We start from the raw sequence: 227250 nt of genomic DNA on the forward strand, positions 1-227250 counted from the left end.
TCGAGCTTCTCCACGTCCACGGCGTGCACCACGAAGTAGTACCGGTGGGCGGAATCACCCTCGGGCGGTGCCGCGCCGCCGTACGACCGGGTGCCGTAGTCGTTGCGCACGTGGAACGCGTCGCCGGGCAGGGTGTCGTCGCCCGCGCCCGCGCCGGTGTCCAGCGACGTCACCGACACCGGGATGTTCACCGCGACCCAGTGCCAGAAGCCGCAGGGGGTGGGGGCGTCCGGGTCGAAGCAGGTGACCACGAAGCTCTTCGTGCCGGCCGGGAACCCGGACCAGCTCAGTTGCGGCGACAGGTCGCCCGCCGCGTTCACGTGGGCGTCCGGCAGCGTCTCGCCGTCGCGCACGTCGGTCGACGTCACCTCGAACGACGGCACTGCCGGCAGCAGCGAGTAGGGGTCGGGAGCGGCGGGGCGCTCAAGGCTCATCGAAGTCCTCCACGAGTGGATCAGGCACGACCGGATGTGACCCTATCGTCGGGTGAACTGTGTTGCAGATTCATCACCGGACAACCCTGATCGCCCCCGGTACGTCTCAAAATAGGCGGACGGCCCCCGAATCCTGGGGGCGCGGCTTCAGGGGGGATCCACGCAATGCGAAGAATCGGTGTGGCGGTCGCGGCTGCCCTGGCCATCGTCACCGCGGCGTGCGCGCCCGAGCCGGTGGGGCAGCCCTCGGGCGCGACGGCCACCACCACGACCACCGCGGTGACCACCACCACGCCGCCCACGGCGGTGCCCGGCCCCGGTGGCACGACGGTGCCGGTGTTCCAGCACCCGTACCGGTACGGCACGGCGCAGGCGAAGGCCCCGGCCGGCCCGGACGGGCTGCTGCCGGTGGTGCGGCGGATCGAGACGGACAAGCCGTACGTGTTCATCACCATCGACGACGGCGCGGTCCGGCACCCGGCGGCGCTGGAGCTGATGCGCTCCTCGAACGTGCGGCCGTCGCTGTTCCTCAACACCAAGCACGTCCAGGACGACCCGGCCTACTTCAAGGCGCTCCAGGACCGGGCCGACGTGCAGGTGCACGCCCACACCGCCAACCACCCGAACCTCCAGGGCAAGTCCTACGACTTCCAGCGCCAGGAGATCTGCGGCAACGCCGACTACCTGGAGCAGCAGATGGGCGCGCGGCCGAAGCTGTTCCGCCCGCCGTTCGGCAACTACGACGCCACCACCCGCCGCGCGGCCACCGACTGCGGGTTCTCCGCGCTGGTGATGTGGACCGCGGCGGTCAACGACGGCGTGGTGCAGTTCCAGGCGGGCGGCAAGCTGAACCGGGGCGACGTGGTGCTCATGCACTTCCGCCACACGTTCGTGGAGGACTTCCTGGCGTTCCTCGAACGCTGCAAGCAGGACGGCCTGACCCCGGTGCCGCTGGAGGACCACCTGTCGGTCACCCAGCCTTAGGCCCTTGCGGGGGCGTGAAGTCCCGGTGAACGTCCGACCACGGGCGCAACGACCACCGCGGGTGCGACCGAGAATTCGGTGTGCAGATGCTGCGGTCCGCGCTGGACTTCCTCGGTGGTCCCGGCCCGGTGGCGCTCGCGATCGCGTTGCTGTTCGCGACCCCGGTCATCGACCGGCTCTTCGTGCGCCGCAAGAGGGTGGGGTTCCGCGTCCTCTACAACTCCAAGATCGGCCTCGGCCCCGAGCAGTTGCACGACGGCACCGAGTCGCACGCCCCGCAGCTGCGCGAGCTGGTGCGGGTGCTGGACCGGATGAGCATCGTCGTCATCCGGGTGCGCAACAACGGCACCTACGACATCGGCCCGGACGACTTCGACAAGCCGCTGACGTTCACCTTCGGCGACCGGGTGGTGTGGAACGCCAGGGTGTCCGAGGCCGGTTCGGAGGAGTTGCGCGAGGAGGTGCGGCGCAGCCTCCAGTTCTTCGGCGAGGAGGCCAACCAGGTCCGGGTGTCGCTGCCGACCGTGCGGGAACGCATGGCGCTGAGCATGACCCGGCTGTTCCGGACCGGCGCGGACCGACCGCGGGCGGCGGCCGAACCGCTGTGGCACGGCGTGCGCCTGGACGGGCTCACCCTGCGCCGCAAGCAGAAGTTCAAGCTGCTGGTGGTGCTGCGCGAACCGGAGGGCAACCGGCACGGCGAACTGGGCAAAGAGGTCAAGATCACCGGCCACCTCGGCGGCGCGGGCGTGCTGCACGACGAGAAGCAGGAGCGGTTCCTCACCCTGCCCCGGCTGACCGGCGGCCTGGCGGCCCTGCTCGCGGGGGTGCTGGTGCTGACCCTGGCGTGGGCGCCGGAGGCGACCGACCCGACGGTGGCCTGCGGCGCGGGCACGCTGCGGGTCGAGGGGTCGAGCGTGTTCATGCCCACCATGGACCGGATCGCCGAGCAGTACGTCAAGGCGTGCCCGCAGGCCCGCGTCGAGACCGAGCCGAACGGCAGCATCGCGGGTGTGCGCTCGGTGGTGACGGCCGATCCGGGCCGGGCGCTGGTGGCGCTGTCGGACGGCAAGCAGGAGATCGGCGGGGTGGTGGCGCAGCAGGCGGCGATCGTGGTCTACCACGTGGTCGTGCACAGCTCGGTCGGCCTGGACACGCTGACCGTCGAGCAGCTCCGCGGCGTCTACTCGGGCCGGTACACGGACTGGAGCGAGCTGCGCGGCGGCGACCCGCTGCCGATCCGGATCGTCGGCCGGGGCAGCGAGTCGGGCACCCGCGAGCTGTTCGAACGCCGGGTCCTGGCGACCACGGAAGGCGCGTTGTCCTCCAACGACTGCCGCAACAAGGACCGCGACCCGCAGGCCCGGGTGATCCGCTGCGAGCGGGACAAGAACAGCGACGTGGTGCGGGAGATCGGCGCGGTGGACGGGGCGATCGGCTACGCGGACGCGCCTTCGGTCGCGGAGGCCCGCAAGACCGACCGGCTGACCGCGTTGTCGTTGGACGGCAAGGTCTTCGACGCGGCCGTGGGCGTGGAGGCGGGCTACCCGTTCTGGACGGTGGAGTACCTCTACACCAAGGCGCAGCCGGCCGAGGACTCGTTGCAGGCCAGGTTCATCCGGTACGTGCGGGAGCACGACGGCTCCCGCGTCCGGATGAAGGACGCCGGCTACCTGCCCTGCCGGACCCCGGAAGGCGTGCTGCTGGACCTGTGCAACCTGCGTTGAGGCGAGATGTCCGCGTCCTCCGGACACGGAACCGGGCCGCTCCCGCGAGTGGGAACGGCCCGGTTCCGGCGGATCACGCCGCCACCGTCACCGCCGACGACTCCAGTGCCAGGTCCAGGACCTCGCGCACGTCGGCGACCAGGTGCACGGTCAGCGCCTCGCGCACCGACTCCGGCACGTCGTCCAGGTCGGGCTCGTTGCGCTGCGGCAGCAGCACCGTGGTGATGCCCGCCCGGTGCGCGGCGAGCAGCTTCTGCTTCACGCCGCCGATCGGCAGCACGCGCCCGGTCAGCGACACCTCGCCGGTCATCGCCACGTCGGCCCGCACGGGGCGGCCCGACAGCAGCGACGCGAGGGCGGTGGTCATCGTGACGCCCGCCGAGGGACCGTCCTTCGGCACCGCGCCCGCCGGCACGTGGATGTGCACGCCGCGTTCCGCCAGCGCCTCCGCCCGGCTGTCGTTGGACCGCAGGTAGGACAGCGCGATCTGGGCCGACTCCTTCATCACCTCGCCCAGCTGCCCGGTCAGCGTGACCCCGGCCGACCCGGTGCCCCGCGACGCCAGCGACGCCTCCACGAACAGCACGTCACCGCCCGCGCCCGTGACGGCCAGACCGGTCGCCACCCCCGGCACGGCGGTCCGCTCGGCCGATTCCGGGGTGAACTTCGGCGACCCCAGGTAGCCGCGCAGGTCGGGCACGTCCACCGTCACCGGCAGCGCGACCTCGTCCAGCGCCACCCGCGCGGTGACCTTGCGCAGCACCCGGGCCAGCGACCGCTCCAGCTGCCGCACACCGGCTTCCCGGGTGTACTCGGCGGCGAGCTTGCGCAGCGAGCCCTCGGTCACCGCCACGTCCTGCGCGGTCAACCCGGCCCGCTCGACCTGGCGGGGGAGCAGGTGGTCGCGGGCGATGGTCACCTTCTCGTCCTCGGTGTACCCGTCCAGCCGGACCAGTTCCATCCGGTCCAGCAGCGGACCGGGGATGGACTCCAGCACGTTCGCCGTGGCCAGGAACACCACGTCGGACAGGTCCAGCTCCACCTCCAGGTAGTGGTCCCGGAAGGTGTGGTTCTGCGCCGGGTCCAGCACCTCCAGCAGCGCCGCCGTCGGGTCGCCCCGGTAGTCCGCGCCGACCTTGTCGATCTCGTCCAGCAGCACCACGGGGTTCATCGAGCCGGCCTCGGAGATGGCCCGCACGATCCGCCCCGGCAGCGCGCCGACGTAGGTGCGGCGGTGTCCCCGGATCTCGGCCTCGTCCCGCACACCGCCCAGCGCGACCCGGACGAACTCGCGCCCCATGGCCCGCGCGACCGACTCGCCCAGCGACGTCTTGCCGACACCGGGCGGCCCGGCCAGCGCCAGCACCGCGCCGCTGCGCCGGCCGCCGACGACGCCCATGCCCCGGTCGGCCCGACGCCGGCGCACCGCCAGGTACTCGGTGATGCGCTCCTTCACGTCGTCCAGCCCGGCGTGGTCGGCGTCCAGCACGGCCCGCGCGCCCGCGATGTCGTAGGAGTCCTCGGTCCGCTCGTTCCACGGCAGTTCCAGCACGGTGTCCAGCCAGGTGCGGATCCACCCGGTCTCCGGCGACTGGTCGGAGGTCCGCTCCAGCTTGTCGACCTCGGCCAGCGCGGCCTTGCGCACGTGCTCCGGGAGCTCCGCCCCCTCCACCCGCGACCGGTAGTCCTGCTCCTCGGTGGCGGGCTTGCCGTCCAGCTCGGCCAGCTCCTTGCGGATGGCGGCGAGCTGTTGGCGCAGCAGGAACTCCCGCTGCTGCCGTTCCACGCCTTCCTTCACGTCCTTGCGGATGGTCTCGGCCACGTCCAGCTCGGTGAGGTGCTCCCGGCCCCACTCCAGCAGCTTCTCCAGCCGTTCGGCGACGTCGCCGGTCTCCAGCAGCCAGACCTTCTGCCCGGCGTCCAGGTACGAGGCGTACCCGGCGAGGTCGGCCAGCGCGGACGGCTCGTCCACCTGCTGCACCGAGTCGACCACCTGCCAGGCCCCGCGCTGCTGGAGGATCGTGGTGACCAGCCCCCGGTACTCCCGGGCCAGCTCGCGGGTGCGTTCGTCGACCGGCGACTCGTCGACCACCGTCGCCTCGACCCACAGCGCCGCACCGGGCCCGGTCGTGCCGGTCCCGATCCGCACCCGTTCCGTGCCGCGGACCACAGCGGCCCGTTCACCCCCGGATAGTCGACCGACCTGCTCGATCACGGCCAGCGTGCCGACCTTCGCGTACTTGCCGTCCAGCCGCGGCACCAGCACCACGCGTGCTTCGCCACCGCCGGCGGAGGCGGCTTCGACGGCGGCGCGCGCCTCGGCCGTGGCGTCCGAGCCGGTGAGCCGGATCGGCACGACCATGCCCGGGAGCACGACCACGTCGTCCAGCGGCAGTACCGGCAGCGCCAACGTCTCACCCATGTCGATCCTCCAAAGTTGAGTCTGTACGGCTCAACCAAGGTGAGCGGTGGATTGTTTCCGTCGGGCGTTCGCTCTGAGCGAGCACCGGTGCGGCCCGGTTCTGCGTTGACCGGTGCGCAGGTCCGCAGGCAGGCAGTGGCGTCAGGCTTGTCCGGGCGTCTTGGCGGCTGCGGCCAACGGGCGTGTGCGCCACAGCACCCCGTGCGCGGGGTCACCGGTGGGGCTTGGCTCGATCCTCTCCACGGTGAAACCCTCACGCTCGTAGAACGTTCCCGCGCGTTCGTTGGCCGCGAAGTGTTCGATGTACAGCCGGTCGGCGTCGGCGGGTAGCTGCCCGGTGAGGGCGTCGAGCAGTCGCGGGCCCAGCCGGCGGCCGCGATGCCGAGGGTGGACGTAGAGCTTGTAGACCACGTGGTCGGAGCTTCGCCGGCCTCGCTGCCCGACGCCGACGAGGTGCCCGTCGGCCTCGGCGACGACCACCAGACCACCGGTCACGGCTGCGTCGACGTGCGTCTCGTTCCACCACAGGCGGACCTGCTCGTCTGCCGCGGCAGCGCCGATCAGCGGGGCGTAGTGCGGTCGGATGTGCGTCTCGCCGAACCGGCAGATCGCCATCACGTCGTCGCGCCCGGCAGTCCGCACGACAGGTTCGGCACTCGACGCCATCGCATCCTCCCGCAACGAAAGCACGATCTCGTTCCGGCCAGGTTACGACGCCTGGGACAGAGGCTCCGTCCACAGACCGAGCTGCTCGCATCCGGCACGACGGCTGGAGCCGGCTCTGGCGGGATCACGAGAGGAGGGCATCATGTGCGCCTCGACAACGACACGACGCTCTGGAGAACGGACAGGCACGCTATCCGATCCCCCGACGGGAATCAGCGGCGAAGATCGGCGTCCATCATGCGGATCAGCTCGCCGACCCGTCCGCCGCCGGCCGGAGCCGCCGGGAAGCGCTTGAGCACGGCGACGACGGTTGGTGTCGCACGGTGCACCGCTTGCCGGATGTGTTCGGACCCAACGGTCCTATCGTCGCCGGCGACCAGTTCGGCCGCCCTGGCCGCGAAAGCGCCGGCGCCGAGGATGTGCTTGACCTGGGTGGCCTTGGCCAACGGGTGCAAGTAGGCGGCGCTTGCCGCGGTCATCGCTGCCCGCGCCGCCTCGCGCGCGGCCTCGGTGTCCGCGCCCTTGGCTGCCTTGAGCGCCGCCCAGGCCGCGTCGCGCAGGGACTTCCCACGCTCGCCACCCCGAGCGAAATCCCACGCGACACCGATCGCGTCCCGAGGCCGCGAGTCGTCCGGCTGATCGGCCTCGAAGACTCCGAGTACCGCCTCCGCGCACTCTGCGGCGAACGCGGTGACCGCGCGAAGATCCTCCTTGCTCAGAATGACCTCGCTCGCTTCCGTTGCCATCCGCACCTACCCAGCGGCTCGTTGTTCCCGCAGCAGCTCACTGCGGCTTCTGCCGATCCCCGAACACGACATCCGATGCCGCGAGCAAGCGCAGTGTTCCTCCCGGATGGACGCTCCTGCTGAGGATGCGGTTGTGCCGGTCGATGATCTGCTCGGCGGTCAGTCCGGCATCGGGGTCGCCGTCGGCGGCCGGCGCGTGCCCATCGCTGACCAGCACGACGTCCAGCCCGTGGCTCAACGCGGACCGCGCGGTCGCGTCGACGCAGTAGTCGGTGGCGAGGCCGGTCAGCACGACGGTGTCCACGCCCCACTCGGCCAGCAACGTCGCGAGGTCCGTGCGGTAGAACGCGTCGGTCGCCGTCTTGCGGATCACGACGTCGGTCGGGTCGAGGCCGAGGCGCGGACTGAGTCGCGCGCCGGGGGACTCGGGATCGAAAGCCGTTCCGCTGGGCCCGATCTGCTGCAACGCGACCACGGGCGTGCCGTTCCGCCGGGCTGTGCGCGCCAGCGACGAAATCCGGTCGGCCAGCTCCTCGCCGCGCCGGACGAGCGGGATCAGCATCTCCTGCATGTCGACGATCACCAGCGCGGCCTTCATATCCGCACAGCCTATCCGCGGTCACCGGCCTGCGAAGGGCTTCGCGCACCGCCAAGCCACGGCACCACAACGGATCGAGTTCCGATCACTTGATTACTGTGTCGAGCCATGAGTGCCGACTGGTTGGCGGACGCCCGAAGCTCCTATGACACGGTCGCCGCCAGCTACACCGACCAGTTGCGCGACGCGCTCGCCGACCGGCCCTACATGCTGTCGGCACTGGCGTTGTTCGCCGACTTCGTACGCGCCGACGGCGGCGGACCGGTCGCGGACGTGGGCTGTGGACCGGGGTACGTCACCGCGCATCTGCGTGAACTGGGCCTCGACGCCTTCGGCATCGACCTCTCGCCCGCGATGGTCGACGCAGCCCGGCGTGAGCACCCCGGCGTGCGGTTCGAGGTCGGCTCCATGACGGACTTGGACCTCGCCGACGCCTCCCTCGCCGGTCTGCTCGCCTGGTGGTCGTTGATCCACATTCCCGACGACGCGGTTCCCTCGGTGTTCGCGCACTTCCGGCGGGTGCTGAGGCCAGGTGGCCGGCTGATCCTCGGCTTCCACGTCGGCGACGAGTCCCGGCTGAAGACGCAGGGCTACGGCGGCCACCCGATGAACGTGTACGTCCACCTCCGCCCGCCTTCACGGGTCTCGGGCTGGCTGCGCGACGCCGGGTTCACGGTCGAGGCCGAGACGCTCCTCGATCCGGGCGAGAGGTTGCCAGGGGCGTTCGTCTTCGCACGCCGCAAGGACTAGCGCCGCGTCGACCACCTCCGTCAGGCGTCGGTCCGCGTCGCGATGACCACGTCGGCGTCGTAGTGCACCGTGAAGCTGCCTCCCACCGCGTCGATGGCAGCCCCGACGCCCGCGAGCACCTCCGCCAGCTCGGCCGGCGGGAACTGGCTGTGGTCACCGGCGGTGGGAACCAGGTCCAGCCACTCGTCGCGGGTGTAGGTCCGCTGCCAGTCGAACCGCCACTGCTCCGGGTCGCCGAACGCGCCGGTCTCCCGCATCCCGTCGGCCGCCTTGGCGCACAGCACCGCGTACCCGCCCGAGCTGCCCGCCGTCCACCAGCGGGAAGACGGCGAATCGGGCAGCACCCGGCGGTAGACCGCGCCGAAGGCCGCCGCGAGTCCGGGCTGCGGTCGGCCCACGTTCCAGAACACGGCCAGCCGGCCACCGGGCCGCAGCGCCTCGGCGGCCTTGGCCGCTCCGGCGACCGGGTCCACCCAGTGCCACGCCTGCCCGGAGACGACCGCGTCGAACGTCCGGCCGGCGGGATCCCAGGCTTCGAACGCCGCCACCTCGACGTCCAGCCCTTGCTGCCGTGCCCACCCGGCCATCCGCGCGTCCACCTCGACCCCGAGCACCCGGCAGCCGGCCGCCTGGAATTGCCGGGCCGCGATGCCGGTACCCATCCCGACGTCGAGGACCTCGGGACCGGGACTGGCGGCGACGATCGCGTTCACCAGGGCGTCGGGGTAGCGGGGTCGGACGCGGTCGTAGCGCCCGGGATCGGCGCCGAACGACTCGGCCGCCCGTCGGGCTCGATGAGGCTCGGGTTCGGGCCGGGGCGTGTGCCCCGGTGCTGGAGTGGGCATGTGCCCACTATGAGTGGGCATGTGCCCACTCGTCAACCGGGTACGGTCGGACGAGGGATGCGGGAGGAGGCACAGTGCCGACCGGGGTGGCCATCCGCGCCGTGCGCGTGCAGCTGTTCGACGCCGCCGACCGCGTCCTGCTCCGGGCCGGGCCGAGCGCGCTGACCAGCCGCGCGGTCACCACCGAGGCGGGTTGCGCCAAAGGCGTCCTGCACCGGCACTTCGAGGACTTCGACGCCTTCCTCGCCGAGTTCGTGCTGGACCGCGTCGACCGGATGGACAGCCAGGCCGCCGCCCTGCGCGAGGCCGCCGGGACCGGCACCGTCACCGACAACCTCGCCGACGCGCTGACGGCCCTGTTCGGATCGGTGGCCGTGGCGATCGTGGCCCTGGTGACCTTCCGGGACGAGCTGCGCGCCCGGCTGCGCCGAACCTGGCCGGCCGGCGTCCCCGTCCTCACCGAAGCCGTGACGATGATCGCCTCCTACCTCGTCGCGGAGCGCGAGCTGGGCCGCATCTCGCCCGATGCCGAGGTCGACGCGCTCGCCCCCACGCTGATCGGGGCCGCGCACCTGTTGTTCGCCGACCGGCGGGGCGCCCCGCCGACCACCGAAGCCGTGCACAAGGTCGTGACCACGGTCGTCGGCGGCGTCGTGCGGGAACCGCGGCCCTGAGAGCGTTCGGCGGTTCTCGCAGGCGTGGGGCGAGCGCGGGGACGACCGGCGCGCCCTCGACCACGCCACCCGGTCCCTGCGCCTCACTCGGCCGCCTGCCCGACCACCCGTGCCGTAGCGCCCGTTCAGGGGTTGTGCCCGGTCCGGCGCCCCGGAACGATCATGTCGCCGCACCGGGTCCGTCGAGGGGATGTCGCATGGAAGAAGCCGGCTGGGTGCCGTCCTCGGTGGACCTGGACCGCCCGAGCGCCGCCCGGATGTACGACTACTACCTCGGCGGCTCCCACAACTTCGCGGTGGACCGCGAGGCGGCCAAGGCGGTGGAGCGGATCTACCCCGGCATGTCCGGCGCGGCCCGCGCCAACCGCTCCTTCCTCCGCCGCGCCGTCCGCTACCTGCTGGCACAGGGCATCGACCAGTTCCTGGACCTCGGCTCGGGCATCCCCACGGTCGGCAACGTCCACGAGATCGCCCAGCAGACCAACCCGCGGGCGCGGGTCGTCTACGCGGACGTGGAACCGGTCGCCGTGGCGCACAGCAGCGCGCTGCTGGCCGACAACCCGCTGGCCACCGTCATCCAGGCGGACCTGCGCGCCACGGACACCGTGCTGAACAGCGACGAGGTTCGCGCGACGCTCGACTTCACCCGGCCGATCGGTCTGCTCATGGTGGGCGTGCTGCACTTCGTGCCGGACAGCGACGACCCGCACCGGGCGGTGGCCCGCTACCGGGAAGCCCTGCCGTCCGGCAGCTACCTGGCCCTCTCGCACGGCAGCCTGGAAGGCGTCCCCGAGGACGGCTTGGACGACACGGAACGGGTCAAGGCCATCTACCGCCGCACCGACAGCCCGTTGGTGCTGCGCCCGCGCGAGGAGATCGCCGCGTTCTTCACCGGCCTGGAGGTGGTGGAACCGGGCGTGGTGCCGCTGCCGGAATGGCACCCGGACTCCGACGACGCCTACATCAGCGCGTACGTGGGCGTCGGCCGCAAGCCCTGACCCGGTTCCAGCCTGACCCGGTTCCAGCCCCGACCCTGGCGGCGAGCCCTGCTCCGGTCCCAGCCCTGACCCGGCCGCGAACCTCGACCTACTCCGGCGGCGACAACCGCAGGTCGGGGTCGACCGGCACCTCGCCGTCGAACGGTCCGGGCACCAGGTTCCCCAGCCCGTCCAACGTGAGCGCGATGTCGGCGGCGTGCGGGTCGGCCCCGGTGGGCGGCGTGTCGAACCACTCGTGCAGGTCGGCCGGGATGGGGTAATCCTCGGCCAGGTCCTTGTAGAGCCGCGCGCGCTGCCGGGCCTGCTCCGCCAACTGCTGGTACTCCCGCATGGCCAACCGCATCCGGATCCACCGGTACCGGTCCGTCCCGGCCCCGTCGTCGGCGGTGAACCGGGTGCGCAGCAGCTCACCGGCGGCTCGGCCCCGCTCCGCGAGCGCCAGGACGGTGTCCGGCCGCATGAACAGGTTCGTGCCGCCCTCACCGTCGCGCAGCCGGACGTGCGCGATCCGTCCCCGGTACCCCGGCAGCGCCGACTGCATGGCGTCCCGCCAGTCGAGCATCGTGTTCAGGATCGCCCCGGCGAACCCCGCGACCCCGCCGATGTCCGTCCACGGCCGTCCATCGGTGGCCGCGTCCTGCTCCGGTAGCCGGACAGGGCGGTCGTCCGCCGGCGGGAACGGCCCCAGCGTCAACCCGAACGTGGGCCACCGGGGGAGCAGCGCGTCGAAGAAGTGGATCGGGAAGTTGCTGGTGATCCCGCCGTCGGAGAACCAGTGCACCCGCACCTCCGACTCGGCGCGGCACAGCGGCACGGCGGCGATCAGACCGGGCAGCGGCATGCTCATCCGCACCGCCAACGCGACCGGCAGGTCCTTCGGCAGCACCGTCAACGCCCGACCCGCGTGCAACGGGCACCGGTGGTCGGACGCCTCCCCGCCGATCGCCCGCACAACCCGCTCCGGCAGCACGTTCCGCAGGCACTCCGCGCAGTAGAGCCAGCGCGAAGCGGGCTCGGTGAACGGCAACCGGTACGGCCGCCCCTCGGACAGGTCCGTGGTCATCAACACCAGGTTCGTGGTCAGGTCCGAGAACCTCAGCCCGGCGACCCCGGACAGCTCGTCCAGCCGATCGGCGATCCAGTCGCTCATCGGCGGCACGCCGGTCGACCGGGGAACCCCGCACCGCCGATCCCAGAACCCGGCCCTGAACGACCCCGTCCCCGGGACGAGTCCGAAGTGGACCTTCCGGGCCATGCGGTCCAGGAACCGCTTGGCCCCGAGCAGGTACGTGATCGCCACCGCACTGACGAGCGCGAAACCCAGCACCACCCACGACGCGACCGCCGTGGCGAGCGAGGCGAGACCGGGCAGGTCCCACGACACCAGCACCAACACGGGAACCAGCGGCGCGGCCGATCCCACCGCCGTTCCGACTCGCCTCGCCCAGGACGCGAACCCGGCCCGCCCGGACTTCCGCCGTGGCCGCACCCGGACCAGGATCCAGGGCACTGCCACCGCCACCACGACGATGACGGCGACCAGCACCCACGACGGCGTCCCGGCCCACCCCACGGCGAGGAACCAGGCCGTCGGTCCGACCAGCCAGAGCAGCAACGCCAACCCGAGCCCGGCCTTGGCCCGGAACCCGATGGCGCCGGACAAGGCCAACACCAGGCAGGTGGTGGCACTGCGGCCCGTGGTGTCCCGCGACTGCATGGAGGCCGCGACGATCCGGAAGAGCTTCCGGGTGTCCGGACCGGGTTGGAACAGCTGGGCCATCCGCCAGCCCGGCGCGGCGAACCACCGGATCACCTCGGCCAGCTTCTCGAACCCGCCGGCCTCCCGGCCCTTCTCGGCGGCAGCGGTGAAGGCGGCGGCGACGGCCCCGGCGGACGACCCGCCCAACGACCGGAACCGGTAGTGCCGGGCCAACTCGACCACGGCCCACGGGTAGACCACCCCGCTGGTGGTGCCACCCCGCATGGTCACGTCGCAGTACCGGTTGAACTCGGCCCGCTCGTCCGCCACGGCAACCTCCCCTGTGCCGCACAATGGTCGCGCCGGCCGTACGGAAACGCGCTAGCCCGAACGGCTGTTGATGCCCGAGCGCCGATCGGCCGCGGGGAGCAGTCCTGGTCGTGTTCCCGCGAGGTCAGCTCTCGGTTCGGACGGGCGCGGGGCGCGGTCGGTCCGCGGTGTCGAACAGCCCGTTGGCCCGCGCGATCTCCGCGACCTCCGCCGGAGTCCCGGCCATGATCGTCCGCACGTTGGCCGTCACCAGCTCGATCGGCCAGTCCCACCAAGCGGCGCGCAGCAGGAGGTCCACGTCCCCGTCCGGGTAGCGCCGCTTGACCGGCCGGGCCGGGTTCCCGCCGACCACGGTGTAGGGCGGCACGTCGGACGTCACGACGGCCCCGGTGGCGATGATCGCGCCGTCGCCGATCCGCACACCGGGCATCACGAGTGTGTTGTAGCCGAACCAGACGTCGTTGCCCACCACGGTGTCGCCGCGGGTTTCCATGTTCGTCAGCAGGTCGACGGTGTCGTCCGCCCACGTCCCGCCGAAGATCGTGAACGGGAACGTGGACACCCCCACGTTCAGGTGGTTCGCCCCGGCCATGATGAACCTGGTCCCGGTCGCGATGGCGCAGAACCTGCCGATGACCAGCTTCTCCCGGCCGTACCCGTAGAGCACGTTCCGCGTCTGGAACTCGGTCGCGTGCTCGGGGTCGTCGTAGTACGTGTAGTCGCCCACCTCGATGGTCGGCGAGTCCACCAACGGCTTGAGCAGCACGACCCGGTGGTGCTCGGGCAGGGGGTGCAGGACGGTCGGGTCAGGGGTCAACGTCACGCTCCAATCGCAACTCGTGTTGCGTTAGCCTGGCACGGCTGCCGCTTCTAACGCAACTGGAGTTGCATTTGACCACTCGACCCGGCGGACGCTCCGCCCGCGTCCGCGCCGCCGTCCTCGATGCCACCTACGCCGAGCTGGTCGAACGCGGCTACCTCGGGCTGACGGTGGAGAACGTCGCCGCGCGCGCGGGTGTCCACAAGACCACCGTCTACCGCCGTTGGGCCACCATCGACCTCCTCATCGCGGACGCCCTGGACAGCAGTCGCGACACCGGGTGGCCGGCACCCGACACCGGGTCGGTCGAAGGCGATCTCATCGCCATCGCAGACGAGATCGTCACCGTCTTCGCCGACCCGGCCCGACGCGCGGTCCCCGAAGCGGTGGTGACCGCCGCCCTGCACTCGGGCCGTGCGCGACAGGCCAAGAGGGACTTCTACGCGGCCAGGCACGACCAGGCCGCGGCAGTCGTCCGCCGCGCGGTCCAGCGCGACGAACTCCCGCCGGGGACCGACGCCGTAGAGCTGATCCGGCTCACCTGCGCCCCGCTCTACTACCGGATCTTCATCACCGGTGAACCCGTCGACCACGCCACCGCCGAACGGTCCGCCCGCGCGGCACTGGCCGCCGCACGAGCCGGCCTCCTGCGGACCTGGGACGCGACGGGACCGGTGTCGTCGCCTAGCCGGACTGCGGTCGATCGGTTGCGCTGAGCACGAGCACCCCGGCCTGCGGGTCCTCGCCCGGCCGCAGCAGCGCGAAACTCCAGCGATGCCCGTCGACGGTCGCCGACGTGGTCCGGAAGACCTGCACCGCACGGCATTCCCACCACGCGGCGAGGTCGCCCCGGTCGGATGCGAGGTCCCGCAGCAGTTCCGCGAACCGCGAGTCGTCCGGCGCACCGTCGGCCTGCGCCCGGAACTGGCGGAACACGTTGCGCGCCAACGGCTCCCACTCCGGCACCCGCTCCCGCCACGACCGGTGGGTCAACGCCAGCACCAGGTTGCGGTCCGGCAGCCCCAGCGACACGAACGCCGGGTTCGCCGCCACCACGTCGAACCGCCGGTCCAGCACCGCCGCCGGTGCGGTCATCCCGTCGACCAGGGGCCGCAGCACTTCCAGGTCCACGTCCGGGCTTTCCGCGCGGAGTCCGGCCAGCGCCAGCACGTGCCGGTGCGCGTCCGCGTCCAGCCGCAGAGCCCGCGCGACCGCGTCCAGCACCTGCCGCGAGGTGTCCACCCGCCCCTGTTCCAGCCAGGTGTACCAGGCCAGCCCCACCCCGGACAGCGCGGCCACCTCCTCCCGCCGCAACCCCGGCGTGCGCCGCCGCCGCGCGGTACCGGCCAGCCCCACGTCCGCCGGGCCCACCAGCTCCCGGTGCGCGCGCAGGAACCGCCCCAACTCCTGCCTGGTCGACATGCGACCGAGCCTATTACCCGCACTCACCGCACAAACGCCCGTCTCGCCCGCTGGACCGCGAGCAGCAAGGCTCTACCGCATGACACTGTGGCGACGCGACAACGACTCCACCCACCGCACCGAACCCCGCGTCTACCTCCGGGCCTACGTCCCGCCCGGCGGCCTGGAGCAGGCGATCGGCTTCTACGAACGGCTCCTCGGCGTGCGGGCCGACCTGCGGACGCCGTACCCGGAGAAGGGACTGTCGCTGGCGACCGTGGGCGCGTTCCTGCTGATCGAGGGTGCGGAGGAAACCGTCGAACCGTTCCGGGCGACCCACGGCACCCTCCTCGTGGACGACGTCGCCGGCTACCTGGAACGGCTCGAACAGGAAGGCGCGGAGATCACCGACCCGCCGGTCGACGTGCCCACCGGCGTCGGGTTCACCGCCCGGCACCCCGACGGGACGGTGGTCGAGTACGTCCACCACCGCCCGCAGCCGCACGAGGTCTAGACCTGGTCCAGGAACTCGTCGATCTCGGCCAGCGCGCGCTTGCGGACCGACTCGGCGGACAGGAGCAGGTCGTGCATGCCGTTGTCCACCTGCACGACGGTGACGTTCCGGCCGATGCTGGGCGCCCACCGCTGCATGTGCGCCACGTCCAGCACGGTGTCCGCCGTCATGGCCTCCGGTGTCCACTTCTTGGCGTGCAGCAGGCTGCGCCCCGACCGCAGCAGCAGCACCGGCACGCTCACGTCGAGCCCCCGGTGCAGTCGCGCGTGGCCCCGGCGCACCGCCCGCAGCCAGCCGGCGAGCACCGGGAACGCCTCGATCGGCTTCCACGTCGTGTCGAAGTCCCACTCGCCGTGGTGGTCGGCGTGGATGCTCTCCCCGTAGACCGGGCCGAGGCCCTTCTTCAGCACGAGCCTCGGCACGACGCGGCCGATGCCCCGGATGAACGCCGTCCCGACCGTGCGGGTGATCCACGGTTCCGCCAGGTCCAGCCACGGGCTGTTGAGCACCAGGGCGTCGATCACGTCGTCGGCCCGCCGCTGGTGCGCCCACAGGCTGGTGATCAGGCCGCCCGTCGAGTGGCCCATCACCACCAACCGCTCGTGGTGGTCCTCCTCGTGGATCACCCGCACCGCCGCGTCGATCTCCTCGAAGTGCTCGGCCAGGTCCGCCACGTAGTTCGCGGTCTGGCTGGGCGTGAGGGAACGGCCGTACGCGCGCAGGTCGATGGCGTAGAAGTCGAACCCGCGCGCGGTGAAGTGCTCGGCGACGTGCTTCTGGAAGAAGTAGTCCGCGAAACCGTGGACGTAGAGCACGGCACCTCTGGTCGCGGGCTGGGCGCGGCGGCGGACCAGCGTGGCGCTGACGTCACCGCCGCCCAGCGGCAGCGTCCGGATCTCGTAGTCGGTGCCGAGCACGTCTGCGGTCATCGCGCCAGTGTGCACGGCGATTCCGCTTTTCGGGGAGAGCCCCCGGCCGGTCGTGGCACTCTGGTTGACATGAGCGACGAGATCGAACGGTCGACCGCGCGTGTCCGTTTCCCCGGCATCAGTCCGCGGGCGTACGAGCACCCGGTGGACAGGGGGGCGTTGGCGGTCTTGCGCGCGGTACCCGGCATCGGGCCCGTGTTGCAGGCGGTGGCAGGCGCGTTCACCGAACGGGGTGAGCGGCTGGGCTACGTGGCTTCCGCGATTCGCGTGGGGCCCAAGCAGTACCCGGACCTGGACCGCCTCCGGCTGGAGGCGGCGGCGGCACTGGACGTCGATCCGGTGCCGGACATCTTCGTGCAGCGCGACCCGCAGGTGTACGCGCGGACGCTGGGCATCGACAAGCCGTTCATCGTGCTGTCGACCGGCCTGCTGGAGCTGCTGGACACCGACAGCCGGCGGTTCGTGATCGGTCACGAGATGGGCCACGTGCTGTCCGGCCACGCGCTGTACCAGACCATCCTGCACCGGCTGATGGACCTCCAGCACGGCCTGGGCTGGATGCCGGCCGGGTTCTGGGCGGTCCGCGCGGTCATCGCGGCGCTGCTGGAGTGGTACCGCAAGACAGAGCTGAGCTGCGACCGGGCCGGGCTGCTGGTCGGGCAGGACCCGGCGGCGGCGCTGCGGGTGCACGTGGCGCTCGCGGGCGGGATGGACCTGTCCCAGGTGGACACCTCCGAGTTCCTCAAGCAGGCCAAGGAGTACGAGCAGGTCGAGGACGTGCGCGACAGCCTGCTCAAGCTGATCAAGACGTGGCGCAGCACGCACCCGATGGCCGTGGTGCGGGCCGCCGAGCTCCAGCGGTGGGCGGCGGGCGAGGACTACCGCGAAATCCTCACCGGCACGTACGCGCGCCGCGAGGACGACCGGCCCACGTCCACGTTCACCGAGGACCTCAAGGGTGCCGCGCGGTCGTACAAGGAGTCCGCCGAGCGCTCCGAGGACCCGCTGGTCAAGGTGCTCAACGAGGTGGGCGACGTGCTGGTCGGCGCGGCGGACCGGGTCCGCTCGAAGTTCAACGGCCAGTAGGCCGAACGTGTGGCCACAACCCATCGCTAGGCTGAATGGAGCATGACTGTCGTACATACTGGCTAATCTCTGGGCACTGTTGCCGGATCAGAGGAGGCCCCGTGCGGCTGGGTGTGCTCGTACTGGTGTTGATGGTGTTGGGTGGCGGCGCCGCGGCGGCCGACCCCCGCGTGGTGGGTGGCTCACGGGTCTCGATCACCGACTACCCGTGGGTCGTCTACCTGGCCGACTCGAATGGGAACCAGTTCTGCGGCGGGACGCTCGTCGCGCCGACGAAGGTGCTGACGGCCGCGCACTGCACGACGGGCCTGGCCCCGCGCATCTCGCGGGTGGTCGTCGGCCGGGAGGACAAGCGCAACGGCAAGCAGGGCACGGCGGTGCCGGTGGCCGAGGTGTGGACGCACCCGGACTTCGTGTCCGCCGACCGCGGCTCCGACGTGGCCGTGGTGACCTTGAAGCGCGAGGCAGGCGCGACCCCGTTGGCGCTGGCCGACGACGAGAAGCTGTACGAGGAAGGGACCAAGGCCTTCGCCCTGGGCTGGGGCCGGACGAGCGAGCAGGCGGCGGCGTCGCAGTACCTGATGGGCGTCGAGGTGCCGGTGGTGTCCGACGAGTCGTGCGCGGAGTCGTACCCCTCGTACAAGGCCGAGGCGATGGTGTGCGCCGGCCTGCCCGAGGGCGGGCGGGACACCTGCCAGGGCGACTCGGGCGGACCGCTGGTCGCGGACGGGAAGCTGATCGGCGTGACGTCCTGGGGCGAGGGCTGCGCCCGCAAGAACAAGCCCGGGGTCTACGCGCGGGTGCTGGCCTACCGGGAGGTGATCGACGCCCAGCTCCAGGCCACGGGGTGACGGGGTCCGCCGGGCGGTGGACTGCCGGGCGGTGGACCGTCGGGCGTCGGTCGGTCGGCGGTCGGGCGGCGGTTCCACGATGGGGTGATTCGAGTTGTGGGCCGGAGTGGACGACCCCAGGGTCTGGCCATGCGGACGTTGACGGCTGTGTTGCTCGCGCTGGTGGTCCTCACCCCGTCGGCCGGGGCGGATCCGAAGGTGGTCGGCGGGTCGGAGGTGGAGGACGCCGCGGACTACCCGTTCGTGGTCGCCCTGGTGACCCCGGAGGGGAAGCAGTTCTGCGGCGGCGCGCTGGTGGCACCCACCCGGGTGGTCACGGCGGCGCACTGCACGGCGAACGCGGAACCGGGTGACTTCCTGGTCGTCGGCGGACGGCTGGACCTGCGGGGGCAGGACGGGGTGAAGTCCGCCGTCACCGGGATCGAGGTCCACCCGGACTACACGTCCGCCGAGACCGGCGCGGACATCGCCTGGCTCACCACGGCCGAGTCCTTCCCGTACCAGCCGGTCGCGCTGCCCGGGGCCGACGAGTTCGAGCTGTACGCGCCCGGGACCGTCGGCACCGTGCTCGGCTGGGGTCGGACGTCGGAGGGCGGCGAGCAGAGCCCGGTGCTGCGGGAGGCCGGGCTCCCGGTGATGGCGGACGCCGCCTGCGCCAAGGCGTACCAGGCCTACCAGCCGGCGGCGATGTTCTGCGCCGGCTACCCGTGGGGCCAGGTCGACGCCTGCCAGGGCGACTCGGGCGGTCCGTACGTGGTGAACGGGAAGCTGGCCGGGATCGTGTCGTGGGGCGTCGGCTGCGCGCGCCCCAACAAGCCCGGCGTGTACACGCGGGTCGCGAGCTACGTCTGATGCCGCCGGGCGAATGTCGCCGGACGTGTGTGCCGGGCGGGGGTTCAGACCACCAGGCCGACCGACATGGTCAGGAACACCGCCGCGCAGACGGTGTCCAGCGCGGTGGTCACGCCCGGCTTGCGCAGCCGGCGGCCCATGCTGCTCGCGGCCAGCACGATCATCAGCTCCCACAGCGCCGCCAGCGCCAGGAAGATCACCGCGAGCACGGTCAGCTGCGCCGCCGGGCTGCCCGTCCCGATGAAGTGCGGCAGGAACGCCAGGCTGAACAGCAGCATCTTCGGGTTGGTGATGTTGGTCAGGAAGCCCTGCCGGAACGGCCGGTCCGCCGCCACCTCGCCGTCGACCTCGGCGCCGTCCCGGCGCAGCAGCCCACGCCCGATGCTCAACGCCAGGTACAGCAGGTAGGCCGCGCCGATCCACTTCAACGCGGTGAGCACCACGGGGTAGCGCGCGATCACCACGCCCAGGCCGGAGATGACCAGCCCGACCTGCACGGCCGCCGCCGTGTGGATGCCGGCCAGCGCCCACAGGCCCGCCTTGGTGCCCGCGCGCATCGACGTCCGCAGCAGGAGGAAGGCGTCCACGCCCGGCGTCAGCACGACGACCGCGCACGCGATCAGGAACGTCGGTAGCTGGGTGAAGTCCAGGTGCATGGGTTTCCCTCCCCCGATGGCCGGACAGATGTGCGTGATCTGCTTCACGCACCGTCAAATCTTCGGCTCCACAGGATTCTAACAACAGATTTTCCTGATTTGATACCACGTTGACGCCTCCGCTACGGTTCGTGGCCATTCCGCCACTCGTCGTAGAGGGAGTACCCCATGCGCCTGGGCGCCCTGGTCCTCGCCGCACTCCTGCTCGCCGCCCTCCCCGCCGGGGCGGTCGTGGGCGGACGGGAAGCCCCGGACACGCCCTGGGTGGTCGCCCTGTTCGACGCGCACGGCAACTTCTTCTGCGGCGGCGCCCTGGTCGGCCCCACCCGGGTCGTCACCGCCGCGCACTGCACGATCGAGCGGACCGCGCTCACCGTGCGGAACCGGAAGCCCGCCGAACTGCGCGTGGTGGTCGGCCGGCGCGACTTCGACACCACCGACGGCCGGGTCGTCCACGTCACGCGGCTCTGGCGGCACCCCGCCTTCGAGTCCGTGGACGGGGGCGACGACCTGGCCACCCTCACCCTGGCCGAGGCCGTGCCGCAGCAGCCGGTCGGGATCGGCTCGGCGTCGGCGGGGGACCGGGCCGTGGTGTTCGGCTGGGGGCGCACCGGCGAGTCGGCCGCCCCCAGCCGGCGGCTGCGCGAGGTCGACCTGCCGGTGATGTCGGACGACGCCTGCACGCGGGCGGTCCAGGGGTACCGCGTGGACGCGATGCTGTGCGCGGGCTACCCGGAGGGCGGCAAGGACGCCTGCGAAGGCGACTCCGGGGGCCCGCTCACCGTCGGCGGCGTGCTGGTCGGGGTCGTCTCCTACGGCCGGGGGTGCGCCCGCGCCGGGCGGCCCGGCGTGTACACCAGGGTGAGCCACTACCGCGGCGAAATCTGAGACTGTGGTACCAACGCGGTGTGCGCTCGCATCCCTATCCGGCCACGCTGCGCCGCAAGTGGTCAGCGGATCTGACCTCCGCTCAGCTGTACGCCCTGCTCAAACTGCGTGGCGAGGTCTTCGTGGTCGAGCAGTCCTGCCCCTACCCGGAGCTGGACGGCCGCGACCTGGAACCTGATACCAGGCACTTCTGGCTGGAGGCCGAGGGGTCACCGGAGCCGCAGGCCTACCTCCGGCTGCTGGAGGAGCCGGACGGCACGTTCCGCATCGGCCGGGTCTGCACGGCCCGCGTCGCCCGCGGTCGCGGGTACAGCCGGCGGCTGATGGAGGCCGCGCTGGTCGAGGTCGGCCGGCAGGTGTGCGTGCTGGACGCGCAGACCTACGTGGCCGACTTCTACGCCTCGTTCGGCTTCATGCCGGTGGGCGCGGAGTTCATCGAGGACGGGATACCGCACCTGCGGATGCGCCGGTCTCGCTGATCACCCGCACGGCCCGCTCGACGTCGGCCTCGGTCAGGTCGGCCCGCGCGGTCAGCCGCAGCCGGGAGATCTGGTCGGGCACCGACGGCGGGCGGAAGCAGCCGACGGCCACGCCCTGCGCGCGGCACGCCTCCGCCCACCCGAACGCCGCCTCGGGCGACGGGGCCTGCACCGACACCACCGCCGCGGTGGGGCTGCTGACCTTGAAACCCTTCTCCCGCAGTCGGAAGGCCAGGTCCTGGGCCACGTCCAGGGCGCGCGTCGGCCGGTCGGGCTCCTCGCGGAGGATCTTCAGCGCGGCCAGCGACGCCGCCACGCTGCCCGGTGCGAGCCCGGTGTCGAAGATGAACGTCCGGGCCGTGTCCACCAGGTGCTTGATCACCCGGCTCGGCCCGAGCACCGCGCCGCCCTGCGCACCCAGCGACTTGGACAGCGTCACCGTGGTCACCACGTCCGGCGCCTTCGCCAGCCCGGCCGCGTGCACCGAGCCCCGGCCGCCTTCGCCGACCACGCCGAGGCCGTGCGCGTCGTCCACGACCAGCGCGGAACCGTGCTCCCGGCACGCCACCGCCAGCTCGGCCAGCGGCGCCAGGTCGCCGTCCACGGAGAACACCGAGTCGGTGACCACCAGCGCCCGCCGCTTGCCCCGGGTGGCCAGCGCGTGCGCGACCTGCGGCACGTCGCAGTGCCCGGCCACCACCACGTCGGCCTTCGACAGCCGGGTGCCGTCGATCAGCGAGGCGTGGATGTGCTGGTCGGCCACGATCGCCGTGCCGGGACCGGACAGCGCGGTGAGCGCGCCCAGGTTCGCCGCGTAGCCGGAGGAGAACACCAGCGCCGACTGCGTCCCGCAGAAGTTCGCCAGTTCGTACTCCAGCTCGGTGTGCAGCTCGGTGGAGCCGGTGACCAGCCGCGATCCGGTCGACCCGGCGCCCCAGCGCAGCGCGGCGGCAGCGGCGGCGCCGGTCACCCGCTTGTCGCGCGCCAGCCCGAGGTAGTCGTTGGAGGCCAGGTCCAGGTCGGTGGAGTCGGCGGGCCGGGGCCGCACCCGGCGGGACAGACCGGCCTTCGCACGGGCCTCCGCGCGGGTGTCGATCCAGTCGAACACCGACTCCGGTCCGCCGGTGGCCTCGGGCCCTGTGCTCACGCTCACGCCGGCAGTGTCGCATCCGGCCGCTAGCGTGCCCGCGTGGACCTCTTCCGGCTCGGGCCCGACGACCTGCGCTCGCTGCGCGCGAACGCGCCGGTCCACCAGCACGTGGGCACGGGGTTGTGGCTGGTCAGCCGGTACGAGGACGTCCGGATGATCCTCGCCGACCCGAAGCGGTTCCACCCGGACAACGCGCTGACCGCGGTCACCGCCATCCCGCGCCCGGTGCTGCGCGTACTGGCCCGGGCCGGCTTCTCGCTGCCGCCCACACTGGCCAACAACGGCACCGAGACCCACGCCGACCTGCGCCGACTGGTGGCCGCGTTCCTCACCCCGGCCCGCGTGCAGGCCATGCGGCCCCGGATCGCCGAACTCGCCCGGGAACGGCTGGCCCGGTTGACGGGTCCGGTCGCCGACCTGCACCCGGCGCTGGCCCGGGACCTGCCCGCCGTCGTGCTGATGGAGGTCATGGGCATCGACGACGTGGACATCCCGAAGCTCAAGGCGTGGAGCACGGCGTCCCTGGAGCTGTTCTGGGGCGACCCGTCCACGGAACGCCAGCACGAACTGGCCCGGCCGGCCGCCGAGTTCCACCGGTGGCTGACCCACCGCATCAGCACCGCCCGCGGCGACGACCTGTTCGGCGCACTGCGGAACGTGCCCCTCCGCGACGCCGCCGGCCTCTGCTACTTCCTGCTCATCGCCGGCCAGGAGACGACCACCCAGCTGCTCTGCGCGGTGTTCGACGCCGTCCTGCGGCACGACGACCTGTGGTCCCGGCTGGGCGAACCGGGCATGGCCGAACTGGTGGTCGAGGAGGTCCTGCGCCGGGATCCACCGGTCAACACCTGGCGGCGGATCGCGGCCGAGCCGGTGACCATCTCCGGCGTGGACGTCCCGGCCGGCGCGCAACTGCTGCTGATGCTCGCGGGCGCCGGATCCGACCCGGAGGTCTTCCCCGACCCGGAACGCCTCTGCCCGGCCCGCCCGAACGCCCGCAAGCACCTGGCGTTCGGCTTCGGCCGGCACTTCTGCCTGGGTGCGGGACTGGCCCGGCTGGAGGCGGAGGTCGTGCTCCGGGAGACCTTCGAACGCTTCCCGAACCTGCGCCTGGCCTCCGCCGAGCCCCCGCCGATGCTGGACCTGCTGTCCTTCCGCGCCCCGCTGAGCGTCCGGGTCGAGCTGCGGGACCAGGACCGGCCCGCTGGTGGCGCGGGGCCCCGGGACCTGGCGGACCGGGTCGCAGGCCCTGCCGGCGGACGGTGACCGCCCGCCGGAGGAGAGCGTGATCACGTTCGCGGCCACCCGGTCCGACCGCGTGACGGCCTCGCTGCCGCTCGTCCGCGCGTTGGGGCCGGTGTCCGCCGGGAGCACCGGCCGCGCTGCCGACCTCGCCTCGCCCACGCTCGCCTCGCGAGGCTGATCACGCAGGTCAGGACCGATGCGACGCCGACTGCCGGTCGCCGCGCCGCCGGTCGACCGGCGCGGCGAGCCGATCCGCCACGTGGTCGGCCGGCGGGTCCGCCGGTGCCGCGAGTCCGCGCGGGTGTGATCGCTCTCGCTCGGGGAGTCCGCACCGGGGACTTGGAGCCCGTCGGCCGAGGTGCGACGATGCCTGGGCTGTAGGGGTGCGCGAGGAAGCCGGTGCGAATCCGGCACGGTCCCGCCACTGTGACCGGGCGCTTGGATCCGGGAGTCAGGAACTCGGCCCCCGAATCTCACCGGACCGGACACGGGCGTGGACACCCGAGGAAGGACACCGCCGCATGGGCGCGCGTTTCCCCTTTTCCGCTGTCGTCGGACATGACGACCTCCGCACGGCGTTGCTGCTCAACGCCGTCCACCCCGGTATCGGCGGGGTCCTGGTCCGAGGGGAGAAAGGGACCGCGAAGTCGACCGTGGTCCGCGCCCTGGCGGCGCTGCTGCCCTCGCTGGAGGTGGTGGCGGGCTGCCGCTTCGGCTGCGATCCCGCCGTGGACGCCGACTGCCCGGACGGCCCGCACGCGCCCGCCCCCTCCGAGCGGCGCCCGGCCAGGCTGGTCGAGTTGCCGGTCGGTGCGACCGAGGACCGGCTGATCGGCTCGCTGGACCTAGAACGCGCCCTCACCGAAGGCGTGCGGGCCTACCAGCCGGGCCTGTTGGCCGCCGCGCACCGGGGCGTGCTCTACGTGGACGAGGTCAACCTCCTGCACGACCACCTGGTGGACCTGCTGCTGGACGCCGCCGCGATGGGGCGCGCGCACGTGGAGCGCGAAGGCGTGTCCGTGTCGCACGCCGCGTCGTTCCTCCTCGTGGGCACGATGAACCCGGAGGAGGGCGAGCTGCGGCCACAGCTGCTGGACCGCTTCGGCCTCACCGTCTCGGTGCGGGCGTCCCGGGACGTGGCGACCCGCACGGAGGTCATCCGGCGGCGGCTCGCGTACGAGGCCGATCCCGAGGGTTTCGCCGTGCGCTGGGCCGACGAGGACGCCGCGCTGGCCGCCCGGATCGTGGCCGCCCGCGCGCACCTGCCGGGTGTTGTGCTGCCGGACGCCGAGCTGCGCCGGATCGCCGGGATCTGCGCGGCGTTCGAGGTCGACGGGATGCGGGCGGACCTGGTGGTCGCGCGCACGGCCGCCGCGCACGCCGCGTGGCGCGGGGCGGACGAGGTGGCGGAGCAGGACGTGGAGGCCGCCGTCCGGCTGGCCCTGCCGCACCGCAAGCGCCGTGACCCGTTCGACGAACCCGGCCTGGAGGAGCAGCAGCTCGAAGACGCCATGCGCCAGGGTGCCGAGCACGCCGAGGAACCGGACGGCGGCCCGGACGGCCCGGACAGCGGCCCGGACGACGACCCGGACGGCCCGGACGACGGCGGCGGGCTGCCCCAGGACGCGCCGGAGTCCACTCCGGACAGCGGACAGTCGCAACCCCGGCAGGGCTCGTCCTCGGAACGCACGCACGCGCCGGCACCCTCGTTCAGGACCCGCCTGCTCCAAGTGCCCGGTGTCGGCGAGGGCGCGCCGGGCAAGCGTTCCCGCGCCCGCGCCCGTACCGGACGCGTGGTTCGTTCGTCCAGTGTGGACGGTTCCGGCCTGCACCTGGTCGGCACGCTCGGCGTCGCCGCGCCGTTCCAGGCCGCACGGGGCCGCACCGGTCCGGGACTGGTGCTGCGCGGCACGGACCTCCGGCTCTCCGTCCGGGAGGGCAAGGAGGGCAACCTCGTGCTGTTCGTGGTCGACGCGTCCGGCTCCATGGCCGCACGGCAACGCATGTCGGCGGTCACCGGTGCGGTGATCTCCCTGCTGCGGGACGCCTACCAGCGCCGGGACAAGGTCGGCGTGGTCACGTTCCGGGGCGGCAGCGCCGAGACCGCGCTCCCGCCGACGAACTCCGTGGACGCCGCGGCCGCCCGCCTGCGCCAACTGCGCACGGGCGGACGCACCCCGCTGGCCGACGGCCTGCTGCGCGCCCGCAGGGTGCTGGACGTGGAACGGGTCCGCGATCCGCGCCGCCGTCCGCTGCTGGTGCTCCTCACCGACGGCCGCGCCACCGCCACCGGCACGGGCGGCGACCCGATGCGCGACGCCCTGCGCGCCGCCGGGCTGCTGGCCGCCGACGAGGTGGCGTCCGTGGTGGTCGACTGCGAGTCCGGCCACCTGCGCCTCGGCTTGGCCGGGCGCGTCGCCGAGGCGCTGGACGCGGTGTGCCTGCGCCTGGAAGAACTGTCCGCCGACCAGGTCGCCGGCGTCGTGCGCGCCGCGCGAGCCGCATAGGAGCCCGAAGTGCCCCAAGGACAACCCTCCGTCGTCCCCGCCGACGGGCTTACCACCAAACAGCGGCGCAACCGCCCGCTGACCCTCCTCCACACGGGGGAGATGAAGGGGAAATCCACCGCCGCGTTCGGTCTGGCGCTGCGCGGGTGGAACCAGGGCTGGTCCATCGGCGTCTTCCAGTTCGTGAAGTCAGCCAAGTGGAAGGTCGGCGAGGAGTCGGCCTTCCGGGCGCTGGGTCGGTTGCACGAAGAGACCGGCGAGGGCGGGCCCGTCGAGTGGCACAAGATGGGCGAGGGCTGGTCCTGGTCCCGCAAGCAGGGCACCGAGGACGACCACGCCGCCGCCGCGCGGGAGGGCTGGCAGGAGATCGCCCGCCGGCTGCGGGCGGAACAGCACGGCATGTACGTGCTCGACGAGTTCACCTACCCGCTGCACTGGGGCTGGGTCGACGTGGACGAGGTGGTGTCCGCGCTGCGCGACCGCCCCGGCCACCAGCACGTCGTCATCACCGGCCGGCACGCGCCGCGCGCCCTGGTGGACGCCGCCGACCTGGTGGTGGAGATGACCAAGGTCAAGCACCCGATGGACGCCGGGCAGAAGGGCCAGAAGGGGATCGAGTGGTGAGCCGCCTGGTGGTCGCCGCGCCCGCGTCGGGCAGCGGCAAGACCACCGTGGCCACCGGCCTGATGGCGGCGCTGCGCCGCGCGGGGGACCGGGTGGCACCCTTCAAGGTCGGGCCGGACTACATCGACCCCGGCTACCACGGCCTGGCCACCGGCCGGCCGGGTCGCAACCTGGATCCGGTGATGGTCGGCGAGCACCGGGTGGCGTCGCTGTTCGCGCACGGCGCGCGGGGCTGCGACCTGGCCGTGGTGGAAGGCGTGATGGGGCTGTTCGACGGGCGGGTGGACACCGAGGGCATCGGGTCCACCGCGCACGTCGCCAAGCTGCTGTCCGCGCCGGTGCTGTTCGTGGTCGACGCACGCGGCCAGAGCCGCAGCCTGGCCGCCCTGCTGCACGGGTTCCGGGGCTACGACCCCACCGTGCGGCTGGGCGGCGTGGTGCTCAACCAGGTCGGGTCGGCGCGGCACGAGCACGTGCTGCGCGGGGCGTGCGCCGAGGTCGGACTGGAAGTGCTGGGCGTGCTGCCGCGCGACGACGAGTTCGCGCTGCCCTCGCGGCACCTCGGGCTGGTCACGGCGGCCGAGCACGGCCGGCCCGCGCTGGACGCCGTGGACGCGATCGCCTCGGCGGTCGCGCGGCACGTCGACCTGGACGCGGTGCGGCGGCTGGCGGCCGAGGTGCCCGCGATGGCCGTGGCCACGTGGGATCCGGCGGCCGAGGTGTCGCCGGTGGCCGGGTCGCCGGTCGTCGCGGTCGCGGGCGGTGCGGCGTTCACCTTCGGGTACGCCGAGCACGTCGAGCTGCTGCGGGCGGCCGGTGCGGACGTCGTGGTGGTGGACCCGCTGCGCGATCAGGACCTCCCGGAGGGCACCGCCGGGCTCGTGCTGCCCGGCGGGTTCCCCGAGCAGCACGCCGCCGAGCTGTCCGCGAACGCCGGGCTGCGCACCGCCGTGGCCGCCTTCGCGCGGTCCGGCGCGCCCGTGCACGCCGAGTGCGGCGGCCTGCTCTACCTGGCACGTTCACTGGACGGCGTGCCGATGTGCGGGGTGATCGACGCCGAGGGCTCGATGACGCCCCGGCTGACGCTTGGCTACCGGGACGCCGTCGCGCCGGTCGACTCCGTGCTCGCGCGGGCCGGCACCCGGATCACCGGTCACGAGTTCCACCGGACCACGCTGAGCGTCCCCTCCGGCGCGCGTCCGGCCTGGCAGTGGCGCGGCCACGACCAGCGGCCGGTGGCGGAGGGGTTCGTGCTCGACGGCGTGCACGCGTCGTACCTGCACACGCACCCGGTGTCCGCGCCGGAGTCGGTGACCCGCTTCGTGCGGGCGTGCGCGACCGAGTCCGTGCGGTACGAGGCCACTCGATAGTGGTCGGTGACCGCGCGGTACGGTCCTTGCCCACCAAGCCGAACACGTCGTGGGGAGCAGTTGTGATGACTGGTCGGGTCTCCTTCGTGGGCGCCGGTCCCGGTGCCGCCGATCTCATCACCCTCCGGGGCGCCAAGCGGATAGCCGAGGCCGACGTGGTGGTGTGGGCGCCCAGCGTGGTGGAGGTCGAGTGCGTGCGCGAGCACGCCCGCCCCGACGCCGAGCTGGTCGACTTCTCCCGGGTGTCCGAGTCCGAGGTCGTGGACGTGTACCGGCGTGCGTCGGCGGGCAAGCTCAAGGTCGTGCGGCTGCACGCGGGCGACCCGTCGCTGTGGGGCGCCCTGCGCGAGCAGCACGAGACGTGCCAGCGGCTGGGGCTGGAGACCGAGGTCGTGCCCGGTGTGTCGGCGGTGTCGGCGGTGGGCGCGTCGATCGCGCGCGAGCTGACCGGGTCCGCGGTGGCCCAGTCGCTGGTGCTGACCGGACCCGAGGGCGACGAGCACATCGCCGAGTTCGCCGCGCACGGCACCACGATGGCGATCTCCGCCTCGGGCTCGCGGACCGGCCGGATCGTGGAGCGGCTGCGGGCCGGCGGGTACGCCGACGACACGCCCGTGGTGGTGGCGTACAAGGTCTCCCTGCCGGACGAGACGGTCGCGCAGACCACGCTCGGCGAGCTGGAGGCGTGCGTCAAGGAGCATAAGCTCTACCGCACCACGCTGTTCCTGGTCGGCGAGGTGCTCAAGGCACCCGCTTCGCGGCGTTCCGCGGTGGGCGACGAGCCGGTGCGGCGGTCGCGCCCGTCGAAGTGGGCGATGCGCGCCTCCCGCGGCCCTGCGCCGGCCACCGCGGAGTCCGCCGTGGAGTCCGCGTCGGTCGCCGCGTGGTCGGCCGTGCACGACTGGCAGGAGACCGCACGGGCCCGCCGCGCCGCGCCCGCCAGGCCGAAGCCGGACAGCGACGACCCGGTGCTGGAACTGCTCACCGCCGAGGCGGCGGTGCCGTCCGTCGACACCCCGGCCGAGTCGAAGCCGAAGCCCACGGTCGCCGCCGCCGCGAAGCGCAACCCGACTACGGTCCAGGCGAGCACCACGCCGCGCCAGACCGCGAAGAAGCCGGCCGCGCCGCGGGCCAAGAAGACCAAGCGCGCCGACTGACGTGGACGTCGTCGCCCTGCACGGGTTCCTCGCCCAGGCCGGCCGGTCGTGGGAGTCGGTGACCGCGGTCGACGCCTCGGTGCACGGCCTGCGACACGCGCTGAACGTGTGCCGCGCCCGTCCCGCCGTGGCGGTGGCCGGTGCCGATCCCGCCGAACTGGCGCGCGGGCTGGCCGGCTGGCGGCGCACGCTCACCGTGGCCGACGAGTCCGGTCTGTCCACCGTGGACCCGGCGGACGCCGTCGTGCGGCGGTGGGTCTCGCCCGGTTTCGTGCTGTGCGTGGCGGACGGCGGTCGGACGGCGGACGGCGGTCGGGTGCCGGCGGTGGACGGCTGGGCGTTGCCGGACGACGACTTCGCCCACCGCGACGGCATGGTGGCGACCGCCGAGGTGCGCGCCCTCGCGCTGTCCCGCCTGGCACCCCGTCCCGGAGTGCTGGTGTGGGACGTCGGCGCGGGCCCCGGCTCGATCGGCGTGGAGTGCGCGCGGTTGGGAGCGGCGGTCGTCGCGGTGGAGCAGGACCCGGTGCAGTGCGTGCGGATCATCGCCAACGCCTCGGCGCACGGCGTGGACGTCCGCGTGGTCGAGTCGCCGTTGGGCGAAGCCTCCGACCTCCCCCGTCCCGACGCCGTCTTCGTGGGCGGTGGCGGTCCGGACGTGGTCCGGCAGTGCGCGCGCGTCGGCGCGGCGCGGATCGTCGTGGCCACCCCGGACCTGGAGCGCGTGGTGCCCGCACGGGACGCTTTGCTGGAAGCCGCCTACGAGGTCGAGGGCAGCCAGCTGTCGGCGGCCCGGCTCACCGGCGGCACGCTGCTCGCGGTGAACCCCGTGACGGTGCTGTGGGGTGCGAAGAAGTCGTGATGCGGAGGGCGTGGGCGTGATCGGGTTGTTCGCCGCCGGCGAGCGCGGGCGGCGGGCGGCCGTCGAACTGGCGGGTTTCCTGGGTCCGGACGCGGTGGTCCCCGACGGGCCCGTCGGCCCCGCCCTGCGCCGCCTCTGGCCGCGCCTGGGCTCGGCGGTGTTCTTCCTAGGCACCGACGCGACCGTCCGCCTGGTGGCGCCCCTGCTGCGGGACGAGCGCTCCGATCCCGGCGTGGTGTGCGTGGACGGCGGCTTCGCGGTGTCGCTGCTCGGTGAGGGCGACGCGCTGGCGGGGAGGATCTCCGAGCTGCTGGGCACCACCCCGGTGGTCACGTCCTCCACGGTCACCTCGCCCTTGGACGAACTGGTCGAGCTGCTCGACGTGACCGTGGAGGGCGATCTCCCGGCGTGCGGCAACGCGGTCCGCAACGGCGAACCGGTACTGCTGTCGAACCCCTTGGGCTTCCCGCTGCCCGCGCTGCCGGACAACGTGGGGGCGCACGGCGACGAGGCCGGTTGGACCGTGCTCCTGGACGACCGCATCCCCGCCGGCCCGCCGCGGGAGAACCTGGTCCGGCTGGTGCCGCGCACGCTGGTCGTCGGCGTGGGCTCCAGCACCGGCGTCTCCGCGTCGGCGGTGTCGGAAGCGTTGGCGGAACTGGAAGTGCGCGGCCTGGACCTGCGCGCCGTCCGCGCCTTCGCGACGCTGGACCGCAAGGTCGCCGAACAGGGCATCGCCGACGCCCTGGACGACTGGGGTTTCTGGCACGACTCCACCACCGCGCCGCTGCTGTCGTACTCGGGGGAGGAACTCGCGGTCATCCCGGTGCCCAACCCGGCGGACCTGGCGATCGGCATCCCGAGCGTGGCCGAGGCGGCGGCGTTGCGCGGGGCGATGGAACTGTCCGGCGGCGGCCGGGTGGAGATGGCGGTGGAGAAGGTGAAGGGCGCCGACGTCACGGTCGCGGCGGCCCGCGTGCTGCCCCGCGGCCGGCTCGCGTTGATCGGGCTGGGTCCGGGCGGTGCCGACGAACGCACCCCGCGCGCCGAGGCCGAACTGCGCCGGGCGTCCGTGGTCGTCGGGACCGACGAGTGCGTGGCCCAGGTCCGCCACCTGCTCAGGCCCGGTACCGAGGTGCGGGCGGACGGGGCGGTGCCGCTGGCCGAGTCCGGCGCGGCGGTGGCGTTCGTGGGCAGGGACGCCGGGCCGACCCTCCCCGGCCCGGTGCGAGCCGAGGTGGTCCGGGTGACCGGCGTCGCCGGCGGGTGAGGCCGGCGCGGTCGGGTCCACGCGGCACAGCCGCTTCGGGCGATGACGGTGCGGAGGACGAGGACCCCCGGCCGTCGACGTGCCGCCCTGGGGCCGGTGCAACGTTTCGCCTTCTACCGCTGGAATATGGCGTGGTTTGTTGCGCGTGTCGTGCTGTGAACGCAACTCGTCAACTGTGAATCCGGGTTTGGTGCTTGTCGGGTATGAAGTTTTGGTCCTAGCTGGGAGGACGCCGCCTTTCACCACCCTGCCCGGAAGGATCGAGCGCACCATGGCGAAAACCCTGCATCGCCTGATCACCGCTCTGGCCACGGCTGTCGCCGCGGTCGGGTTGCTCACCGTCGCACCGGCCACCGCCGACGTCTCGCCGTACATCGTCGGCGGCACCCGTGCCTCCATCGGCCAGTACCCGTGGACCGTCTACCTCGCCTCGTCCAGCGGCGGGCAGTTCTGCGGTGGCACGTTGGTGTCCGGCAACAAGGTCGTCACCGCCGCGCACTGCACGAGCGGCCGTTCGCCGTCGTCCACCCGGGTCGTCTGGGGCCGGGAGGACAAGCAGAGCACGGCCGGCGTCGTCGCCTCGGTCACCAGGATCTGGATCCACCCGAGCTACCGGTCGGCGACGTCCGGCTACGACGTCTCCGTGCTGACGCTGGACCGCAACATCTCCTCGTCGTACCTGCCGCTGGCCACCCCGTCCGACACCAGCCTGTACGCGGCCGGCACGAACGCCACCATCCTCGGCTGGGGCACCACGTCCTCCGGCGGTTCGGCGTCCCGCTACCTGCTGAAGGCGACCGTCCCGGTCACCTCGGACGCGACGTGCAGGCAGGCGTACCCGCAGTACAGCAACACGTCCATGGTGTGCGCCGGCTACCCGCAGGGCGGCACGGACACCTGCCAGGGTGACTCCGGCGGCCCGCTCGTGGCCGGCGGCAAGCTGATCGGTGCCACGTCCTGGGGTCGTGGCTGCGCTTCGGCCGGCTACCCCGGCGTGTACGCGCGGATCGCGTCCTACCACTCGGTGCTGACGCAGCAGATCAACTCCTGAGTCGCGCGCGCCGTGCCCACTTCCGGGTGGTCCACCGGGCGTGGGCACGGCGCTCGTGTTCCGATCGTCGGCATGGTGAACAGGATTCTGGCCGCTCTGTTGTTCCTGCTCGCGGTCCCGGCCACCGCGCTGGCCTCGTCCGGGCTGCACGACTGCGGCACGTCGGTGCAGGACCGGGTCGGCAACGGCTGGTGCCACGGCAGCGGCACGTTCCGGCTCGTCGTGTCGTGCGAGGACGGGCGGACCGCGCGCAGCCCGTGGATCTCGGTCGCCGGGGGCAAGGGCATGCTGGGCGTCAGCTGCCACTCGCGGGCGACCGGCGCGGTGATCGAGAAGGCGCCGGGTAACGTGCGCCCATGACCGATCTCCTGCCGCTGCCCGAGGACTGGGACCGGGCGCTCGCCGTGGTGGCCCACCCCGACGACCTGGAGTACGGGGCGGCCGGCGCGGTCGCCCGGTGGACGCGGCAGGGCAGGTCGGTGTCCTACCTGCTGGCCACCAGGGGCGAGGCGGGCATCGACTCGCTGCCGCCGGAGGAAGCCGGGCCGTTGCGGGTCCGCGAGCAGGTGGCGGGTGCCGCCGTGGTCGGCGTGACCGAGGTCGAGTTCCTGGACCACGCAGACGGCGTGATCGAGTACGGGCTGCCGTTGCGGCGGGACGTCGCCGCGGCGATCCGGCGGCACCGGCCGGAGCTGGTGATCACCGGCAACCACCACCCGACGTTCCCCGGCGGGTTCCCGAACATGGCCGACCACCGGGTGGTCGGGCAGGCCGTCATCGACGCGGTGCGGGACGCGGCGAACCGGTGGGTGTTCCGCGACCTGGACCTGGAGCCGTGGAGCGGCGTGCGGCACGTCGCGGTCTTCGCCTCGCCGTACGCCGGGCACGCCGTGGACCTCACCGACACGTTCGACCTGGGGGTCGCCTCGCTCCGCGCGCACGCCGCCTACCTGGCCGGTCTCGGCGGCGGCGACATGGCGGACCCGGACGCGTTCCTGCGCCGGATGGCCGAGGAGGCGGGTGAGCGGTTCGGCGGCCGGCTCGCCGCGCCGTTCGAGCTGTTGGTGATGTGAAGCACGCCGGTTGGACACGGCATGTCTGATGTGGATGCTTCTACCCATGCACGGTGAACAGCACTACCTCGTGGGCCTCGACCTGGCCGGCCGGCGCGTCGTCGTCGTGGGCGGCGGCACGGTCGCCCAGCGCCGGCTGCCGCGCCTGGTGGCCTCCGGAGCCCTGGTGGAGGTCGTCTCGCCGGAGGTGACGCCGGCGGTCCAGGGGATCGTCGACGCGGGTGGCGCGGTGTGGCACGCCCGCCGCTACGCCCCCGGCGACCTGGACGGCGCCTGGTACGTGCTGGCCTGCACGTCCGACGCGGCGGTGAACGCCCGGATCACCGCCGACGCGACGGAGCAGCGGGTGTTCTGCGTGCGGGCCGACGTGGCGGTCAAGGGCACCGCCGTGACGCCCGCCGTGGGGGAGCACGACGGGCTGCTGCTCGGCGTCCTCGCGGGCGGGCAGCACAAGCGGTCGGCGGCGGTGCGGGACGGGCTGCTGGCGGCGCTGCGGGACGGCTCGCTGAGCGACCAGCACGACCAGCCCGCCGGGGTGGCGCTGGTCGGCGGCGGTCCCGGCGACCCGGAGCTGATCACCGTGCGCGGCCGGCGGCTGCTGGCGCGCGCGGACGTGGTGGTGGCCGACCGGCTGGCGCCGCAGGAGCTGCTGGACGAGCTGCCGCCGCACGTGGAGGTGGTGGACGCGGCCAAGATCCCGTACGGGCGGGCCGCCACCCAGGACTTCATCAACACCACCCTGGTGGAGAACGCCAAGGCCGGGAAGTTCGTGGTGCGGCTCAAGGGCGGCGACCCGTACGTGTTCGGGCGGGGCTTCGAGGAGCTGATCGCCTGCGCCGAGGCCGGCGTGCCGGTGACCGTGGTGCCGGGCGTGACCAGCGCGTTCGGCGTGCCCGCGCTGGCCGACGTGCCGGTGACGCACCGGGGCGTGGCGCACGAGGTGGTCGTGGTGTCCGGGCACGTCGCCCCGGACGACGAGCGCTCGCTGGTGGACTGGGACGCGTTGGCCCGCCTGCGCGGCACCGTGGTGATCCTGATGGGCGTCGAGCGGGCGGGCGCGTTCGCCGCGGCGCTGCGGGGCGGACGTCCGGGCGGCACACCGGTTTCGGTGATCCAGGAGGGCAGCACCCGCGCCCAACGGGTGGTGCGGTCCACTTTGGACGCACTGGCCGCCGACGTGGTGGCGCACGAGATCCGCCCACCCGCGATCATCGTCGTGGGACCGGTTGCCGGACTGGCGCGGGAGCTGCCCTGTCGGCCGTGATCGTCCAGCCGACCGCGGTGGCGACCGCAACGGCCAGGCAGCCGAACACGGCCAGCGTGGTGGTGCTCGGGTGGATCAGCGGCTCGCCGCGCAGTGCCTGCCAGGTCAGCAGCGCGAGCAGTCCGGAGTAGCCGGTGGCGGCGATCAGCACCAGTCGCAGCCGGGTGCGCTCGTGCAGCGCCACCGCGGTCAGGCCGAGCGCGAGCAGGATCATCACCTGGAGTCCGTGCATCCCGACGAAGTGCGGGATGCGCAGGTCGCCGCCCGTGGTGCTCCACGCCGTCACCGGCAGGCCGTCCCCGCCGTCCGGCACGCCCACGCTGTGCCCACCGCGCAGCTCGACCGCCCGGCCCGCCGCGTCGGTGGTCTCGACGTGCTTGTCGAACTGGAAGATCATCAGGTACCCGACGGCCATGCCCGCGATCGCCAGGGACAGACCGGTCCGCACGGCCCACGTGACGGAGCGGCTGTTGCCGGCGGTGAGCCGCTGGAACGACAGGATCACCGCCAGCACGACGTTCGCCAGGAACATCAACGGGATGGAGTACTGGAACATGAACTGGACGACCTGGTTCCAGGTGTCGTCGTCGGTGTTGTAGTGGCTGAACGTGCCGCGCGCGGCCTGGATCGCGACCAGCGCGACGTCCACGAGCAGGACGGTCGCGATCAGCGTGGCGAGCCCGGACGTCCAGCGCTTCCCCTTGTGCGGCAGGGAGAGCATCCAGGACAGCGTGGCCGAGTAGACGGCCAGCGACACCGCGAACTTGAACGGCTTGAGCCACAGCGGAGCGCCTTGCAGCACGCGACCGTCGAACAGCAGCCCGCCGAGCGTGACGAGGGTCAGCACGGCCATCGCGCCGGCGACCCGGAGCGTCGGCCGGTGCCAGGTCTTTGTCATGCGGTAGAGCGTGCGCGTTCGTACCGTGTGGCTCACTGGTGTCGGCTGCCCGGTGCGCGGTGGGGCCCGCACCCCGTCGGGAGGGAGGGATAGCCGGTGGCGGTGCGGATCAGGCTCGCCGGGGTCGGGCTGGCGAAGGTGCGCTTCGCCTATTCACCGGTGTTCGAGACGGTGATGGCGGTGGACGGGCTGCGGGTGCCCGGTGCGCACGCCGTGCACCTGCCTTGGGTGGCGTGGGCGCGGGAACGGGTGTCGGCGGTGCACGACCTGCCGGTGCTGCTGGACCTGTTGGCGGGGCCCGTGAAGCCCGCGGTGCTGATGCCCGTGCCGGACGTGCGGATGCCCGATCTGGAAGCCGAGTTGGCGGGCGTGCCGGAGCGGGTGGCGGCGGTGGTGCGGGCGTGCCACGAGGTGCTGATCGCGCCGCACTGGCGGCGGATCGTGTCCGTGCTGGAGGCGGACGTCGCCGCGCGCGCGGCGGTGTTGGCGGACCGCGGGGTGGAGGCGGTGTTCGACGAACTGCACCCCGAGGTGAGCTGGGTGGGCGGCGAGCTGGTGCTGTACGCGGACCGGCGGGCTGATCAGCCGCATCGCGTCGACCTGGCGGAGGACGGCCTGGTGTTGTCGCCCAGCGTGTTCTGCTGGCCTCGGGCGTGGGCGGCGGTCGATCCGGTGGGGCCGGGGGTGGTGCGGTACCCGGCGCGGGGGATCGGGACCTTGTGGGAGGAGCGGGACGCGGCCGCGCCGGACGAGCTGGCGGCGTTGATCGGGCGGACGCGGGCGGCGTTGCTGGGGTTGCTGGTGTCGCCCATGTCCACCACGGACCTGGCGTCGCGGCTGGGGGTCACGGCGGGAGCGGTGTCGCAGCACATCGGGGTGCTGCGGGCGGCGCGGCTCGTGACGACGCGGCGGGACGGGCGGGCGGTCCTGCACATGCGAACGGCCCGCGCCGACGCGCTCATGTCGTGACAGGCGGGTGCCGCCGGCTGGGTGGCGTCGGCTGGGTGGCGTGGACAGGCCGGCGGGCGTCGGCCGGCCGGCGTGACGGCTGGATGCGGTGAGCCGAGCGCGCAGCCGAACGCCGGAAGTGATCGGCGAGTACCGGTACCGGTCCTGATCTCGCCCGACCGGCCCGGTCCACTACCCCACCACACGACACCGGCCCCCTGGCGACGAAGCCAGGGGGCCGGAACCACACGTCGTGGAACTAGTGCTGCGAAACCCGACGCGGACGCCCGCCGCGCTCACGGTCGCGGCTGCTGTCCGAACGGCCGCCGCGGAACCCGCCGCCGTAGCCGCCGCCACCGGTGCGGCGCGGGCCGCCGCCACTGCGGCGGGCCCGGACCGGGGCTTCCTGCTCGGGCACCGGGACGCCGCTGGGCACCCGGGCACCGGTGATGCGGATCAGGTCCTCGTCACCGGGACGGACCTTGGTCGACTCGGGGCGGATGCCCGCCCGTGCCGTCAGGCCCTGCACGGCGCGCCGCTGGTCGTGCGTGACCAGCGTGACCACGGTGCCGGACTGCCCGGCGCGCGCGGTACGACCGGCGCGGTGCAGGTAGTCCTTCGGGTCGGCGGGCGGGTCGACGTGCACGACGAGGCTCACGTCGTCCACGTGGATGCCGCGCGCCGCCACGTCGGTGGCGATCAGCACGGGCGTGGTGCCCTCGCGGAACTGGCCGAGCACGCGGGTCCGGGCGCTCTGCGCCTTGCCGCCGTGCAGCGCGCCCGCCTCGACGCCCATCGAGCGCAGCTTCTTCGCCAGCCGGTCCACGTGGTGCTTGGTGCGCACGAACATGATCGTGCGGCCCTCGCGGGCGGCCACCTCGGTCACCACGGACTGCTTGTCCTCGGCGGACACGAACAGCAGGTGGTGCTCCATCGTGGTCACGCTGCCGGTGGGCGGCGCGACCGAGTGGACCACCGGGTCGTGCAGGTACTGGCGGACCAGCTTGTCCACGTCCCCGTCCAGCGTGGCGGAGAACAGCATCCGCTGGCCGTGCTCCGGGGTCAGGTCCAGGATGGCGCGGACCTGCGGCATGAAGCCCATGTCGGCCATCTGGTCGGCCTCGTCCAGCGCGGTGAACATCACCTCGGACAGGTCGGCCGTGCCCTGCCGCACGTGGTCGGACAGCCGACCCGGCGTGGCGATGAGCAGGTCGACACCGCGGCGCAGGGCGTCGATCTGGCGCGGGAACGAGGTGCCGCCGACGACCGTCCGGCACCACAGGCCGAGCGAGCGGGCGAACGGCGACAGCGCCTCTTCGACCTGCATGGCCAGCTCGCGGGTCGGCACGAGCACCAGCGCGCGCGGCTTCAGCGGCTTGGCGCGCCCGCCCGCGAGGCGGGACAGCAGGGCCAGGCCGAACGCGAGCGTCTTGCCGGAGCCGGTCTGGCCGCGACCGAGCAGGTCACGACCGGCCAGCGCGTCGGGCAGCGTGGCGGCCTGGATGGGGAACGGTTCGGTGATGCCGGCCTGCTCGAGCGCGCGGAGCAGCTCGTCGGCCAGGCCGAGTTCGGCGAACGAGGGCAGCGGCCCTTCGGGCATCGTGCTCTCGACGTGGTCCGGAACGGTCGTCTCCAGCACCGGCTGGGGACGTCGGTTGTTGCCCTGGCCTGGGCGCCGGCTCCGCGTCTTGCGGAACTGGGGGCGCTCGGAACGGCCTTGGGACAGTGGTGGCAAAACAAACCTCCGGGACAAAGGCACGTCTCGGGGATTGCTTCTGCCTTGACGCAGGCGCGAATCGCAAGGACGGGCCCGGCGCGGTAGCGCGCCGATAGTGGTTGGGAGCACCGCCGACCTGCTGGGTCTGGCGACCTGGGTGGGTCTGGGGCCGCGAACGGTTGTTGCGCCGCCGGGCGATGCACCACTCAGTCTAGCCGATCAACGGCCGTACTTTCGCACCCTGGCGGTGTTTTGTCGCACACGAGGGGTGGGACGGGCAAACCCGTGGACCTTGCCGACCGTGAGCGGGAACCATATCAGTGCACGTCGGGACGGGTTTGGGCGGATTCCCCAGTGGCTGGGACGGAGTAGATCCCACGGTGCGAAAGGGCAGACGATCGTCGTTCCGCGTTCTTTCGGCGGCGTTCTGTGGGCGGTTGCGGCGGCGGCCGTGCCGACGGCCTCGATGGTGATGGCGGCCGGAGTGGTTGGCGGAACCCGATTTTTGCGGATCAACCATGGCCGGTGCCGGTGTCGCACGCCGAAGCCCGGACCACTGGCTACCACCGGGTGGCGACCGGCCGGAGACGGCCGGTCGCCACCGCGTTGGAGGTGGTGTGGTGGACCCCGCTCAGCGCAGACCCGCCACGTCCAGCAGCAGGTCGGTGAGCGCACGCGGGTCGGCAGACTCCTCCGCCAGCCCGCGCGAGCCGAACCAGCCCGCGATGTTGCGCACGTCCCGCTCCAGGAACTCCGCGCCACGCGGGTTCGCCACCACGTCCACCACCTGCGGCAGGTCGATCACGATCAGCCTGCCGTCGTGCACCATCAGGTTGAACGCCGACAGGTCGCCGTGCGCCAGGCCGGCCGAGGCCAACAGGCTCAACGCCTCCACCAGCTGCTGCCACAGGTCCAGCAGCTCGTCCGGCTCCGGCCGCAACTGCGCCAACCGGGGCGCCGCCGCACCGTCCGTGCCGATGAACTCCAGCAGCAGTTCGGTGCCGGCCCGCTGCACCGGGTAGGGCACCGGGGCGCCCAGCTGCCACAACCGGGCCAGCGCGGCGAACTCGGCGACCGCCCACTGCTCGGCGATCAGGTTGCGCCCGAACGAGGTGCGGTTCTCGACCGCCCGCATCTCCCGTGACCGCCGCATCCGACGGCCTTCCAGGTAGCCGGCGTCCCGGTGGAACATCCGGTGGTCGTTGCTGCGGTAGCGCTTGGCGGCCAGCACGCACGACCGGTCGCTGCCCGGCAACGCGCGTTCCAGCAGGAAGACGTCGGCCTCCTTGCCGGTCTTCAGCACGCCGAGCTCGCGGTCCACCGCGGACAGGTCGGTGACCAGCCACTCCGGCCACGGCTGGGGACCGTGGTCGGCGGTGTCCCAGGTGGACCAGCGGTCGCCCTCCGGCGGGACGTCGGCGGCCTGCGCGTCCTCCCGCATCTGGGCGAGCCGGTCGCGCGCCTCCTCGGTGAGCCGCCCCCGTCGGTTCGGGTTGGGCTCGTCGTCGTTGCGGGTGCTGCGGCGCTTCGCCCGCCAGTCCAGGTCGTTGGCGTGGTCGAAGGACGTCTCGAAGTCGTCGGAATCGTCTTCGGGGTCGGGAAAGTGCTCGTGCTTGCGCACTGGGTGGGCTCCAGGAGAAGAGGAGGAGGTCGCCCCACCGGCGCGTGTGGTCGGCGCGCTAGGCAGTCGGGGCGAGAGGACGGGTGGGTGCCACGTCCCGGACAGCTGTAGCCATGGGGGCACCTCCTCGTCTCCGCCGTGCGACCGGCACTTCAGCGCGTACGGGGACCAGGCTGCCCGACACCCCGCCTCGCCCGCAAGCCAATTGAATCCTCGGCGGGGGCGCTCCTCGAATCCTCGGCGGGTGTGCTCCGGCCGGGCCGGTCGGGCACGACCGTCAGGGGCGCGGACAGCGGCGGTCGACGCGGTAGCTGCCTCGCAGGCCCAGCCAGGCCGCCGCCAACTCGCCCATCACCAGGGAGTCGTGGCGCAGTACGCGCTCGTCGTGCCACTGCGCGGCCAGCCGGGCGGAGGCCAGCATCCGGCGGCGGGCGGTGGCGCTGAACTCGACCAGGGCCTCCAGGGCTTCGGCCACCTCCTCCGGGTGCAGGGGTGCGGGTTGCGCCGGGGTCGGGAGGTGGAGCGGTTCGCGGGTGAAGGTCGCCGTGGTGGCCAGGTCGTGCGCCAGTTGGTGTTCCACGGACTCGGCGTTGGCCTGGAGCCTGACCAGCCCGGACGCGGCCAGGCGGAGACCCAGCAGGCGCGCGACGCACAGGCCCGCCCAGACGCGCTTCAACGTTTCCGGCGCGTCCAGCGCGTCGCTTTCGAGGTCTTCGGTGAGGCCGCGGAGCGTCGCGGAAGTGACGGTGTCGTCTTCCGATGCGTCCTGTTCGGCGGCGGCGGCGCCGGGTGTGTCGGGGCTCACTCGCCTATTGTGGCAGGGCCATCACCGGCGGTGACAACTCACTGCGGTGAGTCACGCGTTCGGCGGCTGCCGGCCGGCCGGCCCGTGCGCGAACGAACGGCGGTAGTCCTTCGGCGCCAGGCCGACCACGGCGTTGAAGTGGTGGCGCAGCAGGGCGGCCGTGCCGAACCCGCAGCGGTGGGCGATGGTCTCGACGTTGAGGTGCGTCTCCTCCAGCAGCTGGCGTGCGCGCAGCACCCGCTGGGTGGTCAGCCAGCGGTGCGGGGTGGTGCCGGTCTCGGCGGCGAAGCGGCGCGCGAAGGTGCGTTCGGACATCCGGGCGTGGTCGGCGAGGCTCGCCACGGAGTGCTCGGTGTCGAGGTGTTCGAGCATCCAGGCCAGCGTCGGCTGGAGGCTGTCGGCCTGGGTGGTGGTGGGCTGGATGAACTGCCGCTGCCCGCCGTCCCGCTGCGGTGCGACGACCATGCGGCGGGCGATGGCGTTCGCGACGCCCGCGCCGAGTTCCCGGCGGACGAGGTGCAGGCACGCGTCGATGCCGGCCGCGGTGCCCGCGCTGGTGATGACGTCGCCGTCGTCCACGAACAGCACGTCCGGGTCCACCTGGGCCTTGGGGAACCGCTGGGAGAGTTCGTCGGTGTGCCGCCAGTGCGTGGTGCAGCGCCGTCCGTCCAGTCGGCCCGCCTCGCCGAGCACGAACGACCCGCTGCACACCGACAGCAGCATCCCCGCGCGGCCGACCGCTTCGAGCAGCGCGCGCGGGTACTCGGAGCGGATCGCGCACGCGGGCACCGCGACCAGGTCGGCGGTGTCCAGGGCGTCGAAGCCGTACTCCGGGATGACGGACGCGCCGACGCTCATCCGGACCGGCTCGCCGGGGCGTTCGCCGCACACCCGGAAGTCCAGCAGCGGCACGCCCTCCTCGGTGCGGTCGATGCCGAAGACCTCGCAGATCACGCCGAACTCGAACGGTGTGACGCCGTCGATCAGCGGCACGGCCACGGAGGTGAGCATGACCGCGAGCATAGCTGGCTGGATTTTGACGGACAACGGCAAGAGTGCCAATTGTGGCTGTTTCTTGGTGGTCGCATAGTTGGTGCCATGACCGCACTACTTGTCGCGCTGGCCGTCGTGGCGCTCGTCGTCTACGGCTTGGAGCGCAACCACCACCGCCAGAACCGCTTCGGCTCCCGGCTCGCCGGCAGCTACGACGTCGACGACCGTGACGCGGCCCGCGTGGCCGGCGAACTGCACGCGACAGCCGCGCACACCGCGCCCCGCCGTCCGACGGGCGCCCGGTACTCGCTGCGATCGGTCTAGACGATCAGGTCGAGCGCCCTGTCCCCGGTCGGCTCCAGCCGGAGCCCGGCCGCGGCGGCGATCTTGACCAGCGAGCGCACGGACTTCACCCCGGCCCGCGACCTGACGATGGCGCGGGCCAGCAGGCCCTTGTGCGCCTTGTTGAAGTGGCTGACCGCCTGGCGCCGGCCCGCGGGGTCCTCGGTGACCACGCGGACCGTGATGGCGTGCGGGATCTTCGCCAGCGACGAGTACGGGGCCGAGCGCAGGTCGATGATGTCGGTCCCGGCCAGCGACGGGTTGAGCACCGGGCGCCAGAGGTTGCCCAGCGGTCCGATCGCGGGGAGCACGCTGCCGCCGGACAGGCGGTAGGCCGGGATCGGGTCGCCGCCGTGCACCACGCCGAACAGCGCGGAGGCGACCGCCAGCCGGTTCGCGGCCCGGGACCGTTCGGCCCTGGTGAGGGTCTTCAGGTCCAGGTTGTCGTAGAGGACACCGGTGTAGCGGTCCAGCGCGGGCAGCGTGGGCGAGGTGCGGAGTTCGGCGTTGCGCTGGACCTCAAGCTCCTGGCGTTCGGACAGGCCCAGGACGGCGAGGCTCGCGGGCACGTCGGCGGCGAGGTCGACCAGGGCGTCGACCAGCTTGGCGCGCACGGGGTTGAGCTCGGGACGCGCGAGGCGTTCGAGGTCGAGGGGCGCGCCGTCGCCGCCGATCGCCTTGGTCTCCGACGGGGGGAGCAGTACCAGCACGAGCCGGAAGCCTAATGCGCCGGTCAGCGCCGCCGAACCGCCGCCTCGCACCGCACCGTGACGTCCGGCTCGCTCGATCGACCACCGCCCCGGGCCGGGCACTGGAGCGGCAGCGCAGTGCCGGAACCCCTCAACCCCTCAACCCCTCAACCCCTCAACCCCTCAACCCCTCAACCCCTCAACCCCTCAACCCCTCAACCCCGCAACCCCTCAACCCCGCAACCCCGCAACCCCGAACCGCAGCCGCGATCCGGAACCGCGGAGCGCGCGCCGACGCCCGAACCGCACCCCCGGGCCCGGGCCGCCGCTCAGCCGGGCTGGCCCACGCAGAACTGGTTGCCCTCGGGGTCCTCCAGCACGGTCCACGTCAGCCCCGGCACGGTGTGCTCCGCCACCTCGGTCGCACCCAGCCCGACCAGCCGCGCCACCTCGGCCACCCGGTCCGCCACGTGCGTGTCGAAGTGCACCCGGTTCTTCCCCGGTGTCGGGTCGTCCACGCGCTGCAACCCCAGCTGCACCCCGCCCTCCGCGGGCGGTGCGAGCACCATGAACTCGCCCCAGTCCTCCAGGACCTCGGTGGCGAGCGCCTTGGTCCAGAAGTCCGCCAGCTTGTGCGGGTCCGGGGTGTCGATGGTGATCATGCCGATGGTGAACGTCATGCTCCGAACGGTAGACCCGACCCCCGACAATTTCCCGCTGCCGACGCGATGACCTGCGGCAACGCCTCCGGCCGGGAGCGGAAGGGCGGTACCCGAGGGCCGTCTCCACGTCCCGTGCGCACGATCCGGTCACGGGGACCACGTCCACTCCGCCCCGGACGACCACGGGCGACCTCGCGGTGGCCGTCGTCCCGCGCCGTAACCCGTTGGAACCGGCCAGGCCCTGTTCACTACCCTTTCTCGGACAACCCCGCCACGAGGAGCACCCACCGTGATCACGAGGATGTCGTCGCTGTTCCTGCGCACTCTGCGCGAGGACCCGGCCGACGCCGAAGTCCCCAGCCACAAGCTGCTGGTCCGCGCCGGTTACGTGCGCCGCGTCGCGCCGGGCGGGTACTCGTGGCTGCCGCTGGGCCTGCGGGTGCTGCGCAACATCGAGCGGGTCGTGCGCGAGGAGATGGACGCGTTCGGCGCGCAGGAGATCCAGTTCCCCGCGCTGCTGCCGAAGGAGCCCTACGAGGCCACCAACCGGTGGACCGAGTACGGCCCCAACCTCTTCCGCCTCAAGGACCGCAAGGGCGCCGACTACCTGCTCGGACCCACCCACGAGGAGCTGTTCGCGCTCACCGTGAAGGGCGAGTACTCCTCGTACAAGGACTACCCGGTCACGCTCTACCAGATCCAGACCAAGTACCGGGACGAGGCACGGCCCCGCGCGGGCATCCTGCGCGGCCGCGAGTTCCTGATGAAGGACTCGTACTCCTTCGACCTGGCCGACGAGGGCCTGGCGCACTCCTACCGGCAGCACCGCGACGCCTACACCCGCATCTTCGACCGGCTGGGCCTGGAGTACGTGATCGTCTCCGCCACGTCCGGCGCGATGGGCGGCTCGGCGTCGGAGGAGTTCCTGGCGGTCGCGCCGACCGGCGAGGACACCTTCGTGCGCAGCACGGAGTCGGACTACGCGGCGAACGTGGAGGCGGTGACGACGCCCGCGCCCGCCGAGCAGAGCGTCGAGGACAAGCCCGCGGCGCAGGTCCACCACACGCCCGACACGCCGACCATCGAGTCCCTGGTCGACTTCCTCAACGGCGCGGGCCTCGGCCGCACCTTCACCGCGGCGGACACGCTGAAGAACGTCCTGGTGAAGCTGACCGCACCCGGCGCGAAGGAGTCGACCCTGCTCGCGATCGGCCTGCCCGGCGACCGCGAGGTGGACTTCAAGCGGCTGGAGGCGGCCGTCGAGCCCGCCGAGGTGTCCATGCTGGAGGACGCCGACTTCGCCCGGAACGCGTTCCTGGTCAAGGGCTACATCGGCCCGGCGGCGCTCCAGGCGAACGGCGTGCGCTACCTGGTCGACCCGCGCGTGGTGCGCGGCACGGCGTGGGTGACCGGCGCGGACAAGGCCGACCACCACGTGGTGGACCTGGTGCAGGGCCGCGACTTCACCCCCGACGGCACGATCGACGTGGCGGAGGTCCGCGAGGGCGACCCGTCGCCCGACGGCAGGGGCGTGCTGGTCGCCGCGCGCGGCATCGAGATCGGCCACATCTTCCAGCTGGGCCGCAAGTACGCGGACGCGTTCTCGCTGGACGCCCTCGGCCCGGACGGCAAGCCCGTCCGGATCACCATGGGCTCGTACGGCATCGGGGTGTCCCGCCTGGTGGCGGTCATCGCGGAGCAGAGCCACGACGAGCGCGGCCTCATCTGGCCCCGCAACGTGGCACCCGCCGACGTGCACGTGGTGGTGGCGGGCAAGGACGAGGCGCTGCTGGCGGCCGGCGGGCAGCTGGCCGGCGAGCTGTCGTCGGCGGGCCTGAAGGTGCTGCTGGACGACCGCAAGGCCAGCCCCGGCGTGAAGTTCGCGGACGCCGAGCTGATCGGCGTGCCGACCATCCTGGTGGTGGGCCGCGGCCTGGCCAACGGCGTGGTGGAGGTCAAGGACCGCCGTTCCGGCGAGCGCGTCGAGGTGTCGGTGCCCGAGGTGGTGCGGCACCTGCTGGACGTCGTCCGCGGCTGAGCCCGTCCGGTCCGACGGCGGTGGCCGCAGAACGCCTACCGCCGTCGGACCCGACTGGGCACGACCGGTCCATCGGCGAGCCCCGGGCAGTTCGTTCCCGTCCCGCTGTAGTGGTCACCACTGCGGCTTGGCGGTTCAGCGTTCGAGAACGGCCGCGAGCACGGCGGCGGTGTCGGCGAGGTCTTCGAGCACGACGTGCGCGCCCGCCGCGCGCAGTTCGGCGACGCTGCTGCGCCCGGTGGCCACGCCGATGGCGAACGCCGAGTGGTGCAGGGCCGCGTCCACGTCGTGCGGTGTGTCGCCGATGACGACGGCCTCGAAGTCCTTGCCGTGCTTGGCGGACGCCAGCCGCACGGCCTCCAGGACGAGTTCCGGCCGGTGTTCGGAGATCGAGCCGTAGCCGCCGATCTCGAAGTCCAGGTGGGTGTCCAGGCCGAACGCCGCCAGCTTGTACCGGGCGATCTCCACCAGGTTCCCGGTGACCAGCGACTGCACGACGTCCTCCTGCCGCGCCAACGCTTCCAGCGCGGCCGACGCGCCGGGCAGGACGTGCCCCCGGGACGGCAGCAGGGTGTGCTCCCGGGTCGCCACGTCGATCAGCTCCGCGTGCAGCCGGGCGATCAGCTCCTCGGTGGGCTCCAGGTCGTGCGAGATCAGCAGTTCCTGCGTGATCGCGCGTTCGGTGCGTCCCGGGAAGCTCGGCGTGTGCACCAGGTCCAGGCCGGCGACGGCGTGCAGCGCGGTCCGGTACCAGGTGTGGCCGAGGCCTCGGGCGTCGATCAGGGTCAGGTCGATGTCCCACAGCACCAACGTGTTCACAGCAGTCGCACGCTCTCCAGGATCCGATCGGCTTCTTCTTCGCCGGGCCCCTCCGCCGCGTGCGGCCCGCCTTCGGCGACGTTGAGCACCACCACGGTGGCCTTCGGGCCGTTGCGCAGCGCCACCGCGGTCACCGTCGCCTTGGGCGCGAAGCACGGGTTCACCGCTCTGGGCGTCACGCCGAAGCTCACCACGGTCCGCTCCTCGTCGCCGCGCACGTCGGGCCCGGCGAGCTCCGGTTGCCGCCCCTCCACGGTGTAGCCGCCCTTGGCGATGTCGCGGGCCACGGTGGTCGCGACGTCGGCGAGGTCGTCGTCGATCACCGATCCGGACGCGACCTGCGCCTGGATCATGCTGCGCCCCTGGCACTCGAACGGCCGGGACACCCGCGACTGGGTCAGCCGGACCCGGCCGGACGCCCCGCCGCCGCCGGACTTCCAGGACGGCGGCACCTGGTAGGCGACACCCGCCTGGGTGTCCTCGACCACCGGCCACTCGGGCTCGGGCGGTTCGGAGCTCGTGGTGGGCGCGGGCGGTGCCGACTTCCCGTTGAGCAGCACGACGGCCGTCCCACCGCCGACGAGGACGAGCACGCCGACCACCGCGAGCACCATCCACAGTGGACCGCGCTTCGGTGGCCGCGGTTGCGGGTAGGCACCCAGGCCGGTGTACGCCACCCCGTCAGCCCAGCGGCTTCACGGAGTCGACCATCGCCTGGAGGTCCGCCTCGGTCACCGGCTTCGGGTCGGCCGGGCCGCCTTCGAGGTCGCCGTTGGCCATGAACACGTGGAAACCCGTGCTGCCCTTGAGGACCAGGATCCTCACCATGCCCTTGGAAGCCAGGCAGTCGTTGCCGTTGCTGGTCACCGTGGCGTCCACCTGCACGCCTTCGATCTCCGGCTTGCTGCCGTTGGGCAACTTCACCGCCTTGGGCTCGCTGAGCTTGACGTCGACCGACTTGCCCGAGCTGTAGTACTGGGTGCCGAGCTTCTGCGCGAAGTCCTTCGCCACGGTGGCCAGGTCGGTCTGCGGCACGACCACGCCGCCGGTGCTGCCCCGGTTGTACCGCGCGCCACCGCACTCGTAGACGCCGTACACGGTGAGGCCGGTGAGCCGGACGTCCTTCATGCCCTGGACGTCGGCCGCGCCGCTCGTGGGTGCCCAGCCCTTCGGCACGTCGTAGCTGTAGGACAGGCTCTCGACGGGCAGGCAGTTCCAGTCCGTCCTGGCCGGCTTGCAGGACGGCCCGGCGGGCTTGGTGGTGGTCGTCGGCTTGGCGGCGCTGGTCGTCGTGGTCGGCTGCGGCGAGCTGCTGTTCGCGGTGGTCTGCGTCCCGTCGGAGCGGAGGACGAGGAACGTGGTGAGCCCGCCGCCGACCAGCAGCAGCACCACGACGCCGATGACGAGCCACAGCTTGCCTTTGCTCTTCTCGGGCGGCGGTTCGTCGCCGCCGGAGAACACGCCGAGGCCGCCGTAGCCGGCGCCGTACTGCTGGTCGCCGTAACCCGGCTGGTTGCCATGACCCGGCTGGTTGCCGTAGCCGGGCTGCTCGCCGTAGCCGGGGTTGCCGTACCCCGGCTGACCGTAGCCCGGCTGCCCGTACTCGGGTTGAGGCTGACCGTAGCCGGGCTGCTGGGGGTATCCCGGTTGCGGTGGTCCGTAGCCGGGTTGCGGTCCGTGGCCCGGCTGTCCCCAGTCGCCCTGGCCGGACTGGCCACCCCAGCCGCTCTGCCCGTCACCTGGGTATGTCACGGCCAAACCGTACCTTGCCGGTTCCGCCGGCCGGGGCCTGCCGAAAAATTCAGCACGCGTTGACTTGCGTTCGAGGCGGTCGTAGTCTCCTAATTCAACAAGTGATGAACTGAGGTCTGGAGGAAGCCATGGCCACACCACTCGACCGGCCGCCGGCGGTCATCGCGGTGGCCACCGCCGTCGCCGGGGCGCTCGTCGCGCTCGTGCTGGGGCTGCTCACCTTCGGCGTGCAGGCGACCGCCCACCCCGACCGGCTGCCGCTGGCCGTCGCAATCGGCCCGGACGCCCCGCCGCCGTTGCGCGCGGTCGCGGACAAGCTCGCGGGGACGGCCTCGCAGGAGGTCGGCTGGCGGGTGTCCACGCCGGACGAAGCCCGTGGCCTGCTGGCGTCGCAGGACGTCTACGGGGTGCTGGAGCTGGTTCCCGGCGGCGCGACGGTGATGTTGTCCGGGGCGGTGAACCCGTCCGGGACGCAGGTGGCGCAGCAGGTGCTGACGGGGGTGGCGCAGGGTGCCGGCCTTCCGGCGAAGGTCGTGGTGCTGAACCCGGCGTCGACCGCGGGGAGGACGGCGCCGCTGGCGGCCAGTGCGCTGCTGTGGATCGCCGGGCTGGTCGCCGGGGCGGCGTTCACGGTGCTGGCTCGCCGGCCGGGTGCGTGGTCGCGGCTGGCGGGGGCGACCACGGCCGCTGTCCTGGGCGTCGCCGTCGTGGCCGGGTTCTTCGCGCTGTGGGACGCGGAGTTGCCGCTGGGCTGGGACGTGCTGGGCTACCTGGCGTTGGTGGGAGCGGCGTTCGCGCTGCTCCAGGCCGGGTTGCTGCGGCTGCTCGGGCTGCGGGCGATGGCGGTGCTCGGACCGCTGTACCTGATGGCCCCCGCGGTGGCGGGTCAGGTGCCGGAGCTGCTGGACCCCGTCTACCGGGCGGTGCTGTGGTCGTGGACGCCGTTCCGGTTCTCCACCGAAGGGCTGCGGGCGTTGTTGCAGGGCGGGACGGTCACCGGCGCGCAGGTGTGGGTGTTCGCGGGGATCGCGGTGGCGGGGCTGGTGCTGGTGCTAGCCGGCGAGAAAGCTCAGCCGGACCTTGCGGACGGGGTTGTCGACGTTGGTGTCGACCAGGCAGACCGACTGCCAGGTGCCCAGCGCCAGCACACCGCCTAGCACCGGGATCGTCGCGTACGGCGGTACCAGGGCGGGGAGCACGTGGTCGCGGCCGTGGCCCGGCGTCCCGTGCCGGTGCCGCCAGCGGCCGTCCCGGGGCAGGAGGGTCTCCAGGGCGGACAGGAGGTCCTCGTCGCTGCCGGCGCCGGTCTCCAGGACGGCCAGGCCGGCGGTGGCGTGCGGCACCCAGACGTGCAGCAGACCGTCCCCGTCGACGCCTTGCAGGAACTCCTCGCACGCGCGGGTCAGGTCGTGGACGACCTCGTCGGTGCCGGTGCGGATCTCGATCTCTTCACTGCGCATGACAAGCCAGCCTAGGTGGTGGACGTCACTCGCGGCGGAAAAGGCCCTGCTGGTCGGGAGCCCGGTCGGGCAGGATCCGGGTTCGTGCCACACACCGCGATCGTGACCGGGGCGAACCAGGGGATCGGGGCCGCCACGGCCCGCGCGCTGGCCGAGCAGGGGGTTCGGGTGCTGATCTCGTTCCTCCGCTACGCCCCGGCGCCGGACGCGAGCCTGCCCGACGAGTACTTCACCAGCCGGGAGTCCGGCGCGGACGCCGTGGTCGCGGCCATCCGCGAGGCCGGCGGGCAGGCGCACGCGCTGGAGGTCGACCTCACCGACGTGGGAGCGCCGGCGCTGCTGTTCGACACCGCCGAGAAGCTGTTCGGCCCGGTGGACGTGCTGGTCAACAACGCGTCCGGGTGGGTGCAGGACACGTTCCTGGCCAACGAGACCGACCAGTTCGGCCGGGTGCAGCGGGCGGTGACGCCGCAGACGTTCGACGCGCAGTTCGCGGTGGACGCGCGGGCCGGGGCGCTGCTGATCGCCGAGTTCGCGCGCCGGCACCTGGCCAGGGGCGGGAACTGGGGCCGGATCGTGGGGCTCACGTCGGGCGGGCCCGGCGGGTTCCCCGGCGAGGTGTCCTACGGGGCGGCCAAGGCGGCGTTGGACAACTACACGCTGTCGGCGGCGGCGGAGCTGGCCCCGCACGGCATCACCGCGAACATGGTCAAGCCCGGGGTGACCGACACCGGCTGGGTCAACGACGAGGTGCGGGCGCGGTTCCCGGTGGCGCGGCCGGAGGAGGTGGCGTCGGTGATCGCGTTCCTGTGCTCGGAGGCGGCGGCTCGGGTCAGTGGGAACGTGCTGGTCCTGCGCTGATTACCGGCGGGTAACATAGGGCGCATGAAGGCATCACGTCTGCGGCTGGGGATGAACCTGTGGCCGCCCTTCCTGTTCGCGGGCATCCGGGTCGTGGCGATCTCCGACGACTACCGGTACGCCAAGGTGCGGATGCGACTGCGCTGGTACAACCGCAACTACGTGGGCACCCACTTCGGTGGCTCGCTGTTCTCGATGACCGACCCGTTCTGGATGCTGCTCGTGCTGCGCCACCTCGGCCGTGACCACATGGTGTGGGACCGGGCCGGCGAGATCGAGTTCGTGCGGCCGGGGCGGGGGACCGTGTACGCGGAGTTCCGGTTGACCGATGAGCACCTGGCGGAGCTGCGCTCGCAGGCGGCGGGTGGCGGCAAGGCGCTGCTGTGGTTCCCGGTGGAGGTGGTGGCCGAGGACGGGTCTGTGGTGGCGCGGGTACGGAAGCAGGTTTACGCGCGTCTGAAGGCCGGCTCACCGGATGAAACCGGTGTCGTTCAGGTCTGAGGTTTGAGAATCATCGGCCCAAGGGTGGACTTGGGTGGGCGGGCGCGGTAGTGGTTCAGCTCATGCGTACTGCGTTCGGTTCGGCTTTCGATGTGCCCGCGGGCTACCTGAACACCGCCGGGATCGGGGTGCCGCCCGCTCCGGCCGCCGCGGTGGTCGCGGATGCCGTCCGGCGGTGGAGTTCCGGCGCCGACGCGCCGACCGCCGTCGATCCGGTGGTGGGCGTCGCGCGGGAAGCGTTCGGGCGGGTGGTCGGGGTGCCGGTCGAACGGGTCGCCATCGGGGCGTCGGTCGGGCAGCTGGTGGCGTCGGTGGCCGCCGGGTTGCCCGCCGGGGCTCGGGTGCTGGTGGCGCGAGGGGACTTCACGTCGCTCACGTTCCCCTTCGCGGCACGCGGGTTGGAGGTCACCGAGGTCGAGCTGGACTCGCTGGTGTCCTCCGTGGACGGCCACGACCTGGTGGCGGTGAGCGTGGTCCAGTCCGCGGACGGGCGGATCGCCGACCTGGAGGGGTTGAGGGGCACCGGGGTGCCGGTGCTGCTGGACGTCTCCCAGGCGGCGGGGTGGCTGCCGCTGTCGCTGGAGTGGGCGGACTGGGTGGTGGGGGCCGGGTACAAGTGGCTCATGGCGCCGCGCGGGTGCGCCTGGCTGGCCTGCTCGCCGGCCGGGTTGGCGCGGGCGGTGCCGGTTTCGGCGAACTGGTGGGCCGGGGAGGACCCGTGGGCCACGGTGTACGGGTTGCCGCTGAGGCTGGCCGGCGACGCGCGGCGGCTGGACATCTCGCCGGTGTGGTTGTCGCAGTTCGGGGCGGCGGCTTCGTTGCCGTACGTGGCCTCGCTGGACCTGGCGGCGGTGCGGGACCACAACGTGGGGCTGGCGGACTCGTTGTTGGCGGGGCTGGGGCTGCCGGCGCGGGGGTCGGCGATCGTGGCGCTGGAGCTGCCGGCGGGGTCCGGGGAGAAGCTGGCGGCGGCGGGGGTGCGGTCGTCGGTGCGGGCGGGGCGGGTGCGGTTCGGGTTCCACCTGTACAACACGGTGGAGGATGTGGATCTCGTGCTCGAAGCGCTGCGGTAGCCGTCGTCCGTTACGGTGACTGATTGTGTCGGTTCCTCCCGAATCACCTGAAGAGGTGACGCAGCGGTTACCTCGTGTCCCGGCTCAGCCTCCGGCTCGGGGGCCGGGTGGGGTGCATGGCGGGTTGCCGGGGCCTGGGGGTCCTGGGGCGCCGGGTGGGGCCGGGCCTACGGATACGGCGCCGTTGTGGCGGTCGGAGATCGGGCAGCTTGATTCGCTGTTGAGTTCACCACCACCACCACCGACGGCTGCTGCGTCTCGGCCGGTCGGGGCCGAGCGGCGGGGATGGCTGCTCAAAGGGTTGGGGCTGCTCGCGGTGGCGGTGGTGTCCGGGTTGGTGTGGTGGGCGGTGATGCCGAAGGAGACACCGACGTCCACACCTCCTACTACGTCCACGGCGGCTGGGGAGTTCACGTTCGCGCGGTCACCGCAGGTGCCGGAGGCGCTGAAGGACAGCCAGTGCGCGTCGCACGCGTACGGGCAGACGAAGACGTTCCTGACGGACACGCCGTGCCAGCAGTTGACGCGAGGGCTGTTCACGACGACTACGCCGGATGGGCGAACTGTGTACACGTCCGTGTCAGTGGTGCGGATGAAGACGCTGGAAGATGCGACGAAGTTGAAGGAGCTGACCAGTCGGGACGGCACCGGGAACGTCAACGACCTGGTGAAGGACGGGGCGGTGCAGGTGCCCGGGTTGCGGTCGTTGGGGTCTGGCGGGTTCGCGGCCAAGCAGCAGGACCGGGACGTGATCATCATCGAGTCGGACACGGTGCAGCACGGGGCGGATGAGGCTGCGCACAACGCGTTGATGAAGAGGGTGTCGGCGGATGCGTTCCGGTTGGTGGCGGAGTTGACGTGAGTGGGCGGGGTGGAGGGCGAAGAGCGTCCTCGCCGGACGGGGCAGGCCGCCAAGGATGCTGGGAGGACCTTCAAGCTCTGTGAGCTTGAAGGTCCTTGAGCATTGGTGGGTGGGTGTGAGGGGCGCAGGGGGTGTGATCAGCCGTCGGCTGTGCCTGGTAGGGCGATGGACAAGGGCGTGATGCCCGCGGTCTTTCGCCATCTGGTGGCTCGGATTGCGGAGGTCGTCAGGGCGTCCAGGGCCGATTTGCGCAACTCCTGGTCGTCTGTGCGCTCCACTACGCCGCGCCAGGCGACGCAGGCGTCTGTTTCGACCGCGATCAGGGCCGCGATAGCGGACGCCGCGCTGTCCACGGGTTGGGGTGGCAGGTAGGCGGGGGCCGGGGGCTTCGGCTGGGCGCCCTTGTCCCTCAGCCAGCGTTCGGTGGTGTCGCGGCGGGCACGGTGGGCTGTGGCGCCATCCGCCACGGCTGCCGCCTGCTGGTCCACGAAGGCGCTGACCAGGCCATAAGTCCACACCGCGGCGTGCTCGGCCGCCAGGGCGTCCTGCACCGCTTCCACGCTCATGACAGTGCCTCCAGCAGGCTCGCGCATCCGGCCGACACCGAGGCCACCAGGCCCGCCCGGTGGGTCGGGACCGTGGTGGCCAGGTCCCCGGCCTGCTTCTGGGCCGCCTGCAACGCCGTGATCAACGCCTCCCTGGTCGGGTTGGCGGGCGGCGCGGGCGACGACGTCGGTGCCGGTGTCGGGGAAGGGGACGTGCCGGGGACCTTGGGGGTGGCCCGGTCGACTTCGGCCTGGAGCTTGTCGGCGTGCCGGGTTCTCGCCGCCGCTGTTTCCGGGGCGCCTGCGGCGGTGGCCAGGGCCGCGTCCGCGCGGGCCGCCTCCACCAGGTCGGCCAGCGGGTCGCGGGGCGGTGGGGCGGGCGGGGGTGTGGTGCACGCTACTGCCAGGGGGGCGGTGGCCGCTGCCAACAGCACGCCGCGCCTGCTGAGCGCCGTTCTTCCGATCACGTGTGCCGATCCTGCCAGAGGGGCCGTGGTCGCCTCTGGGGCGTGCGGGCCGGCCGGGACGGGATAGTCTGGGCGACCAACGGCCGGCGAGTGCAGCGTCGGCCGGGGTTGCCGTGCCTTCTGCACCCGAAAGGAGTCACCACGTGTCCAGCCCGCCGCGCGGAGAACTCGCCGCGCAGCTAACACCCGTCGTGCGGGAAGCGGTGGAGGCCATCGGCTTCGACCTCGAAACGCTCGACGTGAACCCGGCTGGGCGTCGCAGGCTGGTGAAGGTGGTCGTGGACGGCGACGACGGGATCGGGCTGGACGAGGTCGCCCAGGCCAGTCGCGCCGTGTCCGCCGCGCTCGACGCGCACGAGCACCTCATCGCGGGCCCGTACACGCTTGAGGTCACCTCGCCGGGCGCCGACCGGCCGTTGACGAAGCCGCGCCACTGGAAACGGGCGAAGCTGCGGCTGGTCAAGGTCAAGCAGCCGGACCAGGTCGAGTGGTTCGGCCGGGTCGGGGCCGCCGACGACAGCGGCGTCGTGCTGCTGGTCAAGGGCGAGTTGCGGCGGGTCGAGTACCGCTCGGTCGAGCGGGCCGTGGTCGAGGTCGAGTTCAAGCAGCCGCCCGTCGAGGAGCTCGCGCTCCTGGAGGGCACGCATTCGAACGAATCGAAGGAGGAGTCGGGGTGAACGTCGACATCGCCGCACTGCGGGCGATCGAACGGGACAAGGACATCCCCTTCGACACCGTGCTGGAAGCCATCGAGACCGCGCTTCTGACCGCGTACAAGCACACCGACGGTCACCACTCGCACTCGCGGGTGGAGATCGACCGCAAGACCGGTGTGGTGCGCGTGCTGGCCCAGGAACTGGGGCCGGACGGGGCCGTGTCGGAGGAATGGGACGACACGCCGGAGGGGTTCGGCCGGATCGCGGCCACCACGGCGCGCCAGGTGATCCTGCAGCGGTTGCGGGACGCCGAGCACGAGCGGACGTTCGGCGAGTTCTCGGCCAAGGAGGGCGAGATCGTCGGCGGCGTCGTCCAGCGCGACGCCCGCGCCAACGCGCGGGGCATGGTCGTGGTGCAGATAGGGGACACCGAAGGCGTGCTGCCGCCCGCCGAGCAGGTGCCCGGTGAGGCGTACGAGCACGGCTCGCGGCTCAAGTGCTACGTCGTGGGTGTGTCACGGGGCGCGCGCGGGCCGCAGATCACGCTGTCCCGCACGCACCCGAACCTGGTGCGCCGGCTGTTCGCGCTGGAGGTACCGGAGATCGCCGACGGCACCGTGGAGATCCCGGCGGTGGCACGTGAGGCAGGTCACCGTTCGAAGATCGCGGTCCGGTCGTCGGTGCCCGGCGTCAACGCCAAGGGCGCGTGCATCGGCCCGATGGGCGCCCGCGTCCGGAACGTGATGAGCGAGCTGGCCGGTGAGAAGATCGACATCATCGACCACTCCGACGACCCGGCCACGTTCGTCGGGAATGCCCTGTCACCTGCCAAGGTTGTCTCCGTGCGGGTGCTCGACGAACGCGCCAAGACGGCGCGCGTGGTCGTGCCGGACTTCCAGCTCTCCCTCGCCATCGGCAAGGAGGGCCAGAACGCCCGGCTGGCCGCGCGGCTGACCGGCTGGCGCATCGACATCCGCAGCGACGCGGACGCCGGTGGGGCCGCGCCGGCGGGTGCGGCGACATCCGGTTCGGCTGATTGAGCGGCAGGAGATAGACTTCTCAGTGGTTCGACGTCGGGATTCGGGTTTCGCGCACAAAAGCCCAGTTCGCACGTGCATCGGATGTCGTGTCCGGACGTCGCCCTCCGAGTTGCTGCGCGTGGTGGCGGTGGACGGGACCGTGGTCCCGGACGCGCGCCGACGACTGCCCGGCCGGGGTGCATGGCTGCACCCCGATCCCGGCTGTCTCCGCGACGCCGAGAAGCGGAGGGCGTTCCCGAGGGCCCTGCGGGTTCCGGGGCCGCTCGACGTGGAACGTCTGCGCGGACATCTCGAACAACTCGGGAACCAGGTCGCGGGATCGCCCCGCGTCCCGCACGAAGCAAGGAAGCAGGTCGACCCGTCATGAGTCAGCCGTGAAGCTGAAGACATGAACGCGCGACGTTAAGACGAGGTCGACGGGACTAGCCGCCGGCCTCATCACCAGAGGAGTGCAGTGGCAGGCAAGGCCCGCGTGCACGAGCTCGCCAAAGAGCTCGGCGTCACGAGCAAGGAACTGTTGAGCAAGCTCGCCGATCAGGGCGAGTACGTGAAGTCCGCGTCCAGCACCGTCGAGGCCCCGGTGGCCCGCCGGCTCAGGGACGCCTACGCGTCGAAGTCCGACTCGAAGCCCAAGCCCGGCGCCCGTCCGGCGCCCCCCAAGCCCCAGCCGCAGGCCTCCGCGCCGGCGGACGGTGCGAAGTCCGACGCGAAGCCCTCCGGCCCGGTCGGCAAGCCCGGCCCGCGTCCGGTGCCCGGCCCCAAGCCGGTCGCGCCGAAGCCCGCTCCGGCGGCCCCGGCCCCGGCTCCCGCGCCTGTTTCGAAGCCCGCTCCGGCGGCGGCTCCGGCACCCCAGCCGGCGGCACCCGCCGCGCAGGCCGCTCCGGCGGCTGCGGCGGCTCCGGCCCCCGCGCCGCAGCAGGCCTCGAAGCCGGCCGGTCCGCGTCCCGGCCCCCGCGCGCCGCAGCAGCAGCCCGCGGCGGCCCAGCAGCAGAGCCCGTCCGTCGTGCCGCCGCGCCCGCAGTCCCCCAAGCCTGCCGGTCCGCGTCCGCCGCGTCCGGGCAACAACCCGTTCGGTGTCGGCGGTGGCGCTCCCGCGCCGCGTCCGCAGGCCCCGCGTCCCGCCACGCCGGGCGACCGTCCCGAGCGCGGCGAGCGCGGTGACCGCGGCAACTCGCCCAAGCCCGGCGACCCGCGTCCGGCCGGCCCCCGTCCGGGTGGCTCCGGCGGTCCCGGCGGCCCGCGTCCCAACCCCGGCAACATGCCGCCCCGGCCGAACCCGGGCATGATGCCCGGCCGTCCGGCCGGCAACCGGCCCGGTCCCGGCGGTGGCGGCGGTGGCCGTCCCGGTGGCGGTCCCGGCGGTGGCGGTCGTGGCCCCGGTGGCGGCGGCGGTCGTCCCGGCGGTGGCGGCGGTGGCGGTGGCTTCCGCGGCGGTCCCGGTGGGGGCGGCGGCGGTGGCGGCGGTTTCCGCGGCGGTCCCGGTGGCGGCGGTGGCGGCGGCGGTGGCGGCTTCCGCCCCGGTGGCGGCGGTGGCGCCCCGGCCGGTGGTGGCGGTTTCCGCGGCGGCGGTGGCCGTCCCGGTGGCGGTGGCCCCGGCGGTCGCGGTGGCGCGGCCGGCGCGTTCGGCCGTCCCGGTGGTCCGGCGCGTCGCGGTCGCAAGTCCAAGCGCCAGAAGCGCCAGGAGTACATGGACAACATGCAGGCGCCGTCGGTCGGTGGCGTCCGCCTGCCCAAGGGCAACGGCGAGGCCATCCGGCTGCCGCGCGGCGCCTCGCTGACCGACTTCGCCGACAAGATCAACGCCAACCCGGCTTCGCTGGTGCAGGTGCTGTTCCACCTCGGCGAGATGGTCACCGCGACCCAGTCGGTGTCCGACGAGATCCTGGAGCTGCTCGGCTCCGAGATGAACTACAACGTGCAGGTCGTGTCCCCGGAGGAAGAGGACCGCGAGCTGCTGGAGACGTTCGACATCACCTACGGCGAGGACGCCGGTGACGAGGACGACCTCCAGATCCGCCCGCCGGTGGTGACCGTCATGGGTCACGTCGACCACGGCAAGACGCGCCTGCTGGACACCATCCGCAAGGCGAAGGTCGCGGAGGGCGAGGCCGGCGGCATCACCCAGCACATCGGCGCCTACCAGGTGCGGACCGAGCTGGAGGGCAACCCGCGCCTCATCACCTTCATCGACACCCCGGGCCACGAGGCGTTCACCGCCATGCGCGCCCGCGGTGCGAACTCGACCGACATCGCGGTCATCGTGGTGGCGGCCGACGACGGCGTGATGCCGCAGACGGTGGAGGCGATCAACCACGCCCAGGCGGCCAACGCGCCGATCGTGGTCGCGGTCAACAAGATCGACAAGGAGGGGGCCAACCCCGCCAAGATCCGCCAGCAGCTCACCGAGTACGGGCTGGTCGCCGAGGAGTACGGCGGCGACACCATGTTCGTCGACATCTCGGCGAAGCAGGCCGTCAACATCGACGGGCTGCTGGAGGCGATCCTGCTGACCGCCGACGCGTCGCTGGACCTGCGGGCCAACCCCGACATGGAGGCCCAGGGCGTCGCGATCGAGGCGCACCTGGACCGCGGTCGCGGTCCGGTCGCCACGGTGCTGGTGCAGCGCGGCACGCTGCGGGTCGGCGACTCGATCGTCGCCGGCGACGCCTACGGCCGCGTCCGCCGCATGGTGGACGAGCACGGCGACGACGTCACCGAGGCGACGCCGTCCCGTCCGGTCCAGGTCATCGGTCTGACCTCGGTGCCCGGCGCCGGTGACTCGTTCCTCGTGGTCGACGAGGACCGGGTGGCCAGGCAGATCGCCGAGCGCCGCCAGGCCCGCACCCGCAACGCCGCCAACGCGGCGCGGCGCAAGCGCGTGAGCCTGGAGGACCTGGACGCCGCGCTGAAGGAGACCAGCGCCCTCACCCTGATCATCAAGGGCGACAACTCCGGTACCGTCGAGGCGCTGGAAGACGCGCTGATGAAGATCGAGGTCGGCGACGACGTCGAGCTGCGGGTCATCCACCGCGGTGTCGGTGGCATCACCGAAGGCGACATCAACCTGGCCGTCGCCGGTAGCGCGATCGTCCTGGGCTTCAACGTCCGGGCCGAGGGCAAGGCGACCGAACTCGCGAACCGCGAGGGCGTGGACGTCCGCTACTACACGGTGATCTACCAGGCGATCGACGAGATCGAGCAGGCCCTCAAGGGCATGCTCAAGCCGGAGTACGAAGAGGTCCAGCTGGGCCGCGCGGAGGTCCGCGAGGTCTTCAAGTCCTCCAAGGTCGGCACGATCGCGGGTTGCATGGTGCTGTCGGGCGAGATCCGCCGCAACGCGCGGGCCCGCCTGCTGCGCGACAACAACGTGGTCCAGGAGAACCTGCCGATCAGCTCGCTGCGGCGGTTCAAGGACGACGCGACCGAGGTCCGCGAGGGCTTCGAGTGCGGCCTGACGCTCGGCAACTACGCCGACCTCAAGGTCGGCGACGTCATCGAGACGTTCGAGATGCGCGAGAAGCCGCGCGCGTAGATCGTCTTCGGACACCGGGGGCCGTCGCTGTCGTGGCGGCGGCCCCCTCCTACCCCATGGTGATGACACTTGTACGTGGGTGCCCTTGAGCTGGACGTGCTGCTCGGCGACGTCCACTCGTTGAAGCAGAAGCGGTCCGCGGTGAAGCCCGTGGTGGCGGAACTGCGCCGGAGGTTCGAGGTTTCCGCGGCGGAAGCGGGTCACCTCGACCTGCACCGCCGCGCGCTGATCGGAGTGGCGGCGGTGGCCGCCGACGCCGAGCATGTCAGGGACGTCCTGTTCGCCTGCGAGCGACTGGTGGCCGGCCGTCCCGAACTGGAACTGCTCTCCGCCCGCCACAGGCTGGTCGGGCCGGAGGACGACTGAGGCCGCCGCAAGAGGCGGCTGGCGAGTACGGAGGAGGGAGCGCCGTGGCCGACCAGGCACGGGCGCGCAAGCTGGCCAAGCGGATCTCGCAGATCGTGGCCTCCGCGCTGGAGCACCAGGTGAAGGACCCGCGCCTGGCGCGGGTGACGATCACCGACACGCGAGTGACCGGTGACCTGCACGACGCGACGGTCTACTACACGGTGCTGGGCGAGAAGCTGGACGCCGAGCCGGACTTGGTGGGCGCCGCAGCGGCGCTGGAGAAGGCCAAGGGCGTGCTGCGCACGATGGTGGGCCAGCAGACCGGCGTCCGGTTCACCCCGACCCTGACGTTCGTCACCGACACCGTGCCCGACGAGGCCCGGCGGATGGACGAGCTGCTGGAGCGCGCCCGGGAGGCGGACGCCGAGGTGGCCCGCATCGCGTCGGGTGCCGAACCGGCGGGTGAGCCGGACCCGTACAAGCCTCCGCGTGAAGCGGAAAAAGCGGACTAGCGTTCCGGACGTGTCCAACGACCTGAGCGCCGCGCTGACGGCCGCAGCCACCGCCCTGACCGCCGCCTCCGACGTGACCCTGCTGGCCCACGTGAACCCGGACGCGGACGCGCTGGGCAGTGCGCTGGCCCTGGGTTTGGTCCTGCAGCGGCTCGGCAAGGACGTGCGGGTGTCCTTCGGGGCACCCGCTTCCGTGCCCGAGACGCTGCGGGACCTCGACGTGGCCGGGCTGCTGGTGCCGGCGGGTGAGGTGCCCGCGGCGCCGGAGGTGTTGGTGGCGCTGGACACGGGGTCGGTGGGGCGGCTCGGGCCGTTGGCGGACCGGGTGCGGACGGCGGGGACCGTGGTGGTGCTGGACCACCACGTGTCCAACCCCGGCTTCGGGACCGTGAACGTGGTCGACCCGGCGGCCGAGGCGACCGCGCTGGTGGTCCTGCGGTTGCTGGACGAGCTGGGTGTCGAGCTGGACGAGCCCGTCGCGCGGTGCATCTATGCCGGGTTGGTGACGGACACCCGGTCGTTCCGGCACGCCAGTGCCGCTACGCACGAGGTGGCGGCTCGGCTGTTGGCGGCCGGGGTGGACGCGGAGGCCGTCGCCCGGCCCTTGATGGACTCGCACCCCTTCGAGTACCTGGCCATGTTGGCGAAGGTCCTGGCGCGGGCGTCGTTGGACCGCTCGGCGGCTGGCGGGATGGGGTTCGTGCACGCTGTCGTGACCTTGGAGGATGCGGCGGGGTTGCGTCCGGAGGAGGTCGAGAGCGTGGTGGACCTCGTTCGGACCACTGCCGAGGCCGAGGTGGCGGCGGTGCTGAAGGAGTTGCGGCCGTCGTACTGGTCGGTGTCCTTGCGTGCGGTGAGCCGGGTTGACGTGCGCGAGGTCGCGCAGTTGCTCGGCGGGGGTGGGCATCGGTTGGCGGCCGGGTTCACGGCCGAGGGTGACGCTGCGGGTGTGGTGGGCCGGTTGCGGGATGCGCTGGAGACGGTTGCGCGGGGTTGAGGTCTGGGTGCTCGGGGTGAGGCCGGGGTGCGTGGGGTGGCGCGCATGTCGCGGACCGCTGCCGCTGAAAAGCTGAAAAGAGTCCTCGCCGGATGGGCAGGCCGCCAGGGATCTCATAACGCCAAAGCTTGGAAGATGCAAGCACGCTGTGTGTCAGGGCGTGAGGCGCCGGGTGGTTGTCGGAATGTCGGTGGTTCGTGAGAGGTTGGAGCGGGGGGCTGCTCTGACCGGCCCTTGAGTTGTCGGGGCGGGAGGGGCGGGCGTGGGATCGCGGGTGCCGGCGAAGCGGGTGTTGGGGTTGGCGGTGCCCGCGCTGGGGGTTCTTGCTGCCGAGCCGTTGTACGTGTTGGTCGACACCGCTGTGGTCGGGCACCTGGGGGCCTTGCCGCTCGCCGGGTTGGCGTTGGGCGGGGTGTTGTTCACCCAGGTCGCCACCCAGTTGACGTTCCTCTCCTACGGCACGACGGCCCGGACTGCCCGGTTGTTCGGGGCCGGCCGTCGTGCGGACGCGGTCCAGGAGGGTGTGCAGGCCACTTGGTTGGCGCTGGCCGTCGGGCTGGTGGTGATCGTGGTCGGGCAGTTGCTCGCCGCGCCTGCCGCTCACCTGCTGGCCGGCGGTGAGGTGGCCGACCAGGCTGTTGCCTGGTTGCGGATCGCGTTGTTCGGGGCGCCGTTCGTGTTGGTCACGATGGCGGGCAACGGGTGGATGCGCGGGGTCGAGGACACGGTTCGGCCCTTGGGGTACGTGTTGTTGGGCAACGGGCTGTCGGCTGTGCTCTGTCCACTCCTGGTGCACGTGGCCGGGTGGGGGTTGGAGGGCAGTGCTGTTGCCAACGTGGTGGCCCAGGTGTTGTCCGCCGGGTTGTTCTTCCGGGCGTTGTTCGCCGAGGACGTGGCGCTCAAGCCGCAGCCGAAGCTGATGCGGGCGCAGCTCGGGCTCGGGCGGGACCTGGTGTTGCGCAGCCTGGCGTTCCAGGCCTGCTTCATCTCCGCCGCCTCGGTGGCCGCGCGCACGTCGGTGGCGGCGGTGGGTGCGCACCAGATCGTGTTGCAGCTGTGGACGTTCCTGGCCCTGGTGCTGGACTCGTTGGCCATTGCCGCGCAGGCGATCGTCGGCCAGGCGCTGGGTGCCCACCGGCAGGAGGAGGCCAAGCGCTTCGCGTGGCAGATCACCGGTTACGGACTCGGGTTCGGGGTGCTGCTCGGGGCGGTGTTCGCGGCGCTCGCCGGGGTGATCCCGCCGTTGTTCACCAGCGATCCGCTGGTGCTCGGCGAGGTGCCGCACGCTTGGTGGTTCTTCGTGGTCCTGCAACCGATCGCGGGTGTGGTGTTCGCGCTCGACGGGGTGCTGCTCGGTGCCGGGGACGCCGGGTTCCTGCGCACCGCGACGCTGGTGTCGGCGGCGGTGGGCTTCCTGCCGCTGGTGTGGGCCTCGCTGGCGTTCGGCTGGGGGCTGGTCGGCATCTGGTCGGGACTGTCCGCGTTCATGGTGCTGCGGTTGGTCACGCTGCTGGTGAGAACGCGTTCGGGCAGGTGGGCACGGGTGGGCGTGGTGTGGTGAGGCGCACGTACCGGAATCGTTAACAATAGGCAAGTGTTTCCGATGGACGGAGTGCCGCCGCACGGAAACACGAGGAGTTCTGCCTTGCCGGTCGATCGTGCCACGAAGCAGGCGTGGCTGATCTGGTCCACCGCCGTCGTCGTCTACCTCGCCGCCCTGTTCCACCGCACGTCGCTCGGCGTCGCCGGGCTGGAGGCCGCCGACCGGTTCGACGTCGGTCCTGCCGCGCTGGGCACGTTCACGGTGCTCCAGATCGGCCTCTACGCCATGATGCAGATCCCCACCGGCCTGCTGGTCGACCGGTTCGGGCCGCGTCGGGTGCTCACCGCCGCCGCGCTGCTGATGGGTGTCGGCCAGCTGATGTTCGCGCTGGCCTCGTCGTACCCGTTGGGGCTGGCCGCACGGGCGGTGCTCGGCGTCGGTGACGCCATGACCTGGGTGAGCGTGCTGCGCCTGGCCGCCGCCCACTTCCCGCCGCGCAGGTTCACGGTCGTGATGTCGCTGTCCGCCGCGCTGGGCGGCGCGGGCAACCTGGTGGCCACCCTGCCGTTGACCTTGCTGCTCCAGAACGCCGGGTGGACCGCCACGTTCCTGATCGCGGGCGCGGCGACGGCCCTGTACTCGGGGATCGTCGCCTGGCGGGTGCGCGAGGTGCCCGACGGCGTGCCGCAGCCGCCTGCCGATGCCGTGCCGCTGCGCACGGTGGCGAAGCGGGTCGCGGTGGCCTGGCGGGTGCCGGGCACCCGGCTCGGGTTCTGGGTGCACTTCGCGTCCATGTCGACGCCCGCGTTGCTCGGGCTGCTGTGGGGCTTCCCGTACCTGGTGGAGGCGCAGGGCATGAGCCGGCCGGACGCGTCGGCGGTGCTGAGCCTGCTCGTGGTGGTGGGGATCGTCGCCGGACCGATCACCGGCGCGGTGATGGCGGGCCGGCCGGAGTGGCGGATGCCGATCGTCGGCTGGTACCTCGCCGCCGCCCTGGTGTGCTGGGCGGTGCTGCTCGGGTGGCCGGGCGGTGTGCTGCCGCCCGCCTTGCTGTACGTGGTGTTCGGGGTGCTCGCGGTGGGTGGTCCGGCGTCCGGCGTGGCGTTCGCGCTGGTGCGCGACTACAACCCGTTGCACCGGGTGAGCACGGCCACCGGTGTGGCGAACGTCGGTGGCTTCGCGGCGATCACGTTCACGGCGCTGGCCGTCGGTGTGCTGCTGGACCTGGTCGACGGGCTGCCGGCCGCGCAGGCGTACCGGATCGCTTTCCTGGCCGTGGTTTCCGTGCTCGTGCTGGGCGTGTGGCGGACGGCCGTGTGGTGGCGCCGGGCGCGGGCCGCGGTGTTCGCCGCGGAGGAGCGCGGGGAGCGGGTGCCGGTGCAGTTGCGTCGCCGGCGCTGGGACGTTCTCGCGGAGGCCTAGGATACCCGGTCGTGTCCGCATCAACTCCCGCTGTGCAGCCAGGTCTGGTCGTCGTAGACAAGCCGGACGGCATGACGTCCCACGACGTGGTGGCGAAGGTCCGCCGCATCCTCGGTACCCGGAAGGTCGGTCACGCGGGCACCCTCGATCCCATGGCGACCGGTGTGCTGGTGCTGGGGGTGGAGCGGGCGACGAAGCTGCTCGGGCACCTGGCGCTGGACAGCAAGGCCTACCTGTCCACCATCCGGCTCGGCTCGTCCACCACCACCGACGACGCCGAGGGCGAGGTGCTGTCCACTTCGGACGCGTCCGGGGTGGCGGAGGACGCGATCCGGGCGGGCGTCGCGCGGCTCACCGGGCCGATCCAGCAGGTGCCGAGCGCGGTCAGCGCGGTGAAGATCGACGGTAAGCGCGCCTACGCCCGGGTCCGCGACGGCGAGGCGGTCGAGATTCCGGCCCGCCCGGTGACCGTGCACCGGTTCGACGTGCTGTCGATCCGCCGCGAGGACGCCGCGGTCGAACTCGACGTGATGGTGGAGTGCTCGTCCGGCACGTACGTCCGCGCGCTGGCCCGCGACCTGGGCGCGGACCTCGGTGTCGGCGGCCACCTGGCAGCCCTGCGCCGCACCCGCGTCGGCCCGTTCGACCTGCGCGTGGCGAAGACGCTGGCGCAGCTGGAGGAGTCGCCCGGCCTGTCGCTGAACCTGGACGAGGCCGTCACCAAGGCCTTCCCCCGCCGCGAGATCGCCCCGCGCGAGGCCATCGCCCTGTCCCACGGCCAACGCCTCGCGGCCGGCGGCCTGGACGGGACCTACGGCGTCTTCGGCCCGGACGGCCACGTCGTCGCCCTGGCCAAGGACGAGGGCCCCATCGCCAAACCGCTGGTGGTTCTCACGCCGGCCGGATAGGCCTACCGTGGGTGTCATGGCGAGATGGGTGTGGCCGACCGCGGCCGGCGTGGTCACCTCGGCGACCGGGGTCGCCGTCAACCTGGCCACGGACCAGGGCGGCAACCCCTGGACGTGGGGCGGCGTGGTCGTGCTCACCGCGATCGGCGTCGTCGTCGGCCTGGCCGCGCAGCGCTCGGAGCGGAAGCGCCACCAGCAGCAGCCGGAACCGGCCAGGGCCGCCGGTGTGCACAACAGCGTCACCGGCACGGTGCACGGCGGCGTCGTCCAGGCGGGCACGCTGGGCTCCGTCACCCTCCACTCGGGCCCCACGATCAACCAGAACGCCACCGCCCACGAGGGCGGCACGATCCACCAGGCGGGACGGGACATCCGCCACGACCGGGGGCAGTGACCACCGGACCGCGGGAATGCGGTGCCGGCCGGGGACGGGGCAGGTGGGGCGGGATCGGGCGGCTCGCCCAGCTCCGGCGGCCGGGACCGGTCCACGTAGGCTGCACCCCGTGCAACGGTGGCGTGGGCTGGAGCACCTGCCCGGTGGTTGGGGTCGGTGCGTGGTGACTATCGGGGTGTTCGACGGGGTGCACCGGGGGCACCAGGCGCTCATCGGCCGGGCTGTCGGGCTGGCCGCGGCGAAGGGGGTGCCGTCCGTCCTCGTGACGTTCGACCCGCACCCGTCCGAGGTCGTCCGACCCGGCAGCCACCCCGCCCAGCTGACCAGCCTCCGCCGACGCGCCGAGCTGGTGGAGGAGCTGGGGGTCGACGTGTTCTGCGTCATCCCCTTCACGGTCGAGGTGTCGCGGATGCCCGCCGACGAGTTCGTGCACGAGGTCCTGGTCGACCGGCTGCACGTGGCCGCGGTCGTGGTCGGGCAGAACTTCACCTTCGGCAGCAAGGCGGCCGGCAACGTCGACCTGTTGCGCGCGCTGGGACAGCGGTTCGGGTTCGGGACCGAAGGGGCGGATCTGGTGACCGACGACGGCGTGACGTACTCGTCGACCTACATCCGGGCGTGCATCGACGCCGGGGACGTGAAGGCCGCCGCGCAGGCGCTGGGCCGGCCGCACCGGCTGGAAGGCATCGTGGTGCGCGGGGACGGGCGCGGCAAGGAGCTCGGCTTCCCCACCGCCAACCTCTCGACCACGCGGTTCGCCGCCGTGCCCGCCGACGGCGTCTACGCGTGCTGGTTCATCCACTCGAGCGGGCGCAGGCTGCGGGCCGCGGTGTCCGTCGGCACGAACCCGACCTTCTCCGGCCGGGAACGGCGGGTGGAGGCGTTCGTGCTGGACGTGGACGAGGACTTCTACGGCCAGCGGGTCGGGCTGGACTTCGTGGAGCGGCTGCGCGGCATGGAGAAGTTCGACAGCGTCGACGGGCTGCTGGACCAGATGCACCGGGACGTCGCGGAAACGCGGGACATCCTGCCGCTGGACGACGCGTGACGCGTTGAACCACCTGGGTGGAACACCCCATGGCGGGGCCACTTACCTGGCAAGATGCCTGACACGTCCAAGCCGGTCAGGGGAGAGGCGAAGGTGGAGGACCACAAGATCGTCCAGCGCAACCTCGCGTTGCAGCGCGAGTGGTACGGGGAGCCCTTGGGGGACCGGGTGCGCCGGTTGGTGGTCGCCTTCAGGGTGTCCCAGGCGCAGCTCGCCGACGTGCTGGGGATCAGCGCCCCGATGCTCAGCCAGGTGATGAGCGGGCGCCGCGCCAAGATCGGCAACCCCTCCGTGCTCGCCCGGATGATCATGCTGGAGCGCAAGGTGCTCACCCCGGACGTGGCGACCGGCGCGCCGGAGGCGCTGCAGCGCGCGCTGGAGGAGGTGCGCGAGTCCAGGCCGACGGTGAGCCGCGACTCGCTGCCGGTGAACGGCACGGACGACGAGGCCACCGTGTTCCCGTTCCTGCGCCGCATCGCGGACCGGCGCGAGCTGTCCCAGGCGGCCGACATGCTGGGCGAGGACTTCCCGGCGCTGGCGGACCTGCTGCGCCGCGCGGGCAAGGGTCGGGACTCCTGAGGCTGTTCACGGGCGTGTTCCCGCCCGCGCCGGTGGTCGCCGAACTCGACGAGGCCCTGCGCCCGCTGCGCGCCGCCCACCCGGACCTGAAGTGGAGCACGCCGGGTCGCTGGCACATCACGCTCTGCTTCCACGGTGACGACGCGGTGCCCGACGGCCGGCTGGAGGCGCTGCGGGACGCGACCGCGCCGACGCTCCGGCTGACCGGCTCCGGCACGTTCCCCGGCGTTCTCTGGATCGGCGTCGACGGCCCGCTGCACCCGCTGGCCCGGCTGGCGGGGGCCGACGAGCGTTGGCGTCCACATCTGACGGTCGCCCGCTCGCGCCGGCGCCGGGTCCGTTGGCCGCACGTCGGGTTCACCGGTCGCGAGTGGACCGTCACCGAGGTCGCGCTGGTGGGCAGCGACCCGTCGGCGGGCTACCGGGTGCTCGACCGGGTGCCCTTGAGCACGCCGAACGACTAGCCGCGTCGACTACTGGTAACCTCGACAGTTGGGTCTGGCTGCGGTCCGTGGCGGCCATGACCGTCTACCCCCGGTGACGGGGGCCGCACGGAACATCCCAGGTACAAGGAGTAGCGGGAACGTGGCACTGACCACCGAGCAGAAGAAGACCATCCTGACCGAGTACGGCGTCCACGACACGGACACCGGTTCGGCCGAGGCGCAGGTCGCGCTGCTGAGCAAGCGCATCGCCGACCTGACCGAGCACCTCAAGCAGCACAAGCACGACCACCACTCGCGTCGTGGTCTGCTGCTGCTGGTCGGTCGTCGCCGCCGGCTGCTCAACTACCTCCAGAAGGTGGACATCCAGCGCTACCGGTCGCTGATCTCGCGACTGGGTCTGCGCAGGTGACAGCCGCCGAGGGGGAGTGACCGGACCGGTCGCTCCCCCTCGGCGCAACACACGCAACACACGCAACACAACGGAACAAAGACGAGGGACGCACGCACCAGCGCGGCGCAACGGCGACGACAGTTCGCCGGTCCTCGGTAGTGGCCCCCTGGCCGATCCGAATCCCAGGGGACTTCGATCGAAGACCGGCCTCGTCCGGCCCGCGACCCCGCGCCCGCCCGCGCTGCGGCCCGCATGACGAGGAGTTTTGAAGCACATGACGGAATTCGAGGTCCACGAGACTTCAGCCGTGATCGACAACGGTCGGTTCGGCACCCGCACCATCCGGTTCGAGACCGGCAGGCTGGCCCGCCAGGCGGCGGGTTCGGTCGTCGCCTACCTGGACGACGAGACGATGCTGCTGTCGGCGACGACGGCGTCCAAGCACCCGAAGGAGCACTTCGACTTCTTCCCCCTCACGGTGGACGTCGAGGAGCGCATGTACGCCGCGGGCCGCATCCCCGGCTCGTTCTTCCGCCGCGAAGGCCGGCCGTCGACCGACGCGATCCTGACCTGCCGGCTGATCGACCGCCCGCTGCGCCCGTCCTTCGTGGACGGTCTGCGCAACGAGATCCAGGTCGTCATCACGGTGATGAGCCTGAACCCGGCCGACCTGTACGACGTGGTGGCGATCAACGCCGCGTCCGCGTCCACGCAGCTCGCGGGCCTGCCGTTCTCCGGCCCCATCGGCGGCGTCCGGGTGGCCCTGATCGAGGGCCAGTGGGTGGCGTTCCCGACCCACGAGCAGCTGGAGAAGGCCGTGTTCGACATGGTGGTCGCCGGCCGTGTGGTGTCCTCGCCGGACGGCGACGACGTCGCGATCATGATGGTCGAGGCCGAGGCCACCGAGCGCGTGATCGACCTGGTCGCCGAGGGCGCGCAGGCGCCGACCGAAGAGGTCGTGGCGGCGGGCCTGGAAGCGGCCAAGCCGTTCATCAAGTCGCTGTGCGACGCGCAGGCCGAGCTGGCCGCGCACGCCGCCAAGGCGACCGGCGAGTTCCCGACCTACCCGGCCTACCAGGACGACGCGTTCGCGGCGGTCGAGCAGGCCGGTGCGGCGGACCTGGCGCAGGCGCTGGGCATCGCGGGCAAGCAGGAGCGCGAGTCCCGCATCGACGAGGTCAAGGCGTCGGTGCTGGAGCAGCTGGCCGCGCAGTTCGAGGGCCGGGAGAAGGAGGTCGGCGCGGCGTTCCGCTCGCTGACCAAGAAGCTGGTGCGGCAGCGCATCCTGCGCGACAAGGTCCGCATCGACGGCCGCGGCCTGACCGAGATCCGGTCGCTGTCCGCCGAGGTCGAGCTGATCCCGCGGGCGCACGGCTCGGCGCTGTTCGAGCGCGGCGAGACCCAGATCCTGGGTGTCACCACGCTGAACATGCTGCGCATGGAGCAGCAGATCGACTCGCTGTCGCCGGAGACGCACAAGCGCTACCTGCACCACTACAACTTCCCGCCGTTCTCCACCGGCGAGACCGGCCGCGTGGGCTCGCCCAAGCGGCGCGAGATCGGCCACGGCGCGCTGGCCGAGCGGGCGCTGATGCCCGTGCTGCCCAAGCGGGACGAGTTCCCGTACGCGATCCGCCAGGTCTCCGAGGCGCTGAGCTCCAACGGCTCCACCTCGATGGGCTCGGTCTGCGCGTCCACCATGTCGCTGCTCAACGCCGGCGTGCCGCTCAAGGCGCCGGTCTCGGGCATCGCGATGGGCCTGGTGTCCGACGAGGTCGACGGCAAGACGGAGTACGTCGCGCTGACCGACATCCTGGGCGCCGAGGACGCGTTCGGCGACATGGACTTCAAGGTCGCCGGCACCAAGGAGTTCGTGACCGCGCTCCAGCTGGACACCAAGCTCGACGGCATCCCGTCCGACGTGCTGGGCGCGGCGCTGGGCCAGGCCCGCGACGCCCGCCTGACCATCCTGGAGGTGATGGCCGAGGCCATCGACCGCCCGGACGAGATGAGCCCGTTCGCGCCTCGGGTGACCTCGGTGAAGATCCCGACCGACAAGATCGGCGAGGTGATCGGGCCGAAGGGCAAGATGATCAACTCGATCACCGAGCAGACCGGCGCGGACATCTCGATCGAGGACGACGGCACGATCTACGTCGGTGCGGCGGACGGCCCGTCGGCCGAGGCGGCGATCGACATGATCAACGCCATCGCCAACCCGCAGCTGCCGAAGGTGGGCGAGCGGTTCCTGGGCACCGTGGTGAAGACCGCGGCGTTCGGCGCGTTCGTCTCGCTGCTGCCCGGCAAGGACGGCCTGATCCACATCTCCAAGCTGGGCAACGGCAAGCGCATCGCCAAGGTGGAGGACGTCGTCAAGGTGGGCGACAAGCTCCGGGTGGAGATCGCCGACATCGACCAGCGCGGCAAGATCAGCCTGGTCCTGGTCAACGAGGACGAGGCGGCCGCACCGGCGCAGGACCCGGCTCCGGCCGAGGCCCAGGACGCCGTGCCGGCCGAGTCGTCGGCGCAGTGACGGCACGGTGACCGCGAGCGTCAACGGGACGGCCGCGAGTGCTCCTGGCACTCGCGGCCGTCCGCTCAACACCAGGCTCGGGCACCTCCAGCGGCCCGGCAGCACCCGGGTGCTGGAGCAGGGCGCGACCGGCGTGGACGTGCGCCGCAGCGTGCTGCCGTCCGGCCTGCGGGTGATCACCGAGCAGATCCCCGGCGTGCGGTCGGCGTCGGTCGGGCTGTGGGTGCAGGTCGGCTCGCGCGACGAGCGGGCCGAGGTCGCGGGCGCCGCGCACTACCTGGAGCACCTGCTGTTCAAGGGCACCGCGAACCGCACGGCGGCGGACATCGCCGAGGAGATCGACGCGGTGGGCGGCGAGCTGAACGCGTTCACCGCCAAGGAGCACACCTGCTACTACGCGCACGTGCTGGACGAGGACCTGCCGCTGGCGCTGGACCTGGTGTGCGACGTGGTGTTCGAGGCCCTGTGCGAGCAGCGCGACTTCGAGACCGAACGCGGTGTCGTGCTGGAAGAGATCGCCATGCGCGACGACGACCCGGAAGACCTGCTGCACGACGCGTTCCTGGACGCGATGCTCGGCGAGCACCCGCTGGGGCGTTCCGTGCTGGGCACCGAGAAGTCCATCCGGGACATGGACCGCGCGGCTCTGTTCGGGTTCTACAAGCGCCGCTACACGCTGCCCCGGATGGTGCTGGCGGTGGCGGGCAACGTGGACCACAACCACGTGATGCGGTTGGCGCGCAAGCAGATCGGCGCACGGCTGGGTCGCACCGGCTCGCCGGTCGCGCCGCGGGTGGGCCGTGCCCGGATCCCCGCCGCGCGGAAGCTGGTGCTGCACACCGACGACACCGAGCAGGCGCACCTGATGCTGGGCGTGCGGGCGCTGGACCGGCACGACGAGCGCCGGTTCGCGCTGAACGTGCTGAACGCGGCACTGGGCGGTGGCATGAGTTCCCGGCTGTTCCAGGAGGTCCGGGAACGGCGCGGGCTGGCGTACCAGGTGTACTCGTCGGTGGGCCTGTACGCGGACACCGGCACGTGGTCGGTGTACGCGGGCTGCCAGCCGGACCGGCTCGGCGACGTGGCCGGCGTGGTGCGCGAGGTGCTCTCCGTGGTGGCGTCGGGAGGTCTGTCCGACGCGGAGGTCGCGCGCGGCAAGGGCCAGCTGCGCGGCGGTCTGGTGCTGGGCCTGGAGGACACCAGTTCGCGCATGTCGCGGATCGGCAAGGGCGAGCTGAACTACGGCGACTACCTGTCCGTGGAGCAGACCTTGGCGCGCATCGACGAGGTCACCGCGGACGACGTGGCCGCGCTGGCCCGCGAGCTGCTGCGACGTCCCGTCGCCGCCGCCGTGGTCGGCCCTTACGCTCACGCCGACGACTTGCCGCCCGAGGTGCACGAGGTGATCTCTTGACTCAGCGTTCTCCCGAGCCCCCGCTCGACCCGGCGGGCCGGTCTCCCGCCGAACCGGTCCGCGTGGGCGTGATCGGCGCGCGTGGCCGCATGGGCGCGGAGGTCGTCCGCGCCGTGGAAGCGGCCGAGGACATGGAAGTCGTCGCCATGGTGGACGCGGGTGACTGGCTGTTCAACCTGTCCGACGCGGGCGCGGAGGTCGTGGTCGACTTCACCAGCCCCGAGGTCGTGATGGACAACATCCGGTTCTGCGTGGACAACGACATCCACGCGGTGGTCGGCACGTCCGGCTTCGACGCGCAGCGGCTGTCGACGGTCGCGGAGTGGCTGGAGCCCAAGCCGGCGCTGGGCGTGCTGGTGGCCCCGAACTTCGCCATCGGCGCGGTGCTGTCGATGCGGTTCGCCGAGCTGGCGGCCCGCTACTACGACTCGGCCGAGGTCATCGAGCTGCACCACCCGCGCAAGGTGGACGCCCCGTCCGGCACGGCCGCGCACACCGCCCGGCTGATCTCGCAGGCCCGGGAGGCGGCCGGCATGTCGGCGATGCCCGACGCGACCACCCAGGAGGCGCCGGGTGCGCGTGGCGCGCTGGTGGGCGACGTGCGGGTGCACTCGCTGCGGGTGGCGGGCCTGATCGCGCACCAGGAGGTCGTGTTCGGCACCGAGGGCGAGACGCTGACCCTGCGGCACGACTCGCTGGACCGCAAGTCGTTCATGCCGGGCGTGCTGCTGGCGGTGCGCTCGATCTCCGCCCACCCCGGTCTGTCGGTGGGGCTCGACAAGTACATGGACCTGTGAAGACCCGCACCACCGCGTTCCTGATCACCGCTGCGCTCGCGGTGTACTTCGTGCTGCTCGGCGGGCGGGCGGTAATCCTGCTCGGCACCGGCGACCCGGTCGGCATCGGCCTGGGCGTCGGTGTGCTGGTGCTGCCGCTGATCGGGGCGTGGATCGCGTGGACGAACCTGCGGTTCGGGTTCGTCACCGAGCGGATGGCCCGGCAGCTCGCGGACGAGGGTCGGTTGTCGGACACGTCGGAGCTGCCGCGCCGGCCGTCGGGGCGGGTGGACCGGGAGGCCGCGGACGCCTGGTTCGACCGGCGGCGGGCCGAGGTGGAGGCCGCGCCGGAGGACTGGCGGCACTGGTTCCTGCTGGCCCAGGCCTACGACCTGGCGGGGGACCGGGGCCGGGCGCGGGAGACCATGCGGAAGGCGATCGAGCTATTCCAAGCGTCGAAGAATCACGTGTGAAGCATTCGAGTGAGACACAGTTCATCCGGTATTAACAGCCTCCTGCCTTGGATTGTCCGGTAGCACGCCGATACCGTGGAGCTGTGTCGAACACCTGCCAGAATCTGCGGCTCACCATCGCCTTCCTGGTCATCGTCACCGCGTTCGGCGCGGCCCTCGCCCTCGGCTAGGCGATACGCCTCACTCGTCCGGGTGGATCCGGGTGCCTCGACTGCTCCGTTCGGGTACTCGGACGGGCATGGACCGAACAGCGGTGGACCTCCTGTACGACTGCGACCTGCTCGACCGGTACGGCGAGCGCATCGGCCCGGTGGCGGAGTTGTGGCTGGACGACGGCCGTCCGCTGTGGGCGGCGGTGCGCACCGACGACGCCACCACCCTCGTGCCCATCCGGGGTGCGCAGGTGCGTGACCGCAGGCTGGTCGTGCCGGTCGCCAAGCAGGAGATCGAAGAAGCGCCCAGGGTCGGCGCGGAACTGTCCGAAGTGGAGCACGTCGAGCTGCACGACCACTACGGGCTCACCGTGCCGGCGCAACGCCTCGTGCGGCACGAGCGCGGTTAGTGCAGCAGCCAGCCCGTCATCAGGGCCGGTGACGCGGCGAGCACGCTGAACCGGGCGAACCGGCCGATCATCCCGGTGGTGATGAACAGCCACGACGACATGCCCGCGAGCCCGGCCAGCACCGTGGTGAACATGAACGGCGGCACGCCCACCACGGAGCTCACCGCGTGCGTGCCGAACATCCAGTGCGGGTGCCGGTGGCAGCGGTCGCGCACCCGCTCCAGGCGGGTCTTCCACCTGGCCCGGAACGGGGTCAGCGGCTTCGCCCGCTTCTCCTCGCGCTTCAGCCACGCCGGCAGGTGCCAGTCGCCGCGCGCGGCCAGGAAGTAGAACATCTTGCCCAGCACCTGGCCCACCGCCACGGCCAGCCCGATCCACCACCACGAGATGTGCGGTTGCTGCGTGACGAGGCCGATGACGAAGACCTCGATGCTGATGAGGGGGATGATCGCGGACCCGAACGCCACTCCGAACGTCAGGCCGAGCCACCCCAGCAGTGCCCACACCCGTTCGAGGCTAGCAACCGCTCAGGCCTCCAGCAGTAGGGTCAACCCCCCGGAAACCCTGATTTCGCGCAATGGCCGGCCGCCGGCGTCCAGCGTCCGCACCGTGCCGTCGCTCTCCCACCCGGCCTTCCCGTAGAAGCCGCCGGAAGCCTTGTCCGCCTCCGGGATCCACGCGATCCCACGCGTGTTCCCGTTGTCCCGCAACGCTTGCGCGGCGGTCGCCAGCAACCGCCCGCCGTGGCCCCGCCGACCCCACCGGGGCTCGACCAGGACGCTGAGCAGCGCGGTGGTCGCGGCGTCCGCGGGCAGGGTGCCGTCGGCGCGGGCCACCTCCGCCTCGGGCGCTCGCCCGGCCACGCAGAACCCGACCAGGAACGAGCCCTCCGTGGCGACGAACACCTGCCCGTCCGCCACGGCTTCGGCCCAGGCCTGGGTGGTGTCGCCCAAGCCCGCCAGCACTTCCTCCGGCAGCAGGTGCCGGTACGCGGTGCGCCAGGTCTCCCGGTGGATCCGGGCGATGTCCGGCACGTCATCGGAATTCGCGGTGCGCACAGCGGCGTCGGCCATGGTGGGCACCCTAGTGGCCGAAACCCACGTGATCCGGACGGGTGTCCCGTGAAAGCGTGGGTGGTATGCGTTGGGCTGCGTTGGGCGTCGTGTACGTGGTGTGGGGCTCCACGTACCTCGGGATCCGGTTCTCCATCGAGACCATGCCCCCGCTGCTGTCGGCGGGTGCGCGGTTCGTGACGGCCGGTCTGATCCTCGCGCTGTTCTTACGCGGCCGGATGCGCATGACGTGGCCCCAGTTCGGGACCGCCGTGTTGATCGGCCTGCTGCTGCCCGCGTGGGGCAACGGTCTCGTGGTGGTGGCGCAGCAGTCCGTGCCGTCGGGGCTCGCGGCGCTCCTGGTCGCGTCCGTGCCGCTGTACGTCGTGCTGCTCCGCCGCATCGGCGGTGATCGGCCCCCTGTCGTCACGTACGCGGGCGTGGTGCTCGGCATGGTCGGGTTGGCCGTGCTGCTGCTGGACGACGTGGGCGGTTCGACGTGGTGGGGGCCGTGGCTGGTGCTGTTGGCGGCGTTCGGGTGGGCGCTGGGGTCGTACCTGAGCGGACGTCTGCCTTCCGCCGACCCGTTCGCGATGTCGGCGGTGGAGATGGTCACCGGTGGGGTCGCGTTGACGTTGGTCGGCGTGTTCGCCGGGGAGCACGTGGTGCTGTCCGAGGTGTCTGCGTCGTCGTGGTGGGCTTGGGGCTACCTGGTGGTGTTCGGGTCGCTGCTGGCGTTCAGCGCGTACGTGTACGTGCTGGGGCAGTTGCCCGTGTCGACGGTGGCGACCTACGCGTACGTCAACCCGGTGATCGCCGTGGTGCTGGGCCTGTGGCTGGCGGGGGAGCGGTTCGGCCCGTTCCAACTGGTCGGCGGTCTGCTGGTGGTCCTGGCGGTGGTCCTGGTGGTCCGGGCGGAGCGGAATTGTCGTACCTGAGTGGGAGTATCCGACCGTGCAGAAGATGAGCGCAGACGTCGCCCGCCGGATCGCGCTGGGCGCCCAGGGGTTCGCCGACCCGCGGCCGGCCGCGCCGCCGACCAGGCGGCACCTCCAGCGGGTGTTGTCGCGCATCCGGCTGCTCCAGCTCGACTCGGTCAACGTCGCCGTGCGCGCGCACTACATGCCGGTGTTCAGCCGGCTCGGGGCCTATGCGCCGTCGCTGGTGGACGACGCCGCGTGGTCGCACAGCTCCCGCAAGCCCCGGCTGCTGGTCGAGTACTGGGCGCACGAGGCCAGCCTGGTGCCCGTGGAGGACTGGCCGCTGTTCCACTCGGGTGCGAAGAGGCGCGGCTGGTGGCACAACCACGCGGCGACCGCCGAACGCGAGCCGCAGCTGGTGGAGGACATCCTGGCGGTGGTGAAGGAACTGGGTCCGGTGGGGGCGGGCGCGATCGAGAAGGCACTGGCCGGGGGCGGTCCCCGCAACAAGGACCACTGGGGCTGGAACTGGTCCGAGGTCAAGACGATCTGCGAGTACCTGTTCGGTGCGGGCGCGTTGACGACCGGTACCCGCCGGGGCTTCGAACGCCTCTACGACCTCACCGAACGCGTGCTGCCGCCCGAGGTCCTGGCCCGTCGCGTGTCCGCCGAGGAAGGCGCCCGCGAACTGGTGACCCGTGCGGCCACCGCGCTGGGCGTGGCCACCGAGCCGGACCTGCGCGACTACTACCGCTTGGCGCCGGCGCGCAGCCAACAGGCGGTCCGGGAACTGGTGGAGGAGGGCGTCCTGGAACCGGTCCAGGTCCACGGCTGGCCGGCCCCGGCGTACCGGCACGTCGACGCGCGGGTTCCCCGGACCGTCACCGGCCGGGCGCTGCTGTGCCCGTTCGACCCGCTGATCTGGGAGCGTGCCAGGACCGAGCGGATCTTCGACTTCCACTACCGCATCGAGATCTACGTCCCGGAAGCGAAGCGGGTGCACGGCTACTACGTCTTCCCGTTCCTGCTGGACGGTCGGCTGGTCGGCCGCGTCGACCTGAAGGCCGACCGCGCGGCAGGTGTGCTGCGGGTGCAGTCGGCCCACTCGGAGCCGGACACCGACCACGGTCGGGTCGCGGTGGAGCTGGCCGCCGAGTTGCGCCACATGGCCGACTGGCTGGGACTGGAAGCGGTCCAGGTCACCCCGCGCGGCGACCTGGCGCCCGCGTTGCAGGCGGTGGTGCGCTGACGGCGGCGGCTGAGCCCCGCGGCGCGCGCGTCGGCGGTGCGCACGCCGCAGGTGCCCGGTCAGCTGATGGCCGGTCGTTGGTGGCCGGTCAGCTGCTGCTTGCTCAGTTGCCGCTCGGTCAGTTTCTGCTCGGTCAGCTGGTAGCCGGTCGTTGGTGGCCGGTCAGCTGGTGGAGGCGGTCACCAGCGCGTTGCCGGTGCCGGTCCGACCGGTGACGAACAGGTTCGTCCCGCCCTCCGGCGGGGTGTCGGAGACCGCGAGTTCGCTGCGGGCCGTGCCGGAGGTGGACACGAGGTCGACCTGCGCCGCCACCCCGGGCCGTACGCCGACCCGAACGTCACCCGATCCGGTACCCAGCTGCAGGCGGCCCGACGCCGCGTCGGCGACCGTGACGTCACCGCCACCGGTGCGCACCTGCACGTCGTTCTGCACCGCGCCGAGCCACACGTCACCGGTTCCGGTGTAGAGCACGGTGTTGCCGCCGACGGACGACACCTCGATGTCCCCGCTGCCCGTCTTCGCCCGCAGACCACCCAGCATCGGCCCCAGGCGGACCTTGCCCGACCCGGAGTTGACCTGCGACGACGCGTCCGCCCGGTCGGCGGTGACGTCTCCGGTGCCGGTCTGGATCTCCAGCCGGCCGGCCGCGCCCGTCACGGTCACGTCGGCCGCGCCGGACTTCGTGATCACGTGCGACCCGCTCGGCGCGCGCACCGTCACGCCCAACGCCACCGCCCGCAGCGGCAGCGACTTGGACGACTGGATCCGCAACCGCTGCCCGGTCAGCTCCACCCGCGCGTCGCGCACCGCCTCGGCCGGCCCGCCCGGCTGCCCGCGTCCCGCGCCGAACTGGTCGTTCACCCAGCTCAGCAGGTTGTTCAGGCCCGCCGTCCAGGACTCGCCCGCGGACGCGTCGTGCCGGACCTCCACGTGCACGCCCGGCTCGTCCACGAGGTGCACCTGCACCCGCCCGGTGAGCAGGGCGACGTCGATCTCGACCACGCCCTCCACCTCGAAGCTCTGCTGCCGGACGACCTGCTCCGTCTCCACCGTCTCCCCCTCCATCAGCCCTGCACCCAGCCCCGGACGCGGGAGCCGTCGTCCTTGGACGGCTTCGAGGTGGGCTCGTGGTGGCCCTTGTGGTGGCCGCGACGCCCGCCCACCGCGCCCTGCACGGCCTGGGCGACGAACGTGTTGAGCGACAGCCCCTGGGCCGCCGCGGCCTGCTCGGCCTTCGACTTGAGCTCGTCCAGCAGCCGCAGCGTGATGCGGGTGGCGTCACCGGCGGTCGGCCGGGGAACTCCCGCCGGCTCCGGTTCGTGGTCCTCACGGGAGGGCGCAGCGCCGGACACCACCACCTGGACGTCCCGGCCGTCCAACCTGACCTCGACGACCTGGCCGTCGAGCGCCACGGTCACCTCCGCGGCCAGGTCGGACAGTGCGTTCATGAGAGCCAGCCGGGCGGCGGGCTCCAGCGCGGCGGACAGCACAGCCGCGGTGCGCCGGGTGTTGTCGTCCCCGGCGGACGCGGCTGTCGCGAGGTCCTCGCGCAGTTGTGCGATGTACGGCGACAGATCCATGACACCACCATGGCGTCAGAACTGACATCAGTCAAGTGTCACGCTGACGCCATGCCGTGTCGAGCAATCGCGAAGGGCGTCGAACACGCCCAGCGGACACCTCTGAGTCGCCCGTACAACGACGCGAAACGGAGCCTTCCGAGAGCGGAGGCGTCATCCGGTCGCCCCCCGTCGGACATGGCGATTCGACGCTGTGGCACGGCTCGGGCACGCTGCGCAGCACCGCAGTGGCACGTAGGGCCGAACAGCGGATCGGTTAGGGTTCCGGCCATGGCTGAGACGGTGTCGCCGAAGGTGCAGTTGATCGCGAAGACGGAGTTCTTCCCCCCGGACGAGGTCCCGTGGTCCACCGACGCCGACGGCGGCGAGGCGCTCGCCGAGTTCGCCGGTCGCGCCTGCTACCAGTCGTGGACCAAGCCGAACCCGGCCACGGCCACCAACGCCGGCTACATCAAGCACATCATCGAGGTCGGCCACCTGTCCGTGCTGGAGCACGGCTCGGTCAGCTTCTACCTGACCGGCATCTCGCGGTCGCTCACGCACGAGCTGATCCGGCACCGCCACTTCTCGTACTCGCAGCTCTCGCAGCGGTACGTGCCCGAGCGGAACGCCGCCATGGTCGAGCCGGACGTCATCGCGAACGACCCCGAGCTGCACGAGAAGTTCGTCCGGGCCGCGCAGGCCAGCGTGGAAGCGTACAACGAGCTGCTCAAGGGCCTGGAGGAGAAGTTCTCCGACGTCCCGAGCGCCACCCTGCGCCGCAAGCAGGCCCGTCAGGCGGCCCGCGCGATCCTGCCGAACGCCACCGAGACCCGCATCGTGGTCACCGGCAACTACCGCGCGTGGCGGCACTTCATCGCCATGCGCGCCACCGAGCACGCCGACGTGGAGATCCGCGCCCTCGCCGTCGAGTGCCTGCGCCAGCTCCAGAAGGCCGCGGCCAACGTGTTCGCCGACTTCACCGTCTCCACGCTGCCCGACGGCACCGAGGTCGCCACCAGCCCGCTGGTCACCGAAGGCTGAGCGTGAAGCGACTGATCGTCGACGTCCGGCCGGGGGAGTACACCGTCGCGCGGCTCGCCGCCGACGCCCCCGTTCCGGCCGGGCTGCTCGACCACGCCCTGGTGTCGGTCACCCGCACGCCCGACGAGCTGTCCGTCGTGTGCCCGAGCGAGCACGCCCCGGACACCGACACCGCCCAGGCGGGCTGGCGGCTGCTGACCGTGCGCGGACCGCTGGAGTTCACGCTGACCGGGATCATGGCGGCGCTGTCCGGCGAGCTGGCCGCGGCCGGCGTGAGCCTGTTCGCGCTGTCCACCTACGACACCGACCACCTGCTGGTGAAGGCCACCGACCTGGGCCGTGCGGTGACCGCGCTGAGCGCCTCCGGGCACGAGGTCCACCTACCCCCGTGAGGCCGCGTCGGGAGGCCGTGCCTGATTTCCCGACGATCACGCTCTTCGATCGCCGGGAAATCAGGCACGGCCTGCCGACTTCCAGGCGGCCGAGCCCGAGCCGCCGGAGGCGGCTCAATCCAATTCAGTGAAACCAAGCGGTCTTCCGGGTGGTCTGAAGTAGCGTTCCGCCGTCCACGGCTGAGGAGTACGACGGTGACTGGTCCACAAGGTGTGAGCGCCCAGCCTCGGGTGATCGCGGGCAGGTACACGCTGCTCGGCGAACTCGGCCGAGGCGGCATGGGGGTGGTCTGGCGCGCCCAGGACACCGTGATCGGCCGCCAGGTCGCGATCAAGGAGCTGCACCTGCCCGACGGCATCGCGCACGAGGAGCGCCGGGTGCTGGAGGAACGGGTGCTGCGCGAGGCGCGCACCGCGGGCCGGCTCAACGATCCCGGCGTGGTCACCGTGTTCGACGTGGTCGCCGAGCACGGCATGACCTACATCGTGATGGAACTCGTGGAAGCCGCCACGCTGTCCACGATCATCGCCCAGGGCGGCCCGCTGCCGCAGGACCGGGTGATCGCCGTCGCGGTGCAGGCGCTGTCCGCGCTGGACACCGCCCACCAGGCCGGGATCGTGCACCGCGACGTGAAGCCCGGCAACCTGATGGTGCAGCCCAACGGCCGCGTCAAGCTCACCGACTTCGGCATCGCCCAGGCCGTGGACGACCCCCGGCTGACCACCAGCGGCAGCCTGATCGGCTCGCCCGCGTACATGTCGCCGGAACGCATCCACGGCCACGAGGCGTCGCCCGCGTCCGACCTGTGGGCGCTGGGTGCCACGCTCTGCTACGCCGTGGAGGGCGCGAACCCCTACGAGCGCTCCACCACCGCGTCCACCCTGCACGCGATCATGAACGAGATGCCCCGGCTGACCAGGGCGCACGGCGTGCTGGCCGCGGTGATCACCGGCCTGATGATGCCCGATCCGAACGCCCGGCTCACCGGCCCGCAGGCGCGCGCCATGCTGGAACGCGCCGCCGCCCACCCCACCCCGCCGCAGGGCTTCGCCGGACCGCCCCCGACCATGCAGTACCGCGCGCAGCCTCCGCAGCAGCGCAAGCCGTGGCTGAAAGGCCTGATCACGGCCGGCGTCGCGGTGGGCGCGGTGTTGTTCTTCCTGGGCGGCGTCATGGTCGACCGGTGGCTGTTCACCGACAAGCCGCCGGCCGCGATGGCGCCGACGGTCACCTTCGGCGGCGGCGGTCAGCTGCCCGAGTTCAGGCTGGGCGTGAACCAGTGCGGTGACGACTTCCTGGCCGACTCGGTGCGGGTGGGGAGCGCGGACTGCGACGAAGAGCACAACATCGAGGTGTTCGCGCAGGCCGACGCGTTCGGCTCGCTGACCTCCGTGCCCTACCCCGGTGAGCAGGTCCTGCGCGGGTTCGCCGAGGACTACTGCACGCTGGTGTTCCAGTCCTCGCGGGTGCCGCTGGAGTCCAAGGGCACCACGCTGCGGTACGCGGCGGTCGTCCCCACCCAGGACGAGTGGAGGCAGGACTACGCCGCGTCCAAGGGCACCAGGGAGATCGCCTGCGTGCTGTGGAACAAGGACCGCGCGCTGCTCAACGACCAAGTCTACGCCGAGAAGTAGCCCGGACCCGGAAGTAGCCTGGGGGCATGGGTGTCGCACAGGACGAACGCAGGCTGCTGACCGGGCTGTTCGCCGAGGTGGGGCCGGACGCGCCCACCCTGTGCGACCCGTGGCGGACCAGGGACCTCGCCGCGCACCTCGTGCTGCGGGAACGCCGCCCGGACGCCGCGGCGGGCATCCTGGTCAAGCCGCTCGCCCGCCACACGCGCAAGGTCCAGGACGGCTACGCCGCCAAGCCGTGGCCCGAACTGGTCGCGCTGGTGCGCGGCGGACCGCCTCGGTGGTCGCCCTACGCGCTGCTGGACGAGCTGGTGAACAGCGTCGAGTACTTCGTGCACCACGAGGACGTCCGGCGCGCCCGGGACGACTGGCGGCCGCGTTCGCCGGACCCGCGGCGCGACGCCGTGCTGTGGAAGGGGCTGCGCACCGCGGCCAGGCTCACCTACCGCCGCAGCCCGGTGGGCGTGGTGCTGCGCCGCCCCGACGGCGGGTCGGTCACGGCAAAGACCGGGCCGAACCCCGTCGTGCTGACCGGGCAGGTCTCGGAATTGCTGGTGCACGCGTTCGGCCGCGATCGCGCCGAGGTGGAATACGACGGCGACCGGGACGCCGTCCGGGCGGTGAGAACGCTGGACCGGAGCATGTGAAAACCGGCCCATCACGGACCGCGTGCAGGTCAGGCGGTAGCGTTTGGCCATGACCGGATGCCCTACCGCCTCGCCCGGCCGCCCCTTCGGCCGGGTGCTCACCGCCATGGTGACCCCGTTCGACGCCTCCGGGGCGTTGGACCTGGACAAGGCGCAGCACCTCGCGAAGCACCTGGTCGAGCTCGGCAACGACGGTCTCGTGGTGAACGGAACCACCGGTGAGAGCCCGACCACCACCGACGCCGAAAAGGTGGACCTGATCCGCGCCGTGGTCCAGGCCGTCGGCGACCGCGCGACCGTGGTCAGCGGCGCCGGCACCTACGACACCGCGCACAGCGTCGAACTGGCCAAGCAGTCCGAGGCGGCCGGCGCGCACGGCCTGCTGCTGGTCACCCCGTACTACTCGCGGCCCACGCAGGCGGGCGTCGAAGCGCACTTCCGCACCGTCGCGGACGCCGTCGGCGTGCCGGTGATGCTCTACGACATCCCGCCCCGCACGGTGATCCCGATCGAGGTGGACACGCTGCTGCGGCTCGCCGAGCACCCGCGGGTCGTCGCGGTGAAGGACGCCAAGGGCGACCTGCTCGCGGGCAGCAAGGTGCTCGCGGCGACCGACCTGGCCTACTACTCCGGCGACGACCCGCTGAACCTGCCGTGGCTGTCGGTCGGCGCGGTCGGCTTCGTCAGCGTCCTGGCGCACATCGCCGCCGACCGGATGCGCGAGATGCTGGACGCGTTCGAGGCGGGCGACGTGGCCCGGGCGACCGCGATCCACCAGGACCTGCTGCCGCTGCTGCGGCCGTTCAACCGGATGCCCGGCGTCACCTACGCCAAGGCGGCGCTGCGTTTGAGGGGCGTCGACGTGGGCGACCCGAGACTGCCGCTGGTACCCGCATCAACCGAGGACATCGAGGCCGTCACGGCCGAACTGGGAGTCAACGCGTGATCAACCCGAGCCCACCCCCGCCCGCACTGCCCGACGGAGGTCTGCGCGTCGTCGCACTGGGCGGTATCGGCGAGGTCGGCCGCAACATGACCGTGTTCGAGCACGCCGGACGGCTGCTGGTGGTGGATTGCGGGGTGCTGTTCCCCGAGGACGACCAGCCCGGCGTGGACCTGATCCTGCCGGACTTCCGGGCCATCGAGGACCGCCTGGACGACATCGACGCGCTGGTGCTGACCCACGGTCACGAGGACCACATCGGCGCGGTGCCGTTCCTGCTCAAGCTGCGCCCGGACCTGCCCGTGGTGGGGTCGCGGTTCACCCTGGCGCTGCTCGCGGCCAAGTGCAAGGAGCACCGGCAGAACCCGACGCTGGTCGAGATCTCCGACGGGGAGCACCGCGCGTTCGGGCCGTACGAGCTGGAGTTCTTCGCGGTCAACCACTCCATCCCGGACGCGGTGGCGGTCGCCATCCGCACGTCGGCCGGGCTGGTGCTGCACACCGGCGACATCAAGCTGGACCAGCTGCCGCTGGACGGCCGGCTGACCGACCTGGCGGGCTTCTCCCGGCTGGGCGACGAGGGCGTGGACCTGTTCCTGGTCGACTCCACCAACGCCGAGGTGCCGGGGTTCGTGTCGCCGGAGCGGGAGATCGGCCCGGTGCTGGAGAACGTGATCCGCAAGGCCAACCAGCGGGTCATCGTGGCCTGCTTCGCCTCGCACGTGCACCGCGTGCAACAGGTGCTGGACGTGGCCGTGCAGTACAACCGGCGGGTGGCGCTGGTCGGCCGTTCCATGGTCCGCAACATGGGCATCGCCGCCGAGCTGGGTTTCCTGAAGGTGCCGGACGGGCTGTTCGTGGACCTGCACGAGGCCATGGACATGCCGGAGAACGAGGTGCTGTTCGTGTCGACCGGCTCGCAGGGCGAGCCGCTGTCGGCGCTGTCCCGGATGGCGCGCGGTGAGCACCGGCAGATCTCCATCCAGGCGGGCGACACCATCGTGCTGGCGTCGTCGCTGATCCCCGGCAACGAGAACGCGGTGTTCGGCGTGGTCAACGGCCTGGCCCGGCTCGGTGCCACGGTGATCCACCAGGGCAACGCCAAGGTGCACGTGTCCGGTCACTCGCCGGCCGGTGAGCTGCTGTTCCTCTACAACGCCGTGCGGCCGTCCAACGTCATGCCGGTGCACGGCGAGTGGCGTCACCTGCGGGCGAACGCGGCGCTGGCGGTCGCGACGGGCGTGGCGGAGGAACGGGTCGTGATCGCCGAGGACGGCGTGGTGGTGGACCTGGTCGACGGCAAGGCGGCCATCAGCGGCCGGGTCGAGGTGGGCCACGTGTACGTCGACGGCCTCTCGGTCGGCGACGTCGGCGAGTCCACCCTGTCCGACCGGCTCGTGCTGGGGGAGGGCGGTTTCATCGCCATCACGGTGGCGGTGGACTCCAACTCCGGCCGCGCGGTGGCGCCGCCCACGGTGTCCGGACGGGGCTTCTCCGACGACCCGAAGGCGCTGGACCAGGCCATCTCCCTGGTGGAGATGGAACTGTCGCGCACCGAGGCCGAGGGCATCACCGACTCGCACCGCATCGCCCAGGCCGTGCGCCGGGTGGTCGGCCGGTGGGTCGCCGAAACCTACCGCCGCCGCCCGATGATCGTCCCGACGATCATCCCGGTGTGACCCGCACCTGATCAGCGGTTCCCCCGACGACCGCGTCCGCGCCCGGCCACACCAGCCGGGCCCGGACGCGGTCGCCTACGGTGAACGCGGCGAGCGCGTTCTCCGCAGCGCTCAGGCGCAGTCGCACGCGGCCGGTCATGCGGCTCGCCGCCCTGGACACCAGTTCGGAGGACTGACATGCCCCCTGCCGACCGCCTCACGTGGCGGACTTCCAGCTCCAGCAGCAACGGCGAGAACTGCGTCGAGGTCGCGCCCGTCGCCGGCGGCGCGACGGTCCGTGACACCAAGCACCGCGCCGGCGGGACGGTCTCGTTCACGTCCGCCGCGTGGGAAGCCTTCATCGCCGGCCTCACCCGGGCGTAGGAACGGGTTCCACGACGGGAACGGTGCGGCTGCTCGCCACCTGGACGACGGCCGCACCTCCCAGCAGCACCACCGCGCCGGCCACCTGCACGACGTTCAGCGCCTCGCTCAACAGCCACCACGCCAGCACGGTCGCCACCACGGGCTCCAGGAACCCGATCACGCTGGCCGCCGAGGAAGGCAGGTGCCGCAGCGAGAACATGCCCGCCAGGTAAGGCAGCGCGGTCGCCACCAAGGCCAAGCCCGGCAACAAGAGCCACGCCGGCCCGAGTTCGGTCGACTGCCCCATGGGCACCAGCCAGGGCGGGCTGAACACGGCCAGCGCCACCGCGCCGACCAGCATCCCCAACGCGAGCACCCCGAACGGGTCGTGCCGGCCCGCCGCCCTCTCCCCGAGCAGGTAGTAGGCGGCCGTGCAGACCGCCGACGCCAACCCGGCCAGCACACCCGCGGTGTCGAGCCGGAGCGACCGCCACACCTCGCCGATCACCGCCAGACCCAGCAGCGCCACCGCCATCCCCCACCAGACGGCGCCCGCCAACCGCGTCCCGCGCACGAACCGCACCCACAACGCCACCAGGATCGGCGCGGTGAACTCCAGCAACATCGCGATGGCGACGGGGATCCGCGCCGCCGACACGAAGAACAGCAACGGCGCGCCGATCACGCCGAACAGCCCGTACCCGGCGGCCAGCGCCCAGGAGCCACGGGCGAACCGCAGCGCCCGAGGCCGCACCGACGCCACGAAGACCAGCAGCACCACGGCCGCGATGCCGATCCGCGCGCTGGTGACCTGAACCGGCGTCACGCCGACGGCCATCACGGGTTTCGCCATCACACCGGACATGCCGAACGTCAGGGACGACAGCAGCGCCAACGCCAGACCCCTGGTGCTCACGCCGCTTCCGGGCGCCACGGGCTGTTGCCCGTCGTGGGACGGGTGGGGTCGTGGAACTTCGGCCGGTCGGGTTCGTCGGCCCGCAGCGGCACCAGACCGGCCGTGATGGCCCGCATGATCCGTTCGTGCGCCCGCCGCGCGTCCCCCGGATGCCCGTCCCGGAGGTCCGACAGGTCGACCGGCGCGCCGAAGTGCACCTGGAACGTCGGACGCCGGCGCAGCCCGCGCAGGTAGGACGTCAGGTAGGGCTTGAGGTCCGCCCACCCGTCGACCCGGGTGTTGCCCCAGTAGACGGCTTCGTGCGCGCCCCACTGGCTGACCGGGATCACCGGGACCTCGCCGCTCAACGCCAACCGCGCCGCACCGGTCTTGCCGCGTTCCGGCCACAGGCCGGGGTCCTTGCTGATGCCGCCTTCCGGGTACACGGCGAGCGGGTCGCCGCTGCTGCGCAGTGCTTCCACCGCCCGGTGGTAGGCCTCGCCCACGGACGCCGACGCGCGGTCGACGCGCAGGTGACCGGACGCCTTCAGCGCGGGCCCCAGCACCGGGGCGTCGAGCAGCCCGCCCGCCAGCATGAAGCGCGGGGCGACGCCGATCTTGTGGCACGCGGCGATCAGCACGAACGGGTCGAGGTTGCCGATGTGGTTGGACGCGAGCAGCAGGGGACGGCCCTTGAGGTCTGCCGGGATGTCGCCGGTGACTCGAAGCCGTCCGCTCAGACCGACGAACCCGCGGTCGACGGTGGTCAGCACGCGCCACAGCAGTGGTGTGGACACAGCGGGGAAGGCTACGGCGTGTCGACGTGTGGGTGCACTCGATTCAGGGCAACTATGGGCGTCGGGCAACGCACGTCACGTCCTCTGTGACCGTTGTGGCCGGTGGGACTCGAGGGGCTAACTTAGACGCATGGCTGGCCGAACCGGTACCTCGCGCGGCAAGGGCACGACCCGTGGCTCCAGGGCCGGGTCGAAGCCTCGCGCGGCCGCGTCCAAGCCCAGGTCACGTGCCACCACCAGGAAACCCGCGGCCCGCAAGTCGTCCGGCTCGGTGGGCAAGGTCTGGGGTCTGCTCGGGCGCGGTGTCGGCGGTGTGGTGCGGGCGGTCGGCCGCGGCAAGGAGTTGGACCCGGCGCACCGCCGGGACGGTCTGGCGCTGGTGCTGATCTCGCTCGCGGTGATCACCGGTGCGGGCGTGTGGTGGCAGGCGGGCGGCCCGGTGGGGCAGTGGGTGGACGTCGCGGTGCGCAGTTCGGTCGGCGCGCCGGCGATGATCCTGCCCGTGGTGCTGCTGGTGGTCGGCGTGGCGCTCATGCGCACCGACGCGAACCCGGAGGCCCGTCCCCGGCTGGTGATCGGCGGGGTGCTGGTCGCGGTCGGGTTCCTGGGCATGTTCCACCTCATCGGCGGTCTGCCCGCCGATCCCGTCGAGCGCCGCGGTGCGGGCGGTGCCCTCGGCTACCTGGCCGGCGGTTTCCTCGCGCAGGGCCTCACCCCGTGGGTCGCCGGTCCGCTGCTGGTGCTGATCTTCGGCTACGGCGTGCTGGTGCTGGCGCACCTGCCGATCCGCGACGTGCCCGCGAAGCTCGGCGCGCTGCTGCACGGCCGCCGCGCCGAGGACGAGACGGAAGGTCTCGGCCGGGAGGACGACGAGGCCGTCGAGGAGGAGCCCAAGCCGGTCCGACTGCGGCGCCCTTCCCGGCGCAGGCAGGCCGCCGTCCCCGACGAGCAGCAGCCCGAACTGCCGCTGGACGCCGAGGAGCAGCCGCCGCCACCGCCGCGTCCCGCGCCCAAGCCCAAGCCGTCCTCGGAACCCTCCGAGAAACCCAAGCCCACCATGGCGGTGCGCGCGGTCGAGGGCGACTACAAGCTGCCGCCGCCCACCATCCTCAAGGACGGCGACGCGCCGAAGGCCCGCAGCAAGGCCAACGACCAGATGATCGAGGCCATCACCGGCGTGCTGGACCAGTTCTCCATCGACGCCCAGGTCACCGGCTTCACCAGGGGCCCGACGGTGACCCGGTACGAGGTGGAGCTGGGGCCTGGCGTGAAGGTCGAGAAGATCACCGCGCTGACCAAGAACATCGCCTACGCGGTGGCCACCGACAACGTGCGGCTGCTCGCGCCCATCCCCGGCAAGTCGGCGGTCGGCATCGAGGTGCCCAACAGCGACCGCGAGATGGTGCGGCTGGGCGACGTGCTGCGCTCGCCGTCCACGGTCAAGGACAACCACCCGATGGTGATCGGGCTGGGCAAGGACATCGAGGGCCACTTCGTCACCGCGAACCTGACCAAGATGCCGCACCTGCTGGTCGCGGGTTCCACCGGTTCCGGCAAGTCGAGCTTCGTGAACTCGATGCTGGTGTCGCTGCTGGCGCGGGCGACGCCGGACGAGGTGCGGATGATCCTGATCGACCCGAAGATGGTCGAACTCACCCCGTACGAGGGGATCCCGCACCTGATCACGCCCATCATCACCCAGCCGAAGAAGGCCGCCGCCGCGCTGGCCTGGCTGGTGGAGGAGATGGAGCAGCGCTACCAGGACATGCAGGTCAACCGGGTGCGCCACATCGACGACTTCAACCGCAAGGTGAAGTCCGGCGAGATCAGCGCACCGCCCGGCAGCGAACGCGTCTACCGGCCGTACCCGTACATCATGGCGATCGTGGACGAGCTGGCGGACCTGATGATGACCGCGCCGCGCGACGTGGAGGACGCGATCGTGCGGATCACCCAGAAGGCGCGGGCGGCGGGCATCCACCTGGTGCTGGCCACGCAGCGGCCGTCGGTGGACGTGGTGACCGGCCTGATCAAGACGAACGTGCCGTCCCGGCTGGCGTTCGCGACCTCGTCGCTGACCGACTCGCGGGTCATCCTGGACCAGCCGGGCGCGGAGAAGCTGATCGGCATGGGCGACGGCCTGTACCTGCCGATGGGCGCGTCGAAGCCGGTGCGCGTGCAGGGCGCGTTCGTCGGCGACGAGGAGATCGCCGAGATCGTCAACTTCACCAAGGACCAGGCGCAGCCGGAGTACACCGACGGCGTCACGGCGGCGAAGGCGGGCGAGAAGAAGGAGATCGACGCCGACATCGGCGACGACCTGGAGCTGCTGATCCAGGCGGCGGAGCTGATCGTCACGTCCCAGTTCGGCTCGACGTCGATGCTCCAGCGCAAGCTGCGGGTGGGCTTCGCCAAGGCGGGCCGGCTGATGGACCTGCTGGAGACGCGCGGCGTGGTCGGCCCGTCGGAGGGCTCCAAGGCCCGCGACGTGCTGATCAAGCCGGACGAGCTGGACTCGCTGGTGTACCTGATCCGGGGCGGTTCAGCCCCCGACCCGTCCGACGACGGGGACTGAACCGGACCCTCGGACCAGCCGGCTCCCGGATCAGCCGGCCTCGGATCAGCTGGCGCCGAACTCGCGGACGGCCTTGTAGTACAGGTCCGCGGTGCGGTTGCACGCCCAGTTGCCCGCGCACTGGTGGTACAGGTCGGCCTTGAACTTGTCGTCGATGCGGAGCCGGGTCGTCTCGTTGAACCGGCCCTGCCGCTTGTAGTTGCGGTACCCGAAGTCGTGCCGGTGGCACGCGGGCAGGAACTTGAAGCCGAACGGGTTGTCCGGCGACCAGGAGCAGCCGTCGGAGGACCAGTCGAGCTGGTCCCGGTAAGGGGTTCCGGCCCGGATGGAGCTGAACTGGGCCAGGGTCTTGCCGAACACGTAGTCGTCGGTCACGGCCGGGGCGTCGATGGCGGCTTGCGCCGGGCCCGCGCCGACCAGCAGGGCGAGTGAGGTCAGGACGACGGCGAACGCGGCGCGCAGGGATGTCACGGTGGGTTTCCCCCTCGGTCGAACGTCTGTGAGGAGGTTCATACCGGCCCGCGAACGACGTCCGACAGCCCCAATAGGCTCACGGGGAGGCAACACCGGGTGAACTCCTCCGGCGCCGCTTCGGACTCCCGATCCCGCCCGGCTCCCGCTCGCACCCCCGGCCGCCGGCTCGCACGCCCGAGCCGGGGCCCGCGTGCCCGGCGGACCGTTGGCCCGCCGGGCACGGGCGTCCCCGCGGCCGGGCGCGTCGGGTGGGCGAGCCGAACCCCTCCGCACCGGCTCGAACCACCCGGACGCCGTCGGCGCCGGGCACAGCTGGGCAGGGCGTCAGGAGTCGTCGCCCTGGTCGAGGAACCGCCGGATCGCGGGCTCATCCGGGATCTCGTTCTCGTTGTCTATGAGACGTTCGGCGATGGGCAGAGGTTCCTCGGCCCACACCGGGCGGAAGTCGTCGCCGGGCAGCAGGCCGTGCCGGCGGGCGAACTCCTCGGCGGCCTCCCTGATCGACTCGCGCAGCGTGCCCACGACCACGGTCTCGGCGGTGTAGGTCAGCTCGACCAGCAGCGCGCGGATCCGGTCGAGCTGGTCCTCCTGCTCGGACTTCGCGGCCAGCTGCGGCCACAGCCGGCGTTCGAAGACCTCGACGAAGTCGCCGGCGATGCCGTCCGTGGCGGCGCGCAGGTTGGCGAACTTGTCCAGCACGTCGTCACAGGGCACGGCGAGCAGCGCGAGCCGGTTGCCCGCCTCCAGCGCCCACCGCCGGGTGTGCGGCCACCCGCGCCGCCACCGCACCAGCCCGAGCTGGATGGCCCGCCGCAGCACGCGCGGTCGCACGTCACCCATCGGCACCAGCCGGGTGAGGTCGCGGACGCGCACCCGGACCCAGTCGTCCGGGCCTTCGGTGTCCCCGACGCCGAGCACCGCGGCGACGCTCGCGCCCTGCTCGCGCGCCTTCACCAGCTCCGCGATGGCGGGCAGCGAGAAACCCCGGGCCTGCAACCGCTGGACGAGCGTCAGGCGCTCGATGTGGGAGGCGTCGTAGAAGGCCTGCCTGCCCTGCCGTTTCGGCGGGTGGAGCAGGCCCTTGGTCTGGTACATGCGGATCGTGCTGCCCGGCAGGCCCACCCGGACCGCCAGCTCGTCGACCGTCAGCTGCTCCACCCCGGCCATCTTTCTGGGCCGTGGTTAGTCGAGTCAAGACTCTTCGAGTGAACGTTCGAAGAGTCAGAGGTGAAGCAGCATCCGCGAGTTCCCGAGCGTGTTCGGCTTGACGTAGGAGAGGTCCAGGAACTCCGCGACGCCCTCGTCGGCCGACCGCATGATCTCCTCGTACACCTCTGGCGAGACCGGCGTCCCGTCGATCTCCACGAACCCGTGCCGCCCGAAGAACTTCGTCTCGAACGTCAGCACGAACACCCGGGACAGCTGCAACTCGCGGGCCGTCTCGACCAGCCGCTGCACCAGCCGGTGCCCGATCCCGCGCCCCAACGCCTCCGGCGCCACCGCGACCGTGCGGATCTCGGCCAGGTCCTCCCACAGCACGTGCAGCGCGCCACAGCCCAACAGCACGCCGTCCTCCTCGGCCACCCAGAACTCCTGGATGTCCTCGAACAGCGTGACCAGCGGCTTGGTCAGCAACACCTTGCCCGCGTACACGTCGATGAGGGCCTTCATGGCCCGCACATCACCGGTCCGGGCCCGCCGGACGTTGATCGGGTCGTTCACCGCCCCAACGTAACCCGTGCGGGCCGGTTGCCGTCGGTTGACGCTCCCGGTTCACGAAGTGCGACTATGGAGCACTCTCGAGGGCGTTTCATGCGGTTTACTGGCATGGATCAGGCTGTAACTTCTCGGATGGAGGTCTCATGCTCCGAAGCTTCAGGCTGAGCAACCACCGGTCGTTCCGCGATGAGCAGGAGCTGTCGCTCATACCCGCGTATGCCAGAGATCCGCAGGCCGTGCCGGTGGTGGCGATCTACGGGGCGAACGCCTCCGGCAAGTCGAACCTGCTCGACGGTCTGAGCTTCATGGCGGAGGCGGTGCGCGACTCGTTCGGCAAGTGGTCGCCCACGGGCGGCATCCCCCGCCGGCCCTTCCGGCTCGACCGGTCGTCCGATCGACCGTCGGCCTTCGTGGCCGAACTCGTCGAGGGCGGAGTCCGCTACGTCTACGGGTTCGAAGTGGACGACGAGCGCGTGCGGTCGGAGTGGCTCTACAGCTACCCGGAGAAGCGGAAGCGGGTGGTCTTCGAGCGTGAGGTCGACGAGATGAAGTTCGGCACGACCGTGGGCGACGCACGCGCCAAACTCGAAGTGCTCGAAGGCATGTTGCGGCCGAACTCCCTGTTCCTGAGCCTCGCCGGCCAGGCGAGTCTGACACTGCCGGCGGCAGTGCACCGGTGGTTCACCGAGAAGCTGGTGTTCCGGCTGACCGGGCTGGGGCCGGACGAGATGGCGATGAAACAAGTCGTCATGGGAGATGCCTCGAGGCGCCGGCGCTTCGCCGATCTCGTGAAGGCGGCTGATTTGGGTGTTTCCGCCCTGGTAGTCAGCTATTCACATCCGCTCCCTGCGGCGGTAGAGGCGAAGTCGGCACAGAACATCGACATCGACTGGGACATCATCGAAGAAGCACTCGATGATGTCGTCGAAGATCCAGGCGAACGGCGACATCTCTTGAGTGCGCTACGCAGGGCTCTGGATGCGGACGGCAGGATCGGTCTGCGCCACGGCGGCGGCGAGGTCTTCGGTCTGAACGACGAGTCGGCGGGCACCCGCGCCTGGCTCGGCCTGCTCCCGGTGGCGCTGGCCGTGCTGGAGAACGGGGGCGCCCTGGTGGTCGATGAGATAGACGCCAGCCTCCATCCACAACTGACCGCGCGACTGGTGGCGTTGTTCCGCGATCCCGACGCCAACCCGGCCGCGGCTCAGCTCGTGTTCACCACCCACGACGCGAGCCTGCTCAGCCCGGCACTCGGTGAGCAGGTCCTCGAGCGGGACGAGATCTGGTTCGTGCAGAAGGACCAGGACGGCGTCTCCGAGCTGTACCCGCTTACCGACTTCCATCCCCGCAAGGAAGGGGAAAATCTGGAGCGCCGGTACCTCGGTGGGAGTTACGGCGCCGTGCCGAACCTGATGTCCGAAGACTTCGTCGTAGCGGTGCGAGGTAGGGTCGGTGCGGATGATCCGGCGTGACCCGAGTCCACGGCGGCGTCCGGCACGGAGGCAGGCTGCCGACCGGATTCTCGCCGTCTGCTGCGGCAACACCGAGAAGCAGTACCTGGACGGTTTGAAGCGGGTTGCCCGCGTGGTGACCCTGAAGACGGTCGTCAAAGTCGGGTCGCCGGAGCAGTTGGTCGGCTACGCGACAAAGCTCCGGGACAACGGATCGGACAGTTACGACCAGATCTGGTGCGTCGTGGACGTCGACGACTTCGACATCGCGAAAGCGCTCCTCGCAGCAGCCAAAGCCCGGGTGTCGCTCGCGGTTTCCAACCCGTGCTTCGAGCTGTGGCTGATCCTCCACTTCGCGGACCACTCCGCCCACCTGGCCGGCTACAAGCAGGCACGAGCTGTTCTCGAGAAGCACGTGCCGGGCTATAACAAGGAGCTGGACTACTCGACGTTCCACCCGCGGATCGACGCCGCGATCGCCCGTGCCAAGGCGCTCGGCCTCGTCGACCCCTCCGCTACCGTCAACCCCTCCACCACCGTCTGGCGGCTGGTCGAAGCAGCGCTCAACCGCTGACGTCAAGGAGCACCCCGGACGCCGGTTACCCTGAGCACCGTGTCTTCCCCCACCACGTCCAAGCGCGTCGCCATGCTGACCCTCGGGTGCGCCCGCAACGAAGTCGACTCCGAGGAGCTCGCCGGCCGGCTCACCGCCGGCGGCTGGCAGCTGGTGGACGACGAGGCCGACGTGATCGTGGTCAACACCTGCGGCTTCGTCGAGTCGGCCAAGAAGGACTCCGTCGACACCCTGCTCGCCGCCGCCGACAGCGGCGCGAAGGTGGTCGCCGTCGGGTGCATGGCCGAGCGGTACGGCACCGAGCTGGCGGACAGCCTGCCCGAGGCGAACGCGGTGCTCGGGTTCGACCACTACGAGAACCTCGCCGACCGGCTGGACGACGTGCTGGACGGCAAGGCGCTGGAGTCGCACAAGCCGGTCGACCGCCGCACCCTGCTGCCGCTCACGCCCGTGCAGCGGCCCAAGGCCGCCGAAGAGGTGCAGGTCCCCGGCCACGGCTGGGGGCCGCGCGTGCTGCGCACCCGGCTGGAGGACACCCCGGTCGCGCCGCTGAAGATCGCCTCGGGCTGCGACCGGCGCTGCTCGTTCTGCGCGATCCCGAGCTTCCGGGGCGCGTTCGTGTCCCGCCACCCGGACGAGGTGGTGGCCGAGGCCCGCTGGCTGGCCGAGCAGGGCGTCCGCGAGGTGTTCCTGGTCAGCGAGAACTCCACCTCCTACGCCAAGGACCTGCCGCGCGAGCTGGGCGGCTTGGAGAACCTGCTGGAACGCCTCGCCGCGGTGGTCGACCGGGTGCGGGTGTCCTACCTCCAGCCCGCCGAGACCAAGCCCACCCTGGTCCGGGCGATCGCGACCACGCCGAACGTGGCGCAGTACTTCGACATGTCCTTCCAGCACTCCAGCGAGGCCGTGCTGCGCCGGATGCGCCGGTTCGGGTCCACCGACTCGTTCCTCGGCCTGATCTCGCAGATCCGCGCCCTCGCGCCGCAGGCCGGCATCCGCAGCAACGTGATCGTCGGCTTCCCCGGCGAGACCGAGGACGACGTGGCCGAGCTGGAGCGCTTCCTCACCGAGGCGCGGCTGGACGCGGTCGGCGTGTTCGGCTACTCCGACGAGGACGGCACCGAGGCCGAGACGCTGCCGGACAAGCTGGACGCGGACACCGTCGCCGAACGCGTCGCCCGCATCTCCAACCTGGTCGAGGAGCTGACCGCGCAGCGCGCCGAGGACCGCGTCGGCGACGAGGTCGTCGTCCTGGTCGAGACCGCGGAGGACGACGAGAACGACTGCATCGGCCGCGCCGCCCACCAGGCTCCCGAGGTCGACGGCGAGTGCGTGGTCACCAACGCCGACGGCCTCGCCGTCGGCGACCTGGTGCGCTGCCGGGTCGACGCCGCGGAGGGCGTGGACCTGGTGGTCACCGCGATCGAGGTGCTCCCGAGGTGACAGAACCCGCGCGCGTGCCGGTGCTGAACATCGCCAACGTGCTGACGATGTCCCGGCTGGTGCTCGTGCCGGTGTTCCTCTACCTGCTGTTCGCCGAGGACGGCCGCGACCACCGGTGGCGGCTGGCGGCGTTCGCGGTGTTCGCGGTCGCCTCGGTGACCGACCACATCGACGGCAACCTGGCCCGCAAGCACGGGCTGATCACCGACTTCGGCAAGATCGCCGACCCGATCGCGGACAAGGCCCTCATCGGCGCCGCCCTGGTCGGGCTGAGCCTGCTGGGCGAGCTGCCGTGGTGGATCACGGTCGTCATCGCGGCCCGCGAGCTGGGCGTCACGCTGCTGCGGTTCTGGGTGATCCGGCACGGCGTGATCCCGGCCAGCCGGGGCGGCAAGGCCAAGACGCTGGTCCAGATCCTGGCCATCGGGCTGTACCTGCTGCCGCTGCCGGCCGGCCTGGAGATCGTGGCCGTGGTCAGCATGTACGCGGCGGTGGTGCTGACCGTCGTGACCGGTGTCGACTACGTGATCCGCGCGGTCCGGCTGCGGGCGCGCGGCAAGCGGGCGGTGGCGGGGGCGTGACGGCAGCCGACGTCGTGGCCGCGCTCAGGGCGCGCGGTGAGACGATCGCCACGGCCGAGTCGCTGACCGCCGGGCTGGTCGCCGCCGAGATCACCCGGATCGCGGGTTCCAGCGCCGTGCTGCGCGGCGGGCTCGTCGTCTACGCGACCGACCTGAAGACGTCCCTCGCGGGCGTGGACGCCGTTCTGCTCGCCGAACACGGCGCCGTGCACCCCGAGGTCGCCCGACAGCTCGCGGACGGCGCACGGACGCGCTGCGGGGCCACCTGGGGCCTCGGGCTCACCGGGGTGGCCGGCCCGGGCCCGCAGGACGGCGTCGCGGCGGGCACCGTCCACATCGGTTTGTCCGGTCCGTCCGGTTCGGTGGTCCGTTCCATCACTGTCGGTGGTGACCGCCACGAGGTCCGCCGGTCCTCGGTCGACACCGCCCTTGATCTACTCCTGACCCACCTCGAGATCGCCGACGGATGAGATGAGCAGCGCAATCCCGGTCACGCCCGGACACCCGCGCGGGAACTTACCGGCGAGTTCACTCGTTCGCCCTTGGCGGACGTGCCCGCAAGTCACTGCCCGTCGACGGGACGGGTCGGTAACGTGGTGGCACGGCCGGCCGGAAGGAGGCGCGCGATGACCGTGCTGCTACGCGAGGCGATCGGTGATCGGCTCCGCCATGCCCGCACCACCCAACGCCGCACGCTGCGCGAGGTCTCCAGGACCGCCCGCGTCAGCCTGGGGTACCTGTCCGAGGTGGAGCGTGGCCGCAAGGAGGCTTCCAGCGAACTGCTGGCCGCCATCTGCGAGGCGTTGGACCTGCCCCTGTACGAACTACTCCACCTGGTCGCCTCGGACATCGGCGCCGTCCAGCAACCGGTCACCAGCCCGGCCGAGCTCACCGAACGGGCCCAGCCCGCCGCACCGAGCCTGGAGGGCGGCACCCTGGTGCCGGCCGTGATCGGCAACGACCTGTCCGACCTGCGGATCCAGCCGATGCTCACGCACCGGCTGACCACGTCGATCAGCAAGCCCCGCGGCACCGTGGTGGCGGCATAGCACCGGCACGACCACACTCGAAGCCGAGCCGGACCACCGGCTCGGCTTCCCGTCGTGCCCGGACCCCGGCGGGCCCCTGCCGCCCCGGCACGGTCCCGATCACACTGCAACGAGTTGGCAACCCCGCGCGGGGTCGCCGCGTCCACCCGTGCACAGGGCGGGCAGGATGACCGTGTCCACCGAAGTTTCAGGGGTGACTCAGGGTGAACCCGGATATCTCCCCAGGTCGGTGGAAGAGGCACCGGACAACTGACACGATGGAACCAACACCGGCACCGGGTCGTTGCCAATCACGAGCGCGAGCCAGGGAAGTGCGGAGAAGGCAGGCGTAGGAGATGGCCAACCCTTTCGTGAAGGCATGGAAGTACTTCATGGCGGCTTTTTCGTCCAAGATCGACGAGCACGCCGACCCGAAGGTGCAGATCCAGCAGGCCATCGAGGAGGCGCAGCGGCAGCACCAGGCGCTGTCGCAGCAGGCCGCCGCGGTGATCGGCAACCAGCGCCAGCTGGAGATGAAGCTCAACCGCCAGCTCGGTGAGGTCGAGAAGCTCCAGGCGTCCGCACGCCAGGCGCTCGTGCTCGCCGACGAGGCGCGGGCCAAGGGCGACGAGCAGCGCGCCACCGAGTTCGAGAACGCGGCGACCTCGTTCGCCACCCAGCTGGTCACCGCCGAGCAGGGCATCGAGGACCTCAAGACCCTGCACGACCAGTCGCTCCAGGCCGCGTCGCAGGCGAAGCAGGCCGTCGAGCGCAACGCGATGGTGCTTCAGCAGAAGCTCGCCGAGCGCACCAAGCTGCTCAGCCAGCTGGAGCAGGCGAAGATGCAGGAGCAGGTCTCGTCGTCGCTGCGGCAGATGACCGAACTCGCCGCGCCGAGCAACACGCCGTCGCTGGAGGAGGTCCGCGACAAGATCGAGAAGCGCTACACCACGGCGCTCGGCTCGGCCGAACTCGCGCAGAACTCCGTCCAGGGCCGGATGCTGGAAGTGCAGCAGTCCACCACCCAGATGGCCGGCACGTCCCGGCTGGAGCAGATCCGCGCCTCCATGCACGGCGGCAAGGTCGCCGGCGAGGTCACCGGGGCCAAGCCCGGCAGCGCCGCCGCGAGCATCCAGCAGGAGATCCAGCAGCGCGTCCAGCAGTCCCAGTCCCAGCCGGCGCAGACGCAGTCGGCGCCTGTCCAGCAGGCGCCGACCCAGCACCTGCCCCAGCAGAACCCGCCCGCGAGCCAGGGCTGAGAGCGGTGTCCGCGATGGATCATCCGAGGATGGATCCCCGGCGGAAGGTGGCCGGCGAGATCGTCCAGTTCGTCGGCGGCCAGCTCCAAGGTCAAGTCGCGGACCAGGTGAAACGGCGGCTCGCCGCCTGGAACGACCCACGCGCGAAACTCGACCGGCGGTACCGCCGGTCGAGTCGGGTGCTGACGTTCTGGCTGATCGTGCTCGCGATCCTGGCCGTGGTCGGCACGCTGGCGCTGGTCGGCGTGCTGCCGGTGGCGGCCGGGGTCGGCGCGGCCATCGGATTCGCGGGCACCGGAGTGCTGGCGGTGCGCACGAACACCCGGATGCGCGCGATCGACACCGCCCGGAAACAACTGGCCGTCGCCCCGGCCCGGACCCCGCTGCCCGCGCGGAGTTCGGCGGCGAGGCAACCGATGGAACGCCTGGAGCACGCAGAGGACACGCTGCGCGAACTACTCCACCAACTCGACTCCGCGACCCTCACCTCGGTCCCGACCGAGTCGATAGCCCAAGCCCGCGAAACCGGCGCCGAGGCCGCGTCCGCCATCCGGGCCGTGTCACAGCAACTGCAAGCCGTCGAACGCGCCCGCGACACCGCCCCGCCGCTGGACCGGGCACCCCTGGTGGAGGGCGTGCGGCGGCTGCGGGCACAACTGGACGAGGGCGTGGACGGCTACTGCGGCCTGGTCGCAGCCGCCGGGCGGGTGCTGGCCGAGAGCACTGCCTCCAACCCGCGTCAGGTGCTGGGTGAGGCATCCGACCACCTGGCCGGCCTGGCGTCCGCCCTGCGCGACCTGTCTCCCTGGATCTGACCACCAGAAGTCGTGACCTGACCACCAGGACTCGTGCACCCAGGCCTGGCCACCGGAGCTTCGCACCCGAGCCTCACCGTTTGGTCTCACCCACCCGAACTCGACCCTCCGACTTGCCTTCCGCCCCTGATCAGCACTTTTGCTGTTTCTCGCGCCCCCAATGCTTCCAGACCGCCAATAGGTTGTCCTCGGCCGCAAGATCCACTCGAAGAGGCGAACCAGGCCGAAAAGCCCCGAATCGGGGCACTTTCCGCGGTTGAATTTCGTTGCCGAGAACGAAGAGGAGGCGCGTCGGCGAGCACAGCGTCGGTCGAAGGCGCGCGCACCAGGGGACAACTCTGCCCGCCGAACGCCCGCCCTGGGACGCCCTGCCCCTGGCCCTTGGACGCTCTGGACGCCCCGCCCTTCATCACACGCCGGCCCTGTGACGCCGCACCGGTACGGCCGGCTGTGAGGTGGAACTGTCCGCGTGCTGAGGTCCGCGTGCTGAACCCGCCCCGCCTGCCGCTGGACGCATCCCGCCTTGGACGCCCTCACCGGTACGCTGGCTACGAGGCGCGTCCGGCCGGCGTACCGCCCGAGTGCTCACCCCGTCTCGCTCCGGCACGCGCTTCGCCCCAACACCGCCGTGCCGCCCCGCCGCCGCGCCGCCGCTGTGCCACCCACGGCCGCTGTGCCACGCGCCACCGCTCTTCGCCCGGCCATCGCCGTGCGCCCCCACCACCGGCAGTCCGAAGCAACTCGCTGTAACCACACGACCCACCGAAGCGTGACCACCGAGCGCCGGACCAGTGCCGTGCCAAGGGCCGGCCGCAGGACCGCGAGTTAGATCACTATGGGTAGCAGAGCCCGTCCGAAGTGCGCGGCGGTCTGGTATTTCCTGCTGCAATCGTGTGATTATCAGACCGTTACATGGTCGTAGCCGCTACATCGCGTGGCAGGATCCCGTGGTCGGACAGCGGCGTTCGGCTTGGTCGCCGGGGAGGGCATTGAGTGGCGTTGTGGACCGTGCACGGCGATGGCCGTACCACTGACGGTGACGCCGTCAGCCCGCAGGAGCGGCTGAGCTGGCCCCTCACCATCGGCTTCGGCGCCCAACACCTGGTCGCCATGGCCGGCGCCGCGATCCTCGTCCCCGCCTCCACCGGCCTCCCCGTGGGCACCACCCTGCTCTTCTCCGGGGTCGGCACCCTCCTCTTCCTCGTCATCACCCGCAACCGCGTGCCGAGCTTCCTGGGCGCCTCGTTCGCGTTCATCGCCCCGCTCGAAGCCGCCCGCAGCGAGGGCATCGCCGCCCAACTCGGCGGGGTGGTCGCGGCGGGCCTGCTGGTGATCATCATCGGCGTCGCGGTGAAGGCCCTCGGCGTCCGCATGCTCGAGTCCGTCATGCCCCCGGTCGTCACCGGCGCCGTGGTGATCCTGATCGGGCTCAACCTGTCGCACCGCGCGACGACCTCGTTCTCCGAGCAGCCCCTGCTCGCCGTCGTCACGATGGGCATCATCCTGCTCTGCGGCGTGCTGGGTCGGAGGCTCTTCTTCCGGTTCTCGGTGCTGCTCGGCGTGGTCATCGGCTGGGTCCTGGGCTTCGTCCTCGGCATCGTCGACACGACGTCGGTCGCCACCGCCGCCTGGTTCGGCCTGCCCGTCCTGCACGCCCCCGAACTCCGGCCCTCCGTCACGCTCCTCATCCTCCCCGTCGTGATCGTCCTGGTGGCGGAGAACGTCGGCCACGTCAAAGCCGTCGCCGGCCTCACCGGGCGCAACCTCGACGGCAGCGTCGGCGACTCGATCATCGCCAACGGCCTGTCCACGACCCTCGCCGGCTTCGGCGGCGGACCCGGCACCACGACCTACTCCGAGAACATCGGGGTGATGGGCGTGACCAAGGTCTACTCGACCGCCGCGTACGCGGTGACCGGCGTGATGGCGGTCCTCCTCGCGTTCTCCCCGAAGGCCACCGCCGCGCTCGGCACCATCCCGCCGGGCGTCGTGGGCGGCGCCGCGCTGGTCCTGCTCGGCCTCATCACGCTGGTCGGCGTGCGGATCTGGATGGACAACCGGGTCGACCTCGCCAACCCCGGCAACGCCCTGGTCGGCGGCGCGGCACTGGTCGCGGGTGTCGGCGACCTCACGCTCAGGCTCGGCGACATGGAACTCGGCGGCCTGGTCTGGGGTTCGCTGCTGGTCGTCATCCTGCACCCGATCATGCGCTGGCTGCGCGCCGCCCGGCACATCTGACCTGGACCGCGCAGCCGGTGGGCGGCCCGTAGTCGGCCCGGAACTCCTCGATGATCGGCTGGTTCACGCCGTCCCCTGAGTAGTCTGGCCTGCGAACACGATCACCGTCGTCGACAAAGCCTCTTTGCACTCGAAGTCAGAAGGGGAACGGCGAAGTGTTGACCACGGACGACGCCGTCCGGGCTTTGCTGCTGCTCATGCCGCGGGCGGTCGGACGGGCCAAGCGCATCCCGGTGTCCAGGGAGCTCCAGTCGCTGTCACTGGCCCCACGGCACCTGTCGCTGCTGGCCTACCTGCTGTTCGACGGTCCGATGACCGTCAACGAACTCGCGCACCGCCTGGAGATCGCCCCCACGACGGTGAGCCTCATGGTGGCCGAACTGAGCCGTAAGGGCGTCCTGGAACGCCGTGAGGACGACAACGACCGCCGACGGCGCATCGTGAGCATCGCGGACGCCAAACGTCCGGCGATCGACACCTGGCTCGCACGGGGCGCCAAGGCGTGGCGCACAGCGCTGGAGCCGTTGACGCCGGATCAGCGCACGATGTTCGTGAACACGCTCACGGCGTACGAGAACGCCTTAGACGACTGAACGGGCGATCCGGCGCACCAACCCCGGCCCCTCGTAGATGAACCCCGTGTAGAGCTGCAACAGGCTCGCGCCGGCGTCCAGCATCCGCTTCGCGCCGTCCACGCTCGCGATGCCGCCGACGCCGATGATCGGCAGCTTCCCGTCGGTCTCCCGGCTCACGAACCGCACCACCTCACGGGCCCGTGCCGCCAGCGGCTTGCCGCTCAACCCGCCGGCCTCACCCGCCAGTGCCCGATCCGCCGGAGCCAGTCCGTCCCTCGAAAGCGTGGTGTTGGTCGCGATCAGCCCGCTGACGTCGTGCGCCGAGCACACCTCCAGCAGTTCCCCGATCGCCTCGTCGGTCAGGTCCGGTGCGATCTTCACCAGCAGCGGCTTCCGGGGCGAAGACCCCGCCAGCTCGGCCGAGGTCGCGTTCAACGCCGACAGCAGCTCGGTCAGCGCCGTCCGGTCCTGCAAGCTGCGCAGGCCCGGCGTGTTGGGGGAGCTGATGTTCACCGCGAAGTAGTCGCCGTGCCGGTACAGCGCCCGCAGCGACGCCTGGTAGTCCTCCACGGCCTCTTCGACGGGCGTGACCTTCGACTTGCCCAGGCTGATGCCCAGCGGCACGGTGAGCGGCCCCGACCGGTCCAGCCGGTTGGCCAGCTCCAGCGCGCCCTCGTTGTTGAAGCCCATCCGGTTGATGATCGCCTCGCTGTCCCGCAGCCGGAACAGCCGTGGACGCGGGTTGCCCGGCTGCGGGTGCCGGGTGACCGTGCCGACTTCGACGAACCCGAACCCGAGGGCGCCCCACGCGTGCAGCGCGCGGCCGTTCTTGTCCATGCCGGCCGCCAGTCCCACCGGGTTGGGGAACCGCACTCCGAACACCGTGCGCTCCCCGACGGGCTTGCGGCGCACGAACCGCGCCAGCGGGTTCACCGCCGTCAACGCGCCGAGCGTGGTCTCGTGGATCCGTTCCGCGTCCCCGCCGTGCATCCGGAACAACGTCTTGCGCACCACGCTCTTGTAGACCACGGCGGTAACTCTAAGCGATCGGCCCTGGCTGGCAGCGCGGGCACCAGTACGACGTGCGCTCCTGGACGCCCTGACCCTGCCCAGCGACCCGGATTCGCGTCCCGCACCGACGACAGGGCCGGCCCGCCCGTTCGTACACCCACGACTCCTGGCCGCGCCCCATCAGCCCCGTGGTGTTGCGGACCGGCCGGTTCGCGTTGGCCAGCAACAACTTCCGCGACAGGCGCACCGCCCGAGAACTGTCCACACCGGACACCGGCGTCCACGGCGACACGCCCAGCAGGAAGCACACCTCGGACTTGTAGACGTTCCCCACACCCGCCAGCACCCGCTGGTCGAGCAGGGCGAGACCGACCTCGCGCTCCGGGTCGGCGTCCAGCCGCCGCACCGCCTCCGCCTCGTCCTCGGCCGTCCACCCGCCCAGCAGGTCCGGCCCCAGGTGCCCGACCAGCCGCGACTCCTCGTCGGTCGGCACCAGTTCCAGGTCGTGCAGCGCGAACCCGACGGCCACCCGGTCCGGCACCTCCAGCACCACCCGCGCCTGGTGACCGGGTCGCCGCCATTTCTCGCCCGGCCGGTAGAGGTGCCACGAGCCGTCCATCCGCAGGTGGCTGCGCAGGGTCAACCCGCCGGAGAACCGGGTCAGGATGTGCTTGCCCACGGTCGCCACGCCCAGCACGTCCCGCCCGGACAGGTCGGCGGTGGCCAGCCTCGGGTGCCTCAGGTCGGCGCGCAGCAGCGTCCGCCCGGCCAGCGCCCCGTCCAGTCGCCGGCCGGTCAGGAAGACCGTGTCACCCTCTGGCACCGCTGTCGAAAGCCACCTTCAGCCCGAACCCCACCAGCACGGACGCGGTCAGCCGTTCGGTCCACCGCCGCACCCGCGGCCTGGTCAGCACCACCGCGGCCCGGCCCGCGAGCCACACCACGACGATCTGCCAGACCTGCCCGATGCCCACGTGGATGCCCACCAGCAGCGCCGCCCAACCCGTCGACTCGCCCGACGTGGGCAGGAACTGCGGCAGCAGGCTGAGGTAGAACACGCCGATCTTGGGGTTGAGGACGTTCGTGGTGAACCCGATCCGCAGCGCCTGCACGGGCGTGGTCGTGGGTGCTTCGGTCGGCTTCTCGGCCTGTGCGCCGCGCCACGACTTCCACAGCGCCGACCCGCCCAGCCACAGCAGGTAGACCGCACCCGCGTACCGCACCACGTCGTACGCGAGCTGTGAGGCCATCAGCAGCGCGGTCAGCCCGGCGATGCTCGCCGCGCCCCACACCAGGCAGCCCAGCGTCGTGCCGAAGCCGCCGACCAGTCCCGTGCGGCGGCCACCGCCGAGCACCATGCGCAACAGCATCATGGTGTCCAGACCGGGGGTGATCGTCAGCAGCAGCGCGGCGGTCGTGAACGCCAGCAGCGCGGTGGTGCTCACGCCTCGACCGCCTCCTGGATCTCCTCGTCGTCGAAGTCGGAGTGCACCGGACGACGACGGCTGCGGCTGATCCGCAGTATCCGCGCCAGCAGCAGGTTGAACGCCAGCGCGACCTCGCGCGCACCCGGCGTGCCCCATTCGTGGATCGGCATGCACGCGCCCTGCGCCTGCTGCACCGCCAGCCGGTCCGGCAGCGCCACCGGCATCACCAGCGGGCCGAAGATGTCGCGCAGCTCCTCGATGCGGAACTGGTGCTCGTGCGAGCGGGGGCGGACCCGGTTCACCACGACGCCCAACGGCTGGAGGTCCGCGTTGTGCTCGCGCTCGGACTGCACCGCCTCGAACGCCCGCTGAACGCCCGCCACCGCGAACATGGTGGGCTCCGTCACCAGCAGCGCCCGGTCCGCCGCGACCAGCGCCGACCGGGTCAGCTGACCCAGCGACGGCGGGCAGTCCAGCAGCACCAGCTGGTAGGGCACCTCTTCGTCCTCGGCGAGCACCCGCAGCGCCTCGCGCAGCCGGCCCAGCCGCGACTCGCCCGGGTCGGGGTGGTTGAGCAGCTCCGCGTCCTCCGAACCGGCCAGCACGTCCACGCCCTCGCCCCACGTGCTGGTGGCGATCGCCGCCCGCACCTTCTCCAGCGTGGGCTCCTGGAGCACGTCGTAGATGCTGGTGTCGGTGTCGTCGGGTTCCAGCGTGGAGGTGGCGTTGCACTGTGGATCCAGGTCGATGACGAGCGTCCGGACTCCGCGCCGCAGCGCGGCCGACGCGAGACCCAACGCGACCGTCGTCTTGCCTACGCCACCCTTAAGGCTGAGCACCGCCACCGTATGCACGAGGTGCAGCCTACGGTCTCTAGGCTCTAGTGCCATGCGACCGGACGCCGTACACAGGGTGCTCGACGCCGAGCTGGCCGCCGCGCGGGACCGCCGGGGTGGGGAACCGCCCAGGGTGCTGGACGTGGGCGGCGGCAGCGGCGTGTGGGCCGTGCCGCTCGCCGTGGCCGGCTGCACGGTGACGGTGGTCGAGCCCAGCCCGAACGCCCTGGCAACCCTGCACCGCCGGGCCACCGAGGCGGGCGTGACGGACCGCATCACGGCTGTCCAGGGCGACACGGACGTGCTGGACGCCGACGCGTCCGCCGACCTGGTGCTCGGGCACGGGCTGCTGGAGGTCGTGGACGACGCGAAGGTGGCGCTGGCGGCCCTGGCGCGTGCCGCCGCACCGGGCGGCGCGGTGTCGGTGCTGGTGGCGAACCGGTTCGCGGCCGTGCTGCACCGGGCCATCGCGGGCCGGCTGGTCGACGCGCGGCGGCTGCTGGACGACGAGGCGGGTCAGCTCGCCGGATCCCGCGAGCCGTTGCAGCGGCGGTTCGACGTGGCCGGATTGGAGGCGTTGGTGCTGGACGCGGGACTGAAGCTGGAGCTGCTCCAGGGCTACGGCGTGGTGTCCGACCTGGTGCCCGGCGCGGTGCTGGAGGGCAACCCGGGCGCGGCTGAGGCGCTGGCCGAGCTGGAACTGGCCGCCGCCACCCGGTCGCCGCTGCGCGACGTGGCGGCGCGGCTGCACGTGTTGGCCCGTCGGCCGGCCTGATGTTGCGGTAGAAACGTCGTCGGGCAAACGCTGTCGACCGACCGCCAGGAGTCCCGCATGGCAGATCCGCACTTACCCGAGGCGCGCTGATGACCTCGCGACTGCCGCCGGAGGCACTGGAACGCGAGGTCCGCCAGGCCGTCACGGGCGACCGGCTCGCCATCGCGTGGCTGCTGGCCTCGATCCGCCCGCTGGTGGTGCGCTACTGCCGGGCCAGGGTGGGGAGTCAGGAACGTTCGTTCGCCTCGGCGGACGACGTGGCGCAGGAAGTCTGCCTGGCCGTGCTGACCGCGTTGCCGACGTACAAGGACCACGGACGGCCGTTCCTGGCGTTCGTATACGGCATCGCCGCGCACAAAGTGGCCGACGCGCACCGCGCAGCCCTGCGCAACCGCGCGGAACCCGTACCCGAGGTGCCCGACGCGCCCACTGAGGAAGACGGCCCCGAGCAGAGCGCGCTGCGCGCCGAACTGTCCCGCCACGTGAAGGCGTTGCTCGGCATCCTGCCGGGCAAGCAGCGGGAGATCCTGATGTTGCGCGTGGTGGTGGGGTTGTCGGCCGAGCAGACCGCCGTCGTGGTCGGTTCGTCACCGGGCGCGGTCCGGGTGGCCCAGCACCGCGCCCTGTCACGGCTGCGCAGACAGGTCGACTCCGCCCGGCCCGCGGCGAAGGCCTAGTGCCGCCAGCGGGTCACCCGCGCGACCTCCTCGGGGGAGGCATCGGCGAACCGGTCGATCTCGCCGCGCCGCACGTCCGCGATGGTGGCGGCGAACTCCGCGCCGAACGCCTCGGCCAGCACCTCGTCGTCCTCGAACGCCCGGACCGCTTCGGTCAACGACGTGGGCAGCCGGCGCGCGTCGGCCAGGTGGACCGGGTCGACCTCGGCGGGCTCGGGCAGCCGCGCGTCGTCCACGATCCCGGCCAGCCCCGCCGCCAGCGTCGCCGCGATCACCAGGTACGGGTTGGCGGACAGGTCGTAGGACTTGATCTCCAGGTCACGGCCTTCGACGAGCCGCAGGGCCGTCTCCCGGTTCTCCACGCCCCACGCCGCGAACGCGCCCGCCCAGTGCGACGGCACCAGCCGCAGGTAGCTCGCCACCGAAGGGCTGCCGATCGCGCACAGCGCGGGCAGGTGGCGCAGGATGCCCGCGGCGAACGACTCGGCGTCCGGGCCGAGGGCGTGCGGCCGGTCTTGGGCCGCGAACAGGTTCCGGTGGTCCCGCCACAGGCTCACGTGCAGGTGGCCGCCGTTGCCGACGCCTTCCGCGACGACCTTGGGGGAGAAGGACGCGCGCATGCCGTGCCGGATGGTGATCGCCCGGATCGTCTCGCGGACCAGCACGGCGGTGTCGGCGGCGTGCACCGGGTCCTCGGGGGCGGTGGACACCTCGAACTGGCCCGGCGCGTACTCGGGGTGGAACTGGAGCACGTCGACGTCCTGCTCGGCCAGCGCCGCGACCAGGTCCACGCAGTAGTCCGACAGCTCGACCTGGCGGGCGTGGCCGTAGGCCGGGCCGGTGGTGGCCGGGCGGAAGTCCGCCGTGCCACCGTGGCCGACCGCCCACTCGACCTCGAAACCGGCCTTGACCTCGAAGCCGTGCACGGCGAGGCGGTCGGTCATGGTGCGGGCCAGCGCCCGCTCGTCCTGCGGGTGCGGTTCGCCGCGCCGGTCGTGGCGGTCGGCCGGGGTCCACGCCCAGCCGGGCTGACCGGCCAGGACCGTGATGCGGTCCAGGTCCGGGTGCAGCCGCAGGTCGCCGACCGGCCCGCCCGCGTGCCGCCCGGCGACGATCGTGTCGTCCAGCAGGAACGCGTCGAAGACGGGGGAGACGCCCACGCCGTTCGCGGCGGCGTCCGGGAGCCGGCGCAGGGGAACGGACTTGACCCGCGTGATGCCGCTGTGGTCGACCCACGTGATGGCGACCGCCACCACGTCCCGGTCGGCGAGGCCGTCCAGCAGGTCGGTCGCCCGGGCGTGCCGGTGGTCGCGTTCCGCGGTGTCCATGAGGTGCGTGGGTACACCAGGTCTCTACTCTTCAACAAGTGGACCCGCTGCTGCCGTACGTCGCCGAGCTGAACCTCGTGGACCATCACTGCCACGGGGTGCTGCGGGATGACGTGGACGCGGTCGGGTTCGAGGAGATGCTGACCGAGGCGGATGTGGTGAGCCCCTGGGGGACGTCGCTGTTCGAGTCCTCGGTGGGGCTCGCCGTGCGGCGCTGGTGTGCGCCTTTGCTGGACCTCTCGCCGCACGCGCCGGCCGCGGAGTACGTGGCGCGCAGGCGGTCGCTGGGGGCGGCGGAGGTGAACCGGGCGTTCCTGGTCGCTTCCGGGATCACCACGTTCCTGGTCGACGGGGGACTGTGGCCGGAGCGGCTGGTCGGACCGTCGGTGTTCACCGGATCGCGTGAACTACCGGTGATCCGCTTGGAACGGCTCGCCGAAGAGGTGATCATGGGCGGTGCCACGGGTTTCCCCGATCAGGTGCGCCGGGCGTTGGCGACAGCACCTGCGGTGGCCGCGAAGTCGATCGCCGCTTATCGGGTCGGCTTGGAGCTGTCCGGAGAACGTCCGTCGGATGCCGCCGTGGTGGCGGCGTGCGAGCGGTGGCTGGCTTCGGGCAGTGGCCGGTGCGCCGACGAGGTGATCTCGCGGTTCCTGGTGTGGGAGGCGCTGGAGCGTGGGCTGCCGGTGCAGTTCCACGTCGGCTACGGCGACCGGGACCTGGCGTTGCACCGGGCGGATCCGTCGCTGCTGACGGACCTGCTGCGGGCGACGGCCGTGCTCGACGTGCCGGTCATGCTGCTGCACAACTACCCGTTCCACCGCACCGCGGGCTACCTGGCGCAGGTCTTCCCGCACGTGTTCGTGGACCTGGGGCTGGCCACGCACAACCTGGGGCACCAGGCCGGCCGGGTGTTCGCCGAGGCGCTGGAGATCGTGCCGTTCGGGAAGTTCCTGTTCTCGACCGACGCGTTCGGACTGGCCGAGCTCTACCACCTGGGCGCGCTGTTCTTCCGGCGGGCGCTGTCGGACTTCCTGTTGTCCGGGCTGCGACGGCACGCCTTCGGCGAGGCGGACGCGGTGCGGATCGCCCACCTCATCGGGTCGGAGAACGCGCGCCGGGCCTACCGCTTGGACTAGACTCGTCGAACAAGCGTTCGAAGTCCTGGGTCGGTGCCGGAGGAGGTGGTCGTGGGTCGCAGCGGGGACCTGCCCCGTGGCCTGGTCGACCGGTTCCGTGCGCGGGGCGACACGTGGCCGGACGACACCGGCTGCGCGATGCTGCACGTCGACATGGACGCCTTCTACGCGTCCGTGGAGATCCGGGACAACCCGGAGCTGGCCGGGAAGCCGGTGGTGGTGGGCGGCACGGCGAACCGGGGCGTGGTGGCGTCGGCGAACTACCTGGCCCGCGAGTACGGCGTGCGCTCGGCGATGCCGACCTCGCACGCCCGGAGGTTGGCCCCCCACGCGGTGTTCGTGATGCCGAACTTCGCCCGCTACCAGGAGATCTCGCGCGGTGTGATGGCGATCTTCCGCGACATCACGCCGTTGGTCGAGCCGCTGAGCCTGGACGAGGCGTTCCTGGACGTGAGCGGGGCGCTGCGGCGGCTGCGGCTGACCCCGGCGGCGATCGCCCAGCTGGTCCGGCGCCAGGTGGAGCAGGCGCACGGGATCACCTGCTCGGTGGGCGTGGCGCCGACGAAGTTCCTGGCGAAGCTGGCGTCCGGCATGTGCAAGCCGGACGGCGTGATGGTCGTGCCGAAGACCGCCGTGCTGGAGTTCCTGCACCCGCTGCCGGTCTCCGCGCTGTGGGGCGTCGGCAAGCGCACCGCCGAACAGCTCGACCGGGTGGGCCTGGAGACGGTCGCCGACGTGGCCGCCACCCCGTTGCCGAGACTGCGCCGCGTGCTGGGCGTGGCGCTGGCCGAACACCTGCACGCGCTGGCCCGGGGTCTCGACGACCGCCCCGTGGTGCCGTCGACCCGGGAGAAGTCGATCGGCGCCGAGGAGACGTTCGAGGTCGACCACTTCGACCGCGAACTGCTCAGGCGTGAGCTGCTGCGGCTGTCCGAGCGCTCGGCGGCGACGCTGCGCTCGCGGGGTCTGCGCGGTCGCACGGTGTCGATCAAGGTCCGGTTCGCCGACTTCACCACGATCACCAGGTCGAAGACGCTGCGGGTGGCGACCGACGTGACCCAGGAGGTCTTCCGGACCGCGTCGGCGTTGCTGGACGAGCAGGTGCCGCCCGGCGCGGTGCGGCTGATCGGCGTGCGCATCGAGCAGCTGGTCCAGGGCGAGGACGGCGAACAGCTGATGTTCGACGCGCCCGAGCGCGGTTGGCGGGAAGCCGAACAAGCCGCGGACCAGGCCCGGTCCCGGTTCGGCCGGGCCGCGGTGAAACCGGCGTCGCTGCTCACCACGGCGGTGTCCCAGCCGAACGAGCCGCAGCCCCGGCCGGACCGCTGAGACGCGCCGGCGGGCAGCCGGTGGTTCGGTCTTCCGACGTTGCGGAACAGGCCGTTCGGGTGGTGGCGGCGGGCAGGGCGGACGTTCGGGACGATCACCGGGCACCCTGGGAGGGTGGACCGGTTCTGGGGCCTGCTCACCCCCGCCGAGCACGACGTGCTCGGCGCTACGGGCACGGAGCGCGAGTACGCCTCCGGCGCGGTGATCTGCAACGAGGGCGAGGTCACCCGGCACGTCCTGGTGGTCCGGCGCGGCCTGCTCCGGGTCACCGCCACCACCGCCGCCGGCGGTGAGAAGGTCCTCGCGGTGCGCGGCTCGGGTGACATCGTCGGCGAGCGCTCGGCCATCGACGGCCGACCCCGTTCGGCGACCGTCCGGGCCCTGGGCGCGGTCCGCGCCCTGGTGATCTCCGCGTCCGGGTTCGCCTCGCTGTGCCAGCGGTACCCGCGCATCGCGTGGGCCGTGCTGACCGTCGTGGTGGCCCGCCAGCGCGACACCGACCGCCAGCGGGTCCAGATCAGCGGCACGGCGACCCAGCGGGTGGCGGCCGTGCTGATCGACGTGGCGCTGGAGCGCGGCATCGCCGACCAGGGCGCGGTGGCGCTGAGCCAGGAGGAGCTGGCGGGCATCGCCGGCACCTCCCGCGAATCGCTCGTGCGGGTGCTGCGGTCGCTGCGCGAAGAGGGCATCATCAGCACCGGTCGGCGGAAGATCGACATTCTCGAAGTCGACCGCCTCTACGACCTGACGACGTGACCGGAAACGGGTCCTACCTGCAATTTCTCCTTGTGCGTCATCTGACGCAGAACATCCGCGCGCGACCCCCTACAACTGAGTTACGCCGAACTCAGAGGGGGAGCGATGACCCAGAACGAGGAACCTGCCAGGGCCCGCCGCCGGTTCACCGAACGTCTTGCGTGCACCCTGCTGTTCACCGTGGTCCAGCTGTGGTCGGCCGCGGTGATCGTCACCCAGCTGGAGACCAGCGGCATCGTCGCGCTGGCCGTGGCGCTGGTGCTGGCCGGGGGGCTGGTGGCGGTGGCCGACGCGTGGCGCGAGGTGCGGTCCGACCGGCGGCAGCTGGACGACGAGATCCGGGAAGACCTGGTCCGGCTCTAGCCCACCTCGGTCCGGGCGCCGGTCCGGGCCGGGACCACACGAACCACACGGCGGCTGACGAGGGGTGGCCGCCGTTGCCGAAGAGGCCTTCCACGGGCGGTCGGGTCTGTGGAAGGCCTCTTCACGTCCGGAGTTGTCCACAGGCCCCGGAGTTGTCCACAATTCGTGATCAACCGGTCGACGCGGCCCCCGAAGAAGTCGATCGTGGACCCATGCACACCACGAACCGAGCCACGATCAGCCTGGACGCCCTGGCCGCCCTGTTCCCACACCGGGTGGCCACCGCCTCGGAACTGCTCAGCCTGGGCCTGCGCGACGACGAACTCACCACCCGCTGCCGGCCGGGCGGCCCCTGGCAGCACGTCCTGCCCGGAGTCCTGCTGCTGACCCGAAAACCCGCGAGCCGCCCACAACGGGTGCAGGCGGCCCTGCGCTACGCCGGCCCGGACGCCCGGCTGACCGGGCTGGACGCCCTCCAACTGCACGGCATGCGAGCCGTCCCCGCCACCGGCCCGGTCCACGTCCTGTCCGCCGGACCGGCGGACCCGACCCCCGGAGTCCGGGTGGTCAGGACCCGCCGGCTCCCGCCCCCGGTACTGCGCAAGGGCTTCCTCACCGCACCCCTGACCCGAGCCGCCGTGGACGCGGCGAGATCGCTGCTCCCGGACCAGGACGCGGTGCGGGCGGTGCTGACCGAGGCCGTGTGCCGGGGTGGCGCGCGCGTGGCGGACCTGTGCAAAGGTCTGTCCAGAGGAGCCGAACCCGCGAAGCAGGTCCTGCGGGACCTGTCCGACGGCATCCGGACGGTTCCCCAGGCGTGGGCGAGGGACGTCCTGTCGGACCTGCCGCTGCCGGCACCGAGGTGGAACGCGGAGGTGCGCACGGCGGAAGGCACCCCGCTGGGCCGGGCAGACGTCTGGTGGGAGGACATAGGCCTGGCCTGGCAACTGACCCCGCACCCGGACGACCTCCTGGCGGCGACCGGGGTGGTGGTCCTCCACACCACGGCCGGAGAACTACGCCGATCGCCTGCCCTGGTGGCGCAGTCCCTGCACCGGGCGACCGTCCGGGCGAAGTCCCGCCCCAGACCGGGGGTGACGGCGACACCCTTACCCGTGACGATCCCGGCCCAACGCCGCCGCTGATCCACCCCGACCACGTGTGGCCGCTGATCGACTCGACCACGTGCGGCTGCTGATCGACTCGATCACTTGTGGCCGCTGACCCACCTCGGCCACTCGGGTGGCGCGTCCGGGCGGGTGCTTCGTGATCCCGAACCGGGGACGGGCGTACCCGGGACGTACCGAAGGCGACCCTGATCGGGTGTTGTCCGGGTCACATCGTTGCCGACCGGGGGTCGGTAAGGGCTTGACAATTGACCTTCGGGGCGGTTTTCGCGACCTTACGGTGGTCTGACCGTTGACCCGTGAGGATGATGGTGACCGAACGAACCGCTTAGGGGCGGGGACTGGGTAGTCGGCGAGGCCCGCGAATCGTATCCTGGTTGTGACGCCCCCAGGGTGGGGCGTCCGCCGGGACCGGCGGCAACCGTGAACACCCGGCGCCCGCGACCGCTGTGCCGGAGGAGGAGCCATGCCACTCTCCGAGCACGAGCAGCGACTGCTCGACCAGATCGAGCGCGCGCTCTACGCCGAGGACCCGAAGTTCGCATCCACTGTGCGCGGTGCCAAGCTGCGCAAGCCGTCACGACGGCGTCGTTTCCAGGGCATCGTGCTGTTCGCCGTGGGCGTGGCGCTGCTGGTGACGGGTGTGATGTTGCCGAAGCTCGCTGGTATCCCGGTGGTGAGCGTGGTCGGCTTCCTGGTGATGTTCTTCGGCGTACTGCTCACCGTGACGACGTTGCGTCGTGGTGAGCAGGGTGCCGAGGAACCCACCGAAGAGGGAAGTCGGCCGAGCCGCAGCTCGTTCTCCCAGAAGATGGAAGAACGTTTCCGTCGTCGCCTAGAGGACGAGTAGACAACACCTGCCCACCCGACGCACACGGCCCGCGCCCCTTCACCGGAGCGCGGGCCGCGCGGTATGCCCGCCAACCGGCCACGCCACCGACGCGTCCCGGGGTGCCACCACGGCTCGGACGACCCCGATGATCAAGACCCGCCCGGGAGACGCCGGCGCGCCCGCCCGACTGGGCGCCGGCATGGCCGCTCGACGCCTCACGCCCCCCGGTCCGGAGCTTCAACGACTCCCTCGCCACCGACGTGTCCGCCCCTGAACACCTGAGGGGGACACATCGGGCCGGGCAATCGGGCAGCACGGCCGGGCCGGGCGGCACAGCCGGGCCGGTAGCGGGTAGTCGGCCAGCGCAGCCGAGCCGGGGTAGTCGGGCACAGTCGGGCTGAGCGGTCGGGCTGAGCAGTCGAGCCGGGCGGCACAGCAGGGCCGGGCCGGACGGCTGAGTCGGACGGCTGAGTCGGACGGCTCAGGTGGGCGGCTCAGGTGGACGGCTGAGCCGGGAATCGGGTCAGTCGTCGGACTCCGGGGTCGGGTTCGGCTGGAGCACGGATCGGGGCAGCACCTTCGCGCGCAGCGCGAGCGGTGCGTTGCGGGTGAGGCTGCGGCGGACGTTGTCGAACGCCTGCGGCAGCGCGGGGTCGGCCTCGGCGCGGGTGCTGTACCAGGAGCGCTCCACCGCCCCCACCAGCGTCCGCAGGCCGTCGCGTCCCTGTTCGTCCAGGTTGTGCGCACGGGCCATCCGGCGCGCGGCCACCCGGACGGTCTCCGTCGTCGGCACGCGGGTACCCCGGTCCACGGACTCGGCGAGCAGTTCCTGCCAGGCCGCGCCCGCCGCGTCCGGTCCGAGGCCGGCCACGGCCTGCAACCGGGTGCGCCGCCGCACGCCGCGCAGGCCCGCGGGCACCGCCGCCACCAGAGCGACCAGCACGGGCACCGCCAGCCACCACGACAGCAGCGCCACGGTCAGCGTCACCCCGACCAGCCCGGCCACCACCGCCACACCGACGAGCACCGGCAGCAGCCACGGTGTCCGACGCAGCCAAGCCGCGCCCGGTGAACCCCGCCTCCGCCCGCGCCCGGCCAGCAGCAGCGCCGTCAGCAGCACGGCGAGACCGGCCGAGATCAGCAGGGTCGCGGTGTGCCAGGTGGGGATCGGCTCGGAAATCTCCGACTGGCCGTCCTCACCCGTGGCACCGGGGGCGGCGGAGGTCGAGCCGCTGGGGGCGGTGGTCGTCGTGGTGGGGGTCGTGGTCGTGGTGTCCGTCGTGCCGGTCTCTTCGCCGTCCGGGTTCAGGCCCGCGATGTACGGGGGAACCACGCCGCGGCCGTCGGACAGCGGGGTCGGGTCGAAGACCATCCAGCCGTAGCCGGGGAAGTAGATCTCCACCCACGCGTGGGCGTCCTGCGTGGTGATGGTCTGGAAGTCCTCGATCGGGAAGCCCGCCGTGAAGCCCATGGCGACGCGCGACGGCAGCCCCACCGAGCGGGCCATGATCGCCATCGCCGACGCGTACTGCTCGCAGTAGCCCCGCTTGCCGGTGAAGACGAAGTCGCGCAGCGCGTCGCTGGTCTGCGGGCCGCTGGTCTGCGTCGTGTACGTGAAGCCCTGGGTGCCGTCGGTGAAGTAGCGGTACAGCGCGTTGGCCTTGTCGAAGGCGTTGTCCTGGTCGCGCGTGATGTCCCGGGCCAGGTTCGTCACCTCCGGGCTCACGCCCGGCGCCTCCAGGTACGCGTCCTCGACGTCCAGCGCGCTCGACGCCCCGCGCAGCGCGTCCTGCGGCGGCGTCTTCAGCACGGTCTGCATCTTGTACGCCCCGGCCTGCCGGGCGCGCACGCTGTAGACCATGCCGCGCACCGGGTCGTAGCGCCAGTTCTCGTCGACGTCCTGCATCCGGCGCGGCCGGCCGTACACCGGCAGCCAGTTGTCCAGCCAGTCGACCGGCTCGACGCTGATCTCGACGGTCTCGCCGTCGCCGGGGTCGCCGGGCTGGGCGGGCAGCTCGCCGTTCGCCGCGACCCCCGCCGGCAGGTCGTCGCCGATGCGCCAGCCCTGGTCCGGCACGTACTCGCGCAGCGTCATCGCCCGCAGGTAGGACGCCTCGGGCAGGCCGCGCACCCGGAACAGCTCGCGGTTCGCGCCCTGGTTGAGCATGCCGCGCAGCTCGGTCATCGGGTCGAGGCCGAGCTTGCCCGCGCCGCCGCCCACGGTGTCCCCGGTGCCGGGCAGCCGCCCGACCGTGCCGACCAGGGTGAACACCCCGCCCGCGAGCAGCGCGATCACCACCGCCAAGCCCGCGACGGCGGTCGCCGCCGGTCCCGCCCCGCCGCCGCCCCGGTTGGGCAGCCTGCCGCGCCACGCCTCGTGCCGGTGCTGCCCGTCGACGGCCAGCAGCAGCGCGAACGCCCCCGCGCCGAACGCGAACGTCCACAGCGGCAGCATCTCGTCGGCCAGCGACGCGGGCACCGCGAACACGCACAGCAGCACCAGCCCGGACGCGGCGGGTGCGGACGCGCCGACCGCGAGCAGGTCCACCAGCACCGCCACCAGACCGATGGCCACCATCACCAGGCACCGCATGGCGTCGCTGTCGTCGACCGGCGGCACCCCGGTCTGCACCTCGGCGATCGCGTTGCCCAGCACCGCCAGCAGGTCGGTCAGCGACTGCGGGCCGGGGAGGACCACCAGCACGCCGGTGCGGGTGAAGATCGTCACCAGCAGGCACAGCAGCGCGAACACCTGCCCGAGGCCCACCAGCGGGATGGGCAGCCGGGCCGCGCGCAGCAGCACGCCGGTGCCCGCCACCACGATGATCGCCACGGCCAGGTTGACCAGCCACACCACGCCGCCGATCACGCTGGACAGCGCGGTCGCCGCGCACAGCGTCGCCAGGCCCGCCACGGCGGGCGTCGCGCTCACCACCCAGTTGCCCCCGGGGGCAGTCCTGCCGGCCACTCAGCCCACCTCCGTGCGCACCACGGGACCGCGGTTGCCCGCGCTGTGGCACAGCTCCTGCCAGACCTGCCCCATCGGCGTCGCCGGCCGGGCCACCACGGCGCCCCAGCCGGCCGCGGTGAGCAGGCCCCGCGCCTCCTCCGGGTCGGGGGCGGGGTCCTCGGTGGCCGCCGCCCACGCCCGCACGTCCATCACCACGGCCAGGCTGCGCATCCCGCGCGGCCGGTTGCGCACCAGCGCGTCCACCACGGCGGGCGTGGAGCCGCCGAGGATCGCGATCACCTCCTGGCCCGCGCCGGGGTCCAGGCCCGCCGCCGGCTCGCGGCGGTGAGAGGGCTGCAACGCGGCCAGCGAGTCCAGCACCACCGCGTCGCTGTGCCCGCCGTCGCCGGCACCGCCCGCCAGCACCCGCCCGTCGTCGCCGACCAGCCGCACCTGGTGCCCGAACCGGTGCAGGTGCAGGCACACCGACGCCGCGAACGACACCGCCCACTCCAGCGACGAACCCGGGCCGGTGCCCCGGTGCGCGACCTGCCGGTGGTCCAGCAGCACGGTGGTGCCGCCGCGCCACGGCCGTTCCTCGACGCGCACCATCAACTCGTCGCGCCGGGCCGTCGAACGCCAGTGCACCTTCCGCAGGTCGTCGCCGTGCCGGTACTGCCGCACCACGGCGTCGTCCTCGCCCTGCCCGGTGCGCAGCCGGATCGAGCCGTCGTCGCCCGCGCCCATGCCCGAGCCGCTGGGCAGGCCGGTCAGGCCCACCACGCGCGGCACCACGACCAGCTTGGAGCGGCCCGCGAGCTCGCGGTCGAACTCGGCCAGCCCGAACGGGTCGGTGACCCGCGCCATCAGCGGGCCGACCTGCTGGATGCCGCGCAGCACCGGCTTGAGCGGGTAGCGCAGCGCGGTGACCGTGTTGCGGGGCAGCCGTTCCACCACGAACCTGGGGCGCGAACCGAGCGCGTACGGCACCGCGTCCTCCAGCAGCAGGCCGCCCGTGGGCAGCCGGCCCGCGGACCGCAGCTCCACCCGCACGTCGGTCGCCGAACCGACCTGGACCCGGCTGGGGAACAGGAACCGGGCGGCGTGCAGCCCGACCCGCGCCCGCTGCGCGAGCAACGCCGCCAGCAGCGGCAACGCCACCACGAACACCGCCACGCGCAGCAGGTCGCGCTCGTTGAGCACGATCGCGCACAGGCCGGCGGCGAAACCGGCGGCGAGGAGGCATCGTCCCCTGGTGGTCAGGCCGGACAGCGCTCCCCGCATGTCAGCGGTTCGGGTTGATGTTGTGCAGGAACTGGCCCGTCGGGTCCAGGGCGGCCTGCGGCACCGGCACCCGCTGCAACAGGTTGCGGACCAGGTCGGCGGACGACCGGCGGGCGGCCTGCGCCTCGGCGGTGAGCACCAGCCGGTGCGCCAGCACGGGCACGGCCACCGCGTGGACGTCGTCGGGCACCACGAAGTCGCGACCGGCCAGCGCCGCCTGCGCCCGCGCCGACCGCACCAGCTGCAACGTCGACCGGGGGGACGCGCCCAGCCGCAGCTCCGGCAGCCGCCGCGTGGCGCCCACCAGCTCGACCGCGTACCGGCGGATCTCCTGCGACAGGTGCACCCGCCGCACCGCGTGCACCAGCTTGAGCACCTGGTCGGCGTCGGACACCGGGCGCAGCTGCGCCATCGGGTCGTTGCCCGCGTGCTCGTCCACCATCGCCAGTTCGGCCGCCGGGTCCGGGTACCCGATGGAGACGCGCGCGGTGAACCGGTCGCGCTGCGCCTCGGGCAGCGCGTAGGTGCCCTCCATCTCGATGGGGTTCTGGGTGGCGATCACCATGAACGGCGCGCTCAGCGGGTAGGTGTTCCCGTCGACCGTGACCTGGTGCTCCTCCATGCACTCCAGCAGCGCCGACTGCGTCTTGGGCGAGGCGCGGTTGATCTCGTCGCCCACCACGATGTTGGCGAACACCGGGCCGGGGCGGAACTCGAAGTCGTTGTCCTGCCGGTTGTAGATGGACACACCGGTGATGTCGCTGGGCAGCAGGTCCGGGGTGAACTGGATGCGGCTCACCGAACAGTCGATGGACCGGGCCAGCGCCTTGGCCAGCGAGGTCTTGCCGACGCCCGGCACGTCCTCCACCAGCAGGTGCCCCTCGGCCAGCAGCGTCACGATCGCGACGCGCACCACGTCGGGCTTGCCGACGATGACCTTCTCGACGTTGGCCGCGATGCGCCCCACCACGGCGTGCAGTTCGGCGAGCACCTCGTCGGGCCGTCCGTGCGGGTGGGCCGCGCTGTTCACGTGGGCCGTGCTGTTCACGTGGTTGGGCCCACCGCCCCCGTACGAGTGGTCGGGGAGCGCGGCTGGCTGGGTACTCGGAGTCACTCGACCTCCTGAAGAGGGGCCCACCCGCGACCGGTTCGCGGAGGCGGTGAGCGTTTCACGCAGTGTGTCAAACCAGGGCGAAGCGCCCTACACCGATTGAACAGTTTCGTCCCGGTGGATTCCACGACCGGCGGTCGGGACCGGTTCACCCGCTGCCACCACGATTCCCCACCAGGGCCTGCGGCGAACCGGTTTTGCCCGTTTTCGCTGGGCCGTTCGAGTGGGATTCGGGCCGGATCGGCTCACCCGCGGAGGTGGAGGTGCGTTGCTTCCCCCACCGTGACCCACTCCGGCCATATTCGCTCTACCTGCGTAAACGCTCGCCGGGGGGTGAGGCGACCTCCCGTTTCCGCGTTGACTGTGGAGAAAAGTGGGGTACTGTGGCGGCCGGTGGGGCAGACGGGGGCCTCACTGCCGGTTCGATCTCCGGCACCGGGAGGTGGGCGCCGTGTTCCTGGGCACGCACCACCCGAAGCTGGACGACAAGGGCCGGCTGACGCTGCCTGCGAAGTTCCGGGACGCGCTAGCGGGGGGTCTGATGGTCACCAAGGGCCAGGACCACTGCCTCTACGTGTTCCCGCGGGCCGAGTTCGAGCAGATGGCGCGCAAGGTCGCGGACGCGCCGTTCACCAACGAGGCGGTCCGCGCCTACCAGCGCTACCTGTTCGCCGGTACCGACGAGCAACGGCCGGACGGCCAGGGCCGGGTGTCCATCGCACCGGAACTGCGCCGCTACGCGGGGCTGACCAAGGAGTGCGTGGTCATCGGCGCGATCAACCGGCTGGAGATCTGGGACGCGCAGGCGTGGCAGCGCTACCTGGACGAGCACGAGGACAGCTACGCCGAGGCTCGCGAGGAGGTGCTGCCGGGCGTCTTCTGATCAGGACGAGCTGCGAACGCTTGAGGTTTCGGGTGCCGTGAGGCCTCGGTCCGCTCGGCTTTCGGCCCTGGCGCACCTTCCCCGGCGCCAGGTCCGACGGGCGGGCGGGGACCTGACGACACCCGAATCGCTTCATCGGCCGGGGGGATGCTTGGGAGAGGACATGGTGGAGCGCACGCGACACGTGCCGGTGCTGCTCGACCGCGTCCTCGCCCTGCTGGCTCCCGCGCTGGCCGATCGGGACGCGGTCTTCGTGGACTGCACGCTGGGCCTGGGCGGGCACTCCGAGGCGGTGCTGCGGGCGCACCCCCGGGTGCGGCTGATCGCCCTGGACCGCGACCCGCAGGCCATCGAGCTGTCCCGGCAGCGGCTGGCCCCGTACGCGGACCGGGTGACGTTCGTGCGCACCACCTACGACCGGATCGCGGACGCGGTCGACGGCCCGGTGGACGGCATCCTGATGGACCTGGGCGTCTCGTCGTTGCAGCTGGACGCCGAGGAGCGCGGCTTCGCCTACTCCCGCGACTCACCGCTGGACATGCGGATGAGCGCGGGCACCGGCATGACCGCGGCGGACGTGCTCAACGAGTACCCGGTGGACGACCTGACCCGCATCCTGCGCGACTACGGCGAGGAGCGGTTCGCCCGCAAGATCGCCTCGGCGGTGGTGCGGGAGCGCGAGCGGGAGCCGTTCACCAACAGCGGTCGGCTGGTCGAGCTGCTCTACAGCGTGGTGCCGGCGGCGACCCGGCGGACCGGGGGCCACCCGGCGAAGCGGACGTTCCAGGCGCTGCGGATCGAGGTCAACGGCGAGCTGGAGTCGCTGCGGCAGGCCCTGCCCGCCGCGCTGTCCGTGCTGGCGGTCGGCGGCCGGATCGTCGTGGAGTCCTACCAGTCGCTGGAGGACCGGATGGTCAAGCGGGCGTTCGCGCCGCTGGCCGTCTCGCGCACGCCGCAGGACCTGCCGGTGGAGCTGCCCGGCCACGGCCCCGAGCTGAAGCTGGTGACCCGGGGCGCCGAGGTGGCCGACGAGCAGGAGATCGAGGAGAACCCCAGAGCCGCCCCGGTCCGACTGCGGGCGGCGGAACGCATCCGGGAGGCGACATGACCGCACCAGCACGGGCCAACGGCGTGCCGCCGACCCCGGCGAAGCCCCGTGAACGCGCCCTGAAGTCGGTGCCCGCCCGACCCCGCTCGGCGGCGGCGGAACGGGCCTACGCGCGTCGGGCGCAGCGCACCCAGGGCTCGCGCGGCAGCAAGGCGGTGACCCGCCGGCAGGCGGTCGCGCCCAGGGCGCCGTTCGTGGTCATGGTGATGGTGGTGCTCGGCGTGGGCATCGCCGCGATCATGTGGCTGTCCACCCAGGCGACCGCGGACTCCTACCGGCTCCAGGACGCGCGGGCCGAGGAGACCCGGCTGGCGCGCCAGGTCGAGCAGCTGCGGCAGGAGGTGGCGCTCGCCGAGTCGCCGCTCAAGCTCGCGGAGGCGGCCGGGAAGCTGGGCCTGGTGCCGGCGGGCGACCCGGCGCGGCTGCGGCAGCTGCCGGACGGGACGGTCGAGATCTACGGCAAGCCCACCGAGGCCAAGGCCCCGGAACCGCCCCCGCCGCCGGCCTCCGAGACGCAGACCCCGCCGCCGGCCGCGACGCAGACGCCGCCGGCGGCCGGAACGCAGGCACCGGACCCGAACGCGCCGCCACCGGCCGACCCGAACACCCAGGCCGGTGGCCAGACCCAGCCGCCGGCACAGGGCGAGCAGCAGCCGGTGCCCGGAGGGCAGTGATGCCGGTGTCGGTGCCGGTGTCGTCCGCCGGCGCGGCGCGGTCGCGCCGGCGTCGGCGGGCCGGGGCCGACCGGCGGTGCGGTGGTGCGGTGCGAGGCCCGTCCGGTCCGGTGTCGTGCCGGAGGTGTTCGGACGTCGTGGGGCGCGTCGGTGGCGTTCCGGTAGAGGCGATTGCTGGAGGTTTGTGATGCCAGGGCCCAGTCGGAGCAGGCCGGCGCGGCGGCCGCTGTCCGTGCGCGGAGCCGCTCCGGCCAAGCGGCGGCGGGGTGGCAACAGCCGGGTGCGGCTGGCCGTCGGCCGGTTGCTGCTGGTCGGCGCCCTGCTGCTGGCCGGCGTCAAGCTGGTGCAGGTGCAGGGGTTCCAGGCGGAGGCCCTGTCCGCGCAGGCCGAGAAGCAGCGGGCCACGTTCATCGACATCCCGGCCGCGCGCGGCGCCATCACCGACCGGAACGGCAACCAGCTCGCGTTCAGCATCGAGGCGCGCGCCCTCTACGCGGTGCCGCAGATGACCCGCGAGAAGTGGGCCGACGCGCAGCAGGCCGAGCCGAAGATCGGCAGCTACGAGGACTGGGCGCGAACGGTCGCCAGGTTCATCCAGGACACCCTGGGCACCGAGGTCGGCGGCCAGAAGACCGACGAGCAGACCATGTACGCGATGCTCACCAAGGACACCACCTACATCGAGCTGGTGGACAACATCGACCCCGGCAAGGCCGCCGCGATCACCGAGAAGTACGCCGACATCGGTTCGGAGTACCGGGCGGTGCGGGTCTACCCGAACGGCGAGCTGGCCGCCAACATCGTCGGCGCGGCGAACTGGCGCAAGGACCAGGAGCCGCCCGCCACGCACGGCCTGCTGGGGCTGGAGAACTCGCAGGACAACCTGCTCGCCGGCCGCAACGGGCGGCGGGTGGTGGACACCATGCAGGGCAACAACAACGTGGTGATCCCCGGCCCCGGCCGGTCCCGCGAGCTGGCCGCCGCGACACCCGGCCGCAGCCTGGAGCTGACGCTGGACGTGGACACCCAGTACGCGTTGCAGCGGATGGTCACCGAGTACACCGACAAGTCCGGTGCGAAGACCGGTTCGGCGGTGGTGCTGGACAGCCGCACCGGGGAGATCCTGGCGATGGCGAACGACAAGACGTTCGACCCGGCGAAGTTCGGCCAGGCCACCGGCGAGCAGACCCGCAACGCGGCGGTGACCTCGGTGTTCGAGCCGGGCTCGGTGAACAAGATCGTCACCGCCGCCACGGCGATCGAGGACGGCATCCACAAGCCGGACGACGTGCTGTCCGTGGACGACCGGATCAGGGTCGCCGACCGGATCATCAAGGACGCCTCGGACCACCCCCGGCAGGACATGACGTTCACCGGCGTGTTCGCGCAGTCCTCGAACGTCGGCACGCTGATGACGGCGCAGAAGATCGGCGAGGACCGGTACGCGGACATGCTGCGCAAGTTCGGCCTCGGCAAGCGCACCGGGTCCGGCCTGCCGGGCGAGGAGCCGGGCTCGGTGCCGCCGCGCAACCAGTGGTCCGGCTCCACCTTCGGCAACCTGCCGATCGGCCAGGGCCTGGACATGACGCTGTTGCAGATGACCGGCATGTACCAGGCGATCGCGAACGACGGCGTGCGCATCCCGCCGCGCATCATCCGCGCCGAGGTCGACCAGAACGGCGTGCGCAAGGAGACCGCGCGCCCGGAGGAGACCCGGGTGGTGAGCCCGCAGACCGCGAAGACGGTCCGCGACATGTTCCGCGCCGTGGTGCAGAAGTCGCCGGGCCAGTCCGGCACCGGGACGCAGGCCGCGCTGCCGGGCTACCAGGTGTCGGGCAAGACGGGCACCGCGCAGCAGGTCGACCGGAACTGCAGCTGCTACAGCACCACGATGCACTGGATCACGTTCGCCGGCATCTTCCCGGCGGACAACCCGCGCTATGTGGTCGGGATCATGTTGGACGCGCCGTCGGGCGGCGGCCAGTTCAGCCAGTCCGCCGCGCCGCTGTTCCACGACATCGCGTCCTACCTGTCGCAGCGCTACCAGGTGCCGCTGTCGGCCGAGCAGGCGCCGGTCGTCCCGCTGGTCCTCTGACCAGCGGCGGGAACGGCCACCCGGCGCGGGGTCCGCGCCCGGTGGGTGATCTTCGACGCGCAGGTGCGCGCTGCCGCGGGGCTCTTCGCCGGGCCGGTTCCGCGGCCGGGAAACGGGACTGCTCCGAATCGGTGAGGTGTTGTGCCGAATGCTCCGCGGGACGCGGGTGGACGTGGTGGGTGGACACTCTCCGTGCGCCGGTAGCCTTCCGCGCGTGCCTGCCAAGCTTGAGGGCAAGGTCGCGACCGCCCCGCCTCGCCCTTCCCGCGTCCAGCCCGTTGCCGTGTCCGAACTCGCCTCCACCGCGGACGCCCACCTCACCGCCCCCGACCGCGCCCACGTCCCGGTCGGCGGCGTGACGCTGCGGGCCCAGCACGTGCGACCCGGCGACCTGTTCGCCGCGTTGCCCGGTGCCCGCGCGCACGGTGCGGACTTCGCCGAGCAGGCCGTCGCGCGGGGCGCGGTGGCGGTGCTGACCGACGAGGCGGGTGCGGCCAAGGTCCGGGACGTCCCGGTGCTGGTGCACCCGAACCCACGCGAGGTGCTGGGGGTGCTGGCGGCCCGCGTCTACGGCAACCCGTCCACCCGGCTGGGGCTGTACGGGATCACCGGGACGTCCGGCAAGACGACCACCTGCTACCTGATCGAGTCCATCCTGAAGGCCGCCGGGCGGGAGACCGGGCTGATCGGCACGGTCGAGACCCGGATCGCCGGGGAACGGCTGGACAGCGCCCTCACCACGCCCGAAGCGCCCGACCTGCACGCCCTGCTCGCGGTGATGGAGGAGCGCGGCGTGACCGACGTGACCATGGAGGTCTCCAGCCACGCCCTGCGCCTCGGCCGGGTCGGCGGGGTGGGCTTCGCGGTGGGCGCGTTCACCAACCTGTCGCAGGACCACCTGGACTTCCACCCGGACATGGAGGACTACTTCCGGACCAAGGCCGAGCTGTTCGACGGGCGGGCCCGGGTGGAGGTGGTCTGCGTCGACGGCGAGTGGGGCCGGCGGCTGGTGAAGCCCGCCACGATCACCGTGTCGACCACCGGCGACGCCACCTGGACCGCCTCCGAGGTCCGCGTCTCGGCGACCGGCGAGCAGACGTTCACCGCGCACGGCCCCGGTCTGGAGATCCCGGTCGACCTGCGGCTGGCCGGCGAGTTCAACGTCGCCAACGCCCTGCTGGCCATCGCCTGCGTGCACTCCCGCGGCGTCGACGCCGAGGCGATCCGCCGGGGCCTGGCCGAGGTGCGGGTGCCCGGCCGGATGCAGCGGGTGGACGAGGGCCAGGACTTCACGGCCGTCGTGGACTACTCGCACAAGCCGCAGGCGGTGGCGCTGGCGCTGGACGCCGTGCGCGCCCGGTCCGCCGGCCGGATCATCACGGTCCTGGGCTGTGGCGGCGACCGGGACACCGCCAAGCGCCCGCTGATGGGCGAGGAGGCCGCGCGGCGCAGCGACGTCCTCATCGTCACCGACGACAACCCGCGCACCGAGGACCCCGCGGGCATCCGCGCCGCGATGTTGCGTGGCGCGAATGCGCTGGCGGCGACCGAGCGGGGTGACGTGCTGGAGATCGGCGACCGCGGCGAGGCGATCCGGCACGCCGTGTCGCTGGCCCGCTCCGGCGACGTGGTCGTGGTCGCGGGCAAGGGGCACGAGACCGGGCAGGAGGTCGCGGGCGTCGTGCACCCGTTCTCGGACGTGGAAACCCTGGCCTCGGCCATCAGAGAGGCGCACCAGTGATCCCGCTCAGCCTGGCCGAGATCGCCGAGATCGTCGGCGGCACCCTGCACGACACCGACGGCACCCCGGTGGTCACCGGCACCGTCGAGTTCGACTCCCGGAAGGTCACCGCCGGCGGCCTGTTCCTGGCACTGCCCGGGGCCCGGGTCGACGGCCACGACTTCGCCGCCGAGGTCGTCGCCCGGGGCGTGGTCGGCGTCCTCGCCGGCCGCCCGGTGGACGCACCCGCCGTCATCGCACCCCCGGTGGACGCCGGGCGCGGCAACGCCTACGTGCTGACCGGCGACGCGGACGGCGCCGGTGCGGCGGTGCTGGCCGCCCTGGCGAAGCTGGCCCGCCACGTCACCGACCGGCTGCCGGAGCTGACCGTCGTCGGCGTCACCGGCTCCTCCGGCAAGACCTCCACCAAGGACCTGATCGCCCAGGTCCTCGCGCCGCTCGGGCCGACCATCGCGCCGCCGGGGTCGTTCAACAACGAGCTGGGCCACCCGTGGACGGCCCTGCGCGCCGACCGGGACACCCGCTTCCTGGTGCTCGAACTGTCCGCGCGCGGCCCCGGCCACATCGCCGAGCTGTGCCGGGTGGCCCCGCCCCGGGTGGGCGCGGTGCTCAACGTCGGCAGCGCCCACCTGGGCGAGTTCGGCTCCCGCGAGGGCATCGCGCAGGCCAAGGGCGAACTCGTGGAAGCCCTGCCCGAGCACGGCGTGGCCGTGCTGAACGCCGACGACCCGCTGGTCGCCGGGATGGCCGACCGCACCAGGGCCAAGGTCGTGCTGGTCGGCGAGAACGAGGCCGCGCAGGTCCGGGCGGTCGACATCACCCTGGACCCGCAGGCCCGCGCGGGCTTCCGGCTGGTCACCCCGCGGGGCGAGGCGCCCGTCCGACTCGCCGTGCACGGCTCGCACCAGGTCGGCAACGCGCTGACCGCCGCCGCGATCGCCCTCGAACTGGGCGCGACGCCCGAGCAGGTGGCGCAGGCACTCGGCAAAGCCGAACGGGTCTCGGCGCATCGCATGGCCGTCACCGAACGTCCTGACGGTGTGACCGTCATCAACGACGCCTACAACGCGAATCCGGAGTCCGTGCGCGCGGCGCTGAAGTCGCTGGCCACGATCTCCCGCGCCACCACGCCCGCCCGGCGCAGCTGGGCCGTGCTGGGCGTGATGGCGGAACTGGGTGCGGACCACGTCCGCGCGCACGACGAGATCGGCCGGCTCGCGGTCCGCCTGGACATCGACAAGCTGGTCGTGGTCGGTCCGGACGCCCGGCCGATGTACCAGGGCGCGCACCTGGAAGGATCATGGGGCGAAGAAGCGGTGCTGGTGCCCGATGCCGCGGCGGCCGTCGAGCTGCTGCGCGACCAGGTTCGGCCGGGTGACGTCGTGCTGGTGAAGGCATCCAACTCATACGGCCTGTGGCGGGTTGCCGAGGCTCTCCTGGAGGCGGTCAGCAAGTGAAGAGCATCCTCATCGCGGCGGCCATCGCGCTGATCGCGTCGATCATGCTGACGCCGTACCTGATCAAGATCTTCTCGCGGCAGGGATTCGGCCAGGAGATCCGCGAAGAGGGCCCGCAGAGCCACAAGACCAAGCGCGGCACGCCCACCATGGGCGGCGTCGCCATCCTGGTCGCCATGTGGGCGGGCTACCTCGGCGCGCACCTGGTGAACTCGATGTCCGCGTCGGCGGCCGAGCAGACGCCCAGCGCGTCCGGCCTGCTGGTGCTGATGCTGACCACCTCGCTGGGCGTCGTCGGCTTCCTGGACGACTTCATCAAGATCCGCAAGCAGCGCAACCTCGGCCTGAACAAGACGGCCAAGCTGGTCGGCCAGTTCGTCGCCACCATCATCTTCGCGGTGCTGGTGATGCAGTTCCCGAACAAGGACGGCCTCACGCCCGCGTCGGTGAGCCTGTCGTTCGTCCGGGACATCGCCGTGGTGTCGTTCGGCGTGGTCGGGTTCGTGGTGTTCTGCTACGCGGCGATCAGCGCCTGGTCCAACGCGGTCAACCTGACCGACGGCCTGGACGGCCTGGCGGGCGGCACGTCGGCGATGGTGCTGGGCACGTACGTGGTGATCAGCTTCTGGCAGTTCCGCTACAACTGCTCGAACCTGCTGGTGGCCGGCTGCTACGACGTGCGCGACCCGCTGGACCTGGCGCTGGTGGCCGCCGCCGCGATGGCGGGCTGCATCGGCTTCCTGTGGTGGAACGCCGCGCCGGCCAAGATCTTCATGGGCGACACGGGTTCGCTGGCGCTGGGCGGCCTGGTGGCGGGTCTGTCCATCGCGACCCGCACCGAGCTGCTGATGGTCGTGATCGGCGGCCTGTTCGTGGTGGAGGCCCTGTCGGTGGTGTTGCAGGTCGCGGTGTTCCGCACGTCCCGACGGCGACTGTTCCGGATGGCCCCGTTCCACCACCACTTCGAACTCGCCGGGTGGGCGGAGACCACGGTGATCATCCGGTTCTGGCTGCTGGCCGGCATGTGCTGCATGTTGGGCCTGGGCCTGTTCTACAGCGAGTGGCTGACGGCGGCGGGGAGCTGACCCATGGGATTCCTGGCCGGCCGCAACGTCCTGGTCGCCGGAGCGGGCGTGACCGGCCGGTCCGCCGCCGAGGCGCTGCTGGCGGCGGGCGCGTCGGTGGTGGTGACCGACGGCAGCGCCGACCGGCTGGAAGCCCTGGAACCCCTGCTGCCGGGGGTGGCCCTGGTGCCGGGCCTGGTGGCGCCGCCGGCGGAGGCGGAACTGGTGGTCACCAGCCCCGGCTGGCGGCCGGACAGCCCCCTGCTGCTCGCCGCGGAGGCGGCGGGCGTGGAGGTGATCGGCGAGGTCGAGCTGGCCTGGCGGATGGGCCTGGAACTCGCCGACGCGCCCGCGTGGCTGGCGGTGACCGGCACGAACGGCAAGACCACCACGGTGGGGATGCTGGAGTCCGTCCTGCGCGCGGCCGGGATCGACGCGGTGGCGTGCGGGAACGTCGGGCTGCCGGTGGTGGACGCGTTGCTGGCCGGGCACCGGGTGCTGGCGGTGGAGCTGTCGAGCTTCCAGCTGCACTGGTCGCCGTCCGTGCGGCCGGCGGCGGGGGTGCTGCTGAACCTGGCCGAGGACCACCTGGACTGGCACGGTTCGTTCGAGGAGTACGCGGCGGCCAAGGCCGGCGTGCTGACCGGTGAGGTGGCCGTCGCCGGGGTCGACGACCCCTTCGTGGCACGGCTGCTGAGTTCTTCGCCGGCCGCCGCGCACGTCGGGTTCACGTTGGGCGCGCCCGAGGAGGGGCAGCTCGGCGTGGTCGACGGGAACCTGGTCGATCGCGCTTTCGGCCCGGACGCGGTGTTGGCGGCGGTGGCCGAGGTGCGGCCGGGTGGGCCTCCCGGTCTGGCGGACGCGATGGCGGCGGCGGCGCTGGCCCGGTCGCAGGGCGTGCCCCCGGAGGCGGTCCGCCAGGGGTTGCGCGACTTCCGGCCCGGGGCGCACCGGGCCGAGTTCGTGGCGGAGTCGGACGGGGTGCGGTACGTCAACGACTCCAAGGCGACCAACCCGCACGCGGCGGAGGCGTCGTTGCGGTCGCACCGCAGCGTGGTGTGGGTGGCCGGGGGGTTGTTGAAGGGCGCTTCGGTGGACGAGCTGGTGCGGTCCGAGGGGCACCGGCTGCGCGGGGCGGTGCTGATCGGGGCGGACCGGGAGGCCATCGCCTCGGCGCTGGCCCGGTACGCGCCTTCGGTCCCGGTGGCCGTGCTGGACGACGCGACCATGGAGGACGCCGTGCGCGCCGCCCGTTCGATGGCGCGGTCGGGGGACGCCGTGGTGCTCGCTCCGGCGGCGGCTTCGATGGACATGTTCAGCGACTACGCGCACCGGGGGAAGGCGTTCGCCGACGCGGTGGTGGCGATGGTCGGTGCCGGGGGCCGTTCGTAGGCCGTTCCCGTGGTCTTCCCGGGGTTGCCCGGCCGCGTTGCCAGGGCGTTCGTAGGGCACTGCGTGCCGCCGGCGGACGAGAGGCGCGTCGACGAGCGGTTCGTCGGGGTGCGCAGGACGATCCGATCGCGGTGCGGGAGCAACCGCCGACGGGCCTGGGGCGTCCACTGGTGGGTCATGGGGCGTGATCGGGGTCGCGTCTGAGCGACACGCGGTCGATTTTCACCTTTCCCCGTGCGAAGCGGGAGACGATGAACGCATGACAGCGGTGGACAGAGCGATCGTGGAAAGGTCACCCGAAGCCGCCCGCACCCGGCGCGGCGGCCGGGGGGTCGTGGTCCGCAGCGCGCTCACCGCGTGGCTGGGCCGTCCGCTGGCGGACTTCCACCTGCTGCTCGCGATCTTCGGTCTGCTGACCGCGATCGGGCTCATCATGGTGCTCTCCGCGTCCGCTCCCGGCGAGGTGGCCGAGGGTGCCTCGGCGTACAGCGTGTTCCAGAAGCAGCTGCTCTACGTGGCCGTGGGCGGGGTGCTGTTCCTGATCGTGCTGCGCATCCCGCTGCGCAGGATCCGGCACGTCAGCACGATGGCGATGCTGGTGTGCGTGATCATGCTCGGCCTGGTGCTGACCCCGCTGGGGACCGAGAACTACGGCGCCCAGTCGTGGTTCATCATCGGACCGGTCTCGTTCCAGCCCATCGAGGCGGCCAAGCTCGCCCTCGCGCTGTGGGGCGCGCACGTCCTGGTCACCAAGCGCGCGCTGCTGGACCAGTACCGCCACCTGCTGGTGCCGGTGGTGCCGGTGGCGCTGGTGGTCTTCGCGCTCGTCATGCTCCAGCCCGACCTCGGCGGCACGATCACGCTCGGCGTGGTGCTGATCAGCCTGCTGTGGTTCGTGGGCGCGCCGATGCGGTTCTTCGGGGTGATCGCGATCGCCGCGGTGTCCGCCGCGGTGGTGCTGGCCATCGGCTCGGCGTACCGGTTGCAGCGCGTGCTGACCTACCTCGACCCGGACAAGGACCCGCTGGGCGCGGGGCTCCAGGCGCGGCAGGCGCTGTTCGCGTTGGCCGAGGGCGGGTTCTTCGGCAAGGGCCTGACCAACGGCAGCTCGAAGTGGCGCTACCTGCCCAACGTGCACAGCGACTTCATCTTCGCCGTGATCGGCGAGGAACTCGGCTTCATCGGGTGCCTGTTGGTGCTGGGGCTGTTCGCGCTGCTGGCGATCGTGGGGTTGCGCATCGCCGCGCGGAACACCGACCCGTGGATCCGGATGGTGTCCTCGGTGCTGACCGTGTGGCTGGTGGCGCAGGCCGCGATCAACATCGGCTACGTCGTCCAGCTGCTGCCGGTCACCGGCATCACGCTGCCGATGATCTCCTCCGGCGGCACGTCGATCGTCACCACGATGGTGGTGTTCGGCATCCTGGCCAGTTGCGCCCGGCACGAGCCCGAGGCGGTGTCCGCGCTGCGCTCGCTCGGCCCCGGCCGGGTCGGCGGGGTGCTCAGGCTGCCCGCACCCGAGGCGTACAAGCCGCCGCCCAAGCGCAGGCCGGTCCGGCCGTCCACCCCGCCGCGCAGCCGCAAGGCCGCGCCGCCCCCGGTGGACGAGCGGAGGATGGCCGGCCGGCACGCTCCGCCGTCGGAGTACCGTCGGCGCGACTCCCGCAGAGCGACCCAGGAGCGGTCCCGGCGTCGCGACGGGCGCTAGCCGTGCCGGGTCCGGAGCCGTCGCAGGTCCCGAGCCGTAGTCCGAAGCGTTGCAGTTCCAAGCGTTGCGGTAAGAGTCGTTGCGGCGGGAGTCGTCAGTAGTCCGAGTGGTTGTCATCCGAGTCGTTGCAGTCCCGAACAAGGAGGAAGTGCGTGACGGGGGTTCCCCAGCAGGTCGGACCGTGCGTGGTGGTCGCCGGAGGCGGCACCGCCGGGCACATCGAGCCCGCCCTGGCCCTGGCCGACGCCGTCATGCGGCTGCGGCCCGACGCGCGCGTGGTCGCGCTGGGCACCGAGCGCGGGCTGGAGAGCAAGCTCGTGCCCGCCCGCGGCTACCCGCTGGAGCTGATCCCTCCGGTGCCGATGCCGCGCAAGCCCTCGCCCGACCTGCTCAAGCTGCCGCTGCGGGTCCGCGAGTCGGTCAAGCGCACCCGCGAGGTGCTGGAACGGGTCGGTGCGGACGTGGTCGTCGGGTTCGGCGGCTACGTGTCGCTGCCCGCCTACCTCGCCGCGCGCGGCCGGGTGCCGATCGTGGTGCACGAGGCGAACGCGAAGGCCGGCCTGGCGAACAAGGTGGGCGGGAAGTTCGCCGAGCGGATCGCCGCCGCCGTGCCCGACTCGGGCCTGAACGACGCCGAGATCATCGGCATCCCGCTGCGGCACTCCATCACGTCGCTGGACCGGACCGCGTTGCGCGCCCAGGCCCGCGCGCACTTCGGGCTCGACCCGAACGCGCCGACGCTGCTGGTGTTCGGCGGCTCGCAGGGCGCGCGGTCGATCAACAACGCGGTGTCCGGCGCGGCGTCCGCGTTCGCGCAGGCCGGGGTCGGCGTGCTGCACGCGCACGGGCCGAAGAACACGGTCGCGGTGCAGACCGTGCCGGGTGCGCCGGCGTACGTGCCGGTGCCCTACCTGGAGCGGATGGACTTCGCCTACGCGGCGGCCGACGCGGTGCTGTGCCGGTCGGGCGCGATGACCGTCGCCGAGGTGTCGGCGGTGGGCCTGCCGGCGGTGTTCGTGCCGCTGCCGCACGGCAACGGCGAGCAGGCGCTCAACGCCGGCCCGGTGGTGAGCGCGGGCGGCGGCATCCTGGTCCCGGACGACCAGCTGACGCCGCAGTGGATCGCGCAGAACGTGGTGCCGCTGGTCGCCGACCGCGCGCGGCTGGCCGCGATGACCGCCGCGACGCTGGGCACCGGCCACCGCGAGGCCGACGAGGTGCTGGCCCGGATCGTGCTGGATGTGATCAAGAAGTGAGCCACACCGGACAGCTCCCCGAAACGGTTCCCCCCGTGCTCGACGACGAAGCCGGGTCCGCCGATCCGGTCGGCCCCGGCGGTTCCGCCGACGTGCTCGACCGGGTGCACCTGGTCGGCATCGGCGGCGCGGGCATGAGCGGCATCGCCCGCATCCTGCTGGCGCGCGGTGCGCAGGTGTCCGGGTCGGACGCCAGGGACTCGCGGACCGTGCTCGCGCTGCGGGCGCAGGGCGCGGCGATCGCGCTCGGCCACGACGGCGCGCACCTGGACCAGCTCGACGGCGGACCGACGGCGGTCGTGGTGTCCACGGCGATCCGGGAGGACAACCCCGAGCTGGTGGCCGCCCGGCGACGCGGGGTCGTGGTGCTGCGGCGGGCCGAAGCGCTGGCCGCGCTGATGCTGGACCACCGGGTGGCCTGTGTCGCGGGCACGCACGGCAAGACGTCCACGACGTCGATGCTCACGGTCGCCCTGCAGCATTGCCGGATGGACCCGTCCTTCGCGATCGGCGGCGACCTGAACGAGTCCGGCGCCAACGCCCACCAGGGCGCGGGCGGCGTGTTCGTGGCGGAGGCCGACGAGAGCGACGGGTCGTTCCTGTTCTTCGCGCCGTCCGTGGCGGTGGTGACCAACGTCGAAGCCGACCACCTGGACCACCACGGCACCGTCGAGGCCTACGTCGCGGTGTTCGACTCGTTCCTGGAGCGCATCCGGCCCGGCGGCGTGCTGGTGGCGTGCGTGGACGATCCGGGCGCGGCGGCACTGGCCCGCCGCGCGGCGGCGCGCGGCATCCGGGTCCGGCCCTACGGCCGCACGGCCACCGGTCCGGGCGCGGCGAAGCTGGTCGACTACCGGCCGGACGACGGCGGCGGGCTCGCGGTCGTGGAGATCGACGACACCCCGGCGGGGGTCGACGGGCCCGCCGCCGAGGCGGGTGCCGACGACGCGGGCGGCGGGATCGACACCGCCGGTGGCAAGCGGACCTTGGACGTGCGGGTCGCGGTGCCCGGCGAGCACATGGCGGGCAACGCGATCGCCGCCCTGGTCGCGGCGCTGGAACTGGGCGCGGAACGCGACTGCGTGCTGGAGGGCCTGGCCGCGTTCGGCGGGGTGCGCCGGCGGTTCGAGTTCAAGGGCCGCGCGGCCGGCGTGCGGGTCTACGACGACTACGCCCACCACCCGACGGAGGTCGCCGCGCAGCTCACCGCCGCCCGCCCGGTCGCCGGCGAGGGCAGGCTGGTCGTGGTGTTCCAGCCGCACCTGTACTCGCGGACCAGGCTGTTCGCGGACGAGTTCGGCACCGCGCTCGGCCTCGCGGACGAGGTCGTGGTGCTCGACGTGTACGGCGCGCGGGAAGACCCCGAGCCCGGCGTGACGGGTGCGCTGGTGGCGGGCAAGGTGCCGCTGGCCCCGGAGAAGGTGCACTACGAGCCCTCGTTCGACCGGGTGCCGGTGCTGGTGGCCGACCTGGTCGGGGACAGCGACGTGGTGGTGACCATGGGCGCGGGCGACGTGACCATGCTCGGCCCCGAGATCGTCGGTGAACTGGACCGGCGATGAGCACGCCGACGGCGCGCCGCCGCCCCGCCTCCGCGCCGCGGCGGCGCCCGTCCGGCCGGGGCGGACCGGCCCGGCGCACCCCGTCCCGGCGCACCGTGCTGCGCCGCCGGTTGGTCGCGGTCCTCGTCCTGCTCGTGGTGACCGCCGTGGTGTGCGCGGTCTGGTTCACGCCGCTGCTGGGCGTGCGCGAGGTGGAGGTGCGGGGCACCGGCAAGCTGACCGCCGACGAGGTGCGCACGGCCGCCGCGGTCGAACAGGGCTCGCCCCTGGTGCGGCTGGACACCGACGGCATCGCGGCACGGGTGCGCGAGCTGCCCCGGGTGGCCGGGGTCCGGGTGGAACGGGCGCTGCCCGGCACCGTGCGGCTCACCGTCGACGAGCGCACCCCCGTCGCGGTGCTCAACCTGCCCGACGGTGCCCACCTGGTGGACGCCACCGGCAAGGACTACGCGGTCCAGCCGCTGCCGCCGGAGGGCCTGCCGGAGCTCAAGGCCGAGCCGGGCGGGCGGGCGTCGGCGGTCCGGGTGCTGACCGGCCTGCCGGAGGAGCTGCGCCGGGAGGTCCTCGTCGTGTCGGCCACGACCGACGCGGACGTGAAGCTGACCTTGACCGCCGGCCGTGAGGTCCGCTGGGGGTCGTCGGCCGACACGCCCCGCAAGGCGGCGGTGGTGCAGGTGCTGATGACCCGGGACGGAACGGTGTTCGACGTGTCGAGCCCGGAGCTGCCCACGGTGTCCTGACCTGGCCGGGGTCGCCGGCACGGGAGTCGGGCGATCATGCCCGCCGGTAGTCACGTGTGAACATTGCGTGACGTTTCGGAGAAGAAGGTCGGCACGGGTTCGGCGCAGGGACGCGCACGACCGCCGGGTGATGCTCGCCACGCCACCGGGGAGTGAGGGCCCCGGCGGGCGTCGGAGGCCCGGCGGAGATCGGAGCCCGGCAAGGCCCGCGTGAAACTCGCTACGGCCGGGCCGTGACCGGCGGCGATACTGCGCGCCATGACGAAGGCGAAGATCGTGACCGAGCCCGAGGACCGGGCGGACGTGCCCTACACCGGCGACGAGCGCACCCTGCTGGGTGGTTTCCTGGACTACCTGCGCGGCACCGTCGAGCTCAAGGTGGCCGGACTGTCCGAACAGGATGCCCGCCGCGCGGTGCTCCCGTCGCCGCTCACCACCGCTGCCGGTGTGGTGAAACACCTGCGGTGGGTGGAGAACTACTGGTTCCGCGTCGCGCTGGGCGGACACCCGGACGAAGCCCCCTACTCGCGGCGGGATCCGGACGGCGACTGGCGGATCGAGCCGGGGGAGACGATCTCCCGATTGGTGGCCGACTACGCTGAGCAGTGCGCGGCGAGTCGGGAAGTCGTCGCGGGGCTCGACCTCGACCACGAGGTGGTGTTCCGCGGGGACAAGAAGCTCTCCGTGCGCTGGGTGCTGATCCACATGATCGAGGAAACGGGTCGGCACGCGGGGCACCTGGACGCGGTGCGCGAGCTGCTCGACGGGGTGACCGGCGAGTAGACCTCGCTCACCCGGTCGGGACACAACACGGCGTGGCTGCTGGACCGAGGCATTCCCGGTGCATAACGTCCAGCGGGAACATACGGGGTTGACATAACTCTCGACCTCTGGTTGAGAGTTTCAATCCGGGTGGAGTTCCGTCCGGGTGTGACACCGGTGGTCATCCACTCCAGCACATGAGCACGGACACGATCAGGAAGGCGGATCCGATGACGCCCCCGCACAACTACCTCGCGGTGATAAAGGTCGTCGGCATCGGCGGCGGCGGTGTGAACGCCGTGAACCGGATGATCGAGGTCGGGCTCAAGGGCGTCGAGTTCATCGCGGTGAACACCGACGCACAGGCTCTGCTGATGTCCGACGCCGACGTGAAGCTCGACATCGGCCGTGAACTGACCCGCGGCCTCGGCGCGGGCGCGAACCCCGAGGTGGGCCACAGGGCCGCCGAGGACCACCGCGAAGAGATCGAGGAAGTCCTCAAGGGCGCCGACATGGTGTTCGTGACGGCGGGCGAGGGCGGCGGCACGGGCACCGGCGGAGCGCCGGTCGTCGCGTCCATCGCCCGCAAGCTCGGCGCGCTCACCATCGGCGTCGTGACCCGGCCGTTCTCGTTCGAGGGCAAGCGCCGCGCCAAGCAGGCCGAAGAAGGAATACAGGCGCTCCGCAACGAGTGCGACACGCTGATCGTGATCCCCAACGACCGGCTGCTCCAGCTCGGCGACATCGGCGTGAGCCTGATGGACGCGTTCCGCTCGGCGGACGAGGTGCTGCTGTCCGGTGTCCAGGGCATCACCGACCTGATCACCACGCCCGGTCTGATCAACCTGGACTTCGCCGACGTGAAGTCGGTGATGTCCGGCGCGGGCTCGGCGCTGATGGGCATCGGCTCGGCGCGCGGCGAGGGCAGAGCGGTCCAGGCCGCGCAGAAGGCGATCAACTCGCCGCTGCTGGAGGCGTCCATGGAGGGCGCGCACGGCGTGCTGCTGTCCATCGCGGGCGGCTCGGACCTCGGCCTGTTCGAGATCAACGAGTCGGCCTCGCTGGTGCAGGAGGCCGCCCACCCGGACGCGAACATCATCTTCGGCACGGTGATCGACGACTCGCTCGGCGACGAGGTCCGGGTCACCGTGATCGCGGCCGGGTTCGACAGCGGGGGGCCCACCCACAAGAAGCTCGAACCGCAGGCGCTGTCCGGCGCACCCCGCGCCGGGACGGTGGCACCCGGCCAGTCCGGCGTGGTCAACCAGCAGCCGGCGCCGGTGCAGCAGGTCCCGGTGGAGCAGGCTCCGCCGCCGGTCGTGCCGCACCGCCCGGCCGTGCCGCAGCAGCCGACGCAGGCCAACGGCGCCCCGCCGCAGCCGCAGCCCACCTACCAGGCGCCGGCGCCCGCGCCGCAGCCCCAGCCGGTCATGTCCCGGCCGCTGTCCCAGAGCGGCACGCTGCCCACGCGCGCCGTGCCGGTCACCGACGACCCCGACGACGAGGTGGACGTGCCGCCGTTCATGCGGCGCTGAACCTCGCGCGGACGCTGTGGGGGAGACCCGCCGGAAGCCCGGCGGGTCTCCCCTTTTCCGTGCCCGTCCCGCTGGGCCCGTCCCGCTGGGCCCGTCCCGCTGGGCCCGTCCCGCTGGGCCCGTCCCGCTGGGCCCGTCCCGCTGGGCCCGTCCCGCTGGGCACGTCCCGCTGGGCACGTCCCGCTGGGCACGTCCCGCTGGGCACGTCCCGCGTGCATGGCAGGCTGTGCCGGTGCGCATCCGTCGTGTCGTGACCACCCGCCAGGGCGGGGTGTCGAAACCTCCCTACGAGTCGTTCAACCTCGGTGACCACGTCGGCGACGACCCCGGCGCGGTCGCCGCGAACCGGCGGCGGCTGGCCGAGGGCATCGGGCTGGCCGAGGACCGCCTGGTGTGGATGGAGCAGGTGCACGGCCGCACCGTCCAGGTCGTCGACGGTCCGCGGGACGCCCCGCTGGAGGCCACCGACGCGGTGGTCACCAAGGCCGAGCGGCTCGCGCTCGTGGTGCTCACCGCGGACTGCGTGCCGGTGCTGCTCGGCGACCCCGAGGCGGGCGTGATCGCCGCCGTCCACGCCGGCCGGGTCGGGGCGCGCGTCGGCGTGGTGCCCGCCGCCCTGGAAGCCATGCGGGCGCAGGGAGCCGAACCGGCCCGGATCGAGGTGCTGCTCGGACCGGCGGTCTGCGGGCAGTGCTACGAGGTGCCGGCGGCGATGCGGGCCGACGTGGCGGAGCACCTGCCCGGCAGCGCGGGCAAGACGCGCGCGGGCAAGCCGTCGCTGGACCTGCGGGCCGGGCTGTGGCAGCAGCTGGCGGACGCCGGCGTGGGCCGGATCGGCGTCGACCCCCGGTGCACGGTGGAGGAGCGCGACCTGTTCAGCCACCGGCGCGACCCCGGCACGGGCCGGATCGCCGGCGTGATCTGGATCGACCGGTGAACCGGCGCGAGGAGCTGGCGGCGAACCTGGCCGAGGTCCGCCTGCGCATCGAGCGGGCCTGTGCGGCGGCCGGGCGCGACCCCGCCGAGGTGACGCTGCTCGCGGTCACCAAGACGTTCCCGGCGCAGGACGTGGCGCTGCTCAGCGACCTGGGGCTCACCGAGTTCGCGGAGAACCGGGACCAGGAGGCGGGCGCGAAGACCGCCGAGTTCGCCCGGCTGCGGCCGGACGCCGCGGTCCGCTGGCACATGGTCGGCAGCCTCCAGCGGAACAAGGCGAAGTCCGTCGTCGGGTGGGCCGACCAGGTCGACACGGTGGACTCCGAGCGGCTGGCCGACGCGCTGGCCAAGGCGGCGACCCGGCCGCTGGACGTGTTGCTCCAGGTGAGCATCGACGGCGACCCGAAACGGGGCGGCTGCCCGCTGCCGGAGCTGCCGCGACTGGCCGAATACGTCGCCCGCAAGGGTGAACTTGTGCTGCGCGGTGTGATGACTGTCGCACCCCTCGGAATGTCTCCAGCGCAGGCGTTTGACGCTCTACAAGGTGCGGTAACCCGCTTGCGTGACGATCATCCCGCTGCCAACGTGACCTCGGCGGGGATGTCCGGTGACCTGGAAGATGCCATCTCGTACGGATCGACGTGCGTGCGTGTCGGAACAGCGTTGCTGGGCAGCCGGAGACTAGCCTCGCCGTAACTGTCTGGAACCTCCGGGACGGCCGCGACGTCCTTGCGGGTAGGGATCGGCGGAGGAAGGGCTCGACCATGAGCGGGTTTCACAAGCTGAAGGCCTACTTCGGGATGGTTCCCGCCGAGTACGCCGACGACCCCGACTACGAGAGCGACCGGCCGGGTCGCTACGACTACCGGGCCGAGTACGCCGAGTCCGACGACTACGACACCTACCCCGAGCAGCGCAACGGCCGTCGCCCGGTCGCCCGCTACCGCGGCGAGCCGGACGACGCGGAGGACTTCGAGCCCGACGCGCGCATCCGCACGCCGAGGCGGTCGTGGAACGCCGAGCCGACGCACGGCGCGCTGGCCGTGGAGCCTACGCGGGAGCCGGTCAGCCGGGTCCGCCCGGCCCCCGAGCCCGCCCGCAACCAGCTGGGCCGCATCACCACGCTCAACCCGCGCAGCTACAACGAGGCGCGGACCATCGGCGAGCACTACCGCGACGGCACCCCGGTGATCATGAACCTCACCGACATGGACGACGCGGACGCCAAGCGGCTGGTGGACTTCGCGGCCGGGCTGGCGTTCGCGCTGCGCGGCTCGATCGACAAGGTCACCAATAAGGTGTTCCTCCTCTCACCCCCGAACATCGACGTGACGGCGGAGGACCGCAGGCGACTCGCGGAGGGCGGGTTCCTCAACCACGGGTGAGTGATGGCACAGTTGGGGGTGTGTTCGCACTCGCGCTCGTCGTCTACTACGTGCTGTTCGCGTTCTGGCTGCTGCTCACGGCCCGTGTCGTGGTCGAGCTGGTCAGGTCTTTTGCCAGGGAGTGGCGCCCCGCAGGCGGCGTCGCGGTGGCCCTGGAGACCGTCTACACCGTGACCGACCCCCCGGTCCGGCTGCTCCGCCGGCTCATCCCGACGGTGCGGATCGGGGGCATCGGTCTGGACTTGTCCATTATTGTGCTGTTGCTGGTCGTTATCATTCTGATGCGAGTAGCCGATCCCAGGTGAGGGGACCAGGGATGTCCACAGCCCAGGAGTGCGTGAGGTGATCTGATGCCGTTGACCCCCGCGGACGTGCACAACGTCGCGTTCAGCAAGCCGCCGATTGGCAAGCGGGGCTACAACGAGGACGAGGTGGACGCGTTCCTCGACCTGGTTGAGGGCGAGCTCGCCCGCCTGATCGAGGAGAACAACGACCTGCGCCAGCAGGTCGAACAGCTCGACCAGCAGGTCGAGACCGCGCGAGCCGACCTCGAGGACGCCCGGGCCAAGGTCGCCGCAGGCGTCGGTCCCAGCCGTGTCGTCGACGAGCCGCGCCGGCTCGCCCCGGTGCCACCCCCCTCGGCGCTGGAGCAGACCTCGCCCGGAGGTGGTGGAGACCACCACGTGCAGGCCGCGAAGGTGCTGGGGTTGGCGCAGGAGATGGCCGACCGGCTCACCGGCGAGGCCAAGGCCGAGGCCGACGGCATGTTGTCGGAGGCTCGGACCAAGTCCGAGCAGTTGCTCTCCGAGGCGCGCGCCAAGGCCGACACCATGGTCAACGAGGCGCGGACGCGTGCCGAGACCATGCTGAACGACGCGCGGACCCGTGCCGAGACGTTGGAGCGGCAGGCCCGTGAGAAGGCCGGTGCGCTCGACCGCGACGCGCAGCGCAAGCACGCCGAGGTGATGGGCAACATCACCCAGGAGAAGAACACGCTCGAGAAGCAGATCGACAAGCTGCAGACGTTCGAGCGCGAGTACCGGACCCGGCTCAAGACCATGCTGGAGTCCTCGTTGCGCGACCTCCAGGACCGCGGCCCGGCCGCACCGTCCGACGGCCGCCAGCAGGGCTACTCGTTCGGAGCGCGCGCCGAGGCGGGCTGACCGGTTGATCTAGTCTGCGCACGTGCTCTACATCGTTCTGCTGTTGGTGCTGGCAGCCCTGGGGCTGCTGGTGCCCGCGCTGACCACGACCCAGACCCACTGGGCGTGGCTCTCCGTGGGCGCGAGCGCGGCCGCCGCCGTGGTCCTGGTCCTGGACTGGTGGCACCGCCGCCGGACGGGGCCGACCCCGGCGGCTGCCGGCACCACCGCGGAGCGGATCGACCAGCGGGCCGAGCCCGGGGGTCGACCCGCCCCGGAGGACGACACGTCCACCTCACCCGACCGGGCCGGCGAGCCCGCGGAGGAGGACACGGACGCCGCCGACCTGCTGATCGTCGCCGAGCTGAGCGACGAGATCCGGGTCCTGGACGAGCGGCCGCGCTACCACCTGGCGGCGTGCTCGTGGCTGGACGGCCGGGCGTCGCTGGGCCTGCCGATCGCCGAGGCGCGCCAACTGGGCTTCACGCCGTGCGCGGTGTGCCGTCCGGACTCCACGTTGGCGGCCGGCAAGCGGGCCGCCGGGCGCTGATCCGGGAGCGGGCGCCGATCTCGGAGAACGCCGAGGACGTGCCTCGGCCCGATGGTGGCGGCGCACCGGCACCTCGGCCGCTCCCGGCCGACCTCGGACCGCGCCCCGCGTAACCGGTTTGCGCGGACCGGTTACGCTTGAGGTGACAGGCGTCGATCCGGCCATCACCGGGGAGCCTCCGGAAGAACGGGCGTCAGCCTCAGTAGAACCGGACGGGTGCGGCCCGTCACAGCCGTCAACGAGAGGCCGTCGCGACTGCGCGTCGGCAAGCGGGGTGGTACCGCGGTGCGCCGGAACGGGCGTGTCGTCCCCGTGAGCCGGATGGACGCAGCACGCGAGGAGCAGCACGATGGCCTACCCGAAGGCAGGCGAGGGCCCGGTGCCCTCCCAGCCGTCCTTTCCCGCCCTCGAACAGGACGTTCTCGACTTCTGGAAGTCCGACCGGACGTTCCAGGCGTCGATCGACGCCCGGCCGGCGGGGGACCAGGGCGCCAACGAGTTCGTCTTCTACGACGGCCCCCCCTTCGCCAACGGCCTGCCGCACTACGGCCACCTGCTGACCGGCTACGTCAAGGACGTCGTCCCGCGCTACCAGACGATGCGCGGGAAGCACGTCGAGCGCCGGTTCGGCTGGGACACGCACGGCCTGCCCGCCGAGGTCGAGGCGGAGAAGCAGCTCGGGTTCTCGTCGAAGTCCGAGATCGAGGCGTTCGGCATCGAGAAGTTCAACGAGGTGTGCCGCACCTCCGTGCTGCGCTACACCGACCAGTGGCGCGACTACGTGACGCGGCAGGCGCGCTGGGTGGACTTCGACAACGACTACAAGACGCTCGACCCGGACTACATGGAAAGCGTCATGTGGGCCTTCAAGACCCTGTGGGACAAGGGCTTGGTCTACGAGGGCTTCCGGGTGCTCTGGTACTGCTGGCGGTGCGAGACGCCGCTGTCCAACACCGAGACCAAGATGGACGACACCTACCGGGACCGGCAGGACCCGGCGGTGACGGTCGGGCTGCGGCTGGACTCCGGCGAACTCGCCCTGGTGTGGACGACGACCCCGTGGACGCTGCCGTCCAACCTGGCCGCCGCCGTGCACCCGGACGTGGACTACGTGACCGTGGAGGCGAACGGCGAGCGCTACCTGCTCGCCGAGGCCCGCGTGCCCGCGTACGCCCGTGAGCTGGGCGAGGAACCGCCGGTCGTGGCGCGCTACAAGGGTGCCGACCTGGTGGGCCGGCGGTACGCGCCGCCGTTCGACTTCTTCGTGGGGCGCGAGAACGCGCACCAGGTGCTGGCCGCCGACTACGTCACCACCGAGGACGGCACGGGCATCGTGCACATCGCCCCCGCGTTCGGTGAGGAGGACAAGGTCGTCACCGACGCGGCGGGCATCGAGGTCGTCGTGCCGGTCGACCCGCACGGGCGGTTCACCGCCGAGGTGCCGCCGTACGAGGGGCAGCACGTCTTCGACGCGAACAAGGCGATCATCCGCGACCTGCGGGACGCCGGCCTGCTGCTGCGCCACGAGACCTACGACCACCCGTACCCGCACTGCTGGCGGTGCGACAACCCGTTGATCCAGCGGGCGGTGTCGTCCTGGTTCGTCGCCGTGTCGCGGTTCAAGGACCGGATGGTCGAGCTGAACCGGCAGATCAACTGGGTGCCCGGGCACATCCGGGACGGCCAGTTCGGCAAGTGGCTGGAGAACGCGCGGGACTGGAACATCTCGCGCAACCGGTTCTGGGGCTCGCCGATCCCGGTGTGGGTGTCGGACGACCCGGAGTACCCGCGGGTGGACGTGTACGGCTCGCTGGACGAGTTGGAGCGCGACTTCGGCGTGCGCCCGACCGACCTGCACCGGCCCTACATCGACCAGTTGACCAGGCCGAACCCGGACGACCCGACGGGTGCGTCGACCATGCGCCGGGTGCCCGAGGTGCTGGACTGCTGGTTCGAGTCGGGCGCCATGTCGTTCGCCCAGGTGCACTACCCCTTCCACACTTCCAACACGGGGCAGCCGCAGCCGGGGCCCGACTGGTTCGACAACCACTACCCCGGCGACTTCATCGTGGAGTACAACGGCCAGACCCGCGGCTGGTTCTACACGATGCACGTGCTGGCGACCGCGCTGTTCGACCGCCCGGCGTTCAAGAACTGCGTGGCGCACGGGATCGTGCTCGGCGACGACGGCCAGAAGATGTCCAAGTCGCGCAAGAACTACCCGGACGTCAACGAGGTCTTCGACCGCGACGGCTCGGACGCCATGCGGTGGTTCCTCATGGCGTCCCCGATCCTGCGCGGCGGCGACCTGGTCGTCACCGAGCGCGGGATCCGCGACGCGGTCCGCCAGGCCGTGCTGCCGCTGTGGAACTCGTGGTACTTCCTCGCCCTGTACTCGAACGCCGAGGGCGTGGAGGGCAAGTGGCGGACGGACTCGCCGCACGTGCTCGACCGGTACGTGCTGGCGAAGACGCACGACCTGGTGGCGGAGGTGACCGGCCAGCTCGACACCTACGACATCTCGGGCGCGTGCGCGGCCATCCGGGAGTTCCTGGAGGTGCTGACGAACTGGTACGTCCGCCGCTCCCGCGACCGGTTCTGGGCGGGCGAGCAGGACGCGGTGGACACCCTGCACACCGTGCTGGAGGTGGTGAGCCGGGTGGCCGCCCCGCTGCTGCCGCTGACCACCGAGGTCGTGTGGCGCGGCCTGACCGGCGGGCGCTCGGTGCACCTGGCCGACTACCCGGCGGTCGGGGACCTGCCCGCGGACGACGCGCTGGTGGCCGCGATGGACGCGGTGCGCCAGGTGGCGTCGACCGCGTTGTCCCTGCGCAAGGGCAACAAGCTGCGGGTGCGGCTGCCGCTGGCCAGGCTGGTCATCGCGGCGGGCGACGTGGCGCAGCTGGCGGGGTTCACCGAGATCCTGCGGGACGAGGTGAACGTCAAGGAGGTCGAGCTGACCACCGACGTGGACGCCCACGGGCACTTCCAGCTGGCGGTCAACGCGCGGGTGGCCGGGCCGCGGCTGGGGCCGGACGTGCAGAAGGTGATCAAGGCCGTCAAGGCGGGCGACTGGTCCGAGGAGGACGGGAAGGTGGTCGCGGCGGGCATCGAGCTGTTCCCGGAGGAGTACGAGCAGCGGCTGGTCGCCACCGACCAGGGCGCCACCGCCGCGCTGCCGCAGAACAGCGGGCTGGTGGTGCTGGACACCGTCGTGACGCCGGAGCTGGCGGCCGAGGGCATCGCCCGTGACCTGGTGCGGGTGGTGCAGCAGGCCCGCAAGGACGCCGGGCTGGACGTGTCGGACCGGATCTCGCTGACCTTGCAGCTGCCCGAGGGCGAGGTCACCGAGGCGGTGCGGCGGTTCGAGGAGTTCGTCGCCGCGGAGACGCTGAGCACCGAGGTGTCCTACGGGACCGTCGACGAGGGCTCGGCCGGGGTCGTCGGCGACGGGGTCAAGGTGCGGGTCGCCGTGCGGCGGGTCTAGGACGGCGAGTCGGGCACGGACGGCCGGGGGCGATGGCTCCCGGCCGTCCGTCGTCCCGCGCCCGTCCCTAAGCGGCGTTCCCCATGCGGCGTTCGCCATGCGGCGATCACCACGCGGCAGCCACCACGCGGCAGTCACGCCACCCGGATCGCGCGGGCGATCAGCAGCAGGGCGTGGACGGTGTCCACCAGGTGGGTCGGTGGCGGGTCGAGGGCGTCGACCAGGTCGTCCAGCCACAGGGCGAGGTCGTCGGGCATCGTCAGGCACCTCCCTCGCGTTCCAGTCGGGCGCGGAGGGTGTTCAGGCAGCGTCCCCTGGTCGGGCCGATGCTGCCGCGCGGCATGGCGAGGGCCTCGGCCACGGCCCGGTACTCGGCCCGGCCGGCCAGCACGGTCAGCCGGAGCAGTTCCTGGCAGCGGCGGGGCAGGGCGGCGAACGCGCGCCACAGCCGGCGGTCGCGGTCGTCGCGCAGGGCCTCGGTCTCGGGCAGCCAGCGGGTGTCCGGGACGTCGACGGCGGAGTCGGACGACAGGGCCGCCCGGCCGTTGGCCTCGCGCCACGCCCGTTGGGCCTCCCGCCTGGTGGTGACGATGAGCCAGCCCGCCAGGGCGCGGGGTTCGGCGATCCGGTCCAGGTGCCGGAGCAGGCTCAGCCACACGGTCTGCACCACGTCCTCGGCCAGGGCCTGGTCCAGGCCGTTGCCCCGGGCCACGTGCCAGACCAGCGGGGTCAGCTCGGCGACCAGGGTGTCCAGTGCGGAACCGTCGCCGTCGCGGGCGGCGGTGAGCAGGGCGGCGTGCCGTTCCGGGGTGGTCGGGGTCGGGGAGCCCTGCGCGATGATCGCCGCCACGCCCAGGTCGTCCGCGTCGGGGTCGTCCGGGATGGCCTCGGTCAGCTCGGCGCGCAGCTCGTCCAGCCGCGGCTCCAGGCCCACCGGGTCCGCGGTCGGCCGGTCCGGGTCGTCGTCGGTCATGGTGTCCCCTTCCCGCGTCGTGAACCCCGCACCCGGCGCTCGGGGTTGCCGACCACCTCGCTGATCCTGGCCCGCGCGTCCGAGACGTACCGGCGCACGGACTCGCGCCTGCATCCCAGCACGTCGGCTGTCTCGTCGTCGTCGAAGTCCCAGAACCGCAGCACGAGCGCGGTGCGCAGCTGGTCGGGCAGCCGGGCGATGGCGGCGAGGGTGCTGGTCAGCTCGTGCCACGCCTCGGCCTCCCGGTGGCGCGGCACCAGGATCCGGGACCGCGCGATGACCTCGTCGGTCACCTCGCTGGGCCGTTCCAGCCGCCGGGACTGGTCGACCAGCAGGTTGCGGATGGTCTTGACCAGCCACGCCCGGCGGGCGGGCGGGCTGATCGACGGCCAGTGGCGCCAGGCGCTGACGAACGCCTCCTGCACCGCGGACTCGTGGTCCAGGTGCGGGGACATCACGGCGGCGAACCGGAACAGCCGGGTGCGCTCCCGGTGGTAGAAGTCGCTGAAGGCGGCCGCGTGGTCATCGGAGTCTCCCGGTGTCACGAACCCTCCCTCTGCTCACGTCCGCCAACCGGAAGACGGTCGCCGCGCGGGGTTGTGGATGCCGGTGGTTTCAGGCAACCCGGCGCGCGACCGCCCGCAGCAGCCGCACCCACGCCGACCAGCGCGCCGGACGGACGCGCTGAGCTGCGGCGACGGCGATGTTGTCGAACAGGTCCTCGATCAGCGCGTCGTGCAGCCACCGCACGGCGAGCGGCCACCACAGCCGCATCCACCCGTTCGGGTGACCTGTCAGCACGTGCCGCACCCCGCCCGGCACCACCTCCAGCACGTGCGTGCCGACCACGCCCAGGCTCGGCGCGAAGGCGAACTCCACCCGCCGGCCCGGCTCGTGGGCGGTGCACCGGTAGCGGACGAACCCGTGGCCGCCGTCCGCGCCGACGCCCAGCGGCCGGTCCAGCACCAGGGGCGGCCACCTGTCGGACGGCCACAGCTCGACCACGCGGTCCACCCACCCGTCGCCGGGCACCTGCCGCTCGTGCACGTTCCTGATCACGACAACCTCCATACGGTCCCGTATGGAACCCGACCATACGGTAGCGTACGGAGTCGTGAAGAAGCGCCGCACCAAAGACGACTGGACCGGGGTGGCGCTGCGCGCGCTGGCCGAGGGCGGGGTGGCGGCGGTGGCGGTGGAGCCGCTCGCGGTCCGGCTCGGGGCGACCAAGGGCAGCGCGTACTGGCACTTCCCCAACCGCGAGGCCCTGCTCAAGGCCACCCTCGAACGCTGGGAGCGCGAGCACACCGAGGCCGTGATCGACCGGGTGGAGGCCGAGCCCACCCCGGAGGGCAGGCTGCGACTGCTGTTCGGGGTGGTGCTGGAGGACGTCCGGGACAGCGCCGTCGAACTGGCCATGCTCGCCGCCAAGGACGACCCGGCGGTCGCCCCGGTGCTGCGCCGGGTGACCGACCGCCGCATCGGCTACCTGGAGGAGCTGTTCCGCGCGATGGGTTTCCCGGCCGAGACCGCGCAACACCGGGCCGTCCTCGCCTACTCCGTCTACTTGGGACAGGCGCAGCTGCTGTCCACCACTCCGCACGTGGTCATCGCCCGCCGCGCCCTGCTGGAGGACACGCTGGCCGCCGTGATGACCCGTGCCTGAGCCGTTCCGCCTCGACGTCCGGGTCAAGCCAGGTGCGCGGCGGGAAGCCGTGGGCGGCCGGTGGAACGGCACGGCGTTGGTCGTCGCGGTGGCCGCGCCCGCCGTGGAGGGCAAGGCGAACGAGGCGGTGCGCAAGGCGTTGGCCGCGGCGTTCGGGGTGCGCAAGCAGGACGTGCGGGTGGTGCACGGCGAACGTGGCCGGGACAAGGTCGTGCAGGTCGATCCCGCCCCGGCGGATGCGCGGGAGCGGTTGGAGCGGTTGCTGGGCGGCTAGCGCCCGGACGGCGTGGGCGCCCGCGTCGGCGTCGCGGTCGGATAGTCCTCTGTGGACAGTGGGTTCACGCGGCACGTCGAGCCGGTGCCGTCGTCGTCGACCCCCGGCCCCGCACGGTCGGCGGTAGCCGCGATCGACCGGTGATGCCGCGCTGCCGGTGACGCCGCGCTGCCGTGACGCGGTGGCGCCGGTGGGCGCCGTGACACCGTGGTGAGTGCCGGATTAGTCCAAATCGGTGTCGCCAGGGGAGAATGACCACCACCGGGTGAACAACGGGAGGTCGAGTGGGTGGTGTGACTGCCGTCCTCGGCATCGGCGCCGCGGTTCTGCTGCTTTCGGTCATCGCGGTGCGGTTGTCGACCCGGTTGGGTCTGCCCTCGCTCCTGCTGTACCTGGGCATCGGCGTGCTGCTGGGCGAGGCCGTGCTGGGCATCCAGTTCGAGGACGCCGACCTCACCCGCTCGCTGGGCACGGCGGCGCTCGTGCTGATCCTCACCGAGGGCGGCCTGACCACCCGGTGGTCGGCGGTGAAACCCTCGCTGGGGCTGGGCATCGCACTGTCCACAGTGTCCGTGGCGGTGAGCATCGGGGTGACCGGCCTGGCGCTGCACCACCTGCTGGGCCTGGACTGGCGCACCGCGCTGCTGTGGGGCGCGGTGCTGTCGTCCACGGACGCGGCGGCGGTGTTCAGCGTGCTGCGCGGGGTCGGCGTGGGCAAGCGGCTGATCGGACCGCTGGAGCTGGAGTCCGGCATCAACGACGCCCCGGTGTACATCGCGGTCGTGCTGCTGGCCTCACCCGATCCGATCACGTGGACCGCGCCGCTGCTGATGGCCTACGAACTGGTCGCGGGTGCCGCGGTCGGGATCGCGCTGGGGTGGCTCGGCGGGTTCGCGCTGCGGCGGGCCGCGCTGCCGTCGACCGGCCTGTACCCGTTGGCGACGGTCGCGGTGTGCCTGCTGGCCTACACGGCCGGTGACCTGGCGCACGCGTCCGGCTTCCTCGCCGTCTACACCGCCGCGCTGGTGCTGGGCAACGCCCGGCTGCCGCACCGGGCGGACACGCTGTCGTTCGCCGAGGGCCTGGGGTGGCTCGCCCAGATCGGGCTGTTCGTGCTGCTGGGCCTGTACGCCTCGCCCGGTCGGCTGCTGGAGGCGCTGGTGCCCGCCCTGGTGGCGGGCGCGGTGCTGGTGCTGCTGGCCCGGCCGTTGTCGGTGGCGGTCGCGGCGCTGCCGTTCAAGGTGCCGTGGCGCGAGCAGGTGTTCATCTCGTGGTCGGGGCTGCGGGGCGCGGTGCCGATCGTGTTCGCGCTGATCCCGTTGATCCAGCAGGTGCCCGGCGCACGGCAGCTGGTGGACGCGGTGTTCGTGCTGGTCATCGTGCTGACCGTGGTGCAGGGCACCTCGTTGCCGTGGCTGGCGCGGTGGCTGAAGCTCGTGCGGTCCGGGGAGGCCCAGGAGGTCGAGGTCGACTCGTCGGTGTTGGACGAGCTGGGCGCCGAGCTGTTGCAGGTGCGCATCCAGCGCGGTTCCAAGCTGCACGGCGTCTACCTGTCCGAGCTGCGGCTGCCGCCGGGGGCTTCGGTGAGCCTGGTGGTGCGCGCGGACCAGGGGTTCACGCCGCAGCCGACGACCCGGTTGCAGGAGCACGACCAGATGCTGGTCGTCTGCACGGACACCGCGCGGACCGCGACCGAGCACCGCATCCGGGCGGTGGACCGGGCCGGGCGGTTCGCCCGCTGGAAGGGCGACGCCGGGCTGCCGTGACCACCGGGCTCCCGGGCGTCGACGTGACCCGACGGGCGCGGCGTTCACCAGGCGGAACGCCGCCCGGTGATCACCGGGCTCCCAGGATGTGAACGCCACTCGACCGGACCGGTGGGTGTCGGCTAACTTCGGTGACGAGGTCATGAGTGCCAGCGCGAAGCTCGGGCTAGCTGGCCGGCAACCCTCCTACCGCGGTGGGGTGCCCCCGATGAGGACCTGGCCTGGCGCGTAGGGCGTCGGGCAAGCGCGGGCCTCCTCTGCCACGGAGTCCGCCGGACCCGTCGGAGGTTGACGTGACCGTCGCAGTTCCCGGATCCATCGCCGCCCTGCCCCGCGTCGTCGGCGCCGCGCTGCGCGTGCCGCTGGTCACCGGGGAGCGCGTCGAGTACGCGAACCTGGACCACGCCGCCAGCGCGCCCTGCCTGGAGCAGGTCCGGGACGCCGTGGACGAGCTGCTGCCCTGGTACGCGAGCGTGCACCGGGGCGCGGGTTTCGCCTCGCAGGTGTCCACCCGCGTCTACGAGCAGGCCCGCGACTCGGTGCGCCGGTTCCTCGGCGCCCGGTCGACCGACACCGTGGTGTTCACCCGCAACACCACCGACTCGCTGAACCTGCTGGCCCGCAGCCTGCCCCGGCACACGTCCGTGGTGCTGTTCGACACCGAGCACCACGCCGCGCTGCTGCCGTGGCGCGGACCGCACGTGCGGCGGCTGCGCACCCCCGGCACGCCCGCCGAGGCGGTGCTGGAGCTGGACCGCGCGCTGCGCGCCACGCCGGAGGGCCCGCGCCTGGTCGTGGTCACCGGCGCGTCGAACGTGACCGGCGAGGTGTGGCCGGTGGCGGAGCTGGCGGCGGTGGCCCGCCGGCACGGGGCGCGGGTCGCGCTGGACGCGGCGCAACTGGCCCCGCACCGCCCGGTGGACCTGCGGGCGCTGGACGTGGACTACGCGGTGCTGTCCGGGCACAAGGTCTACGCCCCGTTCGGCACGGGCGTGCTGGTGGGCCGGTCGGACTGGTTGCAGGCCGCCGAGCCGTACCTGGTCGGCGGCGGCGCGACCGCGCGGGTCACCGACCACGGCGACCGGCTGGGGGTGGCGTGGTCGGCGGTGCCCGAGCGGCACGAGGCCGGGTCGCCGAACGTGGTGGGCGTGCACGCCCTCGCGGTGGCGTGCGACGTGCTGGGACGTCACTGGGAGCAGACCGTCGCGCACGAGCGCGAACTGCTGTCCCGGCTGCGGGCCGGGCTCGCGACCGTTCCCGGTGTGCACGAGCTGTCGCTGTTCGGCAGCGGGCACGACCGGGTGGGCGTGGTGAGCTTCGTGGTCGGTGGCCAGGACGTCGGGTTCCTCGCGGCGGCGCTGTCCGCCGAGCACGGCATCGGGGTGCGGGACGGGGCGTTCTGCGCGCACGTGGCCGTGCACCGGCTCGCCGACGGCGACCGGGCGCTGCGGGCGTCGCTGGGCCTGGGCTCCACGGTGGAGCACGTGGACCGGTTCGTGGCGGCGCTGCGGTCGCTGGTGACCGAGGGTTCGCGGTGCGACTACGAGATCGTCGACGGCCGCTGGGTGCCGGAGAACGACCAGCGGGCGCTCCCGCCGTTCCTGCGCTGACGCGATGCTGGACAATGGCCCGGTGAGCACTGGATCCAACACCGGGCCGAACCGCGAGTCGGACGTCGAGCCGGACGTCCCGGCGGGGGCTTCGGCGGCCGTTTCGGCGGGCAGCCCGGAGGGGGCTTCGGCGGACCTCCCGGCGGACGTCCCGGCGGGGGCGTCGGCGGACGTCCCGGCCGACGCGGCGCAGCCGGCGCCCAAGCGGCGGGTGGCGCTGCTGGCGGCGATCGCCCCGGTGGTGCTGGCGCTCGACATCGTCACCAAGGTCGTCGCGGTGCGGACCCTGGAGGGCCAGGAGCCGGTCGAGCTGCTCGGCGGCCTGGTCTACCTGTCGTTCCTGCGCAACTCGGGTGCCGCGTTCGGCATGGCCGAGGGCTGGACGGTGATCCTCGCCCTGATCGCGTTCGGCGTGGTCGGGTTCATCCTGTGGATCGCCCGCAAGCTCCGCTCGGTCGGCTGGGCCATCGGCCTGGGGCTGGTGCTGGGCGGCGCGCTGGGCAACCTGGTGGACCGGGTGTTCCGGGGCCCCGGTCCGCTGCGGGGCCACGTCGTGGACTTCATCTCGGTGGTCGAGCCCTACGGCACGTTCTTCCCGGTGTTCAACGTCGCCGACTCCGGCATCTGCGTCGGTGGCGCGGTGATCGTGCTGATGGCGATCCTCCAGCGCGACTACGACGGCACGCGGGTGGAGAAGAAGTCCGCCCACGAGACCGGGCGGAAGTCCGCGGGGGAGAGCGCATGAGCGACTACCGGACGTTGCCGGTACCCGACGGCCTGGACGGGATGCGGGTGGACGCCGGGCTGGCGAAGCTCCTCGGCCTGTCCCGCACGGTGGTGGCGGCGCTCACCGAGTCCGGCGGCGTGGTGCTGGACGGGCACCCCGCCGGCAAGTCCGACCGGCTGGTCGCCGGGGCGTGGCTGGAGGTGACCCTGCCCGAGCCGGAACGGCCGGTGCAGGTGCAGGCCATCGCCGTGGCGGGGCTGGAGGTGCTGCACGAGGACGACGACATCATCGTGGTGGACAAGCCGGTCGGCGTGGCCGTGCACCCCAGCCCCGGCTGGACCGGCCCGACGGTGGTCGGCGGGCTGGCGGCGGCGGGCGTGCGGATCGCCACGTCGGGCGCGGCCGAACGGCAGGGCGTCGTGCACCGGCTGGACGTCGGCACCACCGGCGTGATGGTCGTGGCCAAGAGCGAGCACGCGTACTCGGTGCTGAAGCAGGCGTTCAAGGACCGGACCGTCGACAAGCTGTACCACGCGCTGGTGCAGGGGCACCCGGACCCGATCAAGGGCACCATCGACGCGCCGATCGACCGGCACCCCAAGCACGACTACAAGTTCGCCGTGATGGCCAACGGGAAGCCGAGCATCACCCACTACGAGGTGGTGGAGGCGTTCCGGGCGGCCTCGCTGCTGGACGTGCACCTGGAGACCGGTCGCACGCACCAGATCCGGGTGCACTTCTCGGCGCTGCGGCACCCGTGCGTCGGCGACCTGACCTACGGCGCGGACCCGGTGCTGGCCAAGCGGTTGGGCGTGGCGCGGCAGTGGCTGCACGCGCGGACGCTGGGTTTCCACCACCCGGCGGACGGTCGGTGGGTGGAGTTCACCAGCGAGTACCCGCAGGACCTGGCGGCGGCGCTGGAGCTGCTGCGCGCCGAGGGCTGACCGGCCGGCGGTGGTCGTCCGGCTGTGATCACCGGTCCGACCGTCAATGGTGGAACCCTCCCTCCCCGCGTCGTCTCCCACCGGCAGGTCGCGTTCGCGTAACGTTCATGACATCGGCCCGCTCGTATGGGGAGGTACGTGTGGTGTCAACGCACTTCGACGATCCGGATCGCACGCCGCCGCAGGGCATTCCGCGCATCGACCCGGTCGGGGGACGTCATGCCGCGCCGCACGGGCAGCGGCCCGGGGTGGTCGACGCGTGGAACGCGGCCGAGGCGCAGCACCGGGCCCGGCGGAATCAGACCGGACAGGCCGGGCCGCCGCGGGCCCGCCCGGCGGACCCCGATCCGCGGGTCCGCCCCGAACCGGCTGCCGGGTACGGAGGTCCGGAGCAGCGGGTTCGTCCGGACGGCCGGGCGCACGCGGACGAGACCGCCCACGACGACCGGTTCTCGCCCGCCGCGGCCGATCCGGACGGCTGGAGCGTCGCGCCGGCCGTGATCGGTGGCGAGCTGCCCGAAGCGCCCCCACCGCCGCCCCGCCCCGTGGCGCGGCAGCCCGAACCCGCGCCCGACCCGGCGGTGAAGCGCTCATTCCTCGGGAAGCTGTTCAAGCGGAACGGGTGACCTGCCTCATCCGAGTGCCTGGTTCGCCGGTCCCCGTCGTGAACCCGTCCTGCCGCGCATCCTGTGTGCCGTGGGTGCGCGCCGGTGGCCGGTCTAGTCGTCGACGGTCCAGACCAGGGTGTTGAGGTCGGTCTCCGGGCGGGAACTCCACCGGACGGAGGTCACGGAGGTGTTCTCGGGCAGCACGTAGACGGTGTGCCCGCCCGCCGTCTCGCCGGGCTGCACGCCGATCTTGTGCGGTGGCCGGGAGGACAGCGACACCGGGGCCTTGGTGATGGTCTCGCCGGTGCTCGTCATCAGCACCAGGTACATGTCGGGCAGTGCGTTGAACGTCACGGTGCCGATGTTGGCCAGCTCGGTGTGCACGACCACCGCGCGCTCGCCGGCGGCCAGCTTGTAGCCGGCGGCGGTGAACAGGAAGTCCGCCGGGTCGACCACTTCCACCAGCTGGATGGTGAAGCGGGCGCCTTCCAGGCCTTCGGTCTCCAGCGTGGAGCCGATCTTGCCGGTGCGGGACTTCGGCGCCGGGGCCTGGTCGCCGCGCGCCCAGCCGGAGGACTGCGGCGGGCCCCAGGTGCTCATCGGTTCGGGCGCCGGCACCGGGCCGGACTGCGCGGGGCCGGACTGCGCCGGGCCGGGGCCGGACGGGGGTTGCTGGGCCGGGAACGGGCCGCTGGGCGGGCCTTGCCGGTACGCGCCGGACGGTGTGCCGCGGACGCTGCCGGGGGCGGGCTGGTAGGGGCCGACGGGCGTGCCGCGGGTCTGGCCCTGGGGTCCGGTGTAGCTGCCCCAGGCCACGCTGTTGGCCAGCGCCTTGCGGATGCCGTTCGGGTCGCACTCGACGCCCACCAGCAGCGGCAGTCCGCTGCCGGACAGGGTGATCAGCCGGGTGGCGGCCTCGCGCGGGTCCATGCCCAGTCTCGCGGCGATCTCGTGCACGGCGGCCCGGCCCATCTCGGCGAGCATGGCCAGAAGACGGGCGTCGACGGGATCCGGCGCTACCACCCCCTGAACGCTACCCGCCTGGGGCGATCTTCGCGTCATCGCCCCGCCGTGCGGTGCCGCGGAAGCGCCGTGTCGGGTTCACCCCGCCGGGCGGGAGGTTATAGGGTCGGGAGTCTCTTGCCCGTGCCTTCCCACCGGGCATTTTCGATCTTCGAGGAGGCATGGTGGCGGACTCGTTTGTGCACCTCCACGTGCACACCGAGTACTCGATGCTCGACGGCGCGGCGAAGCTGAAGGACATGTTCGCCGAGTGCGAGCGCCTCGGCATGACCGCCGCCGCGATCACCGACCACGGCAACATGTACGGCGCCTACGACTTCTACCGGCAGGCGACCGCGGCCGGCATCAAGCCGGTGGTGGGCATCGAGGCGTACATGGCACCCGAGTCGCGGTTCAACAAGAAGCGCGTGCTGTGGGGCGACCCCGGCCAGAAGTCCGACGACGTGTCCGCCAGCGGCGCGTACACCCACCAGACGATCTGGGCCCGCACCAACGAGGGCCTGCACAACCTGATGAAGCTCGCCAGCCGCGCGTCCACCGAGGGCCAGCTGGGCAAGTGGGCGCGGATGGACGCGGAGCTGGTCGCCGAGCACGCCTCCGGGCTGATGGCGACCACCGGCTGCCCGTCCGGCGAGGTGCAGACCCGGTTGCGGCTCGGGCACGAGAAGGAGGCGCTGGAGGCCGCCGCGAAGTGGCGCGACATCTACGGCGCCGACAACTTCTTCGTCGAGCTGATGGACCACGGCATCGAGATCGAGAGCCGGGTCCGGGGCGGGCTGCTGGAGATCGGCAGGAAGCTGGGCATCCCGTTCGTGGTGACCAACGACTCGCACTACACCTACGCCGAGGACCGGGACGCGCACGACGCGCTGCTGTGCGTGCAGACCGGCAAGACGTTGCAGGACCCGAGCCGGTTCAAGTTCGACGGCTCGGGCTACTACCTGAAGTCGCCGGAGGAGATGCGGGCGATCGACTCGTCCGACGCCTGGCAGGAGGGGTGCCGCAACACGCTGCTGGTGGCGGAGAAGGTCGACACCACCGGCATGTTCGCGTTCCAGAACCTGATGCCGCGCTACCCGACGCCGGAGGGCCTGACCGAGGCCGACTACTTCCGCGAGGAGGTGTGGGCGGGTATGCGCCGGCGCTTCCCGGAGGGCGTGGACGAGGTCCACCGCAAGCAGGTCGAGTTCGAGATCGACGTCATCCTGCAGATGGGCTTCCCGTCGTACTTCCTGGTGGTGGCGGACTTCATCAACTGGGCCAAGGAGAACGGCATCCGGGTCGGCCCCGGCCGCGGTTCCGCCGCGGGCGCGCTGATCGCCTACGCGATGGGCATCACCGACCTGGACCCGCTGGCGCACGGCCTGATCTTCGAGCGGTTCCTGAACCCGGACCGGGTCAGCCCGCCCGACATCGACATCGACTTCGACGAGCGCCGGCGCGGCGACGTGATCCGGTACGTGACCGAGAAGTGGGGCTCGGACAAGGTCGCCCAGGTGATCACGTTCGGCACCATCAAGGCGAAGGCGGCCATCAAGGACTCCGCGCGGGTGCTGTACGGGCAGCCCGGCTACGCGGTGGCCGACCGGATCTCCAAGGCGATGCCGCCGCCGGTGATGGGCAAGGACATCCCGCTGTCGGGCGTGTTCGACGCGAAGCACAAGCGGTACTCGGAGGCCGCCGAGGTGCGCGCCCTGTACGAGACGGACCCGCAGGTCAAGGAGATCATCGACACCGGCCGGGGCCTGGAGGGCCTGATCCGCAACGCGGGCGTGCACGCCTGCGCGGTGATCATGTCCGCGGAACCGCTGATGGACCACATCCCGGTGTGGAAGCGGCCGCAGGACGGCTCCATCATCACCCAGTTCGACTACCCGACGTGCGAGACGCTCGGCCTGCTGAAGATGGACTTCCTGGGCCTGAGCAACCTCACCACGATCGACGACGCGCTGAAGAACATCGAGCTCAACGGCAAGGGCGCGGTCGACATCACGACGGTCCCGCTGGAGGACAAGAAGACCTACGAGCTGCTCGGCCGCGGCGACACGCTGGGCGTGTTCCAGCTCGACGGTGGCGCGCTGCGGGACCTGCTGCGGCTGATGCGGCCGGACAACTTCGAGGACGTCTCGGCCGTCATCGCCCTGTACCGACCCGGCCCGATGGGCGCGAACTCGCACACCAACTACGCGCTGCGCAAGAACAAGCAGCAGGAGATCGTGCCGATCCACAAGGAGCTGGAAGAGCCCTTGGCGGAGATCCTGGACACGACCTACGGCCTGATCGTGTACCAGGAGCAGGTCATGGCGATCGCGCGGAAGGTGGCGGGCTACTCGCTGGCCCAGGCGGACCTGCTGCGCCGGGCGATGGGCAAGAAGAAGAAGGAGATCCTCGACAAGGAGTTCGAGGGCTTCGAGAAGGGCATGCTGGCACAGGGCTTCTCGCCGGAGGCCATCAAGACCCTGTGGGACATCCTGGTCCCGTTCGCCGACTACGCGTTCAACAAGGCGCACTCCGCCGCGTACGGCCTGATCGCGTACTGGACCGCGTACCTCAAGGCGAACTACCCCGGCGAGTACATGGCCGCGCTGCTCACCACGAACTCCGACAACAAGGACAAGTCGGCGATCTACCTGGCGGAGTGCCGCCGGATGGGCATCACCGTGCTGCCGCCGGACGTCAACGAGTCGGAGCGCGAGTTCGTCGCGGTCGGCGACGACATCCGGTTCGGCCTGGGCGCGATCCGCAACGTCGGCGCGAACGTGGTCGAGGCGGTCATCAAGGCGCGCAAGGAGAAGGGCAAGTTCGCCGACTTCTCCGACTTCCTGAAGAAGGTCGACGCCACGGTCTGCAACAAGAAGGTCGTGGAATCGCTGATCAAGGCGGGCGCGTTCGACTCGCTGGGCCACCCGCGCAAGGGCCTGCACATGGTGCACGTCGAAGCGGTGGACGCGATCATGCTGACCAAGAAGGAGGAGGCGCGCGGCCAGTTCGACCTGTTCGGCGACGGCGGCGGCGACGACGGGGTGGGCAGCGTCTTCGACGTGAAGATCCCGGACGAGTACTGGGAGCCCAAGCACCAGCTGACGCTGGAGCGGGAGATGCTCGGCCTCTACGTGTCCGGTCACCCGCTCAACGGCGTGGAGCACGTGCTGGAGTCCTATTCGGACACCTCCATCGCGCGCATCCTGGAAGGCGACGTGCCGGACGGCACGCAGGTGACGCTGGGCGGCATCCTCGCGTCGGTGACGCGGCGGGTGAACAAGAACGGCGAGCCGTGGGCGTCGGCGCAGCTGGAGGACCTGGCCGGTGGCATCGAGGTGCTGTTCTTCCCGAAGAGCTACGTGATCCACGGCATGTCGGTCGCCGAGGACGCCATCGTGCTGGTGAAGGCGCGGGTGGCCAAGCGGGAGGACCGGATCTCGCTGATCGCCAACGACCTGGTGGTGCCGGACCTGTCGGAGCTGGGCGCGCAGGCGCTGAAGCTGAAGGTGGCGGCGTCGCGCTGCGACCCGAAGCTGGTGACGTCGTTGAAGGAGGTGCTGCGGGCGCACCCGGGGACGACCGAGGTGCACCTGAACCTGGTCATCAACGCGGGCCGCAACACGTTGCTGAAGCTGGACGACGCGCTGCGGGTCAGCCCGACGCCGTCGCTGATGGGTGACCTGAAGGCGCTGCTGGGTCCGGGCTGCCTGGGCTGACCCCCTTACCGCAGGCCGTTCTCGTAGGCGTAGATGACCATGTGGACGCGGGTGCGCAGGCCGAGTTTGGCCAGCACCCGCGCCACGTGGGTCTTGACGGTGCCTTCGCCGACGGTCAGCGCGCGGGCGATCTCGGCGTTGCTCAGGCCTTGTGCCACCAGGAGGAGCACCTCGCGCTCGCGCGGGGTGAGCCGGTCCAGGTCGGGCGCGGGTCGTGGGGCCGGTGCGGCGAACTCCCGGATCGTGCGGCGGGTGACCTGCGGGTCGATGAGGCCTTGGCCCTTCGCCGCCGCCCGGACCGCGTCCACCAGCAGTGCCGGGTCGCTGTCCTTGAGCACGAAGCCCACCGCGCCCGCCCGGAGCGCGCCGAACAGGTACTCGTCCAGGTCGAACGTGGTCAGCGCGACGACGGCGGGCGGCGGGTTGACCGACTCGGTGAGCCGGCGGATGGCCGCTATCCCGTCCAGGCGGGGCATCCGGAGGTCGAGCACCACCACGTCCACGCCCCGCCACCGGGCTTTGTCGACGGCTTCGGCGCCGTCGCCCGCCTCGTCCACCACCTCGATGTCCGGTTCGGCGTCCAGCACCAGGCGCAGCGCCCACCGCACCGGGGGCTGGTCGTCGGCGATCAGGGTGCGGATCACGGCGCTCCCAGCGGAAGTCGGGCTTCGACCAGCCGGCCGTGCGGTCGGGCCGCCGTGACCCGGAGCGTGCCGCCGAGCAGCCGGGTCCGTTCCCTCATGCCGCGCAGGCCCGCGCCCTCGGTTTCGGTGTACGGGGTCTTCCCGTCGTCCGCCACGGTGATGGTGACGCTGTGGCGGTCCTGGTGGACGGCCACGTCGATCCGGGTGGCGGCGGCGTGCTTCAGCGCGTTGGTCAGGGCTTCCTGCGCCAGGCGGTAGCCGGTGTGGTCGACCAGTGCGGGCAACGGGTCGGTCGACCCGGTCCGGGTCAGGGTGACCGGTCCGGGGCTGCGGTCGATCAGGGCGGGCAGGTCGGCGAGGGTGGCGCCGTTGTGCCGCAACACGTCCAGCACGCCGCGGACCTCGGCGAGCGCTGCGGCGGACGAGTCCGCGATGGACCCGAGCGCCTGCTCGGCGGCCGGGGGGAGGGCGTGCACCACGTGGCGCACCGCGTTGGCCTGCATGCGGATCGCGGTGAGGTGGTGGCCCACCGCGTCGTGCACCTCGCGGGCGATCCGGGCGTGTTCCTCGGCCACCACGCGGCGGGTTTCCTCGCGGTACAGGGATTCGGCCTGCTCGGCCCGTTCCCGGTGCAGCCGCAGGGCGTAGCCGACGGCCACCGGGGCGATGCCGAGCAGGATCAGGTCGGCGAACGTCGCCGCACCGTCCGGTTTCACCGCCAACAGCTTGAGGACCACCTGCCAGCCCACGGAGAGCAGCAGGACCGGCAGGGGATGGCGGTGGTAGGCGGCCGAGCCGAACGCGGCCACCGCGACGAGACTGCCGGGCCAGTCCGGGAGCGCGACCGCCCCGACGATCGTGGCCGCCGCCGACAGGACCGCCGCGGTGAGCGGAAGTCTGCGGCGCACGGCCAGCGGCGCGGCGACGCCGAGGGAAGCGGCGGCTCGGGCGGCCACATCGGACGGGTTCTCCAACAGTCCCAGACCCAGCACCACGGCCGCCGCCAGGACGGCGGACAACGCGTCCCGGCGGCGGTCCATGGCACCGTTGTACACGCGGTTCAGCAGCGCGCGCCCGGTGGCGGCAGTTCGCCCGTCCAGAGGTAGTGGTGCACGTGGTCGCGCACGCAACGGTTCCCGCGCAGGTACAGCGCGTGGTTTCCCTCTGTGGCAAGGTATCGCGCGCCGGGCAGTTGCGCGGCGACGTGTCGGCCGTGATCGGCGGGCGTCAGCGGATCGTTGTCACCGTTGGCGATCAGCACCGGCGGCAGGCCGTGGGCCCGGATCGGCTGTGGCGGGAAGAGCCCGACGCGGGGCAGGCCCGAGCAGTGCCCGGACACGTTCCACGCCTGCGTCGCCCAGCCCAGCCGTGGCGCGACGGTGTCGCGCAGTTCGGTCTCGACCCGTTCGAGACTCCGGTAGTCGTCGCGGAAGACGAAGTCCGAGCAGAGCGACGTGCGGGCGAGACTGGTATCGGGCAGTCCCGGTCGGCGGATCATCGCGGTCGCGTCGCCCTGGTCGGCCTGGGCGAGACCGGCCGCGAGCAACGCCCGGCTCCGGTCGTTGCCGATCCTCCCGGCGGCCCACGCCAGGATCTGCGTCGCGTCCACACCGGCCGTGCCGGGAGCGGGGATCGGCGCGCTGGCGAGCACCCGGTCCCACACCGCCACCAGGTCCTGGCCGTGCAGCGCACAGCCCGGGTCCGAAGCGCACCACTCGGCGAGCCGGTGCAGGTTGCGCTCGGCGGTGACCGCACCCGGCCGCGCCCAGTCCGCGAGGTCCCGCCGCGTGTGGTCGAGCACGCTGTCCAGGTACATCCGGCCCACGTGGCGGCCGAACAGGTCGGCGTAGGCCTGCCCGTAGACCGTGCCGTAGGAGTTGCCGAAGTAGTTGAGCTTCCGCTCTCCCAACGCTTCCCGGATCGCCTCCAGGTCGTGGGCGACCTGCCGGGCGTTCACCCGCAACGGCCCCGTGGCGGACGCGCAGTCCGCCGCGAACCGCGCGTTGGCCGTGGCGTAGGCGGCGTGGGCGTCCTCGGTCAACGGCGGTGTCACGGCGACGGGGTTCACCGTCGGGCACGTCACGCCGCTGCTCGCGCCGATGCCGCGCGGGTCGAACACCACGACGTCGAACCGTTCCGCCAGCTCCGCGAACTGCTCCCGGTACGACGGGAGGGCGAAGTTCCGCACCGCCGGGCCGGGCCCGCCGGGGTTGAGCACCAGGGTGCCCAGCCGGTCGCCGCGGGCGGGGATCTTCAGCAGCCCCAACGTGATCCGCTCCGCACGCGGACGCGACCAGTCGGCGGGCACGTCCACGTCGGCGCACCACAGGTCGTCGTGGCAGGTCCGCCAGCCGACGCGGTCCGGGGCGGCCGTGGCCCAGCCGGAGCCGGCGGTGAGCAGCCCGAGCACGCTCACCGCGCACATCATCCGTTTGATCACCATGTGCTCGATCGGACCAGGCGCAAAACCCCCGTGCGTCTGCCTTCCGACAGATATCGGACAGTCTTACTACTCCATCCGAGTGACGTTAGGCCGAAACGGGCACGCGGCCAATCCACCGGTCGTTGAGTAAACACGGTTAACTTCACAGGAGGGGTTCCCATGGGGGAGAACACCATCGCCCTGGAAGAACTCGGCGACGAGTACTTCCAGGACCCGCACACCTTCCACGCCGCACTGCGCGAACAGTCCGCGGCACGCCAGGTCGTGCTGCCGCGCGGCCTCAAGGTCTGGCTCGTCACCCGCTACGACGACGCCCGGCTCGTGCTCGCCGACCCGAGGTTCAGCAAGGACCACACCCGGCTGGCACCGCTGTTCGACAAGCACCTCGCCGGCCAGGGCGACCGCGTGCACGTCGACCAGGTGCTGGCGCAGCACATGCTCAACACCGACCCGCCCAACCACACCCGGCTGCGCAAACTGGTCACCAAGGCCTTCACCGCACGCCGCGTCGACCAGCTGCGCCCGCGCATCCAGCAGATCACCGACGAACTGCTCGACGAGATCACCGGCCGACCCGAGGTCGACCTGGTCGACGCGCTCGCGTTCCCGCTGCCCATCAAGGTCATCAGCGAGATGCTCGGCGTGCCGATGGACCGGCGCGACGACTTCCGGCGCTGGTCCAACATCCTCGTCGCGGGCACCGAGCCGCCGCTGATCGAGGAAGCGGGCGCCGCGATGGCGATGTTCCTGGCCGACCTGGTGGCGGACAAGCGCGACAACCCCGGCGACGACTTCTTCTCCGCCCTCGTGCACGCCACCGAGGACAACGACCGGCTGGACCACGCCGAACTCACCTCGATGGCGTTCCTGCTGCTCGTCGCCGGCCACGAGACGACCGTCAACCTGATCGCCACCGGCGTGTACAACCTGCTGCGCCACCCCGAACAGCTGGCGAAGCTGCGCGCCGACCGGACCCTGCTGCCCGGCGCGGTCGAGGAGTTCCTCCGCTACGAAGGACCGGTCAACCAGTCCACGTTCCGGTTCACCACCGAGGAGGTGACGGTGGGCGAGGTCACCATCCCGGAAGGCGAGTTCGTGCTGGCGTCGCTGCTCTCGGCGAACCGCGACGAGAACCGGTTCCCCGACGGGGAGACGTTCGACATCACCCGCCCCGCCGGCGGCCACCTCGCGTTCGGCCACGGCATCCACTACTGCCTGGGCGCACCCCTGGCCCGCATCGAGGGCGAGATCGCCATCGGCACCCTGCTCGACCGGTTCGACCTCGGCCTGGCCGCCGAACCGGAGACGCTGCGGTGGCGCTCCAGCGCGCTCATGCGCGCGCTCTACACGCTGCCGGTTAGCCTGTCGGCTCGTGGACCGCGATGAGCTGCTGAAGCTGGACCAGGCGCACGTCTGGCACCCGTACGGCCCGATGCCGGGCACCCGCGAACCACTCGTGATCGAGTCGGCGCGAGGTGTCCGGCTCCGGCTGGACGACGGCCGCGAACTGGTCGACGGCATGTCCTCGTGGTGGGCCGCCATCCACGGCTACCGGCACCCGGTGCTGGACGACGCCGTCCGCGACCAGCTCGGCCGGATGAGCCACGTCATGTTCGGCGGCCTGACCCACCAGCCCGCCGTCGCACTGTCCGCCCGCCTGGTCGAGATCACACCCGAACCGCTGCGGCACGTCTTCCTGTGCGACTCGGGCTCGGTGTCGGTCGAAGTCGCCGTCAAGATGGCGCTCCAGTACTGGCGCTCGCAGGGACGGCCCGAAAAGCGGCGGCTGCTGACCTGGCGCGGCGGGTACCACGGGGACACCTTCCAGCCGATGTCGGTGTGCGACCCGGAAGGCGGGATGCACTCGCTGTGGCGCGGTGTCCTCCCGGACCAGGTCTTCGCCTCCCCGCCACCGCGAGCGCTCGAAACCCCGTACGTGGAGGAGCTGGCGCGGCTCATCGAGGAGCACGCCGACGAACTGGCCGCCGTGATCGTGGAACCCGTGGTGCAGGGCGCGGGCGGCATGCGCTTCCACGACCCGCGCTACCTGCACGTGTTGCGGGAACTGACGTTGACGCACGACGTGCTGCTGATCTTCGACGAGATCGCCACCGGGTTCGGGCGCACCGGAGAGCTGTTCGCCGCCGACCACGCCGCGGTCAGCCCGGACGTCATGTGCGTCGGCAAGGCGTTGACCGGCGGGTACCTGTCCATGGCGGCCACCCTGTGCACACCCCGCGTGGCGGACGGGATCTCCCGCGGCGAAGTGCCCGTGCTGGCCCACGGCCCGACGTTCATGGGCAACCCGCTGGCGTCGGCGGTGGCGCTGGCCTCCATCGACCTGCTGCTGTCCCAGGACTGGCGGTCGTCGGTGCGACGCATCTCCGACGGGCTCAAGACCGGCCTGGCAAACGCGCCCGGCGACGTGCGGGTGCTCGGTGCGATCGGCGTGGTCCAACTGGACCACCAGGTCGACATGGCGGCGGCGACGGCGGCGGCCGTGGCACACGGCGTGTGGCTGCGCCCGTTCCGCGACCTGATCTACACCATGCCGCCGTTCATCAGCACCGATGACGACGTGGCCGCGATCAGCGCGGCCGTCGTCGCGGCGGCCGAGGCGTCACACGGCGCGTGACCGGTCGTCAGCGCCCGGTAGCGTGAGGTGCAGTCGACGTGTTTCTGCCTTGGAGGCGAACATGATCCGGAAAATCGGCGTCGCCCTCGCGGCCTGCGCCGCGCTCGTCACCGCGGCCACCCCCGCCACGGCCGACCAGGTCACCGGCGGGCGGTACTGGCAGCACGGCGACGGGAAGCTGGAGCTGTACCGGACCGGGCTGTGCCTGGACGCGGCGCTGGAGGAGATCGGGCGCAACGGCGGCAAGGTGCAGCTGTGGACGTGCGGGATGGGCGGGGACGAACAGCGCTGGGACGCCGTGCAGACCGACCGCGGCGGGCAGCTGTTGGTGAACCGGCTCAGCGGGCGGTGCCTGGACGTGGCGCTGGAGGAGATCGACCTGGAGGGTGGCCGGGTGCAGCTGTGGGACTGCGGCTGGGGTGGTGACGAGCAGCTCTGGCAGATCGACCGGCACCAGGGCGACGTGTTCATCGACAGCCGTGCGACCCGTGGGCGGTTGGGCGTGCGCGGTCAGGAAGACCTCCGCGACGGCTCGCCGGTGGGGATGTGGTTCAAGAGCTGAGACCGTCCGGCGCGTGGCGGTTCGACGCGGGATGCCCTCGACGGCGGTTCGGCGTGGGATGCCCTCGGCGCGGGGTCACGTTCGCAGCAGGCTGGACCCCCACACCAGCAACAGCGCCGAATACGCGACCAGCGCCCAGCCGACCGAGGTCCCGTCCGGCTCGCCCTTGCGCCGCAACAGCTTCATGACCAGTGCCCACAGACAGACGACGACCACGAGCACCAACGGCACCGCAGCCACCCCGTACGCGCCGGAGTACACGCCCGCCCAGAAGTCGGTCGGCAGCCGGATGCCGTTCGCGTAGCCGGAGGGGATGCACAGCAGCGCCACGGCCGACCACACGGACGCGATGACCTTCAGCCTCTTCACGTTGTCCGGTTTCGCGGTCTCGTGGTTGATCGACAGCACGCCCAGCGCCCCGAACGCCCCGCCCGCGAACAACCAGCCGACCACCGTCGACACCACCGGGATGCGGCCGACCACCTCGCCGAGCGCGGGGAAGACGGTGCCCCACAGGAGGAAGTGCCCGCCGACACCCGACACCGTGCCGCCCAGCACGACCCCTGTCTGCTGCCACCCGGACAGCCTGGTGAACCAGTTCTTCGGCGCGGGCTCCGGCCGCCGCCCCTGGCCCTGCTTTCGTCGTGCTCGCCGCTGCCCTTGTGGCCCCGGCCCCCGGCTCGACTTCGACTTCGATCCCGACCCGGCCAACGTCACACCCTGACGGCTTCCGCCAACTGGACGTTCGTCGGCTCCACCAGCACCGCCCCGTCGGGCAGCACGATCACCGGGATGTTCTTCCGCCCACCGGCCAACTCGACAGCCCGATCCCGCGCCACGTCATCCCGCTCGACGTCGACCTCGGTGAACGGCACTTCGTGCTCCCGCAGCCAGGCCTTGGCCCGCCGGCAGTCGCCACACCAGTCCGCACCGTAGAGAACGATCTCACCCATAGGCGTGATGCTAGAACGTGGCCGGCCGCGACGCTCCGTGTAGTCGTAGGGTGAGTGTCCGTGAGCGTCCTCGTGATCACCGGAACGGGAACCGAGGTCGGCAAGACGGTGGTAGTCGCCGCGCTGGCCGCCCTGGCCGTCGCCGACGGCCGCCGGGTAGCCGTGCTGAAACCCGCGCAGACCGGCATCGCCGCCGACGAACCCGGCGACCTGTCCGAGGTGATCCGCCTGGCAGGCCCGGTGACCACGCGCGAACTACGCCGCTACCCCGACCCCCTGGCCCCCGCCACCGCCGCCCGCCGCTCCGGCCGACCCACCGTGCACCCCAGCGAGATGGCCGCCGCCGCAGTCGACCTGGACCGCACCCACGACCTGGTGCTGGTCGAGGGCGCCGGCGGCCTGCTCGTCCGGTTCGACGACGAGGGCACCACCATCGCCGACGCGGCCTGGGCCCTCAACGCCCCGGTCCTGGTCGTCGCACACGCCGGCCTCGGCACCCTGAACATGACCGCCCTGACCGCCGAGGCCCTGCTGCACCGGGGCCTGGAGTCCGTCGGCGTGGTAGTAGGCCGCTGGCCCGCCGAACCGGACCTCGCGGCCCGCTGCAACCTGGTCGACCTGCCCGAAGCCGCCGGCGGCCCGCTCTTGGGCGTGCTCCCCGACGGCGCGGCACGCCTGAGCCGCGCGGATTTCCTGGACACCGCACGCGCCGCCCTGTCCCCGTGGTTCGGCGGCACGTTCGACCCGGAGAAGTTCGCCGCCCCGCACACCTGCTGACCCGGCCGCGTGCTGACCCGGCCGCCAGGTGGCTGCCGGGCACCTGCTGACTTCGGCCGTCTGGTGGCCGCCAAGTACCTGCCGACCCGGTCGCCGGGTGACCGCCGGACACTTGCCGACCCGGTCACCAGGCGCACCCGGTCACCAAGCGCACCCGATCACCAGACGCACCCGGGCATCAGGTGGCCGCCGGGCACACCTGCCGATGCCCAGGCCACCAGGTGCCCTTCAGGCACCCTGCCGACTGCCGGACACTGCCGACCTCGGGCCTGTGTCGACCGAGCACTCCCGCCTGGCCCGCCGCCTTGCTATTTAGGCTCATGCTTCGAGACCGGCACCAGGTTGTCATCGAGAGACCGGTTGACCGGGACGGGGGGATTCTGGCGGTTTGGGCGGTGGCGGGGTTGACCGTGTCAGTGACGTACGTCGCTGGGTCGGGGGTCGGGGTGTGCGGCAGACTGGCCGGCGGACCATGGCCGGACAACCCTATGGAGAAGTCGTGACCGCAGCCCCCGAACAGGTCGATGTCCTCGGCGTTGCCCGTGAGCAGGTGCTGGAGCGCGGTGTCGGGTTGTCCGAGGAGCAGGTGCTCGGGGTGCTCCAACTGGCCGACGACCGGATCCCCGAGTTGCTGGAGCTGGCCCACCAGGTGCGGATGCGCTGGTGCGGGCCGGAGGTCGAGGTCGAGGGGATCGTGTCGCTGAAGACCGGCGGCTGCCCGGAGGACTGCCACTTCTGCTCCCAGTCGGGCCAGTTCCCGTCGCCGGTCCGCTCGGCGTGGCTGGACATCCCCGGGCTGGTGCGGGCGGCGAGGCAGACCGCCGAGACGGGCGCCACCGAGTTCTGCATCGTGGCGGCTGTGCGCGGGCCGGACAAGCGGCTGTTGTCGCAGGTGCGGGACGGGATCAAGGCCATCCGCGAGGACGGCAACGACATCCAGATCGCGTGTTCGCTCGGCATGCTCACCCAGGAGCAGGTGGACGAGCTGGTCGCCATGGGCGTGCACCGCTACAACCACAACCTGGAGACCGCCCGCTCGCACTTCCCGAACGTCGTCACCACCCACTCGTGGGAGGAGCGGTGGGACACGCTGCGGATGGTGCGTGACGCGGGCATGGAGGTGTGCTGCGGCGGGATCATCGGGATGGGCGAGACGTTGGGGCAGCGCGCCGAGTTCGCGGTGCAGCTGGCGTCGTTGGAGCCGGACGAGGTGCCGCTGAACTTCCTCATCCCGAACCCCGGCACGCCGTACGAGAACTACCCGGTCGTCGAGGGGCCGGACGCGTTGCGCGCGGTCGGTGCGTTCCGGCTGGCGTTGCCGCGCACCATCCTGCGGTTCGCGGGCGGTCGGGAGCTGACGTTCGGCGACCTCGGTGCGAAGCAGGGCATGCTGGGCGGCATCAACGCGATCATCGTCGGCAACTACCTGACCAACCTGGGCCGCCCGGCGCAGGACGACCTGGACATGCTCCAGGAGCTGTCGATGCCGATCAAGGAACTGAGCAAGACGCTGTGACGACCGGGCAGGACGCGGTGACGACCGGGCAGGGTGCTGGGGCGGTCGGGCTGGGCGCGGTGACGACTGGGCGAGGCGCGGTGACGATGGCCGGAGCGGTGACGTACTGCGGGTACTGCGGCAAGGACCTCGGCGAGGCTGATCACGCGGCGTGCGCCCGACGCCTGCGGGTCATCGACCCGCCGAGGTTCTGCTCGGCCTGTGCTCGCCGCATGGTCGTGCAGGTGACGCCGGCCGGGTGGACCGCCACGTGCAGCCGTCACGGCGAGATCACCTCCGCGCGGTAACCTCCCTGCACGGGGTATTCCGGGCTGGGGAGGTCGTGCGTGGCGGAACAACCGGTGGACGAGCGGGCCGTGCCCGTGCAGGCGCCACCTGTCTTCGTCTACCGCTACGCCCCGCAACGGCCTCGGGTGGTGGTGAAGCGCGACCTGCTGCCGGGCTTCGCGGTGCTGTCGACGATCGCGTTGCTCGGGCTGCCCGTCGGGTGGTTGTGGGCGTGGATCGCGCCGCCGCAGAACGTGGTGATCGCCGAGGACGCGTCGCTGGTGCCGGTCACGGGTGAGAGCTACCACCGGCTCGACGGGTTGATGCTGTTCGTGCTCATCGGGCTGGGTGCCGGGCTGTTGACCGGTATCGCGGTGTGGTTGCTGCGGGAACGCCGCGGTCCGGTGGTGATGCTCGCGGCCACGGCGGGTGGCGTCGTGGCGGCGTACCTGGCGCAGCGGACCGGTGTCGGCACTGCCGCCGGTCGGTACGCGGTGGGCGCCGCGCCCAAGGTGGGGGACATGATCGCCTTGGCCCCGGTGCTGGAGACGTGGTGGGGCGTGCTGGCGTGGCCCTTGGGCACGGCGCTGGCCTATGGCTGTCTGGCGGCGTGGAACGGGCTGGACGACCTCGGCCGCCGGCTCGGCTAGAGCACGCGCCGTTTCCCGCGCTGGTTCACGGGCATGAACTCCGGCTCGGTCACAAGCTCGGACACGAGCAACGACGACCGCGAGACACACGCGTGGACACGAACAGGGACGACAACAAAGACACGAACGAGGACACGCCCTAGAACACGCGGTAGTCGTCGTCGCGGACGTCGGTGACGAACATGTGTCCGGGTGCGTGGGTGATCGCGAACGGTGGCTTGGACGCCATCACCGCCGCTTGCGGGGTGACGCCGCAAGCCCAGAACACCGGGACGTCGCCGTCGTGCGGTGAGGTGGCGTCGCCGAACTCGGGCTGGTCGAGGTCCTTGATGCCCAGCGCGTTCGGCGATCCGATGTGCACGGGAGCGCCGTGCACGGCGGGCATTCGGGCGGTGATGTCGCGGGCCGTGTCAGTCAGGTGCGCCGGGACGTAGCGCATGCTGACCACCATCGGGCCGTGCAGGCGGCCTGCCGGGCGGCATTCGCGGTCGGTGACGTACATCGGGACGTTGCGGCCCTGCTGGACGTGGCGCAGCGGCACACCGGCCTGTCTGAGCGCCGATTCGAAGGTGAAGCTGCACCCGATCAGGAACGCCACGAGGTCGTCCCGCCAGTACCCGGTGGCGTCGGTCGGCTCGGCGGTGAGTTCGCCGTGCTCCCAGATCCGGTAGCGCGGCAGGTCGCGCCTCAGGTCGGCGTGCTGAGCCAGCACGGTTCTCGGCGAGCCCACGTCGGTCACGTCCAGCACGGGGCACGGTTTCGGGTTGCGTTGGGCGAACAGCAGCACGTCGTAGGCCCAGTCCCGGGGGACGGCGATCAGGTTCGCCTGCGTGTACCCGTCGGCGAGGCCCGCGGTCGGGCCGGTGGCGTGGCGGCGTGCTTCCTCGGGCGTCACAGCGGGCGCTTCGACGGATGCCACGGTGGGTGCTCCTGCGGATGCCACGGTGGGTGCTTCAACGGGTGGCGAGGCGGGTGTCACCGACCTGGTTGCGGCGGTCTCGGGTGTTGTCACAGCAGTTCCCTTCCCTTCGTCTCGGGCAGACCGAACAGCGCCACGACGGCGATCCCGTACGCGATCGCACCGAACACCATCGCGCCGCCGATGCCCATCCGTTCCGCCATGAACCCGACCAGCGTGGGGAACAACGCGCCCACCGCGCGGCCGAAGTTGTAGGTGAAGCCCTGGCCGGTGCCGCGCAGGGCGGTCGGGTACAGCTCCGCGAGGAACGACCCGAAGCCGCTGAAGATCGCGGACATGCAGAACCCGAGCGGGAAGCCGAGGAACAGCACCGCGGTGTTCGCGCCGGCCGGGATCTGGGTGTAGAGCATGATCAGCGCGGCGGACAGGACGGAGAACAGGGCGAACGTCTTCTTGCGCCCCAACCAGTCCGTGACGTAGCCGCCGGCGACGTAGCCGATGAACGCACCGGAGATGAGGAACGCCAGGTACCCGCCGGTGCCGATGACGGTGAGCCCGCGTTCGGACTTGAGGTAGGTGGGCAGCCAGGTGGCGAGCGTGTAGTAGCCGCCTTGGACGCCGGTCGCGAGCAGGGACGCGAACAGCGTGGTGCGGGTCAGGTTCCCTGCGAAGATTGCCTGGAACGAGCCCTTGTGCCTGCTGGTGGCACGGTGTTCGGTGACCTGCGGGGCGTCCTTGACGGTGCGGCGGACGTAGATGATGAGGATCGCGGGGAGGGCGCCGGTCCAGAACAGCACGCGCCAGGCGACGTCCTGCGGGAAGAAGTTGAAGACCAGCGCATAGACCAGCACCGACAGCGCCCAGCCGACCGCCCACGCGCTCTGGATGAACGCCACCGTGCGGCCTCGGTACTGCGGTTTGCAGTACTCCGCGACCAGGATCGCGCCCGCCGCCCACTCGCCGCCGAAGCCCAGGCCTTGCAGGGCGCGGAAGATCAGGAGGGTTTCGTAGCTGGTGGCGAAGCCGCACAGGACGGTGAAGACGGCGTAGGTGGCGACCGTGATCATGAGGGTGCGGACGCGGCCGATGCGGTCGGCCATGATCCCGGCGACCGCGCCGCCGATGGCGCTCACCACCAGGGTGACCGTGGTGAGGAGGCCGGCTTCGCCCTTGGTGATGCCGAAGTAGGCGGTGATCGCCACCAGGCCGAGGGGCAGTACCTGGAAGTCGTACGAGTCCAGCCCGTAGCCGCCGAACGCCCCGATGAAGGCCTTCCGGCCGTTGCGGCCGAGAGTGCGGAACCAGGCGAAGGGGCCGCTGTCCGTTCGGTCGGTCTCTGTGGTGCTGCTGCTCATCGTTCACCTCGCAGACGTGGGGTTGTGCGCTGGACCACACCGTAGAGGATTGTTGAACAATCCCACTATAGAGCAATAGGACGAATCAACAGGAGGGCATTCCAGTGGGGTTGGCATGGTGACGCGGGAGCGAGGGCACGCAGGGGGAGCGGGGCGTTGGGCGCGAGCCTCGGGAGGGTTACACGCGAGCTGTCGGAGGTCGCGAAGGGTCGCACCACTGACACGAGCCGACAAACGTCGCCCGTTCCGGTCAACCGACCGCTCGATGACAACCGGGTGCTGGTCTCAGAGCATGAGCCTAGATAGGAAGGCGGCGGGCCAGGCGGCGGGCATGTGCGCAGCCAGGGCGAGACATGCCGACCAGAAGCTTGACCGAGCCCTCCGTGCGGAGAAGAGCGTCCGTGATCGCGAACGGCCGTGATCTCGAACGGCGCTTCCGGTCGGTGCGTGAGGGAGGCGTAGCAGCCGCTGATAGCTGCGACACTGCGCCAGTGGTGCGCCCCGGACAACGGCTTGCCGATGACTCACTCTGGGCGGCGACTCACTCTGGGCGGCGACTCACTTCGGGCGGCGACTCACTCTGGGCGGCCCTGTCCCACGTTGAACTGGAGCAGATTCGGCGATACTTCGAATCCATGGCGGGAGTACGCCGAGATGGCCCGGTCACTGGAGTGCACCGTTACCCGCTCAAGGCCCAGATCGCTCGCCCACGCCAAGACGGCTTTGATCAGTTCGCCACCCAGACCGCGGCCACGTTCGTCCGGTGTCACGTACACGCACTGCACGTCACCCGACGTCCGTTCGAACACACGCGGGTGGGGCACGCGCTCTGTGATGGCCAGCCAGGCCACGCCGATGACCACCTCGTCGCGGAGCAACACCATGCACCGATGCGAGGACTCGTTCTTCTGTGCCCACGCCACGAATTGGGGCGCGAACTCCTCCACCGTGGTGTGCGTCGTTCCGTAGACCTCTTGCACCCACCGCCGGCGCAGCTCGGCGACAGCGGGTAGCTCACCGGCACGGACCGGACGGATCGCGATGTCGTCCACACATCCATCCTGGCTCAAGCGGCCCGCGCAGTGGTGGCCTCCCGCCCCGCGCAGTGGTGTCGTCCCGCGTGGGCGGGGCGTGTGGGTGGGCGGCGTGTGGGTAGGGCGCAATGCGGGGTTCGGTGTACCGGCCTGGGGCGGCTCGGGTGCGGCGGCCCGATGTGGGCTTGGGTGTGGTGGCGCGGGGGTTGCTCGGGTGCGGTGGCCCGAGGTGGCCTGGTGCGGCGGCCCGGTGTGGGCTTGGGTGCGGCGGCGCGGGGGTGGCTCAGTTGCGGTGGGGGAGGTGGCCCAGTTCGGCGATCGGGGCGGGCACCGCGTGGAGGGCGGTGATGATTCCCGCTTCGCGGTGCATCATCCGGCGGACCAAGCGCAGGCGGCGGGCCTCGGAGCGTTCCTCCAGCAGGTGCTGCCGGTCCTCCAGGGTGAGCAGGCAGTCGTTGGCCAACGAGTACGCCAGCATCTCCGTCCGCGCCACCACCGGATCGTCCTCGAACGCCGCCTGCCGGTACCGGCGGAACGCTCCCATCGCGCCGTCCACCAGCAGCGGCAGCACTTCGGCCACTTCGGCCGGGGCGGGCACGTCCGCGACCCACTCGACCTTGCCCAGCAGGTAGGGCGCGCTCTCCGTGTCCACGTCCACCAGGCGGAACCGTCGGCCGCCGGTGGTGGACAGGTCGAAACGGCCGTCCGGCAGGGGTTTGGCGTCGCGGAGGAGGGCTTCGCAGCCGACTTCGTGCAGCGCCGTCGCGTTGCCGGTGCCGACCTCCCAACCCTGCCGGATCGCCACCACGCCGAAGGCGCGGCCCGGCAGCTGCTCGGTCAGCAGGTCCACGGTCAGCTGTCGGTAGCGCGGTTCGAACACGTGCAAGGGCAGCGACGTTCCCGGCAGCAGTACGGTACCCAGGGGGAACAGCGGGAGCGTCGTGGTCACGTCCCCAAGTTACGGCTGCTGGGTGGCCGCAGCACGGCGAACGGATCGGTCACCCGCATCTGCCTTGACACGAAGCGGAACAGCGCGGCCGGGCGCCCGCCGGACGGGCCTACCGGTGCGACCGCGCCGGTGGGCTCCAGCAGGCCGCGGCGGGACAGCACGCGTTGCAGGTTGGTCGCCGACACCTCGTACCCCAGCGCCGCCGAGTACAGCGATCGCAGCGCCGAGATGGTGAACTCCGGCGGCGCCAAGGCGAAACCCAGGTTCGTGTAGGACAGTTTGGACGCCAGCCGGTGCCGCGCCCGCCGGCAGATGGCCTCGTGGTCGAACGCGGTCGCGGGCAGTGTGTCGACCGGGTGCCACGCGGTGTCGGAGGGCACGACGGGGTCCGTGTCGGAGCGGACCAGGCCGAGGAACGCGGTCGCCACCACGCGGGGGCCGGGGACGCGGTCGGGGGCGCTGAAGACGGCCAGCTGCTCCACGTGTGAGAGCTGTGTCACGTCGACCTTCTCCGCCAGCTGGCGCCGGATCGACGCCTCCACGTCCTCGGTCCCACCGAGCCCGCCACCGGGCAGTGACCAGCGGTGAGCGTGCGGTTCCCGCGCGCGCTCCCACAGCATGACCTGGAGTGATCCGGCTCTCACCTGGAGCACTGCGGCCAGTACCTCATGTCCCGCGAGACCCACCGGCTGATACTATCGGCCAAGTTTTCGCCCGGTAGGCGAAAACCTGGCTGAAGGAGGACACCATGGTCGCTACCGCCTACGTGGAGCGAACCTCTGACGGTGCGTACGACGGCATCGCGCCGGACGCCGCCTGGCGGGACGAGGTGCTGGAGCTGGCGCGCAGGCAGGACGCGGTGATCCTCGCGCACAACTACCAGCTCCCGGAGATCCAGGACATCGCGCACCACACCGGCGACTCGCTGGCGCTCAGCCGCATCGCCGCGGCGAGCGACGCGTCGACCATCGTCTTCTGCGGCGTGCACTTCATGGCCGAGACCGCGAAGATCCTGGCCCCGCACAAGACCGTGCTGATCCCGGACGAGCGCGCGGGCTGCTCGCTGGCCGACTCGATCACCGGCGACCAGCTGCGCGCGTGGAAGGCCGAGCACCCCGGCGCGGTCGTGGTGTCCTATGTGAACACCACCGCCGAGGTGAAGGCGGAGACGGACATCTGCTGCACGTCGTCGAACGCGGTGGACGTGGTGGCGTCCATCCCGGCCGACCGCGAGGTGCTGTTCCTGCCCGACCAGTTCCTCGGCGCGCACGTGAAGCGCGAGACCGGCCGGCGGAACCTGCACATCTGGGCGGGCGAGTGCCACGTCCACGCGGGCATCAACGGCCCCGAGCTGGCCGAGCGGGCGGCGGCGAACCCGGACGCCGACCTGTTCATCCACCCGGAGTGCGGCTGCGCCACCTCCGCGCTCTACCTAGCGGGCGAGGGCACCGTCCCGGCGGAGAAGGTGAAGATCCTCTCGACCGGCGACATGATCACCGCCGCCCGCAGCACCAGCGCGAAGTCGGTGCTGGTGGCCACCGAGATCGGCATGCTGCACCAGCTGCGCCGGGCCGCGCCGGAGATCGACTTCCGCGCGGTGAACGACCGGGCTTCCTGCCGGTACATGAAGATGATCACCCCGACCGCGCTGCTGCGCTGCCTGCGCGAGGGCAAGGACGAGGTGCACGTCGACCTGGACACCGCGAAGCGGGCGCGGGGCGCCGTGCAGCGGATGATCGAGATCGGCAAGCCCGGCGGCGGCGAGTGAGCACCCCGCTGTGGGAGGCCCGTGCCGACCTGGTCGTGGTCGGCACGGGTGTCGCGGGGCTGACGGCGGCGCTGCGCGCGCGTGAGCTGGGGCTGCGGGTCCTCGTCGTCACCAAGGCGGAACAGCGGGAGGGCAACACCCGGTGGGCGCAGGGCGGTGTCGCGGTCGTGCTGCCGGACGAGCACGACGAGGGCGACACGGTCGACGCGCACATCCGCGACACGTTGGTCGCGGGCGCGGGTCTGTGCGACGAGGCCGCGGTGGCCGCGATCATCGCGGACGGCCCGGCGGCCGTGACCGGGCTGCGCCGACGGGGTGCGGTGTTCGACGCCGTCGGGAACGGCCGGCTGGCGCGCACCCGCGAGGGCGGGCACAGCGCGTTCCGCGTGGTGCACGCGGGAGGTGACGCGACCGGTGCCGAGGTGGAACGGGCGCTGCTCGCCGCTGCCGTCGACGGCCGGGTTCCGGTGCTGGAGCAGCACATCGCGGTGGACGCGGTGCGCACGCCGCTCGGCCAGGTGTGCGGGCTGCTGGTGCTGGACCCGAACGGGGTGCCGGGTGTGCTGACCGCGCCCGCCGTGCTGCTGGCCAGCGGCGGGCTGGGGCAGCTCTACCAGGCCACGTCCAACCCGGAGGTGGCGACCGGTGACGGTCTGGCGCTCGCGCTGCGGGCCGGCGCGGTGGCGGCGGACGTGGAGTTCGTCCAGTTCCACCCGACCGTCCTGTACACGGGACGGGGCGCGCGCGGCCGGTGTCCGCTGGTGACCGAGGCGGTGCGCGGTGAGGGCGCGGTGCTGGTCGACGCGACCGGCGCGCGCGTGATGCGCGGCGTGCACCCGTTGGAGGACCTGGCCCCGCGCGACGTCGTGGCGGCGGCCATCACCCGGCACATGGCGGGCGCGCCCGGTGGCGTGGACGACCACGTCTTCCTCGACGCCACCGGCATCTCCGACTTCGCCCGCCGGTTCCCGACCGTGCACGCGGCGTGCGTCACGGCCGGTGTCGACCCGGCCGGGCAGCCCATCCCGGTCGCGCCCGCCGCGCACTTCGCGTGCGGCGGCGTGGTGTCCGATGTGGACGGACGGACCGGGGTGACCGGCCTGTACGCGGCGGGCGAGGTGGCCCGGACCGGGCTGCACGGCGCGAACCGGTTGGCGTCCAACAGCCTGCTCGAAGGACTGGTGGTCGGCACGCGGGCCGCCGAGGCGGTCGCGAGTGACCTCGCCCTGGGCGTGCTGGCCCGCTGCACGGCCACCGCGGAGCTGCCGACCGCCCCGGTGGCGGACCGGGACTCGTTGCAGCGCGTGATGAGCCGGTACGCGGCGATCGGCCGGGACGCCGAAGGCCTCGCCGTGGTCGGCTCGGTGCTCGACCTGTCCACTGTGGACCGCAAGCTGGACACCAGGGAACTGGTGGAGGACGCGGCGCTGACCGTGGCGGCGCGGGCGCTGATCGCCGCCGCTGCCGAACGCACCGAGTCGCGCGGCTGCCACGTGCGCACCGACTTCACCTCCCGCGACGACGTGGGGTGGCAGCGCAGCCAGGTGGTGCGGCTCAACCCGTCGGGTCAGCCCGTGCTGGCCGACCCGGCGACGGCTTCGAGGGGAGTGGCATGACTTCCGCAGACCCGCACGACGGCCCGAAGAACAGGCCCGACACCAGGCCCGACACCGGAGTGCCCGGCGCCGGACCCGACATCGGGCTCGACCTGGACGACCTGCGCCGGGTGATCACCACGGCGCTCACCGAGGACCTCCGCTACGGCGCGGACGCGACGACCGAGGCGACGGTGCCCGCCGACGCGGTGGCCGTCGCCGAGCTCACGCCGCGCCAAGCCGGTGTGCTGGCCGGGATCCCGGTGGCGCTCGCGGTGTTCGAGGAGGTCCTGGACTTCGAGGTGCTGGCGCGCCGGGACGACGGCGACAAGGCCGTCCCCGGCGAGCCGGCGCTGGTGCTGCGCGGACCGGTGCGGGGTCTGCTCACCGCCGAACGGACCGCGCTGAACCTGCTGTGCCACCTGTCCGGCATCGCGACCCTCACCGCCGCGTGGGTGGCCGAGATCGCCGAGACCCGCGCGCGAGTGCGGGACTCCCGCAAGACCCTGCCGGGCCTGCGGCTGCTGGAGAAGTACGCGGTGCGCTGCGGCGGGGGCGTCAACCACCGGCTCGGCCTCGGCGACGCCGTGCTGATCAAGGACAACCACGTGCGCGCGGCCGGCTCGGTCACCGCCGCGATGGCCGCCGTGCGCACCCACGCCCCGCACCTGCCGTGCGAGGTGGAGGTGGATTCCCTGGCCCAGTTGGACGAAGCCGTCGCCGAGGGCGCGGAACTGGTGCTGCTGGACAACTTCACGGTCGCCGAGTGCGCGGAAGCCGTGCGGCGGGCGCGCGGCGTCCGGCTGGAGGCGTCCGGGGGGCTCACGCTGGACGTGGCCCGCGCCTACGCCGAAACCGGCGTGGACTACCTGGCGGTGGGTGGGCTGACGCACTCCGCGCCCGCCCTGGACCTGGGGATGGACCTGCGCTGAGCGGCTGCCCGCGCCCCCGTGGTGAGGGCGCGGGCTCCTGCCCGCTCAGGCCTTGTCGCCACGTGCGACCCCGCCGCGTCCGGTTCCGCCACGCCGGATCTCGCGTCCGGTCTCGTCCCGCTCGACCTCGACGCGCTCGCTGCGCACCTGGTCGCCGACCTCCTGCTGCTCGGTCACCGTCCGCTTGTCCAGCCGCACCTTCTCCACCGGCTCGACGCGCTTGTCCACCACCGGCTCCTGCCGCCTCAGCCTCACCTCGGCGGACTCCTCGGTGAACGCTTCGCCGGTCTCCCCTTCGGCGGGCTCGCTCACCACCCGCACCTCCTCGTGGGTCACCGGCACGGTCACGTTCTTCTGCTCGGTGACGACGTGCTTGACCAGCCGCACCCGGCCGGCTTCGACCTCGCGGGTGCCCACGTCGAGGTGCTCCTCGTACCGGGTCACCGACCCGTCGTCGGAGGTCCTGCCCCGCCCGCCGCGCACCTGGCCGCCCTGGGCCTGGTCGGGCCGGGAGACCTGCTCGGGCCGGGAGACCTGGTCGGCGCGGGTCTGCTGACCCGGGCCGGGCTTGCGGACCTGGCCGCCGCGCGGCATGCGGTCGTGCTCGCCGGTGTTCGCGGTCGGGATCATGCCGTAGTACCGGTACAGCTCGTCCTGCTGCGCGTCGGACATGTGCTGGTCTTCGACGTCGATCCGCGGCGCGTCCTTGACCTGCTGCTTCTCCACGGGAACGGTGATGTGGCCCTTGTCGATCCGGGCGTCCTGGATCGGCACGAACGTCTCCTTGAGGCCGAACAGCCCGGTGTGCACCGAAGCCCACATCGGCCGCCCGTCCCGGTCGTCCAGCCACACCTGCTTGACCGCACCGATCCGCTCGCCGTGCGAGTCCAGCACGTCGCAGTCGTACAGCCGGTCCACTTCGGCCTGGTTGATCATGGTGTTCCCTTCGCCTGGTCCGTCACTGCGAAGGCGGATTACCCCTGACCTGGAACAACCCATCGACCGTCACCCGGACGTGTGGCTCGTTCCCCCCGAAAGAGACTCGGATATCGCCGGCTCTACCCGGGGTCTGCCCGCGAGGGCGGTAGCGCTACAGCCTGCGATTGGCGAGCACGGGCAGTGCGCGCCTGGCCTGCTCGACCGCCGCCACGTCCACGTCCACCACGATCACGCCGGGCTCCGGACCCAACTGCTGCTCCACCGCCCCCAGCGGTGACGCGACCGTGCTGTACCCGATGCCGGTGGGCGCACCGCCGTGGTCCTCGCGCGGGTCGGCCTGCCCGCACGCCAGCACCCACGACGTGCAGTCCAGCGCACGTGCCCGCACCAACAGCTCCCACTGCTCGCGCTTGCCCGGCCCCGACCCCCACGAGGCGCCCAGGAGCACCGCGGACGCGCCTTCGTCGGCCAACGCCCGGAACAGTTCCGGGAAACGCACGTCGTAGCACGTCGCCAGCCCGAAGGTGACCCCGTCCACCTCGATGGTCACCGGTTCCGCACCCGGCGCGACGGTCCGCGACTCGGTGAAGCCGAAGGCGTCGAACAAGTGGATCTTGTCGTACCCGACGTGCATCCCGCCGCCGGTCGCCAACAGGGTGTTGGCGACCCGTCCGTCCGGCGACGGCGTGAACATGCCCGCCACGACCACCACGCCTTGTTCGTCCGCGATCTCGCGCACAGCCGTCGCCCACGGCCCGTCCAGCGGCTCGGCCACCGGTCCCAGCGGCACGCCGAACCGGCACATCGCCGCCTCCGGGAACACCACCACCCGCGCCCCCGCCGCGCGTTCGACGCCGCTGCGCAGCAGGTCGAGGTTCGCCGACGGGTCGGTGGACGACGTGATCTGGCAGAGCGCGACACGCATACCCCCACTCTAGGTAGTGTCAGGTCCCGTGCGCCCCCTGTTGCCCCCGCTCGTCCTGGTCGCCGTGCTCGCCGCCGCCGGGTGCACGGGTGGGACGACACCCAACGCGGAAGGCACCGCCGACGGCAGTTCGATCGTGCTGGCCGACGCCGCGGAACCGGCCACGCTGAACCCGTTGCTCGGCTACGGCCGCGAGGGCGTGTCCAAGATCTACGACGGGCTGGTGGAGCACCGCGCGGACCGTTCGCTGCGGCCCCAGCTCGCCGCCGACCTGCCGAAGCCCTCCGCCGACGGCCTGTCGTGGACGGTGCGGCTGCGCGACGGCGTGAAGTTCACCGACGGCTCGTCGTTCGGGCCGGAGGACGTGGTCGCCACCTACCGGGCGCTGCTGGACCCGGCGGCGGGCTCCACCGAACGGCCCCTGTTCGGCAGCCTGACCGGGGTCGAGCAGCTCGACGTGCACACCGTCCGGTTCGCGCTGGCCAAGCCGTGGGCGGCGTTCCCGCACCTGCTGGCGCTGGGCGTGCTGCCCAGCGAGGCGCTCGCCGTGCCGCTGAAGGACGTGAAACCGGTCGGCACCGGCCCGTACAAGCTGGCGGAGTGGCGCAAGGGCGACCGGATGGTGCTGGAGTCCAACCCGGCGCACTTCGCCGGCGAACCCGCCATCCGCAAGCTGACCGTCGTCTTCGTCCCGGACGACAACACCCGCGCCCAGCGCATGCAGGCGGGCGAGTTCGACGGCGCGGAACTCCCGCCCCGGCTGGCCGAGCCGTTCGGCGGCACCAGCGGGATGCGCGTGGTGACCCACCGCTCCACCGACCTGCGCGCCGTCACCCTCCCCACGGCCGACCCGGTGACCGGCGACCCGGCGGTCCGGATGGCCCTCAACCACGCGGTGAACCGCAAGAGCGTGGTGGACAACCTCTTGGGCGGCAAGGGAACCCCGGCCGCCACCCCGATCCCGGACACCATGCCGGAGTTCCACGACCCGGCCGCGATCTTCGCCTACGACAAGGCGCTGGCGGACCTCCTGCTGGACCAGGCGGGTTGGACGCGCGGCGAGGACGGCGTGCGCGCCCGCAACGGCGTTCCCGCCCGGTTCACCCTGATGTACCCGATCGGCGACGTGGTCCGCGCCGACCTCGCGACGGCCTTCGTGGCGGACGCCAGGGCGGTGGGCGTGGACGTGCAGCTGGCCGGGCTGAGCTGGGAGGCCATCAGCCCCCGCCTCGGTCGGGACGCCCTGCTGCACGGCGGCGGCACCCCGTTCGACCCGGACCTGACGGCCCACCAGCCGCTGCACACCGGCAACCCGTGGGGCTACACCAACTCCCAGGTGGACGCCGCCCTGGACACCGGCCGCACGCTGCTGGACCCGGCGCAGCGCACGGCGGCGTACCGGCAGTTCCAGCACGCCTACCTGGCCGCGCCGGGCATGGTCGTGCTCGCGGCCGTGCAGCACGTGTATGTCCTGCGCGACAACTGGACCGGCTACCAGGACGTCGTCGACCCGCACACCCACGGGGCGCTGTCGTGGGGGCCTTGGTGGAACCTGGAGAAGTGGAAGGCCCGCTGAGCCCCGCCCCCGGGCCGACGCGCACCTCCCGGCCGGCCCGTACCCCGCCGGCCCGTACCCCGCCGGCCCGTACCCCGCCGGCCCGTACCCCGCCGGCCCGTGTCCCTGCGGCCCGTACCCCTGTGGCCGGCACCTCGCGCCGGCCCCGCCCCATGGTGTAGACGGAGAGGTGAGCGGCCGACACGGGACGTCCGGACCGGCCCGGGACCTCGGGGGACCACCATGTTCGACCTCGCCGCCGTCCGCGCCGACACCCCGGCCGCGAGCCGCCGCGTCTTCCTGGACTCCGCGGGCTCCTCGCTGCCGCCCCGGCCGGTGCTGGACGAGGTGATCGGCCACCTGGGACGCGAAGCCGAGATCGGCGGGTACGGGGCCGCCCGGGAACGCGAGGACGACCTGGAAGCCGGCTACGGGGTGTTCGCCGAACTCCTCGGCGCGGAGCCGGACGAGATCGCGTTCACCGACAGCGCCACGCGGTCCTGGCTGGCCGCGTTCGACGCCGTCCCGCTGGCCGAAGGCGACCGGGTCCTGGTGACGGAGGTCGAGTACGCGGGCAACGCCATCCCGATCCTGCACCGCGCCGGGCAGGTCGGCGCGCGGGTGGAGGCGATCCCCTCGGACGGCGCGGGCCAGGTCGACGTGGCGGCCCTGGAGGAGATGCTCGACGAGCGGGTCAAGCTGGTCTCACTGGTCCACGTCCCCACCAACAGCGGCCTGGTCAACCCGGCCAGGGAGGTCGCCGACGCGGCCCACGAGGTGGGGGCGCTGGTGCTGCTGGACGCGTGCCAGTCCATCGGCCAGCTCCCGGTGAGGGCCGACGAACTGGGCGTGGACCTGATCTCCGCGACCGGGCGCAAGTGGCTGCGCGGTCCGCGCGGCACGGGCGTTCTCGTGGTGCGGCGCGACGTGCGGCACAGGCTGGTGCCTAGGCTGGTCGACCTGCACAGCGGCGAGTGGGTCGCGCCGCAGGAGATCAAGCTGCGGGAGGACGCCCGCGTTTACGAGCTGTGGGAGGCGAGCTTCGCCGACCGGCTCGGTCTCATCGCCGCCGCGAAGTACGCCCTGGACCTCGGTCTGGACGACATCACGCGCGAGGTCCGGGCCAGGGCGGAGCAGTTGCGGCAGGGGCTCGCCGCGCTGCCGGGGGTCGACGTGCGGGACATCGGCGAGCAGAAGGCGGGCATCGTCACGTTCACCGTCGCCGGCCGCCGGGCCGTGGAGATGCGCGAACTGCTCGCCGGGCACGGCGTCACGGTCAGCACCAGCCACGTGGGCTCGACGCTGCTGGACATGACCCGGCGCGGGCTCGACGAGGTGGTGCGGGCGTCCGCCCACTACTTCGTCGAGCCCGCGCAGGTCGATCAGGCGGTGGAGGCGGTCAGCAGGTGCGGCCGATGATGCGCGGCGCGCAGTCCGAGTAGCTCAGGAACAGCTCCACGGCGCTGTCGTTCCGGGCGGTCTGCGGTGCGATGGCGGTGTCACGCGGGTAGAAACCACTGGTGCCGCTCGCAGACTTGGGGTACATCTCGAAGGTGTAGCTCCAGATCTTGTGGGCGTTCCACATCCAGTCGTTGACGCTGCCGTCGGTGACGTACAGGTCGCTGGACTGCTGTGGCGTGTAGTTGTTCAGCGCCGCCATCCGCCGGCCGAGCGTGGCGAACACGTTGGCCTGGGTGGCGTCCAGGCCGGGCGCGGTGTCGTTGTAGGTGTAGCCGTACGGCCACAGGATCAGCTCGGAGTAGGTGTGCCAGTCGATGTGCGTCTTGATCTGCTGCACACCGCCCACGACCCGGCCGTTCACGAAGTCGCGCACGCGCTGCGTCTCGGGTGCCGAGAACGCCGACGGGCCGCGGTAGGTCTCGCTGGACGGGCTGCCGCTGGAGCCGCCGCAGCAACCCCACTGGTAGCCCCAGTTGCGGTTCGGGTCGGTGCCCTGGCCCTGCCGGTTCTTCCGCCACGCGCGGAACGTGCCGGACGCGATGTCGTACTCCGCGCCGTCCGGGTTGACGCTGGGGATGACCCAGATCTCCCGCGAGTCGACCAGGTTCTTGATGGTCGGGTTGGTGGCGTAGCCGTCGGTGTACTGCTTGATGATGCGCAGGCACATCTCGACGGTCAGGTGCTCACGGGCGTGCTGGTTGCAGGTGAACAGCACCTCCGGCTCGTTCTCGTCGGTACCGGCGTTGTCGCTGATCTTCAGCGCCCACAGGTCGCGGTTCTCGTAGGACTTGCCGATGCTGCTCAGCTTCACCAGGGCACCGTGGTCGGTGACGGTCTGGTTCAGCTCGGCGACCATCTCCCGGTGGTTGTGGTAGCCGGTGTAGCCGGACGGGAAGTCCTGGGCGTTCACGTCGCCGGTGCGGTCGGTGAAGTCGGCCTTGCCGAGCGCGCCGAGTTCGGCATCGGCGTCACCGAGGCTCTTCACCGGCAGGCCGGTGGCGCGCAAAGCCCACTGCTGCCGGGGCTCGGCGATCACGGTGAGCGTCGACCCGTTCAGGCCGAGCACGTCGACCCCGGTCCGAGCCACCTTGGTGCGGGCCTCCGGGGTCGACGCGGTGACCTCGAACATGACCCGTTCGGGTGTACTGGTCGTGCTCGGCTGAGCCATCACGGTGTTGAAGGGCAACACCAGGGTCAGGCAAGCGCCGAGCGCGGCGGCCACGAGGCCGCGCCGCTTGGATGACATGAAGCCTCCATCATGTGCAGGGTGTGCGACGGAGTTTGCCTACGCAGCGTGGCCCGCAGATCACAGATCGGCATAGCCCCCGATTGTCGGGTTCGCGGTCCCGGGTCCGACTGACAGTTAACAGTCGCTCACGCAACTTCCGTATTCCGCAATTTTACGGCTGTTCGGCCTAGCGTCGGCCCGGTGTTCGGCCTAGTGTCGGTCACTGATTAGCTGGCAACGCTTTTTCGGGGAGGGGCGTTCGTTCACGCGACGAGGCGGGGCAGCTATGGGGCAGGAACACCAGGGGGCCAAGCACGCCGAGGCCAGCGGCGGTTCGCTGGTCATCCAGGCCGACGGGAGCGTGTTCGTCCACGGCGTGACGTTGACCGGGCCGCATCCGCCCGTGTCACCACGTCTTGTCCCGGCACCAGGTCGGTCGCGGAAGTGGGTGCGGCCGGCCACAGCCGGTGCGATGGCAGTGGCCGCAGTGGTCGCCGTGGGGGCCGCAAGCGTTTTCTGGCCGGTGGAGTGGCAGGTCACCCGTGCGTTCTCGCCGCGCGGGGCAGTCCCGCTGCCGGTGCCGTCGACCACGACCACGACCACGGTGCCGAGCACGGCGCCGCAGTCGGCGGTGCAGCCCGAGGTGCAGCCGTTCCGGACCGCGGGGGCCGGCCCGCCGACGACCACGTCCGCTCCCGCTGTGCTGCCCGACCCCACCTCCGCCGCGCCCCAATTGCCGCCGCAGGCGCCGCAACCGCGGATCGTCATCGCCGTCGGCGAGCCCACCAGCAGTTCGAATTGCGAACGCGGGAAATGCTTCTGGATAGACGCCAGGTTGACCGGGTTCGCACCGAATACCCGCTACGACGTGATCGCCATGGGGAACGAGCGGGATTTCAGCGAGCCCTGCCGGTCCGTGACCGATGCGAACGGCGCGGACCAGTGCGGGGACACGCGCTATGACGTACCCGGCGCGAAGGTCTACGTGTACGTCACGACACCGCAGGGCAAAGTCTTCTCGAACACCATCACCTGGCCGTCCGGCTGATCCGTTGCGGATCACCGGCGTTCCGGGGTGGGCCTGCGGAGGGTTGGTCCGGACGGCTTACCCTTGACGACATGCTCAACCGCATCGACCTGCGAGGTCGGGTTCCGTCTCCGGCTGAACTGCGCGCCGCGCTGCCGCGCGCCGAGGTGGACGTGGACGCGGTGCTGCATCAGGTGCGGCCGATGGTCGAAGCGGTGCGGGAACGCGGTGTGGACGCCGCGCTGGAGTTCGGCGAGCGGTTCGACAAGGTGCGCCCCGCCTCGGTGCGGGTGCCGCGGGCCGAACTGGACCGTGCGCTGGCCGAACTGGAGCCGGGCGTGCGGGAGGCGCTGGAGGAGTCCATCGCCCGCGCCCGCAGGGTGCACGCCGACCAGCGGCGCACCGACACCACGACGCAGGTCGTGCCCGGCGGCACGGTGACCGAGCGCTGGGTGCCGGTCGCGCGGGTCGGCCTCTACGCGCCCGGCGGCCTGGCCGTCTACCCGTCCAGCGTGGTGATGAACGTGGTGCCGGCGCAGACCGCCGGCGTCGAGTCGCTGGTGGTGTGCTCGCCGCCGCAGGCGGAGTTCGGCGGACTGCCGCACCCGACGATCCTGGCCGCCGCCGCGCTGCTCGGCGTGACCGAGGTGTGGGCGGTCGGCGGTGCGCAGGCGGTGGCCCTGCTCGCGTACGGCGGGGTGGACACCGACGGCGCCGACCTCGCGCCGGTCGACCTGGTGACCGGGCCGGGCAACATCTACCTGACCGCCGCCAAGCGGCTGCTGCGCGGGCTGATCGGCATCGACTCCGAGGCCGGGCCGACCGAGATCGCGATCCTGGCCGACGACACCGCCGACCCGGTGCACGTGGCGGCGGACCTGATCAGCCAGGCCGAGCACGACACGCTGGCGGCGAGCGTCCTGGTGACCACCTCGGCGGAGCTGGCGGACGCGGTGGACGCCGAGCTGGAGCGCCAGGTCGGCGCGACCAAGCACACCGAGCGGGTGCGGACGGCGTTGCGGGGCAGGCAGTCCGGCACCGTGCTGGTGTCCACCGTGGACGACGGCCTGGTGGTGGTGGACGCGTACGCCGCCGAGCACCTGGAGATCCAGACCGCGCGGGCGCGGGAGGTCGCGGCACGGGTCCGCGCGGCCGGCGCGATCTTCGTCGGCGCGCACTCCCCGGTGTCGCTGGGCGACTACTGCGCGGGCTCCAACCACGTGCTGCCCACGGGCGGCTGCGCGCGGCACTCGTCGGGGCTGTCGGTGCAGACGTTCCTGCGCGGCATCCACGTCGTGGACTACAGCGAGGAAGCGCTGCGCGAGGTGGCGCCGAAGGTGGTCGCGCTGGCGAACGCGGAAGACCTGCCCGCGCACGGCCAGGCCGTGACGGCGAGGTTCCGCGGATGAAGCCGATCGGTGAGCGGGTGGAGTTGGCCGACCTCCCCCTGCGCGAGGACCTGCGCGGTCGCACGCCCTACGGCGCGCCGCAGCTCGACGTCCCGGTCCGGCTCAACACCAACGAGAACCCGTACCCGCCGACGCCCGAGCTGGTCGCCGACGTGACGCGGGCGGTCGCCGAGGTCGCGGGCGGGCTGCACCGGTACCCGGACCGGGACGCGGTGGCGCTGCGCGAGGACCTGGCGGCGTACCTGTCCACGTCCACCGGCGTGCCGCTGACCGGGCGGAACCTGTGGGCCGCCAACGGGTCCAACGAGATCATCCAGCAGGTCCTCCAGGCGTTCGGCGGACCGGGGCGCACCGCCCTGGGGTTCGAGCCGTCGTACTCGATGCACCCGATCATCGCGGCGGGCACCCGCACCGAGTGGGCGCCGACCCCCCGTCGGGCGGACTTCTCGCTGGACACGGAAAAAGCGGCGGAGACGGTCGACGCCCGGCAGCCGGACGTGGTGTTCGTGACCAGCCCGAACAACCCGACCGGGCAGAGCATCCCGACCCGGGACCTGCGCGGCCTGATCGAAGCCGCGCCCGGCATGGTCGTGGTGGACGAGGCCTACGCGGAGTTCTCGTCACGCCAGAGCGCGGTGTCGCTCCTGGCGGACTACCCCGGGAAGCTGATCGTCAGCCGGACCATGAGCAAGGCGTTCGCGTTCGCCGGCGGCCGGCTCGGCTACCTGGCCGCCGCGCCCGCCGTGGTGGACGCGCTGCTGCTGGTGCGGCTGCCGTACCACCTGTCGGCGTTGACGCAGGCGGCCGCTCGGGCGTCGCTGAGGCACGCGGCCGAGACGCTCGGCTCGGTGGCGAAGCTCGCGGCGGAACGTGACCGGGTGGCGGAGGCGTTGGCGGGGCTGGGTTTCGACGTCGTGCCCAGCGACGCGAACTTCGTGCTGTTCGGGTGGTTCGAGGACGCACGCGCGACCTGGCGGTCCTACCTTGAGCGCGGCGTGCTGATCAGGGACGTCGGCATCGCGGGTCACCTGCGGGTGACGGTCGGCACCCCGGAGGAGAACGACGTGTTCCTCGCGGCGAGCAAGGAGGTTGACCGGTGAGCCGGGTCGGCAAGGTGGAGCGGACCACCAAGGAGTCATCGGTGTACGTCGAGGTGGACCTCGACGGCACCGGCAAGGTGGAGATCAGCACCGGAGTCCCGTTCTACGACCACATGCTGACGGCGCTGGGCGTGCACGGGTCGCTGGACCTGGTGGTGCGCGCCACCGGCGACGTGGAGATCGACGCGCACCACACGGTGGAGGACGTGGCCATCGTGCTGGGCCAGGCGCTGCGGGAGGCGTTGGGGGACAAGGCCGGCATCCGCCGGTTCGGCGACGCGTGGATCCCGATGGACGAGACGCTGGCGCACGCGGCGGTGGACGTCTCCGGGCGGCCGTACTGCGTGCACGTGGGCGAGCCGGAGCAGTTCAACACGTTCACGATCGGCGGCAACTACCCGTTCGTGCTCAACCGGCACGTGTTCGACTCGCTGGCGTTCCACGCCGGGATCGCGCTGCACGTGCGGGTGGAGTACGGGCGCGACCCGCACCACATCGCGGAAGCCCAGTTCAAGGCGATCGCACGGGCTCTGCGTGCCGCTGTGGAACCCGACCCGAGGGTGGGTGGCGTGCCGTCCACCAAGGGCGTCCTGTAATGCCCAAGGAGTACGTGGTCATCGGGCTCCTCGCGCTGGCGGGGTTCCTGATCGGCGGGGTGTACAGCACGTGGAAGACGGCTCGCGGGCTCGCGATCGTCCTCGTCGTGCTGACCCTCGTTGCCGTGGGTGGCGCGGTCGCCTGGTTGGTCTAGGCGGAGTCGCGTCGGTCGGGCCGACGCTGGTCGGACGAGCGTCGGGGAAGTCGGCGGCTGAAGGGTCGGCGTCGGGCGGTCAGGGGAGTTCGCGCAGGTAGGCGGGCGGTACGGCGGCGGTCAGCCAGACGCCGTTCGCGCTGACGCGGAACTCGTGGCCGTCGGCGTGCATGGCGGCGGCGGCGACTTCCAGGACGATCGGCTTGCCCCTGCGGGAGCCGACGCGGATCGCGGTGTCGACGGTGGCGGACAGGTGCACGTCGTGGCGGCGCATCGGGCGCAGGCCCTCGCGCAGGATGTCGGGCAGGGAAGCCGCCACCGTGCCGTGGTAGAGGACGCTCGGTGGCTCGGTGACCGGGAGGTCCAGTTCCACCTCGACGGTGTGGCCCTGGCTGGCGCGGATGCGGCCGTCCTCGATGGCGAACCGCTGCTTGTCGTTGCGGGCCACCACTTCCCGGACCCGTTCACGGGTCGTCCGCAGGGCTCGGGCGAAGTCGTCCAGGTCCACCCAGCCGGCCTGGTCGAGCGTGAGCCCGACCTCCTGAGGGGCGTGGCGGAGGTGGCGGGACATCCGCTTGGACAAGCGGATCATGTCTTTCTCTTGCACGGCGTTCAGTGCAGCACGGCGGCTCGTTCGGGCGCCAGCGGGTTCGGGGTGCTGTGGGTCCGGCGGTGCTGTGGTTCGGTGGTGCTGTGGGTTGGGTGCTGTGGGTTCGGGTGCTGCGGGTGCGGGGTCAGGTGCCGCCCTCGCTGGCGGGCTTGAGCTTCGGCGCACCGGGGCCGTCGGAGGCTTGTTCGTCCTCGAAGTTGTGCAGGAAGCAGCTGCGCAGGGAGAGGCAGCCGCAGCCGATGCACGACGTCAGCCGGTCGCGCAGCCGGATCAGCGCGTCGATGCGCGCGTCCAGCTCGGCGTGCCAGGTGGTGGACAGCCTGCTCCAGTCGGACTTGGTGGGCGTCCGGTTGTCCGGCAGCGTGGCCAGGGCGTCGTGCACGTCCTCCAGGCTCAGCCCGACCCGCTGCGCGGTCCGGATGAACGCCAGCCGGCGCAGCACCGAGCGCGGGTACCGGCGCTGGTTGCCCGCCGTGCGTTCGGACGCGATCAGCCCCCGTTCCTCGTAGAACCGCAGCGCGGTGTGCGGCACGCCGCTCCGTTCGGCGACCTGGCCGATGGTCAACATCTCCGGCAACTTGCTCACCGGCCCATCCTATGCCTTGACCTCGACCTAAGTCGAAGTTGTTGGCTTGGTCCATGGCAGTGGCGAGCGAGCTGGGCTACGCGGACATCCCCGCGCTGTTCCAGCGGATGACAGGCGACGAGAAGCACGAGTGGGCGGCCGCGTCCACCCTGCACGTGCTGTGGGTGCTCTACGACCGCGTGCTGGACGTGTCACCGGACCGGGCGGACGACCCGGACCGGGACCGTTTCCTGCTGTCGAAGGGGCACGGGCCGATGGCGTACTACGCCGTGCTGGCCGCGAAGGGGTTCATCGAGCCGTCCACTCTGGACAGCTGGACGGAGTTCGACTCACCGCTGGGACAGCACCCGGACCGGGTGCTGGTGCCGGGGGTGGAGATCGGCAGTGGCTCGCTGGGTCACGGGATGCCGATCGGGGTCGGCGTGGCGGTGGGGTTGCGCTTGCAGGGACGGACTTCGCGGGTCGTGGTGCTGGTGGGCGACGCGGAGCTGGACGAGGGCAGCAACCACGAGGCGATCGCCCTGGCCGGTCGGCTGGGGTTGGACAACTTCACCGTCGTGGTGGTGGACAACGAGTCCGGCACGCACGGCTGGCCCGGCGGCGTGGCCGCCCGGTTCGCGGTGGAGGGGTGGGAGACGTCCACTGTGGATGGACGTGATGAGGACGCCTTGTACTCGGCGTTCACGACCGGGCACGTCGGGCGTCCGTTGGCCGTGGTGGCGCGGATCAGTGCGGATCGTGAGGAGAACCGATGAACATGCGGCAGGTGTTCGCGGACACCGTCCAGGACGTGATGACCTCGGATCCCCGGGTGGTCGTGGTGCTGGCGGAGATCTCACGCGATGCGTTCCGTCCGTCGCCGCGAGTGGTCAACGTGGGGATTCGGGAGCAGGCGATGGTGGGGGTGGGCGGTGGTCTGGCGTTGAGCGGATTGCGGCCCGTGGTGCACAGCTACGCGCCGTTCCTGGTGGAGCGACCGTTCGAGCAGATCAAGCTGGATTTCGGGCACCAGGATGTGGGCGGGGTGTTCGTGAGCATCGGCGGCTCTTACGACGACCCGGCGTGGGGACGGACCCATCAGGCTCCGGGGGACGTGGCGCTGTTCGACACTTTGCCGGGGTGGCGGATATTCGTTCCGGGGCACCCCGGTGAAGTGGCGGATATCGTGCGGGGGGCGTTGGCTGCGGATGATCGGGTGTATATCCGGTTGTCTTTGCGGGAGAATTCCGTGGCGTACCCGGTGATCGAGGGGTTCACCGAGGTACGTCGCGGGCGGGCCGGGATCGTCATCGCCGTCGGGCCTGTGTTGGATTCCGTTCTGGCGGCTACCGAGGGGGTTGATGTGACGGTGCTGTACGCCACGTCGGTGAGGCCGTTCGACGGGGAAGGGCTGCGGGCGGCGGTCGCTCGGGGGCAGCGGGCGGACGTGTTGCTGGTCGAGCCCTATTTGGAGGGGACTTCGGCTTGGTTGGTGGACGAGGCCCTGGCGGATGTGCCGCACCGGTTGCGGGCGCTGGGGGTGCGGAGGGATGCGGAATTGCGGGCTTATGGGACGGCGGAGGACCACGACTCGGCGCATGACCTGGATGTGTTGGGGATTGCGGCGGCGGTTCGGCGGATGTTCCGGTAATGGACAACCGGTAATGGGTGAAAGGGTGGGGCGGCTGCGCTGAGGTGAAAAGCGGACGCTCGACGCTTGGCAGGCCATCCGGGGAGAACACGAGGCAGAGGTGTGGGCGACGTCGCGACATCGTCGAGCGGTGGTCGGGGAGTGGTCCGTGCGTCGCGTGCCGGGGTGGGCAGTGGCTGCGGCATGATCTCTGGTCGTGAGCGTGCCGAGAACCCTGATCTGGACACCCGCGCCTACCGCGGAGTTGCAGTTGGCCCTGCACCGTGCGGTGGCGGGGCCGGCTGCGTTGGTTCCGGTCGGGTCGGGGACGGTGTTGTTGCCTCGGCGGGAGATCGGGTTCTCGGCTGCGGCGCGGTTCGCCGGGCAGGTGCGTGAGGTGGGGGACCGCGCGTTCCTGGTCCGGTGGGACGGCGGCGGCGCTGTCTGGTCCGACGGGGGCGCCAGCGGGTACAGCGGGGCGGCTCGGCGGTTGGTCGGGGTGTTCGGGTGGTGGCGGTTGAAGGCTGTGGCCGGGGAGCTGGAACTGCCCGCCGACGTCGCCGAGGTGCGGGAGCTGGTGGACGAGGGTCGTGCCGACACCTGGGTCACCGCGTTGCCCGATCGGGCGGGATTGCCGATCAACACGGTGCTCCCGGTGGTGCCCGTGACGCAGGGCGGGGCTCCGTTGGCCTAGCCTGGTGTGGTGGCACGAGTCGTCGTACTGGACTACGGATCCGGCAACCTTCGTTCCGCCGAACGCGCCCTCCAGCGCATCGGCGCCTCCGTCGAGGTGACCTCCGACCACCGGGCCGCGTTGGACGCGGACGGGCTGGTCGTGCCCGGTGTCGGGGCGTATGCCGCCTGCATGGCCGGGTTGAACGAGGTCAAGGGCGGGCGGATCGTCGGCGAGCGGCTGGCCGGTGGCCGCCCGGTGCTGGGCATCTGCGTGGGTATGCAGATCCTGTTCGACCGGGGGATCGAGCACGGTGTGCTCACCGAGGGCTGCGGTGAGTGGCCGGGGACGGTGGAGCGGCTGGACGCCCCGATCGTGCCGCACATGGGCTGGAACACGGTCCGCGCGCCCGAGGGCACCAAGCTGTTCGCCGGCCTGGACGCCGACACGCGGTTCTACTTCGTGCACTCCTTCGGGGTGCGCAAGTGGGAGCTGGAGGCGTCGGAGACGATCCGGCCGCCGTTGGTGACGTGGGCCACGCACGGTCGGGACGACTTCGTCGCGGCGGTGGAGAACGGGCCGCTGTGGGCCACCCAGTTCCACCCCGAGAAGTCCGGTGACGCGGGTGCCCACCTGCTGGAGAACTGGGTCAAGAGCTTCCGTTGACGCTCGCCGAGTTCGTCGCCCTGTTCGGCGACGGGTCCGTCCGCGTGCTGCTCGACTGGGACGCCCTGGGTGCGCGCGGCTGTCCCGTGGACCAGGTCGTGAGCCGGTCGGTCGACGTGCTCGGCGACCTGTTCACCGTCTGGTACGCGGAGGGGGCGGAGTACACCGCGACCGGCGCACGGCCCCTGCGGGTCCGGGATGTCACGCTTTCAGGTGACGTGCGCGGTGAACGGGTGCTGGCGATCGAGCGGTCGTACCGGGCGGCGGGCCGGCCGGTGCAGTTGACGTTGCCGGTGTACGCGTTGCCGCAGGAGCGCTACCTGCTGCTCGACGCCACCCACCGGTCCGTCGCGGCGTTCCGCAGTGGGCTGCCGGTCCGGTTGCTGCTGTGCGTCTTGCGGGGACCGGTCGACGCGGCGGTACTGCCTGACCTGCGGCACCACTGAGCTGACGGGTGCCGGCGCTAGCCGGGCTGGGTGCCGGGTTCCTCGATGGCCTCCGGGTATCGGGTGGCCGCCCGGCGCATGGACAGGTCGAACGCCACGTTGCGGATCGCGTACCAGCGTTCCGCTTGGCGGAGTCGGATGGCCTGCCGGAGCACGACCACCACCGCGACCACGCACACCCCCACCACGACCAGCCGGAACGCCGGGGGCAGGCGGGGGAAGACCACCGCCTCCACGGCCGCGAGCGCGAACGGCAGCACGGTCGACACCAGGATGTTGATCTCGATCTCCATCGAGTCGACGTTGAGGACGGGGGAGAAGCGGCGCAGCCACAGCTTGCTGTACTCGAACGCGTGGACGCTGCCGTCGCCCCGGTGCGCGCCGCCTGCGGGCAGGGTCGGGGCGGTCCTCAGGTCGTCGGCGGTGGCGGCGCCGGGGGTGGGTGCGTCGGGGGTAGGCGTCTCGGGGGTGTCGGGCGTGGGCGTGTCGGGGGTGTCGGGCGTGGGCGTGGCGGGGATGGCGGCTCGGGCGGTGGCCGGGGTCGGTGCGGTGGCGGTGGCGGGGTCCACGTGGCGCAGGGCGGGGTGCAGGCTGGGCAGTTCGTCGGCGAGGTCGTCGCCCAGGACGTGTCGCACTCGGGCCAGGTCGGAGTGGACGGGGCGGTTCCGGCGGCGGGTGAGCCACGTCGCGGCTCGTTCCACGCGGCCGGTGAGGGCGAAGCCGGTGGCGCGGGTGGCGTAGCCGATGACGAAGCTCGCCCCGATCCCGAGCGCGGCGAACAGGATCGCGCCGCTGCCCTGCACCTTCGCCAGCCCGGACAGCAGGAACGTCACGTCGTGGCCCTGGTGCGGGTAGAAGTGGACGCCGAGCAGGGTGAGCTCGGTGAGCGCCACCGCACCCGGCAGGACCACGCTCGTCAGCTGCAACGCGACGTAGTAGGTGAGCCGGCCGGACATCGAGTGGCCACCGGCCGTCAAACCGCTGATCGGGTCCATCGGCGTGACGCTAGGGCGGGCCGGCCGGGGCGGAAAGGGCCGACCAGGCGGTGTGCGGGCCGGGACCAGCGGCAACTAGGCTGTTCGCGTGACTTTCACGTTGCTTCCGGCCGTTGACGTGGCCAACGGTCAGGCCGTCCGACTCGTGCAGGGCGAAGCAGGCACCGAGACCTCCTACGGCGAGCCGCTGGACGCCGCGCTCGCCTGGCAGCGCGACGGGGCCGAGTGGGTGCACCTGGTGGATCTCGACGCCGCGTTCGGCCGGGGCGACAACCGGGAGCTGCTGGCGCGGGTCGTGGGCGAGCTGGACGTGCGAGTGGAGTTGTCCGGCGGCATCCGGGACGACGCGTCGCTCGCCGCCGCCCTCGCGACCGGGTGCGCGCGGGTGAACCTGGGCACCGCCGCGCTGGAGGACCCGGTGTGGTGCGCGAAGGTCCTCGCCGAGCACGGGGAGAAGATCGCGGTCGGGCTGGACGTGCGGATCACCGGGCAGGGGCACCGGCTGGCCGCGCGCGGCTGGACGCAGGACGGCGGCGACCTGTGGGAGGTGCTGGAGCGGCTGGACCGGGACGGCTGCACCCGCTACGTGGTCACCGACGTGAGCAAGGACGGCACGTTGCAGGGGCCGAACGTGGAACTGCTGCGGGAGGTGTGCGCCCGCACCGACGCGCCGGTGATCGCCTCCGGCGGGGTGTCCAGCGTGGCGGACCTGGTGGCGTTGTCGGCGTTGGCCCGGGACGGCGTGGAAGGCGCGATCGTCGGCAAGGCGCTGTACGCGGGGGCGTTCACGCTTCCCGAGGCGCTCGCCGCTGTGCGCTGACGGCCTTCCGGAACTCCGTGGTGATGTGGGCCTCCGCGGCCGCTTTGGTGATGCCCGTGGCGGCCATCGCCTTGGCCGCGGTGCCGTCCTGCTCACCGAGCAGCCCCAGCAGGATGTGCTCGGTGCCGACGAACGTGTGACCGAGCCGCAGGGCTTCCCGCACGCTCAGCTCCAGGGCCTTCTTGCAGTGCGCGCTGAACGGCTGCTGCTCGGGCCGCTGCCTGCTGGTGTTGTCCAGCGCGTTCAGCGTGGCCAGCCGGGTGGTGCCCTCGGAGGCCTCCAGCTTCGCGATGGTCTTCGCGCCGAGCCCGCCGGACTCGTCCATCAGCCCCAGCAGCAGGTGCTCGGTGCCGATCCGCTCGCTGAACCGGGCGTGGTGGCGGGCCAGCACGACGACCCGGCGGGCGCGGTCGGTGTAGCGGTCGAAGCTGGGCTTGAGGTCGGGCGACTCCTTGGGCACGAACCGCTTCTGCGCGGCCTGCTTGGTGACGCCGATGCTCTCGCCGATGTCGGTCCAGCTGGCCCCGGCGCGGCGCGCCTCGTCCACGAAGTGCCCGATCAGGTGGTCGCCCAGCTCGTCCAGCTGCGCGCTGAGCTCCACCGCCGCCGTGAGCCTGTTCAGCACGTCCACGTGCTCCTGGGCGACGGTGACGATGAGGTCGGTGAGCTGCACCGGCGTGGTGACCACCCGTCAACTCTAGGTTGACGATCTTCTATCGTCAACGTCGGGTTGACGGTCGGTCGGATCACGTCTCGGTGATCTCGATGCCGACCGTGCCGGTGCGTCCGCGTCGGATGCGGCTGCCCAACAGGGTGATTTTTCCGACCAGGCCATATTTTCGCCCGATCAGGTGACGGGCTTCCTCGCTGGCCCGCTCGTCGAGCACCTTCGCCCGCGCCGGCGCGCTGTCGCCGGTCGGGTTGCCCCGGAAGTCGCACGGCGCGATCGTCACGTCGGCGTTGTTGCGGATCCGCTTCACCTTGCCCGCGTCGGCCGCCGACCAGGCGTAGATGGTCCCGCCCCGCCGCACCGCCCACACCGGGGTGGGCACCGGGGTGCCGTTCCGGCGGAACGTGGTCAGCAGGAGGTACTTGTCGTCGCCGAGGCTCATAGGCCAAAGCTAGACCGGGGCGTAGTGTCTTGCGGGGGGCCTACAGAGGAGACGCATGTCCACTGAACGACGGATCGGCCCGGCGAAGGAACGCGACCGGCTTGCGGACGCCCGTGAGGATGAACGCGCTCATGCGGCGATCCGGAACGTCAGGGCGGCCCGGATGATCGCGGGCCGCGCGGACAGCGCGGAAGAGTGCACGCTGCTGCTGGAGATGCTGGGCATCGAACCGGCGGAAGTGCGCCGCTGAACAGGCCGAGGGCCCCGTTCCGGCTGGAACGGGGCCCTCGGTCGATCCGTGGATCAGATCAGGTTGACGTTGGTGGCCTGGGGGCCCTTGGCGCCCTGGCCGACGTCGAAGCTCACGCGCTGGTTCTCCTCCAGGCTGCGGTAGCCGTTGCCCTGGATCTCCGAGTAGTGCACGAACACGTCCGTGCCGCCGTCCTCGGGGGAGATGAAGCCGAAGCCCTTCTCCGAGTTGAACCACTTCACAGTGCCCTGGGCCATCTGGTGTTCCTTCTTCAAGCAGTTTGCCGGCGGGGCTGGTGCGCCACCGAGGCCGGTTCGCGGCGGGGACTCTCCCGTGGAACCCAGAGGAAAATCACACGCTCGAAACACGTTTCGCGAGCGTGGAAGACACGGACACAAAACCTACGACCACTTACCAGTGAACCACGGGTCGGGCCGAAATGCTGCATCGGCGCCCGGAAATGCGATCTGCGTCGCTATCCCGAACCCCGTCGCCGGCCGCCGGATGACCTCCCGGAGAGGGTGAACGTGCTGCTCAGAGAGGGTACGCGAGTCGGATTCGCGATCCGGAGCCGGTGTCGACGCCCGATCACGCGTTCGGGCGAGTCGCCGGCCGCCGGGTCCGCGCCGGCCGCCGGCCCGGCGCGCCCCCCGTGCCGCGTCCGGGTGGCGGGAGTCGCCGGGTGCCCTCCCCGTAGGCTTCGTCCCATGTCAGTCGCGGTGCGCGTGATCCCCTGCCTGGACGTCGACCGGGGGCGGGTGGTGAAGGGGGTCAACTTCACCAACCTGGTGGATGCCGGTGACCCGGTCGAACTGGCCCGCGCCTACGACGCCGAGGGCGCCGACGAGTTGACCTTCCTGGACGTGACGGCGTCCTCCTCGGACCGCGAGACGACGTTCGACGTGGTCCGCCGCACGGCCGAGCAGGTGTTCATCCCGCTCACCGTGGGCGGCGGCGTGCGCACCCCGGACGACGTCGACAAGCTGCTGCGGGCCGGCGCGGACAAGGTCGGGGTGAACACCGCCGCGATCGTCCGCCCCGAGCTGCTGGGCGAGCTGTCCCGCCGGTTCGGTGCGCAGTGCATCGTGTTGTCCGTGGACGCCCGGCGCGTCCCGGAGGGCGAGCGGCCCACCCCGTCCGGTTTCGAGGTCACCACGCACGGCGGGCGCAAGGGCACCGGCATCGACGCCGTCGAGTGGGCCGCCAGGGGTCAGGAGCTGGGCGTCGGGGAGATCCTGCTGAACTCCATGGACGCCGACGGCACCAAGGCCGGGTTCGACCTGGAGCTGATCAAGCTGGTGCGCGGGGTGGTGGACGTGCCGCTGATCGCCAGCGGTGGCGCCGGCGTGGTCGAGCACTTCCCGCCCGCCATCGAGGCCGGAGCCGACGCCGTGCTGGCCGCGAGCGTGTTCCACTTCGGCGAGCTGCGCGTCGCGGACGTGAAGAAGAGCCTGCGCGACGCGGGCGTGGAGGTGCGCTGAATGCTGCGCGACGCACCCACCGAGGTCCGGCTGGCCACGCTGATCGGCGCGGCGGGCGGCCTGCTGTTCGTGCTGGAGGGCCTGATCCGCTGGCAGTCCGACGGCGACTCGGCCTGGATCAGGTTCCCGGTCATCATCCTGGTGCTGGAGCTGCTGGCGGTGGGCGGTCTGCTGGCCCGCTTCCGGCCCGCCCGGCTGACCGCCGCGTTCATCTACGGCCTGGTCGGGCTCATCCACCTGCTGGCCGTGCTGAACCAGGGTCCGGTGTGGGTGCGCCTGCTGTCCGGCGTGCTGTCCGCCGGGCACATCTTCGCGGTCGTCCTGCTGAACACCCGACCGGCAAGGCTGCACTTCGGAGGTGCGCGTTGAGCGGTGCTCTCGACCCGGCCATCGCCGCACGGCTCAAGCGCACGTCGGATGGACTCGTCTGCGCGGTGGCGCAGCGCCGTGGCACCAATGAGGTGCTGATGGTGGCGTGGATGGACGACGAGGCCCTGCACCGCACGCTGACCACGCGCCGTGCCACGTACTACTCGCGCAGCCGTCAGCGGCTCTGGGTGAAGGGCGAGACGTCCGGGCACACGCAGTACGTGCACGAGGTGCGGTTGGACTGCGACGGCGACACGGTCCTGCTGCTCGTGGACCAGGTCGACGAGGCCTGCCACACGGGCGACCGGACGTGCTTCGACTCCACCGTGCTGCTGGGCGAGGCCGAGGCCGAGGCTCCGGTCGGCTGACGACCGGCAGGGCCGGCGTCGCGGGTCAGTCGATGTCGCCGGTCAGCCGATGTCGCCGGTCAGGTAGCGCTGGAGGTTCGGCGCCACGGCTTTGACCATGGTCTCCACGTCGGCGCTGGCCAGCGGCTCGAACCGGACCACGTAGCGGACCATGCCCATGCCGAAGATCTGGGTGGCGGCGAGCGTCGCCCGCAGCTCCTGCCGGTCGGCGCCCACGGTGGCCAGCACCCGCCGCAGCAGGGTCTGCACGAAGAATTCGCGCAGCACCTCGGCCACCCGCTCCTGGGCCGTGACGCTGCGCACCATGGCCGCGAAGTGGCCGCCCCCGGTGGCGTCCCAGACGCCGAGGAAGCTGCGCACCATGCGTTCGCCCATCTCCTCGGGCGGACCGTCGAGCAGCCTTTCGACCAGCGTGTTCGGGTCGATCGGCACCTGCAGCACGGCCTTGGCGAACAGGCCTTCCTTGCCGCCGAACCAGTGGTTCACCATCGCCGCGTCGACGCCCGCGCGGGCCGCGATGGACCGCACCGTCGCCCCCTCGTAGCCGCGTTCCACGAACGCCGCGCGCGCGGCGGCGAGCAGCGCGGCCTTGGTGTCCTCACCGCCCGCGCGGCGACCCCGGCGCTTGGGCTCGCCCTGTTGCGTGCCGTCGTTCATTTCTCCATCATGGGGCACGTCCCACCTTTTTTCAACGCGTGATGAAATAGTCACCGCCCGGCGTCACCACGAGACTGACCCGACGGCCCTCTCCACCCTGGGACCGCCCCGAGCGGCCCTCTACCACCCTGGGACCGCCCCGAGCGGCTCTCCACCCTGAGACCGGCTTGAGCGGCACCCTCAGCGCCTGAGACGCCTCGAGCGGCCCTCTCAGCTTCACCCACCGGAACTGTCGTTCCCTCGTGGGACAATGGAATCGGGGGCCGGAGGCCACAGCGGAGGTCGATGCCGAAGCCGAAGACGGACCGATGTCGAAGGCCGAAGCGGAGTCGGGCCGGAGCCGGCGGATCGACGCCGGAGCCCGCCGCCACCCTGGCTGACCTGCGGCCTGTCGGTCCCACCGCCTGCGGCACCCGCCGTTCCCGATCGCCTGTCGGTCCCACCGCCTGCGGCACCCGCCGTTCCCGATCGCCTGCCGGCCGCGCCGCCCGGCGTCACCACCGATCGCGGCGACCGGATTTTCAGCCGGCCGGAGGCCATATAGGACGGCACGGCACAATGTCGTCCATGGTGAGCGTCATCGGTGCAGGCGCGGGTCTGGGCGAGGTCAGCCCGACGCGCGAGGAGTTCCGCGAACTCGCCGCGCAGCGGCGGGTCATCCCGGTGGTGCGCCGGCTGCTCGCGGACGCGGAGACCCCGGTCGGGCTCTACCGCAAGCTCGCGGCCGACCGGCCCGGCACGTTCCTGTTCGAATCCGCCGAGAACGGCCGCTCCTGGTCCCGCTGGTCCTTCGTCGGCGCGCGCAGCGCAGGCGCGCTGACCGCGACCGGCGGCGAGGCGTTCTGGCTCGGACCGCACCCGGTGGGCCTGCCCGAGGGCGGCGACCCGCTGGTCGCCCTGCGCGAGACGATCGAGGTGCTGCGCACCGACCCGCTGCCCGGCCTGCCCCCGCTGACCGGCGGCATGGTCGGCTACATCGGCTACGACGCCGTGCGCCGCCTGGAGAAGCTGCCCGAGCTGGCCGCGGACGACCTGCGGGTGCCCGAGCTGGTCATGCTGCTGGCCACCGACCTGGCCGCGCTCGACCACCACGAGGGCACCGTCACGCTCATCGCCAACGCCATCAACTGGGACGACTCGGCCGCACGCGTCGACGCCGCCTACGACGACGCGGTGGCGCGGCTGGACCGGATGACCCAGGACCTGCAGAGCCCCGCGCCGCCCACGGTCGCGGTGTTCGCCCGCCCGAAGCCCGAGTTCGTGCGCCGCCGCTCCCAGCAGGAGCACTACGAGGTGGTGGAGAAGGCCAAGGCCGCGATCCGCGCGGGCGAGGCGTTCCAGGTCGTCCTGTCGCAACGCTTCGAGATGCGCACCAGCGCGGACCCGCTGGACATCTACCGCGTGCTGCGCACCTCGAACCCCAGCCCGTACATGTACCTGCTGCGGCTGGACGACTTCGACATCGTCGGGTGCAGCCCCGAGTCGCTGGTGACCGTGCGGGACGGCAAGGCGACCACGCACCCCATCGCGGGCACCCGCTGGCGCGGCGTGGACGACGAGGAAGACGCCCTGCTGGAGAAGGACCTGCTGGCCGACCACAAGGAACGCGCCGAGCACCTGATGCTGGTCGACCTGGGCCGCAACGACCTGGGCCGGGTGTGCAAGCCGGGCACGGTGACCGTGGTCGACTTCTTCAAGGTCGAGCGGTACAGCCACGTGATGCACATCGTGTCCACGGTCAGCGGCGAGCTCGCCGAGGGGCGCACCGCGTTCGACGCGGTGGCCGCGTGCTTCCCGGCCGGGACGCTGTCCGGCGCGCCCAAGCCCCGGGCGATGGAGATGATCGAGGAGCTGGAGCCGACCCGGCGCGGCCTGTACGGCGGTGTCGTCGGCTACCTGGACTTCGCGGGCGACGCAGACACCGCCATCGCCATCCGCACCGCGCTGGTGCGGGACGGCGTGGCGTACGTGCAGGCGGGGGGCGGCATCGTGGCCGACTCCGATCCCGTCGCCGAGGACAACGAGTGCCTGAACAAGGCCGGCGCGGTCCTCTCCGCCATCGCCACCGCGCAGACGATGGCCCCGGCGGTGGACCCCGCGCGTGTCTGAGGTGCCGGCCGGGCGCCCCCGGCAGAGACGTCCACTGTGGATCGTCGTGCTGTCGCTGCTGCTCGGCTCGGCGGCGCTGTGGGGGTCCTCGCAACTGGTCTGGGACACCTCGGCGGACCGGAGGGGCGACGAGGTGCTGCCCTCCCTCGTGCCGTTGGCGCTGCTGTGCCTGGCCGCCATCGCGGCCGTGGTGGCGTTGAGCGGCTGGGCGCGGCGGGTGCTGGGTGCCGTCGTGGTCGCGGCGGGCGGCACGGCGGTGTTCCTCGGGGTGACGGCGTCCGGCGCGCTGCCCGGCCGCGGACTGGCCTGGCTGGGCGGGTTCCTGGTGCTCGGCGCGGGGGTCCTGCTGGTCGTGCGCGGCGGCGCGATGCCCCGGCTGGGCGGCGGCTACCAGACGCCCGGCGCGGCCAAGCGCAGCACCGATCCCGAGCGCGAGCTGTGGAACGCGCTGGAGCGCGGTGACGATCCCACGGACCGGGACTGACCGGCGGCTGACGGCGGGCTGACTCCCGGGCGCCGCACGTTTGCGCACGTCGGCTCGGAAGGGCCCCGGTCATCTGCGCGAACGGGACTACCCGGTGGCCGGACGGGGTTCATACCGGGGTTAGCATCCTCGTGGCGGGAAGGGGAGCATGACGTGCGGGAGCTTGCGAGCGAACTGGATGGACTGACGGACACGGGCGAGGTGCTCGGATGACCGTGCTGGAGTCGATCATCGAAGGCGTCCGCGAGGACCTCGCCGTGCGCGAGGCGGAACTGCCCTTCGACGTGCTCAGGGAGAAGGCCGCCAAGGTGGCGCCGCCGCAGGACGTGATGGCCGTCCTGCGCTCGCCCGGGGTGGGCGTGATCGCCGAGGTGAAGCGGCGCAGCCCGTCCAAGGGCGCGCTGGCGGACATCCCGGAACCGGCGGAGCTGGCCGCGCAGTACGAGTTGGGCGGCGCGCGGGCGATCAGCGTGCTGACCGAGCAGCGCCGCTTCGGCGGGTCGCTGGCGGACTTCGACGCGGTGCGGGCCGCGGTCGGCGTTCCGTTGCTGCGCAAGGACTTCATCGTCAGCCCGTACCAGGTGCACGAGGCGCGCCTGCACGGTGCGGACCTGGTGCTGCTGATCGTGGCGGCGCTGGAGCAGAACGCCCTGGTGTCCCTGTTGGACCGGGTGGAGTCGCTGGGCATGACGGCGCTGGTGGAGGTGCACACGGCCGAGGAGGCCGACCGCGCGCTGGAGGCGGGCGCGAGCGTCATCGGCGTGAACGCGCGCAACCTGCACACGCTGGAAGTGGACAAGGACGTTTTCGGGCGGATCGCGCCCGGCCTGCCCTTCGAGACGATCAAGATCGCCGAGTCCGGGGTGACCGGGCCGGGCGACCTGATGGCCTACGCGGGCGCGGGTGCCGACGCGGTGCTGGTCGGCGAATCACTCGTGACGAGCGGCGACCCCAAGGTCGCGGTGAACAAGCTGGTGACGGCGGGGTCGCACCCCGCCTGTCCCCGGCCGAGCCGGTAAGGGAGCAGCGCATGTCGCCCGGCCAGTTGGCACCGACACCCCACGACCCCGACGAGCGGGGCCACTTCGGGCCGTGGGGCGGCCGGTACATGCCGGAAGCGCTCATCGCGGCGGTGGACGAGCTCGCGGCGTTCTACGAGAAGGCCCGGATCGACCCGGAGTTCCTCGACGAGTTCTTCCGGCTGCTGCGCGACTACGCCGGGCGGCCGTCGCTGCTCACCGAGGCACCGAAGTTCGCCGCGCACGCCGGTGGGGCGCGGGTGTTCCTCAAGCGGGAGGACCTGAACCACACCGGCTCGCACAAGATCAACAACGTGCTGGGCCAGGCGCTGCTCACCAAGCGGATGGGCAAGCAGCGGGTCATCGCGGAGACCGGCGCGGGCCAGCACGGCGTGGCGACCGCCACCGCGTGCGCCCTGATGGGCCTGGACTGCGTCATCTACATGGGCGAGGTCGACACCGAGCGGCAGGCGCTGAACGTGGCCCGGATGCGGCTGCTCGGCGCCGAGGTCATCCCGGTCAAGACCGGCTCGCGGACGTTGAAGGACGCCATCAACGAGGCCCTGCGCGACTGGGTGGCCAACGTCGACGACACGCACTACCTGCTCGGCACGGCGGCGGGTCCGCACCCGTTCCCGGTGCTGGTCCGCGACTTCCACCGGGTGATCGGCATCGAGGCGCGCGCGCAGGTCCTGGAGCAGGCCGGCCGGCTGCCCGACGTGGTCGCGGCGTGCGTGGGCGGCGGCTCGAACGCGATCGGCATCTTCCACGGCTTCATCGACGACCCGTCGGTGCGCCTGGTGGGCCTGGAGCCGGGCGGCGACGGCATCGACACCGACCGCCACGGGGCCACGCTGACCGTGGGCACGCCGGGCTCGCTGCACGGCGCGATGTCGTACGTGATGCAGGACGAGGACGGCCAGATCACCGAGGCGCACTCGATCTCCGCCGGCCTGGACTACCCCGGGGTGGGTCCGGAACACGCCCACCTGAAGGACACCGGCCGCGCCGAGTACCGCCCGGTGACCGACGCGGAGGCCATGGAGGCGTTCGCCCTGCTGTCCCGGACCGAGGGCATCATCCCGGCCATCGAGTCGGCGCACGCGCTGGCCGGCGCCCTGGTCCTGGGCCGCGAACTGGGTCCGGAGGGGTTGATCGTGGTGAACCTGTCCGGCCGCGGCGACAAGGACATGGACACCGCGATCAAGTGGTTCGGGCTGGGAGTGGAGTCATGAGCAGGCTTGCCGGGGTGTTCGACGCGTGCCGGTCCGAGTCGCGGGCGGCGCTGATCGGCTACCTGCCCGCCGGGTACCCCACGCTGGAGGGGTCGAAGGACGTGCTGCGGACGATGGTGTCGTCCGGGTGCGACCTGGTGGAGGTCGGCCTGCCGTACTCGGACCCGGTGATGGACGGTCCGACCATCCAGAAGGCGTCCGAGCAGGCGCTGCGCGGCGGGTTCCGGGTGCGCGACCTGTTCGGCGTGGTCGAGTCGGTGGCCGCGCTCGGTGGACGTGCGGTCGTGATGACGTACTGGAACCCCGTGCTGAAGTACGGGGTGGACGCCTTCGCGCGCGACCTCGCCGCGGCCGGTGGGCTGGGGCTCATCACGCCGGACCTGGTGCCCGACGAGGCCGCCGAGTGGCTCGAGGCTTCGGAGGCGCACGACCTGGACCGGATCTTCCTGGTCGCGCCCTCGTCCACCGAGGAGCGCATCGACCTGACCGCTCGGTCTTCGCGGGGCTTCCTGTACGCGACTTCGGTGATGGGCGTGACCGGGGCGCGTGACGTGGTGTCGTCGGCCGCTCCGGCGCTGGTCGAGCGGGTTCGGGAGCACACCGACCTGCCGGTGGCGGTGGGGTTGGGCGTGCGGTCCGGGGCTCAGGCGGCCGAGCTGGCGGCCTTCGCGGACGGTGTCATCGTGGGATCGGCCTTCGTGACCGCAGTGCGCGACGACACGGTGGCGGCGCTCACCGCGGAGCTGGCCGAAGGCGTCCGCCAGGTCCCCAGCCGGGCCTAGAACACACGTTCGAGTGAACTGATCGCTCAACGGCCGATCAGGTAGCGGAATCGTCGGTGCCGGTCGGGAAGCTGGGCCCATGATCAAGCCCGCTTCCGATCCGGCGTGCGACACTGGCGTGCGTCGGGCAGTCTCTGGAGGTGATGCCCGGTGGCACTACCGGCCGACTACGAATACGAACGCAGGAACCCCTTGCTCGACCACAATGGGCCGTGGACATTGGCAGATGTCCTGGCCCTGCCTCAAGACCGCCTTCAGCGCGTCGAACTGGTCGACGGGGCCATCCGCGTGAGCCCCGTCGGCGTCTACCGGCATCAACGGCTGGCCTTCCGCATCGCAATGGTGTTGGAGTCGGCCTGCCCGAGTGGACTGGAGGCTACGGCCGGGGTCAACGTCCTGCTGTCGGACACCCGCCTTCTCATCCCGGACTTCACGATCAACGTGTCGGGTCCGTTCGGCCTGACCCTTCCTGCGTCGGAGCTGGTGATGGCTGGTGAGGTGCTGTCGCCGAGTACCCGGCTCGACGACCTGATGCTGAAGCGGAAGCTGTACGCCGAGGCCGGTGTGCCGTTCTACCTCGTCATCGACCCGGAGGGCGACGAGGTGACGGCGACGTTGTTCGAGTTGCCGGAGGGTGAGTACGTGGAAGCGGTGCGCAGCGAGGCGGGTGTGCTGAGGCTCGACCGACCCTTCCCGGTAACAATCGAGCTGTCGCCGTAGGCCGATTCGGCGCACCCACTACGGTGGTGGCCGTGGTGACGACTTTCCTCGCGACGATCCCCAGCCCGGACCAAGGCGTCTGGCAGTTGGGGCCGGTCCCGATCCGCGCCTACGCGCTGTGCATCATCGCCGGCATCATCGTGGCGATCTGGTGGGGCGAGCGGCGCTGGGTGGCGCGCGGTGGGCTGAAGGGCGAGGTCACCGACATCGCGGTGTTCGCGGTGCCGTTCGGGCTGGTCGGCGGCCGGCTGTACCACGTGGCGACCGACCACCAGAAGTACTTCGGCGAGGGCAAGAACCCGTGGGAGGCCTTCGCCATCTGGAACGGCGGCCTGGGCATCTGGGGCGCCATCGCGCTGGGCGGCGTCGGGGCGTGGATCGCGTGCCGGCGGCGGGGCATCCCGCTGCCCGCGATGGCGGACGCGCTGGCGCCGGGCATCGTCGTAGCGCAGGCCATCGGCCGCCTCGGCAACTACTTCAACCAGGAGCTGTACGGCGGTCCGACCACGCTGCCGTGGGGCCTGGAGATCTACGACCGGGTCGACCCGGCGACCGGGCTGAAGGACGAGCTGAACGGCGTGGCGCTGGACCACACGCCGATCGACATCGTGCACCCGACCTTCCTGTACGAGCTGCTGTGGAACCTGGGCGTGGCGCTGCTGATCGTGTGGGCCGACCGCCGCTTCCGGCTGGGCCACGGGCGGGTGTTCGCGCTGTACGTCGCGGGCTACACGGCAGGCCGGTTCTGGATCGAGATCATGCGGACCGACCCGGCCAACCAGGTGTTCGGCCTGCGGATCAACGTGATCACGTCCGTGGTCGTGTTCCTCGGCGCGGTGGTGTACCTCGCGCTGACCGCGAAGAAGGGCGACCGCGAGGTCATCGTGCGCGGTGACGCGGAGGCCTCGGAGACCGGGGACGGTGCCACGCCCGCGGGTGGTGCCGCATCCGCGGGTGGTGCCACGCCTGCGGCGCGGGACTCCGGATCGGCGGACACCACCGGCGATGGCACAGCGGACGACCGTGCCGCCGGCGACCGCACCTCCGGCGAACGCGCTGTCGGCGACCGCACCACCGGTGACCGCGCTGTCGGCGAGCGCACCACCGGTGACGGCAGCAGCGGCAAACCGGACGAGGTAGACGTGAAAGCCGAGTCGCGCACGGTCCCGGACACCAAGCCCGGCGACAAGCCGGACTAGCAGGCACGATGCGCATCCTCGTCGTCGAAGACGACGACCGGGTGGCGCGTGGTCTGCTGACCGCTCTCCGGCACGCGGGCTACGAGGTGCACCGGGTGGCGACGGCCGCCGCCGCGCTGACCGCGCCTCCCGCCGACGTCGTGCTGCTCGACCTGGGCCTGCCCGACAGGGACGGCTTGGACGTGCTGCGCGAACTGAGGCACCGGCCGGGCACGGCGGTCATCACGGTGACCGCCCGCGGCGAGGAGCGCGAACGCGTGCTGGGCCTGCGCGCGGGCGCCGACGACTACGTGGTCAAACCCTTCGGCACGGCGGAACTGCTGGCCCGCATCGAAGCGGTCCTCCGCCGGACCCGCGCGGCCCGAGCCGTCGAGGACCACTCCCACCAGGTGACCCTCGGCCCGCTCACCCTGGACTCCGCGACCCGTGAGGCCACCGTCGACGGCAGGCCGATCCCGTTGACCCGCAAGGAGTTCGACCTTCTCGCGCTGCTCGTGACGAGAGCCGGGACGGTGGTCAGCCGGGACCTGATCGTGGACCAGGTGTGGCAGGCGCACTGGGAAGCGCCGTCACGCACGCTCGACACCCACATCGCGGCGCTGCGCGGGAAGCTCGGCGACGCCGTGAAGATCGAGACGATTCGCGGGGTGGGCTACCGGGCGGCAGCCCACCCCTGAACAGTCGCTGGGACGGCGTCACCGCCGAGGCGGCGTCACCACTGGTGGGCGACATCCACGACCACGCGGCCGGGCAGCGTGAACACGCGGAACGGCAGCTGTGCCCGAACCCCGAGCCCGACCGTGGTCTGCCCTTCGAACGACCCGGCCCAGGCGACCTGCCGGAACGTCGAGTACCCGGCCACGTCCACCAACTCGGCCCGGTTGGGGTACGTGTAGGTGGGGTTGCCGTTGTCGTCGTAAGCCGGCGAGTAGACGACGACCTGCAACTTCGCCCCACCCCGCAACGGCACCAGCCGCCCGGACCCGTCCTCGTAGACGTTGTCGACGTACTGGACGACGTACCCGTCGTTCGTGCCCCGGAAGTCGAACACCAACCGGTCGTAGCAGTCCTGCCGACCGGCCCTGATGTCGGTGAGGTTCCCGGCGACCGAAGGCGGAGCGCTCTTCGGCAACGAGCCCCACTCGATCCCGCAGGCCCCGGGCGCAGCCGACGCCGAGGGCACCACCACGACCACCAAGGCCGAAACCAAGGCGAAAACCATTAACGCGATTCGACGAACCATCAACACCATCCCCCTTCACGGCCGGGAATCCCCGGCACCCCACATGACGCCGCTCACACCCCCGAGGTTGCGCCGACCGAGGCCACCACCGACCGAACCGCCCGGCAACCACCCGGCCGGCCCATCGCACAGCCCCCTTCAGCCGAAGCGCCTTGCGGTCAGACCCCTACGGCCAGAGCACCTCTCCGCCCACAACGACCGGGCCGCCGCGGATGAGGCAGGATGGCCGGCCGAACCCCCGACGAGGTCTGATGCTGCGCCGACTGCTTGTCCTCATCGTGCCGCTCCTGGTGGCACTGGTCGCCGCCCTGGGCGTGCCGCTGGCCTTCGCCGTGGTCCAGGGCGAGAGCCAGGAGACCTACCTCGACCGCCTCGGCGACGCCAGTCGCTTCGCCTCCCTCGCCGAGAACGCCCTCGCCTCCGGCCGCCGCACCGCCCTGCGCGAAGAACTCGACCGCTACGACCAGCTCTACGGCATCCCCGTCGCCCTCGTCAGCACCGACCGCACAGTCATCGAAAGCTCCCGCCGACCCTTCGCCCTGACCGACCCGGACGTGCAGACCGGCCTGGACGCGGCGTTCAGCGGCTACCGGGGCGAAGCCGACGAGTCGATCTGGCCGTGGGAGGACGTGAACCTGGTCGTAGTGGAACCGGTGGGCCGCGACAGCGAGGTGGTGGCCGCCGTCGTCACGGTCTCGCCCACCGACGGCCTCCGTCACGCCATCCTGCGCCAGTGGGGCGTTCTGGCGCTGCTGGGCCTCATCCCCGTGCTCGGTGTGGTGGCGGTGGCCTGGCCGATGTCGCGGTGGGTCCTCAGGCCGGTCCGGAGGCTGGACGAGGCCACCGCCGCCGTGGCCGGCGGCGAGCTCGACGCCCGTGCCGACGAGGTGGGCGGTCCGCCCGAACTGCGCAGGCTCGCCGCCTCGTTCAACGCCATGGTCGACGTGGTCGGCCGCGCCCTCCGCCGCCAACGCGCCTTCGTCTCCGACGCCTCCCACCAGCTGCGCAACCCCCTGGCCAGCCTGAGGCTCGCCGTCGACAACCTCGCACCCCACGTCACCGACGACGCCGGACGGGAGGCGCACAGCATCGCGGTCGACGAAGCCGAGGAGATGGGGCGGGTGCTGGACACCCTGCTGGCCGCGACGCGGCTGGACAGCGCGTCCGCCGCCGAACCCGTGGACGTCGACTCGCTGCTCGCCACCCACGTCCCCGGCTGGCGCGCGTTGGCCGGGGACGTCGAACTCGACGTGGACGTGCCCGAAGGCCTCCGCGTCCTGGAACCCCCCGGCGGACTGGGCAGCGTGCTGGACGAACTGGTCGGCAACGCCATCCGGCTGTCCGGGGCCACTCGGATCGAGGTCTGGGGCTCCCCGAACGGCGACAGGGTGGAACTGCACGTCACCGACGACGGCGAAGGGCTGGCCCCGGAGGAGCGCAGGCTGGCGTTGCGGCGGTTCTGGCGCGCGCCCCGCCACCAGAACGTCGCGGGCACCGGAATGGGGCTGTCGATCTGCGCCGAGTTGACCGCCGGCGCGGGCGGTGAACTCCGGTTGTCGCCCGTCGAGCCGCATGGGCTGGACGCGGTCGTCACGCTGAAGGCGGGTTGGTTCGACGCCTGAACTCCCGCGAGAGCGGACGACGTGGCTCAGCGCACGGCGGCTCAGCGCACGGCGGACGTCACCGCTTCACCGAACGGAACCAGCGCTCGGCGCCGCGGTGCAGCGGCACCCGGCCGGTCGCGATGCCGGTGCGGACGTTGATCCGGCCGGCCTCCGGGTGGCCGGCGGCGATCCGGGCCGACTCGGTGAACACGGTCCGGGTCACGACCTCGACCACGGACGCGTCCAGCGAACTGGCGGCCAGCAGCAGGTTGGGCACGGCGAACGTCCGGCACGGTCCCAGCGCCCCGTACGTCGTCGCCGGGATCGTCACCGGCACGTAAGGGCCGCCGTAGGACTCGGCCAGGCGCTCGGCCTCGTCCGGCAGGTCCAGCAGGCGGATCGGGAAGCCGCCCAGCAGGCCGGTGATCGCCGGCGTCGGAATCCCGGTCAACGCCACCAGGGCGTCGATGGCCCCCGCCGCCAACTGCCGCGCGGCCTCGGCGTGCACCATCCTCCTCGCGTCCACCCGTATCCCCAGCAGGTCGAGCAGCCGGGTGGCGGTGAACTCGGTCCCGGACTCGTGGGGGCCGAACGAGACCCTGGCGCCGGCCAGGTCCGCCAGCCGGTGCACCGGTGCGCCCTCCGGCACCACGACCTGGAGGAAGCTGTCGTACAGCCGCCCGACCGCGCTGATCCCGCCCGGGTCGTCCGCACTCAGCTGCGCCCCGTACAGCGGATCCAAAGAGGACAGTCCTAAATGGACCTCTCCCTCGGTCAGCAGCCGGACGTTCTCCACCGACGCCCCGGTGATCCGCGCGACCACCCGGGTGTCGGGCAGCTGGTCGGCCAACGCACCCGCGAGCGCCCTGCCGATCTCCTGGAACACCGCCCCGTCCGGCCCCGTGGCCAGGACCAGCTCCTCGGGCGCGATCGGGCGCGCGGACGTGCACGCGGGCACGCCCGCCACCGCGGCGGCGAGGAGCAGCGAGCGCCGGGACACCTGCACGCCCGCAGACTAGTCCCGTCGGACGAGTGGACGACGAGTTACGTCAGAGGCATCTGAAGTTTCCGGCGGCCGTCTTGTCGCAGGTGGGGGCTGTGCCCAGGATCACTGACCAACCCCCGCCGCACCGGTCCCCCTGGAGGAGACGTGGCCACCACGCCGACACGTCAGCGCAAACCGATCTACCGGCACCTGTACTTCTGGGTGCTGGTGTCGATCGTGCTGGGCGTGATCGTCGGTTACGCGTTCCCCGTCCAGGCCTCGGGGATGAAGTGGCTGGCGGACTTCTTCGTCGCGCTGGTCAAGGTGGTCATCGCGCCCACCATCTTCTGCACCGTCGTGGTCGGCATCGCGGGTCTGGGCAACCTCGCCAAGGCGGGCGGCCTGGCGTTGCGGACCATCCTGTACTTCACCGCCATGACGACGGTCGCCCTGGTGATCGGTCTGGTCGTGGTGAACCTCGTGCAGCCCGGCCACCACGGGCCGTCGATCCCGATCAACGACGAAGCCGCCTCGAAGACGCTGGCCGACGCGAAGACCGCCGAGACCGGCGTCACCGGGTTCATCCTCAGCCTGGTGCCGAAGTCGTTCGTCGGCGCGTTCACCGACGGCCAGTTGATCCAGGTGCTGCTGGTGGCGATCCTGGTGGCGGTCGCGGTGGCCGGGATGGGCAAGCACGGCGAGAAGGTGGTCTCCGCGCTGGACACCGTCGCCAAGGTCATGTTCGGCGTGATCAAGATCGTCATGTACGCCGCGCCGATCGGCGCGTTCGGCGGGATCGCCTACACCATCGGCAAGTTCGGCGGCACGATCCTGGGCAAGCTGGCGTGGCTGATGGGGTCGTTCTACGCGACCTGCCTGCTGTTCGTCCTGGTGGTGCTCGGCGGGGTGGCGCTCTACGCCGGATTCTCGATCTTCAAGTTCCTGCGGTACATCAAGGACGAGCTGCTGATCGTGCTCGGCACGTCGTCCTCGGAGTCCGTGCTGCCCCGGATGCTGGTGAAGCTGGAGGCGGCCGGCGCGGACAAGTCGGTGGTGGGCCTGACCATCCCGACCGGCTACTCGTTCAACCTGGACGGCACGTGCATCTACCTCACCATGGGCGCGATCTTCATCGCCCAGGCGACCGGCCACGACGTGGGGATCGGCACGCAGATCGGGCTGCTGCTGTTCATGCTGCTGGCGTCCAAGGGCGCGGCGGGCGTGACCGGGGCGGGGCTGGTGACGCTGGCGGCGTCGCTCACCGCGTTCGAGGCCAACAGCGCCATCCCGGCGGTGGGCATCGCGCTGATCGTGGGCATCGACCGGTTCATGTCCGAGGCGCGGGCCATCACCAACGTCATCGGCAACGGCGTCGGCACGCTGGTGGTCGCCCGCTGGCAGGGCCAGCTGGACCGGGCGCGGTTGAAGGAGGTGCTCGACCACCCGTCGGACGTGGACGTCGACGCGCTGATGGACCGGCAGCACGGGGAGGACACCGACGACCGCGAGCCGGTCGGCGCGGGCTCCCGCTAGACGCCCCCGCAGACCACCCCGCCCGCGAGCCCCGCAGCCGCACCACCGCGCCGGTGGAGCTGCGGGGCTCGTCCACGCTGTCGCGCCCACCGCGCCCACCGCGCCCACCGCGCCCACCGCGCCGGTGGAGTGTGATTTCGCTCGACCGGGGTCACCCGTGCGGGCGTAGTCCAGCTCTCATCGGCGCGCACGGTGCCGGTCGCTCGGTTATGCTGCACAACCGCGCAACAAGGCCGGCCGCAATGTCGCTCTGCCCGCCCGAATCGTTACGCGTCAATGACCGGGATCACCTTCTCGATGGTGTCTCCTGGTTTCGCGGCTGTTAAAGTCGCGTCAACACGCGGGCCATCGTCGTCCCGTGCCCAGCAGCCGGATTCCCAGGAACTGGACACGAGGACTCGTTCTTTCATAGGACGACGAAGGAGGTCTGCGCAGTGATCTTCTCCGCCATCCCGTCCCCGCAGGGGCTCTACGACCCGACTGCGGAACGTGACGCCTGCGGTGTGGCGATGGTCGCCGACATCGAGGGGCGGCGGTCCCACGGCATTGTCGTCGACGCGTTGACCGCGCTGGCGAACCTCGAACACCGCGGCGCCGCCGGGGCCGAACCGACCAGTGGGGACGGTGCGGGGATCCTGGTCCAACTGCCGGACGCCTTCCTGCGGTCGGTGGTGGACTTCGACCTGCCCGAGGCCGGCGGCTACGCGGCCGGCATCGCGTTCCTGCCGCGCGACGAGCAGGACCGGGCCAAGGCGCAAACGCTTGCGGAGCGGATCGCCGAGGAAGAGGGGCTGCGCGTCCTCGGCTGGCGGGACGTGCCGGTCGACCCGGGCCGCGCCGCCGTCGGGCCGACGGCGCAGTCGGTCATGCCGCACTTCGCGATGCTGTTCGTCCGCGCCGAGGGCGAGGGCAAGTCCGGTGTGGAGCTGGACCGGCTCACGTTCGCCCTGCGCAAGCGGGTGGAGCACGAGACGGTCGCCGCCCAGGTCGGCACCTACTTCCCGTCGCTGTCCGCGCGCACCCTGGTCTACAAGGGCATGTTGACCACCGGCCAGCTGCCCACCTTCTTCCCCGACCTGCGGGACGAGCGGCTGGCCAGCGCGATCGCCCTGGTCCACTCGCGGTTCTCCACCAACACGTTCCCGTCGTGGCCGCTGGCCCACCCGTTCCGGTACGTGGCGCACAACGGCGAGATCAACACCGTGCGCGGCAACCGGAACCGGATGCGCGCCCGGGAGGCGCTGCTCGCGTCCGACCTCATCCCCGGCGACCTGTCCCGGCTGTTCCCGATCTGCCACCCGGAGGGCTCCGACTCGGCCTCGTTCGACGAGGTGCTGGAGCTGCTGCACCTGGGCGGCCGGTCGCTGCCGCACGCGGTGCTGATGATGATCCCCGAGGCCTGGGAGAACCACGCCTCGATGGACCCCAAGCGCCGCGCGTTCTACGAGTTCCACGCGTCCCTGATGGAGCCGTGGGACGGTCCGGCGTGCGTCACGTTCACCGACGGCTCGCTGGTCGGCGCGGTGCTGGACCGCAACGGGCTGCGCCCGGCGCGCTGGTGGCAGACCGCCGACGGCCGCGTCGTGCTGGCGTCGGAGACCGGCGTGCTGGACGTCCCCCCGGACCGGGTGGTCGCCAAGGGGCGCCTCCAGCCCGGCAAGATGTTCCTGGTCGACACCGTCCAGGGCCGGCTGGTGGACGACGACGAGGTCAAGTCCGACCTGGCCGACGACCTGCCCTACGACGAGTGGCTGCACGCGGGCCTGCTGGAGCTGGCCGACCTCGCCGACCGCGAGCACGTGGTGCAGAGCCACGAGTCGGTGGTGCGCCGCCAGCTCACGTTCGGCTACACCGAAGAGGAACTGCGGATCCTGCTCGGCCCGATGGCGGTCGGCGGCATGGAACCGCTGGGCTCCATGGGCACCGACACCCCGGTCGCCGCCCTGTCCCAGCGCTCCCGGCTGCTCTACGACTACTTCGTGCAGAACTTCGCCCAGGTCACGAACCCGCCGCTGGACGCGATCCGCGAGGAGATCGTCACCTCGGTGTCGCGGGTGATGGGCCCGGAGCAGAACCTGCTGGAGCCCGGCCCGGTCAGCTGCCGGCACATCAAGCTGACCTACCCGGTGATCGACAACGACGAGCTGGCCAAGCTCATCCACATCAACGACGACGGCGACCTGCCCGGCTTCGCCTGCACCGTCCTCAACGGACTGTACGAAGTGGACGGTGGCGGCGAGGCGCTCGCGGCGGCCGTCGAGCGGGTCCGCCGCGAGGCGTCCGAGGCGATCGCCGCCGGGGCGCGCATCCTGGTGCTGTCGGACCGCGACTCGGACCACCGGCTGGCCCCGATCCCGTCGCTGCTGCTGGTCTCCGCCGTGCACCACCACCTGGTGCGCACCAAGGAACGCCTGCGGGTCGCGCTGGTCGTGGAGACCGGCGACGCCCGCGAGGTGCACCACATCGCGGCACTGCTGAGCTACGGCGCGGCGGCGGTGAACCCGTACCTGGCGTTCGAGACCATCGAAGACCTGGTCCTGCAAGGCGCGATCAGCGGCATCGAGCCCCGCAAGGCCGTCCGCAACTACGTGTCGGCGCTGGTCAAGGGCACCCTGAAGATCATGTCCAAGATGGGCATCTCGACGGTCGGCGCGTACACCGCGGCCCAGGTGTTCGAGGCCGTCGGCCTGTCCACGGACCTGCTGGACGAGTACTTCACCGGCACGGTGTCCAAGCTCGGCGGTGCGGGGCTCGACGTGCTGGCCGAGGAAGTCGCGCTGCGCCACCGCCGCGCGTACCCGGACAACCCGACCGACCGCGTGCACCGCAGGCTCGAAGTCGGCGGCGAGTACGCCTACCGCCGTGAAGGCGAACTGCACCTGTTCACGCCGGAGACGGTGTTCCTGTTGCAGCACGCCACGAAGACCGGCAAGCAGGACGTCTACCGCCGGTACACCGAAGAGGTGGAGGCCCTGGCCCGCCAGGGTGGCACGCTGCGCGGCCTGTTCCGGCTGAAGACCGCCCGCGAGCCGGTGCCGATCGACGAGGTCGAACCGGTGTCGTCCATCGTGAAGCGGTTCAACACCGGTGCCATGTCCTACGGCTCGATCTCCGCCGAGGCGCACGAGACCCTCGCCATCGCGATGAACCGGCTCGGTGGCCGGTCGAACAGCGGTGAGGGCGGCGAGGACCCGGAGCGGCTCTACGACGCCGAGCGCAGGTCCGCCGTCAAGCAGGTCGCGTCCGGCCGGTTCGGCGTGACCAGCGAGTACCTGGTCAACGCCAGCGACATCCAGATCAAGATGGCGCAGGGCGCGAAGCCGGGCGAGGGCGGGCAGCTGCCCGGCTACAAGGTGTACCCGTGGATCGCGCGGACCCGGCACTCGACCCCGGGCGTGGGCCTGATCTCCCCGCCGCCGCACCACGACATCTACTCGATCGAGGACCTGGCGCAGCTCATCCACGACCTGAAGAACGCCAACGAGCAGGCCCGCGTGCACGTCAAGCTGGTCAGCGAGGTCGGCGTCGGCACGGTCGCGGCGGGTGTCGCCAAGGCGCACGCGGACGTCGTGCTCATCTCCGGCCACGACGGCGGGACCGGCGCTTCTCCGATGAACTCGCTGAAGCACGCCGGGACGCCGTGGGAGATCGGCCTCGCCGAGACCCAGCAGACGTTGCTGCTCAACGGCTTGCGCGACCGCATCACCGTGCAGGTGGACGGCGCGCTGCGCACCGGCCGCGACGTCGTGGTCGCCGCCCTGCTCGGCGCGGAGGAGTTCGGCTTCGCCACGGCCCCGCTGATCGTCGCGGGCTGCGTGATGATGCGGGTCTGCCACCTGGACACCTGCCCGGTCGGCGTGGCCACGCAGAACCCCGAGCTGCGCAAGCGCTACACCGGCCAGGTCGACCACGTGGTGAACTTCTTCGAGTTCATCGCCCAGGAGGTCCGGGAACACCTGGCGGCGCTGGGTTTCCGCACCATCGACGAGGCCGTCGGCCACGCCGAGCTGCTGGAGACCGACCGGGCCGTCGAGCACTGGAAGGCGGCGGGCCTGGACCTGACGCCGGTCTTCGAGGTGCCGCAAACCCCGTACCGCACGGCGAAGCGACGGGTCCGCGAGCAGGACCACGGCCTGGCGCAGGCACTCGACCGCACGCTCATCCAGCTCGCCGAAGCGGCCCTGGAGGACGCGCACCCGGCGCGGCTGGAACTCCCGCTGCGCAACGTGAACCGCACCGTCGGCACGCTGCTCGGCGCGGAGGTGACCCGCCGGTTCGGTGGTGACGGCCTGCCCGACGACACGATCCACGTGACGTTCACCGGCTCCGCCGGCCAGTCGCTGGGCGCGTTCATCCCGCGCGGCGTCACGCTGGAGATGGTCGGCGACGCGAACGACTACGTGGGCAAGGGGCTGTCCGGCGGACGGATCGTCGTGCGCCCGCACCCCGACGCCCCGTTCGCGGCCGAACGGCAGGTGATCGCGGGCAACGTCATCGGCTACGGCGCGACCGCCGGCGAGATCTTCCTGCGCGGACGCGTCGGTGAGCGGTTCTGCGTGCGGAACTCCGGTGCTCTCGCGGTCGCCGAAGGCGTCGGCGACCACGCGTTCGAGTACATGACCGGCGGCCGTGCCGTGGTGCTCGGACCGACCGGCCGCAACCTCGCCGCGGGCATGTCCGGCGGCATCGCGTACGTGCTGGACCTCGATCCCGCCTCGGTCAACCAGGCGATGGTCGAGTTGCAGCGGCCGGGCGGGGACGACCTGCGGTGGCTGCGCGAAGTGGTGGAACGGCACCACGAGCTCACCGGATCGGCCGTGGCCGCGTCGCTGCTCGGCGACTGGCCCCGGCGGTCCGCGGCGTTCACGAAGGTCATGCCCGGTGACTACCAGCGCGTGCTCGAAGCGATGAGGCTCGCCCGCGCGGAAGGACGGGACGTCGACCAGGCGATCATGGAGGCTTCCCGTGGCTGACCCGTACGGTTTCCTCAAGCACGACCGCGCCGACGCGAAGAAGCGCCCGGCGGCCGAGCGGCTGTCCGACTGGAACGAGGTCTACCTGGACCTCGACGCGGAGACGCGCGGCTCCCAGGTGAGGACCCAGGCCGCCCGGTGCATGGACTGCGGCGTGCCGTTCTGCCACTCGGGCTCGGCGGGCTGCCCGCTGGGCAACCTGATCCCGGAGTGGAACGACCTGGTGCGCCGGGGCGACTGGGAGCAGGCGTCGGACCGCCTGCACGCCACCAACAACTTCCCCGAGTTCACCGGCAGGCTCTGCCCCGCCCCGTGCGAGGCCGCGTGCGTCCTGGCGATCAGCCACGACGCGGGCGGTGCGGTCGCGATCAAGCGGGTCGAGCAGGCGATCGCGGACGTGTCGTGGGACCAGGGCCTGGTCAAGCCCGCGCAGTCGCACGTGTCGTCCGGGAAGCGCGTCGCCGTCGTGGGTTCCGGCCCGGCGGGTCTGGCGGCGGCGCAGCAGCTGACCCGGGCCGGGCACGAGGTCACCGTGTACGAGCGCGACGACCGGCTCGGCGGCCTGCTGCGCTACGGCATCCCCGAGTTCAAGATGGAGAAGAAGGTCCTCGATCGGCGGCTCTCCCAGCTGCGCAAGGAAGGCACGAAGTTCGTCACCGGCTGCGAGGTCGGGGTCGACCTGACGGTCGAGCAGCTCCGCGAGCGGTTCGACGCCGTGGTGCTGGCGGTCGGCGCTCTGCGCGGCCGTGACGACACGACCACACCCGGTCGCGAGCTGGCCGGCATCCACCTCGCCATGGAGCACCTGGTGCCCGCGAACCGGGCCTGCGAAGGCGATGGCGCGCCCGGGATCGACGCCGCGGGCAAGCACGTCGTGATCATCGGCGGCGGTGACACGGGCGCGGACTGCTACGGGACGGCGACGCGCCAAGGCGCCGCTTCGGTGTTGCAGCTCGACCAGTACCCGCAGCCGCCTTCGCAGCGCGACGACGAGCGCTCGCCGTGGCCGGTGTGGCCGTGGATCCTGCGGACGTACCCCGCGCACGAGGAGGCGGGCGAGCGGAAGTTCGCCGTCGCCGTGGAGAGCTTCGTCGGGGACGAGGACGGGCACGTCCGGCAGATCCGGCTGCGCGAGGTCCGGGTGGAGAAGGACGCCTCGGGACGCCGGGTGGTCGTGCCGACGTCGGAGGAGGTCCAGGTGCTGCCGGCGGACCTGGTGCTGCTGGCGATCGGTTTCGAAGGCGTCGAGCACATGCCGCTGCTGGACGCCTTGGGCATCGACCTGACCTCTCGCGGCACCATCTCGTGCGGTTCCGACTGGCAGACCCAAGCTCCGGGGGTGTTCGTGTGCGGTGACGCGCACCGGGGTGCTTCGCTGGTGGTGTGGGCGATCGCCGAGGGCCGTTCGGTGGCCAACGCCGTCGACCGGTTCCTGACCGGCTCCTCCGACCTGCCTTCCCCCGTCATCCCGAACCAACTGCCGCTCGCGGTGGTGTAGCGACGACGGTGTGGCGACGGTGTAGCGCCGACGCCCGAGACCGCCCGCAGACTTCGTCGTCTGCGGGCGGTTTTCGTGGTCTACGTCGGTTCGACGGGTTGTAGCGCCTCGGCGGTCTTCTCGGCCAGCTTCCTCAGCGCGCCTTCGCTGAGTGACAACGTCAAGCCGGTGTCGCTCCCGCCGATGCGCAGGTGGACGTACTGGCTGTGCAGGTCTTCGATCTTGATCGTGCAGTCGTCCTCGAGCTGGACGAACGAGTCGACCTCTACCCCTAGTCCCATGCTTACCTCCATGCTTGAAGTTGCCATGGGACCGTATCGCCATAATGGAAGTTTAAGTACTCCCACGATCGAGTGATCCCGGTGGCCGGCGGGCCGGCGGTAGTGTTGCGGCATGGCCAAGGTCACGCCGACTGCGAAGAAGCTGTTGCTCGGCAAGGAACTCGCATACCTGAGGGACCGGGCAGGCTTGTCCCAGACCCAGGCGGCGGCACTGATCGAGAAGCACCAGACCAAGATGACCGAGTTGGAGTCAGGTCAGGCCAGCATCACTCTGGGGGATCTGCTCTTGCTGCTCAAGGGCTTCGGGGTGACCGACGAGGCCTACATCGAGGCGCTGCTGGAGCTGCGCCGCGGCAACCACCAGCGCGGCAAGTGGACGGGCATCCGAAGCATGTACTCGGAGTCGTTCCGGACCATGATCGACCTGGAGGAGAACTGCGACCTGATCCGAACTGTCGAGAGCGAGGTTCCGCCAGGCCTGTTGCAGTGCGAGCCCTTCATCCGGTCGCTGTTCGCTCACGACCCGAAGGACTTGGACGACCGGGTCAAGGCGAGGTTGGTGCGGCAGGAGATCTTCTACAAGGAGAACCCGCCGCAGGTCGCTTTTGTGATCTCCGAAGCGGCTCTGCGGCGACAGTACGCTCCGCCCGAGGTGATGCGCGAGCAGATCAACTACATGATCAAGCTGTCGAAGCTGCCGAACATCCGCTTGCAGGTGCTGCCCTTCAAGACCCGCGTACAGCACACCGCGATCCGAGACTGCTTTGTGCTGCTGCGCATCCCCTCGCCCGGCGCGGCGGGTCCGCTCGAGTTCGCCTACACCGAGAACCTGGCCGAACTGCGGTACATGGATGACAAGCGCATCGTGGCAGCCTTCGACCAGTCCTGGGCGCGCTTGACCGGCCTGGCGATGAGCTTTGAGGAGACCCGGAGGTTCATGCGTAAGGTTGCCGGTGAGTACAGCTAGGCAACCGGAGGCGGCGCATGTTCCGTAGGTCGAGCTACAGCGGGATGGACGGCAACAACTGTGTCGAGGTCGCGCGCTTGGCGGCCGTCGTGGCTGTTCGGGACAGCAAGGCTCCGGAAGGTGGCCAGGTCGCGCTCAGCCCGGCCGGGTTCGGTCGGTTCCTGACGGCCGCCAAGGGCGATCGGCTCAGCCGAAGCTGACTCGTTCCAGCCAGAAGTCGAGCAGGTCGCGGTCACCGACCACGTCCAGCACGCCCACGTCCCGCCGGCCGTAGACGGTCAGCAGGAGGTCCGTGAGCGACCCCCGGGCCGCGACCGCCGACTTCTCGTGCGCGTGCCGCCAGGTGATCAGCTCACCGGTCAGGTCGACCACCCACTCCGCGTCCGCCACGTCGGTCGCGTGGAAGTGCAGCGTCCGGTCCGGGCCGAGCAGTTCGCGCAGCTGCGGGTGGAAGTCGAACATGACCGGCAGGGTGTGCAGGTACAGCCACTCGTCCAGCGCGTCCTCGGCGATCACCGGGTCCGTGACGTACTCGGCACCCACCGTGAGCGCCGCGTCGGCCCGGTGGATCAGCGACTCGTGGGTGAAGCGCCGGGCCCAGAAGACCGGGCCCTCGCCGGGGACCGCCGTCCACACCTCGGCGTCCGGGCCTGCCTCGCCCAACGCGTCGGCCAGGCGGTGTGCCGCTTCCACCGCCGCGTCGGCCAACGGTTCCGGTGCGCGGTCCCGGTAGCCCTCGAGGTTGCGCAGTGCGTCGTCGGCCAACGGTGCGGTGGCCCTCGTCCGAAGTATCTCGGCCGCCCAGTCCAGGCCCGCACCGATGTGCCGGAGCAACTGCCCGAGGGTCCAATCCGGACAGCTCGGCACCTTCGACGTCGGGTCGGCTCCTCGGACGTGTCCTCTCAACAGTTCGGCTTGGGTGACGATCTCGGCCCGGTAGCGGTCGAAGTCCAAAGGCATCCCCCCATCATGGCGTAACGGTTGTGCCGTCCGCATCGACGCTTCCCCTGAGGAGGTGGACGATGACGTCCGACGCTCTCCAGTCCCGCCTTGCCACCACGCGTGCCCGCTACGAAGGCCGTGCGGCGCAACGCAAGCGCGGCTGCGCCTCGGTCGCCCGCCGCGGCGTCCTGCACACCGACGCACCACACCGCGTGACTCGGCGCCTCGACCGGCTCGGGGTGGACTGGCAGCTGGCGTCCTCGGTCGAACGCGGTGCGTCACCACCGGTTCGCGGTCCTCGGGAACTCGACCTGGAACGGCTCATCGGGCGCGACACGTTGGTGGACGCCGGTTTTCTCGAATCCGGTGTTCAGGCGGCTCGCGCGGTGGGGCGGTTGCACGTCGCCGGGCGGTGGGGCACGGGCCTGCTGATCGCGCCTTCCTTGTTGTTGACGGCGAGTCACGTGTTGCCGAGCGTCACCGAGGCAGCCTCGGGCTCGGTGGAGTTCGACGACGTGCGGGTGGCGTGCCGGCCGGAGCTGTTCTTCCTCAGCGACATGGCGCTGGACTTCACCGTGGTGGCGGTGGAGGAGGTGCCGACCCTGCCGCCGCACCTGTCGTTGATCGAGCAGGAGGGCAAGGCGATCCTCGGCGAACGGCTCAACGTCGTGCTGTTCCCCGCCGGCGGGCCGAAGCAGTTCGCGCTGCGCGCACACGTCCTGGTCGACGTGCTGGAGAACTTCGTGCACTACGAGGCCGGCGTCGGCACGTCCGGCGCGGTGGTCTTCAACGACCAGTGGGAAGTCGTGGCGCTGCACCACTCCGGCGTCCCCGCCACCGACGACGGGGGTGAGCCGGTCACGTCCGACGGCCTGCCGTGGTCGCCCGACCTCGGCGAGCAGCGGCTCGCCTGGCGCGCGGGCGAAGGTGTGCGGATCAGTCGGATCCTGCGGGCGCTGCGGGAGCGCCCGTTGAGCGGCCCGGCCGCCCAGCTCCGCGCCCGCGTCTTCGACCCCGCCCCGGCCCCGGCGGAGACCGACGCCGAACTCCGGGCGGCGCTGGTGAACCTGGACATCGGGCGGAGCCGGGTCTACTACGACGCGGTGGCCGACCGGGCGGCGCGGGACCGGTACTACGCCGACATCACCGTCCCCCACCGTTCGGTGCTGCACGGACTGCTGGAACGCACGCACGTCCGCCGCCCCGCCTACCGGCCGGTGCGGATGGTGTACCCGTGGGTGGACCTGCACCCCGACCTGAAGCTGCGCAGCCTCCACTCGGGCGCCGCGGTCGACCCCGAGGACCTGATCCGCGCCGACGTGGCGGCGGAAGCTGCCCGGACACGTCGGTTCCGCGAGCTGGCGGCGGGCGGGGTGCCCGACCCGGGGACGCTGCCCGAGGAGTTCGACCTGCTGGAGGCGGCGTTGCCGTTCAACTGCGAACACGTCGTGCCGCAAGCGCTGTTCGGCAAACGTGAGCCGATGCGCGGGGACCTGCACCACCTGTTCACCCGCGAGACCGGCGACGCGGACACCTCCCAACCCCGGGAGGGCCGGGGCGCGGTCGCGCGGGCGACGCTCTACTTCCTGGTGCGCTACCCGGGGATCGTGGACGAGCGGCGGCTGTCCGAACTGGTGGCGTGGCACCGGAACGACCCGGTGACCGAACACGAGCTGCACCGGAACGCGGCGATCGCGGAGATCCAGGGCAACCGGAACCCGTTCATCGACCATCCGGGGTGGGTGCTCGACGTGTGACCACGTGGCGGCGATCTGGCCGACATCGAGGTGAAGACCCGCCCCGAAACCGCGTGACAGCCGGCTGCGACAAAACGGCGACAACGAACCGCGTGGCGACTGCGTGAGAACGAACCGTGCGACAAACGGTGACAAAGAAGCCGCGTGACGACGAACCACGCGACGACAACCGCACGACGACACTGCAAGAAGACACCGCACGACGACAACCGCGCGAGAACGAGGCGACAACTGCTCCGGTCAGTTCACGACAGCACGTACCGAACGGATGTGGCTGACCAGGATTTCGTGCAGACCGCCGTCCGGGTCGTTCGCGGTGAGACTGCCCGAAGCGTGGCCCACCGGGGTGACGACGTGGCGGATCGTCGTGCGCGGGCCGTTGGCGACGTCGATCTCGACGGACGTCCGCGTCACCAGGGCCTCGGCCAGCAGCACGACCTCGGAGTCGCCCAGCACCAGTGACTGGTCGCGCAGCAACCGCACGGTGCCCAGCCGGCGGGACTCGGCACGGGGCGGCACGGATCGCGGTCGTGGGCGTTCGCGTTCCACCAGGGCCACCGCGAGCTTCGCGACCTCCTGCTCGGTCAGCGGCGCCCGCCACGGCCGCCACGACGGCAGCTTGCGGGCGGGCGGCTCGACGCGGCGGCGGGACACCCGCTCCACCACCGAACGCCCGTCCAGCGTCGCGGTCGTGGGGGCGTAGCCGGCGGCGCGGAGGAGGGCCAGCGTCTCGCCGGCGGGCTTCGCCGACGCCAGCACGGTCGGGCCCAGCGGCTGCAACGCCAAGGGGCTCAACGACCGGTGGCGGACGATCTCGGTCAGCAGCTGCGGGTCGTCCGCCCGCACGCAGCACGCCACCGTCGTGACGCTGATCTGCCCGTGGCGCCGCGCCTCCTCGCGCACCAACCGCTCCAGGTTCTGCGGCACGCCGTGCTCGGCCACCTCCGCCAGCCGCGCCAGCAGCTCGTCGGGCGTGTTCCCGGCGTCCAACGCCCGCCGCACGCTGCCCGCGCTGAACCGCCACCGGCCCTGCGCCGGATCCGCGGCGAGGTCCAGCGCCGCGCTCAGCTCCCGGCTCGGCAACCCCGACACCACCGCCGTCAGATCCGGTCTCAGGTGGGCTTTCGACGTGGCGGCCGGCACGAACCCGGCCGCCACCGTCGAGGCGTTGCCGGCCAGCACGGCGCGGCCCAGGGTGGTCAGCGCGCCCAACGCCACCAGGCCGATGGTCTCCGCCTCCACCAGCGCCGCCTCCGTCGTCGGCGGGCTGTGCACGGCCGGGTGCGACCACACCAGGTCCGCCACCACCTCGTGCCGGTGCTCGAACGCCTCGTCCTCCTCCAGTTCCGCGTAGTGCTCCAGCACGCCCCGGCGGGTCGCGTCGCCGGGTTCCGCGGACTCGGCCAGCGCCGGGCGGGGCTTCGCGGGCGGCCACGTCATGCGCGGCCACGCCTTCACCAGGTCCGCCAGGCGGTCCGCGGGGGAGCAGCCGCGCCAGCCGTCGGACCGGGTGGTGGGCAGCACCCGGCGGTCGTGGTCGGCGACGGCCAGCAGGCGCGCCTCCACGGCCAGTTCCAGCCAGAGCCGGGTCCGGGTCTCGTCGGCGCGCAGCACGCCCGCGATCCGCCGCAGCTCGCGCAGGCCGACCCCGCTGCGGGTGGAGACGACATCGTTGTCACACAGCTCGACCAGCCGGGTCACACCATCCACAGTGGACGTTGCGGGGGTGATCGCGGCGCGGTCCGCGAAACCCTTGTGCTGACCGGTCCGGCGAGGTGGGCGCGGTGCGGGGGTGATCCGCCTCGGCGGCTCGCCCTCGGTCGGGCGCAGGCCCGTGGCGGCGCGGAGCCGGTCGCCCTCCGGCCACACCAGGGCCCGCCGGCGGAGCTGGGTGAGGGTGCGCTTCAGCTCGGCCCGGGACGCCTTCCCGTGGCAGCGCAGGTGGTCCGCGACGGCCTCGGGGCTCGCCGCGGGCCCCAGCCGCAGCACGGTGTCCAGCACGTCACGGCACGCGCGGTCCAGGCCGCCCACCGCCAGGCGCAGCGACGACGGCGTGCTCAGCTCGTCGGCGAGACCGCGCAGCGAGTGGGGATGGGCGTCCGCCGCGTCCTTGCGCAGCGTGAGGATGTCCCGGATGTCCTGAGCGTCGAGTTCGTGCAGCCAACTGGCCAGCGCCGATTTCCTACCCACTCAGCTGATTATGCACTGCGCGTCACCGACCGGTTATTCCCCGCGATAGAGCGCCCGAATGGCGGCGAAAGAGCGGTCGTAAGCTGGGCGCTGTGGAATTCACCGGCTTCGGCGAGTACGCCATCGACTTCTTCGACGGGCTGGAGGTCGACAACACCAAGGCCTACTGGGAGGACCACAAGCACACCTACCTGTCCGACGTGCGCGCGCCGATGGAGGCGCTGCTGACCGCGCTGGAGCCGGAGTTCGGCAAGGGCAAGGTGTTCCGGCCGTACCGGGACGTGCGGTTCAGCAAGGACAAGACGCCGTACAAAGACCACTGCGGCGCAGTGGTGGAGCTCGGTCGCGGCGGCGGGGCGCACTACGTCCAGATCAGCCCGGCCGGGCTGTTCGTCGGCGGCGGGTCGTTCGCGATGGCGCCCGACCAGGTCGCCCGCTACCGCGAGTCGGTCGCGGACGACGTGCGCGGGCAGGCGCTGGAGAAGGTCCTCGCGAAGCTCACCGGCGCCGGCTGGGAGGTGCGCGGGGACCGGCTCAAGCGCCCGCCGCGCGGGTTCGACCCCGACCACCCGCGCATCGGGCTGCTCAAGCACAAGCGGCTCTACGCGGCCCGGACGTGGCCGCCGGACGACGTGCTGCACGAGCCGGAGTGCCTGGACCGGGTGCGCGCGGCGTGGCGCGAGGTCGACCCGTTGGTGGACTGGTGCGCCGACCACATCGGCCTCACCGAAGTCGGCTTCCGCCGCTGAACGCGAGCCGCGCCACCAGCCACCCGAGGGCGATGCCGAGCACGTCGACCAGGCCGTCCACCACGTCCCCGCCGCGCCCGAGGGCGACGATCAGCCACTGGAGCACCTCGGACACCGCGGCGTACGCCACCAGGGCGGCGAGCAGCGCGTTCCTCGGCAGCCGGGCGACCAGGCCGGTGACCGCGAGCAGCGCGAACAGCAGGACGTGCACCACCTTGTCGGTGCCCGGAGGGGAGTCCGGCACACCTGACTGGGGCATGAACAGGACGATGACGCTGAGCAACACGGCGGTCACGAACGGGAGGATTCTGCGGCTCACCAGGCCGATTCTGCCCGTTTCGGGGAGATTACTTCCCGGTACATCCTGATCGGTCCAGTGCGGGGGGCTAGGCTCTCCCAACGTGAGTCGACGCGCGAAGATCGTCTGTACGCTGGGCCCTGCCACCGCGACCGAGGAGAAGGTCAACGAGCTGGTAGCGGCCGGTATGGACGTGGCCAGGATGAACTTCAGCCACGGCAGCCATGCCGACCACAAGCAGGTCTACGAACTCGTCCGCGCCGCGTCGGACGTGTCCGGCCGCGCGGTGGGCGTCCTCGCCGACCTCCAGGGCCCCAAGATCCGGCTCGGCCGGTTCGCCCACGGCCCCGTCGAGTGGCGCACGGGCGACGTCGTCCGGGTCACCGTGGAGGACGTCGAAGGCACCCACGACCGGGTGTCCACCACGTACAAGGAGCTGTCCAAGGACGCCAAGGTCGGCGACCGGCTGCTGGTGGACGACGGCAAGGTCGGCCTGGTCGTCACCGACATCGAGGGCCCCGACGTGGTCTGCGAGGTCACCGAGGGCGGCCCGGTCAGCAACAACAAGGGCCTCTCGCTGCCCGGCATGGACGTGTCCGTGCCCGCGCTGTCCGAGAAGGACATCGAGGACCTGGAGTTCGCGCTCAACCTGGGCGTGGACTTCATCGCGCTGTCGTTCGTGCGCTCGCCCGCCGACATCGACCTGGTGCACCAGGTGATGGACCGGGTCGGCCACGGCCGCCGCCCGGTGATCGCCAAGATCGAGAAGCCCGAGGCCGTCGACAACCTCGAAGCGATCGTGCTGGCGTTCGACGGCGTCATGGTCGCCCGCGGCGACCTCGGCGTGGAGCTGCCGCTGGAGCACGTGCCGCTGGTGCAGAAGCGCGCGATCCAGATCGCCCGCGAGAACGCCAAGCCGGTCATCGTGGCCACCCAGATGCTCGACTCGATGATCACCAACTCCCGCCCGACCCGCGCCGAGACCTCGGACGTGGCGAACGCGGTGCTCGACGGCGCGGACGCGCTGATGCTGTCCGGCGAGACGTCGGTCGGCCGGTACGCCATCGAGTCGGTGAAGACCATGGGCCGGATCATCGAGGCCGTGGAGACCGAGTCCACGCAGGTCCCGCCACTGACGCACGTGCCGCGCACCAAGCGGGGCGTGATCTCCTACGCGGCCCGCGACATCGGCGAGCGGCTGAACGCGAAGGCGCTGGTCGCGTTCACCCAGTCCGGTGACACGGTGCGCCGGCTGGCCCGGCTGCACACGCACCTGCCCCTGCTGGCGTTCACCCCGGAGCAGAGCGTGCGCAGTCAGCTTGCTCTCACGTGGGGCACCGAGACGTTCCTGGTGCCTAAGGTGGACTCGACGGACGAGATGGTCCGCCAGGTGGACATGTCGATGCTGCACATCGGCCGGTACCAGCCCGGTGACCTGGTCGTCGTCGTGGCAGGCTCCCCGCCTGGCACCATCGGCTCGACCAACCTCATCCGGGTCCACCGGCTCGGTGAGGACGACCACGCTTAGGGGTTGGACGTGACAGAGGCTGCCCGCGCCGCAGCCGCCGCCGGCTACGCGGACCTGCCGCTGGACACCGACGGCGTACCGCACGGGCAACCCGTGCTGGACCGCCTCACCGCGCTGCTGGACTTGGAGCGCATCGAGGAGAACATCTTCCGCGGCGTGTCGCCCGCCGAGTCGCCCGTGCGGGTGTTCGGCGGGCAGGTCGCGGGCCAGGCGCTGGTGGCGGCCGGCCGGACCGTGCCGCCGGAGCGCCGGGTGCACTCGCTGCACTCGTACTTCATCCGCGGCGGCGACCCGACCGTGCCGATCGTGTACGAGGTGGACCGGATCCGCGACGGGCGGTCGTTCACCACCCGGCGGGTCGTGGCCGTGCAGCACGGCAAGGCGATCTTCGCGCTGTCCGCGTCGTTCCAGCTGGACGAACCCGGCATGGACCACTTCGAGCCGATGCCGTCGGTGCCGCCGCCGGACTCGCTGCCGACCTACGCGGAGTCGGCGGCCGGGTACCTGGAGAAGGTCGGGATGGCGCGGCTGCCGCGTCCGATCGACATCCGGTACGTGACCGAGCCGCCGTGGCGCGCGCGGGAGGACGGGCCGGGGGAGGCTCGCAGCCAGGTGTGGATGCGGGCGGACGGCAAGCTGCCCGACGACGACATGCTGCACGTGTGCGTGCTGGCGTACGCGTCGGACATGACCCTGCTCGACTCGGTGCTGGTGCGGCACGGCGTGTACTGGGGCACCGACAAGGTGCTGGGCGCCAGCCTGGACCACGCGATGTGGTTCCACCGCCGTTTTCGGGCGGACGAGTGGTTCCTGTACGACTGCGAGTCGCCGTCGGCTTCGGGTGCCCGCGGGTTGGCGACGGGGCGCTTCTACGCGCAGGACGGTCGGCTGGTGGCCACGGTCGTGCAGGAGGGCCTGCTGCGGGTACTGCCGTGACGGGCTTGACGACCGAGGACTGGGACGCGCTTCCCGAAGACTTCTGCCGGCGGCACGAGCCCACACCGACCGCGTAGTGAAGGCCGTCGAGTACGGCGTCCCCGGCCGGGGCAGGGAAGGTCGAGGTGGTCAGCCCGTTCCCGGTGACGCTCGACCTGCCCGCCCTGCTGACCCGCTAGACCGCGCGCAGGGCGTCCCACATGACGCGGACGTGGTGTTCCCGGGTGGCCTCGGCGCCGATGGCGACCCGGATCGCGAAGCGGCCGTTGACGACGGTGTGGGTGAGGAAGGCGCTGCCCTCCGCGTTGACGGTGTCCATGGCCTCGCGGGTGGCGTCGTCGCCGGCGCGGTGGGCGATGGTGACCAGGGACAGCGACCGGGGCACGACCAGCTCCCAGTTCTCGTCCGCCGCGACCCAGGACTCCAGCAGCCCGGCCAGTTCCACGTGCCCGCGCAGGTGCGCCCGCACGCCCTCCAGGCCGTACCAGCGCAGCACCGACCACAGCTTCAACGCCCGGAACCGGCGGCCCAGCGGGATCTGCCAGTCGCGGTAGTCCACCACCGCGCCGGACTCGGTGGCGCTGTTGCGCAGGTACTCCGGCAGGATGGTCAGCGCGTCGACCAGCACGTCGGGGTGGGCGGTCCAGAACAGGGACAGGTCGAACGCGGTCAGCATCCACTTGTGGGCGTTGGCGCAGAACGAGTCCGCCAGCTCCAGCCCGTCGAACAGGTGCCGCTGCTCCGGGCACAGCGCCGCCGGCCCGGCCCACGCCGCGTCGACGTGCAGCCAGATCCCGTGCCGCGCGCAGACTTCCGCGATCTCCCGCACCGGGTCGACCGCACCCGTGCCGGTGGTGCCGATGGTGGCGCACACCAGTACCGGCCTGCGCCCGTTGTCCACATCGGACTGGACCTGGCGGGCCAGCTCGGCCACGTCCATGGACAGCGCCTCGGGTGAAACCCCGATGGACCGCACCGCCTCCTCGCCGAGACCGGCCATCCGCGCGGCCCGCTCGATCGACGAATGGGTCTG

General features: G+C 71.9%; 229 protein-coding genes and 2 riboswitches (2 of these 231 only partly in view). Of the genes, 154 read left to right on the plus strand and 75 right to left on the minus strand.

All coding sequences use genetic code 11. The annotated features are described in order from the left end of the window. Nucleotides 1-434: the 5' portion of a YbhB/YbcL family Raf kinase inhibitor-like protein gene (locus FHS29_RS10700; RefSeq protein ID WP_184690418.1), read on the minus strand. 94 nt of this gene lie to the left of the window's left edge; 434 of the gene's 528 nt are visible here — the first part of the coding sequence; it begins with the start codon at nucleotides 432-434; its stop codon lies off the left edge, out of view. A gap of 165 nt (nucleotides 435-599) precedes the next feature. Here FHS29_RS10700 and FHS29_RS10705 point away from each other — a divergent pair, with 165 nt between their 5' ends. Both FHS29_RS10705 and FHS29_RS10710 read left to right on the plus strand, forming a co-directional pair. Beyond that, nucleotides 600-1418, plus strand: a complete 819-nt coding sequence (locus tag FHS29_RS10705; protein ID WP_184690419.1) for a polysaccharide deacetylase family protein — start codon at nucleotides 600-602, stop codon at nucleotides 1416-1418. Between the two features lie 86 nt (nucleotides 1419-1504). Further along, nucleotides 1505-3145, plus strand: a complete 1641-nt coding sequence (locus FHS29_RS10710; protein WP_184690846.1) for a PstS family phosphate ABC transporter substrate-binding protein — start codon at nucleotides 1505-1507, stop codon at nucleotides 3143-3145. A gap of 73 nt (nucleotides 3146-3218) precedes the next feature. Here FHS29_RS10710 and lon read toward each other — a convergent pair whose 3' ends face one another. The 4 genes from lon to FHS29_RS10730 all read right to left on the minus strand — a co-directional run bounded on the left by lon (nucleotide 3219) and on the right by FHS29_RS10730 (nucleotide 7577). Next, the gene (lon, locus tag FHS29_RS10715; RefSeq protein WP_184690420.1) at nucleotides 3219-5567 is read right to left on the minus strand and encodes an endopeptidase La; all 2349 of its coding nucleotides are present in this window, start codon (nucleotides 5565-5567) and stop codon (nucleotides 3219-3221) included. Nucleotides 5568-5708: 141 nt separating this feature from the next. Then, the gene (locus FHS29_RS10720) at nucleotides 5709-6233 is read right to left on the minus strand and encodes a GNAT family N-acetyltransferase (protein ID WP_184690421.1); all 525 of its coding nucleotides are present in this window, start codon (nucleotides 6231-6233) and stop codon (nucleotides 5709-5711) included. A gap of 212 nt (nucleotides 6234-6445) precedes the next feature. Continuing rightward, on the minus strand, nucleotides 6446-6979 hold the full coding sequence (locus FHS29_RS10725; RefSeq protein WP_184690422.1) for a putative immunity protein: 534 nt from the start codon (nucleotides 6977-6979) through the stop codon (nucleotides 6446-6448). Nucleotides 6980-7016: 37 nt separating this feature from the next. Further along, complete coding sequence (locus FHS29_RS10730) at nucleotides 7017-7577, minus strand: cysteine hydrolase family protein (RefSeq protein WP_184690423.1); 561 nt, start codon at nucleotides 7575-7577, stop codon at nucleotides 7017-7019. A gap of 108 nt (nucleotides 7578-7685) precedes the next feature. On the opposite strand from FHS29_RS10730, the gene FHS29_RS10735 reads away from it, so the two are divergent. Then, nucleotides 7686-8327 (plus strand): class I SAM-dependent DNA methyltransferase, encoded by a 642-nt coding sequence (locus FHS29_RS10735; RefSeq protein ID WP_184690424.1) that lies wholly within the window; start codon nucleotides 7686-7688, stop codon nucleotides 8325-8327. 20 nt (nucleotides 8328-8347) lie between these two features. Here FHS29_RS10735 and FHS29_RS10740 read toward each other — a convergent pair whose 3' ends face one another. Next, complete coding sequence (locus FHS29_RS10740) at nucleotides 8348-9172, minus strand: class I SAM-dependent methyltransferase (RefSeq protein ID WP_221455746.1); 825 nt, start codon at nucleotides 9170-9172, stop codon at nucleotides 8348-8350. A 74-nt stretch (nucleotides 9173-9246) separates the two neighbouring features. Between FHS29_RS10740 and FHS29_RS10745 the strand changes: the two genes are divergently transcribed. Together FHS29_RS10745 and FHS29_RS10750 are read left to right on the plus strand one after the other, a co-directional pair. After that, nucleotides 9247-9846 carry a TetR/AcrR family transcriptional regulator gene (locus FHS29_RS10745; protein WP_184690426.1) on the plus strand — a complete coding sequence of 200 codons (600 nt, stop codon included), beginning with the start codon at nucleotides 9247-9249 and terminating at the stop codon, nucleotides 9844-9846. A 197-nt stretch (nucleotides 9847-10043) separates the two neighbouring features. Then, the gene (locus FHS29_RS10750) at nucleotides 10044-10844 is read left to right on the plus strand and encodes an SAM-dependent methyltransferase (RefSeq protein WP_184690427.1); all 801 of its coding nucleotides are present in this window, start codon (nucleotides 10044-10046) and stop codon (nucleotides 10842-10844) included. An 88-nt stretch (nucleotides 10845-10932) separates the two neighbouring features. Here FHS29_RS10750 and FHS29_RS10755 read toward each other — a convergent pair whose 3' ends face one another. Next, nucleotides 10933-12873, minus strand: a complete 1941-nt coding sequence (locus FHS29_RS10755) for a patatin-like phospholipase family protein (protein ID WP_312864860.1) — start codon at nucleotides 12871-12873, stop codon at nucleotides 10933-10935. Between the two features lie 124 nt (nucleotides 12874-12997). Beyond that, the gene (locus FHS29_RS10760) at nucleotides 12998-13690 is read right to left on the minus strand and encodes a CatB-related O-acetyltransferase (RefSeq protein WP_184690848.1); all 693 of its coding nucleotides are present in this window, start codon (nucleotides 13688-13690) and stop codon (nucleotides 12998-13000) included. 74 nt (nucleotides 13691-13764) lie between these two features. Between FHS29_RS10760 and FHS29_RS10765 the strand changes: the two genes are divergently transcribed. Then, complete coding sequence (locus tag FHS29_RS10765; protein WP_184690428.1) at nucleotides 13765-14409, plus strand: TetR/AcrR family transcriptional regulator; 645 nt, start codon at nucleotides 13765-13767, stop codon at nucleotides 14407-14409. Here the strand turns inward: FHS29_RS10765 and FHS29_RS10770 are convergent. Next, nucleotides 14378-15115 (minus strand): helix-turn-helix domain-containing protein, encoded by a 738-nt coding sequence (locus FHS29_RS10770; RefSeq protein WP_184690429.1) that lies wholly within the window; start codon nucleotides 15113-15115, stop codon nucleotides 14378-14380. The two genes, FHS29_RS10765 and FHS29_RS10770, sit on opposite strands and share 32 nt — an antisense overlap. Nucleotides 15116-15194: 79 nt before the next feature. On the opposite strand from FHS29_RS10770, the gene FHS29_RS10775 reads away from it, so the two are divergent. Then, the gene (locus FHS29_RS10775) at nucleotides 15195-15608 is read left to right on the plus strand and encodes a VOC family protein (protein ID WP_184690430.1); all 414 of its coding nucleotides are present in this window, start codon (nucleotides 15195-15197) and stop codon (nucleotides 15606-15608) included. Here the strand turns inward: FHS29_RS10775 and FHS29_RS10780 are convergent. Continuing rightward, the gene (locus FHS29_RS10780; protein WP_184690431.1) at nucleotides 15605-16537 is read right to left on the minus strand and encodes an alpha/beta hydrolase; all 933 of its coding nucleotides are present in this window, start codon (nucleotides 16535-16537) and stop codon (nucleotides 15605-15607) included. The genes FHS29_RS10775 and FHS29_RS10780 overlap by 4 nt on opposite strands. 69 nt (nucleotides 16538-16606) lie before the next feature. On the opposite strand from FHS29_RS10780, the gene FHS29_RS10785 reads away from it, so the two are divergent. The 3 genes from FHS29_RS10785 to FHS29_RS10795 all read left to right on the plus strand — a co-directional run bounded on the left by FHS29_RS10785 (nucleotide 16607) and on the right by FHS29_RS10795 (nucleotide 19326). Then, the gene (locus FHS29_RS10785) at nucleotides 16607-17623 is read left to right on the plus strand and encodes a M48 family metallopeptidase (RefSeq protein ID WP_184690432.1); all 1017 of its coding nucleotides are present in this window, start codon (nucleotides 16607-16609) and stop codon (nucleotides 17621-17623) included. Nucleotides 17624-17724: 101 nt separating this feature from the next. Then, nucleotides 17725-18474, plus strand: a complete 750-nt coding sequence (locus FHS29_RS10790; RefSeq protein ID WP_184690433.1) for a S1 family peptidase — start codon at nucleotides 17725-17727, stop codon at nucleotides 18472-18474. A 129-nt stretch (nucleotides 18475-18603) separates the two neighbouring features. After that, entirely contained in the window at nucleotides 18604-19326 is a 723-nt protein-coding gene (locus FHS29_RS10795) for a serine protease (protein WP_184690434.1), read from the plus strand. Nucleotides 19327-19370: 44 nt separating this feature from the next. Here the strand turns inward: FHS29_RS10795 and FHS29_RS10800 are convergent, their stop codons facing one another. Next, on the minus strand, nucleotides 19371-19982 hold the full coding sequence (locus FHS29_RS10800) for a LysE family translocator (RefSeq protein ID WP_184690435.1): 612 nt from the start codon (nucleotides 19980-19982) through the stop codon (nucleotides 19371-19373). Between the two features lie 168 nt (nucleotides 19983-20150). Here FHS29_RS10800 and FHS29_RS10805 point away from each other — a divergent pair, with 168 nt between their 5' ends. Both FHS29_RS10805 and FHS29_RS10810 read left to right on the plus strand, forming a co-directional pair. Continuing rightward, complete coding sequence (locus FHS29_RS10805; RefSeq protein WP_184690436.1) at nucleotides 20151-20870, plus strand: S1 family serine peptidase; 720 nt, start codon at nucleotides 20151-20153, stop codon at nucleotides 20868-20870. 20 nt (nucleotides 20871-20890) lie between these two features. Continuing rightward, nucleotides 20891-21349, plus strand: coding sequence for a GNAT family N-acetyltransferase (locus FHS29_RS10810; RefSeq protein ID WP_184690437.1), 459 nt, complete (start codon nucleotides 20891-20893; stop codon nucleotides 21347-21349). Here FHS29_RS10810 and FHS29_RS10815 read toward each other — a convergent pair. Further along, on the minus strand, nucleotides 21303-22496 hold the full coding sequence (locus FHS29_RS10815; RefSeq protein ID WP_184690849.1) for an 8-amino-7-oxononanoate synthase: 1194 nt from the start codon (nucleotides 22494-22496) through the stop codon (nucleotides 21303-21305). The two genes, FHS29_RS10810 and FHS29_RS10815, sit on opposite strands and share 47 nt — an antisense overlap. 42 nt (nucleotides 22497-22538) lie before the next feature. Here FHS29_RS10815 and FHS29_RS38085 point away from each other — a divergent pair, with 42 nt between their 5' ends. The 12 genes from FHS29_RS38085 to cobA all read left to right on the plus strand — a co-directional run bounded on the left by FHS29_RS38085 (nucleotide 22539) and on the right by cobA (nucleotide 34922). Next, complete coding sequence (locus FHS29_RS38085) at nucleotides 22539-23765, plus strand: cytochrome P450 (RefSeq protein ID WP_221455748.1); 1227 nt, start codon at nucleotides 22539-22541, stop codon at nucleotides 23763-23765. 19 nt (nucleotides 23766-23784) lie between these two features. Continuing rightward, entirely contained in the window at nucleotides 23785-23922 is a 138-nt protein-coding gene (locus tag FHS29_RS10825) for a hypothetical protein (RefSeq protein WP_184690438.1), read from the plus strand. 178 nt (nucleotides 23923-24100) lie between these two features. Continuing rightward, nucleotides 24101-24225: riboswitch (cobalamin riboswitch) on the plus strand. A gap of 40 nt (nucleotides 24226-24265) precedes the next feature. Further along, nucleotides 24266-26251 (plus strand): putative cobaltochelatase, encoded by a 1986-nt coding sequence (locus FHS29_RS10830; protein ID WP_184690439.1) that lies wholly within the window; start codon nucleotides 24266-24268, stop codon nucleotides 26249-26251. 9 nt (nucleotides 26252-26260) lie between these two features. Continuing rightward, nucleotides 26261-26875: a cob(I)yrinic acid a,c-diamide adenosyltransferase gene (cobO, locus tag FHS29_RS10835; protein WP_184690440.1), complete on the plus strand. Its 615-nt coding sequence runs from the start codon at nucleotides 26261-26263 to the stop codon at nucleotides 26873-26875. Beyond that, nucleotides 26872-28245, plus strand: coding sequence for a cobyrinic acid a,c-diamide synthase CobB (locus FHS29_RS10840; protein WP_184690441.1), 1374 nt, complete (start codon nucleotides 26872-26874; stop codon nucleotides 28243-28245). The genes cobO and FHS29_RS10840 overlap by 4 nt, the downstream gene beginning before the upstream one ends. A 65-nt stretch (nucleotides 28246-28310) precedes the next feature. Then, the gene (locus FHS29_RS10845; protein WP_184690442.1) at nucleotides 28311-29402 is read left to right on the plus strand and encodes a cobalt-precorrin-4/precorrin-4 C(11)-methyltransferase; all 1092 of its coding nucleotides are present in this window, start codon (nucleotides 28311-28313) and stop codon (nucleotides 29400-29402) included. A gap of 1 nt (nucleotide 29403) precedes the next feature. Beyond that, nucleotides 29404-30264 (plus strand): bifunctional cobalt-precorrin-7 (C(5))-methyltransferase/cobalt-precorrin-6B (C(15))-methyltransferase, encoded by an 861-nt coding sequence (locus FHS29_RS10850; protein WP_184690443.1) that lies wholly within the window; start codon nucleotides 29404-29406, stop codon nucleotides 30262-30264. Then, nucleotides 30248-31534 carry a cobalamin biosynthesis protein gene (locus FHS29_RS10855; RefSeq protein ID WP_312864861.1) on the plus strand — a complete coding sequence of 429 codons (1287 nt, stop codon included), beginning with the start codon at nucleotides 30248-30250 and terminating at the stop codon, nucleotides 31532-31534. The genes FHS29_RS10850 and FHS29_RS10855 overlap by 17 nt, the downstream gene beginning before the upstream one ends. 271 nt (nucleotides 31535-31805) lie before the next feature. After that, entirely contained in the window at nucleotides 31806-32585 is a 780-nt protein-coding gene (locus FHS29_RS10860; RefSeq protein WP_184690444.1) for a S1 family peptidase, read from the plus strand. 72 nt (nucleotides 32586-32657) lie between these two features. Further along, entirely contained in the window at nucleotides 32658-32945 is a 288-nt protein-coding gene (locus tag FHS29_RS10865; protein ID WP_184690445.1) for a hypothetical protein, read from the plus strand. Continuing rightward, a complete protein-coding gene (locus FHS29_RS10870) occupies nucleotides 32942-33658 on the plus strand; it encodes a PIG-L deacetylase family protein (protein ID WP_184690446.1) in 717 nt (238 codons plus the stop codon). Before FHS29_RS10865 ends, FHS29_RS10870 begins: the two co-directional genes overlap by 4 nt. Nucleotides 33659-33704: 46 nt before the next feature. Further along, nucleotides 33705-34922: a uroporphyrinogen-III C-methyltransferase gene (gene cobA, locus FHS29_RS10875; RefSeq protein ID WP_184690447.1), complete on the plus strand. Its 1218-nt coding sequence runs from the start codon at nucleotides 33705-33707 to the stop codon at nucleotides 34920-34922. On the opposite strand, the gene FHS29_RS10880 is transcribed toward cobA, so the two are convergent. Continuing rightward, nucleotides 34867-35820: a hypothetical protein gene (locus FHS29_RS10880; protein ID WP_184690448.1), complete on the minus strand. Its 954-nt coding sequence runs from the start codon at nucleotides 35818-35820 to the stop codon at nucleotides 34867-34869. The two genes, cobA and FHS29_RS10880, sit on opposite strands and share 56 nt — an antisense overlap. 96 nt (nucleotides 35821-35916) lie before the next feature. Here FHS29_RS10880 and FHS29_RS10885 point away from each other — a divergent pair, with 96 nt between their 5' ends. Continuing rightward, a complete protein-coding gene (locus FHS29_RS10885) occupies nucleotides 35917-36789 on the plus strand; it encodes an ArsR/SmtB family transcription factor (protein WP_184690449.1) in 873 nt (290 codons plus the stop codon). Between the two features lie 238 nt (nucleotides 36790-37027). Here FHS29_RS10885 and FHS29_RS10890 read toward each other — a convergent pair whose 3' ends face one another. The 4 genes from FHS29_RS10890 to FHS29_RS10905 form a co-directional block, all read right to left on the minus strand. Beyond that, nucleotides 37028-38368, minus strand: a complete 1341-nt coding sequence (locus FHS29_RS10890; RefSeq protein WP_246440215.1) for a DEAD/DEAH box helicase — start codon at nucleotides 38366-38368, stop codon at nucleotides 37028-37030. Nucleotides 38369-39116: 748 nt separating this feature from the next. After that, on the minus strand, nucleotides 39117-40028 hold the full coding sequence (locus FHS29_RS10895) for a serine protein kinase RIO (protein ID WP_221455866.1): 912 nt from the start codon (nucleotides 40026-40028) through the stop codon (nucleotides 39117-39119). A gap of 355 nt (nucleotides 40029-40383) precedes the next feature. Further along, nucleotides 40384-40911, minus strand: coding sequence for a hypothetical protein (locus tag FHS29_RS10900; RefSeq protein WP_184690452.1), 528 nt, complete (start codon nucleotides 40909-40911; stop codon nucleotides 40384-40386). A 51-nt stretch (nucleotides 40912-40962) separates the two neighbouring features. After that, the gene (locus FHS29_RS10905; RefSeq protein WP_184690453.1) at nucleotides 40963-41922 is read right to left on the minus strand and encodes a GlxA family transcriptional regulator; all 960 of its coding nucleotides are present in this window, start codon (nucleotides 41920-41922) and stop codon (nucleotides 40963-40965) included. A gap of 87 nt (nucleotides 41923-42009) precedes the next feature. On the opposite strand from FHS29_RS10905, the gene FHS29_RS10910 reads away from it, so the two are divergent. Further along, complete coding sequence (locus FHS29_RS10910; protein WP_184690454.1) at nucleotides 42010-42228, plus strand: hypothetical protein; 219 nt, start codon at nucleotides 42010-42012, stop codon at nucleotides 42226-42228. Here FHS29_RS10910 and yaaA read toward each other — a convergent pair. Continuing rightward, nucleotides 42225-42956: a peroxide stress protein YaaA gene (gene yaaA, locus FHS29_RS10915; RefSeq protein WP_184690455.1), complete on the minus strand. Its 732-nt coding sequence runs from the start codon at nucleotides 42954-42956 to the stop codon at nucleotides 42225-42227. The two genes, FHS29_RS10910 and yaaA, sit on opposite strands and share 4 nt — an antisense overlap. 308 nt (nucleotides 42957-43264) lie before the next feature. Then, nucleotides 43265-43615 (minus strand): VOC family protein, encoded by a 351-nt coding sequence (locus tag FHS29_RS10920; RefSeq protein WP_184690456.1) that lies wholly within the window; start codon nucleotides 43613-43615, stop codon nucleotides 43265-43267. Nucleotides 43616-43886: 271 nt separating this feature from the next. Between FHS29_RS10920 and FHS29_RS10925 the strand changes: the two genes are divergently transcribed. Further along, nucleotides 43887-45635 carry a proline--tRNA ligase gene (locus tag FHS29_RS10925; protein ID WP_184690457.1) on the plus strand — a complete coding sequence of 583 codons (1749 nt, stop codon included), beginning with the start codon at nucleotides 43887-43889 and terminating at the stop codon, nucleotides 45633-45635. 135 nt (nucleotides 45636-45770) lie between these two features. Here FHS29_RS10925 and FHS29_RS10930 read toward each other — a convergent pair whose 3' ends face one another. The 3 genes from FHS29_RS10930 to FHS29_RS10940 form a co-directional block, all read right to left on the minus strand. Continuing rightward, entirely contained in the window at nucleotides 45771-46454 is a 684-nt protein-coding gene (locus FHS29_RS10930; RefSeq protein WP_184690458.1) for an HAD family hydrolase, read from the minus strand. Beyond that, complete coding sequence (locus tag FHS29_RS10935) at nucleotides 46451-47065, minus strand: DUF8017 domain-containing protein (RefSeq protein WP_184690459.1); 615 nt, start codon at nucleotides 47063-47065, stop codon at nucleotides 46451-46453. Before FHS29_RS10935 ends, FHS29_RS10930 begins: the two co-directional genes overlap by 4 nt. A gap of 70 nt (nucleotides 47066-47135) precedes the next feature. Further along, nucleotides 47136-48206 carry a DUF8017 domain-containing protein gene (locus FHS29_RS10940; protein ID WP_184690460.1) on the minus strand — a complete coding sequence of 357 codons (1071 nt, stop codon included), beginning with the start codon at nucleotides 48204-48206 and terminating at the stop codon, nucleotides 47136-47138. A gap of 128 nt (nucleotides 48207-48334) precedes the next feature. Here FHS29_RS10940 and FHS29_RS10945 point away from each other — a divergent pair, with 128 nt between their 5' ends. Then, nucleotides 48335-49363 (plus strand): YhgE/Pip domain-containing protein, encoded by a 1029-nt coding sequence (locus FHS29_RS10945; RefSeq protein ID WP_184690461.1) that lies wholly within the window; start codon nucleotides 48335-48337, stop codon nucleotides 49361-49363. Here FHS29_RS10945 and FHS29_RS10950 read toward each other — a convergent pair. Continuing rightward, nucleotides 49259-49666: a YjbQ family protein gene (locus FHS29_RS10950; protein WP_184690462.1), complete on the minus strand. Its 408-nt coding sequence runs from the start codon at nucleotides 49664-49666 to the stop codon at nucleotides 49259-49261. The two genes, FHS29_RS10945 and FHS29_RS10950, sit on opposite strands and share 105 nt — an antisense overlap. 84 nt (nucleotides 49667-49750) lie before the next feature. Here FHS29_RS10950 and FHS29_RS10955 point away from each other — a divergent pair, with 84 nt between their 5' ends. From FHS29_RS10955 to FHS29_RS10970, 4 genes are all read left to right on the plus strand, one after another. Continuing rightward, nucleotides 49751-50527 carry an SDR family NAD(P)-dependent oxidoreductase gene (locus tag FHS29_RS10955; protein ID WP_184690463.1) on the plus strand — a complete coding sequence of 259 codons (777 nt, stop codon included), beginning with the start codon at nucleotides 49751-49753 and terminating at the stop codon, nucleotides 50525-50527. A 24-nt stretch (nucleotides 50528-50551) separates the two neighbouring features. Further along, complete coding sequence (locus FHS29_RS10960) at nucleotides 50552-51028, plus strand: DUF4442 domain-containing protein (RefSeq protein WP_184690464.1); 477 nt, start codon at nucleotides 50552-50554, stop codon at nucleotides 51026-51028. Nucleotides 51029-51090: 62 nt separating this feature from the next. After that, on the plus strand, nucleotides 51091-52101 hold the full coding sequence (locus FHS29_RS10965; RefSeq protein ID WP_184690465.1) for an aminotransferase class V-fold PLP-dependent enzyme: 1011 nt from the start codon (nucleotides 51091-51093) through the stop codon (nucleotides 52099-52101). Between the two features lie 301 nt (nucleotides 52102-52402). Continuing rightward, the gene (locus FHS29_RS10970) at nucleotides 52403-52963 is read left to right on the plus strand and encodes a hypothetical protein (RefSeq protein ID WP_184690466.1); all 561 of its coding nucleotides are present in this window, start codon (nucleotides 52403-52405) and stop codon (nucleotides 52961-52963) included. 137 nt (nucleotides 52964-53100) lie between these two features. Here FHS29_RS10970 and FHS29_RS10975 read toward each other — a convergent pair whose 3' ends face one another. Then, nucleotides 53101-53529, minus strand: a complete 429-nt coding sequence (locus FHS29_RS10975) for a ferritin-like domain-containing protein (protein ID WP_246440161.1) — start codon at nucleotides 53527-53529, stop codon at nucleotides 53101-53103. After that, entirely contained in the window at nucleotides 53526-53975 is a 450-nt protein-coding gene (locus FHS29_RS10980; protein WP_312864862.1) for a hypothetical protein, read from the minus strand. Before FHS29_RS10980 ends, FHS29_RS10975 begins: the two co-directional genes overlap by 4 nt. Nucleotides 53976-54118: 143 nt before the next feature. On the opposite strand from FHS29_RS10980, the gene rimP reads away from it, so the two are divergent. From rimP to FHS29_RS11080, 20 genes are all read left to right on the plus strand, one after another. Next, nucleotides 54119-54652 (plus strand): ribosome maturation factor RimP, encoded by a 534-nt coding sequence (rimP, locus tag FHS29_RS10985; protein WP_184690468.1) that lies wholly within the window; start codon nucleotides 54119-54121, stop codon nucleotides 54650-54652. Continuing rightward, the gene (gene nusA / locus FHS29_RS10990) at nucleotides 54649-55671 is read left to right on the plus strand and encodes a transcription termination factor NusA (RefSeq protein ID WP_184690469.1); all 1023 of its coding nucleotides are present in this window, start codon (nucleotides 54649-54651) and stop codon (nucleotides 55669-55671) included. The genes rimP and nusA overlap by 4 nt, the downstream gene beginning before the upstream one ends. 127 nt (nucleotides 55672-55798) lie before the next feature. Next, on the plus strand, nucleotides 55799-56038 hold the full coding sequence (locus FHS29_RS10995) for a YlxR family protein (protein WP_446689062.1): 240 nt from the start codon (nucleotides 55799-55801) through the stop codon (nucleotides 56036-56038). Between the two features lie 87 nt (nucleotides 56039-56125). Next, on the plus strand, nucleotides 56126-59203 hold the full coding sequence (infB, locus tag FHS29_RS11000) for a translation initiation factor IF-2 (protein WP_184690471.1): 3078 nt from the start codon (nucleotides 56126-56128) through the stop codon (nucleotides 59201-59203). Nucleotides 59204-59272: 69 nt separating this feature from the next. Beyond that, nucleotides 59273-59569, plus strand: a complete 297-nt coding sequence (locus FHS29_RS11005; protein WP_184690472.1) for a DUF503 domain-containing protein — start codon at nucleotides 59273-59275, stop codon at nucleotides 59567-59569. Between the two features lie 44 nt (nucleotides 59570-59613). Continuing rightward, a complete protein-coding gene (gene rbfA / locus FHS29_RS11010; RefSeq protein ID WP_184690473.1) occupies nucleotides 59614-60063 on the plus strand; it encodes a 30S ribosome-binding factor RbfA in 450 nt (149 codons plus the stop codon). A gap of 10 nt (nucleotides 60064-60073) precedes the next feature. Then, entirely contained in the window at nucleotides 60074-61060 is a 987-nt protein-coding gene (locus tag FHS29_RS11015) for a DHH family phosphoesterase (RefSeq protein ID WP_184690474.1), read from the plus strand. Nucleotides 61061-61322: 262 nt separating this feature from the next. Continuing rightward, entirely contained in the window at nucleotides 61323-62621 is a 1299-nt protein-coding gene (locus FHS29_RS11020; RefSeq protein ID WP_184690475.1) for an MATE family efflux transporter, read from the plus strand. Between the two features lie 84 nt (nucleotides 62622-62705). Then, a complete protein-coding gene (locus tag FHS29_RS11025; RefSeq protein WP_376774406.1) occupies nucleotides 62706-64025 on the plus strand; it encodes an MFS transporter in 1320 nt (439 codons plus the stop codon). 11 nt (nucleotides 64026-64036) lie between these two features. Further along, on the plus strand, nucleotides 64037-64933 hold the full coding sequence (truB, locus tag FHS29_RS11030) for a tRNA pseudouridine(55) synthase TruB (protein WP_184690477.1): 897 nt from the start codon (nucleotides 64037-64039) through the stop codon (nucleotides 64931-64933). Nucleotides 64934-64949: 16 nt separating this feature from the next. After that, nucleotides 64950-65327, plus strand: coding sequence for a hypothetical protein (locus tag FHS29_RS11035; protein WP_184690478.1), 378 nt, complete (start codon nucleotides 64950-64952; stop codon nucleotides 65325-65327). Nucleotides 65328-65436: 109 nt separating this feature from the next. After that, a complete protein-coding gene (locus FHS29_RS11040; protein WP_184690479.1) occupies nucleotides 65437-66375 on the plus strand; it encodes a bifunctional riboflavin kinase/FAD synthetase in 939 nt (312 codons plus the stop codon). 93 nt (nucleotides 66376-66468) lie between these two features. Continuing rightward, entirely contained in the window at nucleotides 66469-66954 is a 486-nt protein-coding gene (locus FHS29_RS11045) for a helix-turn-helix domain-containing protein (RefSeq protein ID WP_184690853.1), read from the plus strand. A gap of 14 nt (nucleotides 66955-66968) precedes the next feature. Continuing rightward, complete coding sequence (locus tag FHS29_RS11050; RefSeq protein ID WP_184690480.1) at nucleotides 66969-67418, plus strand: 2'-5' RNA ligase family protein; 450 nt, start codon at nucleotides 66969-66971, stop codon at nucleotides 67416-67418. A 121-nt stretch (nucleotides 67419-67539) separates the two neighbouring features. Beyond that, the gene (rpsO, locus tag FHS29_RS11055; RefSeq protein WP_184690481.1) at nucleotides 67540-67809 is read left to right on the plus strand and encodes a 30S ribosomal protein S15; all 270 of its coding nucleotides are present in this window, start codon (nucleotides 67540-67542) and stop codon (nucleotides 67807-67809) included. Nucleotides 67810-68065: 256 nt separating this feature from the next. Next, on the plus strand, nucleotides 68066-70324 hold the full coding sequence (locus FHS29_RS11060; protein WP_184690482.1) for a polyribonucleotide nucleotidyltransferase: 2259 nt from the start codon (nucleotides 68066-68068) through the stop codon (nucleotides 70322-70324). A 109-nt stretch (nucleotides 70325-70433) separates the two neighbouring features. After that, a complete protein-coding gene (locus tag FHS29_RS11065) occupies nucleotides 70434-71738 on the plus strand; it encodes a M16 family metallopeptidase (protein ID WP_184690854.1) in 1305 nt (434 codons plus the stop codon). Continuing rightward, complete coding sequence (dapB, locus tag FHS29_RS11070; RefSeq protein WP_184690483.1) at nucleotides 71735-72535, plus strand: 4-hydroxy-tetrahydrodipicolinate reductase; 801 nt, start codon at nucleotides 71735-71737, stop codon at nucleotides 72533-72535. The genes FHS29_RS11065 and dapB overlap by 4 nt, the downstream gene beginning before the upstream one ends. After that, on the plus strand, nucleotides 72532-72987 hold the full coding sequence (locus tag FHS29_RS11075) for a tetratricopeptide repeat protein (protein ID WP_184690484.1): 456 nt from the start codon (nucleotides 72532-72534) through the stop codon (nucleotides 72985-72987). The genes dapB and FHS29_RS11075 overlap by 4 nt, the downstream gene beginning before the upstream one ends. Nucleotides 72988-73225: 238 nt before the next feature. Further along, nucleotides 73226-73549, plus strand: coding sequence for a PRC-barrel domain-containing protein (locus FHS29_RS11080; RefSeq protein WP_184690485.1), 324 nt, complete (start codon nucleotides 73226-73228; stop codon nucleotides 73547-73549). Here the strand turns inward: FHS29_RS11080 and FHS29_RS11085 are convergent. Next, complete coding sequence (locus FHS29_RS11085; RefSeq protein ID WP_184690855.1) at nucleotides 73546-74046, minus strand: YqaA family protein; 501 nt, start codon at nucleotides 74044-74046, stop codon at nucleotides 73546-73548. The two genes, FHS29_RS11080 and FHS29_RS11085, sit on opposite strands and share 4 nt — an antisense overlap. A gap of 30 nt (nucleotides 74047-74076) precedes the next feature. Then, complete coding sequence (locus FHS29_RS11090; RefSeq protein ID WP_184690486.1) at nucleotides 74077-74622, minus strand: GNAT family N-acetyltransferase; 546 nt, start codon at nucleotides 74620-74622, stop codon at nucleotides 74077-74079. Between the two features lie 65 nt (nucleotides 74623-74687). Here FHS29_RS11090 and FHS29_RS11095 point away from each other — a divergent pair, with 65 nt between their 5' ends. Then, the gene (locus FHS29_RS11095) at nucleotides 74688-75539 is read left to right on the plus strand and encodes an EamA family transporter (RefSeq protein WP_184690487.1); all 852 of its coding nucleotides are present in this window, start codon (nucleotides 74688-74690) and stop codon (nucleotides 75537-75539) included. Between the two features lie 25 nt (nucleotides 75540-75564). Next, nucleotides 75565-76770, plus strand: coding sequence for a winged helix-turn-helix domain-containing protein (locus FHS29_RS11100; protein WP_184690488.1), 1206 nt, complete (start codon nucleotides 75565-75567; stop codon nucleotides 76768-76770). A gap of 162 nt (nucleotides 76771-76932) precedes the next feature. On the opposite strand, the gene FHS29_RS11105 is transcribed toward FHS29_RS11100, so the two are convergent. After that, the gene (locus FHS29_RS11105; protein WP_184690489.1) at nucleotides 76933-77835 is read right to left on the minus strand and encodes a DUF4097 family beta strand repeat-containing protein; all 903 of its coding nucleotides are present in this window, start codon (nucleotides 77833-77835) and stop codon (nucleotides 76933-76935) included. After that, the gene (locus FHS29_RS11110) at nucleotides 77835-78350 is read right to left on the minus strand and encodes a toxin-antitoxin system HicB family antitoxin (RefSeq protein ID WP_184690490.1); all 516 of its coding nucleotides are present in this window, start codon (nucleotides 78348-78350) and stop codon (nucleotides 77835-77837) included. Before FHS29_RS11110 ends, FHS29_RS11105 begins: the two co-directional genes overlap by 1 nt. Before the next feature lie 270 nt (nucleotides 78351-78620). Between FHS29_RS11110 and thyX the strand changes: the two genes are divergently transcribed. The 6 genes from thyX (at nucleotide 78621) to FHS29_RS11140 (ending at nucleotide 84669) form a co-directional block, all read left to right on the plus strand. Beyond that, the gene (thyX, locus tag FHS29_RS11115; protein WP_184690491.1) at nucleotides 78621-79373 is read left to right on the plus strand and encodes an FAD-dependent thymidylate synthase; all 753 of its coding nucleotides are present in this window, start codon (nucleotides 78621-78623) and stop codon (nucleotides 79371-79373) included. Between the two features lie 2 nt (nucleotides 79374-79375). Continuing rightward, on the plus strand, nucleotides 79376-79765 hold the full coding sequence (locus FHS29_RS11120) for an ACT domain-containing protein (protein ID WP_184690492.1): 390 nt from the start codon (nucleotides 79376-79378) through the stop codon (nucleotides 79763-79765). 195 nt (nucleotides 79766-79960) lie between these two features. Beyond that, nucleotides 79961-81400 (plus strand): serine/threonine-protein kinase, encoded by a 1440-nt coding sequence (locus FHS29_RS11125; protein WP_184690493.1) that lies wholly within the window; start codon nucleotides 79961-79963, stop codon nucleotides 81398-81400. Nucleotides 81401-81426: 26 nt separating this feature from the next. Further along, nucleotides 81427-82047 carry a TIGR03085 family metal-binding protein gene (locus tag FHS29_RS11130; RefSeq protein WP_184690494.1) on the plus strand — a complete coding sequence of 207 codons (621 nt, stop codon included), beginning with the start codon at nucleotides 81427-81429 and terminating at the stop codon, nucleotides 82045-82047. A 49-nt stretch (nucleotides 82048-82096) separates the two neighbouring features. Next, a complete protein-coding gene (dapA, locus tag FHS29_RS11135; RefSeq protein WP_184690495.1) occupies nucleotides 82097-82993 on the plus strand; it encodes a 4-hydroxy-tetrahydrodipicolinate synthase in 897 nt (298 codons plus the stop codon). After that, a complete protein-coding gene (locus tag FHS29_RS11140) occupies nucleotides 82990-84669 on the plus strand; it encodes a ribonuclease J (protein WP_184690496.1) in 1680 nt (559 codons plus the stop codon). Before dapA ends, FHS29_RS11140 begins: the two co-directional genes overlap by 4 nt. Here the strand turns inward: FHS29_RS11140 and FHS29_RS11145 are convergent. Then, nucleotides 84656-84808: a hypothetical protein gene (locus FHS29_RS11145; RefSeq protein ID WP_184690497.1), complete on the minus strand. Its 153-nt coding sequence runs from the start codon at nucleotides 84806-84808 to the stop codon at nucleotides 84656-84658. The genes FHS29_RS11140 and FHS29_RS11145 overlap by 14 nt on opposite strands. A gap of 38 nt (nucleotides 84809-84846) precedes the next feature. Here FHS29_RS11145 and FHS29_RS11150 point away from each other — a divergent pair, with 38 nt between their 5' ends. Next, nucleotides 84847-85032 carry a DUF397 domain-containing protein gene (locus FHS29_RS11150; protein ID WP_184690498.1) on the plus strand — a complete coding sequence of 62 codons (186 nt, stop codon included), beginning with the start codon at nucleotides 84847-84849 and terminating at the stop codon, nucleotides 85030-85032. Here the strand turns inward: FHS29_RS11150 and FHS29_RS11155 are convergent. After that, nucleotides 85019-85930: an EamA family transporter gene (locus tag FHS29_RS11155; RefSeq protein WP_312864863.1), complete on the minus strand. Its 912-nt coding sequence runs from the start codon at nucleotides 85928-85930 to the stop codon at nucleotides 85019-85021. The genes FHS29_RS11150 and FHS29_RS11155 overlap by 14 nt on opposite strands. Beyond that, nucleotides 85927-86706 (minus strand): lysophospholipid acyltransferase family protein, encoded by a 780-nt coding sequence (locus FHS29_RS11160; RefSeq protein WP_184690499.1) that lies wholly within the window; start codon nucleotides 86704-86706, stop codon nucleotides 85927-85929. Before FHS29_RS11160 ends, FHS29_RS11155 begins: the two co-directional genes overlap by 4 nt. Before the next feature lie 130 nt (nucleotides 86707-86836). Between FHS29_RS11160 and FHS29_RS11165 the strand changes: the two genes are divergently transcribed. Beyond that, nucleotides 86837-89281 carry a DNA translocase FtsK gene (locus tag FHS29_RS11165; protein WP_184690500.1) on the plus strand — a complete coding sequence of 815 codons (2445 nt, stop codon included), beginning with the start codon at nucleotides 86837-86839 and terminating at the stop codon, nucleotides 89279-89281. Between the two features lie 45 nt (nucleotides 89282-89326). Here the strand turns inward: FHS29_RS11165 and FHS29_RS11170 are convergent, their stop codons facing one another. The 3 genes from FHS29_RS11170 to FHS29_RS11180 all read right to left on the minus strand — a co-directional run bounded on the left by FHS29_RS11170 (nucleotide 89327) and on the right by FHS29_RS11180 (nucleotide 91477). After that, complete coding sequence (locus FHS29_RS11170; RefSeq protein WP_184690501.1) at nucleotides 89327-89794, minus strand: phospholipase; 468 nt, start codon at nucleotides 89792-89794, stop codon at nucleotides 89327-89329. Between the two features lie 285 nt (nucleotides 89795-90079). Beyond that, complete coding sequence (locus FHS29_RS11175; protein ID WP_184690502.1) at nucleotides 90080-90922, minus strand: MerR family transcriptional regulator; 843 nt, start codon at nucleotides 90920-90922, stop codon at nucleotides 90080-90082. Between the two features lie 54 nt (nucleotides 90923-90976). Beyond that, nucleotides 90977-91477, minus strand: a complete 501-nt coding sequence (locus tag FHS29_RS11180) for an amino-acid N-acetyltransferase (RefSeq protein ID WP_184690503.1) — start codon at nucleotides 91475-91477, stop codon at nucleotides 90977-90979. Between the two features lie 140 nt (nucleotides 91478-91617). Here FHS29_RS11180 and FHS29_RS11185 point away from each other — a divergent pair, with 140 nt between their 5' ends. The 10 genes from FHS29_RS11185 to FHS29_RS11230 all read left to right on the plus strand — a co-directional run bounded on the left by FHS29_RS11185 (nucleotide 91618) and on the right by FHS29_RS11230 (nucleotide 101456). Beyond that, on the plus strand, nucleotides 91618-92946 hold the full coding sequence (locus FHS29_RS11185) for an AAA family ATPase (protein WP_184690504.1): 1329 nt from the start codon (nucleotides 91618-91620) through the stop codon (nucleotides 92944-92946). After that, nucleotides 92933-93499: an RloB family protein gene (locus FHS29_RS11190; RefSeq protein ID WP_246440231.1), complete on the plus strand. Its 567-nt coding sequence runs from the start codon at nucleotides 92933-92935 to the stop codon at nucleotides 93497-93499. Before FHS29_RS11185 ends, FHS29_RS11190 begins: the two co-directional genes overlap by 14 nt. A gap of 39 nt (nucleotides 93500-93538) precedes the next feature. Continuing rightward, complete coding sequence (gene rimO / locus FHS29_RS11195) at nucleotides 93539-94942, plus strand: 30S ribosomal protein S12 methylthiotransferase RimO (RefSeq protein WP_376774407.1); 1404 nt, start codon at nucleotides 93539-93541, stop codon at nucleotides 94940-94942. After that, nucleotides 94939-95523, plus strand: coding sequence for a CDP-diacylglycerol--glycerol-3-phosphate 3-phosphatidyltransferase (gene pgsA, locus FHS29_RS11200; RefSeq protein WP_184690506.1), 585 nt, complete (start codon nucleotides 94939-94941; stop codon nucleotides 95521-95523). Before rimO ends, pgsA begins: the two co-directional genes overlap by 4 nt. After that, complete coding sequence (locus FHS29_RS11205) at nucleotides 95520-95993, plus strand: CinA family protein (protein WP_184690507.1); 474 nt, start codon at nucleotides 95520-95522, stop codon at nucleotides 95991-95993. Before pgsA ends, FHS29_RS11205 begins: the two co-directional genes overlap by 4 nt. A 156-nt stretch (nucleotides 95994-96149) precedes the next feature. Continuing rightward, on the plus strand, nucleotides 96150-96572 hold the full coding sequence (locus FHS29_RS11210) for a helix-turn-helix domain-containing protein (protein ID WP_184690508.1): 423 nt from the start codon (nucleotides 96150-96152) through the stop codon (nucleotides 96570-96572). Nucleotides 96573-96907: 335 nt separating this feature from the next. Further along, nucleotides 96908-97810: a PspA/IM30 family protein gene (locus FHS29_RS11215; protein ID WP_184690509.1), complete on the plus strand. Its 903-nt coding sequence runs from the start codon at nucleotides 96908-96910 to the stop codon at nucleotides 97808-97810. Nucleotides 97811-97839: 29 nt separating this feature from the next. Then, complete coding sequence (gene pspM, locus FHS29_RS11220) at nucleotides 97840-98625, plus strand: phage shock envelope stress response protein PspM (protein ID WP_246440163.1); 786 nt, start codon at nucleotides 97840-97842, stop codon at nucleotides 98623-98625. A 993-nt stretch (nucleotides 98626-99618) separates the two neighbouring features. After that, complete coding sequence (locus FHS29_RS11225) at nucleotides 99619-100863, plus strand: uracil-xanthine permease family protein (RefSeq protein ID WP_184690511.1); 1245 nt, start codon at nucleotides 99619-99621, stop codon at nucleotides 100861-100863. Between the two features lie 158 nt (nucleotides 100864-101021). After that, entirely contained in the window at nucleotides 101022-101456 is a 435-nt protein-coding gene (locus FHS29_RS11230; RefSeq protein ID WP_446689063.1) for a MarR family winged helix-turn-helix transcriptional regulator, read from the plus strand. Here FHS29_RS11230 and FHS29_RS11235 read toward each other — a convergent pair. Genes FHS29_RS11235 through FHS29_RS11250 form a run of 4 tightly spaced genes read right to left on the minus strand, consistent with a single transcriptional unit; the run spans nucleotide 101445 to nucleotide 104730 of the window. Beyond that, entirely contained in the window at nucleotides 101445-102467 is a 1023-nt protein-coding gene (locus tag FHS29_RS11235) for a quinone-dependent dihydroorotate dehydrogenase (RefSeq protein ID WP_184690512.1), read from the minus strand. The two genes, FHS29_RS11230 and FHS29_RS11235, sit on opposite strands and share 12 nt — an antisense overlap. 10 nt (nucleotides 102468-102477) lie before the next feature. Further along, on the minus strand, nucleotides 102478-103272 hold the full coding sequence (locus tag FHS29_RS11240; RefSeq protein ID WP_184690513.1) for a DNA-formamidopyrimidine glycosylase family protein: 795 nt from the start codon (nucleotides 103270-103272) through the stop codon (nucleotides 102478-102480). Beyond that, the gene (locus FHS29_RS11245; RefSeq protein ID WP_184690514.1) at nucleotides 103259-103894 is read right to left on the minus strand and encodes a LysE family translocator; all 636 of its coding nucleotides are present in this window, start codon (nucleotides 103892-103894) and stop codon (nucleotides 103259-103261) included. Before FHS29_RS11245 ends, FHS29_RS11240 begins: the two co-directional genes overlap by 14 nt. Then, nucleotides 103891-104730, minus strand: a complete 840-nt coding sequence (locus FHS29_RS11250) for a ParA family protein (protein WP_184690515.1) — start codon at nucleotides 104728-104730, stop codon at nucleotides 103891-103893. The genes FHS29_RS11245 and FHS29_RS11250 overlap by 4 nt, the downstream gene beginning before the upstream one ends. Before the next feature lie 34 nt (nucleotides 104731-104764). On the opposite strand from FHS29_RS11250, the gene FHS29_RS11255 reads away from it, so the two are divergent. Both FHS29_RS11255 and FHS29_RS11260 read left to right on the plus strand, forming a co-directional pair. After that, nucleotides 104765-105487: a class I SAM-dependent methyltransferase gene (locus FHS29_RS11255; RefSeq protein WP_184690516.1), complete on the plus strand. Its 723-nt coding sequence runs from the start codon at nucleotides 104765-104767 to the stop codon at nucleotides 105485-105487. A gap of 89 nt (nucleotides 105488-105576) precedes the next feature. Next, nucleotides 105577-106164 carry a sigma-70 family RNA polymerase sigma factor gene (locus tag FHS29_RS11260; RefSeq protein WP_184690517.1) on the plus strand — a complete coding sequence of 196 codons (588 nt, stop codon included), beginning with the start codon at nucleotides 105577-105579 and terminating at the stop codon, nucleotides 106162-106164. Here the strand turns inward: FHS29_RS11260 and FHS29_RS11265 are convergent. Next, the gene (locus FHS29_RS11265) at nucleotides 106161-107492 is read right to left on the minus strand and encodes a type I glutamate--ammonia ligase (protein ID WP_184690518.1); all 1332 of its coding nucleotides are present in this window, start codon (nucleotides 107490-107492) and stop codon (nucleotides 106161-106163) included. The two genes, FHS29_RS11260 and FHS29_RS11265, sit on opposite strands and share 4 nt — an antisense overlap. 38 nt (nucleotides 107493-107530) lie before the next feature. Between FHS29_RS11265 and FHS29_RS11270 the strand changes: the two genes are divergently transcribed. From FHS29_RS11270 to FHS29_RS11295, 6 genes are all read left to right on the plus strand, one after another. After that, nucleotides 107531-108631: an amidohydrolase family protein gene (locus FHS29_RS11270; RefSeq protein ID WP_184690519.1), complete on the plus strand. Its 1101-nt coding sequence runs from the start codon at nucleotides 107531-107533 to the stop codon at nucleotides 108629-108631. 51 nt (nucleotides 108632-108682) lie between these two features. Beyond that, nucleotides 108683-109960, plus strand: coding sequence for a DNA polymerase IV (locus FHS29_RS11275; protein WP_184690520.1), 1278 nt, complete (start codon nucleotides 108683-108685; stop codon nucleotides 109958-109960). Nucleotides 109961-110074: 114 nt separating this feature from the next. After that, on the plus strand, nucleotides 110075-110716 hold the full coding sequence (locus FHS29_RS11280; RefSeq protein ID WP_184690521.1) for a Crp/Fnr family transcriptional regulator: 642 nt from the start codon (nucleotides 110075-110077) through the stop codon (nucleotides 110714-110716). A gap of 105 nt (nucleotides 110717-110821) precedes the next feature. Next, a complete protein-coding gene (locus FHS29_RS11285) occupies nucleotides 110822-111079 on the plus strand; it encodes a hypothetical protein (RefSeq protein WP_184690522.1) in 258 nt (85 codons plus the stop codon). Between the two features lie 212 nt (nucleotides 111080-111291). Beyond that, the gene (locus FHS29_RS11290; protein ID WP_184690523.1) at nucleotides 111292-112224 is read left to right on the plus strand and encodes a hypothetical protein; all 933 of its coding nucleotides are present in this window, start codon (nucleotides 111292-111294) and stop codon (nucleotides 112222-112224) included. Between the two features lie 448 nt (nucleotides 112225-112672). Further along, a complete protein-coding gene (locus tag FHS29_RS11295) occupies nucleotides 112673-113056 on the plus strand; it encodes an SCO2097 family morphological protein (protein WP_184690524.1) in 384 nt (127 codons plus the stop codon). Nucleotides 113057-113561: 505 nt separating this feature from the next. On the opposite strand, the gene FHS29_RS11300 is transcribed toward FHS29_RS11295, so the two are convergent. The 3 genes from FHS29_RS11300 to FHS29_RS11310 are packed head-to-tail and all read right to left on the minus strand — an operon-like array spanning nucleotide 113562 to nucleotide 118386. Continuing rightward, nucleotides 113562-116006 (minus strand): transglutaminase TgpA family protein, encoded by a 2445-nt coding sequence (locus FHS29_RS11300; RefSeq protein ID WP_184690525.1) that lies wholly within the window; start codon nucleotides 116004-116006, stop codon nucleotides 113562-113564. After that, a complete protein-coding gene (locus tag FHS29_RS11305) occupies nucleotides 116007-117272 on the minus strand; it encodes a DUF58 domain-containing protein (RefSeq protein WP_184690526.1) in 1266 nt (421 codons plus the stop codon). A 1-nt stretch (nucleotide 117273) separates the two neighbouring features. Next, the gene (locus FHS29_RS11310) at nucleotides 117274-118386 is read right to left on the minus strand and encodes an AAA family ATPase (protein WP_184690527.1); all 1113 of its coding nucleotides are present in this window, start codon (nucleotides 118384-118386) and stop codon (nucleotides 117274-117276) included. A 448-nt stretch (nucleotides 118387-118834) separates the two neighbouring features. Here FHS29_RS11310 and mraZ point away from each other — a divergent pair, with 448 nt between their 5' ends. From mraZ to ileS, 21 genes are all read left to right on the plus strand, one after another. Continuing rightward, on the plus strand, nucleotides 118835-119266 hold the full coding sequence (gene mraZ / locus FHS29_RS11315) for a division/cell wall cluster transcriptional repressor MraZ (protein ID WP_184690528.1): 432 nt from the start codon (nucleotides 118835-118837) through the stop codon (nucleotides 119264-119266). Between the two features lie 163 nt (nucleotides 119267-119429). After that, nucleotides 119430-120374 (plus strand): 16S rRNA (cytosine(1402)-N(4))-methyltransferase RsmH, encoded by a 945-nt coding sequence (rsmH, locus tag FHS29_RS11320; RefSeq protein WP_184690529.1) that lies wholly within the window; start codon nucleotides 119430-119432, stop codon nucleotides 120372-120374. Further along, nucleotides 120371-121048, plus strand: coding sequence for a cell division protein FtsL (gene ftsL, locus FHS29_RS11325; protein ID WP_246440289.1), 678 nt, complete (start codon nucleotides 120371-120373; stop codon nucleotides 121046-121048). Before rsmH ends, ftsL begins: the two co-directional genes overlap by 4 nt. A 187-nt stretch (nucleotides 121049-121235) precedes the next feature. Beyond that, nucleotides 121236-123143, plus strand: a complete 1908-nt coding sequence (locus tag FHS29_RS11330) for a peptidoglycan D,D-transpeptidase FtsI family protein (protein ID WP_184690530.1) — start codon at nucleotides 121236-121238, stop codon at nucleotides 123141-123143. A 148-nt stretch (nucleotides 123144-123291) separates the two neighbouring features. Then, on the plus strand, nucleotides 123292-124884 hold the full coding sequence (locus FHS29_RS11335) for a UDP-N-acetylmuramoyl-L-alanyl-D-glutamate--2,6-diaminopimelate ligase (RefSeq protein ID WP_184690531.1): 1593 nt from the start codon (nucleotides 123292-123294) through the stop codon (nucleotides 124882-124884). Then, the gene (locus FHS29_RS11340) at nucleotides 124881-126341 is read left to right on the plus strand and encodes a UDP-N-acetylmuramoyl-tripeptide--D-alanyl-D-alanine ligase (protein ID WP_184690532.1); all 1461 of its coding nucleotides are present in this window, start codon (nucleotides 124881-124883) and stop codon (nucleotides 126339-126341) included. The genes FHS29_RS11335 and FHS29_RS11340 overlap by 4 nt, the downstream gene beginning before the upstream one ends. Beyond that, a complete protein-coding gene (gene mraY / locus FHS29_RS11345; RefSeq protein WP_184690533.1) occupies nucleotides 126338-127426 on the plus strand; it encodes a phospho-N-acetylmuramoyl-pentapeptide-transferase in 1089 nt (362 codons plus the stop codon). Before FHS29_RS11340 ends, mraY begins: the two co-directional genes overlap by 4 nt. Before the next feature lie 3 nt (nucleotides 127427-127429). Then, nucleotides 127430-128797: a UDP-N-acetylmuramoyl-L-alanine--D-glutamate ligase gene (gene murD / locus FHS29_RS11350; protein WP_184690534.1), complete on the plus strand. Its 1368-nt coding sequence runs from the start codon at nucleotides 127430-127432 to the stop codon at nucleotides 128795-128797. A gap of 259 nt (nucleotides 128798-129056) precedes the next feature. Then, nucleotides 129057-130505, plus strand: coding sequence for a putative lipid II flippase FtsW (gene ftsW, locus FHS29_RS11355; RefSeq protein WP_184690535.1), 1449 nt, complete (start codon nucleotides 129057-129059; stop codon nucleotides 130503-130505). Between the two features lie 152 nt (nucleotides 130506-130657). Next, a complete protein-coding gene (gene murG / locus FHS29_RS11360) occupies nucleotides 130658-131761 on the plus strand; it encodes an undecaprenyldiphospho-muramoylpentapeptide beta-N-acetylglucosaminyltransferase (protein ID WP_312864865.1) in 1104 nt (367 codons plus the stop codon). A 35-nt stretch (nucleotides 131762-131796) separates the two neighbouring features. Further along, nucleotides 131797-133323, plus strand: a complete 1527-nt coding sequence (gene murC / locus FHS29_RS11365; protein ID WP_184690536.1) for a UDP-N-acetylmuramate--L-alanine ligase — start codon at nucleotides 131797-131799, stop codon at nucleotides 133321-133323. Continuing rightward, on the plus strand, nucleotides 133320-134063 hold the full coding sequence (locus FHS29_RS11370; protein ID WP_184690537.1) for a cell division protein FtsQ/DivIB: 744 nt from the start codon (nucleotides 133320-133322) through the stop codon (nucleotides 134061-134063). The genes murC and FHS29_RS11370 overlap by 4 nt, the downstream gene beginning before the upstream one ends. 258 nt (nucleotides 134064-134321) lie before the next feature. Then, entirely contained in the window at nucleotides 134322-134846 is a 525-nt protein-coding gene (locus FHS29_RS11375; RefSeq protein ID WP_184690538.1) for a DinB family protein, read from the plus strand. Between the two features lie 209 nt (nucleotides 134847-135055). Then, nucleotides 135056-136360 carry a cell division protein FtsZ gene (gene ftsZ / locus FHS29_RS11380; protein WP_184690860.1) on the plus strand — a complete coding sequence of 435 codons (1305 nt, stop codon included), beginning with the start codon at nucleotides 135056-135058 and terminating at the stop codon, nucleotides 136358-136360. Between the two features lie 232 nt (nucleotides 136361-136592). After that, a complete protein-coding gene (pgeF, locus tag FHS29_RS11385) occupies nucleotides 136593-137297 on the plus strand; it encodes a peptidoglycan editing factor PgeF (RefSeq protein WP_184690539.1) in 705 nt (234 codons plus the stop codon). Further along, entirely contained in the window at nucleotides 137294-137992 is a 699-nt protein-coding gene (locus FHS29_RS11390) for a YggS family pyridoxal phosphate-dependent enzyme (protein WP_184690540.1), read from the plus strand. The genes pgeF and FHS29_RS11390 overlap by 4 nt, the downstream gene beginning before the upstream one ends. Before the next feature lie 68 nt (nucleotides 137993-138060). Further along, complete coding sequence (locus FHS29_RS11395; protein WP_184690541.1) at nucleotides 138061-138681, plus strand: cell division protein SepF; 621 nt, start codon at nucleotides 138061-138063, stop codon at nucleotides 138679-138681. A 20-nt stretch (nucleotides 138682-138701) separates the two neighbouring features. Beyond that, a complete protein-coding gene (locus tag FHS29_RS11400; RefSeq protein ID WP_184690542.1) occupies nucleotides 138702-138986 on the plus strand; it encodes a YggT family protein in 285 nt (94 codons plus the stop codon). Nucleotides 138987-139031: 45 nt separating this feature from the next. Beyond that, a complete protein-coding gene (gene wag31 / locus FHS29_RS11405) occupies nucleotides 139032-139844 on the plus strand; it encodes a DivIVA-like cell division protein Wag31 (protein WP_184690543.1) in 813 nt (270 codons plus the stop codon). 22 nt (nucleotides 139845-139866) lie between these two features. Beyond that, nucleotides 139867-140373, plus strand: a complete 507-nt coding sequence (locus tag FHS29_RS11410; protein ID WP_184690544.1) for a hypothetical protein — start codon at nucleotides 139867-139869, stop codon at nucleotides 140371-140373. A 349-nt stretch (nucleotides 140374-140722) separates the two neighbouring features. Further along, on the plus strand, nucleotides 140723-143860 hold the full coding sequence (ileS, locus tag FHS29_RS11415) for an isoleucine--tRNA ligase (protein ID WP_184690545.1): 3138 nt from the start codon (nucleotides 140723-140725) through the stop codon (nucleotides 143858-143860). A gap of 134 nt (nucleotides 143861-143994) precedes the next feature. Here ileS and FHS29_RS37635 read toward each other — a convergent pair whose 3' ends face one another. The 4 genes from FHS29_RS37635 to FHS29_RS11430 all read right to left on the minus strand — a co-directional run bounded on the left by FHS29_RS37635 (nucleotide 143995) and on the right by FHS29_RS11430 (nucleotide 145892). Continuing rightward, entirely contained in the window at nucleotides 143995-144117 is a 123-nt protein-coding gene (locus tag FHS29_RS37635; RefSeq protein ID WP_281391570.1) for a hypothetical protein, read from the minus strand. Between the two features lie 2 nt (nucleotides 144118-144119). Next, a complete protein-coding gene (locus FHS29_RS11420; RefSeq protein ID WP_184690546.1) occupies nucleotides 144120-144833 on the minus strand; it encodes an RNA polymerase sigma factor in 714 nt (237 codons plus the stop codon). Then, nucleotides 144830-145378 carry an RNA polymerase sigma factor gene (locus tag FHS29_RS11425; RefSeq protein WP_184690547.1) on the minus strand — a complete coding sequence of 183 codons (549 nt, stop codon included), beginning with the start codon at nucleotides 145376-145378 and terminating at the stop codon, nucleotides 144830-144832. The genes FHS29_RS11420 and FHS29_RS11425 overlap by 4 nt, the downstream gene beginning before the upstream one ends. A 70-nt stretch (nucleotides 145379-145448) precedes the next feature. Next, entirely contained in the window at nucleotides 145449-145892 is a 444-nt protein-coding gene (locus tag FHS29_RS11430; RefSeq protein WP_184690548.1) for an SRPBCC family protein, read from the minus strand. 55 nt (nucleotides 145893-145947) lie between these two features. Here FHS29_RS11430 and FHS29_RS11435 point away from each other — a divergent pair, with 55 nt between their 5' ends. The 7 genes from FHS29_RS11435 to FHS29_RS11465 all read left to right on the plus strand — a co-directional run bounded on the left by FHS29_RS11435 (nucleotide 145948) and on the right by FHS29_RS11465 (nucleotide 152446). After that, nucleotides 145948-146499 carry a TetR/AcrR family transcriptional regulator gene (locus FHS29_RS11435; protein WP_184690549.1) on the plus strand — a complete coding sequence of 184 codons (552 nt, stop codon included), beginning with the start codon at nucleotides 145948-145950 and terminating at the stop codon, nucleotides 146497-146499. After that, on the plus strand, nucleotides 146492-146773 hold the full coding sequence (locus FHS29_RS11440) for a DUF167 domain-containing protein (protein WP_184690550.1): 282 nt from the start codon (nucleotides 146492-146494) through the stop codon (nucleotides 146771-146773). The genes FHS29_RS11435 and FHS29_RS11440 overlap by 8 nt, the downstream gene beginning before the upstream one ends. A 293-nt stretch (nucleotides 146774-147066) precedes the next feature. Further along, complete coding sequence (locus tag FHS29_RS11445) at nucleotides 147067-148539, plus strand: potassium/proton antiporter (RefSeq protein ID WP_376774408.1); 1473 nt, start codon at nucleotides 147067-147069, stop codon at nucleotides 148537-148539. A gap of 138 nt (nucleotides 148540-148677) precedes the next feature. Next, nucleotides 148678-148792: riboswitch (SAM riboswitch) on the plus strand. 40 nt (nucleotides 148793-148832) lie between these two features. Next, a complete protein-coding gene (locus FHS29_RS11450) occupies nucleotides 148833-150149 on the plus strand; it encodes an aminotransferase class V-fold PLP-dependent enzyme (RefSeq protein WP_184690552.1) in 1317 nt (438 codons plus the stop codon). Between the two features lie 22 nt (nucleotides 150150-150171). Then, the gene (lspA, locus tag FHS29_RS11455; protein WP_376774409.1) at nucleotides 150172-150894 is read left to right on the plus strand and encodes a signal peptidase II; all 723 of its coding nucleotides are present in this window, start codon (nucleotides 150172-150174) and stop codon (nucleotides 150892-150894) included. After that, nucleotides 150891-151820 carry an RluA family pseudouridine synthase gene (locus FHS29_RS11460; RefSeq protein WP_184690554.1) on the plus strand — a complete coding sequence of 310 codons (930 nt, stop codon included), beginning with the start codon at nucleotides 150891-150893 and terminating at the stop codon, nucleotides 151818-151820. The genes lspA and FHS29_RS11460 overlap by 4 nt, the downstream gene beginning before the upstream one ends. A 143-nt stretch (nucleotides 151821-151963) precedes the next feature. After that, on the plus strand, nucleotides 151964-152446 hold the full coding sequence (locus FHS29_RS11465; protein WP_184690555.1) for a hypothetical protein: 483 nt from the start codon (nucleotides 151964-151966) through the stop codon (nucleotides 152444-152446). Nucleotides 152447-152539: 93 nt separating this feature from the next. Here the strand turns inward: FHS29_RS11465 and FHS29_RS11470 are convergent, their stop codons facing one another. After that, entirely contained in the window at nucleotides 152540-153451 is a 912-nt protein-coding gene (locus FHS29_RS11470; RefSeq protein ID WP_184690556.1) for an Lrp/AsnC family transcriptional regulator, read from the minus strand. A gap of 161 nt (nucleotides 153452-153612) precedes the next feature. On the opposite strand from FHS29_RS11470, the gene dnaE reads away from it, so the two are divergent. After that, complete coding sequence (gene dnaE, locus FHS29_RS11475) at nucleotides 153613-157149, plus strand: DNA polymerase III subunit alpha (RefSeq protein ID WP_221455756.1); 3537 nt, start codon at nucleotides 153613-153615, stop codon at nucleotides 157147-157149. A 5-nt stretch (nucleotides 157150-157154) separates the two neighbouring features. On the opposite strand, the gene FHS29_RS11480 is transcribed toward dnaE, so the two are convergent. The 3 genes from FHS29_RS11480 to FHS29_RS11490 are packed head-to-tail and all read right to left on the minus strand — an operon-like array spanning nucleotide 157155 to nucleotide 160236. After that, nucleotides 157155-157793 carry a response regulator gene (locus FHS29_RS11480; RefSeq protein ID WP_184690558.1) on the minus strand — a complete coding sequence of 213 codons (639 nt, stop codon included), beginning with the start codon at nucleotides 157791-157793 and terminating at the stop codon, nucleotides 157155-157157. Beyond that, entirely contained in the window at nucleotides 157790-158833 is a 1044-nt protein-coding gene (locus FHS29_RS11485) for a sensor histidine kinase (RefSeq protein ID WP_184690559.1), read from the minus strand. Before FHS29_RS11485 ends, FHS29_RS11480 begins: the two co-directional genes overlap by 4 nt. 20 nt (nucleotides 158834-158853) lie before the next feature. Further along, complete coding sequence (locus FHS29_RS11490; RefSeq protein WP_184690560.1) at nucleotides 158854-160236, minus strand: alpha/beta fold hydrolase; 1383 nt, start codon at nucleotides 160234-160236, stop codon at nucleotides 158854-158856. A 159-nt stretch (nucleotides 160237-160395) separates the two neighbouring features. Between FHS29_RS11490 and FHS29_RS11495 the strand changes: the two genes are divergently transcribed. The 3 genes from FHS29_RS11495 to FHS29_RS11505 all read left to right on the plus strand — a co-directional run bounded on the left by FHS29_RS11495 (nucleotide 160396) and on the right by FHS29_RS11505 (nucleotide 163433). Further along, complete coding sequence (locus FHS29_RS11495) at nucleotides 160396-161622, plus strand: cytochrome P450 family protein (protein ID WP_184690561.1); 1227 nt, start codon at nucleotides 160396-160398, stop codon at nucleotides 161620-161622. Then, the gene (locus tag FHS29_RS11500; protein ID WP_184690562.1) at nucleotides 161609-162871 is read left to right on the plus strand and encodes an adenosylmethionine--8-amino-7-oxononanoate transaminase; all 1263 of its coding nucleotides are present in this window, start codon (nucleotides 161609-161611) and stop codon (nucleotides 162869-162871) included. Before FHS29_RS11495 ends, FHS29_RS11500 begins: the two co-directional genes overlap by 14 nt. A gap of 61 nt (nucleotides 162872-162932) precedes the next feature. Next, complete coding sequence (locus FHS29_RS11505) at nucleotides 162933-163433, plus strand: RICIN domain-containing protein (protein WP_184690563.1); 501 nt, start codon at nucleotides 162933-162935, stop codon at nucleotides 163431-163433. A 75-nt stretch (nucleotides 163434-163508) separates the two neighbouring features. Here FHS29_RS11505 and FHS29_RS11510 read toward each other — a convergent pair whose 3' ends face one another. Both FHS29_RS11510 and FHS29_RS11515 read right to left on the minus strand, forming a co-directional pair. Next, the gene (locus FHS29_RS11510) at nucleotides 163509-164144 is read right to left on the minus strand and encodes a hypothetical protein (protein ID WP_184690564.1); all 636 of its coding nucleotides are present in this window, start codon (nucleotides 164142-164144) and stop codon (nucleotides 163509-163511) included. 2 nt (nucleotides 164145-164146) lie between these two features. Then, a complete protein-coding gene (locus tag FHS29_RS11515; protein ID WP_184690565.1) occupies nucleotides 164147-164386 on the minus strand; it encodes a glutaredoxin family protein in 240 nt (79 codons plus the stop codon). Between the two features lie 60 nt (nucleotides 164387-164446). Between FHS29_RS11515 and bioD the strand changes: the two genes are divergently transcribed. From bioD to FHS29_RS11535, 4 genes are all read left to right on the plus strand, one after another. Beyond that, nucleotides 164447-165163 carry a dethiobiotin synthase gene (gene bioD, locus FHS29_RS11520; RefSeq protein WP_184690566.1) on the plus strand — a complete coding sequence of 239 codons (717 nt, stop codon included), beginning with the start codon at nucleotides 164447-164449 and terminating at the stop codon, nucleotides 165161-165163. A gap of 472 nt (nucleotides 165164-165635) precedes the next feature. Next, the gene (gene bioB, locus FHS29_RS11525; RefSeq protein ID WP_221455757.1) at nucleotides 165636-166679 is read left to right on the plus strand and encodes a biotin synthase BioB; all 1044 of its coding nucleotides are present in this window, start codon (nucleotides 165636-165638) and stop codon (nucleotides 166677-166679) included. Next, nucleotides 166676-166966 carry a biotin synthase auxiliary protein BsaP gene (gene bsaP / locus FHS29_RS11530; protein ID WP_376774410.1) on the plus strand — a complete coding sequence of 97 codons (291 nt, stop codon included), beginning with the start codon at nucleotides 166676-166678 and terminating at the stop codon, nucleotides 166964-166966. Before bioB ends, bsaP begins: the two co-directional genes overlap by 4 nt. Before the next feature lie 39 nt (nucleotides 166967-167005). Then, the gene (locus FHS29_RS11535; RefSeq protein WP_184690568.1) at nucleotides 167006-167596 is read left to right on the plus strand and encodes a DUF2567 domain-containing protein; all 591 of its coding nucleotides are present in this window, start codon (nucleotides 167006-167008) and stop codon (nucleotides 167594-167596) included. A gap of 139 nt (nucleotides 167597-167735) precedes the next feature. Here FHS29_RS11535 and FHS29_RS11540 read toward each other — a convergent pair whose 3' ends face one another. The 5 genes from FHS29_RS11540 to FHS29_RS11560 form a co-directional block, all read right to left on the minus strand. Then, nucleotides 167736-168515: a putative hydro-lyase gene (locus FHS29_RS11540; protein ID WP_312864866.1), complete on the minus strand. Its 780-nt coding sequence runs from the start codon at nucleotides 168513-168515 to the stop codon at nucleotides 167736-167738. 89 nt (nucleotides 168516-168604) lie between these two features. Further along, a complete protein-coding gene (locus FHS29_RS11545; protein WP_184690570.1) occupies nucleotides 168605-169870 on the minus strand; it encodes an MFS transporter in 1266 nt (421 codons plus the stop codon). Between the two features lie 575 nt (nucleotides 169871-170445). After that, nucleotides 170446-170922, minus strand: coding sequence for a GNAT family N-acetyltransferase (locus FHS29_RS11550; protein WP_184690571.1), 477 nt, complete (start codon nucleotides 170920-170922; stop codon nucleotides 170446-170448). A gap of 265 nt (nucleotides 170923-171187) precedes the next feature. Then, complete coding sequence (locus tag FHS29_RS11555; protein ID WP_184690572.1) at nucleotides 171188-171853, minus strand: LON peptidase substrate-binding domain-containing protein; 666 nt, start codon at nucleotides 171851-171853, stop codon at nucleotides 171188-171190. Beyond that, the gene (locus FHS29_RS11560; RefSeq protein ID WP_184690573.1) at nucleotides 171850-172539 is read right to left on the minus strand and encodes an NUDIX hydrolase; all 690 of its coding nucleotides are present in this window, start codon (nucleotides 172537-172539) and stop codon (nucleotides 171850-171852) included. Before FHS29_RS11560 ends, FHS29_RS11555 begins: the two co-directional genes overlap by 4 nt. A gap of 62 nt (nucleotides 172540-172601) precedes the next feature. Between FHS29_RS11560 and nadA the strand changes: the two genes are divergently transcribed. The 3 genes from nadA to nadC all read left to right on the plus strand — a co-directional run bounded on the left by nadA (nucleotide 172602) and on the right by nadC (nucleotide 176148). After that, nucleotides 172602-173621: a quinolinate synthase NadA gene (gene nadA, locus FHS29_RS11565; RefSeq protein WP_184690574.1), complete on the plus strand. Its 1020-nt coding sequence runs from the start codon at nucleotides 172602-172604 to the stop codon at nucleotides 173619-173621. Further along, on the plus strand, nucleotides 173618-175237 hold the full coding sequence (locus FHS29_RS11570) for an L-aspartate oxidase (RefSeq protein WP_184690575.1): 1620 nt from the start codon (nucleotides 173618-173620) through the stop codon (nucleotides 175235-175237). Before nadA ends, FHS29_RS11570 begins: the two co-directional genes overlap by 4 nt. Before the next feature lie 80 nt (nucleotides 175238-175317). Beyond that, on the plus strand, nucleotides 175318-176148 hold the full coding sequence (nadC, locus tag FHS29_RS11575) for a carboxylating nicotinate-nucleotide diphosphorylase (protein ID WP_184690862.1): 831 nt from the start codon (nucleotides 175318-175320) through the stop codon (nucleotides 176146-176148). 45 nt (nucleotides 176149-176193) lie between these two features. On the opposite strand, the gene FHS29_RS11580 is transcribed toward nadC, so the two are convergent. After that, nucleotides 176194-177084 carry a DUF2382 domain-containing protein gene (locus tag FHS29_RS11580; protein WP_184690576.1) on the minus strand — a complete coding sequence of 297 codons (891 nt, stop codon included), beginning with the start codon at nucleotides 177082-177084 and terminating at the stop codon, nucleotides 176194-176196. Nucleotides 177085-177238: 154 nt separating this feature from the next. Continuing rightward, the gene (locus tag FHS29_RS11585; protein WP_184690577.1) at nucleotides 177239-178012 is read right to left on the minus strand and encodes a carbon-nitrogen hydrolase family protein; all 774 of its coding nucleotides are present in this window, start codon (nucleotides 178010-178012) and stop codon (nucleotides 177239-177241) included. Between the two features lie 28 nt (nucleotides 178013-178040). Here FHS29_RS11585 and FHS29_RS11590 point away from each other — a divergent pair, with 28 nt between their 5' ends. Together FHS29_RS11590 and FHS29_RS11595 are read left to right on the plus strand one after the other, a co-directional pair. Then, complete coding sequence (locus tag FHS29_RS11590; protein ID WP_312864867.1) at nucleotides 178041-179588, plus strand: ABC transporter substrate-binding protein; 1548 nt, start codon at nucleotides 178041-178043, stop codon at nucleotides 179586-179588. A gap of 222 nt (nucleotides 179589-179810) precedes the next feature. After that, nucleotides 179811-180986, plus strand: coding sequence for an aminotransferase class V-fold PLP-dependent enzyme (locus tag FHS29_RS11595; protein WP_184690579.1), 1176 nt, complete (start codon nucleotides 179811-179813; stop codon nucleotides 180984-180986). Here the strand turns inward: FHS29_RS11595 and FHS29_RS11600 are convergent. Further along, nucleotides 180967-182274, minus strand: coding sequence for a M14 family metallopeptidase (locus tag FHS29_RS11600; protein ID WP_184690580.1), 1308 nt, complete (start codon nucleotides 182272-182274; stop codon nucleotides 180967-180969). The two genes, FHS29_RS11595 and FHS29_RS11600, sit on opposite strands and share 20 nt — an antisense overlap. A 460-nt stretch (nucleotides 182275-182734) precedes the next feature. Here FHS29_RS11600 and FHS29_RS11605 point away from each other — a divergent pair, with 460 nt between their 5' ends. The 5 genes from FHS29_RS11605 (at nucleotide 182735) to FHS29_RS11625 (ending at nucleotide 186543) form a co-directional block, all read left to right on the plus strand. Further along, the gene (locus FHS29_RS11605) at nucleotides 182735-183304 is read left to right on the plus strand and encodes a hypothetical protein (protein ID WP_184690581.1); all 570 of its coding nucleotides are present in this window, start codon (nucleotides 182735-182737) and stop codon (nucleotides 183302-183304) included. A 71-nt stretch (nucleotides 183305-183375) separates the two neighbouring features. Next, nucleotides 183376-184692 carry a histidinol dehydrogenase gene (gene hisD / locus FHS29_RS11610; protein ID WP_184690582.1) on the plus strand — a complete coding sequence of 439 codons (1317 nt, stop codon included), beginning with the start codon at nucleotides 183376-183378 and terminating at the stop codon, nucleotides 184690-184692. Then, entirely contained in the window at nucleotides 184689-185792 is a 1104-nt protein-coding gene (locus FHS29_RS11615; protein ID WP_184690583.1) for a histidinol-phosphate transaminase, read from the plus strand. The genes hisD and FHS29_RS11615 overlap by 4 nt, the downstream gene beginning before the upstream one ends. Then, nucleotides 185789-186388, plus strand: coding sequence for an imidazoleglycerol-phosphate dehydratase HisB (hisB, locus tag FHS29_RS11620; protein WP_184690584.1), 600 nt, complete (start codon nucleotides 185789-185791; stop codon nucleotides 186386-186388). Before FHS29_RS11615 ends, hisB begins: the two co-directional genes overlap by 4 nt. Further along, a complete protein-coding gene (locus FHS29_RS11625; RefSeq protein ID WP_184690585.1) occupies nucleotides 186388-186543 on the plus strand; it encodes a CG2302 family histidine operon protein in 156 nt (51 codons plus the stop codon). Before hisB ends, FHS29_RS11625 begins: the two co-directional genes overlap by 1 nt. Nucleotides 186544-186622: 79 nt before the next feature. On the opposite strand, the gene FHS29_RS11630 is transcribed toward FHS29_RS11625, so the two are convergent. After that, a complete protein-coding gene (locus FHS29_RS11630) occupies nucleotides 186623-187135 on the minus strand; it encodes an RNA 2'-phosphotransferase (protein WP_184690586.1) in 513 nt (170 codons plus the stop codon). Between the two features lie 142 nt (nucleotides 187136-187277). Further along, nucleotides 187278-187721 carry a redox-sensitive transcriptional activator SoxR gene (soxR, locus tag FHS29_RS11635; protein ID WP_221455913.1) on the minus strand — a complete coding sequence of 148 codons (444 nt, stop codon included), beginning with the start codon at nucleotides 187719-187721 and terminating at the stop codon, nucleotides 187278-187280. A 71-nt stretch (nucleotides 187722-187792) separates the two neighbouring features. On the opposite strand from soxR, the gene FHS29_RS11640 reads away from it, so the two are divergent. The 5 genes from FHS29_RS11640 to FHS29_RS11660 all read left to right on the plus strand — a co-directional run bounded on the left by FHS29_RS11640 (nucleotide 187793) and on the right by FHS29_RS11660 (nucleotide 191133). Next, complete coding sequence (locus tag FHS29_RS11640; protein ID WP_184690588.1) at nucleotides 187793-188494, plus strand: thiamine pyrophosphate-binding protein; 702 nt, start codon at nucleotides 187793-187795, stop codon at nucleotides 188492-188494. After that, on the plus strand, nucleotides 188491-189369 hold the full coding sequence (locus FHS29_RS11645; protein WP_221455759.1) for a transketolase family protein: 879 nt from the start codon (nucleotides 188491-188493) through the stop codon (nucleotides 189367-189369). Before FHS29_RS11640 ends, FHS29_RS11645 begins: the two co-directional genes overlap by 4 nt. A 196-nt stretch (nucleotides 189370-189565) precedes the next feature. Beyond that, the gene (locus tag FHS29_RS11650; protein WP_184690589.1) at nucleotides 189566-190042 is read left to right on the plus strand and encodes a hypothetical protein; all 477 of its coding nucleotides are present in this window, start codon (nucleotides 189566-189568) and stop codon (nucleotides 190040-190042) included. Nucleotides 190043-190051: 9 nt separating this feature from the next. Further along, on the plus strand, nucleotides 190052-190687 hold the full coding sequence (gene hisH / locus FHS29_RS11655; protein WP_312864868.1) for an imidazole glycerol phosphate synthase subunit HisH: 636 nt from the start codon (nucleotides 190052-190054) through the stop codon (nucleotides 190685-190687). After that, nucleotides 190684-191133, plus strand: a complete 450-nt coding sequence (locus tag FHS29_RS11660; protein WP_184690591.1) for a hypothetical protein — start codon at nucleotides 190684-190686, stop codon at nucleotides 191131-191133. Before hisH ends, FHS29_RS11660 begins: the two co-directional genes overlap by 4 nt. A 17-nt stretch (nucleotides 191134-191150) precedes the next feature. Here FHS29_RS11660 and FHS29_RS11665 read toward each other — a convergent pair whose 3' ends face one another. Further along, entirely contained in the window at nucleotides 191151-192128 is a 978-nt protein-coding gene (locus FHS29_RS11665) for a hypothetical protein (protein WP_184690592.1), read from the minus strand. Nucleotides 192129-192216: 88 nt separating this feature from the next. Between FHS29_RS11665 and priA the strand changes: the two genes are divergently transcribed. Further along, nucleotides 192217-192948, plus strand: coding sequence for a bifunctional 1-(5-phosphoribosyl)-5-((5-phosphoribosylamino)methylideneamino)imidazole-4-carboxamide isomerase/phosphoribosylanthranilate isomerase PriA (gene priA / locus FHS29_RS11670; protein WP_184690593.1), 732 nt, complete (start codon nucleotides 192217-192219; stop codon nucleotides 192946-192948). Here priA and FHS29_RS11675 read toward each other — a convergent pair. After that, on the minus strand, nucleotides 192914-193636 hold the full coding sequence (locus tag FHS29_RS11675; RefSeq protein ID WP_184690594.1) for a Clp protease N-terminal domain-containing protein: 723 nt from the start codon (nucleotides 193634-193636) through the stop codon (nucleotides 192914-192916). The two genes, priA and FHS29_RS11675, sit on opposite strands and share 35 nt — an antisense overlap. Before the next feature lie 58 nt (nucleotides 193637-193694). Then, complete coding sequence (locus FHS29_RS11680; protein ID WP_184690595.1) at nucleotides 193695-194060, minus strand: PPOX class F420-dependent oxidoreductase; 366 nt, start codon at nucleotides 194058-194060, stop codon at nucleotides 193695-193697. Between the two features lie 55 nt (nucleotides 194061-194115). Here FHS29_RS11680 and FHS29_RS11685 point away from each other — a divergent pair, with 55 nt between their 5' ends. Continuing rightward, nucleotides 194116-194310, plus strand: a complete 195-nt coding sequence (locus FHS29_RS11685; RefSeq protein WP_184690596.1) for a hypothetical protein — start codon at nucleotides 194116-194118, stop codon at nucleotides 194308-194310. A gap of 53 nt (nucleotides 194311-194363) precedes the next feature. Here FHS29_RS11685 and FHS29_RS11690 read toward each other — a convergent pair whose 3' ends face one another. Further along, a complete protein-coding gene (locus FHS29_RS11690; protein ID WP_184690597.1) occupies nucleotides 194364-194567 on the minus strand; it encodes a cold-shock protein in 204 nt (67 codons plus the stop codon). Between the two features lie 450 nt (nucleotides 194568-195017). On the opposite strand from FHS29_RS11690, the gene hisF reads away from it, so the two are divergent. Genes hisF through hisI form a run of 3 tightly spaced genes read left to right on the plus strand, consistent with a single transcriptional unit; the run spans nucleotide 195018 to nucleotide 196528 of the window. Beyond that, nucleotides 195018-195791, plus strand: coding sequence for an imidazole glycerol phosphate synthase subunit HisF (gene hisF, locus FHS29_RS11695; protein WP_184690598.1), 774 nt, complete (start codon nucleotides 195018-195020; stop codon nucleotides 195789-195791). Next, nucleotides 195792-196160 (plus strand): hypothetical protein, encoded by a 369-nt coding sequence (locus FHS29_RS11700; RefSeq protein WP_184690599.1) that lies wholly within the window; start codon nucleotides 195792-195794, stop codon nucleotides 196158-196160. Beyond that, nucleotides 196157-196528 carry a phosphoribosyl-AMP cyclohydrolase gene (gene hisI / locus FHS29_RS11705; RefSeq protein WP_184690600.1) on the plus strand — a complete coding sequence of 124 codons (372 nt, stop codon included), beginning with the start codon at nucleotides 196157-196159 and terminating at the stop codon, nucleotides 196526-196528. The genes FHS29_RS11700 and hisI overlap by 4 nt, the downstream gene beginning before the upstream one ends. Nucleotides 196529-196570: 42 nt before the next feature. Here the strand turns inward: hisI and FHS29_RS11710 are convergent, their stop codons facing one another. Continuing rightward, complete coding sequence (locus FHS29_RS11710) at nucleotides 196571-197185, minus strand: TetR/AcrR family transcriptional regulator (protein WP_184690601.1); 615 nt, start codon at nucleotides 197183-197185, stop codon at nucleotides 196571-196573. A 567-nt stretch (nucleotides 197186-197752) separates the two neighbouring features. On the opposite strand from FHS29_RS11710, the gene FHS29_RS11715 reads away from it, so the two are divergent. From FHS29_RS11715 to FHS29_RS11750, 8 genes are all read left to right on the plus strand, one after another. Then, nucleotides 197753-199294, plus strand: a complete 1542-nt coding sequence (locus FHS29_RS11715; RefSeq protein ID WP_184690602.1) for an anthranilate synthase component I — start codon at nucleotides 197753-197755, stop codon at nucleotides 199292-199294. Next, nucleotides 199287-199778, plus strand: a complete 492-nt coding sequence (locus FHS29_RS11720; RefSeq protein WP_312864869.1) for a Trp biosynthesis-associated membrane protein — start codon at nucleotides 199287-199289, stop codon at nucleotides 199776-199778. Before FHS29_RS11715 ends, FHS29_RS11720 begins: the two co-directional genes overlap by 8 nt. A 209-nt stretch (nucleotides 199779-199987) precedes the next feature. Then, entirely contained in the window at nucleotides 199988-200797 is an 810-nt protein-coding gene (gene trpC, locus FHS29_RS11725) for an indole-3-glycerol phosphate synthase TrpC (RefSeq protein WP_184690603.1), read from the plus strand. 11 nt (nucleotides 200798-200808) lie between these two features. Beyond that, nucleotides 200809-202032 (plus strand): tryptophan synthase subunit beta, encoded by a 1224-nt coding sequence (trpB, locus tag FHS29_RS11730; protein ID WP_184690604.1) that lies wholly within the window; start codon nucleotides 200809-200811, stop codon nucleotides 202030-202032. After that, nucleotides 202029-202814, plus strand: coding sequence for a tryptophan synthase subunit alpha (gene trpA / locus FHS29_RS11735; protein ID WP_184690605.1), 786 nt, complete (start codon nucleotides 202029-202031; stop codon nucleotides 202812-202814). Before trpB ends, trpA begins: the two co-directional genes overlap by 4 nt. A 150-nt stretch (nucleotides 202815-202964) precedes the next feature. After that, entirely contained in the window at nucleotides 202965-203534 is a 570-nt protein-coding gene (locus tag FHS29_RS11740; protein WP_312864870.1) for a Uma2 family endonuclease, read from the plus strand. A gap of 35 nt (nucleotides 203535-203569) precedes the next feature. Further along, a complete protein-coding gene (gene lgt / locus FHS29_RS11745; protein WP_312864897.1) occupies nucleotides 203570-204733 on the plus strand; it encodes a prolipoprotein diacylglyceryl transferase in 1164 nt (387 codons plus the stop codon). An 8-nt stretch (nucleotides 204734-204741) separates the two neighbouring features. Then, nucleotides 204742-205410: a response regulator transcription factor gene (locus FHS29_RS11750; RefSeq protein WP_184690606.1), complete on the plus strand. Its 669-nt coding sequence runs from the start codon at nucleotides 204742-204744 to the stop codon at nucleotides 205408-205410. 35 nt (nucleotides 205411-205445) lie between these two features. Here FHS29_RS11750 and FHS29_RS11755 read toward each other — a convergent pair whose 3' ends face one another. Next, nucleotides 205446-205976, minus strand: coding sequence for an AMIN-like domain-containing (lipo)protein (locus FHS29_RS11755; protein WP_221455760.1), 531 nt, complete (start codon nucleotides 205974-205976; stop codon nucleotides 205446-205448). A 251-nt stretch (nucleotides 205977-206227) separates the two neighbouring features. Between FHS29_RS11755 and FHS29_RS11760 the strand changes: the two genes are divergently transcribed. Further along, nucleotides 206228-207598 (plus strand): sensor histidine kinase, encoded by a 1371-nt coding sequence (locus tag FHS29_RS11760; protein ID WP_184690608.1) that lies wholly within the window; start codon nucleotides 206228-206230, stop codon nucleotides 207596-207598. 58 nt (nucleotides 207599-207656) lie between these two features. On the opposite strand, the gene FHS29_RS11765 is transcribed toward FHS29_RS11760, so the two are convergent. After that, nucleotides 207657-208586 (minus strand): TAXI family TRAP transporter solute-binding subunit, encoded by a 930-nt coding sequence (locus tag FHS29_RS11765; protein WP_312864871.1) that lies wholly within the window; start codon nucleotides 208584-208586, stop codon nucleotides 207657-207659. 144 nt (nucleotides 208587-208730) lie between these two features. Here FHS29_RS11765 and dctA point away from each other — a divergent pair, with 144 nt between their 5' ends. The 3 genes from dctA (at nucleotide 208731) to FHS29_RS11780 (ending at nucleotide 216569) form a co-directional block, all read left to right on the plus strand. Further along, nucleotides 208731-210098 carry a C4-dicarboxylate transporter DctA gene (dctA, locus tag FHS29_RS11770; protein WP_184690609.1) on the plus strand — a complete coding sequence of 456 codons (1368 nt, stop codon included), beginning with the start codon at nucleotides 208731-208733 and terminating at the stop codon, nucleotides 210096-210098. A gap of 434 nt (nucleotides 210099-210532) precedes the next feature. Continuing rightward, the gene (gltB, locus tag FHS29_RS11775; RefSeq protein ID WP_184690610.1) at nucleotides 210533-215071 is read left to right on the plus strand and encodes a glutamate synthase large subunit; all 4539 of its coding nucleotides are present in this window, start codon (nucleotides 210533-210535) and stop codon (nucleotides 215069-215071) included. Beyond that, on the plus strand, nucleotides 215064-216569 hold the full coding sequence (locus FHS29_RS11780) for a glutamate synthase subunit beta (protein ID WP_184690611.1): 1506 nt from the start codon (nucleotides 215064-215066) through the stop codon (nucleotides 216567-216569). Before gltB ends, FHS29_RS11780 begins: the two co-directional genes overlap by 8 nt. An 80-nt stretch (nucleotides 216570-216649) precedes the next feature. Here FHS29_RS11780 and FHS29_RS11785 read toward each other — a convergent pair whose 3' ends face one another. After that, entirely contained in the window at nucleotides 216650-216850 is a 201-nt protein-coding gene (locus tag FHS29_RS11785) for a hypothetical protein (protein ID WP_184690612.1), read from the minus strand. A gap of 112 nt (nucleotides 216851-216962) precedes the next feature. Here FHS29_RS11785 and FHS29_RS11790 point away from each other — a divergent pair, with 112 nt between their 5' ends. Together FHS29_RS11790 and FHS29_RS11795 are read left to right on the plus strand one after the other, a co-directional pair. Then, nucleotides 216963-217817: a helix-turn-helix domain-containing protein gene (locus FHS29_RS11790; protein WP_184690613.1), complete on the plus strand. Its 855-nt coding sequence runs from the start codon at nucleotides 216963-216965 to the stop codon at nucleotides 217815-217817. Nucleotides 217818-217834: 17 nt separating this feature from the next. After that, nucleotides 217835-218017: a DUF397 domain-containing protein gene (locus FHS29_RS11795; RefSeq protein WP_184690614.1), complete on the plus strand. Its 183-nt coding sequence runs from the start codon at nucleotides 217835-217837 to the stop codon at nucleotides 218015-218017. Here FHS29_RS11795 and FHS29_RS11800 read toward each other — a convergent pair. Next, a complete protein-coding gene (locus FHS29_RS11800) occupies nucleotides 218004-218777 on the minus strand; it encodes a maleylpyruvate isomerase family mycothiol-dependent enzyme (RefSeq protein ID WP_184690615.1) in 774 nt (257 codons plus the stop codon). The genes FHS29_RS11795 and FHS29_RS11800 overlap by 14 nt on opposite strands. 62 nt (nucleotides 218778-218839) lie before the next feature. Between FHS29_RS11800 and FHS29_RS11805 the strand changes: the two genes are divergently transcribed. Next, nucleotides 218840-220516 (plus strand): endonuclease, encoded by a 1677-nt coding sequence (locus tag FHS29_RS11805; protein WP_184690616.1) that lies wholly within the window; start codon nucleotides 218840-218842, stop codon nucleotides 220514-220516. A gap of 240 nt (nucleotides 220517-220756) precedes the next feature. On the opposite strand, the gene FHS29_RS38090 is transcribed toward FHS29_RS11805, so the two are convergent. After that, nucleotides 220757-222706, minus strand: a complete 1950-nt coding sequence (locus tag FHS29_RS38090; RefSeq protein ID WP_184690617.1) for a helicase-associated domain-containing protein — start codon at nucleotides 222704-222706, stop codon at nucleotides 220757-220759. A gap of 92 nt (nucleotides 222707-222798) precedes the next feature. On the opposite strand from FHS29_RS38090, the gene FHS29_RS11815 reads away from it, so the two are divergent. Next, a complete protein-coding gene (locus FHS29_RS11815; RefSeq protein WP_184690618.1) occupies nucleotides 222799-223455 on the plus strand; it encodes a DUF2461 domain-containing protein in 657 nt (218 codons plus the stop codon). Here FHS29_RS11815 and FHS29_RS11820 read toward each other — a convergent pair. After that, on the minus strand, nucleotides 223430-223774 hold the full coding sequence (locus FHS29_RS11820) for a VanZ family protein (RefSeq protein ID WP_184690619.1): 345 nt from the start codon (nucleotides 223772-223774) through the stop codon (nucleotides 223430-223432). The genes FHS29_RS11815 and FHS29_RS11820 overlap by 26 nt on opposite strands. A gap of 82 nt (nucleotides 223775-223856) precedes the next feature. On the opposite strand from FHS29_RS11820, the gene pyk reads away from it, so the two are divergent. Both pyk and tesB read left to right on the plus strand, forming a co-directional pair. Further along, complete coding sequence (pyk, locus tag FHS29_RS11825; RefSeq protein WP_184690620.1) at nucleotides 223857-225281, plus strand: pyruvate kinase; 1425 nt, start codon at nucleotides 223857-223859, stop codon at nucleotides 225279-225281. A 9-nt stretch (nucleotides 225282-225290) separates the two neighbouring features. Next, the gene (gene tesB, locus FHS29_RS11830; RefSeq protein WP_184690621.1) at nucleotides 225291-226217 is read left to right on the plus strand and encodes an acyl-CoA thioesterase II; all 927 of its coding nucleotides are present in this window, start codon (nucleotides 225291-225293) and stop codon (nucleotides 226215-226217) included. Between the two features lie 175 nt (nucleotides 226218-226392). Here the strand turns inward: tesB and FHS29_RS11835 are convergent, their stop codons facing one another. Continuing rightward, a protein-coding gene (locus tag FHS29_RS11835; RefSeq protein ID WP_184690622.1) for a pyridoxal phosphate-dependent decarboxylase family protein crosses the window boundary here: on the minus strand, nucleotides 226393-227250 show its 3' portion. It continues 525 nt past the right edge of the window; 858 of the gene's 1383 nt are visible here — the last part of the coding sequence; its start codon lies beyond the right edge, outside the window — the gene reads right to left on this strand; its stop codon occupies nucleotides 226393-226395.

This window comes from Saccharothrix tamanrassetensis (genome assembly GCF_014203665.1).
Classification (GTDB): domain Bacteria; phylum Actinomycetota; class Actinomycetes; order Mycobacteriales; family Pseudonocardiaceae; genus Actinosynnema; species Actinosynnema tamanrassetense.

Bases quoted from the DNA above. Each gene is read 5' to 3' on its own strand.
- FHS29_RS11305 (WP_184690526.1), bottom strand. From the start codon at position 117,272: ATGCGGGGAGCGCTGTCCGGCCTGACCACCAGGGGACGATGCCTCCTC.
- trpA (WP_184690605.1), top strand. From the start codon at position 202,029: ATGAGCAGGCTTGCCGGGGTGTTCGACGCGTGCCGGTCCGAGTCGCGG.
- FHS29_RS11290 (WP_184690523.1), top strand. From the start codon at position 111,292: ATGCACACCACGAACCGAGCCACGATCAGCCTGGACGCCCTGGCCGCC.
- FHS29_RS10795 (WP_184690434.1), top strand. From the start codon at position 18,604: ATGCGGACGTTGACGGCTGTGTTGCTCGCGCTGGTGGTCCTCACCCCG.
- FHS29_RS11490 (WP_184690560.1), bottom strand. From the start codon at position 160,236: ATGGTGATCAAACGGATGATGTGCGCGGTGAGCGTGCTCGGGCTGCTC.
- murD (WP_184690534.1), top strand. From the start codon at position 127,430: ATGGGATTCCTGGCCGGCCGCAACGTCCTGGTCGCCGGAGCGGGCGTG.
- lon (WP_184690420.1), bottom strand. From the start codon at position 5,567: ATGGGTGAGACGTTGGCGCTGCCGGTACTGCCGCTGGACGACGTGGTC.
- FHS29_RS11185 (WP_184690504.1), top strand. From the start codon at position 91,618: ATGCTCCGAAGCTTCAGGCTGAGCAACCACCGGTCGTTCCGCGATGAG.
- hisD (WP_184690582.1), top strand. From the start codon at position 183,376: ATGCTCAACCGCATCGACCTGCGAGGTCGGGTTCCGTCTCCGGCTGAA.
- wag31 (WP_184690543.1), top strand. From the start codon at position 139,032: ATGCCGTTGACCCCCGCGGACGTGCACAACGTCGCGTTCAGCAAGCCG.
- FHS29_RS11090 (WP_184690486.1), bottom strand. From the start codon at position 74,622: ATGGCCGACGCCGCTGTGCGCACCGCGAATTCCGATGACGTGCCGGAC.
- FHS29_RS10785 (WP_184690432.1), top strand. From the start codon at position 16,607: ATGAGCGACGAGATCGAACGGTCGACCGCGCGTGTCCGTTTCCCCGGC.
- FHS29_RS10735 (WP_184690424.1), top strand. From the start codon at position 7,686: ATGAGTGCCGACTGGTTGGCGGACGCCCGAAGCTCCTATGACACGGTC.
- FHS29_RS11690 (WP_184690597.1), bottom strand. From the start codon at position 194,567: ATGGCCCAGGGCACTGTGAAGTGGTTCAACTCGGAGAAGGGCTTCGGC.
- FHS29_RS11170 (WP_184690501.1), bottom strand. From the start codon at position 89,794: ATGAACCTCCTCACAGACGTTCGACCGAGGGGGAAACCCACCGTGACA.
- FHS29_RS10800 (WP_184690435.1), bottom strand. From the start codon at position 19,982: ATGCACCTGGACTTCACCCAGCTACCGACGTTCCTGATCGCGTGCGCG.
- FHS29_RS11375 (WP_184690538.1), top strand. From the start codon at position 134,322: ATGACGAAGGCGAAGATCGTGACCGAGCCCGAGGACCGGGCGGACGTG.
- dapA (WP_184690495.1), top strand. From the start codon at position 82,097: ATGACCGGATGCCCTACCGCCTCGCCCGGCCGCCCCTTCGGCCGGGTG.
- FHS29_RS11795 (WP_184690614.1), top strand. From the start codon at position 217,835: ATGTTCCGTAGGTCGAGCTACAGCGGGATGGACGGCAACAACTGTGTC.
- FHS29_RS11060 (WP_184690482.1), top strand. From the start codon at position 68,066: ATGACGGAATTCGAGGTCCACGAGACTTCAGCCGTGATCGACAACGGT.
- FHS29_RS11785 (WP_184690612.1), bottom strand. From the start codon at position 216,850: ATGGGACTAGGGGTAGAGGTCGACTCGTTCGTCCAGCTCGAGGACGAC.
- ftsZ (WP_184690860.1), top strand. From the start codon at position 135,056: ATGACGCCCCCGCACAACTACCTCGCGGTGATAAAGGTCGTCGGCATC.
- FHS29_RS11545 (WP_184690570.1), bottom strand. From the start codon at position 169,870: ATGAGCAGCAGCACCACAGAGACCGACCGAACGGACAGCGGCCCCTTC.
- FHS29_RS37635 (WP_281391570.1), bottom strand. From the start codon at position 144,117: ATGCCCGACGACCTCGCCCTGTGGCTGGACGACCTGGTCGACGCCCTC.
- FHS29_RS11485 (WP_184690559.1), bottom strand. From the start codon at position 158,833: ATGGACCGCCGCCGGGACGCGTTGTCCGCCGTCCTGGCGGCGGCCGTG.
- FHS29_RS11600 (WP_184690580.1), bottom strand. From the start codon at position 182,274: ATGTCATCCAAGCGGCGCGGCCTCGTGGCCGCCGCGCTCGGCGCTTGC.
- FHS29_RS11370 (WP_184690537.1), top strand. From the start codon at position 133,320: ATGAGCACGCCGACGGCGCGCCGCCGCCCCGCCTCCGCGCCGCGGCGG.
- FHS29_RS11130 (WP_184690494.1), top strand. From the start codon at position 81,427: ATGGGTGTCGCACAGGACGAACGCAGGCTGCTGACCGGGCTGTTCGCC.
- FHS29_RS11790 (WP_184690613.1), top strand. From the start codon at position 216,963: ATGGCCAAGGTCACGCCGACTGCGAAGAAGCTGTTGCTCGGCAAGGAA.
- ftsW (WP_184690535.1), top strand. From the start codon at position 129,057: ATGACAGCGGTGGACAGAGCGATCGTGGAAAGGTCACCCGAAGCCGCC.
- FHS29_RS11285 (WP_184690522.1), top strand. From the start codon at position 110,822: ATGACCCAGAACGAGGAACCTGCCAGGGCCCGCCGCCGGTTCACCGAA.
- FHS29_RS11585 (WP_184690577.1), bottom strand. From the start codon at position 178,012: ATGCGTGTCGCGCTCTGCCAGATCACGTCGTCCACCGACCCGTCGGCG.
- FHS29_RS11460 (WP_184690554.1), top strand. From the start codon at position 150,891: ATGAGCGACTACCGGACGTTGCCGGTACCCGACGGCCTGGACGGGATG.
- FHS29_RS11755 (WP_221455760.1), bottom strand. From the start codon at position 205,976: ATGGTTCGTCGAATCGCGTTAATGGTTTTCGCCTTGGTTTCGGCCTTG.
- FHS29_RS11595 (WP_184690579.1), top strand. From the start codon at position 179,811: ATGTTCGACCTCGCCGCCGTCCGCGCCGACACCCCGGCCGCGAGCCGC.
- FHS29_RS10945 (WP_184690461.1), top strand. From the start codon at position 48,335: ATGGCCACACCACTCGACCGGCCGCCGGCGGTCATCGCGGTGGCCACC.
- FHS29_RS11685 (WP_184690596.1), top strand. From the start codon at position 194,116: ATGTCCACTGAACGACGGATCGGCCCGGCGAAGGAACGCGACCGGCTT.
- FHS29_RS10975 (WP_246440161.1), bottom strand. From the start codon at position 53,529: ATGAGCGTGGAAGCGGTGCAGGACGCCCTGGCGGCCGAGCACGCCGCG.
- FHS29_RS10740 (WP_221455746.1), bottom strand. From the start codon at position 9,172: ATGCCCACTCCAGCACCGGGGCACACGCCCCGGCCCGAACCCGAGCCT.
- FHS29_RS10720 (WP_184690421.1), bottom strand. From the start codon at position 6,233: ATGGCGTCGAGTGCCGAACCTGTCGTGCGGACTGCCGGGCGCGACGAC.
- FHS29_RS10910 (WP_184690454.1), top strand. From the start codon at position 42,010: ATGACCGCACTACTTGTCGCGCTGGCCGTCGTGGCGCTCGTCGTCTAC.
- ftsL (WP_246440289.1), top strand. From the start codon at position 120,371: ATGACCGCACCAGCACGGGCCAACGGCGTGCCGCCGACCCCGGCGAAG.
- FHS29_RS11700 (WP_184690599.1), top strand. From the start codon at position 195,792: ATGCTGCGCGACGCACCCACCGAGGTCCGGCTGGCCACGCTGATCGGC.
- FHS29_RS11800 (WP_184690615.1), bottom strand. From the start codon at position 218,777: ATGCCTTTGGACTTCGACCGCTACCGGGCCGAGATCGTCACCCAAGCC.
- FHS29_RS10775 (WP_184690430.1), top strand. From the start codon at position 15,195: ATGACACTGTGGCGACGCGACAACGACTCCACCCACCGCACCGAACCC.
- bioB (WP_221455757.1), top strand. From the start codon at position 165,636: ATGGCCGGACAACCCTATGGAGAAGTCGTGACCGCAGCCCCCGAACAG.
- FHS29_RS11625 (WP_184690585.1), top strand. From the start codon at position 186,388: ATGCCCAAGGAGTACGTGGTCATCGGGCTCCTCGCGCTGGCGGGGTTC.
- dnaE (WP_221455756.1), top strand. From the start codon at position 153,613: ATGGTGGCGGACTCGTTTGTGCACCTCCACGTGCACACCGAGTACTCG.
- FHS29_RS11615 (WP_184690583.1), top strand. From the start codon at position 184,689: ATGAAGCCGATCGGTGAGCGGGTGGAGTTGGCCGACCTCCCCCTGCGC.
- FHS29_RS10890 (WP_246440215.1), bottom strand. From the start codon at position 38,368: ATGCCCGAAGGGCCGCTGCCCTCGTTCGCCGAACTCGGCCTGGCCGAC.
- FHS29_RS11330 (WP_184690530.1), top strand. From the start codon at position 121,236: ATGCCAGGGCCCAGTCGGAGCAGGCCGGCGCGGCGGCCGCTGTCCGTG.
- soxR (WP_221455913.1), bottom strand. From the start codon at position 187,721: ATGTTGACCATCGGCCAGGTCGCCGAACGGAGCGGCGTGCCGCACACC.
- FHS29_RS11295 (WP_184690524.1), top strand. From the start codon at position 112,673: ATGCCACTCTCCGAGCACGAGCAGCGACTGCTCGACCAGATCGAGCGC.
- FHS29_RS11750 (WP_184690606.1), top strand. From the start codon at position 204,742: ATGCGCATCCTCGTCGTCGAAGACGACGACCGGGTGGCGCGTGGTCTG.
- FHS29_RS11335 (WP_184690531.1), top strand. From the start codon at position 123,292: ATGCTCCGCGGGACGCGGGTGGACGTGGTGGGTGGACACTCTCCGTGC.
- FHS29_RS11420 (WP_184690546.1), bottom strand. From the start codon at position 144,833: ATGACCGACGACGACCCGGACCGGCCGACCGCGGACCCGGTGGGCCTG.
- FHS29_RS11680 (WP_184690595.1), bottom strand. From the start codon at position 194,060: ATGAGCCTCGGCGACGACAAGTACCTCCTGCTGACCACGTTCCGCCGG.
- FHS29_RS11175 (WP_184690502.1), bottom strand. From the start codon at position 90,922: ATGGCCGGGGTGGAGCAGCTGACGGTCGACGAGCTGGCGGTCCGGGTG.
- FHS29_RS11190 (WP_246440231.1), top strand. From the start codon at position 92,933: ATGATCCGGCGTGACCCGAGTCCACGGCGGCGTCCGGCACGGAGGCAG.
- FHS29_RS10830 (WP_184690439.1), top strand. From the start codon at position 24,266: ATGGGCGCGCGTTTCCCCTTTTCCGCTGTCGTCGGACATGACGACCTC.
- FHS29_RS10865 (WP_184690445.1), top strand. From the start codon at position 32,658: ATGGTGAACAGGATTCTGGCCGCTCTGTTGTTCCTGCTCGCGGTCCCG.
- FHS29_RS10780 (WP_184690431.1), bottom strand. From the start codon at position 16,537: ATGACCGCAGACGTGCTCGGCACCGACTACGAGATCCGGACGCTGCCG.
- FHS29_RS10965 (WP_184690465.1), top strand. From the start codon at position 51,091: ATGCGTACTGCGTTCGGTTCGGCTTTCGATGTGCCCGCGGGCTACCTG.
- FHS29_RS10750 (WP_184690427.1), top strand. From the start codon at position 10,044: ATGGAAGAAGCCGGCTGGGTGCCGTCCTCGGTGGACCTGGACCGCCCG.
- cobA (WP_184690447.1), top strand. From the start codon at position 33,705: ATGCACGGTGAACAGCACTACCTCGTGGGCCTCGACCTGGCCGGCCGG.
- hisF (WP_184690598.1), top strand. From the start codon at position 195,018: ATGTCAGTCGCGGTGCGCGTGATCCCCTGCCTGGACGTCGACCGGGGG.
- FHS29_RS11145 (WP_184690497.1), bottom strand. From the start codon at position 84,808: ATGACCGGCCGCGTGCGACTGCGCCTGAGCGCTGCGGAGAACGCGCTC.
- trpC (WP_184690603.1), top strand. From the start codon at position 199,988: ATGACCGTGCTGGAGTCGATCATCGAAGGCGTCCGCGAGGACCTCGCC.
- FHS29_RS10960 (WP_184690464.1), top strand. From the start codon at position 50,552: ATGAAGGCATCACGTCTGCGGCTGGGGATGAACCTGTGGCCGCCCTTC.
- FHS29_RS11260 (WP_184690517.1), top strand. From the start codon at position 105,577: ATGACCTCGCGACTGCCGCCGGAGGCACTGGAACGCGAGGTCCGCCAG.
- FHS29_RS11710 (WP_184690601.1), bottom strand. From the start codon at position 197,185: ATGAACGACGGCACGCAACAGGGCGAGCCCAAGCGCCGGGGTCGCCGC.
- FHS29_RS11165 (WP_184690500.1), top strand. From the start codon at position 86,837: ATGGCTGGCCGAACCGGTACCTCGCGCGGCAAGGGCACGACCCGTGGC.
- FHS29_RS10845 (WP_184690442.1), top strand. From the start codon at position 28,311: ATGACTGGTCGGGTCTCCTTCGTGGGCGCCGGTCCCGGTGCCGCCGAT.
- FHS29_RS11105 (WP_184690489.1), bottom strand. From the start codon at position 77,835: ATGGAGGGGGAGACGGTGGAGACGGAGCAGGTCGTCCGGCAGCAGAGC.
- rsmH (WP_184690529.1), top strand. From the start codon at position 119,430: ATGGTGGAGCGCACGCGACACGTGCCGGTGCTGCTCGACCGCGTCCTC.
- FHS29_RS11150 (WP_184690498.1), top strand. From the start codon at position 84,847: ATGCCCCCTGCCGACCGCCTCACGTGGCGGACTTCCAGCTCCAGCAGC.
- thyX (WP_184690491.1), top strand. From the start codon at position 78,621: ATGGCTGAGACGGTGTCGCCGAAGGTGCAGTTGATCGCGAAGACGGAG.
- FHS29_RS11095 (WP_184690487.1), top strand. From the start codon at position 74,688: ATGCGTTGGGCTGCGTTGGGCGTCGTGTACGTGGTGTGGGGCTCCACG.
- FHS29_RS11035 (WP_184690478.1), top strand. From the start codon at position 64,950: ATGGCGAGATGGGTGTGGCCGACCGCGGCCGGCGTGGTCACCTCGGCG.
- FHS29_RS10770 (WP_184690429.1), bottom strand. From the start codon at position 15,115: ATGTCGACCAGGCAGGAGTTGGGGCGGTTCCTGCGCGCGCACCGGGAG.
- FHS29_RS11505 (WP_184690563.1), top strand. From the start codon at position 162,933: ATGATCCGGAAAATCGGCGTCGCCCTCGCGGCCTGCGCCGCGCTCGTC.
- FHS29_RS11210 (WP_184690508.1), top strand. From the start codon at position 96,150: ATGACCGTGCTGCTACGCGAGGCGATCGGTGATCGGCTCCGCCATGCC.
- FHS29_RS11640 (WP_184690588.1), top strand. From the start codon at position 187,793: ATGGCAGTGGCGAGCGAGCTGGGCTACGCGGACATCCCCGCGCTGTTC.
- FHS29_RS11265 (WP_184690518.1), bottom strand. From the start codon at position 107,492: ATGGACACCGCGGAACGCGACCACCGGCACGCCCGGGCGACCGACCTG.
- trpB (WP_184690604.1), top strand. From the start codon at position 200,809: ATGTCGCCCGGCCAGTTGGCACCGACACCCCACGACCCCGACGAGCGG.
- FHS29_RS10725 (WP_184690422.1), bottom strand. From the start codon at position 6,979: ATGGCAACGGAAGCGAGCGAGGTCATTCTGAGCAAGGAGGATCTTCGC.
- FHS29_RS11515 (WP_184690565.1), bottom strand. From the start codon at position 164,386: ATGGGTGAGATCGTTCTCTACGGTGCGGACTGGTGTGGCGACTGCCGG.
- FHS29_RS11255 (WP_184690516.1), top strand. From the start codon at position 104,765: ATGCGACCGGACGCCGTACACAGGGTGCTCGACGCCGAGCTGGCCGCC.
- FHS29_RS10710 (WP_184690846.1), top strand. From the start codon at position 1,505: ATGCTGCGGTCCGCGCTGGACTTCCTCGGTGGTCCCGGCCCGGTGGCG.
- FHS29_RS10705 (WP_184690419.1), top strand. From the start codon at position 600: ATGCGAAGAATCGGTGTGGCGGTCGCGGCTGCCCTGGCCATCGTCACC.
- pspM (WP_246440163.1), top strand. From the start codon at position 97,840: ATGGATCCCCGGCGGAAGGTGGCCGGCGAGATCGTCCAGTTCGTCGGC.
- FHS29_RS10805 (WP_184690436.1), top strand. From the start codon at position 20,151: ATGCGCCTGGGCGCCCTGGTCCTCGCCGCACTCCTGCTCGCCGCCCTC.
- FHS29_RS11630 (WP_184690586.1), bottom strand. From the start codon at position 187,135: ATGATCCGCTTGTCCAAGCGGATGTCCCGCCACCTCCGCCACGCCCCT.
- FHS29_RS11215 (WP_184690509.1), top strand. From the start codon at position 96,908: ATGGCCAACCCTTTCGTGAAGGCATGGAAGTACTTCATGGCGGCTTTT.
- FHS29_RS11100 (WP_184690488.1), top strand. From the start codon at position 75,565: ATGAGCGCAGACGTCGCCCGCCGGATCGCGCTGGGCGCCCAGGGGTTC.
- FHS29_RS11580 (WP_184690576.1), bottom strand. From the start codon at position 177,084: ATGATCAACCAGGCCGAAGTGGACCGGCTGTACGACTGCGACGTGCTG.
- ileS (WP_184690545.1), top strand. From the start codon at position 140,723: ATGGCCTACCCGAAGGCAGGCGAGGGCCCGGTGCCCTCCCAGCCGTCC.
- FHS29_RS11805 (WP_184690616.1), top strand. From the start codon at position 218,840: ATGACGTCCGACGCTCTCCAGTCCCGCCTTGCCACCACGCGTGCCCGC.
- FHS29_RS10950 (WP_184690462.1), bottom strand. From the start codon at position 49,666: ATGCGCAGTGAAGAGATCGAGATCCGCACCGGCACCGACGAGGTCGTC.
- FHS29_RS10880 (WP_184690448.1), bottom strand. From the start codon at position 35,820: ATGACAAAGACCTGGCACCGGCCGACGCTCCGGGTCGCCGGCGCGATG.
- FHS29_RS11645 (WP_221455759.1), top strand. From the start codon at position 188,491: ATGAACATGCGGCAGGTGTTCGCGGACACCGTCCAGGACGTGATGACC.
- FHS29_RS11715 (WP_184690602.1), top strand. From the start codon at position 197,753: ATGGTGAGCGTCATCGGTGCAGGCGCGGGTCTGGGCGAGGTCAGCCCG.
- FHS29_RS11495 (WP_184690561.1), top strand. From the start codon at position 160,396: ATGGGGGAGAACACCATCGCCCTGGAAGAACTCGGCGACGAGTACTTC.
- FHS29_RS11080 (WP_184690485.1), top strand. From the start codon at position 73,226: ATGGACCGAACAGCGGTGGACCTCCTGTACGACTGCGACCTGCTCGAC.
- FHS29_RS10730 (WP_184690423.1), bottom strand. From the start codon at position 7,577: ATGAAGGCCGCGCTGGTGATCGTCGACATGCAGGAGATGCTGATCCCG.
- FHS29_RS10905 (WP_184690453.1), bottom strand. From the start codon at position 41,922: ATGCTCACCTCCGTGGCCGTGCCGCTGATCGACGGCGTCACACCGTTC.
- FHS29_RS11665 (WP_184690592.1), bottom strand. From the start codon at position 192,128: ATGGACCCGATCAGCGGTTTGACGGCCGGTGGCCACTCGATGTCCGGC.
- FHS29_RS11110 (WP_184690490.1), bottom strand. From the start codon at position 78,350: ATGGATCTGTCGCCGTACATCGCACAACTGCGCGAGGACCTCGCGACA.
- FHS29_RS10920 (WP_184690456.1), bottom strand. From the start codon at position 43,615: ATGACGTTCACCATCGGCATGATCACCATCGACACCCCGGACCCGCAC.
- FHS29_RS10860 (WP_184690444.1), top strand. From the start codon at position 31,806: ATGGCGAAAACCCTGCATCGCCTGATCACCGCTCTGGCCACGGCTGTC.
- FHS29_RS11760 (WP_184690608.1), top strand. From the start codon at position 206,228: ATGCTGCGCCGACTGCTTGTCCTCATCGTGCCGCTCCTGGTGGCACTG.
- FHS29_RS11395 (WP_184690541.1), top strand. From the start codon at position 138,061: ATGAGCGGGTTTCACAAGCTGAAGGCCTACTTCGGGATGGTTCCCGCC.
- FHS29_RS10870 (WP_184690446.1), top strand. From the start codon at position 32,942: ATGACCGATCTCCTGCCGCTGCCCGAGGACTGGGACCGGGCGCTCGCC.
- nadA (WP_184690574.1), top strand. From the start codon at position 172,602: ATGGTCGCTACCGCCTACGTGGAGCGAACCTCTGACGGTGCGTACGAC.